The sequence below is a fragment of the Salinibacterium sp. AL4.1 genome, from assembly GCF_059767305.1.
The window spans coordinates 795,497-1,021,910 of record NZ_JBSOQK010000001.1 but is presented as its reverse complement, the minus strand read 5'-3'; the positions used below and the strand labels follow the sequence as shown (position 1 = coordinate 1,021,910).

Here is a 226,414-nt window from a genome sequence, read left to right as displayed (position 1 = left end):
TGGCGGTCGTTCCGGAGTCATCCGCGCGGTGCACAGCGGTGATGTTGCGGCTGGGCAGATCGACGGAGGGGTTCTGGTCAACGATGGCAGTGTCATCCCACTGGTCAATCTCACCCGTAAAGATGCCGGCGATCGTGTCGGCATCGAGGTTGAGCGAGGTGATGCCGTCGAGGTTGAAGATGATCGCGATCGGTGAAATGTAAGCAGGGATCTCGAGGATGCCGGTGTCGGGCACGCACGAGACAAAGTCGGCTTCGGCGATTTCCTCGACCTTATACGCGCGGTCGGAGGCGGCAAATGCGGCACCGCCACCGATGAAGGTGTCGCGCCCTCCGCCAGACCCGATGGGGTCGAATTCGACTGTCGCGGCCACGTTCGCGAGCTGGAAGCCGCGAACCCACGCCTCTTGAGCGGCCTGCTGGGAGGATGCTCCGGCACCGATAATCGTGCCGGAGGGGCCCGAGACGTCACCGACGGGAGCGGGAACGCATCCTGTGAGAGCGAGTGCGCTTGCCATCGCGAGTGCGGTGGCGGTGCCGAGGCGGGTGAACTTCACAGGGATCCCTTCGAGAAACTGACGTGCACGTCATTCTCTCGCGAATTCGGCAAGATTTCACCGACCGGCAACCTTCGCCGGTCTCAGCGCTCCTGATCCGGCATCAGGATTGGTGTGTTTCCACCGCCACTAGGCGCACTTTCTTGGTGTCGCGCGCAAAGTGCAGTACCGAAAAATCTCCCGTACTGAGCATCGCTGCAGCTCGCAAACTGGCATCCGGTGTGGTGTGCGAAGCTTCGGCGAGAGCGCCCACGATCTGCGGGAGTACGGGGCCGTGGCTGCACATCACGATTGACTGCTGCTTCTTGAGGCGCTTCGTGACGAGAGCGGTCACGGCGGTACCGTTGCTGCGGTACGCGTCTTGGCTGAGGTCATCGGTTGCTTTGATCTCAAGCTCGGTGCGTTGCGACAGCGGCGTGATCGTGGCGAGGCAGCGGGCAGCGGTGCTGCTCAGGATGCGGTCGGGGGCAAACGCAGCGATGCTGCCGGCGATCGTGGCTGCCTGGTCTGTTCCGCGGTGCATGAGCGGTCGAGTGGCATCCGGCCCGTCCCAGGTTTCTCCGGGAACGGCTTTACCGTGACGCACGGCGATCATCGCGAAGGTGCGGGCGTTGCCGGCCTCGTAGATGGCTGCAAAGCGATCGAGAATGTCGATGTCGTGCTCGTAGCTGACCTTTTTGCGGGCCTTGGAGAGTGACAACCATTCGAGCGATGAGATCTCGTTGTTGGGCGTGAACTTGGCGCGCTCCAGAATGTGGTCGTTCACTTCGGCAGCCCAGTAGTGCACGTACTTGTCGCGGCCGTTGCCGAGCGTGTAGTGAACCTTGCCGAGTGGAACTCCGAGTTCGACGCTCAGGCCGGTCTCTTCAAGAATCTCGCGTACGGCAGTCTCGGGCAGCATTTCACCGGGATCGAGTTTACCTTTGGGCAGCGAGACGTCTTTGTGCACGGTGCGGTGCACCAGCAGCACACGAGGCTTGCCATCGACTACACGCCAGCAGACGATGCCTGCGGCAAGGACCGGTGTGGTCGCCGCGGTCACCGGCGAGCTCCGCCTCGTTTGCGCTGCGTAATTCTCTTCATAAGAACATTCTGTAGGTCATTGAGTGGTTCGCCGTCTTCCGAACGGCCGTGGCGTACCCAATCGCCTTCAGAATCAAGCCACCACGAGGCAGTGGTGTCGGCAACAGCGAGGTCGAACATGTAGTCGAGTTCCTCGATGTGTTCGGGTTCCACGATGCGCACAAGGGCCTCTACTCGACGGTCGAGATTGCGGTGCATCATGTCGGAGCTGCCGATGAAAACCTGCGGGTCGCCATTGTTGTGGAACGAGAACACGCGCGAGTGCTCGAGGTAGCGACCGAGCACTGAACGCACCCGAATGTTCTCGCTGAGCCCCGGAACTCCGGCGCGCAACGAGCAAATTCCGCGCACCACGATGTCGATCGGAACGCCCGCATTGTTGGCGCGGTAGAGAGCGTCGATGATCGCCTCATCCACCATGGAGTTCAGTTTGATCCGGATGCCCGAGGGCAGGCCGGCGCGAGCGTTCTTGGCTTCGTTCGCAATCTGCTTGACGAGGCCCTTGCGCAAATGACGCGGAGCCACGAGAAGTCGCTTGAACTTTTTCTCGATGGCATAGCCAGAAAGTTCATTAAAGAGTCGGGTGAGGTCTTTTCCGACCTGGTCGTCGGCGGTCAGCAGGCCGAGGTCTTCGTATAGGCGACTGGTTTTGGGATTGTAGTTTCCCGTGCCGATGTGCGCGTAGTGGCGCAGCTTGCCCTCTTCTTGGCGCACCACGAGCGCGAGCTTGCAGTGTGTCTTGAGCCCGACGAGGCCATAGACCACGTGCACGCCGGCCTTTTCGAGCTTGCGCGCCCACGAGATGTTTGCAGTCTCATCGAAGCGTGCCTTGATTTCCACGAGCGCGAGCACGGCTTTACCAGCCTCGGCAGCGTCAATCAGAGCCTCAACGATGGGGCTGTCGCCGCTCGTGCGGTACAGCGTCTGCTTGATGGCCAATACATCCGGGTCGGCGGCAGCCTGCTCCAAGAACGCCTGCACGCTCGTCGAGAACGACTCGTAGGGGTGGTGAAGCAGGATGTCTTTGCGAGCGATAGCCCGGAAGATGTCGGCCCGCTCGTTGCCTTCGGTGGGCATGAGGCTCGGGCTTGTGATGGGAACGTGGCGCGGGTACTTGAGCGCCGGGCGATCGATGCGGGTGAGCTGGAACAGTCCGCTGAGGTTCAGCGGGGCAGGCAAGCGGTACACCTCTTGCTCGGTGATCTTGAGTTCGCGCACGAGAAGGCCGAGCGTCACCTCATCCATGTCGTCAGTGATTTCGAGACGGATGGGCGGCCCGAAGCGGCGGTTCAGAATCTGCTTTTCAAGCGACTTAATCAGGTTTTCGGACTCGTCTTCGTCGACGTTGACGTCTTCGTTGCGAGTTACGCGGAATTCGTGGTGCGCCAGAATCTCCATGCCGGGAAACAGGGCGTCCAGATGGTTGGAGATCAGGTCTTCGAGGGGGATGTAGCGCAATTGATCGCTGCCGTCATCCGGCAATTGAACGAACCGCGGCAAGACGCTCGGCACCTTCAGGCGCGCGAACTCTTCCTTCTGCGTCTTGGGGTTACGCACCCGAATCGACAGGTTGAGCGAGAGCCCCGAGATGTATGGGAACGGATGCGCGGGGTCGACCGCCAGCGGCATGAGCACGGGAAAAATCTGGCTCGAGAAGATTTCGTCAACGCGCTCGCGGTCTTCGGGGCCGAGGTCAGACCACGACTCAATGTGGATGCCCTCAGCATCGAGCGCAGGCTTGACGCTGGTGCGGAACTCGGCCGCGTGACGCTCTTGCAGTGCGTGCGCGGCAGCGCTCAACTCTTCCAGAACGTCGGCGGGAGCGCGCCCCGTGTTGGTCGGTACGGCAAGGCCAGTGTCGATGCGGCGCTTGAGGCCGGCAACGCGCACCATGAAGAATTCGTCGAGGTTGCTGGCAAAGATGGCCAGGAAGTTGGCGCGTTCCAGAAGTGGCAGCGATTCATCCTCGGCGAGTTCGAGCACGCGTTGGTTGAATGCGAGCCAGCTCAGCTCGCGGTCGAGGTAGCGGTCGTAAATCAACGTGCCATCGTCAACGCTCGACGACTCATCGATGTCGTATTCATCGAGAGAATCTGTAGCGGAGCTGGGATCGGCTATCGCGCTGTCGTTGTCCATCTGATCATCCTGCCACTCAGTGATGAACAACTGATTAACTCGGCCCACGATGGGGAGAAAATCGGTGAGAGTGTGCCTTAGACGGCGATGCTCTCGGGCATGGCGTCGGCAGCGGCACCCGATGCACTCGCAACGGGGTCAACCGCTCCAGCATTGTGGGCCTTCTCCGCCTCTTCGGCGATGTTGAAGCAGTAGCCCACGTTACGTACGGTGCCGATGAGCGATTCGAGGTCGCCGAGTTTGGCGCGCAGCCGTCGAACGTGAACGTCGACGGTGCGGGTGCCTCCGAAGTAGTCGTAGCCCCACACTTCGCTCAGTAGCTGTTCGCGAGTGAACACGTGCCCGGGGTGCGACGCCAAGAAGCGCAGCAACTCGAACTCCTTGAAGGTGAGGTCGAGCGAGCGGTCACGAGCCTTCGCTGAATAGCTTGCTTCGTCGATCACGATTCCGGATGCGCGAATCTTCGATGCCGAACTCTCACCTTCGCGGCGCGCCAGGGCCAAGCGGATGCGGGCATCCACTTCGGCGGGTCCCGCTCCAGCAACGAGGAGGTCGTCGATGTGCCACTGGTGGTTGACGGCAGCGAGACCGCCGTCGGTGACGATCACGAAGAGCGGAACCGAGATTCCACCGGAATGTAGAACGCCGCACAGCCCTTTGGCTGCGGCAAGATTGGTGGTCGCGTCGACGACGATGAGGTCGGTAGTTGGCGCGGCAACGAGGGTTGCGGGCGCGGCGACGACTACCTCCACCGTATGACTGAGCAAACCCAGGGCGGGTAATGGATCAGCGTCGGGCGCAGAGCTAAGCATCAAGATGTGTGCCATATGGCCTCCCCACTGCGTAAAAGAGATTCTACCGTGCGCCGCCGCGCGCTCATGACGGCCCCCTAATCGTTCTCTTCTCGATACGATGGAGCAATGACTTGGCAAAAGTGGAGCGTCGTGCCCGTGTGGGCCTTGAGCCTCGTAGGCGCGGTCATTATCGGCGCGGTAGCTGCGCCCGAGTCACGGGTCACGTGGTTGGCGATTGTGCTCGCGGCCTGCGTCATCTTCACGTTTGTTGTTCAACTGCTCATTCATCGCAAAGAGGGCTTCGTGGCGCGCGCAACCGCCAGCATGGTTGGCGCCCTTGTGGTTGTGTCTGCGGCCACAGCGATTTTCGCTTTCATTTAGTGCTGCTGAGCTGCACAGGGATAGGATTAGTACATGCTTCTCGCACTTGAGCTCTTCTTTGTTGGCCTTCTGGGTCTCGCGACGCTGTCGATCGGCTACGTCTCTGTCGTCGTTGTCTACAACCTCTTTCGCGGCCAGCGCTAACCGCGCGCCATGGTTATTGAGCTCGACGCCTCCGGCCCTGCTGAACTAGCGCCACTCTCGTGGCTCGTTGGACTCTGGGAGGGCACGGGCATTGTCGATTACAAGATCGGCGACGAAACGCGCAGTGTCGAGTTTGGCCAGCGCATTAGCTTCACCCACGATGGGCTTCCGCACCTCAATTACAACTCGTACACGTGGTTGCTCGATGACGAGCAAACTCCTCATGTGACCGAGACCGGATACTGGCGCCTTCGCCGTGCCGCTACTGACGGCGACCCGGGTCCTGGGCTGTTGCCGGCACTGGGGGAGCGCCCCTTCGGTTCCGCCGAAGAAGTTGAGAAACTGCGCACCCCGAACGGTGGCTTCGAGATCGAAGCGTCCATCGTGCATCCGGGGGGCATCAACGAGTTTTACATCGGCGAAGTGACGGGTCCTCGAATCGACCTGGCGACCGACGCCGTCATGCGCACGCAAGGCGCCAAGGAGTACACCGCGGCAACGCGCATGTACGGCCTCGTCGAAAACCACTTGCTCTGGGCGTGGGATATCGCCGCTCTCGGCCAAGATTTGCGCACGCACGCATCGGGACGGCTCGCTCGTGTCGAATAGTGTGTTCGCTGCACGCCCCGGTGCCATTGGTGATCCGCCCGAGCACTATGGCAACCCTTTTGGGGAACAGCGCGCGCTCGCCGAGGGGCGTTCGGTGGTGGAACTCGCCGACCGGGCCGTTCTCACCATCACGGGACCCGACCGGCTGACATGGCTCGACTCTCTCACTACACAGTCGCTCAAGGGGCTTACTCCCGGCGAGAGCGCTGAGACGCTGCTGCTCAACCCCAATGGCCGCGTTGAACATGCCATGCGGCTGGTCGACGACGGCGAGACCCTCTGGCTGCTCATCGATGGCACGCAGCGCGAAGCGCTCGCGGCCTGGCTCAACCGCATGAAGTTCATGCTGCGCGTAGAGATCGCCGACCGCAGCGATGACTTTGTGACGATCGGCAGCTTGGGCGACGCGCTCGAGGTTCCCGCCGCCACGTCTCAGGATGTACCGCTCGTCTGGGGCGACCCGTGGTCGTCTGTCGTTCGCGGCGGCCATCAGTACGCCACCTCAGCCACGCATCCCGCCGCTACCTGGAACTACCGTGAAACCCTCGTCGCCGTCGATGCCGACCTTTCGGCCTTCGACGCTGCCGGCTCGCTCGCGTTCGATGCCCTGCGCATCGCTGCGTGGCGTCCCCGCTTCAGCTCTGAAGTCGATGACCGCACTATTCCCCACGAACTCGACTGGATGCGCTCCGCCGTGCACCTCAACAAGGGCTGCTACCGCGGGCAAGAGACCGTGGCAAAAGTACACAATCTCGGGCATCCGCCACGTCGCCTCGTGATGCTGCACCTTGATGGCTCCGAGGGCGCACTGCCCGAGGTCGGTGCCGAAGTTCGTCTCGGCGAAAAAACCGTCGGCACCGTCACCGCCTCCGCGCGCCACTTCGAACTTGGCCCGATTGCGCTCGCCGTAATCAAACGGGGAGTGGATGCCGCAGAAACGTTGGCGGTCACCTCCGACATCGGTGAGATTGCCGCCGCGCAAGAAGTCATCGTTCCCCCCGACGCCGGAGCCGAAGCAAACGTGCCCCGACTGCCCCGCCTCGGAGCCGTTACTCGCGGCTAGCAGCGGCATCCATTCATTCTCGGTACTCTTGAGTTATGACTCACACCCTGATTTTGTTGCGCCACGGCAACTCCGAATGGAACCAAAAGAATCTCTTCACCGGATGGGTGGATGTCGGGCTCACCGAGCAAGGTCGCGGCGAGGCCGCCCGTGCCGGCGAGATGATCGCTGCCTTCGACAAGCAGCCTGACGTTCTGTACACGTCGCTGCTCAAGCGCGCGATCCACACCGCCAACATCGCCCTCGCGGGTGCCGACCTCGACTGGCTGCCGGTCAAGCGTTCGTGGCGTCTCAACGAGCGCCACTACGGGGCGCTGCAGGGCAAAGACAAGGCCCAGACGCTCGAAGAGTTCGGCGAAGAGAAGTTCATGACCTGGCGTCGTAGCTTCGACGTGCCGCCGCCCGAGCTCGCTGATGACGCTGAATACAGCCAGGTGCACGAGCGTCGCTACGTCGGCATTGACGGTGAAGTTCCTCGCACCGAGAGCCTCAAGATCGTTATCGATCGCATGCTGCCCTACTGGGAATCCGACATCACGAAGGATCTCGCTGCAGGCAAGACCGTACTCGTTACCGCCCACGGCAACTCGCTGCGCGCGCTCGTGAAGCACCTCGATGGCATCTCGGATGACGACATCGCGAGCCTCAACATCCCCACCGGTATCCCGCTGGTGTACGAGCTCGACGACAACTTCATGCCGATCAAGCCCGCGTACTACCTCGACCCTGAAGCTGCCGCTGCCGGCGCCGCTGCGGTCGCATCGCAGGGCAAGAAGTAGCCTTCAGCCTCACGCACGCTTAACGCACAAAGCCCCGACGAGATCGAATCTCGTCGGGGCTTTGTTACGCGGTGACGGCTATTAGTCGTCGGCGGGAACCCAGTCGCCGGTAGCAAGATACTGAACCTTCTTGGCGATGGAGACCGCATGGTCTGCGAAACGCTCGTGGTAGCGCGACGCGAGAGTGGCATCCACAGTGTCGACCGCAGCGCCCTTCCAGGTCTCACCGAGCACCTTGTCGAACACGCTGAGGTGCAGCGCGTCGATCTTGTCGTCGTCGTTGCGAATCTCTTCGGCAACGCGCACATCTTCATGCTTGAGCAACTCAACAAGCTTGTTGGCGACCGCGACATCGAGTGCTCCGAGCTCTGCGAAGGTGGATCGCAGTGACTTAGGCACAACCTTGTCGGGGAAGCGGTAGCGAGCGAGCTGAGCGATGTGCTCAGCCATGTCACCCATGCGCTCGAGCGATGCACTGATGCGCAGGGCGCTCACTACAATTCTCAAGTCGCGGGCGACTGGTTGCTGACGAGCGAGGATGTTAATCGCGAGCTCGTCGAGTTCGGCTGCAGCCGCATCAATCTGGTCATCGTCCGCGATCACTGTTTCGGCCAGTGACACATCTGATTCATTGAATGCTTTTGTGGCGTTGTCTATTGAGACAGCCACCAGGCTGGCAATTTCCACGAGGCGATCTTGCACCTCGCGCAGTTCTTGTTGAAATACTTCGCGCACGCTATCTACGTCCCTTCGATACGGGCATGACGAAGCCCGCACGGCTTAGGCCACCCTGCCCGCGTTAGGTTAACAACAGGTGTTGGCGGCCTGAACTTTATCTGAAGTGAGCACTCGTCGCGAACTTGCGGCAAGCGGATGCTCCAGATGTAACTAATCTAGTCGTTATGGACTCTGCGTGGCTCGTGCCTGCCGCCCTCGCTTTTGGCGTATTTCTCGGCGGTGGCATGTCCTTCATCATTTACGCAGCCGCCAAGCGGGGTCAAAGAGCCGCCCACGTGGTCTCCTCCGCCGTGCCGGACGGCGTTGATCAGGTCATCGATGCGCTGGAATCCGCGGGTATCGTGCTCGATCCCTCGAATAACATCATGAAGGCATCGACGGGGGCGCTGACCTACGGTCTGGTGTGGAACCACGCTCTCGTGCATCCGGAACTTGTTGAATTTGTTGACCAAGTTCGTCGCACCGGCGAGCCAATTGCCCAAGAAGTGCACTTATCTCGTGGCCCTTTCGGTGATGCCAACATTTATCTTTTTGTTCGTGTTGCTCGCCTCGGCACGCGATACGTTTTGCTGTTGGCCGAAGATCGCACCGAGTCGTATCGCCTGGATGAGGTGCGTCGTGACTTCGTCGCCAACATCAGCCACGAGCTCAAAACCCCGATCGGCGCCGTTGGCTTGCTTGCTGAAGCGCTCGTCAGTGCTTCGGATGAACCGGATCAGGTGAAGCGGTTCGCTAAACGCTTGACTAAAGAGTCACACCGCCTCGCTCGCATTACCCAGGAGATCATCGAGCTTTCGCGATTGCAGTCCGCTGACGGCCTTGCGGAGGCTGCTCTGGTCGACATCGACAATGTCGTGTCTATCGCGATTGACCAAAACCGTGCCGTCGCGGAGTTCAGCAAGGTCACCCTGGCCAGCGGCGGTCTTACGGGCTTTGAGGTGTTCGGCGACGAAACCCTCCTCGTACTTGCTCTCGACAATCTCATCTCGAACGCCGTGCAGTACTCACCCGAAAACACGCGCGTGGGCATCGGAGTGCGTCACCGTGACGGCGCCATCGAGGTCTCGGTCACCGACCAGGGCGTCGGAATCCCCGACGACGAACTAGACCGCGTGTTCGAACGCTTCTACCGCAGCGACCCCGCGCGCAGCCGTCACACCGGCGGCAGTGGGCTCGGCCTCAGTATCGCCAAGCATGTGGTGCAGAACCACGGCGGCGACATTCGCGTGTGGTCGCAGCTCGGCCACGGCTCCACCTTCACGATTCGACTGCCCGAGATCGATCCCGACGTAACCAACGCAACAGGAGACAAGCAATGACCCGCATTTTGATCGTCGAAGACGAGGCGTCGTTGAGCGAGCCTCTCGCGTTCCTGCTGGAGCGCGAAGGCTACGAGACGACCATCGCCGAAGACGGCCTCGCGGGGCTTGCTGAGTTCGACCGCAATGGTGCCGACCTCATCCTGCTCGACCTCATGCTCCCCGGTCTTGCCGGCACGGAAGTATGCCGCGAAGTTCGCACCCGCTCGAACGTGCCCATCATCATGCTCACGGCCAAAGACAGCGAAGTGGATATCGTGGTCGGCCTTGAGCTGGGGGCGGATGACTACGTAACGAAGCCCTATTCCACTCGTGAGCTCTTGGCCCGCATCCGTGCAGTTATGCGTCGCCGCGCGGAAGACGTCGACGAGACCGACTCGGTGCTCGAGGCTGGGGGAGTGCGGATGGATGTTGAGCGCCACACGGTCACGGTCGATGGTGTCGATGTTGGCATGCCGCTGAAGGAATTTGAACTGCTTGAGCTTCTCTTGCGTAACGGTGGACGCGTGTTGACGCGCGGCCAGCTGATCGATCGAGTGTGGGGTGCCGACTACTTCGGAGACACCAAGACTCTCGACGTGCACATCAAGCGCATCCGCACCAAGATCGAAAAGACTCCATCGCAACCGAAGCTTCTCGTGACCGTGCGCGGGCTCGGGTATCGCTTCGAAGACTAAAACGCCGAGGGTGCACGCGGGCTAGCTCGAGTGCGCCCGGCTTCGGCGCACCAGTGGGAAGTGGGGCTATTCGCTGAGTGCGCTAGCCGGAGCAAGGTCGGCGTAAATGACGTCGTCGCTCGCCATCACGGGAACCAGCAGCTCTTGGCCGCTGTCGTTGCCGAACTGGAAGTAAATGGGGAACAACTGCCCGGCACGGATGTCTGCATCCGCGATCACGATCATGTCGCCATCGACCTCGGTCCCGTAGCTCTTGACTTCACCCGAGGTGACCGGCTTGGAGATGTCGATGCGTTCGCCCTCGGCAGATTCGTACTGCATGCGCAGGCTGCCGCTCGAGGAGCTGGTGTTGATGATGGTGACCATCAGGCTGACGGCGGACTCGTCATCGTTGCTGATGGCGAGAACGTTGCGTACCTTGACGTCGCCGACTTCGGCGCCGATACCGTCGCTGGGGTCGTAGTGGTTCAACGTCGCGGTAGGCGTAATGAACGAACAACCGGCGGTGCCCACGAGGAGGGCTCCGGCGATAAGGGCGGAGGCTGCGGCGCGTGTTGCGCGAGTGCGTACTGTCACAAAGCCATCCTAATAGATAGCCGCGCCGAGTGCTTTACTTAGGCAACCCTTACCATGCGTTTACTGTGATAAACTGGGTTTTCTTCGAGAGGACCACTATTCATGTTGTTTGAGGTCGGCGAGACTGTCGTTTATCCCCATCACGGTGCTGCAACCATCACCGAGGTTAAGAAGCGCACCATCAAGGGTGAAGAGAAAATCTATCTCAAGCTCAATGTAACTCAGGGTGATCTCACCATCGAAGTGCCCGCAGAGAACGTTGATCTCGTGGGCGTTCGCGACGTTATCGGTCGCGAGGGGCTTGACGCAGTGTTCGAGGTGCTTCGCGCGCCCTTCACTGAGGAGCCCACTAACTGGTCGCGTCGGTACAAGGCCAACCTGGAGAAGCTTGCTTCGGGTGACGTCATCAAGGTCTCTGAGGTCGTTCGTGACCTGTGGCGCCGTGACCAGGATCGCGGCCTTTCGGCTGGCGAAAAGCGCATGCTTGCGAAGGCACGTCAAATTCTTATCTCTGAGCTTGCGCTCGCTGAGAAGACTGACGAAGACAAGGCATCGCTGGTTCTCGACGAGGTTCTTGCTTCATAACCCCTCAGCGCTGACTGTGTATTCACAGGAGAGCATGGGTAGGCTAATTCGCTACGTCTTTTTGGCGGAGGAGTATTTCCTCGCCCATCGATATGGAGATACCCGCCTCATATGAGTCCACAGATTAATCCCCGCGTCGCCGTAATCCTTCTCGGCGCCGGAAATGGCACCCGCCTCGGTCGCAACGAGCCAAAAGCTTTCGTTCACCTCGCAGGTCGTCCTACCCTCAGTCGCGCGCTCGAATCCGTTTTCGGAATGGCAGAGCCGACTCAGGTAATCATCACTGTTCCGAAGTCGTATGGCCCCATCGCCAAGCAGCTTGCACGCTCGGTCCCCGGCGGCCGTGATCGGGAGCCCGTAATCATCGTGGGCGGTTCCACGCGCCAGGATTCTGTTGCTGAGGCTCTCAAATTTCTTGAACCCAGCATCGACGTAGTTCTCGTGCACGACGCGGCACGTCCGCTCACGCCGAGCCTGATCTTTGACTCGGTTGCCGCAGAAGTACGCAGCTCGAACGCTGGTGTCGTGCCCGGGCTTCCGGTTGCCGACACGATTAAGCGCACGGATGACAACAGCCAGATCGTCGAGACCGTTGACCGTTCCGTGCTCATGGCGGTGCAAACACCGCAGGGTTTTCCTCGTGACCAGCTCATAGCTGCCCATGAGGCCGCTCAAGAAGAGCACACCGACGATTCAGCCTTGGTCGCCGCTGCCGGCTACCCGGTGTCCATCATCGCGGGCGACCCCATGGCCTTCAAGATCACTACCGCGTGGGAACTGCGTCGCGCCGAGCAGCTCTTCACCGAGTCTGCCGCCACCAGCATCCGAGTTGGTACTGGCACGGATGTGCACGCGTACGACGACACTAAGGCTCTGTGGCTTGCTGGGCTGCACTGGCCCGACGAGGTCGGCCTCCGCGGTCACAGCGATGGCGATGTTGTCGCCCACGCGATTTGCGATGCCATGCTCTCGGCCGCCAAGCTGGGCGATCTGGGCAGCGTATTCGGCACGAGCGATCCCAAGTTCGAAGATGCCCATGGTGATGTCTTCTTGCGCGAAACCCTCTTTCTCGTACGGGAAGCCGGCTTCGAGGTGGGCAACGTCTCCGTTCAGCTCATTGGTAACCACCCGATGGTCTCGCGCCGTCGCGTTGAGGCTGAAGAGTTCTTGAGCGGAATTCTCGGAGCTTCGGTGAGCATCGCGGGAACGACATCTGATGCACTCGGCTTCACCGGTCGCGGCGAGGGTATGGCGGCGATCGCTACGGCGCTCGTGCATGCGCGCACGGTCGCCGAGGCCACTCACAACCGCGAGTAGTCGCGTCGGGCGGTGCCGTGCGGTCGCACGGTTGCCTCGCCCTCTCTTCTTCTCTGCACGCCGCTGCGTCTGCACGCGGGTGCGCCTGTCGCCGTGCGGTTATGTGGCGTTCCTATCGCCGCGCGCGGTACCAGAGCGAACCTGAGCAGTAATTTCTTTCGCTCCTGCCTTGGTTGATTGCTTGCGAGCCTGATATACCTGTTACTACACGACTGTGAGTCCAATACTCACAATTGTGCAAATGTAGTACCAGGGTCGATGGGGACACACACCTCTCGTCACGCCACCGGCCCTGACAGGCGCCGACAACGAAGTTGCGGCTGGAGAAAGGTGTGAGATGCAATCTGTTCTGGACACGATAATTTGGGCGGCTGATTCGCCGCCAGTACCGGCCAGCGACAACCCGATCATTCAGGCCCTCACCTGGGGTGCTACGCACTTCATCGGTCTGTTCAACGCATCGGGTGAAGCTCTTGTTGGTCTCGCAACCGGCATCCTGCCGACGCTGATCGTGCTGCTCACGTTCATGTACGCGATCACCACCTGGGTGGGCGAAGCACGCATGACCCGCGCAGTGCAGTGGTCAGCTCGTTGGGCCATCACTCGCTACACCCTCATGCCCATCATCGCGGTCATCGTCTTGACCAACCCGATGGCGTACTCCTTCGGCATCTATCTACCCGAACGACAGAAGCCGGCGTTCTACGACTCTGCAGTGTCATTCGTGCACCCTGTCACCGCTTTCTTCCCGCACGCTAACGCTGGCGAGATCTTCGTCTGGGCTGGTGTCTCGGCTGGAGTGCTCTCCATCGCTCCCGAAAAGTACCCGCTGCTCGCGCTGCTTTACTTCGGTACCGGCATCGTCGTTATCTTCATTCGCGGAATCGTCACCGAGTGGATCACCAAGCTGCTCATCCGTCGCCAAGGTCTCACGGCCGTATTCGACGAATACGACCGCGAGTTCGCCCGTGCAAGCGAGCGTTTCATCGAGGCAAAGTCGACCAAGAAAACCGGATCCTCGGTTTCCACTGAAGGGGCGGTGTGATCATGAGCGAGAACACCTACAGGAACGTATTCGTCAAGCCCGGTAACGGCGGCTGGGGCAAGGGCCTCCTCCTCGAGCCGAGCGCAGAAAAGAACGTCGTTCTCTCGGTGACTGGTGGCGGAATCCACCCGGTCGCTGCGCGGATCGCCGAGCTCACTGGTGCAGAAGCTGTTGACGGCTTCACCAACAGCATTCCCGAAGAGCGCGTTGTCGCTGTCGTGATCAACTGTGGTGGAACTGCCCGCATCGGCGTCTACCCCAAGAAGCGCATGATGACCGTCGACGTCTTCCCCGGAGAACCCTCGGGTCCCCTCGCGAAGTACATCACCGACGACGTCTTCGTTTCGGCTGTCGGCACTGACAACGTTGAGCTCGTTGACGGCGAGCACGCCTTCGCGACTCACGCCGCCGAGGCATCCGCTGCATCCGAAGCTGCTATCGGCAGCCCGGCACCCTCGGGAGCCTTCGGTACGAGCAACGTTCAGCACTTCACGGCTCAGACGACAACCGGTGGCGGCTTCATCGGCTTCTTCTCGAACATCGCGACGCGCTTCGGTTCGGTCATCGGAAACATCATCAACACGCTGCTCTCGTCTGGTCGCCAGACGGTTCAACTCGTGCTGCAGACGATCCTGCCGTTCATGGCCTACGTAAGCCTCTTGATCGGTTTCGTCACCTACTCGGGACTCTCGGATCTCATTGCGCAGGCAGTGACTCCGTTGGCCTCGAACCCGATCGGACTGATTCTGCTTGGGGTGATCACGGGTCTACCGTTCCTGTCGCCCATTCTGGGACCGGGCGCGGCTATCGCTCAGGTCGTCGGTGTACTCATGGGTACACAGATCGCCGCTGGCGCACTGCCGGTGCAGTATGCACTGCCGACGCTCTTCGCCATCAACGGTCAGGTTGGTTGTGACTTCGTTCCTGTGGGCCTCGCCCTGGGAGAAGCCAAGCCAGAGACGGTTGCAGTGGGTGTACCCGCTGTGCTCTTCTCTCGCCTGATCACGTCGCCGCTGGCAGTCTTGATCGCGTGGGGCGCAAGCTTCGCGCTGATCTAAGCACCACCGCCAGTACAACCACCACACGCAACAGCAGAGAAAAGCGAGACAGCAATGACTACCTATTACCGCAGCCAGGTCACGTCCATCGGAACGGACGCCACCGAAATGTTCGACGGAGGAGTGGTGATCTTCTTCGGAGAACCCTGCCCCGCCGAACTGGCTGAGGTAAGTGTCGTTCACACTGTCACGCACCACCACCCGCAGCGCGATCCCCAGCCGGGAGACGTGCTGCGGGTGGGGGACTCTGAAGTCACCATTACGGAGGTCGGCGAGATTGCGGCCAACAACCTCCGCACGCTCGGCCACTTCGTGGTCTATAGCGACCCAGAAGACAGCCAGAAGATTCTCCCCGGCGCCATTCACGCGAAGGGCACGCTCTCGCTGCCCGACGCCGGCGTCACCATTGAGCTCATCGAAGGTAGTTGACATGGATACCGGCTTCGCACTGCTGCTGATCGCAGCGCTCGTTCTGAGCGTTGTGTTTAGCCTGCTCCAACAGCGCACGTACTCTCGTGCCACCAAGCGTCTCGGAACAAGCTTCATCGGCGCCAAAGACCATTTCTTGGTCTCTGGCCGCGGCAAGCACTTCCTCCGCGGCGCCATCGTTCTCCTGGTCGTCGATGCCTCAACGAGCCGCATCGTGGCCGCTGAGGCCATGGTCGGCAGCACCGTTCTCGCGCGCTTCAAGCCGCGCCCCGAGCTAATCGGTGATCTCGACACCGCAACGCTACGCACCAAAGAGAAGATGATGACCGCAGCCGTGGACTACGCCACCAAGCAGTACTGGGTGACGTACAAGCGCAACGTCGCAGCGGCAGCCCGCAAGTAGCGACGTCACTCGTTCGGGTGTTTCGGCATCCGACATTGCATCGTCGTTCCCGGCGGGGCATACTAAATACACATACTTGATTAACAAGCGCACATAAGTGCATCAACGTGGTTTCAAAGGGGTAGTCATGGGTTACACAAACAAATTGCTTGCGCGTCAGCGTGAGGTCGGTCGTCCCGTTCGTATCGGTCTCGTCGGCGCAGGCCAGATGGGCTCCGGCTTCATTGCCCAGATCGCTCGCCAAGAGGGCGTCGACATCACCGCCGTCGCTGACATTGCAGTTGACCGTGCCGTGGGTGCTCTCGCCAACGCCGGCATCACCGACGTCGACCAGTCAGCAGACCTCGAGACGCTCGCCGCCACGATTGAAGCCGGCGGTCACGTTGTCGTCAACGACGCTCTCGCCCTTCCGAAGCTCCCCATCGACATGGTTATTGAGTGCTCGGGTGTTCCCGAGATCGCCGCCAAGGTCGCCCTCGCGTCGCTGCTCGGCGGCAAGGATGTCGCCCTCATGACCGTGGAAGCTGACGTTACCGTCGGTCTCCTCCTGGCTCGCATCGCCGCTCAGACCGGCAACATCTACACGGTATGCCGTGGCGATGAGCCCGTTGAGTGCCTCAAGCTCGTCGAGTACGTCGAAGACATCGGTCTCGACGTTGTTCTCGCCGGTAAGGGCAAGAACAACCCCCTCAACGAGACGGCTACCCCCAGCAGCCTCGAAGAAGAAGCAAAGACCAAGGGCATGAATCCGCGGATGCTGTGCAGCTTCGTCGACGGAACCAAGACCATGATCGAGATGGCTGCCCTCGCTAACGCGGCAGACCTCGAACTCACGAAGCGGTCGATGCACGGACCGGCCGCAACGGTGCCGACCCTGCAGGACATCTTCAAGCCCATCGAAGACGGCGGAATCCTCGACCGCAGCGGTGTTGTCGACTACGCCACTGGCCCGGTTGCTCCCGGTGTGTTCGTTGTTGCTAAGGCAACCGACCCCGTTGTGCACGAGGAGCTCAGCTACCTCAAGCTCGGTGAAGGCCCCTACTTCGCGTTCTACCGTCCGTACCACCTCGCGAGCGTCGAGGCAGTGCTCTCGATCGGTGAGGTCATGATCGACCGCCAGCCGTCGCTTGCGCCGATCGCCTGGAACGCAGACGTTTCTGCCATGGCGAAGCGCGACCTCAAGGTCGGCGAAAAGATTGACGGTATCGGTGGCGAGCACGTCTACGGTGACGCCGTTCCGGCAGCCGAGGCCAAGGCCGGTCGCGAACTGCCCATCGGTCTGGCATCGGCCGGCACGCTCATCCGCGATGTCGCCAAGGGAACTGCCGTCACGTACGACGACGTGCAGCTCGACGAAACCAAGACCATCGTGATTTTGCGCAAGCTGCAGGATGCCCTTCTGGCCGATGGCCAGTTGCAGGTTCCCGCTCTCGCTTCGCTGCTCTCCGCCTAAGAAAGGTGACAACCATGAATACGCAGATCGTTGCGAACCGCGAACTCGCGGCATCCAGCCTCGCCACCATGTGGAAGATCCGCCGCTTTGAAGAAGCAGTGGAAGACCTCTACGGCCGCGGATTGATGCACGGCACGATGCACCTCTCCATCGGTCAAGAGGCCGTACCGACCGGTGCATGCCTCGCCCTCAACAAGGACGACTACATCACCTCGACGCACCGTGGCCACGGCCACTGCATCGCTAAGGGCGCCGACATGGAGCGCATGATGGCTGAGCTTCTCGCGAAAGAGACCGGCTACTGCCGCGGTCGCGGTGGTTCAATGCACATTGCGGATACCGCAACCGGAAACCTCGGTGCTAACGGCATCGTGGCTGGTGGCGTTCCGATCGCTACCGGCGCAGCGCTGTCGGCCAAGATGCGCGGTACCAAGCAGGTTGCCGTCAGCTTCCACGGCGACGGTGCGATGGGTGAAGGTGCCTGGCACGAGGGCGTCGTGCTCGCGGCCATGTGGCAGCTTCCCGTGGTGTTCCTGTGCGAAAACAACCTCTACGGCATGTCGATGTCGTCAGAGAAGGCCTTCAACTTGGAACAGTTGTCTGACCGCGCAAAGGGCTACGGCATCCCCGGAGTGACCGTTGACGGTAACGATGTTCAGGCTGTCTACGACGCCACGAAGGAAGCGGTTGACCGCGCTCGTGCCGGTGGCGGACCGACCTTCATCGAAGCGAAGACGTACCGCTGGCGCGGACACTCGAAGTCAGACAAGAACCTGTACCGCACTCGCGACGAGATCGATGAGTGGCGCGGCAAGGACCCGATTCCGCTGTTCGAAGCTCAGGCTCTCGCCGCCGGTGGCCTCACGCAGGCGGACATCGATGCCGTTCGCGACAACGTGCGCACCGAACTGCGCAGTGCCGTTCAGCGCGCCAACGCTGCGCCGGACGCCACCGCTGACGACCTTCTTTCCGCCGTCTACGCAAGGTAACGACTATGACTATTGAGACGACCGCGGCACAGACCGCAGCGCCCGCGACGGGCGAAACCGTAACCATGACCTACTCCGAGGCTGTTCGCGACGCTATGCGTATCGCGATGGCCAAGGACCCTGCCGTCTTCATCATGGGTGAAGATGTCGGAACGTACGGAGGCGCCTTCGGCGTCACCGGCGAGCTCATCAACGAGATCGGCCCCGACCGCGTTCGCGACACCACCATCAGCGAACTCGGCATCATGGGCGCCGGCGTCGGCGCCGCCATGACGGGCATGCGCCCGATCGTCGAGATTCAGTTCTCTGACTTCACGGCTCAGGCCATGGACCAGATCGCCAACCAGGCAGCGAAGATTCACTTCATGCTCGGTGGCGCAGTGAACGTCCCGATGGTTATCCGCGCGCCGGGTGGTTCGGGAACGGGTGCTGCCGCGCAGCACTCCCAGAGCCTCGAAGCCTGGTTTGTTCACATCCCCGGTCTCAAGGTTGTTATGCCGGCAACGGCGGATGACGCCAAGGGCCTGCTGCTCTCGGCCATCGACGACCCCAACCCCGTCATGGTCATCGAGCACAAGCTGCTCTACAAGACCTCGGGCGAGGTTCGCACGGGCGACGTCCGCACGCCGCTCGGTGTCGCTGCGGTTCCCCGCGAGGGCAAGGACCTCACGATCATCGCCACCGGTGTTGAAGTGAGCCGCGCGCTCGAAGCCGCTGAGATTCTTGCCGCTGACGGTATCGAAGCCACCGTGGTTGACCCGCGCACGCTCAAGCCGCTCGACAGCGACACCATCCTGCGCACCGTCAAGGCCACCGGCCGCGTTCTGCTCGTGCAAGAAGCGGTGCGTACACTCGGCTTCATGTCTGAAGTGTCTGCCATCATCTCCGAATCGGATGCCTTCGGCTACCTCCGCGCGCCGATCAAGCGTCTTGCTGGCCTCGACATCCCGATCCCGTACGCTCCCAAGCTCGAGCGCGCTTCGGTGCCTCAGGTCGAAGACATCGTTGCGGCGGCCACTGATCTCGTTCGGAAGTGGTGACATGTCTGAGCTGCCTCTGACAATGCCCAAGATGTCCATGACCATGGAAGAGGGCACCATGGTCGCGTGGCTCAAGCAGGAGGGTGACTCGGTTCGTTCCGGGGAGCCAATCTGTGAGGTCGCGACCGACAAGGTTGACATGGAAGTGGAGTCGCCCTTCGACGGCGTACTCGCTCGCATCATCGCCCAGCCCGATGAGGTGTACGCGGTGGGAGACACCATCGCCTTCATCACGACAGAGGCCGATGACCTGCTCGGTGGACTCTTTGACGAGCCCGCCGCTGACGCTCCCGCTGCTGCTCCGGCCGCTGCGGAAGTAGCTCCGGCTGCTGTTCCCGCTCCCATCGAGACCGGGTGGATCCCCGCTGTTCCTGCCGCTCGCGGTGCCGCCGCCGAACACGGCGTCGACCTCTCGTCAGTCACGCCGACCGGGCCGGACAACACGGTTCGTTTGTCGGATGTTGAAGCAGCTGCTGCAGGAACGTCGGCAGCGCCTGCTGCTGCTCCGGCCGCGGCTCCTGCTGCACCGGCCGCGCCTGTTGCTCCAGCTGCGGTAGCGCCTGCCGCTCAGGCAGCTGCCGCTCCTGCTGCTGCCGCTGCACCGGCCAAGGCTGTTGACCCGGTCGAAGCTCGCCGCCTGCGCACCCGCAAGCAAGTTGCCAAGGTGATGACGGCATCCGCTCTCGTTCCGCAGTTCACTGCCTATGTTGACCTTGACCTGTCAGCGTTGGCCGCCGTGCGCAAAACCACGCTCGGCGGCGCAAGCTGGACCGCACTCTTTGTGCGGGCTCAAGCGATCGCTCTGGCCGAGAACGCTGCGCTCAATGGCACCTGGACTGATGAGGGAGTCGTCGCCAACGAGCACATCGGAATCGCCCTCGCGATCGATTCGCCATCGGGGCTCCTCGCCCCAGTGTTGAAGAACTCGCACGAGGGGACGCTTGCGGCCCTAGTCGCTGAGATCGCTGGTGTCGTAGACGAGACGCGCAAGGGCACTCTGCCTCCCGCACGTCTCGGCGGCGGAACAAGCGTATTCTCGAACCTGGGCGGATTCGGCGTGGAATCGTTCAACGCACTATTGACCCCACCGCAGTCGACGGCTCTGTCGTCGGGCGCCGTCAAGCCACGCATGCGCGTGTTTGATGACGAAACCTTCGGTGTGCGGTTGAGCTGCACGATCGGTCTCACCGTCGATCACCGTGTAGCGGATGGTGCTGATGCCGCACGCATGCTCGCGACCATCACGAACCTCGTCGCGAACCCGGAGCGTTTGCTCTAGAGCCGCAACCCGCCCGCGGGTTCTCCCAGCCGCGTCCCTCAAGGGGCGCAGTCCACCACGTTTCGAAACAGGTACACAATGTCAGAACGCACAGCCACAATCGTTTCCCCCTCGGGCCTCCACGCTCGCCCCGCTGCGCTCTTCACGCAGGCGGTCAGCAAGAGCGGCTTGAAGATCACCGTTGCTAAGGATGGCAAGGCTGTCAACGCCGCCAGCATCCTCGCCGTGATTTCGCTCGGAGTCGCTCAGGGCGAAACCGTCACGCTGGCTTCCGACGATGAGGGCGCTGACACTGTGCTCGACGAGCTCGCAGAACTGCTCGCTACCGTCGAATAGCAACCACTACAGAAGGCCCGCACCGATTGGTGCGGGCCTTCTGTGCGTTAAGGGGCTCGCTAAAGCGCCCTGTGCGCTGTTCTGGGCGCCGAATGTAGCCGCCAGCGGCCCGCTGGCAGTGCAGGTCATAGTTCGCGCGCCCTCGACGCGCACAAAAGCCCCGCTCCTTCCTGGGGGAGCGGGGCTTTCGGCGGCGAAGCTAGGCCTGGTTAGGCCTTAGCTGCTTCTTCGTCGGATGCTGCTGCGGCATCCGCTTCGACCTGAGCACGCACGATGTCGCGCTTCTTTTCGAGGCGGCTCACCCAGAAGGCGAATCCGAGGGAGAGCACGGCGAGGACCGCAATGGTCCAACCGCCGAGGTTTGCTACTCCGAAGAACAGACCGGTGAGGGGGTTTGCTCCGTCAACGAGCGACGAGATGAGCTGCGAACCCTGAGTGTCGCTGAAGCCCGAGGCTTCGGCGATGGCCGTGAACTGCGGCGCCGTTGCGGTCGCGATGAAGAGGCCGATCGCAATAACGATGGCACCGCCGATGACGGAGCGCACGATGTTGCCGCGGAAGATCGGAACCATCATGGCCACGATGAACGGCAGGGTGGCGAGGTCAACGAGTGGCAGCACCTGGTTGCCGAGCGGAGCGAGTGCGATAGCGATCAGCACGGTAACCGGAACCAGTACAAGCGACGTGGCGAGCACGGCGGGCTGTCCTACTGCGATCGCGGTGTCGAGACCGATGTAGAACTTGCGACCGGGGAAACGCTTCTGAACGAACTCGCGAGCGGAGTCAGAGACCGGGATGAGGCCTTCCATGAGGATCGAGACCATGCGCGGCAGAAGCAGCAGCACGGCAGCGAGGCTGATGGCGAGTACGAGGATCGCAATGGAGTCTTCGCGCGGGTTGTCGAAACCGAAACCGGCGAGACCGATGATGATTCCGAGTACGAGACCCAAGATCATCGATTCACCGAAGACGCCGAAGCGCTTCTCGATGGTCTGCGGGTCTGCCTTCAGGTTGCGGAAGCCGGGGATGCGGTCGAAGACCCAGTTGAAGGGGATCGCGAACAGAATGTACGGCGCGCTGGTTCCGTGCGGGAACGAGATGTCGGGGAAGTTGAAGTACTTCTGAATCATCGGTGCCGAGAGATCGGCGAGAGCCAGAACGATCACCATGTGCACGGCAGCCGCGGCGATACCGATCCAGAAGTTGTCCGTAACGGCTCCGACAAGAGCGCCAACGAGCGCGAAGTGCCAGAAGTTCCACAGGTCAATGTTGAACGTGCGGGTGAGGCCCGACCACAGCAGCAACATGTTGACGAGGATGCCGACAGGAATAATCACCGCCCCAATGGTGGATCCGAAGGCGATGGCCGCGCTCGCGGGCCAGCCCACATCGAGAACCGTGAGGTTCACGCCGAGATTCACGGCGAGGGCCTGAGCGGCGGGACCAACCGTGCCGGCCATGAGCCCGATCACGAGGTTGATACCGATGAAGCCAATTCCGATCAGCACACCGGCACGCAGTGCCTGGCTGAATTTTTGGCCAAGGATCATGCCGAAGATCGTGATGAGGATCGGCAGGGTAACGGAGGCTCCGAGAGCCGTGAGGTAGCTGGTGATATTTGTCAAAATATCTTCAATGATGTTCAACGCTGAACGTCCAATTCTCTGAGGTTTGTCGAGGCTGGGGAGTGAGCGCGCGGCAGTAGTGCGCGCGTGCTCGTCAAGCTGATGATGCGGCGGACCACACGCAGGGCGCGGGCCGTTCTGTGTCGCGGGTTAGGCGAACTGCTGCTCGATTTCGGCGAACACCTTGTCGAGGCCCATTCCGGTCAGGAAGGGGAGCCCGGCGATGACCGGGATGCCGACGGAATCGGGCACTTGGGTGGTGGCCACGATGAAGTCTGCGTCGAGGTTACCGCGCAGAGTGTCGGCTACTTTGCCCTGAGTGATCTTGGCATCGAGTCCTTTCGATTCGCAGAATGCACGAATCTTAGTGACGACCACAGTGGATGTCGCGACTCCAGTGCCGCAGATCACGAGGATGCGTTTTGTGGCCATTTTCAATACTCCAATGTATTCGCGGGGCGATAGCTTCGTGACAATTATGCACCTTTGATATACAAATGTGTACACGGCAACAATTTTTTGACTAACACCTGCGCCCAGAAGGACGAGAAACCATGAGTGAGACCCCCACTGCAGCACCCGTCGTGCCCCGCGCCGACCTCAGCATTGTGGGGCTCGTGGCAGGGAACAGCACCGAAGTGCTCTCCGCTTTCGCCCAGCAGGCTCTCGCCGTCGGTGCCGTGCACCCCAGTTACGAGGCAGCACTTCTCGAGCGCGAACTCGCCTTCCCCACTGGTCTACCCACGGTCATCCCGGTGGCAATTCCACACGCTGATGTCGAGCACGCCATCGAATCAGGGCTCGGAATCGCTACCCTCGCGCAGCCCGTCGAATTCGGCGAAATGGGCGGAGCCGACTCCACCGTGGCCGCTCGCGTTGCCGTGCTCATTCTGGTGACAGAGCCGCATGCGCAAGCAGAAATGCTGTCGCAACTCATCGGGGTCTTCCAGCTCGACGGCTGGCATGACACTCTGAGCGCCGCAACCACGCCAGAAGCACTCGCGGCAACCTTCGCCGACCTTCTCGCGTCCGCCGCCGAGTAGTTGGCCCGGCCTCAGCGCAGGCCGGAGTAACTCACGACGCGACACCTGCGTGCGACGCCCGGTGGGTTAGCGCTGGTTGAGCAGGGCTAGTGCAAGATCAGAGTCAACGACGAGCACGTCAAAGAGCCCGCCGATGAGCGCCGCGTGTGTGCCTTCAAGCTTGTGCGCTCCCGCAGCAACGCCCACCACGGTGGGAATGCTGCCGAGTTCGTCGAGGTCGATCGCGATCACGCGGTCGTTGACGACAGACTCCACAAGTTTTCCCTCGTGGTCGAAGAAGCGTGTGCAGCAGTCACCCACTGCTCCGGATGCGGCGAACTCGCTGCGTTCGGTGCGGCTGAGGTTCATCGACTCGATGATCGCGCTTGACGCGCCCTTGCCCACGTTTCCGACTCCGACGATCGCGATCTTCGCGCGGCGAGACGCATTGAGCACGCCCGTGATCGAGGGCTCCCGCAGAAACGCCTCGCGGGATTCAAGCGATTCCACGACGGCGGGGGCGTAGAGACGGCGGTGTTGGGCTCCGAGTTTGGTCGCCAGAAGGCGCACCAAAACGTTGCCGTCGCGAGCGGAATCGACGATCGAAAGCCCGCCCACGAGGGGGAGTACTTCGATGTTCTCGTGAGAGGTATCATCCGGAATCTCATCGACAACGGCCTGCACGCTGGAGCCCCAGGAGAGAGCGACGCCGCCATCACGAGGAAGGTTGTCAATGAGCCACTGCGCGCCGAGCGCGCCGACGCGGGAGAGTTGGTTGTCAGAGCCAGTGCTGGGAGCAACGCGACATTCGCGCAAGCCGTAGCGGGAGACGAGCTGAGCTTCGAGATCTTGGGCCCGGCCGAAGGGGTCATTGATGCGGATTTCGACGATGCCGTTCTTGCGAGCGTCGGCGAGAACGCGCGACACGTTCGATCGCGAGACGCCGATCTCTTGAGCGACTTCGGCCTGTGATTTGCCCTCGAGGTAATAGAGAGTGGCTGCCTTCACAAGCATGGCTTGATTGCGTGGACTGGGTATGGGTCCATCCCTCTCTCATGCTTCGTTGCTGATTTGCACTCATTCTACTGCCGTGTACACACTCGTGCGCGTAACTTGCAGCGTTTACAAGGATTCAGGGTTCCGTGTCGAGCGAAAAACCCAGTGGAGACACAGTTCGGAAGCGTATGTTCGGAGTAGCGGTTAACCATCGCAATCAAGAGAAAGAAGGCGCAATGACAAACATTCAGCGTGTAACTGTTCTGGGCACAGGAGTGCTCGGGTCACAGATTGCTTTCCAAACGGCGTATAGCGGCTTCGACGTCGTCGCCTACGATATTAATGACGACGCGCTCGAGAAGGCGCGTGAGCGTTTTGAAGGACTTGTCGACACCTACGTTGCTGACGGAGTAGACGGAGCCGCCGATGGCAAAGCGAAGGAAGCGCTCACTCGCGTGCGCTTCTCCGCTGACCTTGGCGATGCCGTCTCCGAGGCGGACCTCGTGATCGAAGCCATCCCCGAGATTCTCGACCTCAAGAAGTCGACCTACGCCGAGCTGGGCAAGCTCGCCCCCGAACACACGATCTTCGCCACGAACTCCTCCACTCTGTTGCCGAGCGACATGAAGGAATCGACCGGTCGCGTCGACAAGTTCTTGGCCCTTCACTTCGCCAACCAGATCTGGAAGTTCAACACTGCCGAGATCATGGGCACGAGTGACACCGATCCCGCCGTCTTTGATTCCGTCGTCGAGTTCTCGAAGGCCATCGGCATGGTGCCGATCCCGATTCACAAGGAGAAGGCCGGCTACGTTCTCAACTCGCTGCTCGTGCCGTTCCTCAACGCGGCAGCCGAGCTCGGTGCCGAGGGCTACGCAGAACCGGCTGACGTGGATAACACCTGGCGCATCGCGACTGGCGCTCCCATGGGGCCGTTCCAGATTTTCGACGTGATCGGTCTCACGACCCCGTACAACATCATGTCTCACGGCGACGAGAAGACGCAGAAGTTTGCTGAGTGGCTCAAGACCGAGTACATCGACAAGGGCTACCTCGGCATCGCATCCGGACGTGGTTTTTACACCTACGAGAAGTAATTGCCTGCAGCGCGGGGCTCACAAGCCCCGCGCCTGCCGTCAACCGTGTAATACCCAGCGGCGGTCGCTAAACTTGCTTAGTGACTATTCGCCTGTATGACACCCGTAGCGCCAGCCTCGTCGACCTTGAACCCCGCGAACCGGGCAAGGTGGGAATGTACGTGTGCGGCCCCACGGTGCAGTCGGCCCCACACATCGGTCACTTGCGCTCAGCGCTCGTCTACGACATTTGGCGCCGCTGGCTCACCTACCGCGGCCTTGATGTCACGCTCGTTCGCAACGTCACCGACATCGACGACAAAATTCTGAGCAAAGCAGCGGATGCCGCAGCCGAGGGCTCGACGGAACAGTGGTGGGCTCTGGCCTACCGCATCGAACTCGAATTCACGGCCGGCTACAACGAGTTGGGCATCCTTCCCCCGAGCTACGAGCCGCGGGCCACAGCCAACATCTCCGAAATGCGTGACCTGATCGCGCTGCTCATCGAGCGCGGTCACGCCTACGCCGCCACCGATGGCTCGGGCGATGTCTACTTCGACACCCAGTCGTGGCCCTCCTATGGTGAGCTCACCCGTCAGAAGCTCGACGATATGGTTGCTGCCGCGGATGCCGATCCGCGCGCCAAGCGCGATGCTCGCGATTTTGCGCTCTGGAAGGGCAGCAAGCCCACCGAGCCCGCTTCAGCATCCTGGTCATCGCCGTGGGGCGATGGTCGCCCCGGCTGGCACATCGAATGCTCGGCCATGTCTCGCCGCTATTTGGGCGGTGCGTTCGACATTCACGGTGGTGGGCTCGACCTGCGGTTCCCCCACCATGAGAACGAGTTGGCCCAGTCAACAGCGCTCGGCGATGAGTTTGCACGCCACTGGGTGCACAACGGAATGGTCAACGTTAACGGCCAGAAGATGTCGAAATCGCTCGGTAATTCGGTGTTCGCCCGCGACCTTCTGGATGCCGCCCGCCCCATAGTGGTGCGCTATTTGCTCGGTGCTGCACATTACCGCTCCACAATCGACTACACTGACACGTCGCTTGCAGAAGCTGAGGCCGCCTTTGAGCGTCTTGAGGTGTTCATCGAGCGGGCGTCGCGCCGACTGCGTGACACTCGCTTCGATACTGCGAACACCAACGAGGTGCCCGAGGCATTTGGCGAAGCGATGGATGACGACCTTGCGGTGCCGCAAGCGCTCGCGGTGGTGCACGAAACAATTCGTTCGGGCAATGCCGCCCTCGACGATGGGGATCTTGCAACGGTCGCTACGGCGCGTTCGCAAGTGATCGCTATGGCACAGGTTTTGGGTATCAACCCACTTGATCCACGATGGGGTTCTGATCGTTCAGAACCGGCTGTTGCTGCATTATCAGCACTGGTTGACACGCTCATTGAGGATCGTAATACGGCCCGCGCGGCGAAAGACTTCGCTGTAGCAGACCGAATCCGTGATGAACTATCAGCGGCGGGCATCACTCTAGAAGATGACTCGACCGGATCGCATTGGAGCTTGCCGTGACTGATCGGCGCTTCCGACAGGAGCAACACTCGTGAAAAACCCAGGTAACACACCCCGCGCAGGAGCGGTACGCAAGGGCCGCAAGGGCCCCCAGGTCGGCTCGGGAGGCCAGGGACGTCAGGCGCTCGAAGGCCGCAAGCCCACCCCTAAGGCAGAAGATCGTCCGTACCACCCCGCGGGTAAGCGCAAGGCTGCTGCCGAGCGCTACGAAGCAGCCGGTGGAAACCGTCGCAGTGGCGGCAAGGGATCTGAGGGTGGCCCGCAGCGTCCGAGTCAGCCCAGTCGGTCGCGCGTAGCAAAGTCTGCGGACGAGTCCGAGATGGTCACCGGTCGCAACTCGGTGCTTGAGGCGCTTCGCGCCAAGATCCCCGCTCACACTCTCTACATGGCAGCGCGCATCGAATACGATGACCGCGTTAAAGAGATTTTGAAGCTCGCTACCGCCCGCGGCATCGCGGTGCTCGAAGTGATGCGTCCAGAACTCGACCGCCTTGCCGGTTTCGACGCCGTGCATCAGGGTTTCGCCCTCAAAGTGCCGCCGTACGAATACGCGCACCCGATGGAGCTGCTCGACAAGGTCGAGTCACGTGGGCAAGTACCGCTGCTGGTTGCTCTCGACGGCATCACTGACCCCCGCAACCTCGGCGCGATCGTGCGTTCGGTTGCTGCGTTCGGTGGCCAGGGAGTCATCGTTCCGCAGCGTCGCTCGGTCGGCATGACGGCATCCGCCTGGAAGACCTCCGCTGGTGCTGCTGCTCGCACGCCTGTAGCGATGGCGAACAACCTCACGCAGATGATCAAGGAATACAAGAAGCGCGGTGTCTTCGTGCTCGGTCTCGACGGTGACGGCGACGTATCGCTTCCGTCGTTGCCGCTGGCCAAAGAGCCCGTGCTGATCGTCGTCGGTAGCGAAGGTAAGGGTCTTTCGCGGCTCGTTACCGAGAACTGCGACGCCATTGTTTCGATCCCCATCAGCGCCTCCACCGAGTCGCTGAACGCCGGTATCGCTGCTAGCGTCACGCTCTACGAAATCTCGAAGCTGCGTGCTGCTGCTCGCAAAAAGAAGTAGCACTGTCTCAAGAAGTAGCACTGTCTCGGGCCTAACCTGAGCTGCACAGACGAAGAGCCGCTGCCCCTCGGGGACAGCGGCTCTTCGCGTAAGTGCGAATGACGCTAGCTGCTGGTGACAGCGTCGAGCGCTGCCGTGATGTCGTTCATCAGGTCATCAACGTGCTCCAGGCCGACCGAGAGTCGAACAATGCCAGCGCCGGGCTTCGCCTCGGAGGCAACGGGGCGGTGCGTGAGCGATGCCGGATGCTGCACGAGAGTGTCGATGCCGCCCAGTGAGACTGCGTGGGTGATGAGCTTCACTGCCTCGGTGAACTTCGCCGCAGCGTCGTAGCCGCCGGCAAGGTCGAGCGCAATGAGTGAGCCAGCGCCAGCGGACTGAGTGCCGATGAGACCAGCGGGGTCTTGGCCAGGCAGACCGGGGTAGAGAACGCGAGCGAGTGCGGGGTGGCCGTCGAGGCGGCGAGCGAGTTCGCCGGCCGTATCCTGCTGGGCGCGCACGCGCAGGGGCAGAGTGCGCAGGCCGCGGTGCAGCAGGTACGCCGCAAAGGGGTGAAGAACACCACCGGTGAGCGCGCGAACATTGCGCAGGGCCTTGGCATGTTCTTCGCTCGTGGCGATGACGCCGCCCATGACATCCCCGTGGCCACCGAGGTACTTGGTGGCGCTGTGCAGCACCATCGCGGCGCCGAGTTCAATCGGGCGCTGCAGTACGGGGGTCGCGAAAGTGTTGTCGACAAGAACGGGCACCGCGCCAGCGGCGGCAACGACCTTCTTAATGTCGACGAGTTCGAGGGTGGGGTTAGCGGGGGACTCAATGATGATGAGGCCGGTGTTGGGCTGAATGGCGTTGACGATCGAGTCGGCATCCGCCCACGTCACGGTCGTGCCGAGCAGTCCGTTGTCGAGTACGTGGTCGGTTCCGCCGTACAGCGGGCGAACGCCCACAACGTGCGGGCGACCGGCCGATGCAATGGCAATCAGCACGGCAGAGAGCGCTGCCATTCCGCTGGCGTATGCCACGGCTGCTTCTGCGCCCTCAAGAGCGGCGAGGCCGTCTTCGAAGCGAGCAACGCCGGGCTGCCAGAGTCGCTGGTACACAGCGGAGTGACCGTCGATGATGGGGTTTCCCGTGGCGAGGTTCTCGTACGAGTCACCGCCAACTTCAACGCTGGGCAGCGGGTTTGTCGTCGAGAGGTCGATAGAGGGAACGTGGGCACCAGATTCCTGCACGCCCTCCATTCCTGCGTGAACAGCAAGGGTTTCGAGATGGATGTCGTGAGGCAGCATGACTAGATAACAACAGAAAGTGCGCTCCTAATCAACTCCGGTTGCAGCTTCTTCACGAAATGTGACTTTTTTCGCATAAGCTGCGACACAGGAGGCTCCCGTGACAGAACCCAACAGCTTGCCCATCGACTCGGTTGACCGGGCTATCCTGGCCAGTTTGGCCACCAATGCGCGCCGCTCGGGCTCCGCGCTCGCCGCCGAGGCTGGAGTGTCAGAGTCCACCGTTTCGCAGCGACTGCGTCGACTCCACGACGAAGGCTATTTGCGCGGATTCCACGCCGACATTGACGTCGCCAAGCTCGGCATGAGCGTGCAAGCGCTCATCTCCATCAAGCTCGTCAAGCACGTGCGAGAAGACGTGGATGCCTTCCGCAGTGCCGCGCCACGCTGGCCTGGTGTACTTGCCTTCTTCCACACCGGCGGCGGAGACGACTATCTCCTGCACGTCGCGGCGCGCAGCGCGGCAGAGCTCAGAGACTTCATGCTGACCTACTTGGCCAGCCATCCGGCTGTCGCCCACACCGAGACCAATCTCGTGTTCGAGCACGTGACCGGTCGCGGGTTGGAACAACTGCTGTCGGACTAACAGTCGCCGTGGCAATCGCCCGCTGGAGGCAAGCTAGACCTTGAGCCGCCAGTCTCCACCATCGTCGTCACCGTCGAGATCGCCTTCGCCAGCGCCGGGCAAGGTGATCGGCATCGTGAACGCACCCGTGGGCGGGTTGATCATGGTGGCTTCGTCGCGACGGAACTGCAGCACGTTTTCTACGTAACTGCTCACCGCCTCGGCGAGCGGGATGTCGTGGCCGGAATCCTGTGCCAGCTGACGGCGGTGGTCGAGCAACTGGTGGAAGGCCTCGGCCGGCTCGAGTTTTCCGCGCAGTTCTTTGGGGATAGCCCGGATGACCGGCTCGAACACGCGCGCTGCCCACTCGTGAGCGAGCATCTCTTCGTCCATGTCTTGCTTGTCGAACGCGGCGCGGTACGAGTCCATGTCGTTAAGCAAACGACGGGCCTGGTTCTCCTGGGCGTCGAGCCCGGTAAGGCGCAGCAGGCGGCGAGAGTGGTGTCCGGCATCCACAACCTTGGGTTGGATGCGCACGCGTGTGCCCGAGTCTTCGGTCTTGATCGCGAGTTCTTCGATGTCGAAGCCAAGCGCGTTGAGGCGTTCAACGCGCTGGTTGATGCGCCAGCGTTCGGAGTGGTCGAAGCGCTCGGAGCCCGTGAGTTCTTTCCAGAGCGTGCGGTATTGGGCGACGATTCCGTTGCTGATTTCTACGGGATCGATGTCTTCTTCGAGACGCCCGCCTGCCTGCAGGTCGAGGAGCTCGCCGGCGATATTGACGCGACCGATCTCAAGGTCGTTCTCGCGCTGGCCGTTGGAGAGCCGGTCGTAGAGCTGACCGGTTTCGGCATCCACCAGATAGGCGGCGAAGGCACCAGCATCGCGGCGGAAGAGAGTGTTGGAGAGCGACACATCGCCCCAAAAGAAGCCAACGATGTGCAGGCGCACGAGCAACACCGCGAGGGCGTCGACAAGGCGACGCGCGGTCTCGGGGCGCAAGCTCTGTGAGTACACAGCCCGGTAGGGGAGGGAGAACTTGAGGTGGCGAGTAACGAGCACAGACTTGAGCTCTTCACCGTCGGCCGCGGTGCGGTTAGTGACGATAGCGAGCGGATCGACGCACGGCACATCGAGTTTCTGCAGCGTGCGCAGCATCTCGTACTCGCGCTTAGCGAGCTCGCTGGAGGTCTCCTTGATCGCCACGACGAAGCCGCTGAGATTGGCGAAGCGCACGAGGTGGCGCGAAATGCCCTTGGGGAGAGTGGCGATTGCATCGTCGGGCCACATCTCAAGCGGCAACGACCAGGGTAGGTCGAGGAGGGCCGGATCAGCGGTCGCAGCGGTGATGTTGACGGAACCAGTCATTCACGTGTCCTTGAAAAAAGAAGGAGCCCGCCGAACATCCGAACTGGGTTCGACGTCGACGGGCTCGATCGTAAAGCGGAAGTTAGCTTGCGACTACAGGCTTCTTGGTGAGGCGGAGGCCCGACTCGGTGTCAAACACGTGAACGTGGTTGGGCTCCGGCGTCAGGAAAACCTTCTCGCCAGCGCTCGGGTGTGAGCGACCATCAACGCGAGCAACGATGTCGACGCGCTCTCCGTTGATCTCTGCGTGACCGTAGAGGTAACCGTCAGCACCGAGCTCTTCGACGAGGTCGACGTCGACCGGGAGGCCGCTGCCTGAAGTCGAAACAATAACGTCTTCGGGACGGATGCCGATGGTGACCGTCTTAGCGTCGGTTCCACCGAGCGTTTCGGAGTCAACCGCAACAACGGCGTCACCGAACTGGAGGCCGCCATCAACGATGTCAACGCTAAAGAGGTTCATGGCAGGGCTGCCGATGAAGCCAGCAACGAACACGTTCTGAGGCGATTCGTACAGGTCGCGAGGAGTACCAACCTGCTGGAGGAGGCCGTCCTTGAGAACCGCAATGCGGTCACCCATGGTGAGTGCCTCGGTCTGGTCGTGAGTCACATAAACCGTGGTGACTCCGAGTCGACGCTGCAGGCTAGCGATCTGCGTACGAGTCTGAACGCGCAGCTTGGCGTCCAAGTTCGAGAGCGGCTCATCCATGAGGAAGACCTGAGGCTGGCGAACGATAGCGCGACCCATGGCCACACGCTGGCGTTGACCACCCGAGAGAGCCTTGGGCTTGCGGTTGAGGTAGGGCTCAAGGTCGAGCAGCTTTGCTGCCTCGAGTACGCGCTCAGCACGCTCTTCTTTGTTAACGCCGGCGATCTTGAGCGCGAAGCCCATGTTCTCGGCAACCGTCATGTGTGGGTACAGCGCGTAGTTCTGGAAGACCATCGCGATGTCGCGGTCCTTCGGCGGAACGTCAGTGACGTCGCGGTCGCCGATAAGGATGCTGCCATCGTTGACCTCTTCGAGGCCGGCGAGCATGCGGAGGCTGGTGGACTTACCGCAACCCGAGGGGCCGACAAGTACGAGGAATTCGCCGTCTTCTACGTGAAGATTCAGCTTGTCTACAGCCGGGACCGTTGATCCCGGGTAGAGGCGGGTTGCATTGTCAAAAGTTACAGACGCCATTGTTCTATTTTTCTCCTTCACCGGCAGGTACGTGCCGGACGATCCGTTGTGATGGACAGCGATCGAAACCGCGTTGCGTCATTATTGCACCTTTTTGGGGGTCAGCCGACCGAGTGGTCCACCCCAAAACGGTGCCGGACTTGGGCTTCGGTTGGGCAATTCCCAGAGATTCCTCCTAAAATCGACGGGTGCGCCGTAATTTCTGGGCGCCCAACACAGCGACACATATGGCGAATGAGGTTCGATTGAGCAACGGCAACTCCGGCGATAGCCGACTCTCGAAGAATGAGCGTCGCGAAGCGGCACGAGAAAAAGCTCGCATTCAGCGTGACGAACAAAAGAAAAAAGACCGCCGCACTAAGTGGATTCTTCAGGGCAGCGTCGGTCTAGCGCTTGTTGCCATCGTCGCCGTCATCGCCCTCGTGCTGGTGAACTCCAACCAGCCAGCAGGCCCCGGCCCACAGAACTTCGCTAGTGACGGCATCCAGCTCAATCAGGGTTTCATTGCGACTCCCGCCGAGGCGCAAGCCTCCGACGCAGAGCCGACACCGAACGTTCGTGACGAAGAGTCCGGCGTTCTCGACATCCAGCTGTACGTCGATTACCTCTGCCCCATCTGTGGTGCCTTCGAGCAGACCAACGCTGAATACATCGAGAGCCTCGTCGAGAATGGCGCTGCAACTCTTGAGATTCACCCCATCACGATTCTCGACCGTCTCGCTCAGGGGCAGCGCTACTCTTCGCGTGCCGCTAACGCTGTCGCCTGCGTCGCTGACACCTCGCCCAACGACTTCTACAGCTACCACAACCTGCTGTTGTCTGAAGGTATCCAGCCGGAAGAAAACACCGCTGGCCTCAGCGACGTTGATCTGATCGAACTTCTCGATATCGCCGGGGTTGAAAACACGGACGCCATCGCTGAGTGCATCGACGACGAGACCTTCAAAACCTGGGTCAGTAACTCCACCGCACGCGCACTGACCGAAGACATCCCCAACACTGTTGACGTTGGACCCGTAACCGGAACCCCCACGGTTCTCGTGAACGGTGTGAAGTACGAGGGTGCAGTAAACGACCTCGCTAGCTTCCAGGCCTTCGTCATTCAGGTCGCCGGTGAGAACTTCAACGAGAACTCAACGCCGACCCCGACTCCCACCCCGGAGCCGTAAAGCGCGTTACTTCTTCGCGAGAAACGCCTCGTAACGAGGTTCCCCTCGTAGCGAAAGGGCCCCGATCCAATTGGATCGGGGCCCTTTGTGTTGTGCAGAGGAGTGCTGGTTAGCCGAAGGTGTACGAGTACGCTTCAACGCCCTCGCTCACGGTCACCTCCAGCGTGCCGGTCTCGATCGTGTCGCCCTTGGGGATGATCGAGTAAGAGTTCGGCGTACCCGAGACCTTGATGGTCTCCGTCTTGCCATCGCGCTTCACGGTGATCGTGCCTTCTCCACCGAGAACCATGCGAACTTCACTGGCGGTGTAGTTCAGCTTGATTGAACCCTCGCCGTTGCGGGGAGTCGCGTTCTGGAAGGTGAGCTCCCAGTCGCCCTTGAGGGCGAAGCTGTTGTCGGCAAGCTTCGACGGGAAGCTGTACGTGTTGGTGCCCGACGAGTACTTCTCGTCGCCGCCGTAGTTCACTACCTTGCCGAGGCTTAGGTACGTCTCGGGGGTCGTGGTTCCAGCCTCGGGAGTGTCATCGCTGACCTCGGTTGCCGGCGGCAACTGAACGTCAGGGTTGGCATCCACGAGCAGTTCACGAATGAGCTTCTCGGTGGTCTGGTAGCTACCTTCACCGAACTTGATGTGACGAACAACACCTTCAGCGTCGATGAGGTAATGCGCCGGCCAGAAGCGGTTGCGGTAGTTGGTCCAGGTGCTGAGGTTGTTGTCGAGAGCAACCGGGTATTCGATCGCGTAGTTCTCGGCACCAGCCTTGACGTTCGCGGGAACCTTTTCAAACGCGTACTCGGGGGAGTGGACGCCAATGACGTTCAGACCGAGATCCTTGTAAGCGTCGTACCAGCTGTTGATGTGCGGAACCGCGCGCTGGCAGTTGATGCAGGAGTACGCCCAGAAGTCGATCAAAACGACTTCGCCGCGCAGTTCATCCAGAGTGATTTCTTCGTTGTTCTCGGTGTTGAACCACTCTTGGATGCCCTGAATGTCAGGAGCGATACCGCAGCTCTCGAGCTCGGTGCCACCGTTGCTGCACTGGTCGAGATCCTTGTTCTGCTCGTTGACGAGGCCACCAAGGTTAAGCTGTTCTGCGATCTGTTCTGAGTTGCTGAACTGGTCTTGCAACGCGCTTGTGTAATCAGGAACCAGACGCTGAAGTGCCTGCGGGAGGTTGAACACGAGGCCGATAGCGAGAGCGATCATGAGAACGCCACCCGTGACGCGAATCTTCTGCTGGTGCTTGCGGAAGGTCTTGACGCGCTCGGCGACGCGGCGGCCGGCGAGAGCGAAGATCAGCAGCGGAAGAGCGGCACCGATAGCGAAGGTGATCGTGAGCACGATGGTCTCGGGCCCGATGCGTCCGGTTGAGCCGGCGACCGTGATGGCCGCGAGAACTGGTCCAGCACAGGGCACGTAGACGGCACCGAGAGCCAGGCCGAGCACGAAGCCGCCTTTGTCTGTTCCGACGTTCTTCTGCGGAATCCACGAGAAGGGCTTTTCCAGAATGTGTTGGAAAGCGGGGATGATGAGGCCAAGGCCGATCAGAACGAGAACGACGATGCCGGCCCAGCGCAGGAAGTCCTGCGGGAGGTTGAGCAGCGCCAGGATGAGCGAACCGATGAGCGTGAAGACGCTGAACGCGACAACGAGGCCGGCGATAACGAAGTAGGGGCGCCACGGTGAAACCTTGGGGGCGGCATCCTTCTCAGCGGTTGCGGTTGCGGTTGCGGTTGCGGTAGCACTGTCGCTGATGGCGGCGGCATTGGATGCGGTGGGCATCGTGCGGCGAGCAAAGCGACGTTTCTTGGTTTCCCCTTCGCCGCGGGCGCTCATGGCACCACCCGACAAGAAGATGACCGGCAAGACCGGCAAGATGCACGGGGATATACCCGTGATGATGCCTCCTAGGAAGCCGATAAGGGCGAGACTGAGCATGAGGTTCCTCCACAGAACTGTGTGACGCCCGGAAGCCCGGACGGTTGCACTCAGTTCGGAACCGTGGCCCGTAAGGGTTGGTCTGAGGTTGCGCCGTCTTTACTGCTGCGCGTCTGCTGCGGGCTTCGGATGCCGTCTGAAGCGCCGCCCGAAGCGCCACGCTGCAACGCTTCCGCCGAGGGCGACAGCCAGCGCAAGAAGCGCAACGCCCAGGTATCGCCACTCTGATGCGGGGGAGTAGGGGAACGTATCTGACCAGTCGAGCCCGAGCCGCACGACGACGGCGCCCAGTATCCAACTCAGGAACACGCCGCCGAGGGTGGCGAAGACGGAGGCGGGCGTTGGTCGAGGTCGTGTCGACCCTCGCGGCGAGCGTCGCTTCGAGCCTCGACTCGCAGGTCGGGTCATGAGGGTGCTGCTTTCGGGTCGGTGTGGCAGTCGGCGGGGTGAGAACGCTCGCTGCGAGCCTACGCGTCAGAGATTTTTACCTCCCTATAGGCAAAAGCCATTTCAAAAAACTTTGAAAAAGTTCCAATCCCTTTTCGGGGGTGCCCCGAATAGTCCTGTGTAAGCCGGCAGCGAGTCGGTAAACAGGGTCCATCGGGGGCCACAAACTTTCACCAAGGAGATTCACATGCGATCCATTAAGCGCAACACCATCGCCGCCCTCACGTTCGCTGCAGTAGCAATGGTCGGCCTCGCCGGTTGTTCCACTGGAGCAGCAGACGACACCGCAGCACCTGCTCCCGAGGAGAGCACTTCATCGATGGAGATGGACTACACGACAGACCTCGTCGGCGCTGGCTGTGCTGCCTACGCCGAGACCGTTCCGGATGGAAGCGGCTCGATCGTCGGAATGGCTCAAGACCCGGTAGCAGTAGCCGCGTCGAACAACCCGCTGCTCACCACCCTCACCGCAGCAGTTTCGGGTGGCCTGAACGCAGACGTCAACCTTGTTGACACGCTCAACGGTTCAGAATTCACCGTCTTCGCTCCGGTTGACGACGCTTTCGCAGCGCTTCCGGCCGAGACCGTAGAGGCTCTCATGCAGCCCGAGAACGCTGAACTGCTCACGAGCATCCTCACGTACCACGTTGTTCCCGGCCAGATCCTTCCGGATGACATTGCTGGTGAGCTCACCACCGTCAACGGCGAAATGGTCACCGTTGCTGGTAGCGGCGACAACATCACCGTCAACGGCGCCAACGTCATCTGTGGTGGCGTTCACACGGCCAACGCGACCGTTTACCTCATCGATGGTGTACTCACCCCCGGTGCATAATTTGTAGCAAAACTCACGGGGATCCGCGCCTAGCGCGGGTCCCCGTTTTTGCGCGCCCGGACCCGGAATTCCGGGGCTGATGGAGCAAAATTGCGGGGTAGACGGGGGGCTCTAGAGCGTCGCTTGCGATGCGCTTTCGTTGCTCCATCGCTTGACTTTCTTCCCTCGACAGAGTTATTTTCTCTAAGTGAGCAATGAAGCCCTAAGCCGATTCGACGAAGCCACCTCCGTGCGTGCACAGGTGCTGACGATGCTGCGCGACCACGGGCCGCTGCCTCGCATCGAACTCGCTCGGCGTGCTCACCTCAGCCCCACGACCATCACCCGCGCCGTAGCCCAACTGGCTGACGAAGGCGTGATCGTAGAGGGCAACTCCATCTCGCCGACCAAGCTCGGCCGGCCCGCAACCGAGATCTCGATTGTGCGCGACGCGTTCGTTGTCGTCGGCGTTCAGGTGGGCGTCGGTTTCGTGCAGCTCGGCCTCATCGACCTGCTCGGCGGCACGGTGGCCTCGAGCTCGCTCAGCTACGACATCGCTACTCCCGCCGCCGACGTCATGGTCGACGCCGCTGCGGCAATCAACGAACTTATTGCGGCATCGGAATATGACCAGTCAATGGTTATTGGAGTGGGCGTCGCTGTCCCCGGCCCCGTCGACGTCGCCGGCCGCAGCATCCTTCTCCCCATCAACCTCGACTGGCGAGACGTTCCCGTCGCCGACATCCTTGAACCCCTGATCGGGCTGCCCGTCACCGTGGAGCACAACGTGCGCTCGATGGCTCTCGCCGAATCTCGCTTCGGCGCCGCGAAAGACCTCGGCAGTGTCGCCTTCATCTACCTGCGCACTGGACTCGGTGCCGGCCTCGTCGTCGAGGGCCAGCCCTTCGCCGGCGGTGTTCGCGGAGCAATTGAACTTGGCCACCTGCACGTCATCGACAATGGCATCGCCTGCGTCTGCGGCGGCAACGGATGCCTCGAAACCCTCGTGAGCGAAGGCGCCCTGCAGCGCCAGCTCGCCGAAGCCGGCCTCTCGTCTAACGGCGGGGGAGCGCTCACCGCGCTCTACGCCGCCGCCGACACAAACGACGTAGCCCGAGCATCCATCGACGCGATCATCACGCAGCTCGCCACCGCGATGTCGGCGATCGTGAACCTGCTGAACCCCGACGTGATTCTGCTCGGCGGCGCGCTCGCCGAGGTGCCCGAGGCTTTCTTCGAGCGCCTGACCGAGCAGACCCGCCAACAAGTCTTTCCGCTCATCCGCCCCCTCGTTCGTATCGAGCCCTCGTCACTCGGAATGTACGCGGGAGTGCTGGGGGGCGGAACCGCAGCCCTCGAACGCTACTTCTACATCTAAGCCATCACTTACCTACCCAAAGAAGAGGACCAGACAATGACGTCGAACAGGAACGCGACATGAGTGAACGACAGGTCGAACCAGAGGCCCTAACCATGGCAACACCGACAGCCGTCGCAGAGGACAACGAAAAGGGCGAGCGTTCTCTCAAGGGGCTGTATGTGATCACGTTCTTCCTCGGGATCGGGATCTGGACGCTGAGTGCGTTACTCTCGCGCAATGCGTTGATCCCGACCCCGATCGACGTCATCGCGAGCTTCGGAGAACTCATCGCCAACGGCACCCTCTGGGGCCACACGGTAACGAGTCTCACCCGAGTCACGACCGGCTTCCTGCTCGGAGTTGCCTTGGCCATTCCGGCCGGCTTCCTCATGGGCTGGTACTGGCTCGCTCGCGGATTGCTCGAGCCGTGGATTCAGTTCTTCCGCACGATCCCGCCGCTGGCGCTCATCCCGCTGGTCATCGTGATTCTCGGAATCGGTGAGACCGCGAAGATCTTCGTGATCTTCCTCGCCGCTTTCCTCTCATGCGTACTCGCGACCTTCCAGGGTGTGAGAAACGTGGATGTCACGCTCATCAATGCTGCGCGAGTGCTGGGTGCTAAAGACCTCACGATCTTCACTCGCGTCGTGATTCCCGCATCCACCCCGTTCATCTTCGTGGGTATGCGCGTCGCTCTGGGGGCATCGTGGGCCACCCTCGTGGCCTCGGAACTGATCGCAGCTCCCACCGGTCTTGGCCGGATGATGCAACAGGCTGCGCAGTTCCTCCAAACCGACCGCATCGTCGTCGGCATCATCATGATCGGTGCCCTCGGATTCATCATGGACCGTTTGCTTCTTCTCGCCGAACGGCGACTTACTCGCTGGCAGGAGACTCGCTAATGGCTCTCATCTCGATCAAAGACGTCACCAAGATCTACAACACGGAGCGAGGCCGCACGGTCAGCCTCGACAACGTCAGCCTTGACGTTGAACAGGGCGAGTTCATCACTCTTGTCGGCCCCAGTGGTTGCGGCAAGTCCACGATGCTGAACCTGGTGGGTGGCTTGCTTATGCCGACCTCGGGTCAAGTGCTCGTGAACGATGAGCCCGTCAAGGGCCCCGGTCCCGACCGCGGCGTTATCTTTCAGCAGTACGCCCTGTTCCCGTGGTTGACCGCTCAAGAAAACGTTGAGTTTGGGCTTCGGTTGCAGAACGTTCCTAAGAAGGAGCGCGCCGAACGGGCCATGCACTACTTGAGCCTCGTTGGTCTGCAGGACTTCGCCAACGCGCTGCCCAAGGAGCTCTCGGGCGGAATGAAGCAGCGTGCGGCAATTGCGCGGGCGTACGCCGTGCATCCATCGGTATTGCTGATGGACGAACCGTTCGGTGCCCTCGACGCCCTCACCCGAGTGCAGATGCAGGATGACCTGCTCGAGACCTGGGAAAAGGAAAAGCGCACCGTCGTCTTCATCACCCACGACGTGGACGAGGCCGTGTACCTCGCCAGCCGCGTTGTTGTGATGAGCCCTCGCCCCGGTCGCATCAGCGAAATTATCGACGTTCCCCTCGCGTACCCCCGCGGGGAGGAGATTCGGCTCTCTCCCGAGTTTGCCGAGATCCGTGCCAGAGTCTGGCGCGGAGTGCACCACCACGAATGAACCAACCACTCATCATCAATCACAGGCAAGGACGCCCCATGAAGAAGAAAATGCTCGGCGCGGCAGCAGTCGCCGCAACATTTGCTCTCGCGTTGACCGGTTGCACGACAGAATCCGGCAGCACTGACAGCAGCGGCGATGACCTCATCGCCATCAATGTTGGTTACATCGACACCAGCATCAACGGTGTTGGCATTATCGCCGTCGCCAACGACCAGGACCTCTGGACCGAGGCTGGCCTCGACGTCAACCTCGTTCCCTTCACCAATGGCCCCACGCAGATTCAGGCCATGGCCAGTGGATCGCTTGACGTCGGTTACATCGGTGGCGGCGCCATGTGGATGCCCGCTTCCGGCCAGGGCACCGTTATTACACCCAACGAGAGCACCTTCGGTGACTACCTCATCGCTTCTCCCGAGTCGGGCGCTACCGACATGGCAGACCTCAAGGGACTCAAGATTGGTGTTCCGGATGGCGGATCGGGCGAAATGATTCTCGCCCTCGCCCTGGAAGAAACCGGTCTCACCGAGGCCGACATCGAGCGCATCCCGCTGGACCCGCCAAGCGTTGTATCGGCGTTCGTTGCTGGCCAGATCGACGTTGCTGCAATCTTCTCGCCGCTGAGCGACCAGATTTTCGAGTCGGTTCCCGACGCAGAGATCATCGCCAACAACCGCGACTTCCCCGAAACCGAGTTCCTCGGAGCCTGGGTTGCCTCGAACGATGCCGCTGCTGACAAGAGCGAAGCCCTCACACGCTTCCTTGAGGTCTGGATTCAGGCCAATGACTACCGCATCTCTGACACCGAGGACACGGTTGCTCTCTCCGCCGCGCTCTCGGGTGCTCCCGCAGACCAGCTGCAGAGCCAGGCCGATGGCCTCGAGTGGTGGACGTCTGACCAGATTCTGGCCGACAACGCCGACGGCTCCACGTTTGAGCGCTTCGGTGCTTTCACGCAGCTCTTCGTTGAGGTTGGTCGACTGACCACCGACGAAGCTTCCGCACCGGAAGACTTCATCAACGTCGATCTCTTTGCCGCCGCCAAAGACAACCTCAAGTGACCGGTCGGCTAGGGACCGGTGCTCCGGTCCGCTTAGGGATCGTGGGCGCCGGGTTCGTAGCCGACTTCTACCTTCGAGCACTCGGCAGCATCCGCGGGCATGACGTAACGGTTGTTGCGGCACGCTCGGCGGAGTCGGGGGCAGCCTTTGCGGAACGCTTCGACATTCCGGTTGTCGTCTCCACTGTCGCTGAACTCGTGGAGCGCGACGATGTCGACATCGTCATCGTCGCGCTCCCTCAAGACCAACACGTTGCGGTCGTTGCCGCAGCAGCGGCCGCCGGCAAAGGCATCATTTGCACCAAGCCGCTCGGCCGCAACTCAGCGGAAGCTGCCGAATGCCTGCGCCTCGTTCGCGAAGCCAGCGTCTGGCACGCCTACGCCGAAACCGAAGTATTTGCTCCGGGCCTCGTGAAAGCGAAAGAGCTGGTGGATGCAGGGGCCGTTGGTCGAGTGACCTCGGTTCGAGCGCGCGAATCTCACGGGCATCCGCACAAGCACGCTCGCGATGTTTCGCGATCGGGTGGCGGACCGCTGCGCGCTCTCGGCTGCCACTGTGTAGCCATCGGCCGCTGGTTCATCGGTTACGACACCGCCCCCAAAGAAGTTTTCGCATGGGGTGCACGACTCTCGCGCGACGACGTCGAGACCGAAGACACCGCTGTTGCGCTCATCCGCTTTGAGGACGACCGCATGGCTCAGGTCGAAGTGAGCTGGGGCCACGTCGCCGGGTTGGATGTGCGCAACGAGATTCACGGTACCGCGGGCTGGATCGGTACCGACGAGACCGGCGAGACGGGCATCCGTGCCTTCGCTGGGAAGCCCGCCGGCTACGTCGTCGAAAAAGCCGGAGCCGCGACAGGCTGGATCACCCCGGTGCCTGACGAGCCCTGGGTGTACGGCTACCACGGAGAACTCACCCACTTCGTGGAGTGCTACCGCGCGGGCGTCGAGCCCCGCCAAACCTTTGTTGATGGCTACATCGACAACGCAATCATTGATGCCGCCTACCGCTCCATGGAGTCCGGAACCTGGGTTCCGATCGACATGTCCGCGGTCTAGAGCAACACCCTGAACGACGAAAGAACAACTATGACTGAGAACGCAAAGCGCCGCCCCAACATTGTGATGATCCTCACCGATGATCACGCCTCGCACGCCATCGGTGCATATGGGTCGGTAGTGAACCAGACTCCGCGCATCGACGAGATCGCGCAGTTGGGCTGGAAACTCGACAACTGCTTCGCGACCAACTCGCTCTGTTCGCCGAGTCGGGCATCCATTCTTACCGGGACATATAGCCACATCAATGGTGTCAGTACGCTCGTGACTCCGATCGATGCCAGCCAACCAACCTTCGTGTCGCAGCTGAAAGAAGCGGGCTACCGCACCGCTATAGTCGGCAAGTGGCATATGGGCGATGGAGGCGAAGCTGACCCGCAAAACTTTGACTACTGGGACGTACTCATCGAGCAGGGCGAGTACCACGATCCGAAATTCTTGAACCCGGATGGTCTGCGCACGGTCCCTGGTTATGCGACTGACATCATCACCGACCTGTCGCTCAAGTGGGTTGACGAGCTCGAGGGTGACGACCCGTGGTGCGTTCTGATCTATCACAAGGCTCCCCACCGGCCGTGGGAGCCCGATGAGAAGCACGCCGGAATGTACTCCGACCCCATCCCGGTGCCGGCGACGTTCACCGATGACTACGAAACGCGCACGTCGTCCGCTCGCCGGGCCGCGATGCGCATCGCTGAGAACCTCAACGAAGATGACCTCAAGCAGACACCGCCCGAGGGGCTCAGCTACGACGAACTCGCGCTGTGGAAGTACCAGCGCTTCATGGAGGACTATCTTGCCTGCGTCGCCTCGGTCGACGACAACGTTGGCCGTGTCACCGACTGGCTCACAGAGCGCGGCGACTTCGACGACACCCTGCTCATGTACAGCTCAGATCAGGGCTTCTTCTTGGGCGACCACGGCTGGTTCGACAAGCGCTTCATGTACGAAGAATCGCTGCGGATGCCGTTCGTGCTCAGCTATCCAGCTCAGTTAGCTGCAGGCAAGTCGTACGAGGGCATCGTCACCAACGTTGACCTCGCGCAGACCATCCTCGATGCGGCCGGCGTGGAGCACCATCCGCGCATGCAGGGTCGTAGCCTCTGGCCCGACCTTGTCGAAACTCCGGATGTCGAGCCCGCCGAGGGCATGTACTACCGCTACTGGGAGAATGACGATGTCTTCCATCGCGCACCCGCCCACTACGGCTACCGTACCGACCGCTACAAGTTGATCTTCTTCTATAACGACGGATTGGGCGTGCCCGGAACTGGGCCATTCTCGTATCCCTCGGAGTGGGAACTCTACGACCTCGAAACCGACCCCGACGAACTCAACAACGTCTACGGGACACCGGAATACGCCGAAGTCGAAGCCGACATGAAGGTCAAGATGTGGAAAGCGCAGGCCGCTTTCAAAGACGAACCTCACCCCAGTCAGCCGAAGCCGGTCGGTGTCTAGAAATTTTCTGAAGTTTTATGCAGCGCACGTGTCGATTCGGCACGTGCGCTGCGTCATGTCAGTGAGGGCAGGGAAATCCCCGGCCCCGAAAGGACATGATGACGCTGAACTTTCTGGCAATCGCGGTAGCGACGGTGGCAGGAATGCTCGTGGGATGGGCCTGGTTCTCGCCAGCCCTTCTGGGTAAGCCGTGGGCGGCGCGAGCCGGGATTGAGTTGAGTGCGAAGACTCCCGGGTGGGCGTATCCGCTGGCGCTGGTGGCTACGGCTATCACCGCCACAGTGTTGGCGCTGGCGGCGGCGATCGCCCACGACCAGTTGGGTGGCGCGTTTCTGGCGGTCACGCTGGCTGTGGCATCCATTGGTTGGCTCGGTTTCACCGCGTCGCGTAATGCGGTCGAGTATCTTTTTGAGAAGAAGTCCCCGTCGCTGTTCGCAATCGATATGGGTCATCAACTCGCAGTTCTCATCGTCATGTCCGTTGTCATCGGCCTCTTCGGCCACACTTCACAGATCGGCTAGGGAAACAACATGCAGTACATGATCCTGATTCATTCTGAACCCATGGACGGCCCGAACCCGGGTAAGCCCGGCTTCGACGAGATGATGGCGCCGTGGATGGCCTACAACCAGAAGCTGATTGATGGCGGCCACTATGTTGCGGCCGATCAACTTCAGGGCGTCGAGACCGCGACCACGATTCGTCGGGCGTATGGTGCCGGCGACACGATTGTTGATGGTCCCTTCGCTGAGACTAAGGAGCACTTCGGCGGCTTCTACATTGTGGAAGCCAAAGACCTGGATGAGGCGCTGGCGCTCGCCGCCGAGGTTCCGATTCCGGCTGGCTCGCTTGAGGTTCGCCCGGTGGTGCCCTCGTAGCGTGCCTGATAACTCAGAGGCGGTCACTCGCCTGGCGCGTGAGGAGAGTGGGCATGTGCTCGCTCTTCTCGCGCACCGCTTCGGGCTCGACGTTGCCGACGATGCGGTGCAGGATGCGCTTGTCGAGGCTCTGAACTGGGCCGTAGTGCCTGGCAGCCCCGCAGCCTGGCTCTACACGGTCGCGCGTAATCGCGCGGTCGACCGTGTGCGGCGCGACGCTGCTGCCAAGCGACGTCTCGCGCGGGCAGCGCCTGATCTTCTGTCCGCCGCCGAGCACAACAATGGAGGCGACGGCCCCGGCGGTAACGATGAGGAGGTGCCCGACATGATTGACGATGCTCACTATTCGGGCGACGAACACCTGCGGTTGCTGCTGCTCTGTTGTCACCCGGCGCTGAGTCGAGACACCCAAGTGGCGCTGACCCTCCGACTTGTCGGCGGTCTTACGACGGCGGAGATTGCCGCGGCATTCTTGCTGCCCGAGCAGACCCTTGCGCAACGGATCGTGCGGGCGAAGCGCAAGATCCGCGACGCGGGCATCCCGCTCGGCATCCCCGAAGACCTCACGTCGAGAGTCGATGCCCTGCTCACCGTGGTGTACCTCATCTTCAACGAGGGCTATCTCTCGCGGGGGAGCACGACCGGCGCCCGCATCGACCTCGTAGAGGAAGCGATTCGCCTCACGATCACCGCGCGCGAGCTGCTCCCCGGCAATCCCGAAGTGGAAGGCCTATTGGCACTGGAGCTCTACGCTCGCGCCCGCCACGACACTCGCTTTCGCGGTGACGAACTTGTTCTTCTCGAGCACCAGGATCGCACCCGCTGGGATGGCGAGCTTATCGAGCAAGCGAACGGGCTCCTGGGTAGTGCGCTCGCAGGCCTGCAGCCGGGGCCGTTTCAAACCCAAGCAGTCATTGCGCGCCACCATGCCACCGCGCGCACTGCCGCTGACACTGACTGGCCGGCCATCGCATCCGCTTACGCCGTGCTGCTGGCGATGACGGGTGGATCGCCCGTAGTGGCACTCAATCGTGCCGTCGCGGTGTCGATGGCCGACGGCCCTGACGCGGGTCTGCGCTTGCTCGCCGAGATCACCGGCCTCGAGAACTATCACCTGTATTGGGCTACTCACGCCGAGTTGTTGTTGCGTGTGGGTGATGCGGATGCCGCAGCGAAAGCCTTCGCCAAAGCGCGCGAACTGGCCACGAATGCCGCCGAGCAGCAGCATCTCGATCGGCGTATTGCGCAACTGCCCGGCTAGCTCCAGCGGAGTTCCGCTTGCTCGGTAGCGAGGGTAGTTAGGGCCGTTTCGCCGGAGGCTTGGGTTGCGCGTAGTGGTGCTCGCCGATCGCCCCCTTCTCCACGACATCCCGGATGCGGGCGGCGCGCACGGCTGGCGTTTTGATGCCGGTGAGCCGCGCATAGATCTGAAAGCGCTCACTCTTGGTGAGGCTGGCGTGAAATTCGGCGGAGGCCGGGTTCGCGTCGAGGGCGGCCTGTAGGTCTGGGGGAGTTGTCATGTTCTTCTGGCTATAGGCAGCATCCCAGCGACCGTCGGCCTTGGCGCGCTCGACTTCGGCGAGGCCGCCTGGCCGCATCTGGCCCTCCTCGAGGAGCCGCGCAACGTGGTCGCGATTCACTTGAGACCATGGGCTGTTCTTGCGGCGCGGAGTGAACGCTTGCAGCGTGTAGTCGTCGTCGAGGCGTGCCATCTGGCCATCGATCCATCCGAAGCACAGCGCAACGTCGAGCGCTTCGCTCCAGGTGATGCCGGGGGCCTTCGACAGCTTCTTGCGGAGCTTGAGGCGCACGCCGTCGGGCGACGGCTCGTTCTCGAGGTGGGTGGTCCACTCAGCGATGCTGACGTCGAGGATGGGTTTGTCGGCGAAACTGGCCACGGTGAAGTCCTCCTGGAGTGCGTCGCCCTCAAGCATCGCACCATCCACTGACGGCTACTCCTGCTCGCTGAACAAAGACTGATTCGTTGCGGGGCGCGAATCGGGCGTTGAATAGACCCATGCGAGCTACTTACATTTACGGCGCCGGCGATGTCCGCGTCATCACTGCCCCTGACCCGAAGCTCATCGAGAGCACTGACGCGGTCGTTCGCATTACCCGGGCCTGTGTTTGTGGCAGCGATCTGCACCCCTTCCATTCCATGCCGGCGGATGCGGATGCTCGCCCCATCGGTCACGAGTTCATCGGCGTGGTCGAAGAGCTCGGCAAAGACGTCGCCACGCTCACGGTCGGCGACTTCGTCATCGCGCCCTTCGCCTACTCTGACGGCACCTGCGAGTTCTGCCTCGAAGGGCTCCAGACCTCGTGCATCCACGGCGGCTATTGGGGCAACGGCGGCATCACGGGCGGTCAGGCCGAAGCTGTGCGCGTGCCCTTCGCCGACGGCACGCTCGTCAAGGTTCCCGGCACCGTCGACGAGTCGCAGTACGCCGGCCTCCTCACTCTTTCTGATGTCTACGCCACCGGTTGGCACGCGGCTTACAAGGCTCGCGTCGCTCCCGGCCAGACCGTTACCGTCATCGGTGACGGCGCTGTCGGCCTCCTCGCTGTGCTCTCCGCCAAGCAGATGGGTGCCGAGCGCATCATCCTCATGGGCCGCCACAAGGCGCGTACTGACCTCGGCATCCACTTCGGAGCCACGGATGTCGTAGCCGAGCGAGGCGAGGAAGGCATTGAAAAAGTCCGCGAACTTACTGGCGGTACGGGAAGCCACGCAGTCCTCGAAGCCGTTGGTTTCATGCCCGCTTACGAGCAGGCGCTCGGCGTTGTCCGTGCCGGCGGTGTAATCAGCCGTGTGGGCGTTCCGCAGTACGAGGATGCCCCAGTTGGCCGCGGCAGTCTCTTCGGAAAGAACGTCGGCCTCGTCGGCGGTGTGGCTCCCGCTCGCGCGTACATCGAGCAACTGCTTCCCGCCGTGCTCGACGGAACCGTGAATCCGGGTCTCGTCTTCGACCAGACCGTGAAACTCGAGCAGACCCCCGACGGCTATACCGCAATGGATGAGCGCACCGCTCTCAAGGTGATGGTCGACCCGACGTAGCAGTCGCACGGCATCCCGCCGGCTCGGGGACGCCTAAATTCCGCCTACCGACGACGCGGATGCCCTGCCAGAGATCGAGTATTGCCCCGTGTACTGTTGTGTCGTCAGCTGGTCGCGCGTTCACGAATCCCAGTGGAGAGCGGCCTCAGCCACAGGCTTATATTGCGAGGTAACCCTATGAAGGCAACATTTCTCTACGGCGCGGGCGACGTGCGAGTGGAAACGGTAGCGGACCCGGTTATCCAGCAGAAAACGGATGCCATTGTTCGGGTAGTTCGCGCCTGTGTGTGCGGCTCAGACCTGCACCCTTTTCACACGCGTAAGCCAGGGCCGGTCGGTGCTCCGATGGGCCACGAGATGGTCGGCGTAGTCGAAGAGATCGGCTCCGAGGTCTCCACCGTGAAGCGCGGGGACCTCGTCGTCGCCACGTTCACGTATCAAGACAACACCTGCGTCTTTTGCCAAGAGGGATTTCACACCTCCTGCCGTCACGGCGGCTTTTACAACAAGCCCGAAGTCGGCGGCTTCCAAGCGGAATACGCTCGGGTGCCGCAGGCCGACGGCAGTCTGGTGGCAGTGCCGGGTGTCGACGAGAACAGTGAACTGCTCCCGTCGCTCCTTGCCCTCTCTGATGTCTACCTCACTGGCTATCACGCCGCGCACATGGGACGAGTTGGTGCGGGCAAGACCGTGACGGTCATTGGTGACGGCGCGGTAGGGCTGTCGGCCGTACTGGCGTCAAAGCGGCTCGGTGCCGAGCGGGTCATCCTCATGGGGCGGCATCAGTCGCGCACTGATCTCGGTCGTGATTTCGGGGCAGACGAGGTCGTCGCCGAGCGCGGAGAAGAGGGAGTCGCGCGGGTGCGCGAACTCACCCGCGGCGAGGGTAGTCACGTTGTTGTCGAAGCGGTTGGCCACTTCCCGGCGTACCAGCAAGCACTGGGCTCGGTTCGAGTGGGCGGCACCATTTCGCGCGTTGGTGTTCCGCAGTATTCCGAGGCTCCCATCGGCTGGGGCTCACTCTTCAGCCGCAACATCACGCTTACGGGCGGGCCCGCTCCCGTGCGCGCGTATATCGAATCTGCGCTCGAGGACGTGCTCGATGGCGCGATCGAGCCGGGGCGCGTCTTTGACAGCGTCGTGAGTCTCGACGAGGTGCCCATGGCATATACCGCTATGGACACCCGTGAGCGCCTCAAGGTGATGATCGCCTTCTAAGGCGAGAGCTGCTGTTTCGTCAGCGAGCCCACGACTGTAGGGCGGTTATCGCTCGGTCGAGGTACTCATCGCGGACTGTCACCGCGAATCTGACGAATTGTGTGCCGCTCGGACCGTAAAACTCGCCGGGGGAGACGAGCACACCGATGTCGGCTAGCTTCATTGCGGTGTCCACTCCGCTTTCTCCCAGCGTGGCCCACAAATACAGGCCGCTCTTCGAATTTTCGATGCGGAATCCGGCAGCTTCGACAGCCGGTCGGAGACGCTCGAGTCGGGCGGTGTAGAGGGCGCGCTGTTCGACTACGTGTTCGTCATCGGAGAGGACGGCGCTGAGCACTAGCTGCACGGGAGCAGGCACAATGAGTCCCAGGTCGCGGCGCCGCGAGGTGATTTGAGCGATCAGTTGCTCGTCGCCGGCGACCATGCCGGCGCGGTATCCGGCCATGTTTGACTGCTTGCTGACCGAGTACGAGGCGAGGATGTGGGTCTTGTCGTCGCCAACCACTCTCGCGTCCAAGATGGACGGTATGCGCTCCCCGTCGACCTCATTCAACACGGCGTAGCACTCGTCGCCGACTATTACTGCACCGAGCTCACGAGCTCGAGCCACAGCACGACGCAACTCCTCAACGGTCAGGGTCTGGCCGTCAGGGTTGCGAGGAGAGTTCAGCCAAATGAGCTTGGTCGCTTCAGGCCACTTGGCGGGATCGTCCTCAGCTACGACGTCGGCGCCCACAGCAAGCGCCCCGGCTTCGTAGGCAGGATAGGCCAGTGCGGGTCGCACCACGACATCGCCGGCACCCAATCCGAGCAGGAATGGCAGCAATCCTAAGAGCTCTTTAGACCCGATCGTCGGAAGCACCTCGCCGCGAGTGAGGGTGACGCCGCGCACGCGGTCAAACCAGTTCACCATCGCCTCGCGAAGCTCGACGACTCCAATGGTGAGGGGGTACCCCGGAGCGCCACCCGCGGCGGCTAGCGCATCAATGAAGACTTGCGGCGTGGGATCAACGGGAGAGGCAGTAGCGAGGTCGGCGAACCCGCCCGGATGGGCTAGCGCGCGGCGACGAAGCTCGGCCGACACCTCCATCGGTGTCGGGCTTGTGGGAGTCGAGGACTCTGCGGCGGCGGTCACGCTACTGCTCCGAAGCGCTGAATCGAGAGAATCGATACCGCCCGGGAACGCGACGCGCGGGCTTCGGTGAGGTGAAAGAAGGAGTTCATGCCGTTTAGTAAATCAGCAATTCCTAAGAAACACATGGGGTTTGACGGTATGTGCGACGAATGCTTCACCGGTCGAAATCGTGTGGACGGCATCCCGTCGAAAGCTGCCGGTTAAATAACAATGTCGAAGGCCGTTAGGGTTAAAGCAACCCCGACGGCCCTCGACATTCTGCTGGGCCTCCTGTCGGATTCGAACCGACGACCCCCGCTTTACAAGAGCGGTGCTCTAGCCAGCTGAGCTAAGGAGGCTTGGGCCAACGCCCTATTTTAGACATGACTAGCCCTATGCTCCCAACCAGTCCTCGAAGTCGCCGTCGCGCGCTCGCCGGAATCTTCGCCGCAATCGTCGCTGGCAGTCTCGTGGCAGCCCAAAGTCGCATCAACGGCGAGCTCGCTGTTGAGCTTCACGACTCCACCCTCGCGGCGTTTATTTCCTTCGGCTCGGGCCTCGTCATCCTCACGCTTGTCGTGCCGTTCGTGCCCACCGCTCGCGCTGGATTTCGCACCCTCCGCACCGAAGTGGCCAGTAAACGACTGCCCTGGTGGTACCTCAGCGGGGGAGCCTTCGGTGCATTCTTCGTCCTGACCCAGGGTCTGGCAGCTACCGCTCTCGGCGTCGCTCTCTTCACAGTGGCGGTCGTCGCGAGCCAAACCATCAGCTCTGCCGTAATCGACCGGGTGGGCATCGGCAGCCTCCAGAAGCGACCGGTCACGGTATTGCGGGTGGCGGCATCCGCCCTCGCAGTGGGGGCAGTAATTTTTTCTGGCTTAGCCGATTTGCGCCTTGACGGACCGTTCTTGCTCGTGTTCTTGCCTCTCACCGCCGGATTCGGGATCGGGTGGCAGCAAGCCATCAACGGTCACGTCCGTCACGTGACGCGTTCGCCCCTCACCGCCACGTACGTCAATTTCGGCGTCGGCACGACGGTGTTGGCGATCGCAGCGATCTCTTACGGCTTCGCCGGCGGCTGGCAACACGACTTCCCCACCGACCCGGCGCTGTACGTCGGGGGAGCGATCGGCGTCATCTTCATCGTGGTCGCCGCAGTGCTCGTACCGATCACGGGAGTGTTGTTTTTTGCTCTCGGATCGATCGCCGGTCAACTGATCGGTGCGCTCGCGCTCGAGATTTTCTTGCCCACAGACAGCGATGGGGTGGCACCGACCACCGTAATCGGTGTGGTGCTCACCCTCATCGCCGTGGCGATCGCGTCCCTATCGAGTCAGCGACCGCCTAAGACCCTGCAGCCGAAATAGCGCTGCCGTCGAACTAGTCCTGCTCGTCGAACTCCAACGACGAAGAGTTCAAGCAGAAGCGGTCACCGGTCGGCGTCTGGTGGGCGTCATCGAAGAGATGCCCGAGGTGCGAACCACAGGTGGCGCACACCACTTCGGTGCGAACCATGCCGAGTGAGCGGTCTTCGCGCAGCTCAACGGCATCCGGGTTGATGGCTTCATAGAAGCTGGGCCATCCCGAACCGGAATCGAACTTGGTGTCGCTCTTGAACAGCTCAGCACTGCAGGCGCCACAGCGGTAGGTGCCCGCGCGCTTCTCGTCGAGAAGAGCGCCAGACCACGGGCGGTCGGTTCCGGCTTCGCGCAGCACCGAGTACTTGATTCCGAGCTCGTCGCGCCACTGCTCTTCGGTCTTGGTCACCTTGTACGTCATAGTGGTCTCCTTAAGTTGCCAGCTCTCGCTGCTCAGTACATTAAACTCGGGGATGTGCCTAATGATTCCGTGATCGCCAAGTCTTGGGGCGAATTAACAACATCCGAGCTCTACTCGATCATGAAACTGCGCACCGACGTATTTTTTGTTGAGCAAAAAGTCGATGAGACTGAACTCGACGACCGCGATCAAGAAGACACCACGCGGCATTACTGGATTACCGACGACCTCGGAGTCGCCGCCTACATCCGCGTTCTGCACAACGAAACCGCCGAATACCGTGATGGCCACTGCGTGATTGGCCGCGTAGTAGTCCGCGAAGATCGCCGCGGAGAAGGTCTTGCGCAGATCATCATGAAGCGCATCGTCAACGATTACAGCGATCAGGCGATGTTGCTCCATGCGCAGGAATACATTGTGCCGCTGTACGCCAAGTTCGGTTTCGAAGCCTTCGGTGAGCTCTACGAAGAGGCCACCATCATGCACCAGTCGATGTACCGCTCCGCACAGTAATGCGACGCCTCAATGTGTGCTTGCTGGGCCCCGCCGCGCTCGTCATCACCGCGGTTGCCATAGCGCTCACTCCGATGACAAGCAATGCCGCAGTTCCGGATGCCGCGGGCGCGAGCCTGGCGCAGGCGAATGCTGCACCCACTGACGTCGTGCTCGCCGCCGACTCAGTCGTCTGTGATGTGTCGAATGCCGCCATCACCTGGGGTGTCAAAGAGTCGCTTCGGTCGTACATCAGCGGCACAATCGCCAACGGTGAATGGGCGGTGAGCGACGGTGCCACCTACGACACCCCCAACTTCGGTTGGACGGCAGGCGCCGGCCAGCTCGACGCGGGTGAAGGCACCATCGCGTTCGACGGAACGCTTCGCTTCATGGGGCACGACGGCATTCTCGACACCACCCTCAGCGGCCTCGAGATCGTCTTCGACGCCAGCATGACAGCAACCCTTGTCTTTGACGTGTCGGGAACCACTCAAGAAGGTGTTCCCGTGGATGCCCAGAACGTCGATTTTGCCACCATTGATGTCTCAGGCATCACGGTAGAAGACGGCACCGCGCTGCTCGCAGACGCCCCCGTCACCCTCACCGAGGCCGGGTCGGAAGCATTCGGAACGTACCCGCCCGATTCCCAGTTTGACCCCATCATGGTGAGCTTCAGTGCTACGCCCGAATGCATGCCGGAACCTCGCCTGCGCGACCCCGTACTGGCCCGCAACCTCGTTGTGATGGCCTCGGTCATCGCGCTGGTCTGGGGTATCGGAGTCGTCTTCTACGTCAGCCGACGTCGCGGAACCGCACGGGCACAGGGCGCTAAGGCTAACGACGACACAGACTCGCTCGACGACTCAGCACACGACGCTGACTCGACCGACAACGCAGAGCCCGACAACGCAGGCCCCGACAACGCAGCGAAGCCCGAAAGCAGCGACAGCTAGGCGGCGCCTACGAACCCGATGTGGGTGCGTAGATTGCGCGCGCGAGCGCATCCAGCACCGTGACGGTGCGGGGGCCGAAGCTCAAAATTTCGCCGTCATCCATCTCGACAAAGCGTTGGTTGATGCCGGCTTCGGTAAGAGCCACGGCGGGGCGAGCTTCGAGCAAGCCGCTCACGCCGCCCACGCTATCGAGACCGCCGGTCATCACGAGAATGAGATCGGGGTTCGCCGCGACCATCGCTTCATCGGTCATCGGCCGCATTCCTTCGAGGCCAATCTCGGCCGCGACATCCACGCCACCCAGCGCGTTGATCAGCACATCAGAGCCTGACTCTTGGCCAAAGAGGTAGTACACGCCCGAGGTGCCTCGCAAGTAGAGGAACATCATGCGCAAGCGATCGCCGGCAGGAACAATCTCGGCGATTTCGGCGATCTTCGCCTCGATCTCCGCACTCAACTGCGCGCCCAACTCTTCGCCGGCGGCGGGCGCGCCGAGCGCGGCCGCTGTCTGGCGAGCCAGCTCAGCGACACCTTCGACTGATGACTCGGTCTCAACGAAAACCACGGGGATCCCCGCATCACGCAACTGCACGACCACATCAATCGGGCCGATCGAGCCATCGGTCAGCACCAGATCGGGCCGCAGAGCCAGAATCGCTTCACTGTTCAGCGTGTGCGCATTCGATGTAATCACCGGCAACTCGGATGCCTCATCAAACGTCGTCGAAATATCCCGCGCCACGAGTGAGTCAACCAGGCCGAGCCCCGCGATCGTTGCTGCAATCGACCCCGAGATGTCCATCGCGATGACGCGATCCGTCGATGACACAGTCACGGGAACATCGCCACTCAGATCGTGCGAGGTCACCGTAACCGGCAACGACTGTGGGGGAGCGGTCTCCGGAGCAGAAATGCCGGATGTCGGCAGCGCCGCCTGAACCAACCCGCTGTAGTCCTTCGCATCACCCAATACCGACAAGGAAGCAAGGGGAGAGGTCAAATCGGCGGTAACCGTGACCGCTGGAGCCTCCGTGATCGAAGATGCCGAGCATCCACTGGCTCCAAAAGCAACGCCAGACAACACCACAACAGCAGTGAGGAGTCGGATGCGCATAGAAACCAATCGGAGAAAACGGGTACTAAGGCAATCCTAACCTCGACCAGCCCAAAATGGGCCCGCAAGCCGAGTCGCTCGGCAAAGCCGCCCGGCCCACGCCCTAGGCTTACCTGCACAGGGGAGGTTCAGCCGTGTCAGAAAACGAAAGCGCATCGCACCCCGCTACCGGTCTGTCCGAACGCGACAAGACCATCCTCGACTTCGAACGCGAATGGACCCGCCACGTCGGCGCGAAAGAAGAGGCCATTAGCTCCCAGTTTCGAGTCTCCAGTGCGCGCTATTATCAAATGCTCAACGCGGTAATCGACACCCCTGCAGCCGTACGCTACGACCCCATGCTGGTCTCGCGACTGCGCCGCACTCGTGACAACCGCACCCGAACCGTGCGAACCACCACCAGCCTCCACGACGAAGAATTGACAGACTAAGCAATGGCGAGTTACCCGAAGGACCGATTCGACGAACTTCCCGACGACGTCGAGCGCATCGGAGCCCACCGCGGCCCCAAGCGCCGCGGACGTGGCTGGATCGGCTTCGCCTGGGCACTGCTCGCTACCGGCGTTCTCGTCTTCGGTGGTCTCTTCGCCCTGAGCCAATACCTCGATGACGACCTCGGCCTGCCGTTCTTCGCCACTCCAGAAGAACCCGTCGTCACGCCCGAGCCGACGGCAACCGTCGAACCTCTCACTGATCCGTCAACCCTCGATACCGCCCGCGGCATCACCATTGACGTGCTCAATGGAACCCCCGAAAGCGGACTCCAAACCACCATCTTCGACGACCTCACCGCCGCAGGCTGGCCCACCGGCAGCGCCGCCCCCGCTTCTGCCCGGGACATCGAAGAGACCTACATCTACTACAGCAACGAAGCAGACGAAGACGTAGCGGCGGGACTCGCCATCGCCCTCGGTCACGGAGAAATCCGCCTCGTCGAAGCGGATGTCTTCCCCGGCGCCGAAATCACCATCGTCATCGGCACCGACTACCTCGCGCCCGCAGCAGAAGCCACCGAAGAGCCCACGGAATAACGCTCGCTCGCACCAGGCCACTCCGGTCCTGCTGTGAAAACCGGGGCTGATTTGGCAACTCTGCACCGCGCTGAAAGCTCCTACCCGCTCCCCGTAATCCAACGCGGGCATTCCGCCGGTTCCCGCGCAGATCGCGGCCGAGGAGGCCCCGAGCGCTCGCCCCGAAACGCCGCACCGCACCGCCGCGAGCGTGGCCCCCGTGAGTGCGCTGGGCTGTCGTGCACTCGCCCCTATCGAGTGCGCTGGGCTGTCTTGCACTCGCCCCTATCGAGTGCTAATTTTGACCTTGGCACTCGCACAGTTCGAGTGCCAACTTATTCGCTTGTACGACGTCCGGGAGGGACGAGAAACACACATGGCAAAGATCATTGCTTTCAACGAAGAGGCCCGTCGCGGCCTCGAGCGCGGCCTGAACACTCTCGCCGACGCCGTAAAGGTCACCCTCGGCCCACGTGGCCGCAACGTAGTTCTTGAAAAGAAGTGGGGCGCCCCCACCATCACGAACGACGGTGTGTCCATCGCCAAGGAGATCGAACTCGACGACCCGTTCGAGAAGATCGGTGCAGAACTCGTCAAAGAGGTAGCAAAGAAGACGGATGACGTAGCCGGAGACGGTACGACCACTTCTGTTGTTCTCGCTCAGGCTCTCGTTCGCGAAGGTCTTCGCAACGTTGCAGCCGGTGCAGACCCCATCAGCCTCAAGCGCGGTATCGAAAAGGCAACCAACTCGGTCATCGAGGCACTGGTTGCTAGCGCCAAGGAAATCGAAACCAAGGAAGAGATCGCAGCTACCGCATCCATCTCTGCTGGTGACCCCGAGATCGGCGCACTGATCGCCGAAGCTATCGACAAGGTCGGCAAGGAAGGTGTTGTCACCGTTGAGGAGTCGAACACGTTCGGCACCGAGCTGGAGCTCACCGAAGGTATGCGCTTCGACAAGGGCTTCCTGTCGGCATACTTCGTTACCGACCAGGAGCGTCAAGAAGCGGTCTTCGAAGACCCTTACGTTCTGATCGTCAACGGCAAGATCTCGAACATCAAGGATCTTCTCCCCATCGTCGACAAGGTAATCCAGAGCGGCAAGCAGCTTCTCATCATTGCCGAAGACGTTGACGGCGAAGCACTCGCAACTCTCGTTGTGAACAAGATCCGTGGCATCTTCAAGTCGGTAGCCGTCAAGGCTCCTGGCTTCGGAGACCGTCGCAAGGCTCAGCTCGCTGACATCGCCATCCTCACCGGTGGACAGGTTATCTCTGAAGAGGTCGGCCTCAAGCTCGAAAACGCTACTCTCGAACTCCTCGGTCGCGCCCGCAAGGTCGTCATCACCAAGGACGAAACCACGATCATCGAAGGTGCTGGTGAAGAAGAGGCGATCGCAGGTCGCGTCAAGCAGATCCGTGCCGAGATCGACAACACCGACAGCGACTACGACCGCGAGAAGCTCCAGGAGCGCCTCGCGAAGCTCGCCGGTGGAGTTGCAGTCATCAAGGCTGGAGCGGCAACCGAGGTTGAGCTCAAGGAGCGCAAGCACCGCATTGAGGACGCAGTCCGCAACGCAAAGGCTGCTGTTGAAGAAGGAATCGTCGCCGGTGGTGGCGTTGCCCTGATTCAGGCTGGCAAGATCGCTTTCGACAGCCAGGCAATGGCTGACCTCGTTGGTGACGAAGCAACCGGAGCGAACATCGTTCGTGTCGCAATCGACGCACCGCTTAAGCAGATCGCGCTCAACGCCGGTCTCGAGCCTGGTGTTGTTGCTGACAAGGTTCGCAACCTCACGGTTGGTCACGGCCTCAACGCAGCTACCGGCGAATACGTCGACATGCTCGCTGCAGGAATCAACGACCCGGTTAAGGTAACCCGCTCGGCGCTGCTCAACGCATCGTCGATCGCAGGTCTCTTCCTCACGACCGAAGCCGTTGTTGCTGACAAGCCCGAGAAGAACCCTGCACCGATGGGTGACCCGTCGGGTGGAATGGACTTCTAAGTCTCACCGCTTCACACAGCTGCATAGCTGAACACAGAATGGGCGTCTCCTTCGGGAGGCGCCCATTCTTGCGTTACGTCAAGCTTCGGTGCCGGTTTCGTTGCCGAGAGCTGCCCCAGCGTGCGGTAGCAACGACGTTCTGGTCTTAGCGGGAGAAGAGGCGGGCGTTGGCCGCTTCAATTTCCGCGTACTGCTGCCCGGCCTGGCTCAGCGCCGTGTTGATGGCAGCGAGGTTTTCTTCAACCCGCTGCTGGGTGGCCTTCCAGTCGGTCACGACCGTCGAAAACGCGGTGGCCGCTTGGCCCGTCCACGACCCCTGCAGGTTCGTGAGCTGCCCATGAAGGCCAGCTACTTCGGCTTGGATGCGGCTGATGGAGTTCTGAACCGCTCCGGTGGCGCTGAGGACGGCTTCACTATCTACTTGGTATCGAGTCATAACTCGACGGTAGATTCCGGCGAGAGCCTCGCCCGGTTGCTACTTGGCTTCCGTGGCTTCTGCCGCAGCAGGCTCGCTGGGGAGGAGGGGAAGTTCAACCCGGAAGGTTGCGCCGCCACCTGGCGTCTCAAGGGCCTGCACGGTGCCCTTGTGGGCGCTGACGATGGCCGACACGATAGCGAGTCCCAGTCCACTGCCGCCAGTATCGCGGTTGCGTGAGCTGTCGGCACGCCAGAAGCGCTCGAAGACTTTGCTACGAATCTGCTCCGGGATGCCCTCGCCGTGGTCGATGACCGAGAGCACAGCCATCTGGCGCTCATGGTCGACGCCCACGCCGATCTCGACAGGCGTGTCGGTGGTGAAACGAAGTGCGTTCGTGACGAGGTTGGTGAGCACCTGACGAATCTTGTTTTCTTCGGCCATGACGACGGCGTTGAGATCTGTCGGCACGGGGGCGATCGCTTCTGTGATGCGAGCGGCGGCCTTAGCAACGGCCGCAGACTTCTTGCGCGAGGCCAGTCGTGAGAGGCGAGCTCCGGCAGCGGCGATGGGGCCAGTGGCGAGAGCGGCGACGCCACGCGACGGTGTGCTGGGGGCAGGGTCTGAGCTCTCGGGGAGCGTGATGACCTTAGTGTCGGTGTCCTCATGCTCGTTCAGGTGCGGCTTGACCACGGCATCCGAATCGATGCGGGGGTTCGTGTTGATGACCGTGACTACGCGACCGGTGGAGGCCCGAGCATCCATCGCAGCATCGTTAGCGAGGGGCAGAAGATCAACTTCGGTCAGCTGCAGAGGCTTAGTTTCGTCGATGCGGGCCAGCTCGAGGAGGTCTTCAACCAAACCACCCATGCGGATGGCTTCCTTCTCGATGCGTTCCATGGCCTGAGCGACGTCATCAGACTTAGTGATCGCGCCCATGCGGTAGAGCTCGGCGTACCCGCGCACGGTCACAAGGGGAGTGCGCAGTTCATGGCTCGCGTCACCGACGAAGCGGCGCATCTGGTCAATGGTGCGGGCGCGATCGGAAAAAGCTCGATCGATTCGGCCCAGCATGGAGTTGAGGGAGCGATTCAGGCGCCCCACCTCGGTATTGGGCGTTGCCACAGAAAGTCGTTGGTCGAAGTCACCCTCGGCGAAGCGTGCCGCGGTGGCTTCCACTTCGCGCAGCGGTGCAAAGGTTGAAGTGACCAAAAGCCGGGTCAGTGCACCGCCGACAATGACCACGGTCAAACCGAAGAAGAGAAAGATGGCGGCATAACGGGCCACGATCGCGTTGGAATCGCCGAGGTCGCGCGCGATCACGATCGTGACGAAGTCAGGGCCGATCGTGCTGATTGCGGGGTAAGCAATGACGCGCCATTGGCCTCCGATGGAGGTGCTGGGCAGCGTGAACTCGCTTGTTTGCGAGCTGGCGACCGCAATCGTGATGCCGTCGAGAACCGGGCGTGCGGCATCCTCTTCACGACTGTTGCAGCGCATGGTGCCGTCGTGGTTGAGAACGGCAAAGTAAAGGTCGTTAGGCAGGCGAGAAACGCTGCACTGAGGATCTTCTGTTGTGCCGGTGTACTGGATGGTGCCGTCGAGGTCGTCGGCCGCAGCGCTGATCTTTTCGTCAGTTTGCTGCAGCAGGTAGTCCCGCAGCACAGCAGCGGTGCCCACGCCTGCGACGAGGAGCCCCATGGTCAGCAAGAGCACCGTGACTCCGGTGACCTTCGTGCGAAGCGAGATGCGGCTCCACGCGTCGGGGATGTTCTCCTGCATGATCTGAACGGTACCTTGCGTGGCTGGGAATCGGGAACAAATATGGCCAGCTCGACACCCTAGTTGGCGTCGAGCTGGCCATCAGAGATGGTTACGGCTTAGCGGCCTTAAGCATGTAGCCGAAGCCGCGCTTGGTCTGAATGATCGGCTCTTCGGTGTGCTGATCCAGCTTGCGGCGCAGGTAGGAGATGTAGCTCTCTACGATGCCGGCGTCGCCGTTGAAATCGTACTCCCAGACGTGGTCGAGGATCTGAGCCTTCGAGAGCACGCGGTTGGGGTTGAGCATGAGGTAGCGCAGCAGTTTGAACTCGGTGGGACTGAGCTCGATCTGTTCGCTGCCGATCGACACTTCGTGAGTGTCCTGGTCCATGGTGAGGTCACCTGCGCGAATGATCGTCTCTTCGTCATCCTGCATCGTGCGGCGCAGAATCGCCTTGATGCGAGCCACGATCTCGTCGAGGCTGAACGGCTTGGTGACGTAGTCATCGCCGCCGACGGTGAGACCCATGATCTTGTCTTCGGTGTCGTCCTTAGCCGTCAAGAACAGAATGGGGGAGGTGTAGCCCGAAGCGCGAAGGCGCTTGGTCACTCCGAAACCGTTCATGTCGGGCAACATCACGTCGAGGATGATCAGGTCGGGTTCTTCTTCAAGAACTGCCGAGATGGTCTGTGCCCCGCTTCCTACCGCACGCACTGCGAAACCTGCGAAGCGCAGGCTCGTGGTGAGAAGGTCGCGAATGTTGGGTTCGTCGTCAACAATCAGAATCTTGGGTCCGTCAGCCATGAACCAAGTATCTGCATGTTTCCTGAACGCTGGCTGATAAGCGTAGGCGTGTCGGCGAGTTGTTTGCCGATTCGTTCATTGAGTATTTATTAACTTTAACCGTAGGGTGGATGAACCGAGATCAGGAACAGGGGACTACTGATGAAACGAATTTTCTTCGGAGCGCTGAGTGCATTCGGCCTGGGAGCGCTCGGCTTCGGCGCCATGGCTTTGCTGGGCACGCTCTCCCGCAGCTATGACATTCAGTGGCTCAACGGCGATGGAATGACGCCCATGTGGCCCATGACGGTTGGCTTCAGCTCAATCTGGTTGATGGCGCTCAGCCTTGCGGTGCTCATTCTGGTTTCGGCGGTTGGCCTCATTCGCGATGTGATCATCAAGCGACGTAGTCGGCTCGAGGCATAGGGCTACCAGCGCACTGAGCTCAATGCGTGAGCTCGAAAAGATAGGCAAATGCGGGCCTGGGGTGAGTAATGCCGCGGCCACTCGCGCGAACGCCTCCCGCTTCTCGCCTGCGCGCTCTCGCCGCAGCTCTTTCGCTCGCCGCTAGGCGGTCAGGTCTGCGGCATCCAGGATCGTGTAGCTGTAGCCCTGCTCGGCCAAGAACCGCTGACGGTTTTGTGCGAAGTCTTGATCGACGGTGTCGCGAGCGACGAGCGTGTAGAAGTTGGCGGGCAAACCGCTCTCCTTGGGACGCAGCAGGCGACCGAGGCGTTGCGCTTCTTCTTGACGCGAGCCGAACGAGCCGCTGACTTGGATGGCAACGGTCGCCTCGGGCAGGTCGACCGAGAAGTTGGCGACCTTGGAGACGACCAACACTTTCGTGATTCCTTCGCGAAACTCTTGGTAGAGGCGTTCACGCTCAGCAACCGGCGTGGAACCGGTGAGCTGGGGCGCGTTCAGCTGAGTGGCGAGGGTGTCGATCTGATCGAGGTACTGCCCGATGACGAGAATGCGTTCGCCCTCGTGTTTCTTCACGAGCGCGCGCACCACATCGATCTTGGCGGGCGCGGCAGCCGCGAGCCGGAACCGTTCGTCGTCAGCCGATGCGGCGTATTCGAGACGATCACTTTCAGGCAGGTCGACGCGAACTTCGTAGCAGCTCGCGGGGGAGATGAAGCCTTGAGCCTCAATCTCTTTCCACGGCGCATCGAATCGCTTGGGACCGATGAGGGAGAACACGTCGCCCTCGCGGCCGTCTTCGCGCACGAGAGTGGCGGTCAGTCCGAGGCGACGGCGTGCTTGTAAGTCGGCGGTGAGCTTGAACACGGGAGCGGGCAGCAAGTGAACCTCGTCGTACACGACAAGACCCCAGTCGAGAGCATCCAACAAAGCGAGGTGAGCGTATTCGCCCTTTCTCTTGGCCGTAAGGATTTGGTAGGTCGCAATCGTGACCGGCAGGATCTCCTTGGTCTGCCCCGAATACTCACCGACCTCCTCTTCAGTGAGGGTGGTGCGCTTCAGGATTTCGGCGCGCCACTGGCGAGCCGACACCGTATTCGTGACCAAGATCAGCGTCGTGGTCTTGCTTTGAGCCATGGCGCCCAGACCCACAAGGGTCTTTCCGGCACCACAGGGCAGAACGACAACGCCAGAACCGTGCTCGAAAAAGTTGTCGATGGCGTGCTGCTGGTACTCGCGCAGGCCCCAGCCCGCGGCATCCAGAGCAATCTCATGGGGCGTGCCGGGGGTGTAACCGGCGTTGTCTTCAGCGGGCCAGCCGAGTTTGAGCAACTCTTGCTTCAATTGGCCACGGGCCCACGCCTGCACAACGAAAGTGTGATCGCCGCGGCGTTCGAACAACAGGCTGGCGACCTTCTTGGCGCGCGTAATCTCACGCAGCACGGCGGGATCGGTAGCGGTGAGAGTGAGGGCGCCGTCCTCATCGCGGTCGATGACGAGGCGACCATAGCGGCCAACAGTCTCGGCGATATCGACGCTAACGCTCTGCGGAATCGGAAACTTTGAGTACTTTTCGAGCGTCTCCAGCATCGCCGGAGCATCGTGGCCAGCCGCGCGCGCGTTCCACAGCCCCAGGCGCGTGATGCGGTAGGTGTGAATGTGCTCGGGGGCACGCTCGAGCTCAGCGAACACCGCCAAGTCATGGCGAGCGTCTTCCGCCAAAGGGTGGGCGACCTCCAGCAGAACCGTACGGTCAGACTGCACGATCAGGGGTCCGTCGGGTGCTGCGTTCATCCGACCAACCTTACGCGCGGTTGCTTAGCGTTCGGTGGTCGCTTCCACCGAAACAATGCTCTTGAGCGGCAGCGTGCGTTCGATGTCGGCCGCACGGTCGAGCCCGCGCATCCGGCCAGCAGCAACACTCGACGGTTCGAGCGTGTATTCGACCTCGCGGTCATCCGGCATTCTGACGGTCACTCGCAGCAATAGCTTGTTGCGGATGGCGACCTCAATTTGCCGCGACAGCCAGGCTTGGTCTTCGTCGCCGATTGCCCCGCCTTGGCCGTTGCGTAGCTTGGCGAGCAACTTTTCGGGGGCGGAGTCCTGCGCCTCGTCGGGCGTGGCGGTGCTCACTTGATCGCGGCGCAGCGACAGAATCTGCCCGTCCGCGTCTTCGGCCGCCACGGGATAGCGGGCATCGCTGAGCGCCCAAAACAGCTGCTCCACGCCGAAGCGCGAGACGAGCTGGCCGTTTTCTTTGCGCAATCCGAAGGGGCCGAAATTGGGGTCAACAGCGATCGATTGCAGCGTGACAGGGTCCGGCGACGACACATAGCTACCACTGGCGCCATGCAGGCCAACGCGCACCAGGCCGTGGCGAGCTGCGGCTTCGCTGAGCAGGTACTCCACCGGCTGCGGAACACCCGTTAGTGAAATTTCGGCCAAGAAGCTGCGCATGCCCTCGAGCGTTTCGCCGAGCGTCATTGCGTGATGCAGGCTCGAGCGGGAGATGCGATAGGTGGATGCCAGAGCGCGCGTCTCCACATCGGCGATCACTCGCAGCCGGGCATCCAGTTGCGGGGCCAGCGGGCCGGGCGAGATCACGGTGAGGTCGGGCTGAACGTACACCTGGTGCACTTCGCGAGGAAAGAGCTCCGCCATCACGGCTGCAGCCTCAGTGGGTGTTCGGGTGAGCAACGCGATGCCCGCGCTGCTCGGCAACTGCTCGGCAGTGACTCCCAAGAGGTGGGCGTCACGGGCGTAGCGACGAAGTCGCTCGAGCATCGCATCGACTCCGGCGGGGAACAGCCAGCGCACGTAGTCTTCGACTCCGCTGCCCCAGAAGCTCTGCACACGGTCAGCGAGGATTGTGCGGATGTTGTCGGGCACGCCCTGGTGCCAAGCCTCGGCGAGGTGCACCCAGCGTTCAGCCGCGCCGAGGGACATCCACTCGGTGGCGGAGGCGGTGGGCATCCATTGCGCATTGTTGGTGGCGATGAGGCCAGCACGTTCGGCAATGTCGACAAGGCCAGCGATCTTCTCGAGAGGAACGGACATCGCTACGGCCAGGCGCTTGGAATCCGGAAGCGAGACGCCGCCGCGAGCCAGATCGCGCACCGGACTCGACCGCAGCTGGTTGATGAGCTCGGTGACTTCGTTGGTTGTGGCGAAGGCGTTCTCTGCCGCGATGCTGTCGGTGCTGTCGCGCTGTGACGGTTCAACCGAGGTCAGCGTTGATGGCGGTGGGGTCTCTAGCAGCTCGCCCGTAGTGGGAAGGTCATCGAAAGGCCAGCCCGCCAGATGATCGGTGACGCCGTCAGGGGCGCTGTACCGGCCGCCGCGGTGAATAAGCAGCGCGAGGCTCACGAGGCGGTCTAAGCGTCGCTGAACGGCAACCTCATCCGCGCCAAAATGTCCAAGGGCAGTGGCGACGTCAGTGGCGGAGAGAGACGTAGTGTCAGCAACAACGGCGAGCGTGGCCAAGGTGGGGCGGTCGAGCTTGCTCAGGATGCGTTCGACCGACGTGGGCTGCTGCAGGGCATCCGCGAGGTCAAAGAAATCGCTGACAGAGTTGGCACGCACGACGCGCGAGCGCAACAACTCAAGAAGGTGGTTGTCGTCTAGTGCGCGCAATTGTGCGGCGAGCAGCAGAGCGGCATCGCTAATTGTGGCCATTCCTGTACTCACGTTGGCGGCGGCGCCCGTTCAGCACCACGAGGGTGATGATGAACACCACGCCCAAAGGCAAGGCAAATTGAGGCATAGTTATCACAGCGGGCCAGACACCGTTATCGAATTCGGTTTGGCCCAGTGCGGTAGCTACGACTACGGCAACGAAGCTAAGCACGGCGAGTGCGATCGAGAAGGCGACGAGGTAGGCGAGCACACGCTCGATACGAAGGTCGCGTTCAGTTGAGTGATTTGTCACGTAGACAAGGATACGCGCCCGTTTACGTTCTAAGCTTGAGTCACGATTACAAAGGAGCATGCCCATGCCTACCGGCAAGGTTAAGTTTTACGACGACGAGAAGGGTTTTGGCTTCATCATGAGTGATGAAGGCCAAGAGGTCTTTTTGCACGCCTCAGCCTTGCCTGCGGGCACGACTGGGGTCAAGGCGGGTACTCGCCTTGAGTTCGGAATCGCTGACGGAAAGAAGGGTGCTCAGGCGCTCTCTGTTCGAGTCATGGATGCTCCTGCGAGCATGACAAAGATCAACCGCAAGCCCGCCGATGACATGGCCGTGATCATTGAAGATCTCGTCAAGCTCATGGACGGCATTGGTTCCGGCCTTAAGCGGGGTCGCTACCCCGATAAGGCGCACGGCGCCAAAATTGCCTCAATGCTGCGAAAGGTAGCGGACGAACTCGATGCCTAAGAGCCAGTACGAAAAGCTCGCTCGGGGAGCACTTCTCGAGATCACCACCGACGCAGCGATTGGCGCGCTCGTGGGTGAGCAGGTCGAGAGCGACGGCATCATTTCGGTGCTGTTCGCATCGGCCCTGCCGGGCTACCCGGGCTGGAATTGGACTGTGAGCGTCGCCCACGTCGAAGGCGAAGAGCCGACTGTTCTCGAAGCGGAACTCATGCCTGCCGAAGGCGCACTGCTTTCGCCCGATTGGGTGCCGTGGTCAGAACGTCTCGCCGAGTACAAGGCTGCCCAGGCAGCCACTGAAGCAGCGGATGCCGAAAAGGCCGCCGCCGATGAAGCTTCAGACGGCGACGAGGGAGACGACCTCGAAGACGAAGACGACGACGATGAGGATGACGATGCGTTCGGCTCTGCCGTTCTGCACGGCGGAGATCTCGACGGCGTGGACATCGACGCATCCGACGATGAATCCGACGACGACGACGATGACGAAGATGACGACGACGACGATGACGAAGATGACGACGACGAAGATGACGAAGATGACGACGACATCGATGAAGACGAAGATGACGACGACGATGATGACGACCTCGACGGCGACTCCGACGACGACGAATCGGACGACGACTACGACACCGGCGCCTTCCGCGGTGGCGACCACGAAGGTGTGAGCGTCGACGACCTCGACGAGTCAGGCGAAGACGACTAGCGAGACTGCTTTCCGCGCCTCACGTGCGTGTAGAGCAGGCCGATAAGGCCGAGTACCAACCCGGCAACAGCGGTCCACAACCACCAGAGGTTGCCGGCCTCGTTGAGCGGCTCAATAAAGATCAGCAACAGCGCGACCCCGAGCACCCACAACGCCATTCCGACGAGCATCGCCTTGCGGTCGTCGGTGTGCACCGGCTCTGGGTCGGGCCGGCGCTCTGAGTCTTTCAACCAGATACGCACGGTTTCAGATTAGTGGCTGTTCGCGATCACGTAGTCGATCGATGAGACCAACTTGCGTACGTCATCCGGTTCAATCGCAACGAAGGTTGCCACACGCAGCTGGTTGCGACCGAGCTTGCGGTACGGGTCGGTGTCGACAACTCCGTTGGCCCGCAACGTCTTAGCGATCGCGGAGGCGTCGATGGCGTCGTCGAAGTCGACCGTGACAACAACCTGCGAGCGGTGCTCCGGGTTGGAGACGAACGGTGTCGCGACGTCGCTGGCGGCAGCCCAGTCGTAGAGCACCGACGACGATTCGCGCGTGCGAGCATCCGCCCAAGCGAGCCCGCCATTGCCGTTGATCCAGTCGATCTGGTTCTCAAGTAGCAGCAGCGTGCTGAGCGCGGGAGTATTGAGGGTCTGGTTGAGGCGCGAGTTGTCGATCGCATTTTTGAGCGACAGGAACTCGGGAATGTAGCGGCCCGACGCGGCGATGCGCTCGACGCGCTCGATGGCTGCGGGGGAGAAGAGGGCGAACCAGAGGCCACCGTCTGACGCGAAGTTCTTTTGCGGGGCGAAGTAGTAGACGTCGGCCTGGTTGGCATCGAACTGGATGCCGCCGGCTGCGCTCGTCGCGTCAACAACCGTCAGAACGTTCGAGTCGGCGAAGCGGCGAACCGGAGCCATCACGCCGGTGGAAGTCTCGTTGTGTGGGTACGCAAACACGTCGGCGCCGTTGATGTCATCGAGTTCAGCGAACGACCCGCCCGGGGCGGAAACTACGTGAGGCGATTCGAGGTGAGGTGCTGCGGCCGCTTTCGCGAACTTGGAGCCGAACTCTCCAAAGGAAAGGTGCGCGCTGCGGCGCTCGATCAGGGCGAAGGCTGCGGCATCCCAGAACGCCGTTGAGCCACCATTGCCCATGACAACTTCGTAGCCTTCGGGAATCTGGAAAAGCTCGCCGAGGCCTGTACGTACGCGGCCCACGAGGTCGCGAACGGGTGCCTGACGGTGAGACGTGCCGAGGATGGTGCGCGAGGCGGACACCAAGTGTTCGACCTGTTCGGGGCGCACTTTGGAAGGTCCGCATCCGAATCGTCCGTCGGTGGGAAGGAGGTCGCTGGGAATCGTCAGGCTAGCCATACGTCCGATTCTATTGGCCAGTACGGGCTAGTCTTGTTTCATGACCGATCTCGTTGACACCACCGAGATGTACCTGCGCACGATTCTTGACCTCGAAGAAGAGAACATCGTGCCCCTGCGGGCTCGCATCTCCGAACGTCTCGGCCACTCTGGGCCGACCGTTTCGCAAACTATCGGCCGCATGGAACGTGACGGCCTTGTCGTCGTTGAAGGCGACCGCCACCTCGAATTTACTGAGGAGGGTCGCCGTCGTGCCACGCAAGTGATGCGCAAGCACCGCCTCGCCGAGCGACTGCTCGCTGACGTTATTGGCCTCGACTGGGCGCTCGTTCACGACGAAGCGTGCCGGTGGGAGCACGTCATGAGCGAGCAAGTTGAGCGCAAGCTCATCGAAATGCTCGACCACCCCACGGAGTCGCCCTACGGCAATCCGATTCCCGGACTCGAAGAGTTGGGCGGTACCGCTGCTCCCTCGTTCAGCGCGGGCATGGTGAACATTGTTGATCTCGTGGCGAACACGTCGGCTCCCGTCGTTGGCCTCATCCGTCGACTGGGCGAGCCCGTACAGTTCGAACCCGAACTGTTGCAGCAGCTCTTTAGCGCTGGTGTTATGCCCGGCAAGACGGCAACCTTTGCTGCCGCTGACTCGTACGTGGCCGTCACCGTTGAAGGTTTCGGCGAAGGTCTCGAACTGCCCAACGAGGTCGCCGTGCACATTTTCGTTGAGAAGCCCACGGCGTAGTCCTCTGAATTCTCTGTTTACCGAGGCGTAACCGTCTCGTCATCCGATTCGGCGCGCCCGCGCGCGGTCTGCTCAAAAAATTGGGTTAGCCTGTAGCCCTTGGAGTTCACGAATGAACCGGAGAATCGCATGTTAGGTAGGTGCAGCATCCAAACCGTGGATGCGCGTGCCCACTTCGACATACGACACAGCAGTACTGTGCGCGGCAGTTTTCGCGCGCTGAATCACTAGGCATCGTCTTACGACGGTGCCTTTTTGTTTTATGCCTCCCATTCGTTGAGCCTCAGGGAAGTCGATTGCCTGCAAGCCGTGCAGGCGCTTTCGAGAGGATGACAATGCGCACTTTGGTCCTGAACGCCGGCTACGAGCCGCTCGCGGTCGTGTCTTTCAAGCGAGCGATTGTGCTCGTAATGAATCAGAAAGCGACGATTGTCGCGGCCGATTCGGAACATCCCGTCTGGGGTTCCACCGGATCGTGGGAGAGACCATCGGTCATCATCCTGCGAAACTACGTGCGCATTCCGTCAACGAGACGGTTGCCGGTTTCCCGCCGCGGAGTTCTCCGTCGCGACGGTCACCGCTGCGGGTATTGCGGTGATTCCGCAAACACGATCGACCACGTTATGCCGCGATCGCGCGGGGGCGAGGACTCGTGGGAGAACCTAGTGGCGTGCTGCCTTCGCTGCAACAACATCAAGAGCAATCGAACCCCCGCCGAGATGAAATGGCGACTGCTGATCAAGCCGCGACCGCCGCACACGAGCGCGTGGCTTGTGAGGGGCATTGAAAGGGCGCTCCCAGATTGGGAAGAGTATTTGGCTCCGGCCGCGTAACTGTTATGCTGTTGTGATTATTCCCGTCGTTCGAAGGTTGCCCTAGTTTCTCTTCGAATGAGCCTCTCCTAAGGTTCCCGATTGTCTCGTATTTCTTCTGATAGCACGGATGTTTCCGGTGCGCCTTCGGTCGAACCCGCGAGCGAAGCTCCGGTTTATCTTTCGCGTCGCGAAGCGCGTGCAGCCCGCGAGGCTGCCGCTGCCGCCACGACCAGTGTTTCGGCCGAGATTGTTGTGACAGCAGAGATCGCTGTTCCGCAGATTCCGACTGCGCCGGCGGCTGTCGCTCACGAGCCTGCTCCTGTCTTGTACGTGCCCACGGCATCCGCGAGCAGTGCGGCGCCGCGCTCTCGCACAGCTCCGAAGGCTAAGGCCAAGCGTGTTCGCAAGAGCCCACTGCGTGCTGTTGCTTCAATGGCTGTCATCGGTGGCCTTTTCGCCGTCGCTGGCCTGCCGGCCTATAGCGCGACCGGGCTGGTTTCCGACGAAGGAGTCATGGTTTCCGCGGCGTCGATGGCGGATGTCGCGCCCGCGAGCGTGCAGTCGGTAACGGTGAGTTCAGAGCTCGACCTTCCCGCGCTTGAGCGCGACCAATTCGAGGCCACATCGCCTGAAGCCTTGGAGATTATTCGCCAGCAGGATGCGATCGCTTCCGCGAACTCGCTGTACCTCGCATCGGGTGCGCAAGCGCTGGGTGACGACTACCCGTGGCCGACCGCCGGTTCCACTCTGTCTCCGCTGAACTACTACTACCGCCAGTGCACCGACTTCGTGGCGTGGCGCCTCAACCGCGACGTCGGCTCATTCTCCGCACCATTCCGCTGGGCGTGGGCAGATCTCACCCCGAACGGCGGCGACGCGTACCAGTGGAAGTCGGCGTGGGAGGCACACGGCTGGACGGTGAGCGACGTACCGGTAGCGGGGTCAGTTGCCTGGTTCGGCTGGGACAACCACGTGTCCTATGTGAAGCAAGTGAATGCTGACGGTTCAGTGTTGCTTGAGGAATACAACTACGTATCTCTCTCGTACGGCCAGCGAACGCTGCAGCCGAGCGAGGTCGATTCCTTCCTCTACCCACCCGGGCAGTAGCAGCAGCCGACCTTCGCCGACTTGGCCCCAGCGTGTGACGAGGAGCGATTCGGTATAGTCGCAGGGGTGAATGAAAAAGAGTTGCTCGCGTCGTGGTCCAGTGCCCGGTTGCACATCATCGTGGCCCAGTTCGCCCCCACCTTCCTTCTAACGGTGGTAATCGTGGCGCTCTCGCTCGGCGGGGATGAATTCGGTTCGCTGCCCACCAAGATCGCGGCGGCGGGAATTTTGTTGGCATCCGGAATTTTGGGCTCAGTTGCCCAGTTCACTTCGGCAAGTGAGGCTCAGGCAATTGCGCTCGATATGCGTCGCATCAGCGATCCCTCGCTTGTCGTCACGCAGATTATTCGTACTGCGTGGTGGACTTTTATCGTCAAGTACGTCACGCCCGCAATTTTCACGCTCATTTACGCTGCCATTCTCTGGCAACTTTTCATCAGCGGCTAAAAGGCAGTGCTGGGAAGGTCCTTTTCGTCGGCGACGATAGCATCCACGATTCGTTGAGCCACGTGGTTGGGGTCCATTCCTGCCGGCATGCGCGGGGGAGTTCCGTCGATTGCTCGCGTAACCAGTCCGGTTTCGGTGTGGCCGGGCCGGGCATCCAGCAATCTCACGCCCTCACGCCGCAATTCCCGACTGGCTGCGCGCCCAAAAGCCGCGAGCGCAGCTTTTGATGCTGAATATGCTGCCATATTTGCTGTGGGGCTTTCGCTGACGATCCCGCTAATGGTGACGAAGAAGGGATTTCGCTTTGCGGTGGCGGACTCCAGCAGGGAGGGATGCGCAGCGCGGAGTAATTGCATCGGGGCGGCGGCATTAACGGCGAAAAGGGTCTCGATCGTGTCTGCGGTTACCTCGGACGCGGGGCCGAATGCAACGACCCCGGCAGCGTTAACGATGCCGTCCAGATGACCGTGGGCGCCAACGGCGGCGGCGACAAGGGCGGCAGGTGAGCCAGCATCGCGCAGGTCGGCGTAGACCACCGCCTCCGAACTGGGAGTGGGGCTACCGGATGTCGCTGATCGTGCATGAAGGGTGAGCAGGGCACCCTCTCCTGCTAAACGTTGTGCAATCGCTGAGCCTAAGACTCCGGATGATCCGACAACGAGAATAGAAGATCCGCTCAGTGAACTCATGAGCCGACGATACTGGCTGACCTTGAGAACTGGCTGTCTCTGTTATCTCCACGACGACGGCAAAGACAGGCAGGGATGCGCCCCGCCGGAGCAGCCGCCGCCGCGGACCGGTCTCGACTACACTCGAACCGCTGGCCTCTGTAGCTCAACGGAAGAGCAACTCCGTCCTAAGGAGCAGGTTGGGGGTTCGAATCCCTCCAGGGGCACTCTGATAAACACTCAGCGTTTGTCGTTAACCTGAGCGTTACCGTCGCGCTAACCGCGATGGTTAACGTGAACATCGACATGAGCGAGTTGAGATGGCGTGGCACAGCGACGGGGGAGTTTCCCCTCATCGCCTCTGTGCAAGAACACGGCATGCTCAGCGATGCTCTCGAGAGCGACGTTGCGCGTATCAACTTGCTGGTGGGAGACATCAACTCTCTCGCCGGCATGGTGGAGCGCATCCACGATGCGGGTAAGACGGCGCATGTGCACCTCGAACTTGTCGGAGGCATCAGCCGCGACGGCGCCGCGGTGCAGTTTCTCGCAGAACACGTCGGCGTCGACGGAGTCATCACCACCAAGAGCGCAGCGGTTGCTGCCGCTCGAAAACTCGGCATTGCATCGGTGCAACGCTTCTTCGCTGTCGACACCCACGCTGTCGAGAATGCGATGCGTCAAGTGCACGCCAGCCGCCCCACCGAGGTCGAAGTGATGCCCGGGCTGATGCCGCGAGTGATCCGTGATCTTCGAGCCAGCATCCAACAGCCCCTCATCGTCGGCGGGCTCATCCGCAATCCTGACGAAATCGATGCCGTTCTCGACTGCGGCGCCGACTACGTATCTACCGGAAATCCCGCACTGTGGCGGCGTCGACGGTCACGAATTCATACCCGCGTCGCCTAACCTCGACGCTTCGCGAGGCAGCACACCGCCTCACCAGAACGACCCGCATCATCCATAACTGAACACATCCCCCAGGGCAGAGTCACTAGAGAGCACCCGGAGGGTCAGCACTATCAACGCGCACGGCACCGCCGTGTGGTGCGTTGACGGTGCTGACTCCCCGGGTTTTTTTATGCCCCGAACCACACGAAAGAAGCACCCATGACCGCGTCACCTCTCATCCTCGGCCACCGAGGAGCCATGGCTTACGCCCCAGAGAACACCCTCGAAGCCTTCGAGCTGGGTGCCGATCAGGGCGCGGGCGGCATGGAGATCGACATTCATGCCACGAAGGACGGCGTGATCGTTGCCATTCACGATGACACTATCGACCGCACGTCGAACGGCACCGGCCGCGTCTCGGAACTCACCTTCGCTGAGCTGCGCCGCTTGGATTTCGGAACCGGTAACGCGGGTCACTACGCGGGGGCTCTCATCCCGACCCTTGATGAGATCTTCGATCTCGTCGAACGCCGAAGCCTCGTGCTGAACATTGAGGTCAAAGACATCTACCGCCACGATGCCACGTACGGCGAGCTCGCTCGTCGGGCCGCTGACGAGGTGCTGCGTCGCGGCCTCAACGAGCAGGTCTTCTTCTCGTCGTTCAACCACACGTCGATGGCTCAGCTCAAGATCAGCCACCCCGACGTGCGCACCGGGCTACTTCACATGATGTCGTTGCACGAAATTGGTCACTATGCCGCGACGACCCAGGCGGATGCCATTCACCCGGCCCAGCTCGCGGTCACTCCAGAAACGATGGAGCAAGCGCGCGCGGCGAATCTTCGCGTGAATGCGTGGACGATGCCAGCCCCGTTCTCGAGCCTGAGCGAAACAGAACAGATCGAGCAACTAATCTCTGCGGGCGTCGACTCGATCATCACCAACATCCCCGATGTTGCGGTGGCCCAGCGTGCGGCAGCGGCCACTGTGGGCACGGGGGTGCTCGCATGACGCTCGTGTTTGCTCGACGCGGGGCGGCCGACGTCGCTCCGGAGAATTCACTGGTCGCGATTGAGCATGCGCTGCGCGCCGGAGTAGATGGAATCGAGGTCGAAGCGCGGCTATCGCGCGATGCTGAGCTTGTAGTGATTCGTGAAGCGAGCGTTTCCGTCTCGGCTGTAGCCCGTGATGGCGCTGTGAAAGCTAACGATGGGGCCTTCGAACAGCGTGTGCTCGTTGAGCAGCTCACTCTCGCGGAGCTCAAAACCGTCGACATCGGCGGTGGCCACGGTGGGTGCAGCGGGACGCGCATTCCCACTCTGGCGGAGGTGCTCGATCTGCTCGCGGGCTCCGACGCGCACCTTGTTGTCGACGTCAAGGAAGACCCGCAGCATCGGGAGGGTGCGAGTCCTGCAGCAATCGCGGTTGCCGAGCTGGTGCGAAAACGGGACCTGCACGATCGTGTGACTCTGACCTCCACCAATCACATTTCGATGGCCGCGATTTCAGTGGCGCATCCGAAATTGCAGGTGGGGCTTCGTCACTTAGTGGTGATGGAGGAGTCCGCACAGTATGCGGCGGAGCTGGGCACCGGCTCGCTGCACCCGGTGTCGGTCGGCGCTGCCGTCGGTGATGTGAACGATGAGGAGCGCTCTGTCATGGTGTGCGCCTCCACTTTGGTCGCCGCATTCTGGCCTGTCTCCGAAGACGAGCAGCTCGAGCAACTTTTTGAGCTGGGCGTTGACGCGGTAGTCACCGACTCTTACCAGAGTGCCCTCGCTCGCCGGGGAGCATCCGCATGAGCTCCGCAGCATCCGCGAGCGGCGAGAAGGCGACGGTTGACAGTCGCATCATTGCCCACCGCGGTGCGAGCCACTACGCACCAGAGAACACCCGTGCTGCCTTCGAACTCGCGGTCGACATGGGGGCAACAAAAATTGAACTGGATGTCGACGTCACTCGTGATGGTCAGCTGATAGTGATGCACGACTCTCGTGTGGATCGCACCACCAACGGCATGGGTCGAGTGCGCGACTACACTCTGGCCGAGCTTCGCGAACTCACCGCCGACCGTGGGTGGGAGGGGCAGTTCGCCCGTTCAGAGATTCGAGTACCTACTCTCGCTGAAGTACTTGAATTCGCCGGCGCGCGAGACCTGTGGGTGAATATCGAAACCAAGGACTTCACCAACTCGTGGGGCACTGTCAACGATCTCGTTGCCGCGGAAGTCGTGGCATGTGATCGTGTCGATTCGACTCTTATCTCGTCGATCAATCACCGCGCCGTGGCAGGGTTCGCCCGCTCCTACCCACAGTTCAGTACGGCGATCGCGTTCATCGAAACATTCGCTGACTTGCCCGGCTATGCCCGCCGGTGCGGAGCGAACGTGCTGCATCCGCACTTCTCGCTGATCAACGAGCAATTCGTCGCAGAAGCACGCGAGCACGGGTTGGGCATCAACGCCTGGACCGTTGACGACGACGCTGCAGCCGACCACGTTCTCGAGTTCGACATTGATGGGCTGATGTCGAACCGCCCCGACGTCGGCACCGCCCTGAACCGCACCAACCAGCATCCATCCCACCGCTCATCTCACGTCACGGAGGTACACGCATGAGTCAGATCGAACTGCGAAACATTGGTAAGTCGTATGGCGACAAAGAGATCATCCCGAGCCTTGATCTCACGATCGAAGCCGGCAGCTTCTCTGTTCTCGTCGGGCCCTCGGGCTGCGGGAAGTCGACGACACTTCGCATGATCGCCGGGCTAGAGAAGCCCACGACCGGCACTATCTCGATCGGCGGAAAAACCGTCGACGATGTGACCCCCGGTCGGCGGGGCGTTGCCATGGTGTTCCAGAACTACGCGATCTACCCGACGATGACGGTTGAAGAGAACATCGAGTTTGGCCTTCGCAACAACAAGGTTCCGAAAGCTGAGCGACACGAGCTTGTGCACGAAATCGCCGAGACTGTGGGGCTCACTGCCCATCTGCGCAAGAACCCCGACGCACTTTCTGGCGGGGAGCGTCAACGCGTCGCCCTCGCCCGCGCCATGGTGAAGAAGCCTGCGGTCTTTCTGATGGATGAACCGCTCTCGAACCTCGACGCCAAGCTTCGTCAACACATGCGCATTGAGCTCATCGAACTCCACGAACGTCTCGGTGCCACTTTTGTCTACGTCACTCACGACCAGGTCGAAGCGATGAGCATGGGCACATCGATTGTTCTGATGGACGGGGGCCGCATCCAGCAGCAAGCCGCGCCCACCGAGCTCTACGCGAAGCCGCACAACGTGTTCACGAGCCGTTTCATCGGTACGCCGCCGATGAACGTGTTGCGTGTCGGCTCTTTCGGGGCGGATGTCGCATCGGATGCCCCCACCGGTGCCGAGTGGCTCGGCGTGCGTCCCGAACGAATTACCTTCGCTGACACGAGCCGCCCCGCAGTTCCGGGCGAAACTGAGCTCGCTGTCACGATCCTTGCGCTCGAGAATCTGGGGGCGGAGCTCGTGTATCGCGTCGAGCTTCCCGACGGATCGCGGCTCGCCATCAAGCGCTTCGATGAGATTGCGCGCCCGCTCGGTCACGCCATCGTTCGTGTCGAGAGCACCGACATCCACTGGTTCGATGCGAACGAGGAACGCATCGCTGAGCCCGCTATCCCCGGTGCCGTACGCGAGGTCGTCTCCGCATGAAGAATGCCCTGTTGAGAGATCGGCGATTGCTGCCGTACGCCTTGATTGCGCCGGCGCTTGTAATTCTCGCCGTCTTCTATCTGTATCCGATCGGCTACAACGCCGTGCTCAGCCTCTTCTCCTGGGACCTCCGCGGCCCCATGAAGTTCGTGGGCTTCGGAAACTTCGCCGAACTCTTCACCGACCCAGACTTCGGCAAGGTCATCCAGAACACTCTCGTCTACATGGGCATGGAAGTGTCTCTCGTGATGATCTTCGGCCTCATCTTGGCACTATTTCTCAACCGCCAAGGCTGGCTGAGTGAGTTCTTACAGGGCGTCAGTTTTGCGCCCAACGTGATTGCCCTCGTTTCTGTCTCGCTCATTTTTGTGTGGTTGATGGATGACGACATCGGGCTGTTCAATCAGATTTTGAACGCGGTCGGGCTGGAGCCCGTCGGCTGGCTTTCCGACCCTCAAGTGGCCCTGTTCTCTTTGGTGCTGGTTTCGGTGTGGAAGTCGGTCGGGCTCAACGCGCTGATCATCCTGTCGGCACTGCAGTCGATTCCGCGCTATCTGTTTGAAGCCGCGGACCTCGACAACGCTTCCGCCTGGACCCGCTTTCGCCGGATCACGATCCCGATGATTTCGCCCACCCTGTTCTTTCTCGTTCTCGTGAACGTCATCGGCTCCTTCCAAGCCTTCGACACGATCAACGTCATGACGCAGGGCGGGCCCCAGAGCTCGACCAACACGCTGATCTTCAGCGTCTATCGCGAAGGCTTCGAGTACTACCGGGTCGGCTATGCCGCGGCAATCGCCGTCGTGCTGATGGTTCTCGTGGGGCTCATCACTGTTCTGTACTTCCGCGCCTTCCAGAAAAGAGTGCACTACCGATGACAACGACGATCGCCCCTCCCGCGCCGCCAACGGCATCCGGTTCTCCCCACGGAGCCGCTGCGAGCCCTGTGCCGCCAACGACACCGTCCACAGCCGCGCCGAAGGTCGTTGCGTTGCTCGGGAAAGTCGTTCGAATTCTCGCGCGCATTATCGTCTCGATCCTGCTCGTGCTGGTGTTCGCTGGGCCGTTCTACTGGATGGTGCTCACGGCATTCCAGACGGCATCCGAAGCTCTGTCGATCCCTCCGCAGTTCTGGGTTGACGCCGTTCGTTGGGACAACTTCATCGCGGCGTTCGACCGGGTGAACTTTGGCCACTTCGCGTTGAACTCGGTGATCGTAACCGGCGGAACTCTCCTGGGGCAGTTTCTGATCATCGTGCCTGCGGCCTATGCCTTCGCGCGCTTTCAGTTCAAGGGTCGTGATGTTCTCTTCGGCGTTGTGCTTGCGACCATGATGATCCCCGGCCAGTTGATCTTCCTTCCCGTATTCGCGATGTACGCCAAGGTGGGGCTGCTCAACACGCACCTCTCGCTGATCCTTCCGTTTATTGCGAGTGGGTTCGGCATCTTCCTGCTGCGTCAGACCTTCATGCGGGTTCCCGACAGCCTTATCGAAGCAGCGCGCCTCGATCACGCGAGCGAGTTCACGATCATTCGACGGATCATGCTCCCCTTGGCGAAACCGACGATCGTCACGATTGGACTCATCACCTTCATTGGCACGTGGAATAACTACTTCTTCCCGCTGGTCTGGACGACGACGGATGCCGCCCGCACGCTGCCCGTCGCTGTGCCACGCCTCGAAGCGCTTGACGAGATTGCGCCCACGATCGTGATGGCGGGAAACATGCTCCTCGTCGTGCCGATCCTCATTGTTTTCCTCCTCGCACGACGACACATCATCTCGGCGTTCACCTACACCGGCGTCAAGTGATGCCCCTCAGTTTCCCTGTCCGCACTAACTCACAACGCACCACCTCATCACGCACCACCACAACCCCCTCAAAGAAAGGCACCACCATGTCCTCCACCCGTTCTTCGCGAGGTCGGGCACGCGCCGGCGTAATCGCTTCTATTGCCCTCGGCTCGGTCCTGCTCTCCGGCTGCACGGCAGCCAATGCGGATGCCGCGACCTACACGTACGAGCCCGGCGAAGAGACTGTCGAACTCGAGTTCTGGACCGCCGCAGTAGAAGACGTGAACCAGGAACTCGTTGACATGTTCAACGAGACCCGTGGTGACGAGCTCAACATCCACGTCACCGCTAACTACCAGGGCGACTACGTTGAGACCGAACAGAAGGTCAATGCGGCAGCGCTCGCCGACACTCTCCCCAACATGTTTGTGGATGAGGTCGGGATGACCGACCGTTTCGCTCGCGCTACGACGACGCTCAACCTTGAGCCCTACATGGCTGCGGCCGGCATGGATGACGCGGACTTCCAGATGGGGGAGACCGACAACCTCTACGTTGACGACGAGATGTACGCGTTCCCGCACATGCGCAGCGTGCCTGTCATGTACGTCAACCAGGACATGATGCGGGAGCTCGGGCTCAAAGAGACTGGCCCCGAAACCTTCGACGAGTTCGAGGAATATCTTGAGGCAGCCCACGACTACGTCGGCGGCCCGGCCATGATCTTCTGCGACTACGACTTCTGGGTCATGGAAGCACTCTTCTACTCGTACGGCGGAACCGCTGTGCTGAACGAAGGCGAAACGGCATCGATGTACGACACCGAGGGCGCAATCAAAACGATCGAGTGGATCGCCGACCTCGAAGACCGTGACCTCATCAAGGTCACCGGCGCAGCAGACGTGAGCGCTTTCTTCGCTGCGGCGGGTAGTGCAGACACGGCCTTCACGTTCCTCAGCTCGGGTGGCATCCAGTCGATCCTTGGTCTCGCTGCCGGTAACGGAGTGGATGTCGGAGTCTCGCTGATTCCCGCCGGCGAGAACGGCCAGCGCGGCGTCTCGGTTGGAGGATCGAACATCTACCTCGCAAACACGGGAACCGACCAAGAGAAGGCTGCTGCTTTCGAGTTCATGAAGTGGACGAGCGATACTGAGCAGGCTGCGTACTCGTCGTCGCGTACCGGTTACCTTCCCGTTCGCCTCTCGGCACTAGAAACTGACCTGATCAAGGACCTCATGGAGACGACGCCCGGCTACGCGGTAGCTGCCGAGCAGATCACCTACGGCAAGCCCCGCCCGATGACGAAGGCCTACAGCGAGCTCGAAGACCTCATGACGGAGCGCATCCACGCGATCTACTTCGATGACCTCGACGCCTCTGAAGCGATGCCGGCGCTCGCCGAAGAAATTAACGCAGTGCTGAACCGCTAACCACGGCTCACACACGCACAGGCCGCAAGCAGGAACCTGCTTGCGGCCTGTGTCGTTTACCGAGCTGCGTGCCTATTCGTACCGCAGCGACTCCACTGGGTCAGCCTTGGCTGCACGGGCCGCGGGTAGCGTGCCCGCGAGGAACGCGATTGCCATGACGACGAGGATGATGACGCTGATCGAGAGCGGATCGAACGCGATCAGGGTGAGCCCTGGCAGGTCGGCGAGGAGTGCCCCGGCGAGTAGCGAACTGATGCCGGTTCCTACGAGCATCCCGATGCCGACACCGATCGCGCTACCGAGGAAGCCGATGAAGACGGCTTCTAGGCTGAAGAGTCCGAAGATCTTGCCGCCGCCCATGCCCATGGCTTTCATGAGGCCGATTTCGCGAGTACGTTCCTGCACCGACATGAACAGGGTGTTCACGATGCCGAAGCTGGCGGCGAGCAAGGCGATGATGGCGAAGGCGTTCAGAACGAGCACGATCGCGTCGATGATCGTCTTGAACGTTCCCAATTGGTCGGCCACGGTGGTGCCCGTGTACCCGGCATCGGTGAGGCGTTCCTTGAGGGCCGTGACATCGGCATCCGTGGCTGCAGCATCGAAACGGATGCTCGCCTGGGCGTAACGCTCCTGCTCCTCAAGCGCGATTCCGGTGTTTTGCGTCGAGTACAGTTCGTCGGTCAGCGCGTCGTTCACCACGAGTCCGCCAGTGCCCGTTGCCGCAATGCTCTCCTCGGCAACGCCCACGATGGTGGCGTCTACGAGGTGCTGAGTGCGCTGTGCATCAGTGATGGCGATCGTGAGCGTCTGGCCTACAGCGGCATTAGCGTCAGCAAAGCCGAGCGACTCCACGTAGGAGATCGGCACGTTCAGTTCGAAAGCATCCGCATCAGACGAAGGTGCCTCGCCGGCAGCGAGTTGCACGGTTTGTCCATCGACGAGTCCGCCAACGGAGGTCAAGTACTGTGCGCCATCACCCACCTGGATCCAGTCCAGCGTGATGGATTTCGTGGCTTCCACATCGAGCACACCCTCGATGTTCGCCAGAGTGTCGAGATCTTCGGGAGTAAGCGCGACGACGGTCGAACCTGGGCGGTTGAAGCCGTCACTGGCAATGGCATCGGGGTCGTACTCGGCAGGGCCAGTGCTATCGGCGAAACCGGCATTGGCGTCTTGGCTCACCGACACCGTTATGACGTCTTCGGCGCCGATCGAGGTCACGGTGTCATCGATGTAGCGGTTGATGCCGGTGCCAAGTCCATTGGTGATGGTGAGCGTAAAGGCACCCACGAAGATCGCGAGAATCGTCAGCACGGTGCGGGTCTTGGAGCGGAACGTATTGGATGCGGCAGAGCCGATCAGGTCGAGAGTGTTCATGCGGCCACCTCCGTGGTGTCGTTCACGAGAAGTCCGTCACGAATGTAGATGCGGCGATCACAGCGAGCAGCCAACTCCTCATCGTGGGTGACGACGATCAGGGTGATGCCTTTGTCGCGATTGAGCGCAAAGAGAATGTCTTCGACAACGCCGCCCGTGGTGGTGTCGAGGTTTCCGGTGGGTTCATCGGCAAAGATTATGCGCGGGTTGTTCACGAGCGCGCGGGCAATCACCGAACGCTGCTTCTGACCACCGGAGAGGTTCACGGCCTTGTTGGATGCTTTGTCATCCATTTCCAACTGCCCGAGGGCCGCGTGGGCGCGTGCTTTTCGCTCGCTGCGGCGCACGCCGGCAATCTTCATGGGCAGCATCACGTTCTCCAACACGGAGAGGTTGGCGGTGAGAAAGAACTGCTGAAATACGAACCCGAACGTCTTGTTGCGCGCGCGATTGAGTTTCTTGCCCCTTAACGTGCTGGTGTCGACCCCTTCGAGTTCCACCGTTCCTGAGGTGGGCGCATCGAGTAGTGCGAGCACGTGCATGAGGGTCGACTTTCCGGAGCCGCTCTTGCCGATAATCGCTACGCTTTCGCCCTCGTTGATGTCGAAGGTGACACCTTTGAGAGCGTCAAAGCGGTTCTGACCCTTACCGTAAGACTTGTGGACATCCTTGACGCGGATGATGGGGGTATTCATAACACTCAGTCTTGCCGATCGCGGCGCTGAGGTAGTCAGCCGAGGGGAGTCAGCGGCCTACTGCCAGAGAAGTATCTTCTGCCGTCTACTTCTTGAGCGCGGCTTGACGCTTTTGCTCAGCCGCGCGTTCGAGGCGTTCGATGCGCAAGAGGTCGAGCAGCAGCAACGCAATGGGCACAACGGAGACGATGCCCCACCATTCCTGAGTTCCGCCGGTCGTGACGTACACGATGTTGAACACGACGGCCCACGCGAGACCGCCACTGAGCCACAGAAGTCGCCACCACGGTGTCGTGAGTTGGCGGATGCGCGTCCGCAGCAGGGACGTCTTCGCTGGGGGAGTAGCGCCGTCGGGGGTGCCTGCCGAAGCTGTGTCGTCCATGCGCCAACTCTACGTTCTCTCTGTGCTCGCTGGGAAAACCTGCACGGTTTCATGAGTTTTCCACTTCTTATCGAAACGGCTTTCTAGGGTGAAAGCGGCGTTATCCCGCCTCAGAACGAACGAAAGGAAACCATGGCACACGACCAGTACACCTTCCTTGATCCTGTTACGCGCTTCGACAAGGTGGAACCGCCGAAGCAACACCAGCCCGAGCCGGGCCTCGATTCCGAACTTGACCCTCGTGCCGATCTCGGCGAAGACAGTTACCGCGGCAGCGGGCGGCTTGCTGGGCGCAAAGCGCTCATCACCGGAGCCGATTCGGGAATTGGGGCTGCGGTAGCGATTGCGTTCGCTCGAGAAGGGGCGGATATTGCCCTGTCCTACCTGCCTAGCGAACAGAGCGATGCCGAGCGCATTGCCTCTCTCGTGCGCGATGCAGGGCGAGAAGCGCACCTGTTGCCGGGTGATATCTCTACCGCAGAGGCGAGCCGCACGCTGGTCGCCTCTGCCGTCGAAAAGCTGGGCGGCCTCGACACTCTTGTGAATAACGCCGGTAAGCAGGTGTTCTGCGAAAAGCTTGAAGACCTGACGGATGAGGCCTTCGACCAGACCATGAAAACAAACGTTTATGCGATGTTCTGGATTACCAAGGCAGCGCTCCCACATCTCCCTGCTGGGTCGAGCATCATCAACACGACGTCGGTCCAGGCATACAAGCCTTCGCCCGTTTTGGTGGATTACGCCACGACGAAGGCGGCAATCAACACCTTCACTAAGGCGACGGCGGCTCAGCTGGCGGAGCGAGGCATCCGTGTCAACGCGGTCGCTCCGGGCCCAGTGTGGACGGTACTTCAGGTCACGGATGGTCAACCGCAAGAGAAGATCACGAGCTTTGGGCACGATACCGCCCTCGGTCGCGCCGGTCAGCCCGCAGAGATGGCACCGGCCTACGTATTTTTGGCCTCGGCAGAATCCAGCTATGTAGTGGGGGAGACACTAAACGCGAATGGTGGGCTGCCGACCCCTTAGGCAAACCTGACGGTAGATTCACCGAAGACCTCGGGGTTCTCGAAACGTTTCTGTAACAGTGGCGTCGCACGTTTAACGTGCGCGAAACATAACTGAGGGGTTACCGAAACGCTAAGCCGCGATGCTTTGTCGTGCGGGTCGGTGGGAGTGGAATAACCCGACACTCACCGAAATCCGCCACAGCGACACGTGTGCACCAGGCACACAAAGCGAAAGAGGTTGAGATGGATACAGTGGTTTGGGTACTCATTAGCACTGCATTAGTGCTGCTTATGACCCCCGGTTTGGCATTCTTTTACGGTGGACTCGTCAAAGAGAAGTCAGTAGTCAGCATGATGATGATGAGCTTCGGATCTCTCGGCCTCGTTGCCGTTCTCTGGATCCTCATCGGCGCAAACATGAGCTCGATTGACGGTTCCGTCTGGTCGTTCTCTGGTAACCCGTTCAGCAACTTCGGTCAAGAAGGCGTAGCCGGTTCCGACCTCCTCTTCGTTGCTTTCGGTGGAACTTTCGCCATCATCACGACCGCACTGATCTCGGGTGCCATCGCTGACCGTGCTCGCTTCGGTCCGTGGATGATCTTCACCGGTGTCTGGGCAACTCTCGTTTACTTCCCCGTCGCTGCTTGGGTCTGGGGCGGTGGCTGGATCGGTAACCTCGGTGACATCCTCGGTGGCCTTCCTGCTGTAATCGACTACGCCGGTGGTACTGCGGTTCACATCAACGCTGGTGCAGCTGCACTTGGTCTTGCTCTGGTTCTCGGAAAGCGCGTTGGCTTCAGCAAGGACATCACGCAGCCTCACAATGTGCCCCTGGTTCTTATCGGTGCTGCTCTGCTCTGGTTCGGTTGGTTCGGATTCAACGCTGGTGCCGCTAGTGACCCCGACGAAGCCGGCCTGATCGTGTTCAACACGCTCGCCGCTCCTGCAGCAGCAATCCTCGGTTGGATCGTTGTGGAGAAGCTCCGCACCGGTAAGGCCACCGCCGTCGGCGCCGTTTCGGGTGTTGTCGCTGGTCTCGTTGCCATCACTCCCGCTTGTGCAAACCTGACGCCCGGTTGGGCACTCATCCTCGGTCTGATCGCCGGTGCCGTGTGTGCTCTCGCCATCGAGCTCAAGTTCAACCTCGGCTTCGATGACTCGCTCGACGTAGTGGGCCTCCACCTCGTCGCCGGCATCATCGGAACGATCTACCTCGGCTTCTTCGCCACCGACACTGGTCTCTTCACCGGTGGAGACGCAGGCCAGCTGGTTGTTCAGACCATCAGCGTTCTCGCCGTAGCTATCTTCTCCTTCGGAGCTTCCTGGTTGATCGGAACTGCGATTCAGAAGACCATCGGATTCCGCGTTACTTCGGAAGAAGAAATCGCCGGTATCGACCTCGCCGTCCACGGCGAGTCGGGCTACGCCCTGTCGTCACAGGAGACTGTGTCGGCTAAGTAGAGCCCACAACCTCGGGAGGGGCACAACTGTTATCGCGGTTGTGTCCCTCTTTTGGTGTTAAACGAAGAACCCCGCACCGGGCAGTTTCGCCGGGGAGCGGGGTTTCGTTGCGTCTAAGGAACAGTTAGTCGCGCTTTACGGCTGCAGCCGCGGCCGGTCCCATCCGCCCGAGTCCGTGCGCGCGAATCGCACACGGTCGTGAAGGCGTGAGCTGCGACCCTGCCAGAATTCGATCGTGTGTGGCTCGACAACAAAGCCGCCCCAGTCGGCCGGGCGCGACACATCGCGCCCCTCGAACTCGGCTTCGAGCTCTGTCACCCGCTGCTCCAAGAGCGCTCGGGATGCGATGGGTTGCGATTGTTCGCTGGCGTGCGCCGCGATTTGACTACCTCGCGGTCGCGTGGCGAAGTAGGCGTCAGAAAGGGCTGCGGCAACGGGCCGAGCGGTTCCCTGCACGAGTACCTGCCGGTGGATTGAATACCACGGGAACGTCAGCGAGGCCGCTGGATTACCGAGCAGCGCGCGCCCTTTGATCGAACTGTAGCTCGTGAAGAACTCGAAGCCGGCGCTGTCAATGGCGCGCAAGAGTACGGTGCGAGCGCTGGGGGAGCCCTCGGCGTCCACTGTCGAAAGAACCATTGCGTTGGGTTCGTAAACAGCCGCCTCGCTGGCGTTGGCTAACCACAAACGGAACTGCTCGATCGGGTCAGCGAGCACATCCGAATCATTGAGCGGTAGTTGGCCGTAGTCGGTGTGTTGGCTCAGAGGGTCGGACACGGTGCATCCTTTCGGCAGTGCCTAGGTGCCGCGGCTTAGTCCTCGTCTTCGATGAGGGCCTTGTCGCGGTCGGGGATTCCATCCTCGTTCATGTCGCGCTTGCGGGCGAGACGTGAGTCCCAGCGCAGGCTGATTGCGGCGAGAACGGCAGCTAGGGCGGTGCCGATGAGAATCGCGAGTTTGGCTCCGGTGGTGTGCTCGCTGTCGGGGAACGAGAGTTCCGAAATGAGCAGTGACACGGTGAAGCCGATACCCGTGAGGAAACCGATGGGCAGCAGGTCTCGGAGCCCGATTGAGTCGGCGAGACGGAACTTGGTGACCTTCGTAATCAGGGCGGTTGTACCGAGCACACCGATGATCTTTCCCAGAACCAGTCCGACGATGATGGCGGCAACAACCGGCTGAACCAGCACGTCGCTGACGCTCTCATCGCCACCGAGCGAGACGCCCGCGGCGAAGAACGCGAAGACCGGCAGCGCGATGCCGGATGACGTGGGGCGAACAGCGTCATCGAACGCGTGGGTGCGGGTCTCTTTCTCACCGTGCACGAGCTTGGCGGGAACGGTGAAGCCGAGAACGACGCCGGCGATAGTCGCGTGAACACCGGAGTCGTGCATGAACGCCCAGGCCACAAGAGCGAGAGGGATCAGCAGCCACCAGCGAGGCTTGCGCGAGCGAACGACGAGACCGAAGAGCACGATCGCAACGAGCGAGAACAGCAGCGACAGCAGGTCGATGCTCTCGGTGTAGAACAGAGCGATGATGATGATCGCGAGCAGGTCATCCACCACGGCCATCGTGAGAAGGAAGGTGCGCAGCGCACGCGGAAGACCGCGACCGAAGATGGCGAGCACTGCGAGAGCGAACGCAATATCGGTGGCGGTGGGGATCGCCCAGCCACCGAGTGCGGTCGAGTCGCCCGAGACGAGAATGATCAGCGTGAACAGCAGGGCGGGAAAGAGCATTCCGCCGATGGCGGCGAAAACGGGAACGGCAGCTTCGCGCGGCTTGCGCAGGCTGCCGGCAACGAGCTCTTGCTTGAGCTCGACACCAACTACAAAGAAGAAGATCGCGAGCAGGCCGTCGGCCGCCCACGTGGCGAGAGAGAGGTTCAAGTGCAGTGACTCGGGGCCGATGGTGATTTCGGCAAGCGCGGCATAGCCTTCACGCCACGGGGAGTTGGCCCAAATCAACGCAATCGCTGCCGCCACCATCAGCAGAATGCCGCTGGTGGTCTCCATGGTTACCCACCGGCGTACTCGCTTACGGGGGCTCAGCTTTTTAGTGGGTGAGGTCACAAAATTCCAGACGTTGAGGTTCGTCAGCGGGGTCGCCGACACAATCGCCGACCAGACTTCCCGGCACTCCAGCCCCAATTCTACCGCCTGAGCACCTGAGCGACTGCACCACGCGCGCACAAGAACTTCGCGCTTCCTGACTGTCGCCTCACCTCTCTATGAGAGTTGCCTCACAATCGGTGCTCAGGCTTGCTGACAGCTGCTGACTACGGAATCGTGGGGGGTTCATTTCGCTGAACCTGGAAGGACGAACATATGCTCACCCTCACCGAAACAGCCACCACGGTCGTCAAAACGATCGTCGAGCAAGATCCCAACGCGGATGCCTCGGGGCTCCGCATTAACGGAGAGCCTGGAGCTCCCAACTTGACCGTCGCCGTTGTTGCGGCTCCGGAGGCTGGCGACTCTGTCGTTGAAGCCGATGGTGCGCGCGTCTTCCTCGAAGAAAACGCGTCGGTCGCTCTGAGCGACAAGACGCTCGATGCCAACGTGGGCGAGAACGGCGCAGTGAACTTCGCGGTGATCGACCAGGCCTAACGAGCCACAAGCTTCAGGGACGGTGGCGATGTATTCGTCACTGTTCCGCCACTAGTAGCGGGCGAGAGCGTCAGCATCTCGAGCATGAGTAACCGATCGGCGGATGGCGTCTAGCGCTTCGACCGGATCAGTCTCGGCTTCAGCGATCATTAACTGACGCTCCGCCTCTGCTAGTCGGGTGCGGGCACGAGCACTGGCTCCGCCCCGCCCCACAAGCTCTCGAACGACTGAGATCTGACTTCGTGCCGCCACCAGGGTTCCTTGGTAGGCGGCGCGGGCGTGTTCGAACCGCTGTTGCTGGTTTCGCGCCGTCGCGAGAGCGCTATCGAGTTCTGCCCCCGCATCATTTAGCAACTCCAGCTGCTCGAGCGGGCTGTGGCGAGTGTCCGATTCCGTTGCCGTGAGCTCCAGCGCCCGCTCGTTGGCCGCGATCGCCGCGAGAATACGCGCACCGCTCTGCGGGTCGGGGGCCGACTCCGCCGCGAGTCGAGCGTCGTTCACATCGGTGCGGGTTGCGTCGCGCAGCTGCCGCACGGCAGCATCCGCGTCGGCGAGCTCCGCAAGAGCGTGGTCAGCGGCGGCCGTCGCGCGCTGTGCTCGATGAAGCGAGTTTGCTGCGGTGCGCAGGGTGTCGGTGACCGCGTTGACGCCGGTGGGGCTGATGCTCGGCGCCGCAGCATCCAGAGCCGTCGCGGCCGCCGCAAGCTCCGTCTGGCCAGCCGCTAACTCTCGACGGGCAACCGTCAGCGCCTCGTCCACATAGATGCCTTCAGCTGTTGCTAGCTGACGAGATGCCGTAGCCACTCGCTCGCGAAGCGACTCGGCCTGCGACCGCAATTGTTGCTCGGTGGTTGCTGCCGCAGCCTCACTGTGGCGACGTGCGGCGAATGAGGCGTCGAAGTTGTCGAGACTGGCGAGCGCCTTCTCGCAGAGGGCAGTCATCTGCAGCGTCAAGCTGCGACGGCGTTGATCGGCGGCGCTCGGTGCCTCGTCCCGTTGCTGGCCGAGCCGGAACGCCTCCGTCAGCTGGCCGCGCGCTTCGGCAAGGGCGTTCGCGAAATCGCGGGTAGTCGCCGCCCCGAATTGGGCGACGGCAAACCCGAGCTCGAGATCCGCTTCGCGAACCCGGTCATCGAGAGCAACGAGCAGACCGGCGGCGCGCGACTCCAGAGCCGATTGCGATGCCGTTCCGCGGATGCCGCGGTCGCCACCGCGACGAAACAGCGCCACAAAGGCAACGACCGCCACTGCCACCACAAGCACAACAACGGTGACTATCGCGATCGTGGTGCCTCGCACCACATCCGCGGCATCGGTCGCGACGAGAAGGGGCAGCCCGACGGAGAACATGCACCGTATTCTACGGTCGTGTGCCGCATGAACTGGGGGTGCGGCCTGCCAGTGAGTCTTGCGAAACCCGTGGCGGTTACAGGCTTTATTGCGCTGGGCAGCTTAAGGTGGCGGTGTGTGGCGTGCAGATAAAGTTTCGGATGATTTCACGGGGGACCCAGAAACGGGCGGCCCCGACGTTGACGATGCCGAAAACGAGCACGCTCACGCCCACATTCAAGTGACAGCGCCTCACACGCTGAGTTTTGGTGAGCCAAACATTATGGCCGGAAACGTTGCAGAGCCCACGTGGACGCAGTGGCGTACACAGTTGTCTGAACTGGGTGGGCGTTCGCCGCTCATCCACTTTGTCGATTCGCCTCGTACGAGAGTGGATCTCTCAACCACGCATCCCGGGGGCCTTGCGCAGTTCATCACGGGTAAGCGCACGCTGCTCTCGAGCCTCATTCGTGACGATGTGGCACTGCGCTCGGCGAAGACCGCTGCGGGCGCAGTTGCGGCCAAGGGCCTTGAACTGGCAACGGCACGCGGTATCGATTCGGTGCACTTGGGAATAGGTATTGCGCGCTGGACCCATGACGATGTCGAGTTCTGTGCTCCCGTCTTGTTGCGCCCGCTCGCCATCCGTCGTCACGGTCGAGACTTCGAACTCAAGCTTCGCGGCAGCGCCTTCTTGAATCCCGCTCTTGCTCGCGCTCTCGACGAGCAGTTCAATCTGCGCCTCGATGCCGAGTCGTTTGTGGCCCTGACTGACGCCGACGGCACATTCAAGCCGAACCCCGTTATTGACCGACTTCGCGGCCTCACTTCGCACCTCGACGCATTCGGTGTCAGCCCGCGCCTCGTCGTGTCATCGTTCGCGGATGTCGCCCACGGCTTGGTCGATGACGCCGCCGATCTCAAGCACCCGATCCTTGACGCGCTCGCCGGCAACACCGCCGCAGCGTGGACTATCAAGGAGGGTTACGCTCCCGTTCCCGCTCTTTCAGCCGACGAGCGCTCGCCGCAGACTGACAACCTTCTTCTCGACGCGGATGCTGAACAAGAGAACGTCATCGCGCAGATCGAAGCGGGCAACTCGCTCGTTGTTCGCACTCTGCCCGGTACCGGTGGCACCCAAACGATCGTGAACGCGGTCGGAGCCCTCGTTGCTCAGAACAAGCGCGTTCTCGTCGTGAGCCCGCGTCGGGCCTCCCTGCAGTCGATCGCCGATCGCTTCGCCGATATTGGGCTTCCGGGTCTCTCGGTCTCCCCGCGCACGCTTCGTCGCGACATCATCCGTTCCATTTCTCGTAGCGAGAAAGCCAGCAAACCCCAGATTGAAGACGTGGATGACGCGCTGCTTCGCCTGCGCAAGATCATGCTCGACTACCGCGAGTCCATGTCGGTCACCGACGGTGTGCTTGGCGTCTCGGTTCTCGATTGCGTCTCGGAGCTCAGCCGTCTCGCACTGCTGCCCACTCCGCCTTCCACGACGGCACGTTTGTCGCGCGAAGCGGTAGAGAAGCTTGCCAAGGACCGCAGTGCTGCTACTGGCGTGATCATCGCTGCCGCCAAGCTCGGCGAGTTCAAGTACGGCCCCGGCGATTCCCCGTGGTACGGCGCACAGTTCGCTAACGGTGGCGAGGCGCTCAAGGCTCACCAGGTCGCTCAGCGGGTCAATGGCCAGCTATCTGAGCTGTTGGATGTCGCTAACCGTCTCGTCTCGAACACGCGCATGCGACCGTTCCAGAGCATCGATGAGCTCGGGGTGTACCTGCGACTGCTCGTGGATCTCCGCGAAACCCTCGACCGCTTCGTGCCTACCGTGTTCGACCGCGCGATCACCGAACTCATTGCGGCTACGGCTCCGCGCCGCGACTTCCCGGAGATGACGAGTGCTAACCGCCGTCGCCTCAAGAAGCTCGCGCTCGAATACGTGCGCCCCGGCGTTCGCGTTCCCGACATGCACGGCGCTCTCAAGCGCATCCAGAAACAGCGTGTGCTCTGGCACCGTTTTGTCGCCGAGGGGGCGAGCCCGGCAGTGCCTGTGGGTATTGGCGAAGTGCAGCGCTCGTACCAACAAGTATCGGAAGATCTCGCTCTTCTCGATATCCCCTTGGGCATCGCGGACTCGCACGTGAACCTCTCGGCGCTGCCGATCCCGTTCCTCATCGAGAAGGTCGCGTCGCTCGCAGCCGAGTCTGATGTGCTCAACAACCTGCAGGAGCGCACGGCGCTTATGGGCAGCTTGCGCGACTTGAAGCTCAACCCCCTCATCGAAGATCTGGCCGAGCGCCACGTTCCCGAAGATCAGGTTGCCGCTGAACTTGAACTGTCGTGGTGGAAGTCGGCGCTCGACTCCATGCTCGAAGTGGATCGCGCTCTGTTGAACGCCAACACGTCGGTGGTTGACCGTCTTGAAGCAGACTTCCGTCTCGTGGACGAAGCGCACGCCTCGGCCAACGCCAAGCAGTTGTCGTGGCAGATTGCCGAAAACTGGAAGATCGGTCTGGTCGACTGGCCCGACGAGGCCAGCGCCCTCAAGCGCGCGCTTGCCAAAGACCGTCTCACGTCCTTTGACGTACAAACCTCGGCACCGCACCTGTCGCGAACGATCGCGCCCGTGTGGCTTGCTTCGCCCTACGAGATCGACTCTGTGGTCGACACCATGCCGTTCGACACCGTCGTGCTCGTGGATGCCGGTGCCGTCACGGTTGCCGAAGCGGCCGGAGCTATTCGCCGCTCGAAGCAGGTTGTCGTTATTGGTGACCCCGTCATCCAGTCTCCGACACCGTTCGAGACCGCCGTGCGCGACGCTACCGGTGATCTGCCGCAGCCCATCGATGACCACACTCGCGAAGCTCTCGTTGCGGACTCGGCGTTTGCCAAGCTCAGCGGCCTGCTTCCGACCTTGACTCTCACGCGAAGCTACCGCCCCGGCGGAGAAGAGCTTGCCGAACTCGTGAACCGTCGTTTTTACGACGGCCAGATCGAGTCGTTGCCGTGGGCCGGAAGCTTCCTCGGGCACGGCAGCCTCGCGGTCAGCTATGTTGCTGACGGTGTGGGGATGCCCGACCCCGACTCGGGAGCGGTCGAAAGCCCCGACGCGGAGGTTGCACGCGTTGTCGAGCTCGTTCTCGATCACGCCACTAAGCGCCCGCAAGAGTCGCTCATGGTCATCACGGCAAGCCCCGTGCACTCCGTTCGCGTCATGCAGGCGGTATTGGATGCTGTCAGCCGCCGTCGCCCGGAACTACTCGACGTCATCATCGGCGATCGTGCTGAACCGTTCACCGTCACGACGATCGATCAGGCTGTGGCTCAAAGCCGCGACCGGGTTATCTTCTCCATCGGATACGGCCGCACGCCGCACGGTCGCGTGCTCTCCGACTTCGGTTCGCTCGGCGAGCCCGGGGGAGAGCGACTGCTGGCGGTGGCTATGACGCGCGCGCGTCGTTCGCTCGAAATCGTTACGTCGTTCCGCTCAGAAGACCTCGACGATGGTCGCATGAAGCACGGTGCTGTGGCGCTGGCTGAAGTGCTCGACGAAGTGGATGCCCGCTACGCCGAAGTTCCTGTGCCCGACGACAGCGATCCCATGCTCGTCGATCTCGCTCGTCGCCTCGAAGCTCGCGGATTGCGCGTTGCTCTCGGTCACCGCGGCAAGCTCGGACTCGTGGCTTCGCGCGGTGGACGCTGTGGCACGATCGAGACGGATGCCATGGTTCACGAGTCGAGCCTGCGCGAGTCACTGCGTTTGCGCCCGGAGCTGCTGCGCCGTCTCGGCTGGCACTACCTGCGCGTGCACGCTTTCGAACTTTTCGGCGATCCTGACCAGGTAGCCGACAAGGTGGCCCGGATGCTCGGCGCAGAGCCTGCTCCCACCACCGAGCCCATTACGATCATTCCCGCCAAGCGTCCCGAGCAGTAATGGCAGAGCGCACCAACGACGCGGATTCCGGTACGAACGTGAAGTCTTCCGCTGACACGGTGTTGGGCGCCGCGGCTGCTGCGAGCGTCGAACCGGAACCAGTCGCGGAGGCAATGCCGCGGGCGAAGCGATCCAAGAGCCGTCGGGTGATGACGGCGCCGCCAGCAGGGTCAGATCCGCATCCCACGGGCGAGCCAGAACGGCACCAGAACAACGAAAACGACGAGCGACTCAAGGGTGACAAACCTCCGCATTGGGGGTAAGTGCCTTGGCCGCTCGCCGTGAGTGCTCGAGCTTCGGGGTAGCTCGAGTGAGAGCTCAGTTTCGCTAGCTGTTTTGCTTAGCGAGCAAGTCGCGAATCTGGAGAAGCAGTTCTGCTTCGGTCGGGCCAGCTTCGGGCTCCACGACGGCAGGCTTGCGCGCGTTCGCCAGCTTGGTGGCGTAGTTCATCGGAGCAACGATGGCGAAGTACACCACGGCGGCAACGAGCACGAACTGGATAATCGCCGCGAGAACCGCGCCGAAGTAAATGGTGGCGCCGCTGGAGCCGAGTACCACAGGAAGCGCTGTCGCGAGGGACTCGGCGCTGAAGATGGCGCCGATGAGCGGGTTGAAGACCGCTTCAACAATGGTGGTGACTACGGCCGAAAAGGCCGCACCGATAACGACCGCGACGGCCAAATCGATGACGTTGCCGCGCAGGATAAATTCTTTGAAACCGGAAAGCATGAGTGCTCCTAATTGTGGGGGATACGTCAACTATGACGTGTTTTAGCCCGCAGCAGAAGTTGAAGCCGCCGACTTCGTCGCAGAAGAGCCTGACGAAGTCGACGATCCAGACGTGGATGAGGAGCCAGTCGATGACGAACTCGACGACCCCGAATCGCTCGAACCCGATCCGGATGCCTTGCTCGACGACGACTTCGAACTCGACGAGCCAGAGCTCGAATCCGTGGAGCTCGTGGTCGAGCGCGAGTCATTGCGGTAGAAGCCCGAGCCATTGAACGTGACGCCGACGGCGGAGAAAATCTTGCGCAGCTTGCCCTGGCAGGCGGGGCAGACCGTGAGCGAGTCATCGGTAAACGACTGCTGAATATCGAAAGCGTTGTCGCACTCGGTGCAGCGGTAAGAGTAGGTAGGCACGAGATCCTTAGTTGTGCTCGGTGATGGTGACAATCCCTGAGGGGGTAACAATGCCATCCACTGGTTGGTCATGAATTTCGGTGGGCACTTCTGCCACATATTCGTTGTCGAAGATCACGGCGTAGACGGGAGGCTTGGTCTCCATCGAGCCAAGCGTCTTGTCGAAGTAGCCGCGGCCCCAACCCATGCGCATTCCGGAATGATCGACGGATGCCGCCGGCACAATAATGAGGTCAACGTCGTTGATAGCGATCGGGCCAAGTACTTCGCTCGTCGGAGCGGGCATACCGATGAGGTCTTTGTCTTCTTCTTCACCGTCGTACGGAGCCCAGTCGAGCAGACCGTCAGCGCGCGAGATGGGCAGCAGCACCGTGATGTCGTGGTCGCACGCCCAGCGCAAAAAACCACGCGTTTCGGGTTCGTCGGTGGTCGACAGATAGGCGGCTATCGAGGTGGAACCGAGCCGCTGAGCAAGTTCGATGAGGTTCGCTGTTACGCCTGTGTTAAATTCTTCCCGCTCTTTAGCGGTACAGATGCGTCGGCGTTCGCGTAATTCGGCCCTAAGTGCACGTTTGTCGTGACTGACATCGTCGGTCATACAAGTATTCTACGAGACTGGCGCACTAGCATGTACCCCATGGCTACGAAGATTACTAAAGCGGTTATCCCTGCTGCAGGTCTGGGCACTCGATTCTTGCCGGCAACAAAGGCAATGCCGAAAGAAATGTTGCCGGTGGTCGACAAACCGGCCATCCAATACGTTGTTGAAGAGGCGGTGAACGCTGGCCTTACCGACGTGCTGATGATCACGGGGCGAAACAAGAACGCTCTCGAAAATCACTTCGACCGCATGACGGAGCTTGAAGCAACTCTCGAGCAAAAAGGCGACACCGATCGCCTGCACAAAGTGGAATACTCCAACGACCTCGCCGACATGCACTACGTGCGCCAGGGAGACCCGCGCGGTCTCGGCCACGCTGTGCTCCGTGCCAAGATGCACGTCGGGCAAGAACCCTTCGCTGTATTGCTCGGCGACGACCTCATTGACGAGCGCGATGTTTTGCTGTCACGCATGCTCGATGAACAGATTTCGCGCAATGCCACCGTTATCGCCCTCATGGAGGTCGACCCCGCCCAGAGCCACATGTACGGCATCGCCACGGTTGAAGCGACCGACGATGATGACGTCGTGCGCATCACGGGCCTCATAGAAAAGCCCGCTCAGGGCACTGCTCCTTCTAATCTCGCCATCATCGGCCGTTACGTGTTGCGCCCCGAAATCTTCGAGATTCTTGAGCGCACCGATCCCGGCAAGGGTGGCGAAATCCAGCTGACGGATGCTCTGCTCGAGATGGCCGAAAGCGACATCGCTGGTGGTGTCTACGGTGTCGTCTTCCGCGGCCGCCGTTACGACACGGGTGACCGTCTCGACTACATCAAGGCCATCGTTCAGCTTGCCGTAGAGCGTGACGACTTGGGCCCCGAGCTGCGCCCGTGGCTGCAGCAGTTCAGCGCAACCCTGGACTAGTCAGTGGCGTACGGCATTCCGACGCTCGGCGAGGGAAGCATCACGATTCGCGCGATCCGGGTTCGTGATGCTCGGGCATTGGAACAAGAACTCCGCGATAACCGGGGGTGGCTCCGCAAGTGGGAAGCCACAAGCCCGGTCGGCCCAGCGTCCTTTGACGTGAAGTCGAGCATCCGGGGCTTGCTGCAACAGTCCCGTGCTGGCACCGGGCTGCCCTTCGTTATTGAGTATGACGGCGAGGTTGCGGGGCAACTCAACGTGTCGTCGATCACCTATGGGTCGCTGGCGTCAGCATCCATTGGTTACTGGGTGTCGGAGCGTTTCGCGGGCAAAGGGCTCACGCCCACGGCCGTAGCGCTGGCCACCGACTACTGCTTCTTTCAGCTCGGGCTCCACCGCATGGAGATCTGCATACGCCCGGAGAACGAGCCGAGCCTGCGCGTGGTCGAGAAGCTCGGCTTTCGGTACGAGCAACTCCGCCGCCGCTACATCCACATCGACGGCGACTGGCGCGACCACTTTTGCTTCGCGCTCACCGTGGAAGAAATTCCGCAGGGCGTTTTCCGTCGCTGGCAATCCGGGCAGGCCCCCGAACAGGATGCCCACATTCCGCCCGCGGACCGCCTCAAGGCATCCCAACCCATGAACCTTCCCCGCCGGTAGAAGGCACACTCTCAGCAAGTTTTGAGATCACTGCCGCGTGCCGACGGCCTGTCGCGTGCGGATGCTCGTACCGTATAGCCATGGAACTCACCAGCATCGGCGGCGGCGTCATGATCGCGCTCGCCGCGGCGCTGTGGTTGGTGTATCTGGTTCCCAACTGGTTTAAGAATCGCGAGTACTTAGCCACCGAGCGCAATGCCGTTCGGCTGCAGCAGACGATCCGCGTGCTGGCGCAGACATCGGAAGTGCCGGATGAGGTTCGCGCTGAAGCAGTGGCGCGTCAGGCCGCCGAACTCGCCAAAGCGCAAGTAAATCAAGGGCCCGTTGCCGTTGGTCGCGCCGTGACCCCGCCGACGCGAGAAGAAGCGCTCGCGCTCTCTGCCCGTCGCCTTCGCCGTACCCGCGCTTTCACCGCCCTTGTCTTGCTCGCCAGCATCGCAGTCGTCACGGTCAACGTCGTCATGATCTTCACCGCTGGAGCAGCTCTTGCCTCCGGAACCTGGTTGATTCTCGCCGCAGCGACCATGGCCGGAATCAGCGCCACCGCAATGCTGTCGCGCCTCGCTGAGCGTTCGCGCGCCCGCCGCGACGAGAGCGCTCCCGCAACGCGCGCCGCAGCGCCCCGTCGTCGCGTCGTACTGTCGTCAGACGCTCCCGTCGAAGACGTCACCTCGAAAGTCAGCTGGACGCCCGTGCCAGTACCCAAGCCGATGTACCTCACTCGGAGCAACGCTCCCGAAGCAGCAGTCGCTGCTGCCCGTCACGCTGGGCAGATCGACAGCGAGCTGCGGGCTGCGGCGGAATCCGCCGAACAAGCCTTGCGCGCGAACACCGCCGCCATGGCCTCGGCAACGCGAGAAGCAGAGCTTGCGCGCGAAGCTAAGAACAAACCTGCCGCGCCCGCCGAAGCACCTGCCGCGGCATCCCCGCCCAGTCGCTTTGCCGGTATGGGCATTGTTGAGGTTGACGGCCGCGCGCCCGACCTCGACGCCGCGCTCGCTCGTCGCCGCGCTAGCTAGCAGCTAGCCGCCAGCACCGATCCCGGACACAACACTGGGGCGTAGCGCACGGCGGTTAGTCCGTGAGCTACGCCCCAGCGTGTTGTGGTTCTCCCTAGTGTTCGGTGGCCGCTTCCGCCCCGTGACCCGTGAGAGAACGTACGTCCATCTCGGCGGCAAGATCGGGGTCTTCCGTGCGCGATGAAGTCACGGTGCCCAACCAGCCGAGAGCAAACCCGAGCGGAATCGAAACGATTCCAGGGTTCTGAAGCGGGAAGAGTGCGAAGTCCACACCCTCGCCCAGCATCGAGGTGGGGGTGCCACTCATCACGGGCGAGAACACGATCAACAAGATCGCTGCGGAGAGCCCGCCGACCATGCTCCACACTGCGCCGCGGGTGTTGAACCGCTTCCAGTAGAGGGAATACAGAATGGTGGGCAGGTTCGCACTCGCCGCGACGGCGAAAGCGAGAGCCACGAGGAACGCGATGTTCTGGCCTTGAACGCCAATGCCTCCCGCGACGGCAAGAACTCCGATCACGACAACGGTGCGTCGCGCAATCTTGACCTCGGCATCCGGGTCGCCCTTGCCCTTCTTGATCACGTTGGAGTAAATGTCGTGAGCGAAGGATGCCGCGGCCGTGATCGTGAGCCCCGCCACCACCGCGAGAATGGTCGCAAAGGCGATCGCAGAAACGAACCCGAGCAACAGGGGGCCTCCGAGCTCGAGCGCCAAGAGCGGCGCCGCCGAGTTCACTCCGCCCGGTGCATCCAGAATCGTTGCCGAACCCACCAGGGCTGCCGCTCCGTACCCCAAGACGAGGGTAAGGATGTAGAAGCCGCCGATGAGCCAAATCGCCCAGACGACCGAGCGCCGAGCTTCTTTAGCCGTGGGCACCGTGTAGAAACGCATCAGCACGTGAGGCAGGCCCGCCGTGCCCAGCACCAGAGCGAGCGACAACGAGATGAAGTCGAGCGGGTTCGTGCCGTACTTGAGCCCCGGCGCCAAGATCGCCTCGGCGGGGGTCGCCACCGAGTTGTCTACGGCACTCTGCAGCACGCGCGACAGATCGAAGCCGTTCAGGATGAGTACCCAAATTGCCATCGCGATGGCGGCGCCCACCAAGAGGAACGCTTTCACGATCTGCACCCACGTGGTGCCCTTCATGCCACCAATGAGTACGTAGAGGATCATCAAACCACCCACGATGGCGACAACGATCGATTGCCCGACCTTGTCGTCGATGCCGAGGAGGAGTGAAACGAGTCCACCCGCTCCGGCCATCTGCGCCAGGAGATAGAAGAAGCAGACCGCGAGCGTCGTGAGTGCTGCCGCCATTCTTACTGGACGCTGCTTCAGGCGGAAGGACAAAACATCCGCCATCGTGAACTTGCCGGTGTTGCGCATGAGTTCGGCGACCAAGAGCAGAGCGACGAGCCAGGCCACCAAGAAGCCGATGGAGTACAAGAACCCGTCATAGCCGTTGATCGCGATTGCTCCCACGATACCCAAGAAAGATGCCGCCGAGAGGTAGTCGCCGGTAATGGCGAAACCATTCTGGGGGCCCGTGAACGACCGGCCGCCGGCGTAGTAATCGGCGGCCGAAGCGTTGTTGCGACTGGCCCGGATGACAATGAAGAGCGTGATGCCGACAAACGCGATGAAGATCGAGATGTTGAGAATCGGATTGCTCTGAGACTCGGCATCAACCGCCGTCGCGAGCATGCTCACCGTGAAGAGATTCATGCTGCGGACTCCTTGGCTTCGAGGTCGGCTCGCAGTTCGGCGGCGAGAGGATCAAGCCGGCGGTTCGCGAAGGAGACGTAGGTCATGGTGATGATGAACGTCGTAATGAATTGGCCAAAGCCGAGCAACAGTCCGACATTAATTACGCCGAAGACCGGCGTCGCCATGAAGTCGTGCGCATATGCCGCGAGGATCACATACGCGAAGTACCAGACCAGAAAGAAGACCGTGAGGGGAAACACGAACGAGCGGTGGCGCCGTTTGAGCTCAATAAAGGTCGGATTCTTCTCCTCGGCTCGATAGTCGAGCCCAGTGCGCGTCGGCGGCGCAGTAGCGGTCTCGCCGGGCGGGGAACTGGCTTTTGGGGTGGGGGAACTTTCATCAGACATTGGGGGCCTCCTTGCCACAAATGGTTGATACGGGGGATGGATGAAGCGGGTACGTCTTCGGGAACTAGAGCGCGCGAGTGCGGCCGGCAGCGGTGTAAATTGCGTCCAAAACTGTGACGTCCTCGATGGTCGGCGGAATGCGCACGTCTTCGCCGTCGAAGATCTGGCGAATTGTCTTGCGCAAGATTTTGCCCGAGCGGGTCTTGGGCAGTCGCTCGACCACCATGACGTCCCGGAAGGCGGCGACGGGCCCAATCACCTCGCGCACGAGCGCTACAAGCTCGATAGCGAGGGCGCCTTCGTCACGGTCCCTGCCGTGCTTCATCGTGATGAAGGCCGCGGCTCGCTGTCCCTTCAGTTCGTCGTGAAGTCCGAGAACGGCGCATTCCGCGACATCCGGATGTTGCGAAATCACTTCTTCGAACGACCCCGTCGACAGGCGGTGCCCCGCCACGTTGATGACGTCATCGGTGCGCCCCATCACGAAGAGATACCCGTCATCGTCGAAGTAACCGGCATCACCGGTGGCGTAGTAGCCGGGGAACTCGGTGAGGTAGGAGTTCTCGAACCGTTCCGTGCTTCCCCAGAGCCCGATCAGAGCGCCGGGAGGGAGGGGCAACTGGATCGCAATGTTTCCCTCGGTGCCTGGCTTTGTGACGTCATTGCCTTCGCGGTCGAGGATGCGGGGAACGAACCCGGGCATCGGCACCCCCGTTGAGCCTGCCTTCGACTCGAGCTGCTGAAGTCCGCGGGGGTTGGCACAAATGGGCCACCCCGTCTCGGTCTGCCACCAGTGGTCGACGATGGGAACACGGATGCCGTCGTTTGCCCAGTGCCACGTTTCGGTATCGAGGCGCTCGCCGGCGAGGTAGATCGCTTGCAGGCTCGAAGTGTCATATTTCTCCAGCTCATCGAGCGTGGGATCTTCGCGGCGGATCGCGCGCAGCGCGGTGGGCGCTGTGTAGAGCACGTCGACGCTGTGCTCCTGGATGATGCGCCAGAACGCTCCCGCGTCAGGGGTGCCAATCGGCTTTCCCTCGTAAAGTACCGTCGCCGCGCCGGCGAGGAGGGGGCCGTAAACGATGAAGGAATGGCCAACGACCCAGCCGACATCCGACGCTGTGAAAATCGTGCTGTCGTGGCCCACAGCGTAGATATTGGTCATGGCCCACTGCAGTGCGACGGCGTAACCGCCTGTGTCGCGCACGACGCCCTTGGGGCTACCGGTAGTTCCGGAGGTGTAGAGAATGTAGAGCGGGTCTTGAGAGCGCATCTCCACAGCGTCGGCGGGAAGAGCGCCCGTCTCGAGTGCATCCCAGTCCAACCACGCGACGTCGAGAGACCCGCCGTTAGCAGCTCCCGTGGCGTACTCGGTGATATCGCCGGCGATCTGAGGGCGGTCCTTGACGATGACATGGCGCACGCTGCCACTGCTGAGCCCAATCGCCTGATGAACGATGGGCAGGTATTCCACGTGGCGAGCGGGCTCGAGGCCTCCGGTGGCGGTCACGATGACCGAGGGAGTGGCGTCGTTGATGCGAACGGCGAGTTCGTTGGCGGCGAAGCCTCCGAATACCACCGAATGAACGGCGCCGATGCGCGCGCACGCCAGCATGGCGACCACTGCTTCGGAGATCATGGGCAGGTAGATCAAGACACGATCGCCTGCGCCGACACCCAGTTCCTGAAGGGCGCCGGCGAACTTTCTCACGCGCTCGAGGAGCTCGGCGTAGGTGAGCACGTTCTGCTCGCCGGTCATAGCGGAGTCGGTGATGAGTGCGGGGTTGCCGCCTCGGCCCGCGGCGACGTGGCGGTCGAGAACGTTGACGCTCATGTTCATGGTTCCGTCGGCAAACCAGCACCCGTGATCGGTGCCGGGCTGGTCAGCTTGTCTGGGGGAGGACAGCGTTGGTGGCGTAATCCAGTCGACGCGGCCGGCCTGCTGCAGCCAGAAGTCGTCGGGAGCACGCGTTGAATGCTCGTAGGTTTCGGCGTAAGAACCGCTCTGCTGACGTAAGCGAGCGGACGCTGTGTGAGCCGAAACTCGTTCTAGCGAAGGGGCATCTGGCATCAATTTCTCCTTTGAAATGTGAGCTGTGGATTCCCTGCGGGGGCTAAAGAATCCCGTGCTAGCCTCAGATTACGGAGGGGCGTACAGGTCGTAATACCCCCGAAAGTTGGGAATCCGCAATGGCGCAGATGTCTGAACCAAGTGACTTCGAATTGATCCAGCAAGCCACTCGAGAGATTGCCTCGAGCACCGGCTTTAGCCTGTCTTTTGGCGGGCTCACGTCGGGTATTGAGCTGACCGTCAGCGCCTTCAGCGGTGCGCGAACGGGCAATCTCGACGGCCTGAAGGTGCGAAAAGAGCGCGGGCTCGGTGGCTTAGCGATGGCTCAGCGCAGTCCCCGTTTTACGCGCAACTATGAGCGCGAGAGCGACATCACCCACGACTACGACAGCGCAGTCTTGGGTGAAGGTGTCGTGTCTCTGCTGGCAATCCCCATCATTGCCGGAGGCACATTGCGCGGGCTGATCTACGCCGGATCACATTCCCTCGTCGAGCCTGATACTGCGGCGGCTAGGCCCGCGGTCGCCATCGCTGCAGCGCTGGGTAACGAGCTCGCGATTCGGGATGAAGTGACGCGTCGCCTGGTGGCATTGCGGTCGAATCCAGGCGGGGGATTGTCGCCCGTGGCGGAGGAGCACGTGCGGGAGCAATTTGCGCAGCTGCGCCAGTTGGCGGCGACAGTCGCGGATCGCGACGTCAAGAAGAAGTTGCACGACATCGGCCGAGGGCTCACGGACGCGCTTAGCGTGGGCGACCCCGACCTGTTGCCGCGCGATCGAAGCGTGCAACTTTCGCCCCGCGAGACAGACGTGCTCTCGTGCGTCGCTCTCGGTTACAGCAATTCGCGCACGGCGGCGCTGCTGTCTCTCACCGAGCAAACGGTCAAGGGGTACCTCGGCAGTGCCATGAAGAAACTCGATGCGTCGTCGCGCTTCACGGCAGTCTCGTCCGCCCGAAAGCTGGGGCTCTTGCCCTAAGGCAGCATCCGTCTCCCAGAGTGCGGCCGGATTCGTCGTTGCCAACATTTGGCGAGTGATATTGTTGCTTCAGCAGTACGGGCCCTTGGCGCAGTTGGTAGCGCGCCTCGTTCGCATCGAGGAGGTCAGGAGTTCAAATCTCCTAGGGTCCACCAACTGCAAAGGCCGCACAGCCCGTCGCGAAACGGAATGTGCGGCCTTTCTTACGCTGTCAGCGCGTGGAGCTGCGCGCCCTAGTCAGCGATGTTCATGAGCAGGTGGCCAGACGAGACCGTTAGGCCGACTGATGCGTTGATCGATGCAACGACGCCGTCCTTGTGCGCGACGAGCGGCTGTTCCATCTTCATCGCTTCGAGAACAAGGATGAGGTCGCCCTTGACGACCTTGTCGCCCTCGGCAACCGCAACCTTCACGATCGTCGCCTGCATCGGTGCCTTGACCGAGTCACCGGTAATTGTGTTGACGCTGGATGCTGCCCGACGCTTGGGAGCGGCCGAGAGCGTTGCACCGGTCGACGTGCTCGGTACGAGCTTGGAGGGCAGGTTCACTTCGACGCGCTTGCCGTTGACCTCGACGACCACATTGTGGCGAGCGACAACGGGAGTCTCATCGGCGAGAGATCCGGTCCAGGGCTCGATGTCGTTCTCAAACTCGGTTTCGATCCAGCGCGTGTACACGCTGAAGGGGTCGCTAGTGAAAGCAGGATCGCGCACGATCTTGCGGTGGAACGGAAGCACCGTGGGAAGGCCAGCAACCTCGAACTCGTCGAGGGCGCGGCGCGAACGCTCAAGAGCATCCTCGCGGCTGGAACCGGTAACGATGAGCTTGGCGAGCAGAGAGTCAAAGGCGCCGCTGATCTCGTCGCCGGTCGTGACACCACTGTCGACACGGATGCCGGGGCCGCCGGGCACGCGCAGAACGTGAACGGGACCGGGGGAGGGCATGAAGTTCAGGCCAGCGTCTTCACCGTTGATGCGGAACTCAAAGGAGTGGCCGCGCGGGGTGGGGTCGTCGTAGTCGAGCACTCCACCTTCCGCGATGCGGAATTGTTCGCGAACGAGGTCAATGCCCGTCACTTCTTCAGAGACGGGGTGCTCGACCTGGAGGCGAGTGTTCACTTCGAGGAACGAAATCGTGCCGTCCTTGGCTACGAGGAACTCACAGGTGCCAGCACCGAGGTAACCCACTTCGCGCAGGATGGCCTTGGAGGACTCGTACAAGGCTTTGTTCTGCTCATCGCTGAGGAACGGGGCCGGTGCCTCTTCAACAAGCTTCTGGTGGCGACGCTGCAGTGAGCAGTCGCGGGTGGAAATCACGACGACATTGCCGTGAGCATCCGCGAGGCACTGGGTCTCGACGTGACGAGGCTGGTCGAGGTACTTCTCCACGAAGCACTCGCCGCGACCGAAGGCTGCAACAGCCTCGCGGGTAGCGGAGTCGAACAGCTCAGGAATTTCTTCACGAGTGCGCGCAACCTTGAGGCCGCGACCGCCGCCGCCGAATGCTGCCTTGATGGCAACCGGGAGACCGTGAAGATCAACGAAGTCGAGAACTTCCTCCGCGCCCGAGACGGGGTTGAGGGTTCCGGGGGCGAGTGGTGCGCCCACCTTCTCGGCGATGTGGCGAGCCGAAACCTTGTCGCCCAGCTTCTCAATCGCTTCGGGCGACGGGCCGATCCAGATGATGCCAGCCTCGATGACGGCACGAGCGAAGTCGGCGTTCTCTGCGAGGAAGCCGTAGCCCGGGTGGATGGCGTCGGCACCGGAACGGCGCGCGATCGACAGAATCTTGTCGATCACGAGATACGTCTCAGCGCTCGTGGAGCCCTCGAGGGCATATGCCTCATCGGCGAGCTTCACGTGCCGAGCATCCCGATCCTGGTCGGCATAAACCGCCACTGAACCGATGCCACTGTCTTTAGCCGCGCGGATAACGCGAACGGCGATCTCTCCGCGGTTGGCGATGAGTACCTTCGTAATACGAGCCATAGTGACCTAGCTTATGGGGATGATGGCCGAAGCCTTGGGCTGAAGCGCACAAAAATCTGGGACAAGCACTGTGAATGCCTACAGAGACGGGCGATCGATGTTCCAGAGATCGGTCCACTCAGCTTCGAACTCCCGCATGAGTTGGCGCACCAACGAAACCGAGAGCCCCACTACAGCGTGCGGGTCGCCTTCGATGCTCTCGATGAACGCAGCGCCGAGGCTATCAATCGTGAATGAGCCGGCTACTTTCAAGGGCTCGCCGGTTGCGACATAGGCGTCGATTTCTGCATCCGAAATATTGGCTGCAAAACTTACGCTGGCGCTCGAGACGGCACCGGTCGCGCCACGAACCCGGCCTCCGCGGTGATCGATGAGCCAGTGGCCGGAGTGCAACACGCCCGTGCGACCGCGCTGCGCGTGCCACCGCTGCCGCGCAATCTCTGGTTCATGCGGCTTTCCAAATAATTCGCCATCCAATTCAAAAGCGGAATCTCCACCCAAAATGAAGCCATCGATCGGCGCGCCAGCGACCAGCGCGCCAACCACCGCTTCGGCCTTGGCGCGCGCCAACAACTCAACAAGGGCGGGGCCATCGAGGGGGCCGGGGGCTGCGGCGGCAACAGCGTCTTCGTCAACGCCGGAGGCCAAAAGTACGGGGTCGACGCCAGCGGCACGCAGTGTTGCGAGGCGCGCGGGAGAGGTCGAAGCAAGATAAAGGCGCACAAAGGCTCCTATGCTCAAGGGATGGGTGAATTGCTTGGCCAGATGATCGAAGTAGACGTTACCAACATTGCGCACGGGGGTGTCAGTGTGGCGCGGCACGACGGCCGTGTCGTGTTTGTCTCCGACGCGATCCCGGGAGAACGGGTGCTCGCGCGCATTACCGACGACAAAAAGAAGTCGTTCTGGCGTGCGGAGACAGTAAAAGTTGTGACGCCGAGTGAACACCGCCAAGAGCACGTCTGGGCGGCCGCAGGTGTTGATCGCGATCCCGACAATCGTGCCGGCGGCGCGGAATTCGGCCACATAGAACTCAGCCACCAACGCGAGCTCAAGGCTCAAATCCTCAGCGAGTCTCTTGAGCGCATGGCCAAGGTCACGCTCGCGCCGGTTGTCGAAGCCGTTCCCGGCGACGACGAACGCCAGGGACTCGGATGGCGCACCCGCGTCAGCCTGCACGTTGACGAACATGGAAACGTGGGTCCGTTCGCGGCCCGGTCGCACCGAGTCATCTCAGTCGCTGACCTGCCGCTCGCGACTCCTGAGCTTTCGGCTGGCGCACCGCTCGATCAAAACTTCACCGGTTTCGACCGCGTTGACGTTCTCAACCCCAGCACGGGGGGAGTGCGCCTGATCATCGGTAAGCAAAAGCCTCAGGTCATCACCGAAACGGTAGGGGAGCGTGAATTCACGCTGCTCGATTCCGGTTTCTGGCAGGTTCACCATGGCGCCGCCCAAGTGCTGACCTCGGCCGTGCAAGACGCTATTAATCCCGAACTTTTTGACCCCGCGGCATCCAACTTGGATCTCTATGGTGGCGTTGGCCTCTTCGCTGCGGCAGTGGGCGACAAGTTTGGCCCCGCGACCAAGATCACCTCGGTCGAGGCCGAGTCGGCCGCTACCGACCACGCCGCGCAGAACCTGTCGGAGTGGCTTGGTGCTCACGCAGAGACCGGTCGCGTCGATCACTGGCTCCGTCAGCACTTGAAAGAAGCGACCGCCACCGAGCGCGCGCGTCTTGATAAGGCCACCATCATTCTCGACCCGCCGCGTTCGGGCGCTGGCCGTGAGGTAGTCGATCTCGTTTCTCGGGCGCATCCGGCCCAGGTCGTTTATGTTGCGTGCGATCCCGTGGCGTTTGCCCGCGATGTTGCTTTCTTTGCTGAGCGCGGGTACGAGCTCTCGAGCGTGCGCGCATTCGATCTCTTCCCGCACACTCATCACGTCGAAGCTGTGGGAACGTTCACGCGAAAGTGAGCACGTGTGTTGGACTAGCCAACATGCATGATCGCGCTCTATCGCGGCTACGATAGGGCACAGAAACTCAGGAGGACGCCACATGGCCCAGACAGAATCATCCGGGACCGAGACGCCCAATGAGAGCGCTCAGCGGAACATCACCGTTGCCGTCGTAGACGATCACGAATCGGTGCGGCTGGGCCTCAAGGCCGCCTTCATCGATGAGGGTTACGACTTTGTGCTCGCCGCGGCCACAGTGAAAGAACTCGTCGAAGGCCTCAATGGCCGTGAGGTTGACGTTGTTGTTCTCGACCTTTCGCTCGGCGACGGCTCTACCGTCACCGACAACGTAAAGAACGTGCAAGCCACGGGATCTGCCGTGCTCGTTCACAGCATCGCTGACCGCGTGGCTAGCGTGCGTGAAGCGCTCGCCGCCGGAGCCGCTGGTGTTATTCCTAAGTCATCCGCCACGAAGACCGTGCTCGCCGCTGCCGCAACGGTTGCGCGCGGTGAGGTTCTCAACAACCTCGAGTGGGCAACGGCAATCGACGCTGACCGCGACTTCTCCAAGGCTCAACTCGGCCGCCGGGAACGCGAAATCTTGCATCTCTACGCTTCGGGGCTGCCGCTCAAGCTTGCCGCCCAGCAGCTGGGTATCGGCTACTCGACCGCGCGTGAATATCTCGACCGCATCCGCGTGAAGTACGTCGAGGTGGGTCGCCCCGCTCCGACCAAGGTCGACCTTTTGCGTCGCGCCGTTGAAGACGGAATCCTTCCTGGATTGGATTCTGAAGGCGGCGATGGCCACTAGCCTCACGACGGCGCGACCGGCGCCCACGGCAAAGCAGCCGCGAAATCCGATCAGCCGCAAACAGGTTGAGCGCGTTATTTCGCGCTCTGTCGCGGTAATTGGTCTCGTTTTCGGTGCGCAAACCCTGCCGTGGCTGCTCGGCCAAACAGGCGAGGCGCAGCCGTGGTGGCTGCTGACGTTCGTGCCGGCCCTCTTCGGGCTGCTGATCGTGGTGGTTGTGGCGTCGTTCGCGAACCGCGCTGTCCGTGCAATGCACGGAACCTTCGCGGTGGTGTACTTCTTGGCTCTCGTAAGCTGGCCGTTCACCGTTCTTCCCGACGTCGAAGTGTTCAGCGGCATCCACTGGCTGAACTACCTCATTACGGTCGCGACGGCGATGGCCGCGATCGCCTTCAGCCGTGTCACGGCGACGATTTATCTCTTCGCTGCACCGCTGGTCTATCTCGTGGTGCGGAGCCTGCCGGTTGGTGGCGATGCGCCGTGGCAGCTCGCTGTGCTCGAAGCTTTCTACGCCCTAATTTTGGGTAGCGCCATCATGATCATCGTGACGATGCTGCGCCAAGCAGCAACGAACGTGGATGACGCTCAAGCGACAGCACTTCGGCGCTACGGCAATGCGGTGCGGCAGCACGCCACCGAGGTCGAGCGCGTGCAAGTCGACTCAATTGTTCACGACAGTGTGCTCACGACCTTCATCTCGGCTGCGCGCGCGTATTCACCGGATGCGCAACGCCTCGCGGCGGTTATGGCCGGGAACGCGATCGGTCACTTGCGCGAAGCCGCCGCAACGTCACCGGATGACATTTCCACCATCCAAGCCACCGATCTCGCGCAGCGGGTTGTCACGTCGGCTGACCTGCTTGCTTCTAACTTCACGTGTGCTGTGCGCAGCGTTGGCGCGCGTTCGTTGCCGGCGGCCGCCGCCGAAGCCGTCCACTCCGCTGCCGTGCAGGCGATGATGAACAGCCTTCAGCACGCGGGAGGCGCCGATGTACTGCGCAGCGTTGAAGTGCGCGGTCTCGAGGGAAACGGTATTGAGGTGTTGATCACCGACACCGGAGGCGGTTTCGATCTCGATCACGTTCCACAGGAGCGACTCGGAGTGCGCGTATCGATCGTGGAACGCGTGGCAAACGCGGGTGGGCGAACGGCTATCGCCTCGGTGCCCGGCGCGGGAACGCAGATTTGCATTCAGTGGCCCCACAACAACAGGAGCGACGAAATTTCTACGTTGGTTGATCCTGTGGCGGCGGTTCCTGAGCTCACCGAGCCCGACGAGCATGAAGCTGTCGCTCTCTCGGATGAAGCGGAGGGCGAACAGTGAACATCGGAGTTCCCCGCTACCTGATTGTGGGCTTGGCCGCGCTCTTCTCGGCGTACCACATCGTCTTAGCCAACTACACGATTGATATCCCCGATCGGCCGCTACCGATCTACATTGCGATGGCGCTCTATGGCATCGCAACTATCGTGAGCTTGCTGCCGTGGGGGCCTGTGCGCATGCCCATCTGGATGGCGACGTTCAACTTCGCTACCGTCGTGGCCATCTCGCTGTTGGTCGCTAACGAGCTCGACTTCACCCGCGAGGGGGGAACGGGCTACGCGACGTGGTACGTCGCGGCCAGCGGCACTCTGCTCACGATCACGTCAACGCGGGGGCGTCATACCTTCGCATGGCTCGGCATCGGATTCCTTGTCGCGCATACGTTCAGTCTGGGCCCGGTAGGGCCGGCAGGGTTGTTCAGCCTCGGAATCGTCGGCAGCGCATCCTGGGTCGCCGTTTCGCACGTGCTGAGCAGTGGCTTGGCGAAGGCATCCAAAGACGCACAGCGCTTTATCTTGGCGGAGCAAGAAGCGACTGACTGGCAAGCTGCTCAAGACGCGCACGTTCACGAACGTCAGTTCCGACTCGACCAGACCAGCTCGATGGCGCTCGAAATGCTCGAACGTATTCGTGAAACAGATGGTGACCTCTCGGACGCCGAACGCCGCGAGTGTCTCAACCTCGAAGGCGCCATTCGTGACGAGATTCGTGGACGCAAGCTCCTCAACGACGCTGTCCGTGATCAGGTTATGATCGCGCGACGCCGTGGCGCAACCGTCACTCTTCTCGATGAAGGCGGTATCGATGACCTCTCTGACGAGGATCTCGACCGGGTGCTCAACCGCCTTGCCCAGGCGATCCAGTCGACCAGCGCTGACAAGGTGATTGCTCGGACGGTGCCAGAGGGCTCGGATGTCGCGATTACGGTCGTGGGCTTGCACAGCGCAGGCGACGGCGAATCGAGCGCGCTCGGCCAAGACTCTCTTGAAGAGGATGTCGTTGATATCTGGCTTGAGATCCCTCGAGTGGATGCCGTCAGCGTCTAAGGCGGCTCACCGGCTCTGCGCGCGCCTGTAAACGAGCGCGGGTTCGTTGGGGCAGGAGTGGCGCGTTCTGCAGCGTAGGGCGCGTTAACGGCGGAAGGGCCGGAGTGGCTATAAGAAGCACTTCTCCGACCCTTCGCTAGAACCCGGATCAGGACGATAACCCGAATATCGTCCTGATCCGCCCCCAAAGAATTGGCCCGCTTACCCTAGTCGGCCAACCTTTGGCGGTGTAACTCCTATGGAGATCCACCTAGCACTTAATATTCTGCACTACGCAAACAACTAACAAAGTCGGTTCTTTGGGGGACTCTCGGGGGACAATTTTTCCCTTGAGCCGCGGAGTTCCTTGGGTTTTCGCGGTTTTCAACGAATTCCGTTGCTCGTAATTGGGGTACGACTACGAAACCACAGGTTTTACGCAATGCACGGGGCAAAAGTTCCGTTTTAGCGTCGAGCGCTCGCGTTCCACGCCCCGGGCCCCGGGGTGAGCGGTTCACGAATCGGGCGCTGACTGCGAGCCCATGCCGAGGCTGGAGCCACATCATCCGCACCCGCAAGCTCTGCCGATTCCAGCAGAGCGGCGCGCACGACAGCCGTAACGGCCGCCGCTTCTTCAGGCGTGACGTTCCGGGAGACGATCCGAATGTCGGCCGGCTCCTCGGCAGCATGTTCGCCGATCACAGCGGAATGTTTCCGTGCTTCTTGGGCGGCATGCTCGCGCGCTTCGTGCGCAGTGCACGCAGGGCCTTGACGACCTGCACGCGAGTGGCAGCGGGCTCGATAACGCCGTCGAGCTCGCCACGCTCCGCGGCGAGGAACGGGCTGGCAACGTTGTAGGTGTACTCGTTGGCGAGTCGCGTGCGCACGGCAGCGACATCCTCACCAGCGGCTTCGGCGGCCTTGATCTCACCGCGGTACAGGATGTTGACGGCGCCCTGGCCACCCATGACGGCAATCTCGGCGGTCGGCCACGCGTAGTTGAGGTCAGCACCCAGTTGCTTGGATCCCATGACGATGTAAGCCCCGCCGTAGGCCTTGCGCGTGATGACGGTCACCAGCGGCACGGTCGCTTCAGCGTAGGCGTAGAGCAACTTGGCGCCACGGCGAATAACGCCGGTCCACTCTTGGTCGGTTCCGGGCAGGTAGCCGGGCACGTCGACGAGAGTGAGGATGGGGATGCTGAACGAATCGCAGAAACGAACGAAACGGGCAGCCTTTTCGCCGGCCTCGATGTTGAGGGTTCCGGCCATGGCCTGAGGCTGGTTGGCGATGATGCCAACCGAGCGACCTTCAACGCGGCCAAAACCGACCACGATGTTGGGGGCGAAGAGAGGCTGGGTTTCAAGGAAGTCGCCGTTGTCGACGATGTGCTCAATGATCGTCTTCACGTCATAGGGCTGGTTGGGGCTGTCGGGAATGATCGCGTTGAGCTTGCGATCCTCGTCCGTGATTTCCAACTCAACTTCGCTCTCGTAGATGGGAGCATCCGAGAGGTTGTTGTCGGGCAAGAAGCCGACGAGGGTGCGCGCGTAGTCGAGAGCATCCTCTTCATCGCTCGCCAAGTAGTGAGCAACGCCCGACACCTTGTTGTGGGTGAGAGCGCCACCGAGCTCTTCCATGCCGACATCTTCACCGGTAACGGTCTTGATGACGTCGGGGCCAGTCACGAACATCTGGCTGGTCTTGTCGACCATGATCACGAAGTCGGTGAGTGCTGGGGAGTAGACGGCGCCACCAGCGGCCGGGCCCATGATGATCGAGATCTGCGGGATGACACCCGACGCTTGAGTGTTGCGGCGGAAAATCTCGCCGTACTTGCCGAGAGCAACAACGCCCTCTTGAATGCGAGCTCCACCGGAGTCGAGCATGCCGATGATCGGAACACCCGTCTTCATGGCATGATCCATGACCTTGATGATCTTTTCGCCAGCGACCTCGCCGAGCGAACCACCGAAAATGGTGAAGTCCTGCGCGTAGACAGCGACCTGGCGACCGTGGATGGTGCCGACACCGGTAACGACAGCGTCACCGTAAGGGCGCTTCTTCTCCATGCCGAAGGCGTGGGTGCGGTGTCGAACGAACTCGTCGAGCTCTACGAACGAGCCGTGGTCGAGCAACTGCTCAATTCGCTCGCGGGCGGTCATCTTGCCCTTGGCGTGCTGCTTTTCAATGGCCGCGTCACCGCTGGCGGTCACGGCTTCGTGATAGCGGTTCTTGAGATCGGCGATCCGGCCGGCGGTCGTGAACATGTCTGGAGTCGAGTTGTCTTCGGTCACTGTGTCACTTTACCCACCCATCCCGTGCTTGTGTGGTTGGCGGAACCCACAAGTTTCACGGCCAATTCATTGAGGAAAGACCAAAAGCACAGTGCCGCCCTGCGTGCGGCCCTACGCTAAAGCGATGGACTTGCCACTGAGTACCGCCGCTGCACCGTTACTTGAGCACCTCGAGGAGGTCGGCTCGACTAATCAGGAGCTGCTTGCCCGTGCAGCGCGAGGAGAAGCCCAGCACTTGTCCACTCTCGTCACCGCCAACCAGACGGCCGGCCGCGGGCGGCTCGGGCGGGAATGGGTAGCGCCTGCGGGCAAAACTTTCGCGGTGTCGGTGCTGGTTGCGCCGGCCAACGCCTCCATCGAAGCTCTGTCATGGATGCCGTTGATCGGTGGCTTAGCAATGGCCCGCGCCGTGCGAACCCTCGTGAACGATCGCGCGGTCACCCTCAAGTGGCCCAATGACGTTCAGATCGAGGGCTTGAAAGTGTCGGGGCTGCTTTCGGAACTCGTAGCGGGCGGCACCGGAGTGATTGTGGGGGCAGGGCTGAACCTCACGATTGAGCGTGACGAATTGCCGACATCCGTATCGACCTCGTTGTTGCTAGAGGGGGCTCAGCCCGACTTCGATGAAGCCTTGAGCCGCTACCTGAAAGAACTGGTCGCTCTTGTAGAACAATTCGTGGCCGGCGGTCTCGACCCGGTGCGCAGCGGTATCGCTGCCGCGGTGCGCGCGGAGTGCGGGACCATTGGTCGCCGCGTGAGGGTTGAGTTGCCCGGCGGCGATCGAATTTTTGGCACGGCCGAGACTGTCGACGATCAGGGGCAACTCGTCGTCAAGGACGATGCGAACGGTCAGTTGCAGCACGTCGCGGCAGGCGACGTCACTCACCTGCGGTATGAATGAACTATGCCCCATGAGATGAGCGTTCAGCGCGAAGCCATTGTTGCTCGCGTGCGCTCCCACGCCCGGGCACTGGTCTTTCCCGGCATCGTATTTATCGCGACGGCTGGTGCCCTTGGCTACTTCTTCGGCAGTTTTGCCGAGAACTGGCAGAACCTCGCCCTGCTCACCGCAGGACTGTTGCTTATCGTCGTCGTCTGGTTCTTGCCCTTCTTTTCCTGGTTAGCGCGAAACTACACAATCACCACGCGCCGTGTAGTGCTCTCGCGCGGAGTCTTCGTGCGCGTGCGTCAAGAGCTCCTGCACAGCCGCGGCTACGACGTCACGGTTCGTCAGTCGTGGGTTCAGCGGATGTTCGGCAGCGGTGATCTTCTGATCAATGCGGGCCACGATCACCCGGTTGTGCTGCGCGACATCCCTTCGGTGGCACTCACTCAAGCGGCCCTGCACGACCTCATGGAGAACAACCAGAACGTGGTGTCGATGCGTCGCCAACGCGATGAATCGCATCCGTCTGACGAGACCACCGTGTGGGGTACCCGCTAGACATCTAAGCCACTGCGTGGTCGCATCGGGCATTCGCATCGGCACGCTACTTTTTGTCAACCCTCATCAGATAGGGTGCGCAGCGTGAAGATTTCAGTTATCGGTTGCGGCTACCTCGGTGCCGTCCACGCCTCGTCTCTCGCAAAACTCGGTCACGACGTTGTCGGCGTAGACATTGATCAGGCGAAGGTCGACTTGTTGGCCTCAGCTCATGCACCGTTTTATGAACCCGGATTGCCAGAACTGCTCGCCGAGACTCTGTCGGCCGGAACTCTCGCGTTCACCACGGACATCAGCCGCGCTCAGGGCGCCACGGTGCATTTCATCGCGGTCGGTACGCCGCAGCAGGAGGGGTCGAACGCGGCGGATCTGCGTTTCGTGGAGGCCGCCTTCGACGCAATCATGCCGTTTCTGACACCCGGCGACGTCGTTGTCGGCAAGTCGACTGTTCCCGTGGGCACCGCCGAGCGTTTGGCAGCCCAAATTGAGGCTGCCGGTGCTCACTTGGCGTGGAATCCCGAATTTTTGCGCGAAGGCTATGCCGTCAAAGACACCATCAGCCCCGACCGCCTCGTCTATGGAGTGCGTCCGGGTGACGAGCATTCCGTTGCCGTTCTTGACGAGGTTTACGGCTCGGTGCTAGCCCAGGAGATCCCGCGGGTCGTGACCGACTTCGCGACTGCCGAGCTCGTCAAGGTCGCGGCCAATGCGTTCTTGGCGACCAAGATTTCGTTCATAAACGCGATGGCCGAGGTCGCTGAAGTGACCGGTGCCGACGTCACTCAACTGGCGGATGCCATTGGTTACGATCAGCGAATCGGCCGCCGGTTCCTCAATGCCGGCCTTGGTTTCGGTGGCGGATGCCTCCCGAAAGACATCCGCGGATTTATGGCTCGGGCCTCCGAGCTGGGTGCCGGTGACGCGCTCAACTTCTTGGGCGAGGTTGACGCGATCAACCTCCGGCGTCGTGAGCGCATGGTCGACCTGTGTCGCGAAGTACTTGGCGGCACGATTGAGGGCGCGAGAGTCGCGGTTCTTGGTTTGGCATTCAAACCTGAATCCGATGACGTTCGTGACTCTCCCGCGTTGGACGTTGCTGCTCGGCTGGCAGAGTTGGGGGCGCTAGTGCGCGCGACCGACCCTCAAGCGATCGAGACGTCGCGCCGCATCCGCCCCGGCCTTGACTACGTCGCTACGCCGCTCGAAGCTGCCCATGATGCGGATGTGGTGCTGGTTCTCACTGAATGGAGTGAGTACCGCGACATCGATCCGCAGGCGTTAGCCTCAGTCGTCGCGCAGCGTGCGATCCTCGACGGTAGAAATTGCTTGGACCCGGTGCAGTGGCGTGAGTCCGGCTGGCGTTATCGGGCGTTGGGGCGCCGCTAGGCCTTGTGCATCGAGGCTCGCGGGAGCGTTAGCCTGCTCGGCGAACACCCACGTTCGATAGCCCCAGAATCTGAAGATGGTGCCGAGAGCCAAACCGATGACGTTGCTGGAGATGTTGTCAGCGAGCAACGAGGTATAGCCCAAAACGTAGTGAGACACCACGAGACAACTGAGGCCAATAACGATGCCTCCGACACTCACGAGTGCGAATTTAAAGCCCTCGTGTAGCGGATGCTGAAGCGTAGTTCGGCGAAAAGTCCAGTAGCGGTTGCCGAGCCAGTTTGCCAGTATTGCGACTGTAGTTGAGGCGACTTTTGCGATGATCGGCCCCTCATGCAGTACCTCGGGGGCGAGCACAGTGGTTCTCAAAATATTGAAAATTGTGACGTCGATAACCACTCCCACGGCACCGACGAGGCCGAAGCGGCTGAGCTGAGTGATGAGTGAACGCACGGATCCGCCCGGTAGATAAGCAAAGATAGAGGAAGCGGTGAAATTCTAGCTGCGAAGTCTTGCACGATCCTGATAATCCATCAGGGCTACCTCTGGAGAGTTCATGTCAGTAAAAGTCGGAGTTATCGGTGGTGGCCAACTCGCACGCATGATGATCCCGCCCGCTATCAACTTGGGGATTGACATCCGAGTGCTGGCAGAGGCCGAGGGATCTCCGGCTGCTTTGGCTGCAACAGCCGTAGGTGACTACCACTCGGTTGATGAGGTTCTGGAGTTCGCGCGCCAAGTAGACGTGGTGACTTTCGATCACGAGCACGTTCCGCAGGAGGTTTTGGCGGCGATGGTGGCTGAGGGTATCTCCGTGCAGCCTGGCCCGCATGCGCTTCTCTTTGCTCAAGACAAGCTGCAGATGCGAGAGCGGCTTGAGCAGTTCGGTCTTCCGATGCCGGCGTGGGCGAAGGTCGCGACTGTTGCAGACGTGGAGGCGTTCCTGGCTGCGCACAACGGTGTCGGCGTTCTCAAGACTCCGCGTGGCGGCTACGACGGCAAGGGTGTCAAAATCGTGCGCGTTGCGGCTGACGCGGCAGACTGGCTTGACGCTGGCGAACTCCTGATTGAAGAGCTCGTTGATTTCAGCCGGGAACTGGCGCAGTCGATTGCACGCAATCCCTCTGGAGCCGTGGCGTTGTGGCCCGTAGTCGAGAGCATCCAGCGAGACAGCGTCTGTGCTGAAGTCGTTGCTCCGGCGCCTGATGTGAGCGCGGAGCTCTCTGCTGAGGCCGCCGCGATCGCACGCACTGTTGCCGAGGGGCTCGACGTGACGGGAGTCTTGGCCGTTGAACTCTTCGAAACTACCGATGGCCGAATTGTCATCAATGAACTAGCGATGCGGCCGCACAACACCGGCCATTGGAGCATCGATGGATGCCAGACGAGCCAGTTCGAGCAGCACCTTCGTGCTGTGCTCGACTTGCCTCTTGGCGCCACGGCTACGCGCGAACCATGGTCAGTCATGGTAAATATTCTGGGCGGGCCCGTCGGCCAGGAGCTTCACGAGCGTATTGGCGCGGCCACGGAAGCGTCGCCCTCGGCGAAGATTCACGACTATTCGAAGCAATCGCGGCCGGGCCGCAAGGTGGGCCACGTAACGGCATCTGGTTCCACACTCGATGAAGTTCGCGGCGCCGCCCGCGCGGCTGCAGCGCAGTTCGATTAGCCACAAGGCGGGGGAGTTCCCGCCGTGTGTTGAGAACCACGCATCTAAAGCCGACAGATAGGATCCTTTTATGTCTTCACCGCTCGTCTCGATTGTCATGGGATCTGACTCTGACTGGTCCGTAATGAAGGGCGCAGCAGAGATCCTCGCTGAGTTCGAAGTTGTTTACGAGGTAGAGGTCGTTTCGGCGCACCGCACACCTGAGCGAATGATCGCATTCGGCCGTCAGGCGGCGTCGCGCGGGGTTCACGTGATCATTGCCGGTGCGGGCGGCGCTGCCCACCTTCCAGGCATGGTGGCATCGGTCACCACGCTTCCTGTCGTGGGGGTCCCAGTCCCCCTCGCGAAACTCGACGGTCTCGATTCTCTATTGTCTATCGTGCAGATGCCCGCGGGAATACCGGTTGCAACGGTCTCGATAGGTGGAGCAGTAAACGCCGGCCTTTTGGCGCTTCGAATTATCGGATCGACGGATGCAGCTGTGGCGACGAAGCTGCAGGAATATGCCAGTGGGCTCGAAGCGATGGTGGCTGAGAAAAACACCGCACTACAACAACTGCTGTGAGTATCTCCAGTTCTTTGCGGGCGCCGGACCTCGCATCGTCGTCGGTCATGACCCGCCGGGCTTGGTGGCTCGTTGTGCTCAACGTTGCTGTACCTGGATCTGCCCAGATACTGGCCGGCAGCCGTCGACTCGGCCGTTTCGCCGTGGTCGTCACGACCGTATTTTGGGCAATAATTGCTCTGGCCATTGTCTTGTTTTTGGGTGCACGCGACCTCTTCCTCTCGACATTCACCAACGCACTGGTGCTCGCGGTCGTTGAAATTGTGCTCGTGGCGTACGTGATTCTGTGGATCGTGCTTGCATTGGATTCACTGCGACTAGCTCGCGTCAAGCGAGCGAGTGCGGGTGCTCGACCATTTGTCGTCGGCTTTGCGCTCGTCGCCCTGGTGGCGTACTCGGGGGTAGCAGTTGCGGCAGTCAACATAGTCGACTCTGCTCGCTCGACTATTTCAGAAGTGTTTAGTAGCCAAGATTACGAAGAACCGACCGACGGGCGCTACAACATTCTGCTGCTGGGTGGGGATGCAGGCCCTGACCGGGTCGGCCTGCGCCCGGACAGCATATCGGTCGCTAGCGTAGACGCTGAGACCGGCGAGACTACTTTGATCGGAGTTCCGCGCAACCTCGAGTTGGTTCCGTTCGTTGAAGGATCGCCGCTTTATCAAGACTTTCCCTCTGGTTATGACTGTGGTGATGAATGCCTGATCAGCTACCTTTACACCTATGGCGAGGAAAATCCCGAGCTTTATCCTGATGCAGAGAATCATGCGAGTTCCCCGGGCGTTGAAGCAATGCGCGATGCCGTCGCTGGGGTAACCGGGCTCGAGCTGCACTATTACGTTCTCATCGATATGGAAGGTTTCGACGACCTCATCGACGCGCTTGGTGGCGTAGTGATCAACGTCACCGAACGGCAACCAATTGGTGGTGACGAAGACGAGTTTGGTCAGCCAATCAACGTCGATGGGTGGGTTGAGGTCGGTGAGCGCACGCTCAGTGGTTGGGAAGCTCTTTGGTATGCACGCGCGCGTCACGGTTCTAATGACTACGACCGTATGTTGCGCCAGCGAGAGGTGCAGGAAGCGATTTTGCGGCAGTTCGAACCTGCCAACATTCTCACGAAATTCCGCAGCGTTGCAGATGCCGGTACACAAGTGGTGACAACAGATATTCCGGCTGTAATGCTCGGCCTCTTCACGGGGCTGGCAAGCAGCGCCCGGGAGTTTCCAATCACAACCTTGGAGCTCTCTCCTCCCGTAGTGGAGGTCGGCAACCCCGACTACGGGTACATTCGTGAGCTCGTGGCCGAGTCACTTGTGAGCTCAGCACCGACGGACGGTGATCCTGCCCCATAGGCTCTCTGCCACAACTGAACTCGAAGCTGTAGCTCAGAGGTCGGCGTGCAACTGCCAGACTTTCTCGGCAGCGGCTTGCCACGTGAACAGATGCGAGCGATCAAGTCCACGGACGCTGAGGTGGCGTTCAAGTTCGGTGTCGCTAGCAACCTCCGCGAGGGAGTGTGCGAGACGCTCGGGGTAACCCTCAGGAGAGTTTCGCTCTACGGCATAGCCGGCATCCGCGCTGAGCTCTACGACGGCGGGCGTGTCGGAGTGAACGACAGGCGTACCGAGCGAGAAGGCTTCAAGCACAGGCAGGCTGAAGCCTTCAGCGATACTGGGGTACGCAAACATAGTGGCGTTGTTGAGAGCAACCGCGAGGTCTCCGTCGTCGAGCACACCGAGATGCCGCACTCGATCAGGACTAAGCCCGGCGGCCGCGATAACGCCGGCAACGTCTCGCTCGCCCCAGGCCGGTGGACCAGAGATGAGCAGGGGGATCTCAGGAGCGTCCGGGTGAGCCATTGCCTGGATCAGTGCTTCGAGGCCGGTGTGCGGCGCGAGCGTGCCCGTTGTAAGAATGTAGCGTTCCGGTAATTCGAGCGCATGGGCTCGGGCTGCAGCGTTGAATGGCTGGGTGAGATGCCCCGTGGCAGCGCCGGAAATAACACGGATTCGCTCGCCGAAATCCATGATCTCGCTCAGCTCGGCGGCGACGGAGTGGCTAGTGACCACCACGGCATCGGCATATTTATATGCGCGTTTGGCCATCGCTTTGTTCCACGCCACTTGGCGGCTGCTGAGCGATTCTGGGCTGGTCCAAGCGAGCAAATCGTGGATAGTGACGATCGTCTGAGTGCCGACATCGTAGATGCGATCGTGGCGCGCAAGCGGGGCGAACAAGCTGGGGGAATGCACCAGCCCCTTTCCCGACATGCGAGTTGCCGGGATGCTCGTGACCCCGTGCTGCCACGCGCGAACGAGGGAGTCATGGCCTAGGCGCAGCGTGCTGAGCTCAGCTAGGCCGGGAAACGTTTTTTCGATGTGCTCGCTGCTACTGCTGTTGTTTGAAACGATGCCGGCGACTTTGCAGTTTGGCGGGGCCGCAACAATGAGTTGGTTGACAAGTTCCTCTGAATAGCGGCGCAGGTTGCGGGATGCAGGCGCAGCGATGTCGTCGAGGACGACTCGCAATGTGGTCGTCGCCATATATTTCCTTTATCTGTTAATCGCACGCGGTGATCTTGTACAGCCCTACATCGCCGCTCGTATACAGGGGTTCCACTGCTTGCGAGGTCGCAAGTTGGGTTAGTCCTTCGAAATTGTGCACTTCGCCGTGAACTTCGCGAGTGCCGAAATCTAAGGCATACCCCACTTCGAGGGTCGCAAGTGCGTCACAAAGGTTATTGTAGCTAGCTGCGTCGCGCAGGTGTTCGCCAACAAGCGCAGACTCCGCGCTATCGAAGCCGCTGACGTGCGGAAGCATTGCCTCGCGGTCAGCGATGGCGTAGACGAGCCCTGCTCCGGTCCACGGGTTTCCGGCGACGACGGCGCCTTCTGGAACGTACTGAGCGACGTGCTCGAGAACGTCGAGTTCGTCGACGGAGAGCAGGGGTGCTTCCTTGGCGGCATCGAGGGGGATTACATAGTTGCTCCGGGCCTCGAGCGTGGCGACATGGAGCGAATATCCCTGAGTGGCGAGGAGCACGAGCGCTACTGCGGTTATTGCGAGTGAGCGCTGCGAAGAAGAAACGTAGGCCGCAGCGTCAACGTGCGTGGAGGCACGCGTGCGGATGGCGTCGTAAACTCGCACGAGCCCAAGGGTGGCCAAGGGAAGCGCCACGAGCGGCAGCAGTGATCCTAGCCGGTGACTGTCGCCGTACCACGTGCCAACGAGTAGCGACTGCAGTAGCGAGTGTGGCATTGCCGCCGCAGCGATGTAGAGGGTTCCGATAATGCTGAAGTTGATAAGCAACCATCGCAGCAGCGGTTGCCGGCGAACCTGGAGTGCGCCGATAACAACGAGAGCCGTGGTCACTATCGCTATGGGCAAGCCGTTGGTTGAGTTGGTGAGAACTTCCCCGAGGGCTTGAGCCGCTGTGCTCGTGGGTTCCCAGACAACGCTGACACGGACGACCAGCCAAGCGGCGACGAAGGCGGTGAGCACGAGCGCTGCAGCGAAAATGAGGAGCCTAATCCTGCGGGGGGAGGCGCTCGCGGCGACAAGACGGTTGTAAGCACGATAGGCGCCAAGGACAACAAGAATGCTCGAGAGTGCAACGAATGCCATCGTTGCGCTGGGATGAGCGAGAGTGATCCCAGGGATGACGCCTACGAGGGCGAACCACGCCCTCGAGGGGCGCATTTCAGGTTGGTCGCTCAAACCGGTTGCGGTGACCGCAAAAGCCAATGCAGCCGGTAGCAGGCTTACTCCAAGTAGGTATGGGTACAGCACTCCAAAGTCGATAAGGCCGTAGGGGAACGCCCCGAACGCCGCCGAAAGCACCCCCGCTCCCACTGCGGTGATCGCGCGCGGTCCGAGAATTGCACGTGCGAGGAAAACGCAGCCGAGGGGCCAGTACACAGCGCCGATGAGGATCGAAACAAGGTTGATGGCGACTGGGATAGATATTCCGGTGATGGCGGCAATCGCAGCAGTAAGGGCATGCCAGCCAGCCGGGTAAAAAGAGCCATCTGCGGGGCTGTCAATGTTGAGTCCGCCGACCGTAAGAGATGACGCGTTGCCACTATCGAGAACGTACCGCACCGCGTTGAGGTGGAAAATGTTGTCGTAAGTCTGCGAGATGTTCTCGGGCTCACCAAACGCCACGACGAATCTGATCGTGATCGCTATGGCGGCGATTCCGACGCCCAGTGCAGCCCAAGTGAGAAGCCGAGCCGGAGGGTGAGCGAACGCCGGCCGTGGCCGCAGCCGGTGCCACAGCATCCGAAAGACCACAATGACTATGAGTAGGGCTATGGTGGTTACCCCGATGGGAGCGAGGCCCCAAGACGCGCCAAACAAGGGTGAAGCGATCGATGCCAGCGTCAACGTGGTTACTGAGAAGGCTGGCGCAGAGCCAAGCAGTGCGAGCCCGCGTAGTCCCAGCACCGCCGACAGCAGCAGTCCCGGGGCGATTCCAATCGTGAGTACGACGAGGAACGCGGGGATAGTCTCCCACCAGGTCACTGAAGCCCCCTGGGCGGTGATTTGACGCTCTGCACGGGGTAATCCTATCTATAGGAGTTAGCTGCGCCCTGTAAAGTGTTCACAGTGCTCTCCTCGTCTAGGGTGAGTATTGCCCTTCCCTCCGCGACAGTGAGATCGAGATACCGAAAATGCCGCAAATTTCCCGCGTAGTCGCGGTGGTGGTGGCCTACAACCGGCGCGAACTGCTCATGGAAGCCTTGGCTGCGCTGAAGGCGCAGTCACGTTCGCTAGACGCCATCGTGGTCGTCGACAATGCCTCTGATGATGGATCCGGCGACGCCGTGCGCGCGAATTTTCCCGCAATCGACCTCATCACTCTCGAGCGCAACACGGGCGGTGCAGGTGGTTTCGCTGCGGGCATGGCGCAAGCACTCGAAGCACACGATCCCACGTGGCTCTGGTTAATGGATGACGACACCATTCCCACTCCATCTGCTGCGGCTGAACTGGTGGCTGCAGTCGAGGCGCAGCCCGAGGTTACGATCGCCGGGTCGCGAGTGATTTGGACTGATGGCCGCGACCACCCCATGAATACTCCGCGGGAAAAGCCCTTCGTCAGCAAGAACGAGCGCTCGGCGGCGGATTCGGCTAAAACTCTCGCCGTTCGGAGCTCTTCGTTCGTGTCGATGTTTGTGTCGGCTGAAGCGGTACGACAGCGGGGCCTTCCTATTGCCGACTATTTCATCTGGAACGATGATTTTGAATTCTCTACGCGAATCCTGCGCAGTAGCCGGGGCATTTTCGTGCCAGCGAGCGTCGTCGTACACAAGACCAAACTTCTCGGCTCTACAGACCTTGACCCCGGAGAAAGATTCTTTTTCGAAGTGCGCAACAAGGTGTGGCTGATGCGATATTCCCGCGGCCTCAAGACTTGGGAAAAGGCGATGTACGGGGCATCGAGCATCCGGCGCTGGGTCCGCACGATTCGACGCTCTCAGCAGCGTCCGGTTCTGTGGTCGGGCCTGCGTCGTGGTCTGGTCGAAGGCACGCGTACGCGCCCCGTGTCGAATAGTGCGTATTTCGCTGATCTTCCGGTGGTGGCAAGTGCCGTCGCGCACGTTGAGGGAGCACGGGGTGGGCGTGCTTGAAAATGAAAACGACTTCTCGTTGCTTTTGCCGGTCTACTCGGGTGACAGGCCAGCATTCCTAGAACGCGCATTTCGTAGTTGTGTCGACGAGCAGACTCTGCCGCCTGCAGAGGTAGTAATTGTTCAGGATGGCCCCATCTCGCGCGAGCTGAGCACAATGGTGACGACGCTGATTGCTTCGTCACCGCTGCCCACAAAACTGGTGGTGTTAGAGAGCAACCGAGGGCTCGCACGCGCGCTCGAAGAGGGGCTTGCCGAATGTGCCTTCGACGTTGTGGCGCGAATGGATGCCGACGATGTTTCGTTGCCGACCCGCTTTGAGAAGCAGCGCATCGCGATCGCGGACGGTCTGGATTTGGTCGGAACGGCCATGTTCGAGTTCGCCGACGACGACGGCTCGGTCATTGGCAAGCGCGTTCCTCCTCAGGGGCACGAAGAAATCGCTCGGTACTCGCGATTTCACGATCCCTTTAACCATCCGACAGTGATGTACCGCCGGTCTGCAGTGAAGGCCGCCGGCGGCTATATCGACGTGGGTCTGATGGAGGACTATTGGCTTTTTGCTCGCATGATCGAGGCTGGTGCGCGGGTTCAAAACTTGCAGGAGGCGCTGCTGATGTATCGAGTGAGCGCGGGTGCCTACACGCGGCGGGGCGGGCTCGGTCAGTTGAAGGCAGAGTTGCGTTTGCAAAGAGAGTTTAGAAAGCTGGGGTTCACCACTCCATTGCAGAATGTTCGTAACGTGATTGTGCGCGGAGGCTACCGTCTGGTGCCTGTCGCGATTCGTCGCATCGCTTACCGTCGGTTTATCGCCCGCGGTTTCCACTCATAAAGGTTGTATTGTGACTCCTGATTTGCTCGTTGTTGGTTCCGGTTTCTTCGGCCTTACCATCGCTGAGCGTGCCGCTAATGAGTTAGGCCTCAAGGTGCTCGTCATCGATCGCCGCTCACACATAGGTGGTAACGCGTACAGCGAGGTCGAGCCGGAGACGGGCATTGAGGTGCACCGCTACGGGGCGCATCTCTTTCACACCTCTAATAAGCACGTGTGGGATTACGTGACGAAGTTCACCGAGTTCACCGATTACCAGCACCGTGTGTACACCAACCACGGCGGTGAGGTTTTTCCTCTTCCCATCAACTTGGGCACGATCAATCAGTTCTTCCGCGCCGCTTTCGGGCCGGATGCTGCTCGCGCGCTCGTGGCAGAGCAAGCGTCTGAGCTGGGCGATGCTGAGCCGCAAAACTTGGAAGAGAAAGCGATCTCGCTCATTGGTCGCCCGCTTTACGAGGCATTCATTCGCGACTACACCGCGAAGCAGTGGCAGACGGCTCCGACCGATTTGCCCGCCGAGGTAATTAGCCGACTTCCTGTCCGTTACAGCTACGACAATCACTACTTCAACGACACCTACGAAGGTTTGCCCGTCGACGGCTACACCGCGTGGATTGAACGGATGGCTGATCACCCCAACATCGAGGTTCGTCTCGATACCGATTTCTTTGACGAGACTCAGCCCGTCAACAAGAAGTCGATGGTCGGCCAGGTGCCGGTTGTGTACACGGGCCCGATCGATCGTTACTTCGACTTTGCCGAGGGCGAGCTGTCGTGGCGCACGCTCGACTTCGAGCAGGAGGTGCTCGAGGTCGGAGACTTCCAGGGCACGCCTGTCATGAACTATGCGGATGCCGATGTGCCGTTCACGCGCATCCACGAGTTCCGTCATTTTCACCCCGAGCGCAACTACCAGTCAGAGAAGACTGTCATCATGCGGGAGTTCTCGCGGTTTGCCGAACGCGAAGATGAGCCGTACTACCCGGTGAACACGGCAGAGGATCGCGATCGCCTCTTGGAGTACCGCAAGCACGCGGATGCCGAGGCCGGAGTGTTCTTCGGCGGCCGCTTGGGCACGTACCAATACCTCGATATGCACATGGCGATTGCGTCGGCGCTGAGCATGTTCGAGAACAAGCTGCGCGCGGTTCTCTCCTAACGGGAGATATCGATGCCAGGCGTCTTCGACGCGCGGTGCTAGCGCTGTCGGGAGAGTAATCGACGACCGCGGGCGAGTATCCTGCCTGCCGAATCCGCGAGTCGCATCGACCTTCGCGAGCGCAAAGTGCTGATTTCATCGACTAGCCGAACGTTGCGCTTAGCTAGTAGGCGGTTCTCTTTCTTTAGTGCTCGGTTTGACTGCGTCAACTGTCGTGTTCTCGGTTCGCGTCGCCAGTATTTATCGATCGCCGCGTCCAGCGCTTCGGCGAAGGACTCGTCGCCAACGTCCCGGGCAAAATCTCGATTTTCGATCGAGAACGAGAGAGCATTCGCATTGTGAATAACGAGATTTCGAAGGACCTCAGCATCCACGGTGGGGTCCTCGAAAGTCTGAAACTGGTCGAGCGTGCCGGCCAGCGATAAACATATTTTCGTTCGATAGCACTTCTCGCACACACCGCAGTTGTACGCTCCGGTGTTTTTCCAACACACGCGCAGGTGTTGTTGCGCGAGCTCGTTGTGCCCGAGCGTCACAGTCTTCTGCACTCGAGAGGCTTCAGCACCGTCGTGCACAACCGCCACAAATTCGGTGGACCACAGGGGGTCCACGAGCGGATGGGAACCCCAAGGGAACAGATCGGAGTAGGTGTGCGTCGCGGGAATTATGAATCTGCCATGATCACCTGAAAGGAGCATCGCGATGCTCGCGAGGGCTGGTCCATGGGCGTTAGGTCCCCATCGCACCTTGCTGACGAATGACTTGAGGTTGGTCGACATCTCAATGAGCTGTTTGCCAGTGTCTTTCGCGACAGTCCTCAAATGGACCACGGTTTGTTCGTAGGCATCACTCCGATGCAGAGGGATATCAAACCCGTGGACGTACACGAGACTCGTGATCTCGTCCTGGTGTTTGAGCAAAGTGAAGAGAGAATCCACGCCCCCCCCCCCCCGTGAAACAGGCAGCGGTTCCAGGCGCGTGGGAATCTGATGCACTCATGCGGCTGGGTACTTCGAGGCGAGCGGGGCTGAGCTTAGTAGCGTGCCACGTCAGCAGGATGTCCTGAATCGTGTTCGATTGACCCGATAGGCGCTCGGAGACGGGAGACGCCATGGTGAGTGTACCGTCGGTCACCATGGCGATCATTAGGCCGATAGGGAATAGGGCGTCGGCAATTGCCTCCGGCGAGGGCGACTTTTCCAGCTGAAACCATAAAATCTCGGCAGGTTCCCCCTCGACCTTGACCTCGACCTCGATCCGAATCTGAGAGCCAAACGGACGCCGAGTTGCTTCGCTAAGGTGAACCACTCTCGAACCCTAGCAGTCAGATGAAAGAATCTCAGTAGTGGTCTACCCAACGTGCTCTGAGTGCACGACCCTCTCCGGGGATCACTGCACTTATCTGCGCACATAAAGGGATTCGAGGCTCAGCGCCCTGTCGGTTCGCTGCAGGCGTGTCTCCCCGCTGGCCCGAGTCGCTACCCTCAGCGACGCGGGCCAGTAGGGTAGCGACGGACTGTGTCTAAGCCTTCTCTTTTTCGGCAACGGCCATTTTGTCGAAGTGGAAAGTGGAATGTTTCTGGTACTGCTCGTAGGTACGGCGGAGCTTTCGTTGGACTTTACCTCGGTAGTCAGCCATGGTGGTGCCTTCGTAGCGAGGAAGTTTCTGCTTTAACTCCGCGTAAGAGTAGGAGACGCGACTTGTGCTGGGGGCAAAGGTCTCTTTCAGCCCGGTGAAGAGAGTCTCATAGACGCTCACTAGGAACTGTTCATCCTTAGTGACACCTTCGTCCATCGCTTTCTCAAGCGCAGAAAGCACTTCGTCAGCGTTCCAGTGTTCGTGGCTGAGCGCTCGCTCTTCATAGTTGACTGACTTGTAGAAGTCAGGAACTTTGAAGTTCCAAGAAAGCCCGATCGAGGGTACCGAGTAGGCAAAAGCGGTGATGCTTGCGTGCAGTCGGAATGCGATTACGCCATCGCTTGCGCTGAGCTCGTTGATGAGCTCTTCAGGCGAGTTGACGTTAAAAGCGACTTTGCTGATCGGGATATTCTCGTCGCGGACCATCGAGTCGAGGAATACCTCATCAGAAAAGTGTCCGGTCGTGAATAGCTTGTAGTCATAGCCGCGTGCGGTGACTAACGCGATAACGTCGAGCCAGAACTTGCGCTGATCCGCTTCGTTGAATTCGATGCGGTTGTCCTTGAACAGCCGTGAACGCGTCACGACAAGTCCAATCCGCTTTTTGGCTGCCCCCTCTGTGGCAGTGATCGCCGAGCGGGTCTGATCGAAGACAGCATCGGAGAACACTGCTGGGTCAGAAACGTGTGCGATCCGCACGTTTGTGCCTTCCACGTACCGTTGGAGCGACTCGAAGTCGTCCCGGGTCGTGATCTGCCGAACACAGGGCTGAGCGAGTGCACCCTTCAAATGCAAAGATTTCGGGTTAGTTTCGTCGAAGGGTTCAATGCCGATGCTTGAAAAAAGCACGGGAACGTCAAACTCTTGGGCGATTTCGATGGTCTTGATCGTGCGCAGGTAGAAGTTTTGATAGGCATAGTTGAACAGCGGTGCGCCGCCGAAAATAACCACATCAGCTTGCGAAATCGCCTTGCGGGCGCCCTTGAGCAGTTCAGGGTCTCCTGTTTGCATGTACTTCTTGCTGATGATGCCGGCCGCTCGCGTCATGATTTTGTAGCCGGTTTCGGGGACTCCGAGGTTCTTCATCCCCGCCTTGATCAGACTTATCACCGTGGCCTCGATGATCTGGTCTCCGGTGTTGTCCGAATCACGATTCGTCAAGAGCAGGATTTTCATCGCGGGTGCCGGTTCGCTAGCGGGGTTCACCCGTCGAACTTTGCGGTATAGCTTTCCGAGGATGCGTCTCCCTTTTCTATACGCACGTCGCAGTATCGACGGGGGCGAATCAATCGGCTTCGCGCTCTGTTGACTCAATCTCCGGCCTCTTTCCACTTCTTGGTCGCCGGATTCGGCAACGCCTTGAGACTATCAAAACCAAGGAGTCCCAGCGTTCTCTCGCAAACCTTGGGCGCGGTATCCGCAGGGGGAGTTCTGTCTCTGGTGCAGAGGCACGTTCGGCCCAGGCTGCTCGGGGTCTCGTCGGCGACGGTGCTGTACCGGTGCCGATCTGTCACACAATCAGCGTGATGCCGATGCCACCCGTTGTGCCTTCACGATTGCTCGCCGTGCAAGCGTCGCTGCCCGGCGAACGAGCTTGTTTCTGGTATCCAACTCACTGTCAAGCTTGCTCCAGCGTGCGGTCATCACTACGACCGCGATGCGGTTCACAGGGAGATGCGGAATCTTGGCATTGTCCGCGAGTACAGCTTTTCGCGCTTCCAACCCGGAGCCTTCCGCATCGCTAGCGACGATCGAACCATCGTTTAGATACCAGAACCAGCGGTTGTCCACACGGAAGCGCATCGTCCATCCATCAAAGGCGTAGCGTGACGAGCGGAAACGGTTGCTCTCCACGGCGGTCGAGCCGTCGTTCACGTAACGGGTGCCTTTACGTGTGTATTCGAGTGCTCCGTTGGCGAGGCGGTCGGTAGCTAGTCCGCGCTTAGCGGCCTGGCGGGGGAGTTTAATCAAGTTATTTGCGTATCGCCCGCTGTGGAAGCGGACGGGGTACTTGAGCCGATGGCGAGCCTCGTCATAGGAGGAGTGATCGATGACAGGGGTCGATGCAGCTTTTTTATTTGCGTCATCAAGCGCATTCAGAATGAAATCGCTGGAGTGCTTGCGCTTCTCGTCCAGGATCTTGTTGACAGCAATGTAGTCGATTTCTTGAGAAAACTTATTGACGTCGTCATCGGGTGAAAAGCGGCGATCGCTCAAATTGAAAGTTGCCAAGAAGTTGGGCACTTTCTGACCATTGCGGTTGCCAACGAAGAAGGTCTTCTCGTACAACACTGCGAAGCAGCAGCCGTGGAATGAGTTCGTGAATACAGCTTCAGCGTGCTCGATATAGCCGAGCCACTCGTCGATTCCAACGCTGTAGCGCGCAATGTGCTTTACATCGGGGTCAATTACCCTGCCCTCGTTGCTCGGCCGGTCCGACAGCTCTACGATCGTGAGGTCGTGCAGTTTGGCATATTCAACGGCCTTGTCGACTGTGTCTGTTGCACGTTCCATCACGTAGTAGAGAACTAAGTAGCGCTCTTCTGGAGGCTTCACAGAGACTTCCTGCCAGAACTTCTTGTCGTGCAACATCACGGGGTCGAGCACGAGGGGGGCGGAGAGGTCAGACTCCTGCTCGATGTACTCGCTGAAGTCCTGTTCACGTACGCTGATCGAGTCGATGTCGCGAAGGTAGCTAAAGAACTTCTTCTTGTGAGCCTTGTCGAAATCGGGTGATGCGCCTCTGCTGGCGGCGTAAGAGATCTTCGGCTTCCCCTCGAAAGCCTTGCTGCCCAAAAGGAAACCGCGGTCGAACCCAATACGAGGAAATGCTTGCCAAATGACGTCGGTGACGCAGATGTAGGCGTCGAAGCCCGGGTCTTCGATCTCAAGCAAATCGGAGTCGTAAACTTTCTCAGTGAATACAAGGTTCTTGGCGATGAAGTCTTCAAATTTGTCATACCGTTGCTCGCGCTCGGCGTAAATGCTGCGGTAGCTCTCTTCTAGCTCAGACCACTTCGCGATTGCCTTGTGCCTGGCTGCGGCCTCCTGGCGTGTTTTAGGCTTTCGCAAAAGCGCCTCGCGGTGTTTTTGCTCGGCGTAATCGGCGGGATGCCGGAGGTTGAAGTTGTTGAAGTAAGCAGGTTGGTAGTCGAGGATCGTAGAGTCGTGGCCATTCTCGGAAAGAAACTTCTGAAACGCGAATACGTGCGCGTTACACGCGAAGTTCAGATACTTTGCGTACCGATTAATTCCGATTATTCCGATTTTCAACTCTGTGATTCCCTAGCTTTTGTGTCGTGTCGCCTTGTCGAGTAGGTGCCAGCCTACGGTATTCGGCTCGAAAGGAGATCGGCAGTGCGCGGGTGCTGTGCAGGTTGGCTACCGTCCGATTTGGTCGCGCTCGAGGAGGTCAAACAAGGTGCGGCAGAGGTAGTAATCCTCCGCAGTTGTGATCTTGATATTCGAGCGTGGCCCGTTGACGCGGTAGAGCGTGTGTCCGTAGCGGCGCAGAAGGCTGGCGGTGTCAATGGAGTCGTTCTCGCCTTCGGCGAGGGCGCGGTCGTAGATCTCCATTGCGGCGTCCAGACGCAGACTCTGCGGGGCCTGGGCGAGGTAGAGGAAGTCCCGAGGGAGCACTTCTTCGATCGTTTCCCCTTCGGAAGAGATCACAGTCTCGTTCACCTTGGTGCAGGTGATCGCGGCGCCACGTTCACGCACGGTGCGAATGTTGTCGCTGATGAGCTCGGCGTTGATGAGGGGGCGCACACCGTCGTGGAGAAGTACGACGGCGTCGTCGGTGGCGTCGTTCGCGATGGCGCGCAATGCCTTGTGGCGTGACTCTTGGCCGGTCGGGCCGCCTTCGACAATCCAGTTCACTTTGGTGAGTCCGTGGCGGGAGACCAACTGTGCGAAGCGATCACGCCATTCGGGCAGGATCGACACGGCAATGCGATCGATCTCGGGATGGTCCTGGAAGTGCATGATCGTGTGCACGATCAGGGGTTTGCCGTGAATTTCGAGAAACTGTTTCGGGAGAGATGCTGATGTCATGCGCGAGCCGATACCGCCCGCAAAGATCACTGCAATATTCAAAGTTCTTCGTCCTTCTGCTGCGACTGAGATGTAAGTGTGGCTGAACTCAATGCATGGAGTTCGCTTGCCGGATCTGAGTTTTTGAATGGTGTGGTGCGTGGATCGTTCAGAATTAGCCAGTCGATTACGCGATCAGCTGCCCCAGTGTCGATTCTGTCAAAGTTCTGCTCTCGAAAGCGTGTGACCTTCGACTGCTCATAGTCATCCGAAGTGATCGCATCGATGAGAGCACCGAATGTCGTGCATACCCGGCCAGGGGCTGTCTCGTAATAGTCACGGTGGAATCCATGAACAGCCGAATAGTTGACCTCGTCGGGAGCGAAGAACAACATAGGGCGGTCGAGTAAGGAGAACTCATAAATTATTGATGAGTAATCCGTGATCAGTAGATCTGTTACATGTAGCAGGCTGAGTCCGTCTTTGAAACGAGTGAAGTCGAAGAAGCGATCCTTGTACTGCGCAGGAATGGGAACTTCACCCTTCACAAAGTGATGCATGCGGAATAGCACGACTGTATCGGGGCCACACGCCTTGTACAGTGCATCAAAATCGATGAGGTCGTAGTCGTAGAACGCACTATTAATACTCCGGCCACGGTAGGTGGGGGCGAAAAGAACAATCCGTTTGTTCCTCAACTCAGGGCGCTCGGCGTAGAAACTTTCCACAAACTTGCCAGTGCGCTCTTCGTCGAGGAAGCCGTCTACCCTGGGCAGACCAGTCGGGATGACGGCACTTTCCTCGATTCCGAATACTTCGGCGTACACCGGCACGAGGTGTCGCGACCCCGTGATTGCGAAGGTGTATTGGCGATGTGCATCCCACAGATTGGGGGATCCTGACATTCCAAAGCGGCTGTATCCCACAGACTTGAACCCGCTACCCGCATGCCAGAGCTGAATGATTCGCTTGCGCGGGTCGATCTTGAGCCCTCGCAACATAGCGAAGTAATCGTCGAGGAGCACGATCTCGCTGGTAGCGATCAGGTACAGGATGTGAATCGTCGTGGGCCAACGTGTGGTTTGGGGGAGACGGAACGATCTGCGGAAATCGAACTTCTTGTCCAGACCTTTCTCGACCATTCGGTCATGAACCCGGAGAAGGTTGCCCTCCATACCGCCTCGCTGATCGGATGCAAAAAGTACTCGTCCAGGCTTTTGTCCTACGAAACGAGTGAGGAAACTATAGATCCAGCGAGCGTAGTGGAACTTTGCGGTCTTGCCGAGAACACGTTCGCGCAACCGTTTGGGGGATAACGGGTGCGAAGTTCGCAGGGGCGTTCGTGAAAATTTGAAAACTCGCATGAGGAAATCGAGCCCGCTACCGCTGTCGGCAATGCCGTAGGAAACGGTGAGTGAAGAGCGATTCGCGTCAAAGAGGAACACCCGCGATGCGGCATCAAGTTCGCTCAGCCGTGCACCGTCGAACGAAGCGATGGGGCCGCGTTCGCCATCGAGAAGAGCGTAGACGCGCCAAGTTCCGTCAGGAATCGTGTCGCGTCCACCGAAAGCCGTGATGTTGAGGTGCAAGGCGTAGGCTCCGTTGCCAACTGAGACGGCAGGTACGGGTAACGTACGCAGGCTGTCGACGAGTTGGAACGTGATTACTGGCTCGGTGTGCGGCACTGCGGAATCACCGAGGGGAGAGAGTAGAACCTGAATTGTCATTTCGGCTCGCGCCCACTCCACGTTAGTGACCGCTAACACGTGGGTCGGATCCGGAACGGGAGCTTCATCAACTGCGTTTGCTGAGCCGAGCATTAACGTGCCGCCCTTTCTTCGTGCCAGGCGATGGTGCGATCCAGTCCAGCCGAGAGTCCCACGTGCGGAGTCCACCCTAGGGCGCGGAGTCGAGAATCATCGAGGCCCTGCCCCTGAATAGGGTTGTACTTCGAAATGTCGACTTGCTCGCTATATCGAACCTGTAATTCATGATGCGGGCGTGCAGCGGTGAAGGCATGCGCGAGGTCGCGGATGCTGATGAAGCCATCGCGATCGGAGATGTTGTAAGCAGTGTTTTCTCCCAGTAGGAGAGCGCTGAACATCCCCGCTACAGCATCCGCTAAGTAAGTGTAGGTGCGGCGAGCGCTGCCATCGCTGTTCAGCGTGATGTCCCGGTGAGCGATCACATCAGCGGCGAAGTCAGCCTGGACTCGCCCGTCATCCAAAGCCATACCAGGTCCGAAGATGTGTCCGAAGCGGGCAATGGTAATAGGAACCTTGTGCTGCGCGTGATAGCTCACTGCGATGGTTTCGGCTGCACGCTTGCCTTCTGTGTAGCAAGCCCGAGGGTTCAAAATATCGACGGCGCCGTAAGAGTCTTCCGAAACGAGATTGGCGTCGTCAGGCCGCTGTCCGTAGACCTCTGCCGAGGACATCAGCACAAAATGAGCGCCGTCTGAAGCCACACAGGCGTCCAGCAAGTTGAAGGCCCCTTGGACGTTTGCGCGAATCGTGTCAACGGGGCTATTCGAATGCAGCGCTGGGCGGGCTGGCGATGCACCGTGAACGATGAGATCGACCGGTTCGTCGAGAACGAATGCCGTTGCTACATCCTGTTCGATTAGAGCAAAGTCGGGACGGTCCACGACATCGCCGAGAATTGCACGAGCTTTGGCGCCGTTGCGAACCAAACCTCGAACGTTGATGCCAGCGTTCTGGGTATCGTTCAAAGCGAGCAATACGTAAACAACATAGGAGGGAATCATCCCGCTCGCACCAGAGACAAGAACTGTCTTGCCGAAGAGCGAATTCCAGGGCAGGGCGGAGGCGAGAATTTCATGAATATCGTGTGCGACAACTGAGTTTCCCACTTCGTTGATGCCGTAAGTCTTCTCAGAGTTCATCTCGCAATGTTACGTCAGCGCGCGCCTGCGTGAAGAATCCTAGGGTCTTACGGAGGAGCATCACAGGTTTCGAGTTACGGGGGTATTCGCCGAAGCAATCGGTGGTGGTTTTCGGGAGTTCGTAGCAAGCGTTCAGCGAGTCGCTTCTCGGGCTTCGTCTGACGATGTGCAAACTGCCAAATGGGCGAGGGGTCTTCGCCTGCGACGCGAACGTCGAGATATTCGCAGTTTTCGCACCGCTATGAACTCTGCGTTTGCCGGGTGCTTAAGCCAAGCATCAACCATTCGCGCATCGAACTCAGCCAAAAGAAGGCAAACTAGGGGGCACAATGATTCTTCCTTCAACTCTCGCTACGGTCATCCAACGTGCTGTCTTTCCCCAACAGAATGTCGAGGAGCTGCTGCCCCTTTATGTGGATGCTCCAGAGTCAAACTCGGTCGAGTTGGTCGGGCGCCACTCCGTGCGAGTGCGTGCAGGGCACACCGTATCTTTGGCGACTTATTTCAATGGTTTCCCGGCAGGGTATTGGCAACACTGGACCACCGTTCAATCAGTGACCGCTCGATTGTCTGCTTCTGGCAATGGCACCGTGAAGATGATGCGGTCGGACGATAGCGGTGAGGCGCGCGTGGTCGAGACACGCTCGCTTCGCGATGAGAGCAGCTACAGCTTCGAGTTGTCGCTTGCACCGTTCGTTAACGGAGGCTGGTACTGGATCGACATCGTCGCCGATAGTGACGTTCTTCTGTCAGATCTCGTATGGTCTGTGACCGACGCCCCCGTCACAGAAGGTAAAGTCTCACTCGGTATTACCACGTTCAACAAGCCCGACTACTGCGTCGAGACGCTCAAGTCACTGGCATCGAGCAGCGGTGTACTCCCAGCAATCGACAAGATCTTCATCGTGGATCAGGGCACCCAAAGAGTTGTGGAGCAGGCCGGCTACGATGACGTCGCCGCAGCGCTTGGGGAGCAATTGAAGGTAGTGCACCAGCCCAATTTGGGCGGTTCGGGTGGCTTCGCCCGAGGAATGATCGAGACTCTCGACCGCGAAGATTCCGCCTTCGTCATGTTGCTCGACGATGATGTCGAGCTCGAACCCGAAAGCATATTACGTGCCGTATGGTTTGCCCGCTACTGCGTGAGCCCCACGATCGTTGGCGGGCACATGCTCGATCTGGGCAAGCGCTCCGTGTTGCATGCGTTCGCCGAAGTGGTCGACCGAGGAACATTCATGTGGGGGCCGGCTGATCGTAACCACGAACGACACGATTTCGCCCAGAGTAGTCTTCGAGACACTCCGTGGCTGCACCAAAGGCAAGACGGCGATTTCAACGGATGGTGGATGTGCCTCATCCCTAGCCAGATCATTCGGGAAATCGGGCTTTCGCTGCCTGTCTTTATCAAGTGGGACGATGCTGAATATGGTCTCCGCGCACAGTCGGCAGGCTTCCCAACCGTTTCCTTGCCCGGCGCCGCACTGTGGCACGTGTCATGGGTCGATAAAGACGACACTATTGACTGGCAGGCTTACTTCCATGCTCGCAACCGTCTCATTGTTGCTCTCCTGCACTCGTCAGATTCCTCCGGGGCAGGCCTGCTCCGAGAGTATCGAAAACTTGATATCAAGCACTTGATCTCGTTTCAGTACTACCCGGCCACGTTGCGCAATCAAGCGTTCAAGGATGTGCTGGCCGGGCCAGAGAAGCTGCACGATCTCATGCCGACGGCACTGCAGAACTTGCGCACGCAGGCCGCTGACTTCGCCGAAATGCAGCACTACTCGGCTGATAAACGCCCGCGAAGCCGCGACGGAAAGCAGTCGTACCCTGCTAGCGCAGCGGCTCCGGTCGGAAACATCGGGCTCGCTCTGTTTACGGCAAAGGCCCTCGTGCGCCATTGGTTCCAAAAGACGCCCGAAGACCTCCACACACGACCCCACGTCGAACTGGGAAAGCGCGATGCAACGTGGTGGCGCATTCCGCTGCTCGATAGTGTGCTGGTCGATACTGCAGACGGCAGCGCGGCATCCTGGTACGTGCGAGATCGCGCTACCTTCCGGGCGCTACTCGTGGAGAGTTTCAAGCTCAATCGGCAGCTCTCGCGGGAGTGGAAATCGCTACGAAAGCAATACCGAGAACACGCTGCAAGCCTGACTTCGGTCGAAGCATGGTCCCGAACCGTCGGACGCTAGTACGGAAGCGTTGACGTGCGTGTGCGAGTCTGCACGGCGTGAGATGCCTACGCCGAACCGATAACGCGATAGATGGTGTTAGGCCACTGCGCGGCAGAACTGACCCGACGTCCATCAATGAACGTGCGGATGCCGGGCAGCTGTTCCTCGGTCAGAGCGCGGTACTCGGCATGGTCGGCCTGCACTACGACGGCGTCGACAGACTCGCCCCAGTGGAACGGCGCAAAGCCGAGAGCACCAAGTTCATCGTCGGTGTAGAGCGGGTCATGCACACTGACTATGGCGCCTCGAGCTTCGAGAGCGGCCACAGTGGGGAATACGCCCGAGAAGGCAGTCTCTTTCACTCCTCCACGGTATGCGGCTCCGAGCACAGCTACGCGCTGACCGGTGAGGTCTCCGTGGGCGCCCTCGAGCATCCCGACCGCATAGTCGGGCATACCCGCGTTTGCTTCACGAGCTGCCCGCACGACGGTGGCGTCAGGGTCATTCCAGAGGTAGAGACGAGGGTAAACCGGGATGCAATGGCCGCCGACAGCGATGCCCGGCTGGTGAATGTGGCTGAACGGCTGCGAGTTCGTCGCCTCGATTACCTGGTAAATGTCGATGCCGGTTTTGTCGGCGAAGCGAGCGAATTGATTGGCGAGCCCGATGTTGACGTCGCGGTAGGTGGTTTCGGCCAGCTTGGCCAACTCGGATGCTTCGGCAGAGCCGAGATCCCAGACACCGTTGGGGCGCGTGAGGTCGGGGCGCTCGTCGAAATCAAGAACGGCGTTGTAGAAGTCTGTGGCGCGAGCGGCGCCCTCGGCAGAGAGCCCGCCGATGAGCTTCGGGTATTTGCGTAGGTCTTCGAAAACGCGACCCGTCAGAACGCGTTCGGGCGAGAACACGAGGTGGAAGTCAGTGCCCTCCGTGAGGCCAGACACTTCTTCTAGCAGCGGCTTCCAGCGGGTGCGGGTGGTGCCGACGGGCAGCGTGGTCTCGTAGGAGACGAGGGTGCCGGGGGTGAGGTGCTCGCCGAGTGAGCGGGTCGCGACATCCATCCAGCCAAAGTCAGGGTTGGCGTCGTTGTCGACGAAGAGCGGAACGACAAGTACAACGGCATCGGCGCTGGGGATCGCGTCGGCATAGTCGGTGGTTGCGCGCAGCTTGCCAGCGGGCACAAGCTCGCTGAGGTGCTCTTGCAAGTGGGCTTCGCCGGGGAAGGGCTCGACGCCCTTGTTGATGAGATCGACGAACGCAGCGTTGATATCTACGCCGACGACTTCGTGGCCCTTTGAGGCGAATTGAACGGCCAAAGGGAGACCAATTTTGCCGAGAGCAACTACCGCAATTTTCACGAAACCGAGTCCTTAGAGTTGTGTGACGCAACGCTTACGCGCAGTCAAGTCTAAAGCGCAACGGTTGTGGATGCTGGCGTTTGGTTAGCGGCGCACAACACTGCCTGTCGGGCGTTCGGCAGGCGCGAAGCGGTACTCTTGGGGCGAGCGTAATTCAGCAAACACACTTCGTGAAAGGTCGTAGATGACCCTCGAGTTCATTCCTGCCTTCAAACCAGTTGAAAGCAACGAGATCATGACCCCTTCGTTGACCTTCGTGGCGTCGTCGGCGCTGGTTTCGCCCACACACGCTGTGCTCGCCGAGGGCGTCGTCGCGCGCATCATGCGCGCTAATCCAGCTATCGCGACCGCGGGCGCCTAAGTACCTCATGGTGAATGCGATCCGCGCTCTTCGAACACGCGCCACCCAGGCCATCACGATGCTGAAGCTGGCGCAACGCGGCGTCGGTAAGCCCGGAACGGCCCCCACTGGCAGTTCGGTAGATCGAGTGCTCATCGGGCCGGCGAACAGTGCTGGGCAGGGGTATCAGTGGGCACGTTCGTTTGAGCGGGCCAACCCCGATGTACGAGCGACGAGCATGCAGCTCATTGCCGATGATGCGTTCAAGTTTCCCGTTGACCTACCCGCACACGCTGGCTATGCAGCATTCTCGCGCTCGTGGCAGCGCGCCCAGTTCGAAGCATTAACGCACTATCGGGCTGTGCTTATCGAATCGAACCGCGGGGTGGCCGGACGCCTCTATGAATCTGCAGCGGGTCAAGCTCACGCGCTCGTCTCTCGTGGAGTACAAGTGGGTCTTATCTTCCATGGCTCCGACATCCGTGATCCCGATCGGCATCTCGCCGTCGAACCCGACTCCTACTTCAGAGTCAACCCTGAATTCACGGAGACGATGCGAGGGGTGACCGGTCGTAGCCAAGAGCTGATCGCCGAAACTGGAGCGCCAGTCTTTGTTTCGACGGTCGATCTGCTGAGCGATGTTCCTCACGCGACCTGGTTGCCGACGGTCGTTGACCCTGCACTCTGGACAGGGGGCCAGATTCCGCTCAGTCACGGCGGGGTGCCTCGCATCGTGCATGTGCCCTCGAAATCATTCATCAAAGGAACTGAACTCATCGACGAGACCATGCGCGAGATGCACGAGGAGGGACTCATCCGCTACCACAGCGTGAGCGCAGTTCCCCACGCCGAAATGCCCGAACTGTATCGTTCGGCGGACATTGTTCTCGATCAGTTCCGTGGCGGCCCTTACGGGGTTGCAGCCTGCGAGGCGATGGCTGCCGGCCGTATTGTTGTCTCGCGCGTGCCGCACCGCGATCGCGTTGCTGAGCGTACCGGCGAAGAACTTCCTATAATCGAGGCCTCTGCAGCCGCGCTGCGAGAGACGATTCTCCGCATAGTCGCAGAGCCCGCCGCGGCACTCGAGTGCGCGGCGGCCGGACCGGGGTTCGTCACCCGAATCCATAACGGAGACAAGAGCGGACGTGTGCTTGCCGCATGGCTCGATGAAGTCGAGGGAGGAGCGCGATGAGAAATGTGTGGCGCACGCTCAATGAGCTGTTCACGGTACTGCCGGCGGGCACGAAGCCGTATTACGTCTGGTATTCGGTCGCAACCAGTTTGCTCTCGATTCTGGACATCGTGGCGCTCACGCTCATTATGCTCGTCGTTACCCCGCTAGTGTCTGGCGGCGCCGTCGTGCTTCCCCTGCTCGGAGAGGTTCCTGACTCTGCGACCGTGTGGATCATCGCAATCATCTGTTTGCTCTTCATCCTCAAGGGCGGTTTCGCGGTCGTGCTGCATTGGTACGCGACGCGCCGCTTCGCTCGGTATGAGCTACAGGTCGGCGACGAACTATTCCAGGGCTACACGCGCGCGAGCTGGCTAAAGCGTTCGCAGTTAAGTACCGCCGAGGTGACGCGCATCGTCGACAGCTCGATGGCCAATACCAACCTTGGGTTTATCTTGCCGCTCGCGCAGGTTCCCGGTAACGCGCTCACTTTCGTCGCAGTGCTCGGGGTTCTGGTCTTCGCCCAGCCGCTGACTGCGCTCATCGCCTTCGTCTACCTCTCATTGATCGCCGTATTCATGCTGCTGGTTGTGACTCGACGGTCTCAGGCCGCGGGGCGCGATAACCGAGGTTACGCCTACAGGGTCGCGACGGTAATGACAGAGATGGTCGAAGCGCTCAAAGAGGTCGTACTCCGCGACAAGCTCGAAGAGGTCGGGCGGGTCGTATCGAAAAACCGCAAGGTTGCGACGCGCGCGCGGGCGAACATTTCGTTCCTCGGTATCGTGCCGAAGTACGTGTTCGAGTCCGCGCTGATCGGCGGGTTCCTCCTCGTGGGCGGCAGCGCCTACCTCGTTGGTGGGGGAGGGGCAGCTGGCATGGGACAGGCGGTAGTTGCAATCTCATTATTCGCCGCGACCGGTTTCCGTATGATCCCAGCCATGAACCAAGTGCAGGCGAGCTTCACTGCCGCATCGGCGAATGAAGTGTACGCCCGTGACGTGATCCGTGAACTCACTGATTTGCGCGGCGACAGCACCGCACAGGAACAGCGCGCAGACACCGCCCAACTGGCGGCGGCGCCGCAGATTCTCGCACTGGAGAACGTGTCTTTCAGGTATCCGGGTGCTGGTTCCGATGTGCTGAAAAACGTCTCCTTTACAGTGCCGTTCGGTTCGAGTCTCGCTGTCGTCGGCCCTTCAGGATCCGGCAAATCGACCCTCATCGACATTCTCCTCGGGCTAAGTGTGCCGACAAGCGGCACGATGCGCATTGACGACGAGCAACTGAGCGCTGTCATGCGACAGTGGCGTCAACGGGTTGGGTATGTGCCGCAGCGCGTCGCGCTCTTTGATGCGTCGATTGCTCAGAACGTGGCCCTTACTTGGGAAGACGACTATGACCCTGACCGAGTTGTCGCCGCACTTGCGCGGGCGCATCTCGAGGAACTGGCACGTCGTGGTGCCGGCATCGAGGAGCGAATCGGCGAACGCGGGTCGTCAATTTCTGGTGGGCAGCAGCAGCGGCTCGGCATCGCGCGGGCCCTGTACTCCGATCCGTTGGTCATCGTAATGGATGAGGCAACTAGTGCTCTCGACACGGCCACTGAGAACCGCGTGACTGAGTCAATGCGCGAGCTGCAGGGCGAGGTGACCTTCATTACTGTCGCGCATAGGCTCGCGACAATTCGTGAGTACGACCGTATTTGTTATCTCGATCAGGGTGAGATCTTGGGCAGCGGTACGTTCGAGGAAGTTGTCGAGCAGGTTCCCGAGTTCCGACTGCAGGCAGAGCTAGCTGGACTGCTGTGAGTTCAAGGCCGACGCTGCTCATCCTTTCGTTCACCGAGTTCGTGAACGACGCTCGCGTGAAGAAACAGGCGCTGATGTTCGCCGAGCACTACAACGTAGTCACCTGTGGGTATGGTGAAGCCGTCCGCGAGGATATTGAGCACATCAGGCTAGATCCTGCGGTGTCCGCCTTCTCGAAGTATCGTGAAGCCGTATTCGTACGGTTGAGGATGTTTGCGGCCGCGTTCGCGGGCGACGAGCGGTGCAAGAACGCGGTCGCGAAACTGCGGGGGCGTCGCTTTGATGCCGTGCTCGCCAACGAACTCGAGACTTTGCCTGTCGCGTACTCGCTGGTGGGGCCTTCGAAGGTTCTGCTCGATTTGCACGAGTACTATCCGGGGCTGCACGACGACATTCCAGTGTGGGTGAAAGTGCGTCAGCCCTACCAGGAGTGGATTCTTTCGCACCGGGCCGTTCACGCAGCATCGGCCACCACCGTCTCTGAGACGATCGCGAAACACTATCGGGACCGCTTCGGTATGGACTGCGGCGTCGTGCACAATGCTGCGCCGTACCGCGCCGATCTGGCACCAGCCCCGGTCGGTGACCCGATTCGTCTCGTGCACGCGGGAGTGACCGCGCGGAATCGACGGCCCGAGATAATGATGGAGGCCGTCGCTCGATCCTCCACAAACGTCACGCTTGATCTGTACCTCACTCAGCAGGAGACGCCGTTCGGCCGCGAGCTGAAGGCCCTCGCTCACCAGCTCGGCGAGCGTGTGACGCTGCACCCGCCAGTGCCACACGATGAACTCATCGATGTATTGCACCGCTATGACGCGGGCCTGCACGTGCTGCCCCCCACCAACACGAATATCAGGCTCGCATTGCCGAATAAGTTTTTCGATTCTGTGCAGGCGCGCCTCGGCATGGTGATCGGGCCGACTGTCGATATGGAGCGTCTGCTTAAGGAGTACGACCTCGGGGTCGCCGCCGCAGGCTTCGACGTTTCAGACATCGTGGCAGTGCTCGACGGGCTCGAGCCGGGCGAGGTCGCTCGCTGGAAATCCCATGCTCATGACGGAGCCAAGGAGCTGAGTTCGGAGGCACAGCAAACTGCGTGGCTCGATGCAGTGCGGGGCCTCGTGAAGTAGAGCCTGCACCGGCAGGTTCAGATCATCTTGGCTCAGCGCTCAGAGGTACCAACAGCGATAGCGGAACGACCCTTTGATGTGACCCCAGTTGTAACCGAAGGTTGAAGCAGCGGTAAGGCGCTTCTCGCTACCTGGCCGCGATGTGAGTGCTCGCAGCGCCGCTACGCCGAGCATGATTGGCGCGAGATAAGCGCTGCGGCGCGGCATGCCAGCTCCGCGGTGCTTAGCGTAAAGCTGTGCCTTGCCCATGCCGTATCCGGTTTGCTGTCGCCGAATGTCGGCGGGAGTCGCTCGTGCAAAGTACTTGAAGCGAGCGGCTTCGGTAAAGTCGACAGCGTATCCTGCTAGCTGCATGCGCCAGAAAAGGTCAGTATCCTCAGACGCCCCAGAGAACGCCTCGTCAAATCCATCCACGGTGTCGTAAGCTTCGCGAGCGAAACAAGCTTGGCCGCCCCCGAGTGAGATCATTCCTGGCCAGGTGGAGTCGGTAAGCGTGGAAATTTCGCGAATGACCGCCCCGGATTCCCGGCAGTGCACGATCACGCAGCCCGTGATTTTCGACCCCTTCTCGCCTGAGCGATAGAAGCCCTCGGCCCACCCCGGCTGCACCTCGTCGTCTGCACCGCACAACATGATGAAGTCGCCCCTGCTCGCCCGCACGCCGTCATTCTGCGCGAAGACCGCGCCCTGAGCGCGGTCTGCCAAAACTTCCCGCACCCGGTCGTCCACGGCCGCGAATTCCGCGATGATCTGTGAAGTTCGGTCGGTCGACATGTTGTTCGAAACAATGATCTCGTGCAGAAACTCTCGTGGCTGCGACGTGAGTGCGCGCAGCTGACGCGGGAGCGTGTCCTCCCCGTTGAAGCACGGAACCACCGCGGATAGTGTCAGCTGTGCGCTCATGCGGCTGCTCCATTCGCCACATCGATGATTGCGTCCGCGGCGCGCGCCGCAGCGGCCCGCATCGATACATGTTCGTCGGCCCAGATAGCGAGTCGCTCGCGCGACGCGGGAGGAACTGGTGCATCCGCGATCTCACGCATTGCCGAGGCGATGGCTGCTGGATCGTATGCAACCGGAACTCCGGCGTGCAGTTCTTTCTTGACTCGGGCCAAGAACTCGGCGGTCGGGCCTGGGCCCGCAAAGATCACCGGACACCCGCTCGCCAACGATGAGTATGTTTTGGTCGCGAACGCGAACTCGTATCCGCCGCCGGGCAGCAGCGTCGCAAGCGATGCGGTCGCAGTGCTGAGTTGCGCGTTGAGCTCGGAGGGCGGAACGGGATCGACGAACTCGACGGAGCTCCCGATGCCCAACTGATCGGCCCGCTCGCGGATTGCGTCGAGCTCGCTGCCGTGACCTACGAAGCGGAGTGTGAACCCGGGATGTGTGGTGAGGAACTCGGCGAATGCGTCGGCGAGCACGATGGCGCCGTGCCAGGCGGAGTAGCTGCCCGCATAGAGGAACAGGGGTTGCGATGATGCGGGCGTGTAGTGAAACTGCGCGGTATCTGCGCCGCGGCCCGTTGTCGTTATGGGGGTCGTGATTCCCCAGTCTAAAATGCGGGTTTTCACCTCATCGGAGACGGTGACGATTCGACTGGCGCCGCTGAGTGCCCCGCGTTCGAGCTTTTCGAGCGTGCGCAGCACGAGAGACGAACTTGTTGCGTGTGCAGCAGCGAACGACCAAAGATCGGCAGCGTCGTACACGTAGGGGATGCGGCGCAGCCAGCACGCCAGTCGCACCATCACTCCGGTCGTTGGAGGGGGCTCGACGAGTACTGCAGCTGGACGCTTAGCGAATAGCAGCCGAAAGAAGACCGGGATGTCGAAGCTCATGTACTGCAGATAGCCGCGCACGTAACCGGAGCGATCACGGAGAACGGGGAACGTACGAATGCGCTCTGCGCGCTCTGGCATCGCATATCCGCGTGGAGGCGCGGCGGTGAGCACGGTGACTTCGTGATCGCGTGAACTCAGCTCATCGGCGACAGTGCTGAGAAAGAATGACGCCGCCGAAGGCTCGGGGAGGTAAATCCGCGACACCACGACTAGATGCACCCGTACTCCTCATGCACAATCAGGTCGGCCGGCCTACCGATTCAGATGATTCTAGCCGGTGGGCCTGCCTTGTTCGCGCTAAACTCGCACCGTGACGAGCTCCGCGAAACAGATCCTTTGCATCTCGTTCAGCCCTATCGAGCGGGATGCTCGAGTGCTGCGCCAGATCAGTCTGCTCTCGGAACTCGGGGAAGTGACTACCGTAGGGTTCGGGAACACCCCGGTTGGCGCGACGCGGCACGCACGAGTGCCTGACGGTCTTACGACGCTGCCTCAGACCCCGTGGGGAGTGGCGAAGCTCGCCGCCCGCGCGCATAGGGCCGCCGAATGCTCGTCGCCTGCCGCGCAATGGGCGCTCGCGAATGAGGCTCTACTTGAAGCTCCCGCGGGCGGCTGGGACCTCGTCGTCGCGAACGACGCTCGGGTGCTCGATCTCGGGTTCCGGCTCGCGGGCACCGCACCAGTGTGGGCGGATTTGCACGAGTGGGCCCCCGAAGAGCGCACCCACATCACCTCGTGGCGGCTACTCGTTGCGCCGTTCATGGTGCACCTTTGCCAGAGGTACTTGCACCGGGCCACTCTTGTCACCACTGTTTCTCAAGGAATCGTCGAACTGTACCGCGAACGTTTCGGAGTGGAGGCGAAGCTCATGACGAACGCCGCCCCATATATGGAATTGCCAGTGCAGGAAAGCAGCGGAGACCGTATTCGGTGCGTGCACAGTGGTGCCGCGATCGGCGGTCGCGGGCTCGAATCAATGATCCTCGCATTTCGTAAACTCCCTGAGCGCTTCAGCCTCGATCTGTACCTCGTGTCGGCCGCCGATGGCGGGGCGCACCTCGCCCACCTTCGAGTTCTTGCTGAGGGCGTGGACCGCATTCGCTTCCACGATCCGGTACGCCCCGACGAACTTCCCGGCACGCTTTCGGCCTACGATCTCGGAATTTTTTGGATTCCGCCGACCCACACAAATGCCAGGCTCACGCTGCCGAACAAATTCTTCGACTACGTGCAGGCGCGCATCGGTATGGCAATCGGCCCCAGCGCGGAGATGGTGCGGGAACTCGAGGCTTATAACCTCGGCATCGTGAGCGAGTCGTTCGACGTGCACGACCTCGTAGCGTCGATGGAGTCACTCACTCTGGAACAAGTTAACAGCTATAAGCGCGCGGCGGCGGCGGCGGCCCTGCCGTTGAGCTTCGACGTGCAGGCAGCGTCGGTACGCGGTGCGTTGGATGACGTGCTCGCGGGGTCACCCCGCGAACACGGTGTTTAGTGTGGCCGGTCGTCGACTGCGCGCGACACAGATTGTGCGAAACTAGCTGCATGGCGCAAACGTGGGTTGTTGTTCCGATGTATAACGAAGCAAGCGTCATTGCGTCTGTGATCGAGGAACTGCGAAAGTCCCTTCCTCATGTGGTGTGTGTCGACGATTGCTCTACTGACGATTCAGTAGCTCAGGCTCGGTCGGCCGGTGCCATCGTGGTGCAGCATCCGATCAATCTTGGCCAGGGTGCGAGTTTGCAGACGGGTTTTGAGTTCGTTCGCTCAGTTCCGGAGATGACCGAGGTCGTTACCTTCGACGCCGACGGCCAGCATCAAGTTCAGGATGCGTTGGACATGGTTCAACGCTTGCGCGATGAGAAGCTCGACATCGTCATCGGGTCGCGTTTTCTCGACAAACGCACCGACATGAGCGGCCTCAAAAGGTTTGTCCTTCGGCTGGCTACGGGCTACACCCGGATGACCACAGGAATGGCGCTCACCGACGCGCACAATGGCCTGAGAGTCATTTCGCGCGACATGCTGTTCAAGGTCCGCTTGCGCCAGAACCGTATGGCTCATGCGTCAGAACTCATCGACCAGATCAGCCTGCACAAGGCGACATGGGCCGAGCATCCCACGCACATCGTTTACACCGAGTACTCCAAAAGCAAGGGTCAGTCGGTGCTCAACGCCATCAACATCCTCGTCGAAATAATCTTCAAGTAAGGCATCGTGACCATCATCTTCCAGATCCTTGCGATCATTGCCGTAATCGTCGTCGCGGTCGTCATGCTGCGGGGAGGAGGAGCGCGCAATCAAGCGATTCAACGCATCTTCATGCTGTTGTTTATTGTGGCGGCAGGATCATCCATCTTCGTTCCACAAGTATGGACATTCGCGGCTAGCTTGCTTGGCGTCGGTCGAGGAACAGACCTGCTGCTTTACATCACTGTGCTGGCATTTTTGGGCGTAGCTGCAACGACGTATCGCCGTTTCCGTCGTCTCGAAAATGACCTGACAGCAATGGCTCGGCAAGTCGCGTTGGCGCGCGCTGAAAACGAACAGAATCCTCCCGAGGTGCAGGGGAACTCAACGAGCGACAGCGACAAATAGCGGGCTACCGCTGTAACGAACTGCAGGGCAATCAGCCGCGGAGTAGCAGTTACAGGGCTGTTAGCCGGTGATCGAGGCCATCCGCGACAAACTTCTCGGCGGTTGCAACCACCGCAGCACCCTGCGCCAAGGTCACGATCTCACTGGTGTCGCCTGACAGGACTGCATCACGGAAGGCTTCGTGCTCGGCGCGCAGGGGTTCTTTCTTATCGAGCGCGAAACGGGTGACGTCTCCTTCGCTCACTCCGCGGAACTGAGAGATCTCGTCCCACTGGTGATGGCTCACGCCGTTCTCGAAGTAGGTGAGATCTGCCGTCAGCGTATCGGCGACAAGCGCGCCATGTTCGCCGGTGATGATCGTGGTTCGCTCTTTGAAAGGGGTGAGCCAGTTGACCGTGTGGCTGACGATGGTGCCTTTGCTGAGAGTACCCACCGCGAGGACCATGTCTTCGTGCTCTCGACCGCTGCGGAACGTGGTGCGTGCGTTGATCGACACGTACTCCTGCTGGGTAACCCACGCGGTCAGATCGATGTCATGAGTCGCGAGGTCCTTGATGACCCCGACGTCGGCAATTCGGCCGGGGAACGGTCCCTGGCGACGTGTTGTCACTTGATAGATATCGCCAAGCAATCCATCTTGAATACGTTGGCGTGCTGATTGAAGCGCAGGGTTGTAGCGTTCGATGTGTCCGACTCCGCCGACCAGCCCAGCCGAGGCGAAAAGATCACGCAGCTCAAATGCGGCTTCAGAAGTCGAGGCGACGGGCTTCTCGATCAACGCATGGATGCCGCGACTGGCGAGCGTTGTACCTATTTCGAGGTGGTAAAACGTGGGAGCGGCGACGACGCAGTAGTCGAATCCCATGTCAAGAAAAGTCTCGAGATCGCGAACCACAGGCTTGCCTTCGATGTGCGACGGCACGGCATCCGAGGGGTCGTAAACGCCCTTGAATTCGACGCCCTCAAGCTCGTTGAGAACACGGCTGTGATGGCGCCCCATGACGCCTAATCCGAGTACACCTGCACGAAGCGTCATTAACTGCCTGCCTTTGCTGCGTCGTTGACGGCATTCACGATGGTTTCGCGTTCCGCTTCAGTAAGGGACGGGTAGACGGGGAGAGAGAGCGCCTGAGTGGCTACCTCGGCAGTCACGGGCAGATCGAGGTCGAGCTCAAATGAGGGTAGGCGATGGATCGGTGTGGGGTAGTAGACCCCGGTGCCTACTCCGCGCTCGGCGAGAGCTGCCGCGAAAGCATCGCGATCTTGGTCAACAATTCGGATCGTGTACTGGTGATAGACGTGCACAGCGCCAGAAGCGACCGGGGGAGTCACGACTCCGTTGAGGTGTTCATCGAAGAAGGTGGCGTTTGCTTGGCGTTGTGCCGTCCAGCCGGCGAGCTTCGAGAGCTGCACCCGACCGATGGCGGCATGGATGTCAGTCATGCGGGTGTTGAAACCCACGACCTCGTTCTCGTAGCGGCGCTCCATCCCCTGATTGCGGAGTAAACGCGCGACGCGTGCGAGTTCGTCGGACGACGTCGTGATCATCCCGCCTTCGCCCGAAGTCATGTTCTTAGTCGGGTAGAAAGAAAACGAACCGGCGATTCCCCAGTTGCCGACAGGAACACCCGCAATGGACGCTGCGTGAGCTTGGGCGGCATCTTCGAAAATAAGCAAGTCGTGTTTGGCAGCAATGGCACTCAGCTCGACCATCAGTGCAGGGTGGCCGTAGAGGTGCACCGGCATGATCGCTTTACTGCGCGGAGTGATCGCGGCCTCAACCGCAGCGGGGTCGAGCGAGAAGTAATCTCGTTCGATGTCTACGAACACAGGGGTGGCGCCGGCGAGAGCAACCGCGTTAGCTGTAGCTGCGAAGCTGAACGAGGGCACGATGACCTCATCGCCAGCGCCGATTCCGGCGGCGACAAAAGCCATGTGTAGGGCAGACGTGCCTGAGTTGACCGCGATGCTGTGCGCGCCGCCAACGATCTGAGAAAACTCATGCTCGAATGCTGCGACTTCTGGACCCTGCGCGAGCATGCCAGAGCGCATCACTCGATCTACGGCGTCACGTTCGTCTTGGCCGATTTGGGGCCTAGCTGCGGGAATCACGAATCTTGCACCTCAATCAAAAGGTCGGTAGCGGTTTCTTGATAGCGCGCGCCGGTGACTGGGCATTCCCAGTGGCCTGGCGATGTTTGCGTGAGCGGATGCCCGGCAGTACCTACCCAGCCGATGCGGCGGGCGGGGCTCCCGACCACGAGAGCGAATTCTGGAACATCTTTCACGACGACCGAGCCAGCGCCGACAAGCGCCCAACGCCCGATCACGAGTGGCGCGATGCACGTACTGTTCGCCCCAATCGAGGCACCCTCGCGAATGTCGACGCCCACGGGCATCCAGTCGTCAGCGGACTTCACCGAACCATCGGCGTTGATGGCGCGAGGAAAGTGGTCGTTGGTGAGAACAACAGCCGGCCCGATGAAGACTCCGCGGCCGAGTTTGGCGGGTTCGTAGACCAGTGCGTAGTTCTGAATCTTACAATTGTCGGCGACTTCAACCCCGGCGCCGACGTAGGCTCCGCGACCGATGACGCAGTTCTCGCCGATGATCGCATTCTCTCGAACCTGGGCATAGTGCCAGACCCGTGCCGTCGCGGCGATCGAAGCGTTTACTGCAACGTCAGCGGTACCGTGTTGCAGGGGGTTTACTTCGTGCATTCACACTCCAAAGAATGAGGCGCTGGGGGACGCCCCAATCCTATTCGCTTGCTCCCTCCGCGCAGCACGTATGGTGCGTTTCGCACCGAGGTATCTCGTTGAGGAAGTAGCGTGTTCTCTAGTAGGTGGGCGCACCGCCGCCTGCTCGAATCATTCCTCCCCTAGTCCAAATATCTCCTGAAGACCATGCGACTCGCGCTTTGGCACTCAAACAGGGTCTTCACATTTCTCCCATTAGACATATCCTGTAACAACGCGTGTTTGCTTGGGGGATTGCAGAATGCACACTTTTTCATCGGTTCGAAGCGGAGTTTTTAGGGCCACCGCAATGATCGGGGCCATAGGCGTGCTCGCTACGGGCATCGTCGTTCAGGGGCCTGCGGTTTCGGCGTCTGCCTACAGCGGCAGTGAATTCGATCCCGGAAACATCATCAGCGACGACGAGTTCTACAATGGCTCGGCGATGTCCGAGAGCGAGATTCAGTCTTTCCTCAACGGAAAGTCGGGTGTGCTCAAGACCCTGCGCCAAGACGTCGAGACGCGAGCGAAAGAAGTCTCGCAGACCACCGGAAACTTGATCTGTAACGAGATTAAGGGCGGCAGCAATCTGCTGGCCTCGACGATCATCTACCGCGCACAAGTTGCCTGTGGCATCAGCGCCAAAGTGATCCTAGCGACTCTCCAAAAGGAACAAGGCCTGATCACGAACCCCAACCCGACGTCGTGGAATATCAATAATGCGCTTGGTTATGGTTGCCCTGACGACGGCGGATGCTCCGAAGCCTATGAGGGCTTCGGATACCAGGTCTACACGGGTACTCGTCAATTCAAAGCGTACAAGGCTGCGAACTTTGGCAAGCAACCAGGAACGTATAAGATCGCGTACCACCCGTATAACAGCAGCTGCGGCACGAAGACGGTGAAAATCTCTAACTACGCAACAGCAGCGCTCTACAACTACACGCCGTATGTGCCCAACGCTGCAGCGCTCGCCAATCTCGGTAGCGTTGGAGACAGTTGCTCTTCCTACGGGAACCGGAATTTTTGGGACTACTACTACTCGTGGTTCGGTAATCCCACAGACATCACGCCGGCCGTTGACGTCACGCGCGTGAGCGGGAGCGATCGTTACGTGGTGTCGGCTGCTCTCTCCAAGAAGTCGTACCCCGACGCGGGAATTGAGCGTGTATATGTAGCGACCGGAACGGACTTTCCGGATGCTCTGAGCGCAGCCGCGGCTGCGGCGGCGTTTAACGGCCCTCTCTTGATCGTGAACTCTTCGTATATTCCATCGAGCATCAGTACGGAACTAAAACGGCTGAAGCCGGAAGAAATCGTCGTGGTCGGCGGAACAGGTGCGATCTCGAAATCCGTCTACAACTCTCTGGCGGGCTTCACTTCCACCATTTCACGGATCTCAGGTAGTGATCGTTACGAGTCATCCCGGCTGATCGCAGAGTCCGCGTTCCCTGCTGGAACTACAACCTCCGCATACATTGCGACAGGCACAACGTTCGCAGATGCGCTGTCGGCGAGTTCTGCTGCTGCGGCTGCGGGCAGCCCAGTTATTCTCGTGAAAGGCAACGCGTCGACGTTAGACGCAGCAACGAAATCGCTCCTCGGCACACTAGGCATCACCAGCGTGACAATTGCGGGCGGAAACGCTGCCGTCAGTAGCGGAATCGAGTCCCAGTTGAAGTCGTTGCTTGGCTCTAAGAACGTGGTTCGCGTGGGAGGGAGCGACAGGTACGAGGTTTCCGCGGGTATAAATTCTGCGGCGTTCGAAAGTGCCGACACCGTCTACCTGGCCTCTGGCTATGACTTCCCTGATGCATTGTCTGGTGCGGCCGTTGCAGGCGCTCAGTCGGTGCCCCTGTACATCGTGCCACCAACCTGTATTCCGAAGGACATTCTTCAAGACATCAAGGATCTAGGTGTTCAAGACGTCGTACTTTTGGGGGGCACCGGCGCGCTCTCGAGCAAGGTGGCGAAGCTAACTAACTGCTCCTTCTAGACTGGCTTCATGCGAGTTCTTGTTACCGGCGGAGCCGGCTACATCGGTGCCCACACTGTTCGATTGCTAACGACGCGGGGTGACGACGTTGTCGTGCTCGACAATTTGGGCACGGGCAGAATTGATCGCATCGGAACAGTTCCGTTCGTAAATATTGACCTCTCATCGGCCACGGTTGAGGAACTCGAGACGGTGTTACGTGAGCACGCGATTGATGCCGTGATCCATTTTGCTGCGCACAAACAAGTCGGCGAGTCTGTCGTTAAGCCGGCAATGTACTACGCCAACAACGTGGGCTCGGTGGCCAAACTTGTTATGGCAATGGAGAACGTTGGGGTTAATAAACTTGTCTTTTCGTCCTCAGCCGCAGTGTACGGAAACGCTTCGGGCCCGATCGCGGAGAGCGCCTCGACCGCCCCTCTTAGCCCTTACGGTGCCACCAAGCTCATTGGTGAGCAGATCATCACCGCAGCATCGCAAGCCTGGGATCTCAGTGCGGCAAGCCTTCGATACTTCAACGTTGGTGGAGCCGGATACCCCGACCTCGCCGACACGGCAGCGCTGAACTTGATCCCGATTTGTCTCGATCACATCGCTGTCAATGAGCCGCCCGTGATCTTCGGTGACGACTACGAGACCGAGGACGGCACGTGCGTGCGCGACTACGTGCATGTTGTTGATGTCGCTGAAGCGCATTTAGCCGTTCTCGATTCCCTTCCCGAGCAGCCGGGAAATGTCATCCTCAATGTCGGAAGCGGAATCGGCACAAGCGTTCGGACGATGATTGACGCGGTGATAGCGGTTTCAGGTTCGCCACTTTCGGCTGACGTAAAGCCGCGTCGTGCGGGTGATCCCGCAGCCATCGTGGGCGATGTCAGCGCAATTAGGGCATTTGCCGGTTGGTCGGCGCGTTTCGACGTCGATGAGATCGTGAGTTCAGCGTGGGATGCCAGACAGGCTCCAGAAGTGAAGAAATAGCTACTAAATCGCGGGCGAGGTGCTGGAATCCAGCGCACGCCTCCAACTGAGTTCCCGCGATGCTTTCACGCAACACACCACGAACGTAAGCCATCCGAAATCGGTGAGAATCGAGCTCTCTGCGAGCGCACCCAAGGCAAGGCTGAGTAGTACGAGCGCTGGCCAGGCGAATACGATGCTTCGGCGTCGTGACGCGAGTAGCCACGATCGAGTGAAGGCAAGGCCGAGGAGGCCGATAAAGATGAGGAAGCCGACAACTCCGAGTTGGAACCACACATCCAGATAAGCGTTATGGGCTGAGTCGGGAAGGCGCTCACCGAAGGCGCCGAATCCCAGATAGGGCACGACCTCGGGGTTCCATGGTCCGATCCAACCCCACCCTTCGAGTCGGTGGGTTTGGCCGAGGGTCCAGAGCTGGCGCCAAACTTCGAGCCGATAAGCCAATTCAGCGCTCGCATCGAACCACCCAACGATCGTCGAGCGTGATGCCCAACTGACGATCAGGATGGCGGTGGTCAGAGTCATCAAAAAGACTTGCCAGTAGCGTCGTCGCCCAGAAGGCACCCGGCGCAGGGCGACGAGCGCGGCGGTGGCGGCAGCGAGCACTGAGCCGGCTCCTAGGGCAAGCGGTGATTGCGACAGCAGCAATACCAGCGCGGCAGAGATCATCGACCCTAGAGCCAGATTGCGCTCGACAGATCTGGTGGCAAACTCGATTGCGAACGTGATGAGGGCGATGAGCGCAATCATTCCCAGATGGTTGCGGGTGCCAAAGATTCCCTGAATTGGTTCGCCCGTTCCTAAGTTTCCTTGAATTGACAGCGCATCGAGTGAAGTGTCGAAGATGAGCCCGGTAAGGATTTCGAAGACGATTGATACGACGAGTGAAGCCCGAAACACGTCGCCGAACGCGCGCACAATCTGGATGGTGTCGCGCACCAAGGCAATGTACATTCCGAGAAGTGTGAGCAGCAACAAGTAGAGTGCGCTCGCGACAGTCTCGGCGCGGTATTGCGACCACGCCGCGGAAAGCCAGACCCACACGGTGAAGACTATGAGCGAGAGCGGAACGAGTGCACGCCAGCTAATGTCTTTCCACTGTGCCCACGCTGACAATGACACCAGCAGGAGGAGAGTTATTAATACTGCGAGAAGTCCGGGCGTGCCCAGCACCGTGCGCAGGAAGAATGCAGAGACGGCGGTGCCGATAGTTGCCGTAGTGAGGGCCGCAGACGAGCGTGGCGACGAGAGTAGAGCCGCACTAGTTTCGACGACTTTGCTGAGCGAAGTGCGCGAAATCACAGGGGGTTTCCTGACCAATCGGGGCGTTTCGCTTTGACGGCGATGATGACGAGAAGGTACAAGCCGTACTCGCCTAATAGTCGACTTTCAGGCAGAGATTGCACCAATAAGGCGATCATGACGAGAACCGGAGCGAGCGACCCCGCCGTGAAGGCGAGTTGTTGCCCAGGTAATTGCTGTGGTCGGTCCACAGCAAACGACCACGTGCGCACCACGGTGGTGAGCACGAGTGCCGCGAAAACAAGAACGCCAACGATTCCGAGCTGCAGCCAAATGTCGAGCCAAGCATCATGCGCCTGAACCTGTACAACACCGTTTCGCTGAGCGAGCCCGGAGAACGGCTCGGCCCAAGGCATCCAGACGCTCACCCAACCCCATCCGAAAGCAGGTCGTTGTTGGGCCAGCGCAACGACACTGTTCCAGATTTCGGTGCGACCAGTGAGGTCTTCGCTTTTGTTGAGCACGGTAAAGAAGACATCGCGGAACAAGATCATTAAAAGAGTGACGGCAGTGATGAGTGCGAAAAAGGTGATCTGGCCGAGCGCTCGCAGTCGCGGCGTGGGCAGTGCGCGGATGAATAGAATCGCCGCCGCCGTGATGGTGACGGCCGCGAGTGCCACGGTAACGGTGGCGGAGCGCGCCAAGAACAGAGTGAGCCCCGCGAGGGTCAGCCACACGAGCGACGATCCCCGAGTGACAGTGCCCCGAGCCCACTGGATAGCGAACGCAATCAGCGCGAGGAGCGCAAGAAAGCCCAGGTGATTGGCGTTGCCGACGATTCCCTGAATGCGTCCGCCGTCGAGCGTGTCGAACAATACGTTGCGCGACCACTGAAGCATGAGCGGAACGGGCCCGCCCGGATCAACCGTGAGCTCGGGCTGCGGTGCGAGAGGAACGACAGGGCCTCGGATCGCTGTGGCGACGAACAACTCGAACGCCACGGATGCCACCAGCAGAACTCGAAGCGCTCGAGCGGTGGCGTCGAGCACTTCCTGCCACGAGAAGCTCGTGGCAACGGCGAGCGCTCCCAATACGGTGAGCCAGGTGTTAAGCAGTCCGAGGGCGGTGGCTGCAGGATAAAACGACCACGTTAACGACAGTGTTGCTAACCCCATGAAAACGACGAGGGGGTAGGGCAGCCCGCCGATACTCCAGCGATCGCGGTTAGCGATGAGGATATAAACGGACACTCCGGCAAGCGCAATCGCGAGCACGGCGAACCCTATCCAACCGATCGAGTAGCGCCAAGCGTCTCCGCCTAAAATGACTAGTAGCGAAACGCTAAGAAACCACGCTCGCGCCCGGGGGCTCGCTAAAAGTCGCATGTCGCAAGATTAGACGAATGCAGCCTTGCCTGTGATGGCACGACCCACGATAAGCGTGTTCATCTCGCGAGTTCCCTCGTACGAGTAGATGGCTTCCGCGTCGGCGAAGTGGCGCATAACGCCGTAGTCGAGAACAATTCCGTTGCCGCCCATAAGCTCGCGGCACCAAGCCACGGTCTCGCGCATGCGGCTCGTCGTGTATTCCTTGGCGAGTGCTGCGTGCTCATCTTTTTGCACGCCCTCGTCGAGCATTTCGGAAACACGGGTCACCATGCCGATGGAGGCGGTGATGTTTCCGAGGCTCTTCGCGAGGTGCTCTTGAACGAGCTGGTGGCTGCCGATGGGCTTGCCGAACTGGATGCGGTCGTTGGCGTACTCAACGGCGGCTTCGTATGCGCCGATGGAGTTTCCGACGGCGGCCCAGGCAACCTCTGCGCGCGTGAGGCGCAGCACAGCAGCGGTCTCGCGGAACGACTGGGACTTCTGCAGTCGGTTGGCTTCGGGAACAACAACGTTCTCAAGAACGATGTCGGCGTTCTGCACGATGCGCAGCGCCATCTTGTTCTCGATACGAGTGGCGGAGTAACCGGGAGTGCTCGTCGGCACGATGAAGCCCTTGACCTGGTTGTCTTCTTCGTCGCGCGCCCAAATAATCGTGACGTCGCTGATGGAACCGTTACCGATCCAACGCTTCGCGCCGTTAATGATCCAGTTGTCACCATCGCGCTTGGCGACAGTCTGGAGGCCTTGAGCGGTGTCGGAGCCCGAGAGAGGTTCGGTGAGACCGAAAGCACCCAGCAGCTCGCCGGAGGCAAACTTGGGCAGCCACTCGTCGCGCTGCTCTTGAGAGCCGGCGACACCGATCGAACCCATGACGAGTCCGTTTTGCATGCCGACGAGCGTGGCGGCACTGGCATCCACGCGGGCGAGTTCGAGAGCGACCCAACCGCGGAACACGGCCGAGTTCTTAAAGTGCTGCGTCTCGGCCCAGGGGAGTCCGAAGAGCCCGAGGTCTGCCAGTCCCTTTACGACGACATCGCGGTTGAAGAATTCTGCCTTGGCCCACAGGTCGTTGGCTATCGGGCGAACCTCTTTGTCGAGGAACGCACGCAACTTCACGATCGTCTCTTTTTCCTGATCGGTGAGGGCGTTCTCGTAGCCGTAGAAGTCGCTGCTGAGGGTCTCAAATGACATAGTCGTCGCTCCATTGCTTGTCGAAATCATTGTGAGCCTAAAGCGTGAGTACACGTCGCTTCTAGACGATTGGTACTTTGGTCTAACGCTGAGAGAAGAGTTGACTGAATGTTTGTAGGCATCACTAATACCCCGCGCGATTACGCGTGGGGCTCCGCTGGCGAAATCTCGACTTTGTTGGGCACACCCCCCACCGGCAAGCCCGAGGCTGAGCTGTGGCTGGGCGCGCACCCGGGCAGTCCGAGCGTCATCCTCGACCCCTCCGGTACGGCGGGAGCGAGTGACCTGCACGAGTGGATTCAGCGCGACGGCGAGAAGATTCTTGGGGCGGGAGTCGACCGGCTTCCCTTCCTGCTCAAGGTGCTGGCCGCCGGAGCGCCGCTGTCGCTTCAAGCCCACCCCACTCCCGAGCAGGCCGCCGCGGGGTTTGCGCGCGAGAACGCTGCGGGAGTCCCGCTCACGGCCAGTAACCGCAACTACAAAGACGCCTCCGCCAAACCAGAACTCATTCTCGCGGTTAGCGACACCTTTGAGGCGCTGTGCGGTTTTCGGGCCATGGCCCAGACCCGGGCATCCATCGAGCGACTAGCTGAGCTGGATGCCGCGAGCAGCACCCCCACACCGGCCCTGTTCGCCGAGTGGTTGGCTTTCGCTCGCGCTGACTCCGATCTGCGCGCGATGTTCGAGTGGCTCATCTCAGCCGCGCAGCCGGTGCCGGAGCTCGTGGAGCGGGTCACGGCGCTCGCCGAGGCCGACAGCGCGAGCGAGGAGTTCGGGCTTGTTCGGACGCTTGCCGGCTACTACGCCGGTGACCCGGGGGTGTTGATTTCGCTCATGCTCAACCACGTCACGCTGACAAAGGGCGAGGCGCTGTTCTTGCCGGCGGGAAACATCCACGCTTACTTGCGGGGGCTCGGTATCGAACTCATGGCGTCGTCTGACAACGTGATGCGAGGTGGGCTCACGCCCAAGCACGTGGATGTGCCTGAGCTGCTGAGTGTGCTCGACTTCTCAGCGAGCCCGGTTCCGTACCTCTCGGCGCAGCCTCTCAACGAGGGCACGCGGGCCTTCCGGCCGCCGGTGCGCGACTTTCAGTTGGTGGAGGTGCACGAGGCCGCGAACGTCGAGCTCCATAGCGCGGCCATCGTGTTGTGCACGGTGGGGGAGTTCACCGTGCAGAACGGCGAGCACTCGGCAACGCTGTCGCGCGGCGAGTCGATCTTTGTCACCAGTGATGAGGGTGCGTTGAGCATCCGGGGCGCCGGTCAGTTGTTTGTGGCGGCAACGCAATAGCGGCTGGTGGCTTCGGAGAGCGCCGCGCGGCCGCACAAGTTCCAGTAGCGTTACTTCGGCCGACGTGTTGGTTCGGAACCCAGGCAGAGCTGACCGCAAGCAAGAGAGACAACTTATGAAGCGCGCATTCATTACAGGAATCACCGGTCAAGATGGGCTCTACCTTGCCGAGCTTTTGCTCTCGAAGGGCTATACCGTCTTCGGCCTCATGCGAGGCCAGAACAATCCCAAGCGCGAGCTTCTGGAACGCGTCATCCCGGATGTCCACATCCTGACCGGCGATCTCACTGACCTCTCGAGCCTTATGCGGGCCTTGAGCGTGGCGAAGCCCGACGAGTTCTACAACCTCGGTGCCATTTCGTTCGTCGCGTACTCGTGGGAGAACGCTCATCTCACGAGCGAGGTTACGGGTATGGGAGTGCTCAACGCACTCGAAGCGGTGCGCTTGCACACGGCGGCAACGGGCCAGCAAGTGCGGTTCTACCAAGCATCCAGTTCGGAGATGTTCGGCAAGGTGCAGACCGTTCCGCAAAACGAAGACACTCTGCTGTGGCCGCGCTCGCCATATGGCGTTGCCAAGGTATACGGCCACTACATGACGATCAACTATCGCGAGTCGTATGGCATGCACGCATCGTCTGGTGTGCTCTTCAACCATGAGTCGCCTCGTCGCGGCCCAGAGTTCGTGACGCGTAAGGTCACGCGTGCCGTCGCCCGCATCTCCCTCGGGCTGCAAGACAAGCTCACGCTCGGCAACATTGACGCTCAACGGGACTGGGGCTTCGCCGGCGACTACGTTGAGGCCATGTGGCTCATGCTGCAGCAGGATGAGCCTGACGACTATGTCATCTCCACGGGCGAGACCCAGAGCATCCGCGTTCTGCTTGATCTTGCCTTCGCTGCCGTCGGGATCGACGATTGGACCCCGTACGTCGACTTCGACGAACAATTCATGCGCCCCGCCGAGGTCGACTTGCTCGTGGGCGACGCCTCAAAAGCTAAAGAGAAGTTGGGATGGGAGCCTCGCGTGAAGTTCCCCGAACTTGTGACGATGATGGTTGACGCCGACCTTCGCGAACAGAAAGAGCTTGCCGGCCTGTAATGACTCGCGCACTGATCACCGGAGTCACCGGTCAAGACGGTTCTTACCTCGCTGAGCTCCTGCTCGCGCAGGGCTACGAAGTGCACGGGGTCACACGCGACGCCGACGAAGTTGTCACGCCGGGGGTTATCGCTCACGAACTCGATTTGAGTACCGACAGCGCGATCGGCGCACTGATCGCCGAACTGCAGCCGCGAGAGGTTTACAACCTGGCGGCGCTGAGTTCGGTGTACCAGTCGTGGCAAAATCCGACGCTGACCGCGCGACTCAATGGCGCCGTGGTGGCGGAGATGTTGGCGGCGGTCAAGACCATCCACGATCAGGGTGACGTCGACATCCGCTTTGTTCAAGCGTCGAGCGCCGAAATCTTTGGCACGCCCACCGACTCTCCGCAGCATGAGAGCACTCCAGTGCGCCCTACGAGCCCGTACGGGGCGGCGAAGGCCTATGCGCACGGTCTCGTGGGCGCGTACCGCACAGCGGGCGTGGCAGCCTCCTCGTTGATTTTGTACAACCACGAATCTCCGCGTCGCCCGGAGACTTTCGTCACGCGAAAGATCACAGCGGCAGCCGCGCGGATCTCTCGCGGTCTTCAAGACACGCTCGAGCTCGGAAACATGGATGCTCGCCGCGATTGGGGCTGGGCCCCGGACTACGCCGACGCGCTCGTTCGAGCAGCGCAGCATCCGGAGGCCGACGATTTTGTGATCGCAACAGGAATCTCACATTCTGTTCGTGACTTTGTGGCTGCGGCTTTCGAGCGCGCGGGCGTCGAGGACTGGGTAGACCGTGTCACGGTGGCGGATTCTCTGCTGCGAACAGGGGATGCTGCCCTACAACGGGGGGATGCAAGCAAGGCTCAGCAGATCCTAGGTTGGACACCGACGGTGGAATTTGATGAAATCGTGGCGGCAATGGTCGATCACGATCTTGCTTTGTTGACTTAATTTAAGTCACGGCGCGCCATAACCCTTAAGTCTTAGTCGAGGCAATTATGATCTGCGACTTGACTCTCGGGAACTACACCGGTGTAATTATGTAACGCGATTTGATGCAACGCATTGAAAGCGGAGGGGAGATAGACCAGATGGGCAACAGCGGTTACCGCGCGGGAGTTCCCGACGACTGGTTTGTTGACCCCGTCCGACTCGGGGTTCCCGGAGTTCGTCAACCTCTCGCTGATGAGGACGACAACGCACTCTCCTGGCAAACAGACTCGCTCTGTGCTCAGACCGACCCTGAAGCCTTCTTTCCTGAAAAGGGCGGCTCCACTCGCGATGCCAAAAAGATTTGCTCCTCGTGTGAAGTACGCAGCCAGTGCCTCGAATACGCTCTCGAAAACGATGAGCGTTTCGGAATCTGGGGCGGTCTCTCTGAGCGCGAACGTCGCAAACTTCGCAAGCGCGCAGGTTAATTCTTCTTCCCGTTTCACCGTGCGCTCAGGGAGTGCCTGCATGAGGACGCTGACCCCGTATTGGGGCGGCTCTCAGACTCGCCGCTCTGCAGCGCGTCGGATGCAGAAGAACACTCGCGACGCATAGTCTCAAACAAATGCAGCCGAGAGTCACCGCAGTACTAGTCGCCCGCAACGGTGCGAAGTATTTGCCACGCACCCTTGCCGCTATTGCGGCGCAAACTCGGCGACCCGATTCGGTGATCGCGGTCGACGCTGATTCGAGTGACAATTCGCTCGCGATCATGGCGGAGTCCGCTCCTGCTCAGATCGCGGATGCTCACGGGCAGCGAACTTTCGGTGGCGCGATTTCGTCTGCGCTGCAGACGGCCGCACCACAGGCATCCGAGAACGAATGGTTGTGGCTGCTTGCTCACGACAGTGCGCCAGACCCTCACGCGTTGAGCGCTCTGCTTGGCGCGGTTGAGATCGCGCCGTCGGTGGCGGTGGCTGGCCCCAAGCTGGTGCGCTGGGACAACCCCTCTGTTATCTCGAATTTTGGTGAGACGCTCACCCCGCTCGGCCGCTCCGTTGGACTCGTCAATGATGAGCTCGACCAAGCCCAGCACGATGTGCAGACCGACACTCTCGGTGTTGCCGGCGCAGGCATGCTTGTTCGTCGACAGGTGTGGGCGGCGCTGGGCGGTTTCGACCCCAAGCTGACCTCGGTAGATGCCGCTCTCGATTTCTGTGTTCGTGCTCGTTTAGCTGGCCACCGCGTCATCGCTGTCGCGGATGCTCGGGTCGCTAGTTCTGGTGGCCCCGAACTCTTCGGTAAGCGCTCGGTCTCGGCCGCAGCGCACAATCGGGTGCAGCGCTTCGCCCAGTTGCACCGTCGTCTCGTTTACGCTCCCGGGTTTACCGTTCCGCTGCACTGGCTCACGCTGCTGCCGCTCGCGATTCTGCGGTCGCTGGGCCACCTCGTTGCCAAGCGACCGACCGCTGTTGCCGGCGAGTTTGCTGCCGCCTTCGCCGCCATCTTTGATGGGGGAGTGGTCGCCGCCCGGCGAAACCTCCGGCGCAATAAGCGACTGGGCTTTGCCGCTGTCGATCCATTGCGGATGTCGTGGGCTGAGCTGCGCGAAATGCGGGCGCACGAGCGTCACGGTGACTCGCCCGATGCGGCGTTCGAGGTGGCGAGGCCCAAGTTCTTCAGTAACGGTGGAGCATGGACGGTGTTGCTGGCCGGCATTCTCGGAATGCTCGCGTTCTCTCGCTTTGTGGATGCCGCCGCGTTGAGCGGTGGCGCGCTGCTCCCGCTCTCCACCACGGTTTCTGAGCTGTGGCAGCACGTCGGCTATGGCTGGAATGACCTTGCTCAGCAGGTTGTCGCTGCCGATCCCTTCTCAGTCGTGCTTGCCGTGCTCGGCTCGCTGACGTTCTGGAACCCGTCGTTCAGCATTGTGTTGCTCTATCTCGTCGCGTTGCCGTTAGCGGCGCTGGCGGCCTGGTTGTGTGCGGCATCTATTTCTGAACGTACCTGGGCGCCCACGATCGCGGCTGCCGCGTGGACCGTTGCGCCCAGTTTCTTGGTCTCCCTCGGCGAAGGTCAACTGGGAGCCGTGCTCGCCCATATTCTTCTGCCGTGGCTTGTGCTCACGGTGCTCCGGGCCGCCCAGAACTGGGCGATGGCGGCACTGGCCGCTCTTCTCTTCGCGGCGATCGCAGCGTCGGCTCCCAGCCTGATTCCTGCTCTCGTGATTGCGATGGTCGCGTGGATTGTCTTGCGCCCCAAGGCAACTCACCGCCTGCTGTGGATCGTCATTCCGGCGGCCGCGCTCTTTACCCCGCTGGTCATTCAGCAATGGGCCCGTGGCAACTTCTGGGCGATCTTTGCGGATCCCGGGGTTCCGGTTGTGCGCGAGGCCTCAGCCGGCTGGCAGCTTGCCATCGGCAGCGTGGTGCCCGGTTCTAACGGCTGGAGCTCGCTGCTGGCAGCTCTCGGGCTCAACGATCGCTACGGCCCGCTTCTCGTGGCGCTCATGCTCGCTCCGTTCGCGGCGCTCGCACTCATGAGCCTTTTCGTTCCCGGTACCCGTCGCGCGGTTCCTTCGCTCGCGCTCGCGCTGTTGGGATTTGTGACGGCAGTGGCGGCAACGCACGTCGCGGTCAGCGCCTCGGGTGAATCAGAAGTCGGTATTTGGGCGGCCCCCGGCCTCAGCCTGTACTGGCTCGGCCTGAGCGGCGCGGTGACAGTCGCGATTGACAGCCTCGACCGCCACGCCACCTTGCCTGCAGTCGTGGCTCTACTCGGCATTGTGGGGCTTTCCGCAGCGCCTCTGTGGTCGCTTGCCTCGGGCATGACCGCCGTGGAGGCAAGCAACGGTCGGATCTTGCCCGCGTTCGTTGCCGCAGAATCAACACAGCGTGATGGCCTCGGCACGCTACAACTCACCGTTACGTCTGACTCCACAATCTCCGTCGATCTGCACCGCGGCCGAGGCTCTGGACTCGACGAGCAGTCGACGCTCGCTGCCACCAGCATCGAACTCTCCGAGGCGGAGGTTCGCAACGCCACGCTCGCGGGAAACATTGCCTCGCGCAGCGGCTACGACATCGCTCGCGAGTTGAACGACCTCCAGGTCGCCTTCGTCGTGCTCACTCCGGCGTCGAACGCAGACGCTTCCGAGACACGTCAACGCATCATCGAAGCTCTCGATGGCAACAGTCTCCTCAACCCCATCGGTGACACCGCTCAGGGCTACCTGTGGCACTATCCCGACCTGCAAGAAAAAGAAATTCCCGTCGGCGCGAGCAATACCGAAACGCGTTGGGGCCAGATCGTGCTTGCCGGGCAGGGACTCATTTTCGGTCTCACCTTCTTGCTGGCCATACCGACTACTCGCCGTCGCCGGCTGAAGGCGGCCAAAGCCGAGAGCGCCGTCACCGTGATAGAGGCGAACGAATGAGCGACAACGAACTGACTCCCGACGAGGCCTCGGCGTTGCCCGTAGAGCCCACCGGTGCTGAATTCGACGACGACCACGAACTCACCGGGGCCCCGGAACCCGAGTCGAGCACGCGTCGCCCAGTGTCAGCCAAAGCTGCCGCCGCGATCGGTGCCCGCGTTGTTGGCGGAGTACTCGGCATCGGTATTGCTGCCGCAGCTATTCTTGGTTCGACCTTCGTCGAGCTGCCGTCGTCGACCGCGACGCCGCCGAGCGAGCTCGTGGTCCCCGTGCCCACCGCCCAGCAATTGACCTGCCCAGGGCCGCTTTTGCGGCTCTCTGATGAATCGGGCGCTGAGGCATCCACCGTCTTCACGCTCGGCCAGGCCATCACTCGGTTCTCGTCGAGTACCGGAGCGGTCGAACAGTCTCGCATTAGCGCCTCTGATGCTCAGCCGGGGGAGTCGGTGGCCGAGCCTCTCGTGCTGAGCGCTGCTCCGGATGCGCAATCTCCTGACCTTGACGTACTTCTCAGCGGTGCCCAATCCCAATCTGTCGCGGTTGGCGACTACGTCGGTTTCGCCTCGGCAGCCTGCCGGGCTGTCGGCGGCGATAGCTGGCTCGTGGGCGGAGCAACCACAACGGGCCGCACGACGCTCATCTCTTTGACGAACCCCACCGAAGTTGCCTCGACGGTGGATCTCGAAATTTTCGACGAACGCGGTGTTGTCTCTGCGGCAGGTACCGGCGGAATCGTCGTGCCGCCGAACGGGCAGCGCGTGTTGTCATTGGCTGGATTCGCACCCGGGGTTAGTTCACCCGTGGTTCACGTGACGAGCAGCGGTGGCCAGATCACCGCCGAGTTGCAGCAGTCGATCGTGCGTGGGCTCGACGCGGGTGGTGTCGAGATTATCGGTGCCACTCAGCCACCAGCGCTCTCGGTAGTCCTCCCCGGCATGGTCGTGACGAACCTTGAGGCAATCCAGGCTTTGCGCGGAACGGCGACTCAGACCGATGACGTGATTACAGCCATCCGGGTCTTCGTTCCTGGCGAAGAGTCGACCACCCTTTCTTTCACCCTCACACCCGCCGACACTGAGCGAGACCCGATCACATTCACTCGCGATGTGAGCGCGGGAGTTGTCACCGACATCCCGATCGAAGAACTCGAAACGGGCGCGTACTCCGTGCAAATCGAATCGGACGAACCCGTCGTGGCGGCAGCTCGCACAACGTCGGCTGTGATCGCTTCCGGTGGAGGAATCTCCGCCACTGATTTCGCTTGGTTCACGGCGAGCCCCGCGCTTACGGAAGACACCCAATTCACGGTCGCGTCAGGGTTGGATGCCGTTCTCAACGTTGTGAACCCGGGTGACACCGACGTAGTCGTGAGCCTTGTTGCCGCCAGTGACACCGCTGCCGATACCGCCGCCGATGACGAGTCCGCTGACGATCAGACGGCCAACGAGTACACGATCGAGGCGGGCGCGACGTTGCGGGTACCGGTGCCAAACGGCGAGACGCTCACGCTGGTGCACAGCAGCCGCGTGTTTGTCAGCGTGACGCAGGCAGGGGACGGTTTCCTCTCGGCCTATTCGATCGACCCGCAAACGCCGGGCTCGTCGCCACTGACGGTCTTTCCGTAGCGAGCGCCTCAACCAGGCTCTAGAAGTGTCGGAACCGATCGGGCGCTAGCTCCCACGGGTCTTTGCCGATGTATTCGGCAACGGCACGAAAGACACAACTCTCAATGAGCATCCGCTTGTGCAGCTCGTCGTCGCGGTGTAACCGCGCCATCCGCTCGATCGGCAACCGGTAGAGAATGATGCGCTTCTCGGCGGGCACTACATGCCAACGCTCGACCTTGGAGCCTTCGGAGCTGCTGGCCGGCATCAGGCCGATCTCAAAGCGTGCCTCTGCGAGTTCATCCGGCCACATTTCTTTGAGAAACTGGGCGGCTGAGGCCACAGTCATCTCGAAGTTTCCGTTGCGGCTGCTGAGCAACGGCAAGTGCGGTCCAGTGACGGCAGCGCGGATGCCGCGCCCGTGTCGGTCGCGCCAGTTTCCCCGCACAGAGCGCGTCGACTCCCGCTTCGATGATCTAGCCACGGGCTCATTCTACGGCCGCTGGTTGCCCAACTGTGGGCGCACAGTCGTAGGCTAGGGCTCACAATGAATCAGCGCCCGTGCAGCAAGGTCGCCTGCAACTCCGAAGCAGTCGCCACCTTGACCTATGTTTACGCCGACTCAATGGCTGTTTTAGGGCCGCTGAGCTACAGCGCTGAACCGCACACCTATGACCTCTGTGCCCGCCATGCAGAACGACTCTCCGTGCCTCAGGGGTGGCAGGTCGTTCGCCATGTAGTTTTGGGGCATGAGCAAAGCTAACCCCATCGATCTCGCCCCTTTCATCAAGGCATATGACGTTCGTGGCCTCGTGGGAACCCAGCTCACTGACGAGGTAGTCGAAGCGCTCGGTGCTGCGTTTGTTGACGAAGTGGATGCCGCGGGCCACGAGGTCATCGTCGGCCACGACATGCGCGATTCTTCGCCCCGTTTCGCCGCCGCGTTTTCGGCCGGTGCGCGCGCTCGCGGGGGCAACGTCGTTCTCATTGGACTCTGCTCGACCGATGAAACCTATTTCGCTTCCGGGTCCCTCACCGCACCCGCCGCTATGTTCACGGCGAGCCACAACCCGGCCACCTATAACGGCATCAAGTTCAGCCGGGCGGGAGCGCAGGGCATCAGCTTCGCGACCGGGCTCAAGGCGATCCGTGACCGCGCCCAGAATTACCTGGCCGAGGGAATCCCCGCGGTCGACGCTGTCGGTACGCAGCGCGAACTCGACGTGCTCGGTGACTACGCCGGGTACTTGCGTGAACTCGTTGACCTCAGCACCATTCACCCCATTCGCGTAGTCGTAGATGCCGGTAACGGCATGGGCGGCATGACGGTACCCGCCGTGCTCTCCACGGCGGCCGGGCTCCCGAAACTGCCCATCGAGATTATCCCCATGTACTTCGAGCTCGACGGTACGTTCCCCAACCACGAAGCGAACCCGCTCGACCCCGCCAACATTGTCGATCTTCAGAAGGCCGTGCTCGAACACGGAGCCGACCTCGGGCTCGCCTTTGATGGCGATGCTGACCGCTGCTTCGTTGTTGACGAGCAGGGTAATCCGATGAGCCCGAGTGCGGTGGCTGCGGTCGTGGCACTGCGAGAAATTCAGCGGGTGCGGGCTTCGCAGCCGGAGGGCGACATCCACGTCATCCACAACCTCATCACGTCGCGCATCGTTGCCGAGACGATCGAGGCCGCGGGCGCGATCCCGGTGCGCACCAACGTCGGGCATTCACTCATCAAAGACCAGATGGCGGCTACGGGCGCGATCTTTGGCGGCGAACACTCGGCGCACTACTACTTCCGTGATTTCTGGGGTGCCGACAACGGGATGCTCGCCGCCATGCATTTGCTCGCTGAATTCGGTTCGCAGCCAGAGCCCCTCTCGGTGCTCTCGGCTCGCTTCTCGCCCTACGCGGCCAGCGGCGAGATCAATTCGGTGGTGGACGACGTTCCCGCCGCTACCGCTCGCATTCGCGCGGCTTTCGAAGCGGAAGCCGACTTTGATGAGCTGGATGGCCTCACGGTGACCGGTCGTACTGCCGAAGGCGAATCGTTCTGGTGGTTCAACGTGCGCCCCTCGAATACGGAGCCGCTTTTGCGTCTCAACGCCGAAGCCGGGTCACAAGACGTGCTCGACACGGTGCGCGACCGGGCTCTCGCGATTATTCGCGCGTAGGGACCGCGCGATGCACGCGCGATGCGTCGTGCGTCGGGCGTCATGCTCGACGGGTGACACCCGACGGCTGAAGCCACCAATAGCCGCTCACCGCCCACTGTTGCGGCCTAGGCGCGGTTGCGGGGAAAACCGCGGGGCACGCTCGTGAGAGCGGGCTCGAGTACGTCGAGTCGCGCCTTCTCGCTGGCCAGCGCTGCACTCTCACGCTCACGACGCACGGCGCTCACGGCCGACAACAGCACCTCGGGTTCCACGTGCGGCAGCGGCGAAACGTAGGTTGCTGCTTCGTTGGCCAACGACAGCGCGTGTTGTTGGCGCGTCAGCGGGGTGTAGCCGGGGGCGGCAACCAGAAAGTGTGAAATGCGGCGCGCGAGAGCATCCGGCATCTTGGCAACGTCGGCGGTGCGCGCCCATTCGGTCAGTTGACCGGGAAGCTGCACTACAGGGTTCGCGAACTTGGTCACGCGCTCGTACTGGCTGTAGGTGCCAGCGACGAGGTCGCCCAGGCGTTGGGCACGAGTGTTGAGCAACGCGACGACAGCGGCTAAGCCTCCCGCGGTCATGAAGATTTCCATTACCCCGAGCAGGGCGCGGATGAAGGCATGCCGAAAGCCAATCGCGCCGCCATCGTTGCGAACAATGCGGGCCCCGATCGCAAGCTTGCCGAGCGACTTGCCGTGGCTCAAGGTTTCGACGGCGGTGGGAATCACCACAAGGCAGATCACGGTAGCGGCCACGGTCAGGGCGGTGCCGATTGCCTGATCGAGCCCGGCCGCGGTGGCGAAGGAAAACGCGCCAAGGAGAAGGCCGATGAGGGCCGCGCCGTAGACGAGAAAGTCGATGATCGACCCAGCGGCACGAAGCACGAAACTAGCCGAACGCAGCTCTAAAGCAACGGCTTCTCCGGTGATGAGTTCATCGGTTTCGTCCCCATACGCGAAGGTGTTGGTCGTTTGTGGGCTCGGCATGACATCATTTAAGCAGATGGATCTCGACTCTTACTCAGCCGCGCATCGCGAAGACTGGGATCGCCTTGCCCAATTGGGGTCTCAGCGCCGACTTTCCGGGGCAGAAGCCGATGAATTGATTGATCTCTATCAGTCGGGGGCCACTCAGCTCTCAGCGATGAAGACGAGCATGGGGCAGTCGGTTCAAGCCGACCGTCTGTCGTTGACGCTCAGCCGCGCTCGGCTCCGCTTCACGGGTGCCGCCGCCAACCTCTTCAGTCAGTTGCCACAATTCTTCATTGCGCAGTTGCCGGCCGCGCTTTACCGTGTGCGGTGGATGTCGCTAGTACTCACCGGGGCAACCTTCTTTATCGGGTTCCTCTTTGCCTGGTGGGCGATTTCGAACCCGCAACTGCTGGCCAATTTCGGCACTCCGGCAGAGCGCGAAGCTTTGGCTCAAGACGATTTTGTGGGCTACTACTCGGAGTACTCGGGCGGCTCCTTCACTGGCTTCGTCTGGACCAACAATGCGTGGATCGCGGCTCAAGAGATCGCCTTCGGCATCGTCGGCGTCTACGTGCCCTATCTACTCTTCAACACGGCTCAGCAATTGGGCTTCACCGCCGCGATCATGCACGAGTTCGACCGCCTCGACGTCTTCTTTCTCTACATCGCCCCGCACGGCCAGCTTGAGCTCTACGCGATCTTCGTTGCTGGCGCGGCCGGAATGATGATCTTCTGGTCTTGGGTCGCTCCGGGGGCGCGTACGCGCGCTCAAGCCCTCGCCGAGAACGGCCGGGCGCTCTTTACTATCGTCATCGGCATCATTCTTGCGCTCTTAGTCTCAGGCATTATTGAGGGCTACGTCACGCGCCAAGACTGGCCCTGGGTAATCAAGATCGGTATCGGCACGGTCGCACTCGGTGGCTTCTTGGCTTACCAGTGGATTCTCGGTGGGCGGAGCGTTCGTGCCGGCAACTCTGGCGACCTGAGCGAGTTCGACGCGGGCGCCACTCATATCGTCGCCCACTAACGCCGCCGTTTTAGCGACGCTCCTCGAGCGCTTCTAGAGCTTGCCGGCTGCCTTCAACGCAATGTAATGATCCGCGAGCGCGAGGGGCAAATCTGCGGGGCGTCGAGAGACCACGGAGGCTCCGAGTTGGTTGATCGCGTTAGCCACTCGTGACTGATCAAGCAGGGCGCGCTCGGCAGCTCCAGCGAGGTAAACGGCGTCGCGCGAGGAACGATCGAGCGTGGCATCCACAATCGAGGGGTCGGTGACAGAGGCCACAACAACAGTGTGCTTCGCCGTGAGTTGCGGCAGCATTGCGAGCAGACCGTGGGTGGCGCCGGGGGACTCGGCGGTCGTGGCAATCACGACGAGCGCGCGCTGGGTCGTAGCCTGCCGTACAAGGTTCGGAACGGCGTTCCAGTCCATTTCGATAAGTTCGGGCTGAACGGGCGCCATGCTGTTGACCATCTTCGACAGCAGATCGGGGCCAGCGGCTCCCTGAACGCGGGCGCGAACGCGGCGGTCGTAGATCATGAAATCTACGTGGTCGCCGGCACTCGAGGCCAGAGCCGCCAGCAGCAGCGCAGACTCGAAGGCGGTGTCGATGCGGGGTTCGTCTTCGATCCGTGCCGCAGAAGTGCGGCCACTATCAACGACGATGACGACGCGGCGGTCACGCTCGGGCCGCCACGTGCGAACAACAAGTTCAGAACGGCGAGCGGTGGCGCGCCAGTCGATCGAGCGAACGTCGTCGCCGCGTACGTAGTCCCGCAGGCTGTCGAATTCAGTGCCTTGACCGCGGATCATGACGCTCGTCGCGCCATCGAGTTCACGCAGTCGGGCGAGTCGGGAAGGAAGGTGTTTGCGCGAATTGAACGGCGGCAGCACCGTAAAGCTGCTCGGAACGCTCACCGTGGTTTGTCGGGCGATCAGTCGCAGGGGGCCATAAGAACGCATTGTGACGTGCGCGGCTTCTCTGGTTCCACGACGCAGGGGAGTGAGCACTGTAGTCAGTTCACGGCGTTCACCAGCGGGGACCGAAAGTAGAACGCGGTTAGCGTGAGCGCCCGCGGATGGTTGCCAGCCGTCTCGCACGATCGCGCGCAGCCGGCGGCGGGTGGGGTTCGTTACTCGTAACGCCGAGCTGGTGGTCTCACCAAGGCGCACGCGATCGGGCGACGTGCGCTCGAAGCGTAGAGCTCGCACCGACACAGCCAGGATCAAGTCCAGCGTGCCCAGCAGCACCACAAAAAGTACCCAATAGACGAACACGATGGGCGCACCCGTGATGACGATCGGCACAATACCGAGCGCCACGAGAGCAACGAACCATCCAGAAATTGCCATTGTTAGATCGGGACCTGCACTTGCTGCACGATCGATCGCAGAATGACGTCGGCCGACACTCCTTCGAGTTCAGCTTCGGGGCGCAACTGAATGCGGTGGCGAAGTACCGGCAGCACCATGCTCTGGATGTGGTCGGGCGTGATGGAGTCCGCACCGGTCAGCCAGGCCCACGCCTTTGCTGCACCAATAAGGGCGATTGCACCACGGGGGCTCACGCCGAGCTTGACGGACGGGCTCTGGCGGGTAGCGCGCGCAAGGTCAACGGCGTAAGCAACCACATCGGGGCTTGCTCCCACCTTCGCGACAGCAGCCTGGGCGGCCGCCAACATTGACGCATCGAGAACGGGCGTAACCCCGGCTGCGGCGAGATCACGAGGGTTGAAGCCAGCGGCGTGACGCGTGAGTACTTCGATCTCGGTGTCGCGTTCGGGCAGGTCGAGCACGAGCTTGAGGAGGAAGCGGTCGAGCTGAGCCTCGGGAAGCGTGTACGTTCCTTCGTATTCGATGGGGTTCATCGTCGCGGCAACCATGAACGGCACCGGCAGTTTCAACGACTGGCCGTCAACGGAAACCTGACGCTCTTCCATCGCTTCGAGCAGCGATGACTGAGTCTTTGGTGGGGTGCGGTTGATCTCGTCCGCCAGCAAGATATTGGTGAAGACGGGGCCTTCGCGAAACTCGAACTCGCCCGACTTGGAGTCGTACACGAGCGAACCGGTCACGTCGCCAGGCATGAGGTCTGGCGTGAACTGCACGCGCTTGGTGTCGAGCTGAAGCGCGCGGCTCAACGTGCGAACCAACAGTGTCTTTGCAACACCCGGAACGCCCTCGAGCAGCACATGGCCGCCCGTGAGCAGCGCAATGGTGAGGCCGGTGACAGCCGCATCTTGGCCCACCACGGCCTTGCCTACTTCTGTGCGCAGTTGAGTGAATGCGTGCCGCAGTTGCTCGTCAGTCATATCTCGATTCTTCTCTATCTCTGGCTTGGTGGGGCTAAGCGGTTAGGCGGGGCGGATGATCGTGCGCACGCGATCTTCGAGTGCGAGCAGTTCATCCGACAGGGTGATGAGTTCGTTGTCTGAGGCAGGCTCGGCGTCGACTAGCAAGTGTCGGAGCGGGGCGAGGGGCTGCGCGACGAGCGGGGAGATGCGGTTGATCACATCGTCGACGGATGCCGTGCTCGGCAATCCGCACAGCCCTGCGATTCTGCCGATGGTTCCGATGCGCAACGAGTCGAGCGTATGGAGTCGCGCTGTGGACTGTGCGTAGAGTCGCGCGCGCCCCTGCATCGTTTCGCTGGATCGCACCGTCACCGGGAGCTTCTCGATCACGAGGGGGCCGAAGCGACGGCCACGCCAGAGCGCACTGACGAGAAGAGTGAGAACGAACAACCACGTAGCGGGCAGTACCCAACCGGGGGCTAGTTCGTCGAGGGTGGCGGTACCGCCATCGCCTTGGATGTCGAGAAAGCTCGGCGTGTACCAGACAAGAGTGTCGTTCTCCCCGAGCAGGCGCAAAGCGAAGGCAGCGTTGTCGGCGGCCGTGATCCCGCCATTGGAAAGCGCATCGGTTGCTCCGAGGATGCGTAGTTCGGTGTCGCCGCGGTCAAGGACGATGAGGCCGTAACCATCATCGTCATTTCCATAACACGCCGTGATGGCGGAGCTTGGCTCGATCACGCGATAGCTAGTGGGGCCAGCCGTGATCTGAGGGGCAGTCGACGACGAGGGTGCAGAGCATCCGGCGCTCACCGAATCTGAAGAAGCGCCTGCTTGGGCAACTTCGGGAGCGATCTCAAGAAGTTCGTTGAGTACGGGTTCGGCGACGATGACGGTGCTGGCTAGCCCTGCAGCATCCGCCACTTGGCTCTCGGTCAAATAGCCCTCGAAGTTAGTGAAGATGAGGGTGCTGTCGTCGGGGGACCCGAGCGCGGCGCGAGTCTCGTCGAGTGTGGTCGTGACGATCACGTCGACACCCTGATCGCGCAGTACCTCTGCAACGGCTTGAGAACCTGCTTCGTAAGGGCTTGTGGGGTCGAGCGGCGGACCTTCGACGGCGTTGCCAGTGAGGTTGAGAGTGACGACAGCCACAACCACCAGTACGATCGCGGCGGCAACCCAAAAGAGAGCTCGTCGCGTGGTGGTGCCTAGGCGGGGAGTGAGCACCGTTGTTTCTGCACTGGCCTCTAGCGCGGTTCGGGTCTCGCTCACAGCGTTGCCTCGGCGAGATCGGGCTTAGCCGCACGCACGCGTGATTCCAGCGCGCGCAGTTGCTCGTATTCTTCGCGAGTGGCGGGCTTACGCATGTAGCGCACGCGGTCGAAAGTGTCGGCGCTCGCAACGAGCTCGGTCGCAAGCTCAGGCAGAACTCGTGAAGCTCGTGTTGCAAAGCCGTGTCCTGTTGTGCCGGGAGTCATATTCACCAGGGTGCGTTCTGAGAGGCCGCGGGCGATCGAACGGAACATATCCGCAATGGCGGCGGCGTACTCTTCGCGGGTGGCCGCCTGCTCCGCAGCTTCTCGCAATTGAGCGGCGGTTCGGTAGTCGGCTTCGCCAAACAGGATGTCGTGATGCTGGCTCTTACGGTTGAGGCGCGGCACTCCGTAAACAATGATCGCCGCGATAATTGCGACGGCAACGAGGGCGAGAAGCACGATAGAGACGATGGTGGGAATTCCGTTACCGTCGCCGATGGTGAGACTGGCGAGCCAATCACTGAACGCTTTCGATGCTCGGTCGAAGAGGGTGGGCTTGGCTGCTTGGTAGGGAGCTTTGGAGAGCTCCTCGATAAGCAACCGAGTCGCTTCTTCCGAATCGGGATCTACTGGCACTTCGTTGAATACCGCGGGGGCAGCACGGGGCGTGAGTGCTGCAGCCACGGAGGCTGCGACAAGCGTTAGCGTCATGAAGCGGCGTTCGGCACAGCGGGCCGTGCACGGCTCGGCGTGCTGTTGAGGGTGAGGTAGGGGTCGGGTACCGAGTGATCGCCGGCGTTACGTGCCTCGACGAAGCGAGCAAGTTCGAGGTCGAAGCCTTCTTTACGCATCCGCATGTCGATGTACAGCAGCGCGGGGGCGGCCGACTGAATAACGATCGTGACGGCGCCGATGACGACTGACAACACAATGGTCACGATGTAGATCACGAGGAACGCGACAAAGCCCGCTTCTTCGTTGCCCGTGGGGTTGAGTAGCCCCGCTCCGAGCCCACCGAGGACGCTCAAGGGGGTCGTGACAACGCTCGACACGACGTTCACAATCACGAGGATGAGAAGCAGTATTCCGAAGGTGCGCCAGAAATTGCCGCGAACGAGCGACCACGAACGGCTAATAGCGAGCCTGAGGGGCAAGCGCTCGATCATGAGCGCGCTCGGAACGAAGGCGAAGAAGGTCCCGAGCCATGCGGCGAGGAAGAGCGCAACGAGAAAGCCGGCGATCATTGTGAGCACGCCAAAGACGATTCCGGCGGTGTCTCCCAGGGTGAACAGCAGCACGGAGACTCCGGCAACGACCGCAATTCCCACCATCACGGCAATCATGACGAGCGCTGACCACCCAATGAGTGCTCCAAGTCGGCCCTTCGCGGCATTCCAGAGACCGCGAACACGAAGGCGTTCTCCCACAGTGCCGCGCGCGACTTCGAGCGAGATGATGCCTTGGAGAATCGCTCCGCCAACGAGAGAGAGGGCCACGGCAAAGAGAGCCGAGAGGATAAGACCGGCCGTCGTGCCGGCCTCGATGGTGGCGGCATCCGCTTCGGTGGCGCTCAAGGCGCGTTCGGCAGACGCAAAGCTAACGATTCCGACGAGCACCAAGGAGCCAACGGTGACCAAGCTCATGATGAGAAGAGAAAGACCGAAGGTGGGACGCGGATTGCGGCGCAATACCATCAGCGATGCCCCGAGGATCGTGCCCAGACCGAGCGGGTGCAGCGGAATGAGGCCCGGCTTGGGCGGCGGGGTCCAGCCAGGGGTGGGCGCAGCGTACTGCGAGGGGGCACCCGGAGTTCCCGGCGCTACAGGGGCCATAGCGGGTGCGGCGCCGGTGCCATACGCTGACGAGGCGCTGGGCGGAGCGAGCGGCTGGGCACCATCGGCACTGCTGCTGTCGGGTGACTGCCAGGGGCTGTTATCGCTCACTTTTCATCCTTGATTAGGCAACTGCGAAAATTCAATCGCCCTCATGTTTTCACACTCGACTACTCTTGTGCGAAAGCTTCTCACTCTGTTAGCCCGAGAGCTAGAAAGTATCGAGGACCAGTGAACCCGCGAATTCTTGTAGTCGATGACGATACTGCCCTGGCAGAAATGATCGGAATCGTTCTCCGCACCGAAGGTTACGAACCATTTTTCTGCCAAGACGGCGCCCTAGCGTACGACGCCTTCAAGTCGGCCGCGCCCGATTTGGTGCTGCTTGACCTCATGCTGCCCGGCATGGACGGCATCGAGATTTGCTCCCGCATTCGCGAGGAGTCCGGTGTGCCGATCATCATGCTCACTGCTAAGAGCGACACGGCGGATGTCGTGAAGGGTCTCGAGAGCGGGGCTGACGATTACGTGGTCAAGCCCTTCAATCCCAAGGAGCTCGTGGCGCGTGTGCGCACCCGACTCCGCCCCGCGAGCGATGCCGCCACCGGCACGCTCACTGTCGGCGACCTTGAATTGGACGTCACGGGCCATGAGGTGCGCCGTGGCGATACCAAGATCAATCTGACTCCGCTCGAGTTCGAGCTCTTGCTGGCGCTCGCGATGAAGCCCGAACAGGTATTCACGCGCGAAATGCTGCTGGAGCAGGTCTGGGGCTACCACTACAAGGCAGACACTCGTCTGGTGAACGTTCACGTTCAGCGTTTGCGCGCCAAGGTTGAAGAAGATCCCGACAACCCGAAGATCGTTATGACGGTTCGCGGTGTTGGTTACCGCGCTGGCGCCACCGCGTAGGTTTTATGGGCGATTTTGACTGGCGCGGCTGGGTGCGGCGAGGCGCCGCAGTGTGGCGCTCGTCTCTTCAATTGCGCACTGTGGCGATCACGGTGCTGTTGTCATCCGTTGCGGTGATGGTTATTGCGGGCTACATGTCGCTGAGTGTGGGCGCGAACCTGTTTGATGCGAGCCGCGATCAGCTCACTCGTACGTCGGTGAACGCAACCCTTGCTGGTCAGCAAGTGTTCGATGCTGCTGACGAAGATCTTGGCCTCGAAGACCTCGACGTCATGATGGGCGAGGCCGCAAAGGTCATCGAGAATGTTGCCTCCAGTACCGGTGGCACGAGTTACGCGATTTTGCGAACGCCCGGTCAGGAGGGGTCAGGGGTTCCTTCCGATGTCCAAACTCAGGGTCTCGGTTACGAATCCCTGATCTCGCAAGAGCTTCGGGATGTGGTCGCCGCGTCGACCGAGCAACGTACCTACTGGCAGTCGGTGGCCCTGAGGCAAGATGCCGACACCGCCGATCACCCCGGTCTTGTTGTCGGCTCGACACTCGACATTCGTGGCGCGCAATATGAGCTGTATCTGGTCTACGACATCCAAGACACTCAAGACACCCTTATTCTCGTGCAGCAGACGCTCGGTCTCGGTGGCTTTGCTCTGCTCGCGCTGATCGGCGTTGTCACGTTCGTCGTGGTGCGTCTCGTCGTGGGGCCCGTTCGTCTTGCGGCTGAGACGAGTCAGCGTTTGGCGGCTGGCGAACTCGAGGTGCGCATTCCGGTTCAGGGCGACGACGTCATTGCCACTCTCGCCCGTTCGTTCAACGGTATGGCCACCAGCATGCAGCAGCAGATCACCCGCCTCGCCGCGCTCTCGCAGGTTCAACAACGTTTCGTTTCGGATGTCTCTCACGAGCTTCGTACGCCGCTCACGACAATCAGGCTCGCTGGCGATGTTCTGTACGACCAGCGCGACACTTTTCCGCCCGCCACGGCACGCACTGCCGAGTTGCTGCACACCCAGGTTGAACGGTTTGAGTTGTTGCTCGCCGATTTGCTTGAGATGAGCCGGTACGACGCTGGAGCTGTTGATATGGAGACGGAGCCCACAAACCTCGTGCGGCTCGTCGAAGACGCCATCGAGAGCCTTTCGTCGCTTGCGGAGAGCAAGGGCTCCGAACTGCGGCTCGTTGCTCCCGGTGGCCATTTTGAAGCGGACGTCGACCCCCGCCGCATCCGCCGCATTCTGCAAAACCTGGTGAGCAACGCCATCGACCACGGCGACGGCCTGCCGATCGTCGTGTGGATCGACAGCGATCAGGATGCCGTTGCTATTGCCGTGCGCGATTACGGCGTCGGTATGAGCCAGGCGGCCCTTGAGCGCGTCTTCGACCGATTCTGGCGGGCTGATCCGTCGCGCCAACGCACCACGGGCGGCACCGGCCTCGGGCTGGCAATTGCGCTCGAGGATGCTGCGCTTCACGGTGGCTGGCTCGAAGTGTGGTCGGATGGAGACCACGGTTCGTGCTTCCGGCTCACGATTCCCCGCGAGCGCGGCGCAGAATTGCGCTCATCGCCGCTTGAATTGCCGCCGAACGATGACATCCCGAGCTTGGAGGCGCCCCATGCCTAAGTTCTCGAAGATTGCGTTCTTCTCCTTGGTCACCGCAGTTTCCGTCGCGCTCACCGGCTGCGTCGGAGTGCCGACGTCGAGCGAGGTGCAAACCGGGCCGCTCATCGACGAACAAGACGGCGTTCAATACGAGATCGTCGCCTCAGGGCCCGTCGTCGGTTCGACGCAGGAACAGATCCTTAGTGACTTCATGAATGCCGTGCGCTCTCCCGCGCGAGACTATTCCGTGGCCCGCGAGTTCCTCACCGGCGCGATGAGCGAGGCATGGAATCCCGCTGCGAGCGCCACCGTTCTCGAATACGACAAGCTGCCGACTATTGCGCCAGCGCTCGATGAAAACGCGCTCACCTACTCGTTCTCGGCACAAGCGGTAATCGACGAACGAGGGGTGTATTCCGAGCTGCCCTCGCCAGTGTCACAGACTCTCGCGTTCGCGTTTGAAAAGGTCAATGGGGAGTGGCGCATTTCGACAGCGCCCCCGGGGGTAGTGCTTACTCTTCGTGGTTTCGAAGTGAGTTTCGAAGAGCAAGTGTTGTACTACTTTGATCCCAGCTTCGCCTACCTCATCCCCGATACCCGCTGGTTTGCTGTGCGGGAGTCGTCGCAGACGCAGGCGATTCAAGAATTATTGGCCGCCGATTCGGCGTGGGTGCAACAGGGGGTCGTACTCACCGCATTCCCGCCATCCACGACGCTCGGGACAACAAGTAGCCTTACTTCTGGTCGTGCGGTCGTTGACCTGAGCTCTGAGGCGCTCGCCGCCAATAACGTGGCGCGCGACCGTATGCGTCAGCAACTATCGGCGACACTGCACACTCCGATTGTGGTGCTAACAGTCGAGGGGCGCGAGCTTCAAGACTCCACCTCTGGTCAAAACGCGGCCGTCATTGAATCGGGCTACGCCGGCCCGCTCGTTGTGGGCACGGGAGACGAATTTGGCTTCAGCACGAGCGACGGGCTGAGCGCCATCACTGAGCTCAGCGACATCGTGACCTCGGCTGGTGCCACCACGGCCGCGCTGTCTGCCGACAGGCTCTCGGCTGTGTATCGCGCCGCAGACGGAGCGGCGTATTTTGCGTCGGTGGGTGTCGCTCCGCGCCTGGTTGACTCACGGCCCGGGCTCGTGGCGCCGTCGCTCGACCCTTTTCGGTTCGTCTGGTCTGCGCAGGGCTCCAGCGCCACGTCGCTGACGACTTTCGCGGTCGATGGCACCGAGTATCCGCTTCAGACCTCGTTGCCCGCTGACTCTCAGATCGTTTCTCTGGATGTCTCCCGCGACGGTGCGCGATTGCTTGTGTATCTCTCCACTCCGTCTGGTCCTGAACTGCTCGTTTACGGAATCGTGCGCCAGCAGGGCAACGTTCCCGTCCAGCTCGTAGAACCGGTGTCTCTGCCTGTGCGCTCCGGAACCGCAATCGACGCGGCGTGGGTTGGTTCAAGCAGCGTCGCAACGTTGAGCGGTAGCGAGGGTTCTGTTGCGGTCACCGCGTACAACCTCGGTGGTCCCTCTCAAGACTTGGGCGACGTCGATGGCGCAACGCAACTTGTGACAACGGGCTCGAACACCGACGGCCTCCGTGTGCTGGCTGGTGGCGAAGTGTGGCGGCCGCAGGGCAGTCAGGCGTGGGTTCAGACCGGGCTCGACGCCTCCTTCCTAGCGGTGCAGCAGTAATCGTTCTCCACTGATCGACTCCTCGACGCGGCCTCGCGTCGAGGAGTCGGCACGATCGGGGGATGACGCCCTCAGAGCAGCCTCCAGACCGTCACCAGCAGGCGTGGTCGCGCAGAACCCTCCGGGAGGCTCTCCGAGACGCCTGGGCGCTCCTAATGCCCGTGGAGTGCGCCGGATGCCTGAGGGTCGATCGAGCGCTGTGCGACGAGTGCGCGACCAGCATGGTCGCGCAGCCGAGCATCCAGTCCACGCCGCAGCATCTCGCTGTGCATTACGCACTGCGGTACGAGGGCAGGGTGCGTCGGGTTCTGCTCGCCTTCAAGAACCATCACCGCACCGATCTCTCGCGACCGCTGGCACGGGCGTTCGTGCCGGCGCTACTGCGCGCTCTCGAGGCTGCCGGGTCATCGGAGGTTGCCGCGCCGACAGGAATCTCAGCGCGTCCAATTCAGATCGTGGCGGTGCCGAGCAGCCGGCGCGCATTCCGCACCCGGGGGTATCACCCCATGGCGCTCGTGCTGCGCGCGGCGGGGGTGCGCCACGCCCGGGTGTTGCGCTTAGCCCAAGAAACTCGAAGTCAGAAGTTGTTGAGCGCCGAGCAGCGAGCCAGCAACGTTCTCGGCGCGTTCATTTCGACGCGTTCCTTGGCTGGCATCCGCGTAATCATTGTGGACGACGTGCTGACGACCGGCGCCACGATCGACGAAGCGGCGAGGGCAATTTTCGCTGCGGGCGGAACGGTAGTGGGGGCGGCAACCATCGGGTTCACTCCAAGAACGCTGACGGTTCGTGACATTGCCAGCGGTGAGGGCTACGGTATGGAAAAGGGCGCGAAATAGAAGCTGCCTCACGGGGCAGCCGCGCATTATGGCTAGGAGGTCGCCGTGGAAATCACCGTCAACGGACGAAATGTAGGAGTCACGGATCGTTTCCGTGAGTACGCGATCGAAAAGTCTGAAAAGGTCTCTCACTTGGCCGAGAAGGCAATCGCCTTCGAGATCAAGGTAAGCCGACACCACGAAACCAAAGGTTCCAGTGGAGACGACCGCGTTGAGTTGACGTTGATCGGACCAGGTCCGCTTGTTCGAGCGGAATCTGCTGGTTCAGATAAGTATGTTGCTTTCGATTTGGCAATGGCCAAGCTCATTGAGCGCATCCGCCAGTCGAAGGATCGCAAGAAGGTTCACCGCGGAAACCACCGTCCCACGTCACTGCGTGAGGCGAGCGCTGGCGGATTTGCTGTTGTCGATATCACCCCGGCTAGCCCCGACGTGATCGAAAAGGTCGCGACCGGAGCAGTTCCGATCCAGGATGAAGCGCCGGAGCCCGGCGACGAGGACTACTCGCCCGTCGTCATCCGCCGCAAGGTATTCCCCTCGAGTCACATGACTGTTGAGGAGGCTCTCGATCACATGGAACTAGTCGGCCACGACTTCTTCCTGTTCGTCGATAGCCAGACCGATCGTCCAAGCGTTGTGTACCGCCGCAAGGGGTGGGATTACGGCGTGATTGGTCTCGAAGAAGAGGCCGATGATGCTGCTCAGGGCGGCCGCTCGCGCAAGCGTAAGGTCGCCAACGGCTAAGCACACCAAGTTTTTGGCTTGGACTTGATACGATTACGAACCGGTAACGCGGCTGTGCGCTGATTGCATGCACCGCGTTACCGTGACGTAAGCGTCTAAAAGACTGCGCTTCGTCGAGCAGTGCCAGCGTCGGACCCGTCCGACAAGAATGGGAGTATTCGGTGGCGAATGTTTTAGAACGCGCTCTTCGCGTAGGTGAGGGTCGACTTCTTCGACGCTTGAAAGGCTACGCACAGGCGGTCAACCAGCTCGAGGACGACTTCAAAACCCTCACTGATGACGAGCTGAAGAACGAGACTGTAGAACTGCGTGAGCGTTACGCCGCGGGGGAGTCGCTCGACGACCTGCTGCCAGAAGCGTTCGCGGCTGTGCGCGAAGCGGCTAGCCGCACCCTCGGCATGCGTCACTTCGACGTTCAACTTATGGGTGGTGCTGCGCTCCACTTGGGCAACATCTCCGAAATGAAGACCGGTGAGGGCAAGACGCTCGTCGCCACGCTTGCCGCGTACCTCAACGCTCTCGCCGCTCAGGGTGTTCACGTCATTACGGTGAACGACTACCTGGCGAGCTACCAATCCGAACTTATGGGCCGCGTTTTCCGCGCCCTCGGCATGACTACTGGCTGCATCGTCTCCGGCCAGACTCCGCTCGAACGTCGCGAACAGTACGCGGCAGACATCACTTACGGCACCAACAATGAGTTTGGTTTCGACTACCTGCGCGACAACATGGCGTGGCAGGCAAGCGACATGGTCCAGCGCGGCCATTACTTCGCTGTAGTCGACGAGGTTGACTCGATCTTGATCGATGAGGCGCGTACGCCATTGATCATTTCTGGTCCATCGTCAGGCGAGGCCAACCGCTGGTTCACCGAGTTCGCGAATCTTGCGAAGAAGCTCGACCCGGAGACCGATTTTGAGGTTGACGAGAAGAAGCGCACCGTCGGTGTTCTCGAGCCCGGCATTGAAAAGGTCGAGGACTACCTCGGCATCGACAACCTCTACGAATCAGCCAACACTCCGCTGATCTCGTTCTTGAACAACTCGATCAAGGCTCGCGCGTTGTTCAAGAAAGACAAGGATTACGTCGTCATGAACGGCGAAGTGCTCATTGTCGACGAACACACCGGCCGAATCTTGCAGGGACGCCGGTACAACGAGGGTATTCACCAGGCGATCGAGGCCAAGGAAGGTGTGGCGGTCAAGGCCGAGAACCAGACGCTGGCTACCGTCACACTGCAGAACTACTTCCGCCTGTATAACAAGCTTTCGGGAATGACGGGTACCGCTGAAACTGAAGCGGCCGAGTTCATGTCCACCTACAAGCTCGGTGTTGTTGCCATCCCGACGAACCGTCCGATGCAGCGCATCGACCAGTCCGACCTCATCTACAAGAATGAGCAGTCGAAGTTCGAGCAGGTTGTTGCTGACATTGCCAAGCGCCACGAGCTGGGGCAGCCGGTTCTGGTCGGTACGACAAGCGTCGAGAAGAGCGAGTTGCTCTCTCGTATGTTGGCCAAGAAGGGCGTCAAGCACGAGGTTCTGAACGCTAAGAACCACGCTCGCGAAGCGGCCATCGTTGCTCAGGCTGGTCGTTTAGGCTCCGTCACTGTCGCCACCAACATGGCCGGTCGTGGAACCGACGTTATGCTCGGGGGAAACGCCGAGTTCTTGGCCGTTGCCGAGATGAACGCTCGCGGCCTCAACCCTTCGGAGACTCCTGACGAGTACGAAGCCGCGTGGGATGACGTTTTCGCCGAGGTCAAAGCCGGCGTTGAAAAAGAAGCCAACAAGGTCATCGAGGTCGGTGGGCTTTACGTGCTCGGAACCGAGCGCCACGAGTCGCGCCGTATCGACAACCAGCTGCGTGGTCGTTCTGGTCGACAGGGTGACCCCGGTGAGAGCCGTTTTTACCTGTCGCTTCAGGATGACCTCATGCGACTCTTCAATAGCGGTGCTGCTGAAGCGCTGATGGGGCGTTCGTCGGTTCCCGATGATCTCGCTATCGAGTCGAAGGTTGTCAGCCGCGCCATCCGCAGTGCTCAGGCACAGGTGGAATCGCGTAACGCTGAGATCCGCAAGAACGTTCTCAAGTACGACGATGTTCTCAACCGCCAGCGTGAAGCTATTTACAGTGACCGCCGTCACATCCTCGAAGGAGATGACCTTAAGGATCGCGTACAGCGCTTCCTCAAGGACGTCGTTACCGAGGTTGTTGACGTTCACACCGCAGAGGGCCACTCAGAAGAGTGGGACTTCGAGGGGCTGTGGGCCGAGCTCAAGACGATGTACCCCGTGGGCATCACGGTCGACGAGGTGCTCACCGAGGCTGGATCGCGCGGCAAGATGACGAGCGCGTTCATTGCCAAGGAAATCCACTCGGATGCCGTGATCGCTTACGAACGTCGCGAACAGCAACTGGGGGAGCCCGCCATGCGCGAGCTCGAGCGTCGTGTCGTGCTGAGTGTGATCGACCGCCGCTGGCGCGACCACCTTTACGAGATGGATTACCTCAAAGACGGAATTGGTCTGCGAGCAATGGCTCAGCGCGATCCGCTCATCGAATATCAGCGCGAAGGTTACGCGCTGTTCCAGACGATGATGGGTCAAATTCGCGAAGAGACTGTTGGCTTCCTCTTCAACCTTGATGTTGAGGTAAATGGCGGCGGCGAAGCAACGACCGTGCAGGCCCGTGGACTCGATGGCTCCAGTGCGCCGTCAGCTCAGCTCAGCTACTCGGCGCCCAGCACTGACGCTTCGGGTGAGGTTGAAGTTCGCAACGATCGTGGTCAGGTCGAGCGTGCCGCTACAGCGCAAGCGCAGCAGCGCCAGGCTCCTCAGCAGGCACAGCCTGCCGCTCAGCCGCAGTCGAACGACCGTGGTGCTTTCGGGCAGCGCGCCGAGGGTGCTGCTCCTGAAGCTCCCCTCAACCGTTCGCAGCGCCGCGCGCAGGAGAAGCGCAAGAAGTAGCAAGAACGTGAGCTAGCGCAGTGCGCTGGTGTTAACCAACGGATGCCCCACTCGACAAACGAGTGGGGCATCTGTTGTTGTGCGGTCTGCAGGGGTGTGAGGCTACAGAACGTTGATGGCCGTGGCGCGCCAGCGCTTGTCGAGGCCCTCGAGGCGCACGGCAACAGCGCGCGTACGGGCACGGCCACGAACAATGACCACTGCTTCGACTGCGCCGTCGCGCGGTTCGCAGAGGCGAATGGAACCCATCGTGAAGCTGGGGCGGGTGACTGGCTGTCCTTTAGCGCGTCGCGCCCGCGCCGAGAGCACCACTCGCTTGAGCAGGTGGCGGTAGACGTCGTCGGTGACCCACCGCGACATCTGCTCAAGGTCACGAGCACCGGCGAGCACCTCAATTACGCAGCGGGTGAGGTTCTCGACGAGGGGCGCGGGGTCGGGTAGCTCCGCGCTCGGGGTTGGCTGGTGGCCAAAGAACTCGTCAGGAACGAATCGAGGCCGAATGACCTTGGAGGGCAGCGTTCCAGCGCGCGGGCGCAACTGTCGGGGTAATTCCACACTCGGTAAGGAGGTGCGAAGTGGCTCGGTACTCATGATCTCCCGGGTAAAAGGTCAAGACGGCGATGTTCACCCCCATAAGGGGGTAGACCACACTTAATCAGTAACGAGACCAATTGTCTATGACTTATTTTCAATTGTGGATAACATTCCGGACTCAGGGACCCGCCTCAGTACCGTCAATCCATGCGCTGGGACAAACTCTTTGACGACCTCGAAAGCCAGCTCGAGCGTGAAATGACCGCGGATGACCTCGAGGTCGATGCGGAAGAGGAGCGGCTGCGACTGGGGCGATTGAGCATCCGGGACCGCATAGTCGCGCTTCACGGGCGCAGCAGCGCAGAGGTGCCTCTCACGCTTGCCGTTCTGTTGATCACCGGCACGCGCGTCACTGTGCGCCCCGTGATCATCGGCCGCGATTGGATGTCCGCTGACATCGTCGATGACAGCGGTCGACCCGCTCAGTGCATCATCCCGTTCGCCGCGCTGGCGGGTATTTCGCTCGGAGCGGCCCACATCACGCCGAGCCTGGCTACCGCGCCGTCGAACGGACACCCGAGCCTCTCGCAGCGGTTGAGCCTGAGCTACGTTTTGCGTGACCTCTGCCGGCGCCGGCGCGCAGTCTCACTGCTCCTGGTGGCGGGGGAGGTGCATGGCACCATCGATCGCGTCGGGCGTGACCATGTGGATGTCGCCGTTCACGAGCGCGGAGCCGTGCGTCGCGAGACAGCTGTCTCTGAATATCGCTTAGTGCCGTTTACGAGTCTCGTGCTGGTGAAGCCCTAGGGCCGCTTTCGCCGCTAGCGCGTGCGCTGTTCGCCGAAGTTAACTTCAGTCACCGTGGCGATGTCGGACTGGTTCCAGAGGCTCATGCGACGAGTCTCTTCGTAAAGCGCTTCGATGTACGACTCGAGAACAGAGTTCTCGATGCGCCACTGGCCTTTGCCGCCTACTTTGATGGCGGGCAGTTCGCCCGAACGCACAAGCTCAAGAACCTCGTGCGGAGAGACGCTGAGCACTTCGGCAGTATCGGCGAGGGTGAGAAATCTCCCGAGGCCTTCTGCTGGGTTGATCGCGTTCATGCATCGATTATGCGCGTATGAAGCTGGGAATGGGGCTGATGTGGATAACTATCGAGCCACTTCCCAGCCGTGACGAACGATGGTGCCATGATCAACACCCGACTTGCGGGGCGCGCGCTATGAGCCGCCGTTCCGGCCGCACCCAGTCCCAAGCTCGCGCTCGAGCGTTCGCCCTCGACCCTCGACTGGCCATCGGCGTGGTGCTCGTAGTGGCGTCTGTTGTTGGCGTGGTTTCCATCGTCGCGGCAACGGATGAATCGACCGAGGTTTACGCTGCGGCATCTACTCTCACGCCCGGCGATCGTGTGCTGAGCTCTGACCTCGTGATTCGAAGCGTGAAGCTGAATGAGGCCACTGATCACTACATCGCGCGCGGCGAATTGCCCGACGAGGGCTTTATCGCGACGCGACCAATTGAGGCCGGGGAACTCGTGCCGTCGTCGTCGCTGGGAAGCCACGACGGGCTCTCACTGACCTCGGTCGTAGTTTCGCCTCAAGGTGGGCTCTCGGGCACTGTCGCCACCGGTGCTTCGGTGGATGTGTGGGCCAGCGCTGAAGCTGAAGACGGGAGCTACGCGGCTCCTGGCGTGATTATCTCCGGGGCGGTCGTCGTGCGGCTGCTGGAAGATGATTCGTTGGTCTCTGCCGCTCAAGGCAACGCTATCGAGTTGCTTGTTCCGCGCTCTCGCGTCGCTCGCCTTCTCGAAGCGATGGCGAACGGTGACGTACTCTCCGTGATCCCCGCTAACCTGCCGGCGAAGGGCTAACATGACCTCGTTTGCTCTGGCGATGCCCGTCACTCTGGAAGACCAATTCGCCTTCGATGCGGCTCAGCACGGCCACGAGATCGTATTGCGCACCGTCAGCGCACCGGAGTTGGCCTCCCGAATCGCGGGGGCCCATGCCGACGTCGCGCTGGTGGCGGCAGAAGCGCGCTATTTGACTGACCGCCTCATCGCGTCGTGTGATCAAGCCGGAGTGCGACTCATCGCCGTGGCTGGTAGTGAGCGTGAGCAACGCTATGCCAGCGACCTCGGGCTCTTCGACATCGTGGATGCCGCGACCGGATGGGGCGGGCTGGACGCGCTGCTCGCTCAATCTCCGTGGGACGCTCAGACTCCGGTACGCGAACGTGCGGCGCTCGGCCAAGTGATCGCGGTGTGGGGTCCAGGCGGGGCGCCGGGGCGAACATCCATCGCCATCTCGATTGCTGCTGAGCTCGCCGCGTTGGGGTACCGCGTGGCGCTTGCCGACGTGGATACTCACGGGGCCTCGGTGGCGCCCGCTCTGGGAATGCTCGACGAGGCACCCGGCTTTGCTGCCGCCTGCCGCCTCGCAGGCACCGAGACGCTCACGACCGAGGAACTCGATCGCATCGGGCAACGTTACGAGTCGCCCGTTGGCTCGTTTTGGGTGCTCACGGGCATCGGTCGCCCGAGTCGATGGCCCGAACTCTCGTCTGAACGAGTCGGAACGACAATCGCGCAGTGTCGACAGTGGGTCGATTACACCGTGCTCGACACGAGCTCGAGCTTGGAGAACGACGAAGAAATCACGAGTGATCTCTTCGCGCCACGACGGAATGCGGCGGCGGTTACCGCCGTGCGCGCGGCCGACCACGTGATCGCCGTCGGCTCGGCGGATCCGGTCGGGCTGTCGCGCTTCTTGAGAGCCCACGTCGACCTGCTTGAGACCATCACGACCCGCAGCGTGAGCGTTGTCATGAACAAGATTCGGGTGAGTGCCAGCGGTATGAACCCGCACGGCCAAGTCACTCAGACGCTCTCGAGGTTTGGTGGCATCGAGCATCCGATTCTCGTGCCCCACGACCTCTCCGGATTCGATGGAGCGGTCCTCAGCGGCAAGACTCTGGTGGATGCCGCACCACGCTCCAGCGCGCGGGCCGCCATCCGCGATCTCGTGATGTCACGCCTGGTGCCCGAGGAGCACGAACCAGCGCCTCAGAAGTCATTGTTCGGCAGGATGTTGGCGCGCGGGTAACCTGTAAGGGTGTCGACACTCAGTGATCTAGTCCAAGAACAAGGCCGCTCAAGTGAGGCGGACATCGAATGGCTGCACATGCTCGTCGGCGACTGGCAGCTTCTCGCCGACCTCGCCTTTGCGGATATCGTGCTGTGGGTTCCCAGCGATGATAACCAGTTTGTCGCCGTAGCGCACGCTCGCCCCAGTAGCTCGGCCACGCTGTTCTACCGTGACTTTGTTGGCCAGCAGATCAAGCCCGAGTGGCTTGCTCAGGTCACCGAGGCCTACGAAACGTCGCGCATCGTCGACACCGCGGCACCTGCGTGGTACGAAGAGACGCCCACTCGCGTGCGGGCGGTCCCCGTGCTGCGCCGGCTCAATGCCACGGGAAACGCCACGACCGAAACTCCGATCGCGGTCATTACGCGCCACACCAACCTGGGCGATGCTCGCACCCCGTCGCGTCAAGAACTCACCTTCAACGGGTGTGCAAACGACCTCTTCGCGATGATCGCTGCGGGAGACTTTCCCGACATGGGAGCCCCCGCCGCACCGCGCCGGGGTGCGCCCCGCGCCTCCGATGGTCTGATCCGTCTGGATGTCGATGGTCTCGTCACCTTCGCAAGCCCGAACGCTCTGTCAGCGTTCAACCGCATCGGCTTCTCAGGCGAGCTCGAAGCAGAGTCCCTCGCTGACGTGACTACGACTCTCATCGCGGGCCAGCCCGAAGTGGATGAGTCTCTTCCCTTGGTCGTCACCGGTCGCGCACCGTGGCGAACCGACATCGAAGCGCGTGGCGTGACGGTATCGCTGCGCGCCATCCCCATCCGGGATCGTGGCGAGCGAGTCGGAGCCATCGTGCTTTGCCGCGACGTCACCGAGGTGCGGCATCAGGAACGTGAGCTGATCACGAAGGATGCCACGATTCGTGAGATTCATCACCGCGTCAAGAACAACCTGCAGACCGTAGCGTCGCTGCTGCGCATTCAAGCTCGCCGTACGCACAGCGAAGTCGCTCGTGAGGCGCTCGGCCAAGCTATGCGCCGTGTCGCTGCGATCGCGGTTGTGCACGACACTCTCTCTGAAGGCCTCAACCAGAACGTGGACTTCGATGTGGTGTTCCACCGCGTCTTGAAGCTGATCGCAGAGGTTGCTTCGAGTCACAACACAACCGTGCATCCGACATCCGTGGGCAGCTTTGGTGCATTGCCCAGTGAGTATGCCACCCCGTTAGCGTTGGCCCTCACCGAGCTGGTGACAAATGCAGTCGAGCACGGCCTCGCGGGTAAGACTGATGGCACTGTTGAGATTGATGCGCGACGCACCGCCGATAAGTTGACGGTTCAGGTGCGCGACAACGGCGTGGGTCTTGGCGAAGGCAAGGTGGGCGAGGGGCTCGGTACGCAGATTGTGCGCACCCTGATTCAAGGCGAGCTGAGCGGAACGATCGACTGGCACACCCTGATGGGCAGCGGCACTGAAGTGACGATCGATATTCCCCTCACTTGGCTCACTCGCGCCAAGTAGGCCCAGAAATTCGGTCCGGAGACAAAGCAAGGCCGACCGGAGCGAATCCCGCTACCCAGAAGTTGTCTGGATGGTGCGAGTTATCGCGGCCGATCGGCCTGCTCTGAAGAGCTCTGGAATGCAGCTCTGAAGAACGTGTGGCTGTTTAGGAAGCGCGGCGTGCGCGAGCAGCGCGACGCTTGAGAGCGCGACGCTCGTCTTCACTGAGCCCGCCCCAGACGCCGGAGTCTTGGTTGGTCTCGAGAGCGTACTGAAGGCACATCTCGGTTACCGAGCAGCGACCGCAGACGGCCTTTGCCTTTTCAATCTGGTCAACTGCCGGACCGGTGTTTCCGACCGGGAAGAAAAGCTCCGGGTCAGCGGTGAGGCATGCAGCGTTATCGCGCCAGTCCATTTGTTGCTCCTTACGGTGTGTTGCGATGCTCGAGCGCGCAAAAAAATTACGCCCTGATCGGCGTCGAGCTTGAGAAATTGTGTGGGTCTCGCTCGCAACACTGGGAGCCAGAAATCAACCTCAACTAGAATCGCATATCGTCAAAGCCAAAGCAATGGTTTTTCAGCGATTTAACGGGGAGCGAATGGTAGACGAACTTGTCCCAGAAGAGAAAACGGGACGTCATCATCCGTATTTGATTGCTCTTGCGGTGGTCATCTTTTTGGAGAGTGCCCTGCTTTTTGCTGCTCTCGCTTACTTGATCTTCGAGTTGGGCGCGGAGACCCCGCAGTCGTATCCCAGCGCGATCGCGCTCTCGGTGTTGACCGCTATCGCTGCCGTGTGGGTCGCGGTAATTGGTATCAACACGCTGCGAAAACAGGCGTGGATTCGCGGTGCCGCGGTGGTGTGGCAGGTTCTCCAAAGCTCAGTTGCCATTGGTAGTTTTCAGGGCGTCTTTGCGCGACCCGATGTTGGGTGGTTGCTGCTGACGCCAGCCATCGTGGTGTTGGTATTGCTGTTCACGAAACCGGTGCTTGAGGCAACCACCCGTCGCGAGGGTTAGTCGAGCCCGAGCTTTTTGCGCAACGAAGCGACGTGACCGGTCGCCTTCACGGCGTAGAGGGGGAGTGAAATCGTGCCCTGCTCGTCTATGACGAAAGTGGAGCGGATGACGCCCACAACTTGCTTGCCGTAGAGGTTCTTCTCGCCCCAGGCTGCATACGCTTCATGAACTTCGTGCTCGGGGTCGCTGAGCAGCGGAAACGTGAGCGCTTCCTGCTCGCGGAACTTGGTGAGCTTCTCGGGGGTATCGCGAGAAACGCCGAGCACGACGTATCCCTCCGACTGCAGCGAGCCGAGCTGATCCCGGAAGTCACATGCCTGCTTCGTGCATCCCGGAGTCATGGCTGCAGGATAAAAATAGAGAATCACTTTCTTGCCCGAAAAGTCGCTCAGAGACACCAAATTGCCGTCCTGATCAGGCAGTGTGAAGCCCGGTGCTGGGGTGCCGATGGCAAGTCGAGAAGATTCAGTGGTCATTGTGCTCCTTAGTCGCTTTAACTCATGGTAACGTTGTTCCTCGGTTGCCCCGAGAGGGAAAACTAAGCCAAGCACCTCTAGCTCAATTGGCAGAGCAACTGACTCTTAATCAGTGGGTTCCCGGTTCAAGTCCGGGGGGGTGCACTTCAAGAAAACTCCCGCGATCGCTGTGATCGCGGGGGTTTTTCGTTTAAGCGGTCGCTGAATGCTGCGGATCGGCGATGCTCACCACGCCCACTCGATATCGCTTGCTACGCCGGTGCTCAGGGCCCACAGGTGTTCGCGAGTGTCGCCATCGCGGGCGGAGCGCGGAATCGGCACGGCGGTGTCGTTCTCCTCGCTGTAAACGGCATCCAGTGGCGTTGCGCGGGTCGCAGCGCGCGCGTAGGTGACGCCAAGAGTGTCAGGGAGCGCCGCTGCCGCATTTTTGGGCGCGCGCAGCGCTCGAAGCGCCGCGGGTTGTGACGAGAGCAGCGTGGAGAGGTCATGCTCGCTCCAGTCGGTTTCTTTGGCCTAACGAGAGCTTGTCGTGCTTGAGCTAAGTGAATGGTCAAAAAAATTCTATTGTCCTCCTTATGGGGGACATGGTACTTTGTGGGCATCGCCAGACCGGCCCGCTCCGGTCAACCCGATGGCGAAGAAGAAGGTGATGCCCGAATCACTCCCCAGCGGCGCAGTTCGCCCCCGTGAATGCGCTCGCACTCCCTGTCGTGAGCCAATGGCGGCCACGATCCTGCAGTTGCGTGCGGATGCGTCGAAATGCATTCCCCCTGCAGAAAGCTGCCCCTCATGTCCCTGAAAAAACTGCTGGCCGCTGTTGCCAGTGTCACCCTCACGGCAGGTGCTCTCTTTGGCGTCTCAGCGCCCGCTTTTGCTGACGACACACTCCCTGCCCACGACCCCGGAGTAACTCAAGCCGCTACTGCGCCTTCGAGTTCCGGAACCCCGAGCGCTGCTCCCGGGCCTGCCGCACCCCAGCCGGTTGTCGCTGCGCCCGTCGAACCCGTTCCCGCGCCGGCGCCCGCGCCCGCGCCACCCGCGACCCCAGCACCGGTCGTGCCCACCCCGGCGGTCTCGCCCGCGCCAGATGCTGCCAAGCAACCGGCAGCGCAAACCATCGCGGTTGAGCCATCCGTTGCCCGTTCAGCTCAGCCCGAACAACAAGCTCGCCCCGATAACGACAAAAAAGTGTGGGTGTGCAAGTTCGTCTCGAGCGATAACTCTCCTTCGGGTTACCAGCTCAAATCGGGCAAACAACCCATTCATGTGAGCGTCAACGCGCTCGGAGACGACGTTAACGACACCGGTAGCTTCAACGACCGACAGCCGTCGTTCGTGGTCGCGAGCGACGACGCGAGCCTCTGCTCGTACACCGAGGTAATCGTTGACGAAGAAGTCACGTGCCCGACGTATCAGTACGGCGGAATCATAACCATCACGACAACGACGAAGTTGTTCTACGGCAACACACAAGTGAGTTTCGAGCAGACGCAGAGCACACGTCAGCTGACCGCTGACGAGCTTCGTGCTTGCAGCCCGCCTCCCGTCACCGTTTATGTCTGCCAGTTCGTGCCCAGTGACAGTCATCCGAGTGGGTGGGTAGTGAAAGCAGGTGTGCAACCGGTGCTGATGCTGGAGAGCGAGCTCGGTGACGATGTCAACGACACGGGTGACTTTGATGCGACGTCGCCATCGTTCATCGTTGCTAGCGACGACGGTGCTCTCTGCGCCTCGAACGCCGAGGAGAGCTCGATTGAAGTGACGTGCCCGTCGGCTAGTAACCGAGGCTTCGCCACGATCACGATCGTGCACTCGTACTTCTACGGTTCGATCAAGGTCGACGAAAGTGCAGCTGTGACCGTTCGAGACCTCACCGCCGAGGAGATTGAGAACTGCCCCGAGGTGGGCGGTGACAGAGTCGCAACAGCCGCAGTGAGCTTCGAGCAGGCAACCTGTAACGCACCGCAGCGGCTCATTCTTGGCCCGGTCGTGAATGCCGTCTGGGGCGAGATCGCCGACCCCGAAGGTCCCGCTGACTACAGCGTCACGGCAACGGCAACAAATGGAGCCCAGTTTCCTGCAGTGGCTCCTGGGCTGAGAATCGCCTTGGGCTCACAGACGCTGACCTTCAGCGGCGTGCTCGACCCACAACTCGATCCGACTGACCCCGAGTGTGATCTCGTGACCCTGGGGCTCGTCATGCCTGCGGTTTCGTTCGCGCAGGCTAGCTGCAGCGTTGGGGGCACCTACACTTTGGGTGTTGCCGCAGGCTACGACCCTGCGCTCGTCACGTTCACGGTGAACGGGGTGTCTGGCATCAGTGCCGGAACCTACTCGGTAGCGGCATCCGGTTCAGTGCTTGTTACCACTCAGGTGGTCGAGCCGAACGGGCTTGAACTCGAGTGGAACGACCCTCCCGCGTTCGCCTTCGTTGTTCCCAGCGACGACGACTGCATTTCGCCTGAGGTCATTACCGCCGAGCTGCCCACCCTGGCGTACACCGGCTCCGGCGGGATCTCGGTCGTCTGGTGGCTGTTGCCCGCGAGCATGATCGTGCTCGGTGGCGCTGCAGTCTTCGTGCGACGCCGGATGGATGCTGACGCACGCTAGCCGGCAGCAAACGAAGTGTGGCCCCGACGCTCATTCGCGTCGGGGCCACACTGGCGGATTCCCGCCGCTGAATACCAGCGTGCAGGCTCGCTCATCGTGAGGGATGAAGTTGCGTGGTTACGGCAACCACGGCATCGGGTCGACGCGGGTGTCGAACACGTACACCTCGAAGTGGAGGTGCGGGAAGGTGGAATAGCCGGTGTTTCCGACGGAACCGAGGAACGTTCCTGCGGCAACCCACTGGCCGGCAACGACCGCTTGGGACCCTTCAATCATGTGGGCATACAGAGTTTTGATGCCGTTGCCGTGGTCGATAATGACGTGGCGACCCCAGCCGCCGCCGTCGGAGACGCTTTCGACGGTGCCGGGGGAGGCAGCGATGATGGCCGAGCCTTCCGGAGCCATAATGTCGATGCCGCCGTGGAATTCATTTCCGTTTCGGTAGCCGAAGCCGTCGTTGACGTCGCCATTGGCGGGGAAGAGTTCGAGGGTGCCGGTGAGGCCGGATGCCGTCACAACGACCTGCTGCTGCACTTGTTCGACGTCGAAGCTGTCGCGCACGACCGGCACAGCTTCTGAAGTGGCGGGGGAGGCGAAGGTCTGCACTTCGTCTTCCGCTGAAGTGCCGGCGCCAGCACCAGGTGTGGGTGCCTGAGCGAGGGTCGAGGCATCCGCGATGAATACTTCGTCGTCGTGCGTGGGGAGGATGGCTGCGGGTACCGTGCCGCCAATGAGGATCGCCCCGATGGCGAGCATGGTGATAGTTCGTTTCAACAGCGTTCCTTGGTTTGGGTCAGAGAGATGCGGCTGAGTCAGGGAAAGGCACCATCTAGTTGTGGCTTTGCGCTTACGGGGGTTAGGCGGCGCACAAGCCGGATGAGCGCGAACTGCAGCACACTGGCCGAAACCGCTTCGATGCGGTTAGGCAGACCAGTAAGTCAGCAAAAATAACGGAGAAACCTGAGAACAGTACTCAGGAACCAACAATTCGCTGGCCTCGCCCTATATCCTTTGGATACAAACGTTCTAATTCTTCGATGGGGAGGGGTCCGCATGGGCACCAGTTCGCGTCCGATAATCGGCCTCACGTCCTACCTGGAGCAGGCCCAAACTGGCGTGTGGGATCTTCCGGCGTCGTTTCTGCCCAAGATCTACTTTGAAGCAGTGACGGATGCCGGCGGAATCGCCGTGTTGCTGCCGCCTCAGCCCGTAGATGCTGAGATCGCGAGCTCGCTCATCCATGGTCTCGACGGCTTGATTCTTACCGGAGGCAAAGATGTCGACCCGGCTCGCTATGGTCAAGAGCCCCACCCGACAACCGATGTTCCGCGCAAGGACCGTGACGCGTTCGAAGATGCCCTACTGCGCGCGGCCATCGACGAGAATTTGCCTTTTCTGGGGATTTGCCGTGGAGCCCAGATGTTGAACGTTGCGCTGGGCGGCACGATCATCCAGCACCTGCCCGAGGTGATCGGTTCAAGCCGCTACGGCGCAGGCGGCGGCACCTTCCTTGTAAACGATGTTGCTGTCGAGCCCGGCAGCGAACTCTCGTCATTGCTGGGGGGCGACAGTAGCGTTGCCGTGAAGTCGTACCACCATCAGGCAATTGGCGATCTAGCCGAGGGACTTGTGGTTTCCGGCCGCGGTGACGACGGCGTTATTCAGGCGGTCGAACTGCCCAGCGTCGACTTTGGGGTCGCCGTTCAGTGGCATCCCGAAGAGGATGCCAAAGAAGACGCCCGACTGTTCCGTGGCGTTGTTGAGGCAGCGGCTCGCTATCGCGCTCAGCGTTCAGGCGCTAGCGAGTAATACCGGCGACGTGGCTAGCGCTCGAGCTCGTAGGAGTCTTGGGCCTCTTTGGCGATCGTGCCGACAGCAATGGCGACCGTCAGGCCCCAGCTGATCCACATGAGAATGAGGCGCCAGTCACGCGGGCCCTGCTTGGTGGTCTGAAATATGCTCCAGCCGCCAGCGACCGCGCTGAGGAGACTGCCGTTGAACAAGTATTTGCGCATTTTTCCTCCGGGGGTTGGGTGGGTTAACGCTAGCGTGAGATGCTGGGCGCGACCAGCGGGTGGCCCGCAGAAGTGGCTCGATCCCTGCAACTGCGCTGAGAAAGTGGTCGTGATGCGGTAACTGACCGATCGGTCAGTTAGTCTCGAGTGGTGTCTAGTCAACAAGAGCTACAGCGCATCGCGCTCGCCGAGTTCGCCATCGCCGGCTACACCGGCACCTCTATCCAGCGAATTGCCGAGCTTGCGGGTCTCTCGAAATCGAGTGTTTTGTATCACTTCACGTCGAAAGAGGCGCTTCTCGAAGCCGCGGCAGGCCCCGCAGTCGGCCGCCTCGACGAACTCGTGAGTCGCCTCGAGACGAGCGGGATCAGGGCCGAGTTCGGAACTGCCTTCATCGAGAGCTTCGTCGATTTCATCTTCGATTGCAGGCAAGAGGTGCACCTCTTCATCAATCAGGGGCCATCACTCGTGGGGCTGGCCGTCATTGACCGCGCCAACGACACCGTTCGTCGCCTCGTGGAGTGCTTCGCTGCCCTGACATCAAACCCGCGCGACAAAATGCGTTTTGGAATTGCCCTCGGCGGCTCCGCCTACATGCTCTGCACGGCCGACAACCTCGAAATGCCCATCGAGTCTGACGAAGAAACTCGTCGGGCGCTCGTCGAGATCATGAGCGAGCTTCTCGCTCCCGTTCGCGCCGACTAAGCGCTCTCGACAGCGCCAGCACTACCGCACTTCACCAACGCACAGCACCCAGAACCGGAGCACCCGTGGCAACTCTTCTCTACCGACTCGGTCGATTCTCGTACCGTCATCCGTGGCGCGTTCTTGTGGTCTGGCTGCTGCTCGTGGGCGGCACTCTCGGCGGAGGCATCGCTCTGGGCGGGCAAACTCAAGAGTCGTTCGAGATTCCCGGCACCGAATCGCAAGCAGCCCTCGACCGGCTCGAGGCAGTGTTCCCCTCGGTGGCGGGAGCATCGGCAACAGCCGTTATTGTCGACGAAGACGGTTCACGCATCGAGAACTCTGAGGCAGTGATTGAACGGATCACGGCCGCTATCGACAGCATTGACGGCATCGATTCGGCCGTGAGCCCCTTCGATGAGTACGCGGGCAAGGCCGTTTCTGACGACCACAGCATGGCGATCATCCGAGTGCAGTTCGACGGTGTCGCGACCGATGTCACGGTGGCGACGTTGGAAGAGCTCGTCGATACCGCCTCCATCGGTGAGGATGCCGGACTGCGCGTTGAATTCGGTGGTCAGGTCTTTCAAGACACGTCATTCGGCCTCACCGTCACCGAAGTGATTGGTGTTGTATTCGCTGGCCTCGTGTTGGTCATCACGTTCGGATCCCTGCTTGCCGCCGGGATGCCGCTGCTGAGCGCCCTCATCGGCGTCGGAATTGTGATGGGCCTGATCACTACCCTCTCCGCCTTCACGACCGTGTCGAGTTCGGCGCCGTTGCTCGCGCTCATGATCGGGTTAGCAGTCGGAATCGACTACGCCCTGTTCATCGTGTCGAGGCATCGGGCACAGCTCGCGCACGGTGAAGAACCCGAAGAATCGGCCGCGATGGCGGTCGGAACGGCCGGGAGCGCCGTGATCTTTGCGGGCGTCACCGTCATCATCGCGCTGCTCGGGTTGCTCGTAGTCGGCATCCCATTCTTGAGTGTGATGGGCATCGGCGCCGCCGTTGCAGTCTTCATCGCGATGGGGGTTGCCACGACATTGCTGCCCGCCCTGTTGGGGCTGGCGGGAGCGCGGCTGATCCCTAAGACCGGCTCGCGGGCGCAGCGACGCTTCACGGCATCCGCCGACGAAAGCCGCAGCATGGGTGCACGCTGGGTTCGCGGCGTGACGAAGCACCCGTGGCTGGCGACGATCGCCGTGGTAGCGATACTCGGCACGGTGGCGATTCCAGCAGCGAGCCTCACGCTGAGCCTGCCCGATGGCGGTTCGGAGCCCGAAGGTTCGACCCAACGCGAAGCGTTTGACCTGGTGACCGAAGGCTTCGGCCCTGGCTACAACGGCCCGCTCGTTGTGGCTCTCGACATCACCCAGACGATCGACATTCAGGATGACCTGGAAGCGATCGCGGCCGATCTTGAGAAGCTCGATGACGTCGACTTCGTCTCGCAGGGCTTCCCCGATGACGGACTCGACACGGCGATCATCCAGGTCACTCCGTCCAGCTCGCCGGACTCTGAAGAAACCAAAGCGCTCGTGCAAACGATTCGCGATCTCGCTCCTGAAATGGAGCGCAAGTACGACATCCCGATCTTCGTGACGGGTACTACCGCTATCGGTATCGACATTTCGAACCGACTCAGCAGCGCGCTGGTGCCCTTCGGGTTGATCGTCGTGGGGCTCTCGATTCTGCTGCTCATGATGGTGTTCCGCTCGGTGTTGGTGCCGATCAAGGCGGCAGTGGGCTTCTTGCTTTCCGTCGTCGCGTCGTTCGGTGTTGTGGTGGCGGTCTTCCAATGGGGATGGCTCGGAGACCTGATCGGCGTCGACAACCCCGGCCCCATCCTGAGCTTCATGCCCATTCTGTTGATGGCGGTGCTCTTTGGCTTGGCGATGGACTACGAAGTGTTCTTGGTCTCGGGAATGCGGGAAGAATTCGTAAAGACCGGCAAAGCGCTCTCCTCGGTGCGCCACGGCTTCGCGAGTAGCGCCCGGGTCGTTACCGCCGCCGCACTCATTATGTTCTTCGTCTTCTTTGCCTTCGTGCCCGAAGGCAGCGGAACGATCAAACCCATCGCCCTCGGCCTTGCCGTCGGTATCGCCTTCGATGCCTTCCTCGTGCGCATGACGCTCGTTCCCGCCCTCATGGCGCTCTTCGGCAATGCCGCCTGGTGGCTGCCGGCATGGCTCGACAAACTACTTCCCAACGTGGACATCGAGGGCGAGCAATTGCGTGAGCACCGTCACGAATTGGAATGGGCATCCACCCAGTCCGCGCTCTCGATGAGCGCTGAATACCTTGTCGCGGGCACAGCCCAGCGTGGCCTTGGTCCAATCTCACTTGCGGTGCCCTGCGGCGCTGTCGTGATTGCATCGGGGGATCGTCACGACCGCCGCATCATGGGAGCGACGCTTTCGGGCATCCTTCCTCCCGTCTCGGGAATGGTGCAAGTGCTCGGGTACCCGTTGCCTTCGCACTCCGATCAGGTGAACAAACGAGTTGCCCTCTCCGAAATCGGGGGAACGCCGTACAGCGAAGATGCCGCGTCGATGGATGCCATGCTGCGTGAACGTATCGAAATGACCCAGCACTGGAAGCGCACTCCGCGCACCTCGGCTACCGTTTCGAGCTGGATTTCGCGTATCAACGACGTGCTCGCCGACGTTACCGCTCGCCGCACAATTCCGATCGCGGCCGACACCAACGTCAACGCCCTGCCTCAGTTGGAGCGGTCGATTGCGCTCGCGGCGATTGGTCTTGCCGAAGGTACCGATGTCGTTTTCTTCGATCGCTTCGACCAGTTTGCCGAAGCGGAGGATGAGGCGGTGTTCCTCACCGCCGTCACACGACTGGCTGACCCCAGCGTGACCATCCTGTTTGGCACCGGAAGACCGGTGACCGCTGCCAGTGAAATTGATCGCGGAGACCGTGCCGTGATTGTCGTCGATCTCTACCTGCTTGCACCGGAAGGACTCCTTCGATGAGCACCTCATACCCCACCGCGATACCGCGTCGACGCTGGCTAACCATCAGTGGGTTTGTTGCGGTCGCGGTTCTCCCGCTTGCCTTCACCGGACTCTTCGTTGCCGCCGCAGGCGACGGCGAGAGCGCGATCGACAACATCCCTGTTGCTCTCGTGAACAACGACGAATTGCAGACCACGACCACGCCAGAGGGCGAAGAGCAGATCGTTTTCGCTGGTCGCCAGCTCGTCACAGAACTCACCGGAGCCGAGGGCTTCGAATGGACGATCACCAACTCGAGCGATGCCGAAGAGGCACTCGCCCGCGGTGACGTCTACGCGATCCTCACGGTGCCCACCGAGTTCTCTGAGTCGATCCTGTCGCTCTCGACCGACGCGCCGTCACAGGCCCAGATTTCAATTCGCACCGACGACTCGCACAGCTACCTCACCGGGTCAGTGGCTCAGGTCGTCGGTCAATCCATGACCGATACCTTTGGGCGCGCGATCACCTCTCAGTACATCGACGGAATCTACGCGAGCGTGGGAGAACTCGGGGGAGCGCTCTCCGATGCCGCCGACGGCGCCACCCAGCTAGCGGATGGCGCGACAGACCTCTCGACCGGACTCACCAGCTACACCGAGGGCGTCGACTCTCTGTCATCCGGTCTCGCTGATCTGAACTACGGCGCTTCGAACCTGTCGGGGCTCACGACCGGAGTCAGCGAGTACACCGCCGGTGTTTCGCAGCTCGCCTCGACTCTCGCGGCGATCAACCCCGCCATCCAAGCGCAAATTACTGATCCGCAACTAAAGGGCACGCTTCAGGCTGTTGTTGACGGCCTCAATCAGGCCTCCGCGGGCGGCGGAACGCTAAAGACTCAAACGGCGGATGCCGTCGGCGGCATTCAATACGGAATCTCCCAGAGCGCGTCGGGGGCTTCGCAACTCGCTGAGGGATCTGCGCCGCTCACCACGGGAGCGAAGGAGCTAACCTCGGGCGCGAAGGAGCTCTCCACTGGCTTGAGCGAGGGCTCAGCTCTCGTGCCGACTGCCGACGATGCGACTGATACTACGTCGAACGCCGATATCGCGGCTGAGCCCATTACGCTCTCGGTCACGACCGACAACGAGGTCACTGAACCCGCGCAGGCGATCGCGACCTTCTTCATTCCGCTCGGCTTGTGGCTGGGAGCGCTGGCCGTGTTCCTGGTGCTGACGCTTCCCTCGTACCGCTCGCTGTCATCCACGGCTCGCAACGGGCGCATCGTCGCGGCGACGTTGATCCGGGCATCCGTGGTCACTGTCGTGCAAGCGGTGTTGCTCGTGCTCTTGCTGCACGTGGTGGTGGGAGTGGATTGGGCGCTTGCTCCCGCGACGGCCGGTTTCGCGTTGCTGATGGCGCTGTCGTTCGCGGCGTTCCACTACTTCTTGATCGCAGCGCTGGGCCGCGGAGGGCTCGTGATTTCACTCTTCTTGCTCTCTATTCAGCTGACCTCTACGGGCGGCGTGTATCCGATCGAGGCCTTGGCGGCACCATTCCAAGTGGTGAGCCCGTTCTTGCCGCTGACTTATGCCGTTGAGGGGATGTACACGATTATCTCCGGCGGAAGCCCGCAGTCGGCGATCACCGCGGCAATCGCTCTGCTGGCGCTCGGAGTCGTGAGCGTCGCCCTGTCGGTGTTCGCGGTGAAGCGCATACGAAAATCGGCCGCGACGGGAGCGATCCTGTCGGCGGCCGATTCTCGAGCGCTTTAGCCCAACCGCTACACGATGTTTTGCAAACGTCTCGGTTCCGTCACAGGAAAGAAATGGTCTAGTAACGCTATCCCCAGCCCCAACGCAGGCCCCACTGGTAACGTTGCTACATGACGGAATCACAGAAGAATTCTTCTCTCGCTGAATACGACTTCGTGGTGGTTTCGAACCGGCTTCCCGTGGATTGCACGGTTGAAGACGACGGATCCCTCACGTGGAGGCGCTCGCCAGGTGGTCTCGTTACTGCCCTCGAGCCGATCATGAAGAAGGCCGACGGCGCCTGGGTCGGCTGGGCTGGCAAGCCTGATCTCGAGGTTGAGCCGTTCCAAAACGAGGGCATCCAGATCATCCCGGTTCCGCTCAGCACTCAAGATATTGAGGAGTACTACGAGGGGTTCAGCAATGACACCCTCTGGCCGCTCTATCACGACGTTATTGCGCCACCCGCCTACCACCGTGAGTGGTGGGATGACTACGTGGCCGTCAACCAGCGCTTCGCGGATGCCACTGCCGCCATTAGCGCCGACGGCGCAGTCGTGTGGGTTCAGGATTACCAACTCCAGCTCGTGCCGCGCATGTTGCGTGAACAGCGCCCCGACCTCACTATTGGTTTCTTCAACCACATTCCCTTCCCGCCCTACGGAATTTTCGCGCAGCTGCCGTGGCGCACGCAGATCATCGAAGGCATGCTCGGGGCCGACGTCGTTGGTTTCCAGCGCTCATCGGATGCCTCGAACTTCTCGTCTGCTGTTCGTCGACTGACGAACCATCCGACTAAAAACCCCGCCATTGAGGTCACGATTGAGGGCCAGCCGACTCGGCGTGTTGTCGCGAAGGCTTTCCCGATCTCGATCGACGCACGCAGCTTCGAAGAACTTGCGCGCGATCCTGCAATTCAGCAGCGCGCACGTGACATTCGTAAGGGCCTCGGTAACCCCAAGACGGTCATGTTCGGCGTTGACCGCCTCGACTACACCAAGGGCATCCGCCACCGCTTGAAGGCCTACGGCGAACTCTTGCGCGATGGTTCGATTGAAGTGGGCGACGTTGCGCTCATTCAGGTCGCGAGCCCCAGCCGTGAACGTGTCGAGGCGTACATGCACTTGCGCGATGAGATCGAGCTCACTGTTGGTCGCATTAATGGTGAGTTCAGCACGCTGAGCCACGCGCCGATCAACTACCTGCACCAGGGCTTTCCTCGCGAAGAGATGGTGGCGCTGTATCTTGCTGCCGACGTCTTGCTCGTAACCGCACTGCGTGATGGCATGAACCTGGTGGCGAAAGAGTATGTGGCCGCCCGCTTCGACAACGACGGTGTTCTCATCCTGAGCGAGTTCGCGGGAGCCTCTGAAGAGCTGCGCAAGGCACTACTTATTAACCCGCACGACATCGACGGTTTGAAAGATGCGATGCTTCGCGCCGTCAACATGCCTAAGGCTGATCGTGCGACTCGGATGCGTTCGATGCGCAAGCGCGTGCTTGAGCACGACGTCGAGCGCTGGTCGAACGCGTTCCTCAAGAACTTGGCGGCGACACGTTCCGACCGTCACCGCCGCATCGCTCCGCTCGAAATGGCCGAAGAGGTCGAGTGGACTATCGAACGAAAGCGAGTGAGAAAGCCGTGACCTATTCAACTGCCTCCGAGATCGAGGCGGCTATTGAGCAGCTCGTCACTGCCCGCACTCTGCTGATCGCTCTTGACTTTGACGGCACGTTGGCGCCTGAGGTCGATGACCCGCTGGAGGCTCGGGCCATTCCGGCAGCGCAAGAACAATTGCTGCGGATGCTCGACTTCGCCGACACTCGTGTTGCCCTAGTTTCGGGGCGCGCGATCGACAGCCTCGAGCACGTCGCCCATCTCGGTGACCGCGTGCTCTTCGGCGGATCGCACGGGCTCGAATATCGCCTCGACGAAGGCGACTCCCCGTTGCCGATGAGCGCCGAGAACACGACGGCCCTCGAACGCCTCGATGCCCTCATGCACGAGCTCGCCGATAGTGCCGAGGGCGCGTGGGTCGAGCTGAAGCCTGCCGGTCGTGCGCTGCACGTGCGCATGACGAGCGCTGAGGATGCCGAGCGGCTGACACACGAGGCGGTCACGCGAGTCGAAACTGAGATTCCCGGTCTCACGACGCGTTTTGGCAAGAACATTGTGGAGTTCGCCATCCACGACGCCGACAAGGGCGATGCCATCAAACGTCTACGGGATTACACCGGTGCGGATGCCGTTTTCTTCGCCGGCGACGACACCACTGATGAAGATGCGATTCTCGTTCTCGGCCCCAACGACCTCGGAGTGCGAGTGGGCGATGCCCCCTCGGCAGCGCAATTGAGGGTCGCCGGCACAGCCGAAATTGCACACGTTTTAGCGATTCTGGCCGATCGTCGAGAAGCCGTGGTATCCGCGCGGACAAACTGAGGTTTCGCGAAGCCCTAAACTCGAAGCATGTCTGAGAGCAATTCGATCGATATCAAGCCACGTTCACGCACTGTCACTGACGGAATTGAAGCGACAACGTCGCGCGGAATGCTCCGCGCGGTGGGCATGGGAGACGCGGACTGGGAGAAGCCGCAGATTGGTATTGCGAGCTCGTGGAACGAGATCACGCCGTGCAACCTTTCGCTTGACCGCCTTGCGCAGGCAGCGAAAGAGGGCGTGCACGCCGGCGGGGGATACCCGCTGCAGTTCGGCACGATCAGCGTCTCCGACGGCATCTCGATGGGCCACGAGGGAATGCACTTCTCGCTCGTCAGCCGTGAGGTTATTGCTGACTCGGTTGAGGTCGTCATGGAGGCCGAGCGTCTCGATGGTTCTGTCACGCTCGCCGGTTGCGACAAGTCGCTTCCTGGAATGTTGATGGCGGCAGCCCGACTCAACCTCTCTTCGGTGTTCCTCTACGCCGGTTCGATCGCCCCGGGCTGGGTCAAGCTCAGCGACGGCACCGAAAAAGACATCACAATCATTGACTCCTTCGAGGCTGTCGGCGCGGTCAAGGCTGGCCGGATGACTGAAGCTGATGCCAAGCGCATCGAGTGTGCTTTCGCTCCGGGCGAGGGAGCCTGTGGCGGTATGTACACCGCCAACACCATGGCAAGCGTCGCGGAAGCGCTGGGAATGAGCCTTCCCGGCTCGGCGAGCCCCGCATCCGCCGACCGTCGTCGCGACTACTTCGCGCACCGTTCGGGCGAAGCCGTCGTAAACCTGTTGCGCCTGGGTATCACCTCGCGCGACATCATGACCAAGAAGGCTTTCGAGAACGCCATCACCGTCGCAATGGCGCTCGGTGGTTCGACCAACGTTGTGCTGCACATTCTTGCTATCGCGAGCGAAGCTGAAGTTGAGCTCACTCTCGACGACTTCAACCGCATCGGCGACAAGGTTCCCCACCTCGCTGACCTCAAGCCTTTCGGCAAGTACGTCATGAACGACGTCGACCGTCACGGCGGACTTCCCGTGCTGATGAAGGCACTCATGGAGGAGGGCCTCATTCACGGCGACGCCCTCACCGTCACGGGCAAGACCGTCGCCGAGAACCTTGCCGAGATGGATATCGACCCTCTCGACGGTGAAGTTCTGCGCACCTTCGACAACCCCATCCACCCCACCGGTGGCCTCACGATCCTCAAGGGTTCGCTGGCTCCCGAGGGCGCTGTCGTGAAGACGGCCGGCTTCGACCTCTCCGAGTTCGAGGGCCCAGCGCGCGTCTTCGAACGCGAGCGTGAAGCTCTGGATGCTCTCACCGCAGGCACCATCAAGGCGGGCTCGGTTCTCGTCATCCGCTATGAGGGCCCCAAGGGTGGCCCCGGTATGCGCGAGATGCTGGCGATCACGGCGGCCATTAAGGGCGCTGGACTCGGAAAAGATGTACTACTCTTGACGGACGGACGATTCTCAGGCGGCACAACCGGGCTGTGCATCGGCCACATAGCTCCCGAAGCAGTAGACGCAGGTCCTATTGCCTTCGTGCGCGATGGTGATCTGATACGGGTCAATATCGCAGCTCGCTCGCTCGACTTACTTGTCGACTCCGCTGAGCTCGAAGCCCGCCGAAAAGGCTGGGCCCCCCTCCCTCCGCGTTACACGCGAGGCGTTCTTGCCAAGTATTCGAAGCTTGTGCAGTCCGCCGCTCGCGGCGCGGTCACCAGTTAGCGCCAGCTCACCATTCGACTTAAAGGATTTACACATGTCCTCTGAAACCGCACCGCGGCCGAAGAGCACTACGCCGGATATTCTGACCGGCTCAGGTGCAATTCTGCGCAGTCTGGAAAAGTTGGGCGTGAAAGACGTCTTCGGCTTGCCCGGCGGCGCCATCATGCCCTTCTACGACGAACTGATGGCATCCACTGCTATTCGTCACATTCTGGTTCGCCACGAGCAGGGTGCTGGTCACGCTGCGGAGGGCTACGCCTCGTCATCCGGAAAGCTCGGTGTCTGCATCGCGACGTCGGGTCCGGGAGCAACGAACCTCGTAACCGCCATCGCGGATGCCCACATGGACTCCGTACCGCTGCTCGCGATCACCGGTCAGGTGTTCTCGACCTCGATGGGAACCGACGCTTTTCAAGAGGTCGACATCTCGGGCATCACGATGCCGATCACGAAGCACTCGTTCCTCGTCACGAAGCCGGAAGATATCCCGGCCACTCTGGCTGCGGCGTACCACATCGCGACAACGGGCCGTCCTGGTCCGGTGCTCGTTGACGTTACCAAGGACTGCCAGCAGGCATCCGCCCCGTTCATCTGGCCGCCCAAGGTCGACTTGCCCGGCTACCGCCCGGTCATGAAGGCGCACGGCAAGCAAGTTCAGGCCGCAGCGCAGATGCTGGCCGAGGCCGAGCGCCCCGTGTTCTACGTCGGTGGCGGCGTTGTTCGCTCCGGTGCGTCCGCCGAGCTGCTCGAACTGGCTACCCTCGTCGGCGCGCCCATCGTCACTACACTGATGGCTCGCGGTGCGTTCCCCGACTCCAACGAATTGAACCTCGGGATGCCGGGAATGCACGGCTCTGTGCCTGCTGTTCTCGCAATCCAAGAGTCCGATCTCCTCATCTCGCTCGGCGCACGTTTCGACGACCGCGTTACGGGCAAGCCGAGTGAGTTTGCGCCTTTGGCCAAGGTTGTCCACGTGGACATCGACCCGGCTGAGATCGGCAAGATTCGGGCGGCTGAAGTGCCGATCGTGGGTGACGCGAAAGACGTCATCATCGATCTCACCGCCGCGTTCACTGACACGATCACCACGACGAAGCCGGACTACACCGAGTGGTGGGAGCGCCTCAACTCGCTGCGCAACCAGTTCCCCCTCGGTTTCACGGAGCCGGATGACGGACTGCTGTCGCCGCAATACGTGATTCAGCGCATCGGCGAAATTACGGGCCCCGAGGGCATCTTCGCCGCCGGCGTCGGTCAGCACCAGATGTGGTCTGCTCAGTTCATCAAGCACGAACGCCCCAACTCCTGGCTCAACTCGGGTGGCGCTGGAACCATGGGATACGGCGTTCCCGCTGCCATGGGCGCCAAGGTTGCGAACCCCGATCGCCCCGTGTGGGCCATCGACGGTGACGGCTGTTTCCAGATGACCAACCAAGAGTTGGCCACCTGCACGATCAACAAGATTCCGATCAAGGTTGCGGTCATCAACAACTCCAGCCTTGGCATGGTTCGCCAGTGGCAGACGCTGTTCTACGACGGACGCCACTCGTTCACTGACCTCAACACCGGTCACGACACCGTCATGATTCCCGATTTCGTCAAGCTGGCTGACGCCTACGGATGCCTCGCGATCCGCGTCACGAAGAAAGAAGAAATCGACCCGGCTATCAAGCTGGCGCTCGAGACCAATGACCGCCCCGTTGTCATTGACTTCGTGGTGAGCCGCGACTCGATGGTGTGGCCGATGGTGCCGCAGGGCGTCGGAAACTCAAGCGTGCAGTATGCCCGCGACCATGCCCCCGAGTGGGAAGAGGAGTAAAGCGATGAGTCACGTACTTTCTCTACTCGTAGAAGACAAGCCGGGTCTACTGACCCGTGTTGCCGGGCTGTTCGCTCGTCGCGGGTTCAACATCCAGTCGCTGGCTGTGGGCTCGAGCGAAATTGAAGGCCTTTCGCGCATCACTGTTGTGGTGGATGTCGAGGAGCTTCCCCTGGAGCAGGTCACGAAGCAGCTCAACAAGCTCATCAACGTGATCAAGATCGTGGAACTCGACCCTGACCAGTCGGTAACCCGCGAACACCTGCTCATCAAGGTGCGCGTCGATAACACGACGCGCTCACAAATTCTCGAAGCGGTAAACCTGTTCCGTGCCCGGGTGGTTGATGTCGCATCCGATGCGCTCATCATCGAAACCACGGGTGACTCGGGCAAGATTCAAGCATTCTTGCGAGTGCTCGAGCCCTACGGGATCAAAGAAATTGCTCAGAGTGGGCTGCTGGCCATGGGCCGTGGTTCGAAGAGCATCACCGACCGAGTTTTTAAGAACTAACAGAACAACAACTAAGGAGAATCACAACTGTGACTGAGATCTTTTACGACAAAGACGCTGACCTCGCGCTCATCCAGGGCAAGAAGGTTGCCGTTATCGGCTATGGCTCACAGGGCCACGCTCACGCACTGAACCTGCGCGACTCCGGTGTTGAGGTCAAGATCGGCCTCAAGGAGGGCTCGAAGAGCATCGCAAAGGCAACCGACGCTGGCTTCGAGGTGCTCACGAGCGCCGAGGCAGCCAAGTGGGCTGACGTTGTCGTGATCCTTGCTCCCGACCAGCACCAGCGTGGCCTCTACGCCGCCGACATCAAGGACAACCTTGAAGCCGGAAACGTTCTGGTCTTCGGACACGGCTTCAACATCCGCTTCGGCTACATCGACGCTCCTTCGGACGTCGACGTCATCCTCGTTGCTCCTAAGGGACCGGGTCACACCGTTCGCCGCGAGTACGAAGCTGGCCGTGGCGTTCCCGTCATCGTTGCTGTTGAGAACGACGCCAGTGGCACCGCGTGGGACATGGCATGGTCGTACTCCAAGGCAATCGGTGGACTTCGCGCCGGTGGCATCAAGACCACGTTCACCGAAGAGACTGAGACCGACCTGTTCGGTGAGCAGGCTGTTCTCTGTGGCGGAACCTCGCAGCTCGTTCAGTACGGCTTCGAAACCCTCATCGAGGCTGGATACCAGCCGCAGATCGCTTACTTCGAGGTACTTCACGAGCTCAAGCTCATCGTTGACCTCATGTGGGAGGGCGGCATCGCCAAGCAGCGTTGGAGCGTTTCTGACACCGCTGAGTACGGCGACTACGTCTCGGGCCCCCGCGTCATCGACGAGTCGGTCAAGGAGAACATGAAAGCTGTTCTCGCGGACATCCAGTCGGGTGCCTTCGCAGACCGCTTCATCAACGACATGGACAATGGCGGAACCGAGTTCCTCGCCCTGCGCGAAAAGGGCCAGAACCACCCCATCGAAGCAACCGGCAAGGAGCTTCGCGCTCTCTTCGCTTGGAAGCAGCAAGACAACGACTACACCGACGGCTCAGCAGCACGCTAACTTTCGCTCGTCACACCACCGGCCGTTCCGCTTCTGCGGGGCGGCCGTTGGTCGTTAACGTGAGGCGGTAGTCGGGGGAGTGGGCGCGGGTGCAGTCGTGCTCATGAGCCGCGTGCGCCGTGAAGCGGCGCTACAGCGGCGGCAGCGTCGTGCCGTGGTCGGGCCAGCGCAGGGTCGGTTCGGCCTTCGGCGCAGGGCCGGGCGTTCCCGAAGCAACCCAGATGATGAATGCCAAGAGCTGTTCGAGTCGTGAGCCGATGAAGGCGGCGGCGACCAGGGGAGCGTAGAGCGCACCAAGATAGGTCGACGCGAGCATGAGGTCGGCGTTCTTGCCCCAGACGACGGCAAGTACGGTGGGTGCTGCGGCGAGCAGGAACCAGAGCGGATGCACGGCAACTCCCAGCGCGACCGCAGCGATCAGCGCCAGAATGCCAAGCGCTAGTTGCGCGATGATGAGCCAGCCGAGAACCCCACCGTGGTGGGCGTACCGTTCAATGCCGACGGCCGTCCACATCACGCGGGCGCGCAACTGGTGAACGCCGCTATCGGCGAGAGCGACCCGGAACGTTTCATCAGCGACGCGGCGTAGCGCCAGACGCTCGTCAGCGGGCGCCAGACGTGTCTGGTGAGTCAGGTGGTCATGCAGAATCGCGGCGAGAGTTTGCTTGCCGTAGCTGGCGATAAGTCCCCATAGAAACGGCGGAACCGAGGCGAAGTCTGTGCTGTTGCCCTCGGTAGGTGGCAACGAAGCATCGTGCGCTGGAACTTCGATCGCCGTGCCGCCAGGGCGCGGGTCGCGCCAGCAAAACGCCTCGGCAACTTGAAAATCGCGGTCCAGTCGGTAGACCAGTGGCAGGCTGCGCAGCTCGTTCCCGTCGTGATCCGTGAACGGCATGCTGAACTCCTCGGTTGATCGTGCGTCTGCAGACTAGTCTGTCGGAGTGACGACGAACGCGCAGCGCAAATCCCCCCGATCCCGAGACTTCGCCTTGGTGAACCGGCCCCCAAAATCACTCCGACTCGTTGGCGCACTGCGGCTCATTGCCTCAGCGCTCGTGCTCGCGAGCATCGCCACCCAGGTGATCGACGAGTCGATTCACAATGACTTCGTGGCGGTGGAGTACTACAGCTACTTCACCATTCAGTCGAGCCTGATCAACGTCGTGATTCTTGCGCTGAGCGGGCTGGCGGCCGTGCGCCTGCGCGCCGAGTCGAGCCTGTTGGGCGTGCTGCGAGCATCCATCGTCTCGTATGCAGTTGTGACCGCCGTCGTCTACAACGTGTTGCTGCGCGGGCTGCCCGACGAGGGTTACGTGGGCATTCAATGGCCCAACGAAGTCATCCACGTGTGGGTGCCGCTGTTCTTGCTGCTTGACTGGCTGTTCTCGCCGTCACGACCGGTGTTGCGGATGCGCGACGTGCGCATTGTGGTCATCTACCCGGTTGCGTGGTTGGCCTTCACGATCGCGCGCGGGTTACTCGACGGCTGGTTTCCGTACCCCTTCTTGCAACCCAATGGCCCCGACGGGTGGGGTGGCGTGTTCGTCTACGTGCTCGGCATCGCGGCGTTCATCATCGCGATTGCGGTCGGCCTTATTGCTATCAGTCGCGCAAAGTGGGCGCGCTGGTCGATTCGCGATCGCGTAACAGCCTCAGACCGGTAGCACTACCGAAGTCAGCTCGTGGGCCACTCGTCCATGGGCGAGTAGGCACAAAGGTGCCGGTAGTCGGCGAGCTCGGTGATGGGCTGGGCATCGACGGCGCGTTCGAACCGTTGCTCAGAAAACTCGCCCGAGAGAGCATCGTAGATCGTTGCCCGGTTGAGCAGAGTCGTTCCGATATCAGCGGCGATCTTGATGGCCTCGCTCGTCACGATCGAGGCGACCACACTCACGGCGCCGGGGAAAATGCCGCGCATCACATTGGTATCCACGCCTGCCGTCTCGGGCGGCAGGGGGTACAGGTCGCGGAATCCCGCACCGCGCGCGGGCCACGAGACTCCGGCCTGAGCCCAGAACTCGCAGGCGACGCCCCACACCAAGGGGATTCCTGTGATTTCCGCGGCATCCGCAGCAAGGTAGTGAGTGGCGTAGTTGTCGCTGCCATCGACCACGAGGTCGTAGTCCGCAAAGAGTTCGAGAGCATTGTGGGGAGTGAGCTTGGCATCGATCGCAATGATGGTGGTGGCGGGGCTGAGATCGGCGACGCGTTCAACGGCCGACACGACCTTCTTGTGGCCGACATCCAACAGACGGTGGATGTGTTGGCGGTGCAAATTGCTGAGCTCAACCCGGTCATCGTCGATGACACCAACGGTGCCGACACCGGCCGCGGCGAGCGACGGAATGACCGTGCTGCCGACGCCACCCGCGCCGATCACGAGCACGCGAGAGCGCGCCAAATTCTTTTGCGCCGCCTCGCCGAAGTTGGTTAAAGCCAGCTGGCGGCTAAACCGCTGATCCATGACCTGATTGTTCCACCGGGAGTGTGAGATTCGGGTGAGAACGTGGCGAAGGGGCCCTGTTTAGCCGCGAACTGGGGGTTCTGGGAGCGTGCACGCTGAGAACTAGCCGAGCGGCAGGGACGACGACGGCAAAAAGTTGAGGTTCACGCCGTTGCCCTGCAGCACCAGGCTGCCACCGGTGGGAATGGCTGTCGTCGTGGCGGCGACGGCGGCAAGGTATCGCGTCTCGAAGTCGGTGAGGGCAGCGTCAGCGCACGCTCGTTTAGTGGAAGTGACCGGGCCAACAGTGAGTTCGTCGGGGGCCCCGGTGAGCGTCGCGGAGTAGTTGTTGCAGGTCGACTCACCTGCAAGCCCGTCGCTAGTGATCGTGAGCGTGACGGTGACCGTGTCGTCGAGCGCCAAAGCCCCGGAGGGGTCGGTGCCGTCGGCGTACAGCCACGTGCCCTCGATGCCTTCGACGGGCATCGCATCGCCCGGGGTCTCTTCGACGCCCACATCGGGGCCGCTGTCGAGCGGTGGCTCGTCTGAACTATCTGCCGGGCCGGCACAGGCTGCCAGCGCCAGCAGACTGACAGCGAGCAGTGGGGTGAACTTTGCGAACATCGATTTTGTGATCATTTTTTCCTCCTACCTAGGTAGACGCAGGAATCGCCTGTTTCGTTGTGCGCCGCTGAAATTTCTGTGAACCGTAGATTTACAGGGCAGCGAGCAGAATCAGGAGGATCAGTGCAAGTTGCCCGAAATAGCGTGGCCAGAACGGCAGCGCTGCTTTACCAAAGCGATCCGGATGCTCGGCCGCATAGGCATTGGCCGGGAATACGGCGATTAGAAACACGATGAGTGCGATCGCGGTAATGAACCGCACCGGCTCCCACAGCAACCCCAGACCGCCAGCGATCTCACAGAGTCCCGTAATCGTGACGAGAGCAGCGGGGGAGGGGATCCACGGCTGTCGCAAAACGGGTGGGATCATGGCCCGCATTGTGCGGGCAGGAGCGGCCACAAAGTGGCTCACGCCCATCGCGATGAACGCGAGTGCGAGGGCGATACGCAAGGCCCACTGGGCGACTTCGATGGCATCCATGATGGGTCTATCGTCGCACTGAGTTGTCACATGGCAACGGCGGCTTCCCGTCGCCGCTAAAGTTGCAGTAGTTGTCTACTCCAGCAGCCTTCGTTGTGTCAGCGCGAAGTCCCCGCGAATTGAAGGATCAGATCTGTGGCTAAGCCGATCGTCGTGATCGCCGAAGAACTTTCCCCCGCAACAGTTGACGCCCTCGGGCCCGACTTTGAGATTCGAAACGTTGACGGCACTGACCGTGACGCGTTGAAGTCTGCGCTCTCTGATGCGCAGGCCGTTCTCATCCGCTCTGCGACCCAAATGGATGCCGATGCTCTCGCGGCCGCGCCTGGCCTGAAGGTCATTGCTCGCGCCGGCGTTGGCCTCGACAACGTGGACATCAAGGCGGCTACCGCTGCCGGTGTCATGGTGGTGAACGCTCCTACCTCCAACATCATCTCGGCTGCGGAGCTGACCGTCGGGCACATTCTGAGCCTCGCGCGTCACATTCCGGCAGCCTCCAGCGCTCTCGCGCAGGGGCAGTGGAAGCGCTCGCAGTACTCCGGTACCGAGCTCTTTGAGAAGACGATCGGCATCATCGGCCTCGGCCGTATCGGTGGTCTCATTACTGAGCGGATGCAGGCCTTCGGCACGAGCATCATCGCGTACGACCCCTACGTCACGGCCGCTCGCGCGCAGCAGATGGGCGTCACGCTCGTTTCGCTCGACGAACTGCTCGAGCGTTCGGACTTCATTACGATCCACATGCCTAAGACTCCCGAGACCACGGGCATGATTTCCACCGAGCAGTTTGCTCGCATGAAGTTGAGCGCCTACATCGTCAACGTGGCCCGTGGTGGCCTCGTCGACGAAGACGCCCTCTACACGGCCCTCAAGTCGCGTCGCATTGCTGGCGCTGGCCTCGACGTGTTTGTGAGCGAGCCGCCCACGGGCTCGCCGCTTCTCGAGCTCGAGAACACCATTGTCACGCCTCACCTCGGGGCTTCCACCGCTGAAGCGCAAGAGAAGGCTGGCGTTTCGGTAGCCAAGTCGGTTCGACTCGCCCTCGGTGGCGAGCTCGTGCCCGACGCCGTGAACGTTGCTGGTGGCATCATTCACCAAACCGTGCGCCCCGGCATCCCGCTCATGGAAAAGCTCGGCCAGGTCTTCTCGGGTCTCTCCGACAGCCCCGTCACCAATGTCGACATCGAGGTTCGCGGCGAGATCGTCGAACACGATGTCAACGTGCTCAAGCTTGCTGCGCTCAAGGGCATCTTCACGAACGTGGTGTCAGAGACGGTTAGCTACGTCAACGCTCCGCTGCTCGCTGACCAGCGTGGTCTCACGGTTCGTTTGATTACGGATGCCGTGAGCTCCGAATACCGTAACCTGCTGACCATCCGTGGTTCGCTTGCTGACGGCTCGCAGGTTTCCGTTTCGGGAACCCTGGTCGGCAACAAGCAGCTCGAGAAGATCGTCGAGATCAACGGCTACGACATTGAGGTTCCGCTTGCGGATCACCTCATCGTCATGATGTATGAAGACCGCACCGGAATCGTTGCCGTCTTCGGTAAGGAGTTCGGCGACGCCAACATCAACATTGCCGGCATGCAGATCGCGCGCGAGAGCGAAGGCGGCAACGCTCTCTCCGTGCTCACGGTCGACTCGCAGGCCTCCGCTGATGTTCTCGCGACCGTAGGGGAGCGCATTGACGCTCGCTACGTGCACGCGATCGACATCGTCGACGCTTAACCTTCGTTGCTGCTAATCGCGGCAGCACTTTAAGCGGGCACCCCTTGCTAATGCGAGGGGTGCCCGTTCTAGACTCACGACATGTCATCGTATGTGCGGCCACCGATAGTGGCGCCTGTGTTCCAGGATGCCGCGGGCAACGTGGTCCCGTATGGCGAGCGCTGGGGCAATGAGTCGCCGCCGGAAGACACCTACAGTGTCACCTCGAACCTTGAGCGGCTGCGCCCGCTGCATACGGTCGCGGAGGCGCTGATTGCTCACCTCATCGAAGAGTACGACGTCGAGGTGAGCGACGACCTGGCCAACGCCAGCGACCTACTCTTCGACGTGGATGCGGTCGACGAGGTCGCTCGTGCGGTGCGACTCACCCCGCGGAGTCCACACGCGGCGCCACTCACGTTTGTGCTCACCGAGCATCCGTCTGTGCTGGTTCACGCCGGCGCACTCTCGGACTTTATTTTCCCCACGTGCAGCTGCGATGCGTGTGATGAAAGTTGGGAAGCAGTCTCAGACGAACTGGAATGGCAGGTTCTCGCTGTCGCGGGCGGAGGGTTGAGAGAGGCTTTGTCCCGGGGCACGCGTCCGCGGTACACCTCGGTGATCACAGGCGTAAGAGGGAGCACTGGAGCAGAGGGAACACTCGGCGATGCTGCTTTGGTTCGCGGCCACCGGGAACGAGCGAGGCGCCTGCTGTCTGAAGCCGGAGGGGACTGGCAGCCTTGGGCCGGCCGTTATCGAAATGGCGCACGGCGATGAAATCACCGTGTGAGCAACGCGAAAGGCGCGCCCCGAGTAATCGGGACGCGCCTTTCGTGTGTTGAACGTGGTGGTTGTTAGAAAGTTTCGTCTGATCGCGTCGAGGTGCGACGCTCGCTCACGGAGCCATTCGCTCCGTCGGTGCCGTTGTGCACGGTGGCGACTGACGTGCGATTGCGCAGCGTCAGCACGAGACCAATGATGAACGTGACCACTCCGGCACCCATCAGGATGTAGCCGATGAGGTCAAGGTTGACTCCTTCGACTTGAAAATCGAGCGCGAAAGTAAGAATCGCGCCGATAACGACAAGGACAATTCCGGTTCCAATACTCATGAGCCCAATTTTAGCGCGTCGAATTCAGCGTGCAATCAGGCAACGTTCAGGAAAGTGCTAGCCGCTAGCCATCCCGGCTCTAAAGGCGCCGCCGCTATGGTGCTCTTCGACGCCGCGAGTAGCCCCACAGCGGTACTGTATTTATATGTCTTCTCAGATCAAGCTTGCAGTCATTCCCGGTGATGGAATTGGGCCCGAAGTTGTGGCCGAAGCCCTCAAGGTTCTGAAAGCGACCGGGGTGGATGTCGCGCCCACCGAGTTCCCCTTCGGCGCCGCTCACTACTTGGAGTCGGGCACCATTCTCGACGACTCCGACATCGCAGAGCTCGCGAAGCACGACGCGATCCTGCTGGGCGCGGTCGGGGGAGACCCGCGCGATCCTCGCCTCACGGGCGGCATCATCGAGCGGGGTCTGCTGCTTAAGCTGCGTTTTGCGCTCGATCACCACGTGAACCTGCGCCCCACCACAATCTTCCCCGGTGTCACCTCGCCACTGGCTAACCCCGGCGCCGTCGACTTTGTGGTCGTGCGCGAGGGTACCGAAGGCCCCTACGTGGGCAACGGCGGGCGCATCCGCACCGGTACACCTCACGAGATCGCCACCGAGGTGTCAATCAACACGGCGTTCGGTGTCGAGCGCGTTGTGCGCTTCGCTTTTGCTCACGCGATGGGGCGCGACCGCAAGAAGGTCACCCTCGTGCACAAGACCAACGTGCTTGTTCACGCGGGCGGTTTGTGGCAGACGACGGTCGACCGGGTGGCGGCAGAATTCCCCGAGGTTGAAGTCGATTACATGCATGTCGATGCGGCGACTATTTATCTCGTCACAAATCCGAGTAGATTTGACGTTATCGTCACCGACAACCTTTTCGGCGACATCCTCACAGACCTCGCAGCAGCCATCAGCGGCGGCATTGGTTTGGCCGCCTCCGGCAACTTGAACCCGAGCGGGGAATTCCCCTCCATGTTCGAGCCGGTTCATGGCTCAGCGCCCGACATTGCGGGCAAACAACTCGCTGATCCCACGGCGGCAATCCTGTCGATTGCATTGCTGCTCTCACAGTTCGGCGAATCGGATGCCGCGGCTCGCGTCACTGCGGCCGTTGAAGCCGATCTCGGCGCCCGTGGCGACACCGCACGGTCCACGTCTGAAATCGGCAGTGCAATTGCCAACGCTGTAGCGCAGAATTAACCCACAGCCGCCTCGGCTGTACGTCACTAAGGACATCGCATGAAGAATCTTTTGGCTGATCGCCCCCTGTCGTTCCTGGTGAAGAAGAACCAGGAACCCCGCTCCGTGGAGGAGCGCGACGCGATTCTGGAGAACCCCGGATTTGGCGTGAACTTCACCGACCACATGGTCGACATTTGTTGGTCAGAACAGGGCGGCTGGCACCGCCCCCGCGTACAGCCGTACGGGCCGATCGCGCTCGACCCGGCTGCGGCGGTGCTGCACTATGCGCAAGAAATCTTCGAGGGGCTCAAGGCGTTCCGTCACGAAGACGGTTCTATCTGGTGCTTCCGCCCCGAAGCCAACGGCGCTCGCTTGCAGCGCTCTGCAGCGCGCATGGCGCTGCCCGAACTGCCGGTGAACGAGTTCGTGAACTCGCTCAAGCAGATCATCGCCGTCGACGGCGACTGGGTGCCGAGCGCTCCCGAGACGAGCCTCTACTTGCGTCCCTTCATGTTCGCGAAAGAAGCGTTCCTTGGCGTACGCGCGGCCAAGAAAGTCAACTACTACGTGATCGCGAGCCCGGCTGGCGCTTACTTCCCCGGCGGAATAAACCCAGTGTCGATCTGGGTCTCCACGAACTACACGCGTGCCGGCAAGGGTGGAACAGGGGCGGCCAAGACGGGTGGCAACTACGCCTCGTCGCTCATCGCGCAGCAAGAGGCAGCCGAGCAGGGCTGTGCTCAGGTGCTGTTCTTGGATGCCGAAGAGGGCAAGTACATCGAAGAGCTCGGTGGCATGAACGTGGTTCTCGTCAAGAAAGACGGAACGCTCGTAACTCCGCACTCGGACTCGATTCTTGAGGGCATTACTCGCGATTCCGTTCTTCAGCTCGCCGAAGACCGCGGCCACACGGTCGAACGTCGCCGCGTCACTCTTGAGGAGTGGCGCGAGGGTATTGCTTCTGGCGACATCACCGAGGTGTTCGCCTGCGGTACGGCTGCGGTCATTACGCCGATCGCTCTGCTCAAGGGTGATGGCTTCGAAATCGGCTCGGCGGATGCTCCCGCCGGTGAGCTGACGATGTCGCTGCGCGAAGAGCTCACCGACATCCAATATGGCCGTCGCGAAGACACGCACGGCTGGATGACGAGGCTCGACGCATGAAGGTAGCTCGTTTCAGCGCTGGCCAAGGCGCGCGCTACGGACTCATCGATGGTGACGAAATTGTCGTTCTGACCGGTGACCCGATGTTCAACGGCTTTGAAACCACCGACGAGCGTTTGCCGCTCTCGGACATCAAGCTGCTGGCACCGGTCATCCCGCGTTCGAAGGTCGTCGCGTTCGGTCGCAACTATGCCGAGCACGCTAAGGAACTCGGCAACGAGGTTCCGGATGCTCCCATGATGTTCATCAAGCCGAACACGTCTGTCGTCGGCCCCGGCGATGCCATCATGCTGCCGACGCAGTCCGAAGAAATCGCGTTTGAGGGGGAGCTAGCCGTGATCATCGGCAGCATCGCTAAAAACGTGGCGGAGGCCGACTTCGAGAGCGTCATTTTTGGCTACACGATTGCCAACGACGTCACTGCTCGCGACCTTCAGAAGAAGGATGGCCAGTGGTCACGTGCCAAGGGCTTCGACACGTTCTGCCCGCTCGGGCCCGTGATCGAGACCGAGTTCGTGGTGGGTTCGCAGAGCATCCGCACCACGGTGAATGGCGACCTCAAGCAAGACGGCACCGTTGACCAGATGATCCACTCGGTGGCAGCGCAAGTGGCGTACGCTTCGGCGGCCTTCACCCTGTTGCCTGGCGACATCATCCTCACGGGTACGCCGGCTGGCGTTGGCCCGATCGTGAACGGCGACACCGTCGACATCACGATCGAGGGCATCGGCACTCTGAGCAACCCGGTTCGTTCTATCGCCAAGTAGGCGCAGCCGCAGAATCGCCCGCAACGGGCGGTTCTGCGGCTTAGAATGGTGGCAATGTCTGCTCCATTTTCTACTGCAACCGCTTCCGACGTTCGCGTTCGGTTTTGTCCGTCACCTACCGGTACGCCCCACGTTGGGCTGATCCGCACTGCCCTGTTCAACTGGGCGTATGCGCGTCACACCGGCGGCAAGATGGTGTTCCGTATTGAAGATACGGATGCCGCTCGCGACAGCGAAGAGAGCTACCTGCAGCTTCTCGACGCCATGCGCTGGTTGGGGCTGGACTGGGACGAGGGCGTCGAGACTGGCGGGCCCAACGGGCCCTACCGTCAGTCACAGCGCACCGACATCTATCTTGAGGTCATCGAGAAGCTGAAGGCTTCCGGCCACCTCTACGAGTCTTTTGCGACGGGCGAAGAGATCGAGGCCCGCAACGTGGCCAACGGTCGCGACCCCAAGCAGGGCTACGACAACTTCGAGCGCGACCTCACCGCTGAGCAGATCGCGGCATTCAAAGAAGAGGGTCGCCTGCCGGCGCTGCGTTTGCGCGTTCCGGACTCCGACTTGAGCTTTGACGACCTGGTTCGGGGCGACATCACGTTCCCCGCCGGTTCGTTCTCTGACTTCGTGGTGGTGCGCCCGAACGGTGCTCCGCTGTATACGTTCGTGAACCCGGTGGATGACGCGCTCATGGGCATCACGCACGTGCTGCGCGGTGAAGACCTGCTCTCGAGCACTCCGCGCCAGATCGCCCTCTACACGGCCCTCATCGAGATCGGGCTCACGGATGCCATCCCGCGCTTCGGCCACTTGCCGTATGTCATGGGCGACGGCAACAAGAAGCTCTCCAAGCGTGACCCGGAGTCGAACCTGTTCTTGCACCGCGACCGCGGGTTTATCCCCGAGGGCCTCATCAACTACCTCTCGCTGTTGGGCTGGTCGCTCGCGCCTGACCGCGACGTGTTCTCGATCGAAGAGCTCATTGGGGCCTTCGACGTGGAGAACGTGAACCCGAACCCGGCCCGCTTCGATGTGAAGAAGGCGGAGTCGTTGAATGGCGACCACATCCGTCTGCTCTCGGCGGAGGAGTTCGCTGGTCGTCTCGTGCCCTACCTCGTGGCTGCTGACGTCATTTCGGCTGAGCCGACCGACGCCGAGCTCGCCACGCTCGCCGCTGCCGCACCCCTCGTGCAGGAGCGCATGCAGCTGCTGGGCGATGCTCCCGCGCTGTTGCAGTTCTTGTTCACGGCGGATGCTGACCTCACGGTCGATGCGGATGCGATGCCGAAGGCCGAGGGCCCCGAGGTTCTCGATGCTGCGATTGCTGTGCTGACCGACCTCGATTCGTGGACGCACGATGCCATTGAGGCAGCGTTGCGCGCCGAGCTCATCGAAGCAAAAGAGATGAAGCCGCGTCTCGCGTTTGGCCCGTTGCGCAGCGCGATCGCTGGTCGCCGCATCAGCCCGCCGCTCTTCGAGTCGATGGAGTTGTTGGGCAAGGAATCGTCGCTGGTTCGTCTGAAGGCGTTGCGCGCCCAGCTATGAGTGAGCAGTTCGACTGGGATGTTGTCATTGTCGGCGGCGGACCGGCCGGACTCAGTGCTGCCCTGAACTTGGCGCGGGCGCGTCGACGCACTCTCGTGCTCGACAGCAATCGCCCCCGCAACTCGGCGACGTTCCACTCTCACGGCTTTCTGAGCCGCGATGGTATTTCTCCTCTCGAGCTTCGCAAGATGGGCCGTGAGGAGCTTGAGCAGTATCCGAACGTCTCGTTCGAGCGAACCATTGTTGAGGGCATCGAGCCGCTCGGTGCCGTTGGCGGGCCGGGTGCTGCTGATGGTGCCGATGATGGAGCTGTCGACGGAGCCTCAGCGACCGTTGGCGCCGGCTTCACCGTCACGCATCGCGGGGGAGCGGTAACGACCCGCACTGTGCTGATCGCGACGGGGTTGCGCGAAGTGCTGCCGAAGTTGCCGCTGCTTCGCGCGTTTTATGGCACGAGCATCCACTCGTGCATGGAGTGTGACGGCTACGAGTATGCGGATAAGCCCATTGCGCTGATTGGTCACACCGATGACCTAGCGGAGCGGGCGCTGCTTCTCTCGCAGTGGAGCCGCGATCTGATTGTCTTCACGCAGGGCGTCGGCCATGTGAGCGACGGCGACGAGGCGATGCTCGCGGAACGCGGCATCCGAGTGGATCGTCGTGAAGTAGCGGATGTCGCGGGCGACCGTGATGGCCTCACCGGCGTTGTGCTGGCCGACGGCGAAACTATTGCGCGCGAGGCCGCGTTTGTGCGCCCCGACTATGAGACCGCGCTCGACTATGCGGCAGGCTTGCAGCTCGCGCTCGACCCGGAGGGCCTGATCGTCGTGGACGCTGCCGGCCGCACCAGCGCGGCGGGAGCCTATGCGATTGGCGATGCAACCCCGCCCGGCCCGCAGCAGCTCATCGTTGCCGCGGGTGATGGCGCCGAGGTGGCCGCGGTCATCAACCGCGACCTGCTCTAGCAGCGACTTTTTCGCCGAGTTTCCGCGGATCTTCGCGATTTTTGGTGACTCGAGCGGGGGAGTGAACCCCAGCCCGCTCAGGATGCGCTAAAGTAGTAAATCGGTTCGGCTGCGGCTGAACGCTGTGGGGTATGGTGTAATTGGCAACACGGAAGATTCTGATTCTTTTGTTCTTGGTTCGAGTCCAGGTACCCCAGCAAAACAACTAGGGAGCAACTCCCGCTCAGCCCGGCTCTCGCCGGGCTTTTTCTTTTCCGGTGTCGTCATTCGGGCGAGAGCAGCGTGTGCACAGCGATAGCAGCAGCCACAAACGCTCGCACCCATTTCGTGAGAACTGGTCGAGTCGCGTCCGAGGGGGAGCCCGGGAACCGATAGCGTCTGACCATGCCACGCATGCACCCGACTCGCGCCCACGTTGATGCTAACCGGAGCGAGAAACAGATCTTCACCGCCTTCGAGTCGATTCAAGACCGTGACGACTGGGTGGTGCTCACCGGTCTCACCGTGGGCCAGCACGTCGCGGGGTTGAGCGGCGAAGTCGATGTCATTGTGATCGCGCCGGGTAAGGGCATCCTGCTGATCGAGGTGAAGACCGCCGGACATGTGGATTACCGTGACGGGCAGTGGTATTTGGCGAAGAATCCGAGCCCGGCGAAGAGCCCACTCGTGCAGTTGGATGGGGCCCGTCGCAGCATCCGCCGTTTCTTGAAGAATCGCGAACTGTTGAGCGGGGACGAGCCCATCGCTCGGCTGGTGTGGTTCGCCAACCTGGGGCGTTGGCAATTCGATAATGGCAGCCCCCATGATCTGACCTTCTTTGAATGGGAGTTGGCGTGGGGTGACGACTTGGCAAAGCCGGTCGAAACCGTGGAGCGAGTGCTTGCCGAGCACGCCGCGTGGTACGGCACCTCCGAGGGCGTGCTCGTTGAACCGGCGTCACTCACGGCCGAACATGCTCAGGAAATTGCGGATGCTCTGCTCTCGAATTTCACGGCGACGAGCTCGCCCGGCGCACGTCGTGCCGCGCGGCTCATCGACGAGCGGGCACTACTGGAATCCCAGGAGATCGCCCTTGAACTCTTGGAGACCAACCCCCACCTTTATTTCGACGGCCCTGCCGGGTGCGGCAAGAGTTGGTTGGTGGCTGTAGCCGCGCGCAGAGCAGCCCGAGCAGGGAATCGAACCCTGTTGACCTGCTGGAATGTGCTCATGGCCGAAGAATTGCGCGGGTTGGTTGGCTCGTCTTCGCTCGACATCGAGATCGCCGACTTCAACTCGGTCATGTTGCGGGTGAGTGGGCTGGAGCGCAACCCGGAGGGTGCCGACGATCACTGGTATCGGGAAGAGTTACCACTGCTTGCGCTGAAGGCACTCGCTGAACATCCGGAGCGTGGCGGATTTGCGGCGATCTGCGTTGACGAATTCCAAGACGTGGCCGGGGTGCCGCTGCTGATGAAGGTGCTGCAGGCTCTCGCCGCCGGCGGCGATATCGGTCAGGCCCAGGTGGTTTTCGCCGGTGACGCCGGCCAGCAGATCATGCGCCGGGCGGATGATCGTGCCGAGCCGTTGACCGCTGCACGCGACCTCACTCCAGACCTCGTTCACGTGCGCGTGCGGCGCAACTGTCGCGTCGCGCCGCGGCTTCTTCGTTCGATTAGTGGCCAGTTGGGGCGCCCCCTGGACCACGCGGGCGACAGAATGTCGGAAAGCACTGTGGGGCACTTGGACATTGTGAGGGTAGCGGAGGGGCGCGAGCTGCCCGCTCTCGCGACGGCGCTAAAAGCACTGCTCGAGCAGTACCAACCCGATGAAATCGCGGTACTCAGTCCCTTCGGCCCCCAGTCGTCGCTCGTAGGGCGGCTGATGGCGCGCGAGCCTGTCACCAATGAAGAGCGGTGGCTCCACGAGCATCTGGGGGCGGAATCCGGCGTCGTTTGGCATTCCATCTTCAAGTTCAAGGGGTTGGATGCCGCTGCCGTGGTGCTCACTGATCTATCACCGGAGTCCGTGTCGTGGGCCGATGACCACGGTCTCAGCTGGAACGATCTGCTCTACGTGGGAATGACACGAGGACAGTACCGGTGCATCGTGCTCCGAGCCGAGGACGCCCCGTGGAGTGGAAAGCTCGATCCCGAACTCGGTGCGGCGCGAGCACGTCAGGGTATTCGCGTTGTCGGTGGCTCAGCAACGGCCGGCGCGGCGGCAGCGATGGCGCGGATGGCGGGGCGCTAGCGCCTCCCGCTGCTGGGGTCACGAGGTAGTCGAGGGCTAGTTCAGGCCCATCGCGCTGCGGAAATCGCGGTCGAGTTCGACCCAAGGTGGCGCGAACTCGACGAACTGCGTTTCGCTGTTCCACGACACGTGATGAGCGACGTAGTCGCCCCATTTGTTGAGTAGACCTGCGAGCGAATCGGCGATGGCGATCTTCTCTAAGCCCCAGAAGTAATAGAGAAGAGCATTCCCATCGATGAGATCGACCATCATCATTTCACCGGCGCCTGAGCGACTGAGGATCGGGAAGTGAGGGTTGTGTTCCCCGCTCGACCCTCTGACGCCGGGCCATCGTCGATAGGAGAAGGTTGTGAGCGCTCCATCGAGTGAGATGAGGTCGTAGTCGAGGAAGAAGCCGGAACAAATCCTTCCGGCATCCTTCACTCCGTTGTGCCACGAAAACCAATCGACCAGCGCCTCCGGCGCGCTCCCCGTCGCCGCGAGTAGGCGTTCCTTGATCTGTGCCTCTGTGTAGATCGGGGGTTCAACTGCTTCTTCAAAGGGAATGCCCCGAATTTTGAGTATTTCGCGGTAGGCAGCCACGGGTGAATGGTCGTTGTGGGGCATGTGATGCACGTTACCGCTGCTCTGGGCGCAGGGAGCTGATCAGCGCAGCGTTTCGCTCCTCGAGCAACGTCTGCATGTAGCGTCGCAAGAACAGCTTCTCGGCGAGGCGCCCGAGTGGCCCGAAGGGAGCCGCGAAGGTGAGGCGATCCTGCATGTGGGTGCGGCCGTCGATCTCGGTGAAGAGATGCTCGTGGTGGTAGGCGGCGAAAGGGCCACGGGCCTGTTCATCCGCAAACCGGTGCGGAGCATCCACGTCAAAGATGCGCACCGTCAGGCGCAGCGGTAGGCCGAAGTGACGTGCCTGCCACGTGACGACGTCGCCCTCGACGAACTGACCCGTGGTGCGGCCAGCGACGACCTTCTCACGGTGGTGCGTCATCGAATCGAGGTGCAGATTCACGCTCAGCGATAGCGCGCACACCTCGGCGATGGGGGCGTCGAACACCGTATCGAGCACGATCAGCTGCGTCATAATCTGAGCCTACGTCGAGTTTCTGAAACCCGCGCTCGCGTCGCCGCCCGGGACCACGAAAAGCCGCCTCCCGCCAGTAACCAGCTGGCAGGGAGGCGGCTTCTTTCGCTCGCAAAAGTGTCGGCGACTGTTCGGGTCTAGCGTCGCCGACTACTCGGGTCTATAGCTGGCGTCGGCGTAAGAGCTTGCCGACCACCTTTTGCAACAGTGGGTACAGCAGCACGATGATCGTCAGAATCATCAGCGCTGCGCTCATCGGCCGGGTGAGGAACTGCGTGAGATCCCACTCGGTTTTGATGACGCTCTGCATGAAGTTCTTCTCCACGATCGGGCCAAGCACGAGCCCCAACACCACGGGGGCCAGCGGGAACTTCGCCTGCTCCAACAGATAGCCAAGAATTCCGAAGATCAACATGATCGTGACCTCGAGCAGACCGTTGTTGATGGAGAATGAACCCACAACACAGAACGCCACGATGATGGGCATCAGCACCGATCCGGGCACGCGCAGCAGCATGCCGCTACTGCGAATGGCCAAATACCCCAGTGGGAGCATCAGGATGTTCGCCGCAATGAACACGATGAAGATCGAGTACAACAACGGCGCCTGCGAGTCGAAGAGCGACGGTCCAGGCTGAATGCCCTTGACGAGAAGTACTCCCAGCAGGATCGCCGTGATGGTGTCACCAGGGATGCCGAATACCAACGTCGGAATATACGCCGAGCCAACCCCGGCATTGTTGGCCGAACTTGCACCAACGATGGGCTGGATGTGGCCCTTACCGCTACCGAACTGCTTACCTTCTTTGGCGCCATTTTTGGTGACCGCATAGGCGACCCACGCCGCGATGTCGCCGCCGGCGCCCGGGAGGGTGCCGATCGCGCTACCAATCACGTTGCCGCCGACCGCGGTCTTCTTGTACTGGAATAGTGTGCTGAAGGCGTTGCGCAGTAAGCCTTTCGACTCGATGCGAATCGGCAACGCTTTCTCGGGCGGGTGGATCACATTGCGCAGCACTTGCGACAGCCCGAACAGGCCGATCATCGCGGGGATGAAGTTGATGCCACCCAGCAGATCGGTGCTGCCGAAGGTGAAGCGAGGGAAGCCGACCGAGATGTCGAGACCGATCGTCGACACGAACAGACCGATCAGCAGCGCGACCGTTCCCTTGACTTGAGAGCCACGAGAGATGATGACCGCGGCCGTCAAGCCAAGGATCGCCACCCAGAAGTACTCGTACGAGGTGAACAGCAGCGCCACTTTTGCTAACTGCGGAGCGGCAACGATGAGCACTACGCCACCGAAGATGCCACCACTGGCCGACGCCACCAGTCCGACACCGAGAGCGAGGGCTCCGCGGCCGTTCTGGGTGAGGCGGTAGGAATCTTCCACGTAGGCAGCGCTGGCAGGCGTGCCCGGCATCCGCACTAACGCAGACGGAATGTCGCCCGCGAAGATCGCCATGACCGACATCGTAATGATGGAGGCGATTGCGGGTAGGGGGTCGAGGAAGAAGGCGAAGGGCACGAGCAGAGCGGCAGCTAGGGTGGCGGTGAGGCCAGGAATGGAGCCGATGAAGATGCCGTAGACGCCGGCGGCCAGCACTACGAGCAGCAGTTCCCAGCTCGCGACCATGCTGAGCGCTTGAGTCAGATTATCGATCATCGTCTATCCCCAGAATCCGAGGGGGAGCGGCACGAGGAGCACCTTGTCGAAGATCAGCCAGACGCCGACCGTCGAGAGAACTCCGGCGAGCACAGCGACCCACCACTTAGCGCCGAGGCGCAGGATGAGCCCCACGGTCATGATGATCACCGTCGTGAGAAAGCCGAGAAAGTCGACGGCCAGCAGGTAAAAGATGACCGAGCCAACGACGAGACCGGCGTTGATCCAACCACGCCAGTAGACAGGGGTCGGCGCGGTGTCGTTCGCAGGGGCGGATGCTGCCGCAGCAGTGCCTGAGGCCTCGGCGGAGTTCGTGCGAGCAGCCTTGCGGCCCGTGAGCCACCGCCCCAGAAGCAACAAGCCCATGAGGACCATGAGCCCGCCGATAATGCCGGGGAAGAGGGATGGGCCCAGCTCTCCGCTGGGCAACGTGGGGTAGTCGCGAACCGTAAAGAGAATGGCGGAGCCGAAAAGAACTACGACCACGCCACTGGCGAGATCGTAGCTCTTCTCGGAATTCTCCACCGTTTCCTCTACCTCCGGAGCGGTGTCGAAGGTCATCCGGTCAGTCCTGCTGCTTCCATGATCGTTCCCTTAGCTTCATCCTCGTTGACGATGAACTCAGTAAACGCGGCGGTGTCCTTGCCGTCAACGCCGAAGCCGGCGGTGGTCATGAATTCGACGTACTCGTCGCTCGCCACGATGTCAGCAACCTGGCATTCGAGCTCGGCAACGATGTCTTCATCCATTCCGGCGGGGCCGGAGACGCCGCGCCAAGAACCCATGGAGAAGTCGATGCCGATCTCCTTGAGGGTGGGAACGTCGGGGTAGTTCGGGTCGCGCTCTTCGCCCATGATGGCGAGCGGACGAGCTTCGCCCGCTTCGATCATCGTGGCGTTCTCGGCGAGGCTGGCGAAGGTCACATCGATTCCGCCAGCGGCGAGTTCCTGAAGCGCGGGAGCAGAACCGGCGCTCGGTACCCAGCGGATGTCGTCGACGCCCATGCCTGCTTCGAGGAGCATTCCGGCGCGAGCCAGATCCCAAATGCCACCAATGGCGGTACCGGAGCCGACGATCTCACCGGGGTTAGCGCGAGCGTCATCGAGGAGATCCTCGATTGTCTCCCAGGGAGCATCCGCGGCAACGGTGATTCCCGAAGGGTCAGAGTTGACCTGAGCGATGGGGGTGATGTCTTCGTAGTCAAGGTCGGCAAGACCCTGCCAGTGCATCATCGTGATTTCCACGGTGGTCATACCGATAACTGAGCCATCAGCCTTGCCGTTCGCAATGGCGGTGTGACCGATAACGCCGCCACCACCATCACGGTTGACGACGTTGACCTGGGTTCCGAGGCGGTCGGCGAGCTGGAGGCCTACGAAGCGAGAAACGCTGTCGGTGCCTCCACCGGCAGCCCACGGCACGATGAATTCGATCGCACCGCTCGGATACGTCGAGGAGAAGTCACAGGAGTCACCCGAACTGCCACCGGCAGAGTCGGTAGATGACGTGGAACCGGACTGTGCACAACCGCTCACCAAGAGTCCAGCGGAAACGGCGAGAGCCAGCCCCGAGATTCTGACGCGACGCGAAGGCTTGAGGGAAAGCCCGCTAGCGGCGATTTTTGACATCGACATTGATATCCAACCAATCATTGTTGTTAATTCACGTTCATGCTTGTGAACGCCGAAGATATCACAACATCTGGGGCGCTGTCTTGAGAGACCGAAAAACTTCTCGACTCGGATGTCGCACAAAGGTGCCGCAGCGAGTTCACATCTGTAAACTCCGAGTCATGCAACACCAGACAGCGGCGTCACCAGCCCCTTCCGTCAAGTCGGCCGACCGCGCATTGGCGATCGTCGATTTGGTCGCTGCGAGGGGGTATGTGAGCTTTACCGAGATCGTCACCGCGCTCTCGTTGCCGCGATCGAGCGCCCATGGCTTGCTCAACACCCTGCACTCTGCGGGTTGGCTCGAACATGATCCGGCGACGCGCCAGTACTCGCTCGGGCTGCGGGCCTGGCACGTCGGCCAGCTGTACACCGGGCACAATCACATCGCTAATGCCGCCAGCCCTGTTCTTGAGGCGCTGGCGGCGCGTCTGGGCGAGAGCGTTCAGCTTGCTCGTCTCGACGGTTTAGAGAATGCGTACTTCACGATTAGCCAGCATTCCACTGAGGGAATGCGGTTTGGAACCTCGGTGGGGATGCGTTTGCCCGCTCACGCCACGGCCACTGGCGCTGCGCTGCTGAGCAACCTTGAACCTGCCGAGGCGAAGCGTCGTCTTGCCGCCGCCTCGGCCCCGCTGCTGGTGAACAAAACTGCCGTTGAGATTGCAGTCGTTCTTGAGCGAGTCGCGGAGGCCAAGCAGCGGGGTTACGCCCTGGATGATCAGACCTACCTCGCCGGATCTCGAAGTGTGGCGGTTCCGCTCACGAGCGCGACCGGCGGCATCAACACCGCCATCTCGGTCACGATGTCCGCTTCTCGCACGGGGGAGTTGTGGCCCGCGGACGTGCTGCGTGCTGTGGCCGCAGCAGCTCACGAGATTCGGGTGCAGCTTGGGGCGCGCGAGCCGCAGATCGTGGTGCCGGCGCTGGGGTAAGCGCTTCCCGCTCACCTTCGTGGTGGCTTGATATCTTGGTATACCAGTATGGTTAACCCGGATGTCGGCCTAATGGAGGGTTTTGAGAATGCACACCAATTCAGCGAATCGCAGTGAAATCGATGAGCAACCGGCGGCGCACCTCGCCCCGCTCAGCCCCGAAGCCACCCTCGCGCTCAGCCGCGTCAGCACCGCAACGATCACGACCCAGCTCATGTCTCGGGGGCTACGCAACACCTACCTCGAGGGCCTCGAGTTCTCGAACCCTGCGCGCCAGCGTCTGCTCGGCGAAGCCTTCACCATGCGCTGCATCCCGGCTCGCGAAGACATCGACGTGCCCTCCATTTTTCAGGACTACGACCACCCGCAGCGCACAGGTATCGAGTCGGTCGAACCCGGGCAAGTGCTCGTCATCGACGCGCGCGGCAAGAAGCGGGCGGCATCCATTGGGCACATTCTCGCCACTCGCCTCAAGATGCGAGGCGCCAGCGGCATTGTGAGCGACGGCTCCTTCCGCGACATGGTCGGTTTCGAACAGCTCGACCTGCCCACATTCTCTGCGGGAGCCTCGCCCACCACTAACTTGGCCCAGCACCACGTCGTCGACGTTCAGATTCCCATTGCGTGCGCCGAAGTGGCTATTTACCCCGGCGACATCATGGTCGGCGATCGCGACGGAGTGGTCTGCATCCCGCGCCACCTCGCCGAATCCGTGGCGCGCGACGCTCTCGAGCAAGAAGAGCTCGAGGAGTTCATTCTTTCGAAGGTCGAAGAGGGCAGCCCCCTGCGCGGAACGTATCCGCCCAACGAAGAACTATTGAAGACCTACAGCGAACTTCTGTCCAACTAATTGTGAGCCGACTACAGCCCGAGTTCGCGCTTCGTCACTCGCTCGATGGATGCCCCAATGTGCTCCTCCATCAGGCGCGCGGCAGTCGTGGCATCGCCCGTGCTTGCCGCGGTATAGATCGCCGCGTGCTCGCTCGCTTCAATCTCACGTCGGGGCCAGTTCTCCCACAGCACTCCGGCCACAGCCAGCGCGGTGAGATCTTGCAAGCGGTCGAGCGAATTCACGATGAACTCGTTCTCGCTATTGGCATACATTCCGCGGTGGAACCGGCGGTTCGCCAGAGCAGTAGCGGCGTTGTCATTCGCGGCGGCGAAGATGCGAGCGTCGGCCAGCGCCTGGCCAGCGACGGTGAACTCACGACCGCTTCGCGCTGCATCCATGATGGCCCACGGCTCGAGCAGAACACGCTCTTCGTAAATGTGGCGGATGTCGGTGAACCCCAGTCGGCGAACCGAAATGCGGCGGGCTTGAACATCCAACAGCCCCGATCGCTCGAGAACAATCAGCGCTTCACGCACGGGAGTTTTCGATACGCCCAACTGCTCAGCGATCTTGCGCTCGACGAGAACCTGACCCGGCTCCAACGCACCAGAAACGATGGCCGAACGCAGTGCATCGATGATCTGATCCGTGCGCGTGGGAGTGTCCGCCTGCGGCGGCAGCGGGGACGGAAAAGTAGCGTCGAGCGACTGGGTCATGGAGGTCAGCCTAAACGACCACAGGCGCCGCAGAGCAAACGCGAGACCAGACCGGCCGCGTCATCCGCGCCCCACCGCCCCTCAATATTCGGAGAATCATGCTGACAACAACTAACCCCGCGACCGGGGTCACGTACGAAACTGACATCGCTCTCACGACGCCAGCAGAGACCGCCGAGCGGGCAGCATTCGCCCTGTCGGCGTTCGAACAGTTGCGGGGGAGTAGCCGCGAATGGCGGGCAGGGCTGCTCGAGGCGCTGGCCGACGGTCTCGAGCGGCAGCGTGCCGGGCTTGTGGCCACGGCCAACGACGAAACGGGTCTCGGCGAGGGCCGGCTCAACGGCGAACTCAGCCGCTCACAGTTTCAATTTCGACTCTTTGCTGAAGCGCTTCGCGAAGGCAGCTATCTCGAAGCCATGATCGATCACGCAGGCGAGACTCCGCTCGGGGTGGCGCCGGAGCTGCGCCGGATGCTGCTGCCGATCGGGCCAGTTGCAGTGTTCGGATCAAGCAATTTTCCGTTCGCGTTCTCGGTTGTGGGCGGCGACACAGCTTCTGCTCTCGCGGCGGGAAACAGCGTCGTGATCAAGGCGCATAGTTCGCATCCACTCACCTCGCGGTTGTCGTTCAGCACTCTGGCTGACGCGGCAGCGGCCTATGGCGCACCCGCCGGAATGCTCGGCATCGTCTACGGCACCGAGTCAGGGCGAGTGCTGGTGGCCGACCCGCACATTGCGGCCGTCGGTTTCACCGGATCGCTTGGTGCCGGCGAAGCACTGCTCGGGATTATCAGCACGCGCCCGAACCCGATCCCGTTCTACGGCGAACTCAGCAGCCTGAACCCGTTGATAGTGACGGCGGCCGCGGCAGGCGAACGCACCGCGCCGATCGGCGAGGGGCTCTTCGGATCGTTCACGCTCGGAGCTGGCCAGTTCTGTACCAAGCCCGGCGTGGCCTTCGTGCCGCGTGGCGCGAGCGGCGACGCCATCCTCGACGACCTTCGAGCACGCA

General features: G+C 61.1%; 216 protein-coding genes, 5 tRNA genes and 1 pseudogene (2 of these 222 cut by a window edge). 136 read left to right on the top strand and 86 right to left on the bottom strand.

Features of this window, described 5'->3' with window-relative positions; genetic code table 11:
* The 4 genes from ACWTV3_RS05020 to ACWTV3_RS05005 form a co-directional block, all read right to left on the bottom strand.
* A protein-coding gene (locus ACWTV3_RS05020; protein WP_498477116.1) for a phosphate ABC transporter substrate-binding protein PstS crosses the window boundary here: on the bottom strand, positions 1-556 show its 5' portion. Its footprint begins 524 nt before the window's first position; the window shows 556 of its 1,080 coding nt (coding positions 1-556); its start codon is at positions 554-556; the stop codon falls past the left edge of the window.
* Positions 557-659: 103 nt separating this feature from the next.
* Positions 660-1,598, bottom strand: coding sequence for an NUDIX hydrolase (locus tag ACWTV3_RS05015; protein WP_498477115.1), 939 nt, complete (start codon positions 1,596-1,598; stop codon positions 660-662).
* Positions 1,595-3,775 (bottom strand): RNA degradosome polyphosphate kinase, encoded by a 2,181-nt coding sequence (locus tag ACWTV3_RS05010; RefSeq protein WP_498477114.1) that lies wholly within the window; start codon positions 3,773-3,775, stop codon positions 1,595-1,597. Before ACWTV3_RS05010 ends, ACWTV3_RS05015 begins: the two co-directional genes overlap by 4 nt.
* Before the next feature lie 77 nt (positions 3,776-3,852).
* Positions 3,853-4,602 carry a winged helix-turn-helix transcriptional regulator gene (locus tag ACWTV3_RS05005; protein ID WP_498477113.1) on the bottom strand — a complete coding sequence of 250 codons (750 nt, stop codon included), beginning with the start codon at positions 4,600-4,602 and terminating at the stop codon, positions 3,853-3,855.
* A gap of 93 nt (positions 4,603-4,695) precedes the next feature.
* Here ACWTV3_RS05005 and ACWTV3_RS05000 point away from each other — a divergent pair, with 93 nt between their 5' ends.
* The 4 genes from ACWTV3_RS05000 (at position 4,696) to ACWTV3_RS04985 (ending at position 7,545) form a co-directional block, all read left to right on the top strand.
* The gene (locus ACWTV3_RS05000) at positions 4,696-4,950 is read left to right on the top strand and encodes a hypothetical protein (protein ID WP_498477112.1); all 255 of its coding nucleotides are present in this window, start codon (positions 4,696-4,698) and stop codon (positions 4,948-4,950) included.
* A gap of 153 nt (positions 4,951-5,103) precedes the next feature.
* Positions 5,104-5,703, top strand: a complete 600-nt coding sequence (locus tag ACWTV3_RS04995) for a nitrobindin family protein (RefSeq protein ID WP_100388332.1) — start codon at positions 5,104-5,106, stop codon at positions 5,701-5,703.
* Positions 5,693-6,766 (top strand): CAF17-like 4Fe-4S cluster assembly/insertion protein YgfZ, encoded by a 1,074-nt coding sequence (gene ygfZ / locus ACWTV3_RS04990; protein ID WP_498477111.1) that lies wholly within the window; start codon positions 5,693-5,695, stop codon positions 6,764-6,766. The genes ACWTV3_RS04995 and ygfZ overlap by 11 nt, the downstream gene beginning before the upstream one ends.
* A gap of 35 nt (positions 6,767-6,801) precedes the next feature.
* Positions 6,802-7,545: a phosphoglyceromutase gene (locus ACWTV3_RS04985; RefSeq protein ID WP_498477110.1), complete on the top strand. Its 744-nt coding sequence runs from the start codon at positions 6,802-6,804 to the stop codon at positions 7,543-7,545.
* An 81-nt stretch (positions 7,546-7,626) separates the two neighbouring features.
* Here the strand turns inward: ACWTV3_RS04985 and phoU are convergent, their stop codons facing one another.
* Positions 7,627-8,280, bottom strand: a complete 654-nt coding sequence (phoU, locus tag ACWTV3_RS04980) for a phosphate signaling complex protein PhoU (protein WP_498477109.1) — start codon at positions 8,278-8,280, stop codon at positions 7,627-7,629.
* 167 nt (positions 8,281-8,447) lie between these two features.
* Between phoU and ACWTV3_RS04975 the strand changes: the two genes are divergently transcribed.
* Both ACWTV3_RS04975 and ACWTV3_RS04970 read left to right on the top strand, forming a co-directional pair.
* The gene (locus tag ACWTV3_RS04975; protein WP_498477108.1) at positions 8,448-9,602 is read left to right on the top strand and encodes a sensor histidine kinase; all 1,155 of its coding nucleotides are present in this window, start codon (positions 8,448-8,450) and stop codon (positions 9,600-9,602) included.
* Positions 9,599-10,279 (top strand): response regulator, encoded by a 681-nt coding sequence (locus ACWTV3_RS04970; RefSeq protein ID WP_100388337.1) that lies wholly within the window; start codon positions 9,599-9,601, stop codon positions 10,277-10,279. The genes ACWTV3_RS04975 and ACWTV3_RS04970 overlap by 4 nt, the downstream gene beginning before the upstream one ends.
* Positions 10,280-10,345: 66 nt before the next feature.
* Here ACWTV3_RS04970 and ACWTV3_RS04965 read toward each other — a convergent pair whose 3' ends face one another.
* Positions 10,346-10,855: a hypothetical protein gene (locus ACWTV3_RS04965; protein ID WP_498477107.1), complete on the bottom strand. Its 510-nt coding sequence runs from the start codon at positions 10,853-10,855 to the stop codon at positions 10,346-10,348.
* Between the two features lie 102 nt (positions 10,856-10,957).
* Here ACWTV3_RS04965 and ACWTV3_RS04960 point away from each other — a divergent pair, with 102 nt between their 5' ends.
* The 11 genes from ACWTV3_RS04960 to ACWTV3_RS04910 all read left to right on the top strand — a co-directional run bounded on the left by ACWTV3_RS04960 (position 10,958) and on the right by ACWTV3_RS04910 (position 20,789).
* Complete coding sequence (locus ACWTV3_RS04960) at positions 10,958-11,440, top strand: CarD family transcriptional regulator (protein WP_100388339.1); 483 nt, start codon at positions 10,958-10,960, stop codon at positions 11,438-11,440.
* Positions 11,441-11,551: 111 nt separating this feature from the next.
* Positions 11,552-12,757: a 2-C-methyl-D-erythritol 4-phosphate cytidylyltransferase gene (gene ispD, locus ACWTV3_RS04955; protein WP_498477106.1), complete on the top strand. Its 1,206-nt coding sequence runs from the start codon at positions 11,552-11,554 to the stop codon at positions 12,755-12,757.
* 337 nt (positions 12,758-13,094) lie between these two features.
* Positions 13,095-13,802 (top strand): PTS glucitol/sorbitol transporter subunit IIC, encoded by a 708-nt coding sequence (gene srlA, locus ACWTV3_RS04950; RefSeq protein WP_100388341.1) that lies wholly within the window; start codon positions 13,095-13,097, stop codon positions 13,800-13,802.
* Positions 13,803-13,804: 2 nt separating this feature from the next.
* A complete protein-coding gene (gene srlE / locus ACWTV3_RS04945) occupies positions 13,805-14,860 on the top strand; it encodes a PTS glucitol/sorbitol transporter subunit IIB (protein WP_498477105.1) in 1,056 nt (351 codons plus the stop codon).
* A gap of 54 nt (positions 14,861-14,914) precedes the next feature.
* A complete protein-coding gene (locus ACWTV3_RS04940) occupies positions 14,915-15,289 on the top strand; it encodes a PTS glucitol/sorbitol transporter subunit IIA (protein ID WP_341619326.1) in 375 nt (124 codons plus the stop codon).
* Position 15,290: 1 nt separating this feature from the next.
* A complete protein-coding gene (locus ACWTV3_RS04935) occupies positions 15,291-15,692 on the top strand; it encodes a transcriptional regulator GutM (protein WP_100388343.1) in 402 nt (133 codons plus the stop codon).
* Positions 15,693-15,819: 127 nt separating this feature from the next.
* On the top strand, positions 15,820-17,145 hold the full coding sequence (locus ACWTV3_RS04930) for an NAD(P)H-dependent oxidoreductase (protein ID WP_498477104.1): 1,326 nt from the start codon (positions 15,820-15,822) through the stop codon (positions 17,143-17,145).
* A gap of 14 nt (positions 17,146-17,159) precedes the next feature.
* Positions 17,160-18,134, top strand: a complete 975-nt coding sequence (locus tag ACWTV3_RS04925) for a thiamine pyrophosphate-dependent dehydrogenase E1 component subunit alpha (RefSeq protein WP_498477103.1) — start codon at positions 17,160-17,162, stop codon at positions 18,132-18,134.
* Positions 18,135-18,139: 5 nt separating this feature from the next.
* The gene (locus ACWTV3_RS04920; protein WP_498477102.1) at positions 18,140-19,174 is read left to right on the top strand and encodes an alpha-ketoacid dehydrogenase subunit beta; all 1,035 of its coding nucleotides are present in this window, start codon (positions 18,140-18,142) and stop codon (positions 19,172-19,174) included.
* Position 19,175: 1 nt separating this feature from the next.
* Entirely contained in the window at positions 19,176-20,453 is a 1,278-nt protein-coding gene (locus ACWTV3_RS04915) for a dihydrolipoamide acetyltransferase family protein (protein WP_498477101.1), read from the top strand.
* Between the two features lie 78 nt (positions 20,454-20,531).
* Entirely contained in the window at positions 20,532-20,789 is a 258-nt protein-coding gene (locus tag ACWTV3_RS04910) for an HPr family phosphocarrier protein (protein WP_498477100.1), read from the top strand.
* Between the two features lie 209 nt (positions 20,790-20,998).
* Here ACWTV3_RS04910 and ACWTV3_RS04905 read toward each other — a convergent pair whose 3' ends face one another.
* On the bottom strand, positions 20,999-22,414 hold the full coding sequence (locus tag ACWTV3_RS04905; RefSeq protein ID WP_498477099.1) for a PTS galactitol transporter subunit IIC: 1,416 nt from the start codon (positions 22,412-22,414) through the stop codon (positions 20,999-21,001).
* A gap of 150 nt (positions 22,415-22,564) precedes the next feature.
* Positions 22,565-22,846: a PTS sugar transporter subunit IIB gene (locus ACWTV3_RS04900; protein WP_498477098.1), complete on the bottom strand. Its 282-nt coding sequence runs from the start codon at positions 22,844-22,846 to the stop codon at positions 22,565-22,567.
* A gap of 122 nt (positions 22,847-22,968) precedes the next feature.
* Here ACWTV3_RS04900 and ACWTV3_RS04895 point away from each other — a divergent pair, with 122 nt between their 5' ends.
* Positions 22,969-23,457, top strand: coding sequence for a PTS sugar transporter subunit IIA (locus ACWTV3_RS04895; protein ID WP_498477097.1), 489 nt, complete (start codon positions 22,969-22,971; stop codon positions 23,455-23,457).
* Between the two features lie 66 nt (positions 23,458-23,523).
* Here the strand turns inward: ACWTV3_RS04895 and ACWTV3_RS04890 are convergent, their stop codons facing one another.
* Positions 23,524-24,450: a sugar-binding transcriptional regulator gene (locus ACWTV3_RS04890; RefSeq protein ID WP_498477096.1), complete on the bottom strand. Its 927-nt coding sequence runs from the start codon at positions 24,448-24,450 to the stop codon at positions 23,524-23,526.
* Between the two features lie 218 nt (positions 24,451-24,668).
* On the opposite strand from ACWTV3_RS04890, the gene ACWTV3_RS04885 reads away from it, so the two are divergent.
* The 3 genes from ACWTV3_RS04885 (at position 24,669) to rlmB (ending at position 28,109) form a co-directional block, all read left to right on the top strand.
* On the top strand, positions 24,669-25,529 hold the full coding sequence (locus ACWTV3_RS04885) for a 3-hydroxyacyl-CoA dehydrogenase (RefSeq protein WP_498477095.1): 861 nt from the start codon (positions 24,669-24,671) through the stop codon (positions 25,527-25,529).
* Between the two features lie 80 nt (positions 25,530-25,609).
* Positions 25,610-27,040: a cysteine--tRNA ligase gene (cysS, locus tag ACWTV3_RS04880; protein ID WP_341619341.1), complete on the top strand. Its 1,431-nt coding sequence runs from the start codon at positions 25,610-25,612 to the stop codon at positions 27,038-27,040.
* 31 nt (positions 27,041-27,071) lie between these two features.
* Positions 27,072-28,109 (top strand): 23S rRNA (guanosine(2251)-2'-O)-methyltransferase RlmB, encoded by a 1,038-nt coding sequence (gene rlmB, locus ACWTV3_RS04875; protein ID WP_498477094.1) that lies wholly within the window; start codon positions 27,072-27,074, stop codon positions 28,107-28,109.
* Positions 28,110-28,213: 104 nt separating this feature from the next.
* Here the strand turns inward: rlmB and ACWTV3_RS04870 are convergent, their stop codons facing one another.
* Positions 28,214-29,398, bottom strand: coding sequence for a trans-sulfuration enzyme family protein (locus ACWTV3_RS04870; RefSeq protein WP_498477093.1), 1,185 nt, complete (start codon positions 29,396-29,398; stop codon positions 28,214-28,216).
* Positions 29,399-29,498: 100 nt separating this feature from the next.
* On the opposite strand from ACWTV3_RS04870, the gene ACWTV3_RS04865 reads away from it, so the two are divergent.
* Complete coding sequence (locus ACWTV3_RS04865; RefSeq protein ID WP_498477092.1) at positions 29,499-29,984, top strand: Lrp/AsnC family transcriptional regulator; 486 nt, start codon at positions 29,499-29,501, stop codon at positions 29,982-29,984.
* A 33-nt stretch (positions 29,985-30,017) separates the two neighbouring features.
* On the opposite strand, the gene ACWTV3_RS04860 is transcribed toward ACWTV3_RS04865, so the two are convergent.
* Together ACWTV3_RS04860 and ACWTV3_RS04855 are read right to left on the bottom strand one after the other, a co-directional pair.
* Entirely contained in the window at positions 30,018-31,328 is a 1,311-nt protein-coding gene (locus ACWTV3_RS04860) for a DUF4032 domain-containing protein (RefSeq protein ID WP_498477091.1), read from the bottom strand.
* An 82-nt stretch (positions 31,329-31,410) separates the two neighbouring features.
* Positions 31,411-32,511 (bottom strand): ABC transporter ATP-binding protein, encoded by a 1,101-nt coding sequence (locus ACWTV3_RS04855; protein WP_498477090.1) that lies wholly within the window; start codon positions 32,509-32,511, stop codon positions 31,411-31,413.
* 245 nt (positions 32,512-32,756) lie between these two features.
* Between ACWTV3_RS04855 and ACWTV3_RS04850 the strand changes: the two genes are divergently transcribed.
* A complete protein-coding gene (locus ACWTV3_RS04850) occupies positions 32,757-33,680 on the top strand; it encodes a DsbA family protein (RefSeq protein WP_498477089.1) in 924 nt (307 codons plus the stop codon).
* 109 nt (positions 33,681-33,789) lie between these two features.
* On the opposite strand, the gene ACWTV3_RS04845 is transcribed toward ACWTV3_RS04850, so the two are convergent.
* Together ACWTV3_RS04845 and ACWTV3_RS04840 are read right to left on the bottom strand one after the other, a co-directional pair.
* On the bottom strand, positions 33,790-35,619 hold the full coding sequence (locus ACWTV3_RS04845; RefSeq protein ID WP_498477088.1) for a cytochrome c biogenesis protein DipZ: 1,830 nt from the start codon (positions 35,617-35,619) through the stop codon (positions 33,790-33,792).
* 99 nt (positions 35,620-35,718) lie between these two features.
* Entirely contained in the window at positions 35,719-36,027 is a 309-nt protein-coding gene (locus ACWTV3_RS04840; protein WP_498477087.1) for a hypothetical protein, read from the bottom strand.
* A 226-nt stretch (positions 36,028-36,253) separates the two neighbouring features.
* Here ACWTV3_RS04840 and ACWTV3_RS04835 point away from each other — a divergent pair, with 226 nt between their 5' ends.
* The 10 genes from ACWTV3_RS04835 to ACWTV3_RS04790 all read left to right on the top strand — a co-directional run bounded on the left by ACWTV3_RS04835 (position 36,254) and on the right by ACWTV3_RS04790 (position 45,622).
* Entirely contained in the window at positions 36,254-36,901 is a 648-nt protein-coding gene (locus tag ACWTV3_RS04835; protein WP_498477086.1) for a fasciclin domain-containing protein, read from the top strand.
* A 187-nt stretch (positions 36,902-37,088) separates the two neighbouring features.
* A complete protein-coding gene (locus ACWTV3_RS04830; RefSeq protein ID WP_498477085.1) occupies positions 37,089-38,258 on the top strand; it encodes an ROK family transcriptional regulator in 1,170 nt (389 codons plus the stop codon).
* A 59-nt stretch (positions 38,259-38,317) separates the two neighbouring features.
* Positions 38,318-39,142: an ABC transporter permease gene (locus tag ACWTV3_RS04825; RefSeq protein ID WP_498477084.1), complete on the top strand. Its 825-nt coding sequence runs from the start codon at positions 38,318-38,320 to the stop codon at positions 39,140-39,142.
* Positions 39,142-39,900: an ABC transporter ATP-binding protein gene (locus ACWTV3_RS04820; protein WP_100388366.1), complete on the top strand. Its 759-nt coding sequence runs from the start codon at positions 39,142-39,144 to the stop codon at positions 39,898-39,900. Before ACWTV3_RS04825 ends, ACWTV3_RS04820 begins: the two co-directional genes overlap by 1 nt.
* 38 nt (positions 39,901-39,938) lie before the next feature.
* Positions 39,939-40,961, top strand: coding sequence for an ABC transporter substrate-binding protein (locus ACWTV3_RS04815; RefSeq protein WP_498477083.1), 1,023 nt, complete (start codon positions 39,939-39,941; stop codon positions 40,959-40,961).
* A complete protein-coding gene (locus ACWTV3_RS04810; protein WP_498477082.1) occupies positions 40,958-42,022 on the top strand; it encodes a Gfo/Idh/MocA family protein in 1,065 nt (354 codons plus the stop codon). Before ACWTV3_RS04815 ends, ACWTV3_RS04810 begins: the two co-directional genes overlap by 4 nt.
* A gap of 30 nt (positions 42,023-42,052) precedes the next feature.
* Entirely contained in the window at positions 42,053-43,483 is a 1,431-nt protein-coding gene (locus ACWTV3_RS04805; protein WP_498477081.1) for a sulfatase family protein, read from the top strand.
* A 98-nt stretch (positions 43,484-43,581) separates the two neighbouring features.
* Positions 43,582-44,004, top strand: coding sequence for a DUF1761 domain-containing protein (locus tag ACWTV3_RS04800; RefSeq protein ID WP_498477080.1), 423 nt, complete (start codon positions 43,582-43,584; stop codon positions 44,002-44,004).
* Between the two features lie 9 nt (positions 44,005-44,013).
* A complete protein-coding gene (locus ACWTV3_RS04795; RefSeq protein WP_498477079.1) occupies positions 44,014-44,361 on the top strand; it encodes a YciI family protein in 348 nt (115 codons plus the stop codon).
* A gap of 1 nt (position 44,362) precedes the next feature.
* The gene (locus tag ACWTV3_RS04790) at positions 44,363-45,622 is read left to right on the top strand and encodes an RNA polymerase sigma factor (RefSeq protein ID WP_498477078.1); all 1,260 of its coding nucleotides are present in this window, start codon (positions 44,363-44,365) and stop codon (positions 45,620-45,622) included.
* Positions 45,623-45,659: 37 nt separating this feature from the next.
* Here the strand turns inward: ACWTV3_RS04790 and ACWTV3_RS04785 are convergent, their stop codons facing one another.
* Positions 45,660-46,295 (bottom strand): YdeI/OmpD-associated family protein, encoded by a 636-nt coding sequence (locus ACWTV3_RS04785; RefSeq protein WP_498477077.1) that lies wholly within the window; start codon positions 46,293-46,295, stop codon positions 45,660-45,662.
* Positions 46,296-46,378: 83 nt separating this feature from the next.
* Here ACWTV3_RS04785 and ACWTV3_RS04780 point away from each other — a divergent pair, with 83 nt between their 5' ends.
* Positions 46,379-47,419, top strand: a complete 1,041-nt coding sequence (locus ACWTV3_RS04780) for an alcohol dehydrogenase catalytic domain-containing protein (RefSeq protein ID WP_498477076.1) — start codon at positions 46,379-46,381, stop codon at positions 47,417-47,419.
* A 177-nt stretch (positions 47,420-47,596) separates the two neighbouring features.
* The gene (locus ACWTV3_RS04775; protein ID WP_498477075.1) at positions 47,597-48,637 is read left to right on the top strand and encodes a zinc-binding dehydrogenase; all 1,041 of its coding nucleotides are present in this window, start codon (positions 47,597-47,599) and stop codon (positions 48,635-48,637) included.
* 19 nt (positions 48,638-48,656) lie between these two features.
* On the opposite strand, the gene dapC is transcribed toward ACWTV3_RS04775, so the two are convergent.
* Together dapC and ACWTV3_RS04765 are read right to left on the bottom strand one after the other, a co-directional pair.
* Positions 48,657-49,727, bottom strand: coding sequence for a succinyldiaminopimelate transaminase (dapC, locus tag ACWTV3_RS04770; RefSeq protein WP_498477938.1), 1,071 nt, complete (start codon positions 49,725-49,727; stop codon positions 48,657-48,659).
* Between the two features lie 309 nt (positions 49,728-50,036).
* Positions 50,037-50,110, bottom strand: a tRNA-Thr gene (locus tag ACWTV3_RS04765).
* Between the two features lie 36 nt (positions 50,111-50,146).
* Between ACWTV3_RS04765 and ACWTV3_RS04760 the strand changes: the two genes are divergently transcribed.
* Complete coding sequence (locus tag ACWTV3_RS04760) at positions 50,147-51,118, top strand: DMT family transporter (protein WP_498477074.1); 972 nt, start codon at positions 50,147-50,149, stop codon at positions 51,116-51,118.
* Between the two features lie 13 nt (positions 51,119-51,131).
* Here the strand turns inward: ACWTV3_RS04760 and msrB are convergent, their stop codons facing one another.
* A complete protein-coding gene (msrB, locus tag ACWTV3_RS04755) occupies positions 51,132-51,530 on the bottom strand; it encodes a peptide-methionine (R)-S-oxide reductase MsrB (protein WP_129072043.1) in 399 nt (132 codons plus the stop codon).
* Between the two features lie 54 nt (positions 51,531-51,584).
* On the opposite strand from msrB, the gene ACWTV3_RS04750 reads away from it, so the two are divergent.
* Both ACWTV3_RS04750 and ACWTV3_RS04745 read left to right on the top strand, forming a co-directional pair.
* Positions 51,585-52,043: a GNAT family N-acetyltransferase gene (locus ACWTV3_RS04750; RefSeq protein ID WP_498477073.1), complete on the top strand. Its 459-nt coding sequence runs from the start codon at positions 51,585-51,587 to the stop codon at positions 52,041-52,043.
* Positions 52,043-52,978 (top strand): HtaA domain-containing protein, encoded by a 936-nt coding sequence (locus ACWTV3_RS04745; RefSeq protein WP_498477072.1) that lies wholly within the window; start codon positions 52,043-52,045, stop codon positions 52,976-52,978. The genes ACWTV3_RS04750 and ACWTV3_RS04745 overlap by 1 nt, the downstream gene beginning before the upstream one ends.
* Positions 52,979-52,985: 7 nt before the next feature.
* Here the strand turns inward: ACWTV3_RS04745 and ACWTV3_RS04740 are convergent, their stop codons facing one another.
* Entirely contained in the window at positions 52,986-54,092 is a 1,107-nt protein-coding gene (locus tag ACWTV3_RS04740) for a heme/hemin ABC transporter substrate-binding protein (RefSeq protein WP_498477071.1), read from the bottom strand.
* A gap of 134 nt (positions 54,093-54,226) precedes the next feature.
* Between ACWTV3_RS04740 and ACWTV3_RS04735 the strand changes: the two genes are divergently transcribed.
* The 3 genes from ACWTV3_RS04735 to groL all read left to right on the top strand — a co-directional run bounded on the left by ACWTV3_RS04735 (position 54,227) and on the right by groL (position 57,107).
* A complete protein-coding gene (locus ACWTV3_RS04735) occupies positions 54,227-54,523 on the top strand; it encodes a DUF3263 domain-containing protein (RefSeq protein ID WP_100388379.1) in 297 nt (98 codons plus the stop codon).
* 3 nt (positions 54,524-54,526) lie between these two features.
* The gene (locus tag ACWTV3_RS04730; RefSeq protein WP_498477070.1) at positions 54,527-55,123 is read left to right on the top strand and encodes a LytR C-terminal domain-containing protein; all 597 of its coding nucleotides are present in this window, start codon (positions 54,527-54,529) and stop codon (positions 55,121-55,123) included.
* Between the two features lie 355 nt (positions 55,124-55,478).
* Positions 55,479-57,107, top strand: coding sequence for a chaperonin GroEL (gene groL, locus ACWTV3_RS04725; protein WP_100388381.1), 1,629 nt, complete (start codon positions 55,479-55,481; stop codon positions 57,105-57,107).
* A gap of 145 nt (positions 57,108-57,252) precedes the next feature.
* Here the strand turns inward: groL and ACWTV3_RS04720 are convergent, their stop codons facing one another.
* From ACWTV3_RS04720 to ACWTV3_RS04710, 3 genes are all read right to left on the bottom strand, one after another.
* A complete protein-coding gene (locus tag ACWTV3_RS04720) occupies positions 57,253-57,543 on the bottom strand; it encodes a WXG100 family type VII secretion target (RefSeq protein ID WP_100388382.1) in 291 nt (96 codons plus the stop codon).
* A gap of 39 nt (positions 57,544-57,582) precedes the next feature.
* A complete protein-coding gene (locus tag ACWTV3_RS04715; RefSeq protein ID WP_498477069.1) occupies positions 57,583-59,304 on the bottom strand; it encodes a sensor histidine kinase in 1,722 nt (573 codons plus the stop codon).
* A 91-nt stretch (positions 59,305-59,395) separates the two neighbouring features.
* On the bottom strand, positions 59,396-60,088 hold the full coding sequence (locus tag ACWTV3_RS04710; RefSeq protein ID WP_100388384.1) for a response regulator transcription factor: 693 nt from the start codon (positions 60,086-60,088) through the stop codon (positions 59,396-59,398).
* A 141-nt stretch (positions 60,089-60,229) separates the two neighbouring features.
* On the opposite strand from ACWTV3_RS04710, the gene ACWTV3_RS04705 reads away from it, so the two are divergent.
* Positions 60,230-60,493, top strand: a complete 264-nt coding sequence (locus ACWTV3_RS04705) for a hypothetical protein (RefSeq protein WP_498477068.1) — start codon at positions 60,230-60,232, stop codon at positions 60,491-60,493.
* Positions 60,494-60,634: 141 nt separating this feature from the next.
* On the opposite strand, the gene ACWTV3_RS04700 is transcribed toward ACWTV3_RS04705, so the two are convergent.
* From ACWTV3_RS04700 to ACWTV3_RS04690, 3 genes are read right to left on the bottom strand one after another with little or no spacing between them, the layout of a single operon-like run.
* On the bottom strand, positions 60,635-62,284 hold the full coding sequence (locus ACWTV3_RS04700) for a DNA repair helicase XPB (RefSeq protein ID WP_498477067.1): 1,650 nt from the start codon (positions 62,282-62,284) through the stop codon (positions 60,635-60,637).
* Positions 62,285-62,308: 24 nt separating this feature from the next.
* On the bottom strand, positions 62,309-64,165 hold the full coding sequence (locus ACWTV3_RS04695; protein ID WP_498477066.1) for a helicase-associated domain-containing protein: 1,857 nt from the start codon (positions 64,163-64,165) through the stop codon (positions 62,309-62,311).
* On the bottom strand, positions 64,152-64,418 hold the full coding sequence (locus ACWTV3_RS04690) for a hypothetical protein (RefSeq protein WP_229820318.1): 267 nt from the start codon (positions 64,416-64,418) through the stop codon (positions 64,152-64,154). The genes ACWTV3_RS04695 and ACWTV3_RS04690 overlap by 14 nt, the downstream gene beginning before the upstream one ends.
* A gap of 64 nt (positions 64,419-64,482) precedes the next feature.
* Here ACWTV3_RS04690 and ACWTV3_RS04685 point away from each other — a divergent pair, with 64 nt between their 5' ends.
* Positions 64,483-64,866: a cold-shock protein gene (locus tag ACWTV3_RS04685; protein ID WP_100388389.1), complete on the top strand. Its 384-nt coding sequence runs from the start codon at positions 64,483-64,485 to the stop codon at positions 64,864-64,866.
* Positions 64,859-65,572 carry a DUF3027 domain-containing protein gene (locus ACWTV3_RS04680; RefSeq protein ID WP_498477065.1) on the top strand — a complete coding sequence of 238 codons (714 nt, stop codon included), beginning with the start codon at positions 64,859-64,861 and terminating at the stop codon, positions 65,570-65,572. The genes ACWTV3_RS04685 and ACWTV3_RS04680 overlap by 8 nt, the downstream gene beginning before the upstream one ends.
* On the opposite strand, the gene ACWTV3_RS04675 is transcribed toward ACWTV3_RS04680, so the two are convergent.
* Together ACWTV3_RS04675 and serC are read right to left on the bottom strand one after the other, a co-directional pair.
* A complete protein-coding gene (locus ACWTV3_RS04675) occupies positions 65,569-65,814 on the bottom strand; it encodes a DUF2530 domain-containing protein (RefSeq protein ID WP_498477064.1) in 246 nt (81 codons plus the stop codon). The genes ACWTV3_RS04680 and ACWTV3_RS04675 overlap by 4 nt on opposite strands.
* 9 nt (positions 65,815-65,823) lie before the next feature.
* Positions 65,824-66,936 (bottom strand): phosphoserine transaminase, encoded by a 1,113-nt coding sequence (serC, locus tag ACWTV3_RS04670; protein WP_498477063.1) that lies wholly within the window; start codon positions 66,934-66,936, stop codon positions 65,824-65,826.
* A gap of 40 nt (positions 66,937-66,976) precedes the next feature.
* Between serC and ACWTV3_RS04665 the strand changes: the two genes are divergently transcribed.
* The 4 genes from ACWTV3_RS04665 to ACWTV3_RS04650 all read left to right on the top strand — a co-directional run bounded on the left by ACWTV3_RS04665 (position 66,977) and on the right by ACWTV3_RS04650 (position 70,047).
* On the top strand, positions 66,977-67,678 hold the full coding sequence (locus ACWTV3_RS04665) for an iron-dependent transcriptional repressor DtxR (protein ID WP_100388393.1): 702 nt from the start codon (positions 66,977-66,979) through the stop codon (positions 67,676-67,678).
* A gap of 335 nt (positions 67,679-68,013) precedes the next feature.
* Entirely contained in the window at positions 68,014-68,511 is a 498-nt protein-coding gene (locus ACWTV3_RS04660; RefSeq protein ID WP_498477062.1) for an HNH endonuclease, read from the top strand.
* An 81-nt stretch (positions 68,512-68,592) separates the two neighbouring features.
* Entirely contained in the window at positions 68,593-69,600 is a 1,008-nt protein-coding gene (locus ACWTV3_RS04655) for a CHAP domain-containing protein (RefSeq protein WP_498477061.1), read from the top strand.
* A gap of 66 nt (positions 69,601-69,666) precedes the next feature.
* Positions 69,667-70,047 (top strand): hypothetical protein, encoded by a 381-nt coding sequence (locus ACWTV3_RS04650; RefSeq protein ID WP_498477060.1) that lies wholly within the window; start codon positions 69,667-69,669, stop codon positions 70,045-70,047.
* On the opposite strand, the gene ACWTV3_RS04645 is transcribed toward ACWTV3_RS04650, so the two are convergent.
* The gene (locus ACWTV3_RS04645) at positions 70,044-70,736 is read right to left on the bottom strand and encodes an SDR family NAD(P)-dependent oxidoreductase (RefSeq protein ID WP_498477059.1); all 693 of its coding nucleotides are present in this window, start codon (positions 70,734-70,736) and stop codon (positions 70,044-70,046) included. The genes ACWTV3_RS04650 and ACWTV3_RS04645 overlap by 4 nt on opposite strands.
* A gap of 134 nt (positions 70,737-70,870) precedes the next feature.
* On the opposite strand from ACWTV3_RS04645, the gene ACWTV3_RS04640 reads away from it, so the two are divergent.
* The 9 genes from ACWTV3_RS04640 (at position 70,871) to ACWTV3_RS04600 (ending at position 78,527) form a co-directional block, all read left to right on the top strand.
* Positions 70,871-70,942: transfer RNA gene (locus ACWTV3_RS04640), tRNA-Arg, on the top strand.
* 79 nt (positions 70,943-71,021) lie between these two features.
* A complete protein-coding gene (locus tag ACWTV3_RS04635) occupies positions 71,022-71,624 on the top strand; it encodes a glycerol-3-phosphate responsive antiterminator (protein WP_498477058.1) in 603 nt (200 codons plus the stop codon).
* Positions 71,625-71,825: 201 nt separating this feature from the next.
* Positions 71,826-72,617, top strand: a complete 792-nt coding sequence (locus ACWTV3_RS04630) for a glycerophosphodiester phosphodiesterase (protein WP_498477057.1) — start codon at positions 71,826-71,828, stop codon at positions 72,615-72,617.
* Entirely contained in the window at positions 72,614-73,408 is a 795-nt protein-coding gene (locus ACWTV3_RS04625) for a glycerophosphodiester phosphodiesterase (RefSeq protein ID WP_498477056.1), read from the top strand. Before ACWTV3_RS04630 ends, ACWTV3_RS04625 begins: the two co-directional genes overlap by 4 nt.
* Positions 73,405-74,223, top strand: coding sequence for a glycerophosphodiester phosphodiesterase (locus ACWTV3_RS04620; protein ID WP_498477055.1), 819 nt, complete (start codon positions 73,405-73,407; stop codon positions 74,221-74,223). Before ACWTV3_RS04625 ends, ACWTV3_RS04620 begins: the two co-directional genes overlap by 4 nt.
* Positions 74,220-75,302: an ABC transporter ATP-binding protein gene (locus ACWTV3_RS04615; protein WP_498477054.1), complete on the top strand. Its 1,083-nt coding sequence runs from the start codon at positions 74,220-74,222 to the stop codon at positions 75,300-75,302. The genes ACWTV3_RS04620 and ACWTV3_RS04615 overlap by 4 nt, the downstream gene beginning before the upstream one ends.
* On the top strand, positions 75,299-76,180 hold the full coding sequence (locus ACWTV3_RS04610; RefSeq protein WP_498477053.1) for a carbohydrate ABC transporter permease: 882 nt from the start codon (positions 75,299-75,301) through the stop codon (positions 76,178-76,180). The genes ACWTV3_RS04615 and ACWTV3_RS04610 overlap by 4 nt, the downstream gene beginning before the upstream one ends.
* Positions 76,177-77,115, top strand: coding sequence for a carbohydrate ABC transporter permease (locus ACWTV3_RS04605; protein WP_498477052.1), 939 nt, complete (start codon positions 76,177-76,179; stop codon positions 77,113-77,115). Before ACWTV3_RS04610 ends, ACWTV3_RS04605 begins: the two co-directional genes overlap by 4 nt.
* An 86-nt stretch (positions 77,116-77,201) precedes the next feature.
* Positions 77,202-78,527, top strand: a complete 1,326-nt coding sequence (locus ACWTV3_RS04600; RefSeq protein ID WP_498477051.1) for an extracellular solute-binding protein — start codon at positions 77,202-77,204, stop codon at positions 78,525-78,527.
* Between the two features lie 72 nt (positions 78,528-78,599).
* Here the strand turns inward: ACWTV3_RS04600 and ACWTV3_RS04595 are convergent, their stop codons facing one another.
* The 3 genes from ACWTV3_RS04595 to ACWTV3_RS04585 form a co-directional block, all read right to left on the bottom strand.
* Positions 78,600-79,907: an ABC transporter permease gene (locus ACWTV3_RS04595; RefSeq protein ID WP_498477050.1), complete on the bottom strand. Its 1,308-nt coding sequence runs from the start codon at positions 79,905-79,907 to the stop codon at positions 78,600-78,602.
* The gene (locus ACWTV3_RS04590) at positions 79,904-80,602 is read right to left on the bottom strand and encodes an ABC transporter ATP-binding protein (protein ID WP_498477049.1); all 699 of its coding nucleotides are present in this window, start codon (positions 80,600-80,602) and stop codon (positions 79,904-79,906) included. The genes ACWTV3_RS04595 and ACWTV3_RS04590 overlap by 4 nt, the downstream gene beginning before the upstream one ends.
* Before the next feature lie 85 nt (positions 80,603-80,687).
* Entirely contained in the window at positions 80,688-80,984 is a 297-nt protein-coding gene (locus ACWTV3_RS04585) for a hypothetical protein (protein ID WP_498477048.1), read from the bottom strand.
* 132 nt (positions 80,985-81,116) lie between these two features.
* Here ACWTV3_RS04585 and ACWTV3_RS04580 point away from each other — a divergent pair, with 132 nt between their 5' ends.
* Together ACWTV3_RS04580 and ACWTV3_RS04575 are read left to right on the top strand one after the other, a co-directional pair.
* A complete protein-coding gene (locus tag ACWTV3_RS04580) occupies positions 81,117-82,013 on the top strand; it encodes an SDR family oxidoreductase (RefSeq protein WP_498477047.1) in 897 nt (298 codons plus the stop codon).
* Between the two features lie 224 nt (positions 82,014-82,237).
* On the top strand, positions 82,238-83,455 hold the full coding sequence (locus tag ACWTV3_RS04575; protein ID WP_498477046.1) for an ammonium transporter: 1,218 nt from the start codon (positions 82,238-82,240) through the stop codon (positions 83,453-83,455).
* A 135-nt stretch (positions 83,456-83,590) separates the two neighbouring features.
* Here ACWTV3_RS04575 and pdxH read toward each other — a convergent pair whose 3' ends face one another.
* Entirely contained in the window at positions 83,591-84,232 is a 642-nt protein-coding gene (gene pdxH / locus ACWTV3_RS04570; protein ID WP_498477045.1) for a pyridoxamine 5'-phosphate oxidase, read from the bottom strand.
* 35 nt (positions 84,233-84,267) lie between these two features.
* Positions 84,268-85,473, bottom strand: coding sequence for a Na+/H+ antiporter NhaA (gene nhaA, locus ACWTV3_RS04565; protein WP_498477044.1), 1,206 nt, complete (start codon positions 85,471-85,473; stop codon positions 84,268-84,270).
* A gap of 312 nt (positions 85,474-85,785) precedes the next feature.
* Here nhaA and ACWTV3_RS04560 point away from each other — a divergent pair, with 312 nt between their 5' ends.
* On the top strand, positions 85,786-86,067 hold the full coding sequence (locus tag ACWTV3_RS04560; protein WP_100388412.1) for an iron-sulfur cluster assembly accessory protein: 282 nt from the start codon (positions 85,786-85,788) through the stop codon (positions 86,065-86,067).
* Between the two features lie 51 nt (positions 86,068-86,118).
* Here the strand turns inward: ACWTV3_RS04560 and ACWTV3_RS04555 are convergent, their stop codons facing one another.
* Positions 86,119-87,417 (bottom strand): hypothetical protein, encoded by a 1,299-nt coding sequence (locus ACWTV3_RS04555; protein WP_498477043.1) that lies wholly within the window; start codon positions 87,415-87,417, stop codon positions 86,119-86,121.
* A gap of 115 nt (positions 87,418-87,532) precedes the next feature.
* Here ACWTV3_RS04555 and ACWTV3_RS04550 point away from each other — a divergent pair, with 115 nt between their 5' ends.
* Together ACWTV3_RS04550 and ACWTV3_RS04545 are read left to right on the top strand one after the other, a co-directional pair.
* Positions 87,533-91,330: a DEAD/DEAH box helicase gene (locus ACWTV3_RS04550; RefSeq protein ID WP_498477042.1), complete on the top strand. Its 3,798-nt coding sequence runs from the start codon at positions 87,533-87,535 to the stop codon at positions 91,328-91,330.
* Entirely contained in the window at positions 91,330-91,593 is a 264-nt protein-coding gene (locus tag ACWTV3_RS04545) for a hypothetical protein (protein ID WP_498477041.1), read from the top strand. Before ACWTV3_RS04550 ends, ACWTV3_RS04545 begins: the two co-directional genes overlap by 1 nt.
* A gap of 64 nt (positions 91,594-91,657) precedes the next feature.
* Here ACWTV3_RS04545 and mscL read toward each other — a convergent pair whose 3' ends face one another.
* Positions 91,658-92,059, bottom strand: coding sequence for a large conductance mechanosensitive channel protein MscL (gene mscL, locus ACWTV3_RS04540; RefSeq protein WP_498477040.1), 402 nt, complete (start codon positions 92,057-92,059; stop codon positions 91,658-91,660).
* A 112-nt stretch (positions 92,060-92,171) separates the two neighbouring features.
* On the opposite strand from mscL, the gene ACWTV3_RS04535 reads away from it, so the two are divergent.
* Positions 92,172-92,318 (top strand): hypothetical protein, encoded by a 147-nt coding sequence (locus tag ACWTV3_RS04535; RefSeq protein ID WP_498477959.1) that lies wholly within the window; start codon positions 92,172-92,174, stop codon positions 92,316-92,318.
* Positions 92,319-92,332: 14 nt separating this feature from the next.
* On the opposite strand, the pseudogene ACWTV3_RS04530 reads toward ACWTV3_RS04535, so the two are convergent.
* Together ACWTV3_RS04530 and ACWTV3_RS04525 are read right to left on the bottom strand one after the other, a co-directional pair.
* Positions 92,333-92,530, bottom strand: a pseudogene (locus ACWTV3_RS04530) (FmdB family zinc ribbon protein); the annotation flags it as partial.
* Positions 92,481-93,071, bottom strand: a complete 591-nt coding sequence (locus ACWTV3_RS04525) for a 5-formyltetrahydrofolate cyclo-ligase (protein WP_100388418.1) — start codon at positions 93,069-93,071, stop codon at positions 92,481-92,483. The gene ACWTV3_RS04525 and the pseudogene ACWTV3_RS04530, both read right to left, overlap by 50 nt.
* 39 nt (positions 93,072-93,110) lie before the next feature.
* On the opposite strand from ACWTV3_RS04525, the gene galU reads away from it, so the two are divergent.
* From galU to ACWTV3_RS04510, 3 genes are all read left to right on the top strand, one after another.
* Positions 93,111-94,001, top strand: coding sequence for a UTP--glucose-1-phosphate uridylyltransferase GalU (gene galU, locus ACWTV3_RS04520; RefSeq protein ID WP_498477039.1), 891 nt, complete (start codon positions 93,111-93,113; stop codon positions 93,999-94,001).
* 3 nt (positions 94,002-94,004) lie between these two features.
* Positions 94,005-94,664: a GNAT family N-acetyltransferase gene (locus ACWTV3_RS04515; RefSeq protein WP_498477038.1), complete on the top strand. Its 660-nt coding sequence runs from the start codon at positions 94,005-94,007 to the stop codon at positions 94,662-94,664.
* Between the two features lie 80 nt (positions 94,665-94,744).
* The gene (locus tag ACWTV3_RS04510; RefSeq protein ID WP_498477037.1) at positions 94,745-95,683 is read left to right on the top strand and encodes a hypothetical protein; all 939 of its coding nucleotides are present in this window, start codon (positions 94,745-94,747) and stop codon (positions 95,681-95,683) included.
* Between the two features lie 94 nt (positions 95,684-95,777).
* Here ACWTV3_RS04510 and ACWTV3_RS04505 read toward each other — a convergent pair whose 3' ends face one another.
* The 3 genes from ACWTV3_RS04505 to ACWTV3_RS04495 all read right to left on the bottom strand — a co-directional run bounded on the left by ACWTV3_RS04505 (position 95,778) and on the right by ACWTV3_RS04495 (position 99,869).
* Positions 95,778-97,409 (bottom strand): monocarboxylic acid transporter, encoded by a 1,632-nt coding sequence (locus ACWTV3_RS04505; protein WP_341619400.1) that lies wholly within the window; start codon positions 97,407-97,409, stop codon positions 95,778-95,780.
* The gene (locus tag ACWTV3_RS04500) at positions 97,406-97,798 is read right to left on the bottom strand and encodes a DUF485 domain-containing protein (protein WP_498477036.1); all 393 of its coding nucleotides are present in this window, start codon (positions 97,796-97,798) and stop codon (positions 97,406-97,408) included. The genes ACWTV3_RS04505 and ACWTV3_RS04500 overlap by 4 nt, the downstream gene beginning before the upstream one ends.
* Before the next feature lie 64 nt (positions 97,799-97,862).
* A complete protein-coding gene (locus ACWTV3_RS04495) occupies positions 97,863-99,869 on the bottom strand; it encodes an AMP-binding protein (protein ID WP_498477035.1) in 2,007 nt (668 codons plus the stop codon).
* Between the two features lie 128 nt (positions 99,870-99,997).
* On the opposite strand from ACWTV3_RS04495, the gene ACWTV3_RS04490 reads away from it, so the two are divergent.
* Together ACWTV3_RS04490 and ACWTV3_RS04485 are read left to right on the top strand one after the other, a co-directional pair.
* Complete coding sequence (locus ACWTV3_RS04490) at positions 99,998-100,846, top strand: LuxR C-terminal-related transcriptional regulator (protein ID WP_498477034.1); 849 nt, start codon at positions 99,998-100,000, stop codon at positions 100,844-100,846.
* A gap of 79 nt (positions 100,847-100,925) precedes the next feature.
* Positions 100,926-101,001: transfer RNA gene (locus ACWTV3_RS04485), tRNA-Ala, on the top strand.
* Between the two features lie 78 nt (positions 101,002-101,079).
* Here ACWTV3_RS04485 and ACWTV3_RS04480 read toward each other — a convergent pair.
* Together ACWTV3_RS04480 and ACWTV3_RS04475 are read right to left on the bottom strand one after the other, a co-directional pair.
* Entirely contained in the window at positions 101,080-102,834 is a 1,755-nt protein-coding gene (locus ACWTV3_RS04480; protein WP_498477033.1) for an acetyl/propionyl/methylcrotonyl-CoA carboxylase subunit alpha, read from the bottom strand.
* Positions 102,835-102,912: 78 nt separating this feature from the next.
* Positions 102,913-103,557 (bottom strand): Maf family protein, encoded by a 645-nt coding sequence (locus ACWTV3_RS04475; protein WP_498477032.1) that lies wholly within the window; start codon positions 103,555-103,557, stop codon positions 102,913-102,915.
* Positions 103,558-103,578: 21 nt separating this feature from the next.
* On the opposite strand from ACWTV3_RS04475, the gene ACWTV3_RS04470 reads away from it, so the two are divergent.
* The 4 genes from ACWTV3_RS04470 (at position 103,579) to ACWTV3_RS04455 (ending at position 107,974) form a co-directional block, all read left to right on the top strand.
* Positions 103,579-104,811 carry a class I SAM-dependent RNA methyltransferase gene (locus tag ACWTV3_RS04470; protein WP_498477031.1) on the top strand — a complete coding sequence of 411 codons (1,233 nt, stop codon included), beginning with the start codon at positions 103,579-103,581 and terminating at the stop codon, positions 104,809-104,811.
* An 82-nt stretch (positions 104,812-104,893) separates the two neighbouring features.
* Positions 104,894-105,604, top strand: coding sequence for a response regulator transcription factor (locus tag ACWTV3_RS04465; RefSeq protein WP_100388429.1), 711 nt, complete (start codon positions 104,894-104,896; stop codon positions 105,602-105,604).
* Positions 105,594-106,928 carry a sensor histidine kinase gene (locus ACWTV3_RS04460; protein ID WP_498477030.1) on the top strand — a complete coding sequence of 445 codons (1,335 nt, stop codon included), beginning with the start codon at positions 105,594-105,596 and terminating at the stop codon, positions 106,926-106,928. The genes ACWTV3_RS04465 and ACWTV3_RS04460 overlap by 11 nt, the downstream gene beginning before the upstream one ends.
* A complete protein-coding gene (locus ACWTV3_RS04455) occupies positions 106,925-107,974 on the top strand; it encodes a DUF8320 family protein (RefSeq protein ID WP_498477029.1) in 1,050 nt (349 codons plus the stop codon). Before ACWTV3_RS04460 ends, ACWTV3_RS04455 begins: the two co-directional genes overlap by 4 nt.
* A gap of 444 nt (positions 107,975-108,418) precedes the next feature.
* On the opposite strand, the gene ACWTV3_RS04450 is transcribed toward ACWTV3_RS04455, so the two are convergent.
* Together ACWTV3_RS04450 and ACWTV3_RS04445 are read right to left on the bottom strand one after the other, a co-directional pair.
* Positions 108,419-108,655, bottom strand: a complete 237-nt coding sequence (locus tag ACWTV3_RS04450; RefSeq protein WP_498477028.1) for an acyl-CoA carboxylase epsilon subunit — start codon at positions 108,653-108,655, stop codon at positions 108,419-108,421.
* Positions 108,652-110,223, bottom strand: a complete 1,572-nt coding sequence (locus ACWTV3_RS04445) for an acyl-CoA carboxylase subunit beta (protein WP_498477937.1) — start codon at positions 110,221-110,223, stop codon at positions 108,652-108,654. The genes ACWTV3_RS04450 and ACWTV3_RS04445 overlap by 4 nt, the downstream gene beginning before the upstream one ends.
* Before the next feature lie 151 nt (positions 110,224-110,374).
* Here ACWTV3_RS04445 and ACWTV3_RS04440 point away from each other — a divergent pair, with 151 nt between their 5' ends.
* The 3 genes from ACWTV3_RS04440 to ACWTV3_RS04430 all read left to right on the top strand — a co-directional run bounded on the left by ACWTV3_RS04440 (position 110,375) and on the right by ACWTV3_RS04430 (position 113,080).
* Entirely contained in the window at positions 110,375-111,151 is a 777-nt protein-coding gene (locus ACWTV3_RS04440; RefSeq protein WP_498477027.1) for a biotin--[acetyl-CoA-carboxylase] ligase, read from the top strand.
* A gap of 3 nt (positions 111,152-111,154) precedes the next feature.
* Complete coding sequence (locus tag ACWTV3_RS04435; protein ID WP_498477026.1) at positions 111,155-111,694, top strand: PH domain-containing protein; 540 nt, start codon at positions 111,155-111,157, stop codon at positions 111,692-111,694.
* A gap of 84 nt (positions 111,695-111,778) precedes the next feature.
* Complete coding sequence (locus tag ACWTV3_RS04430; RefSeq protein ID WP_498477025.1) at positions 111,779-113,080, top strand: UDP-glucose dehydrogenase family protein; 1,302 nt, start codon at positions 111,779-111,781, stop codon at positions 113,078-113,080.
* Here ACWTV3_RS04430 and ACWTV3_RS04425 read toward each other — a convergent pair.
* Positions 112,979-113,533, bottom strand: coding sequence for a GtrA family protein (locus ACWTV3_RS04425; RefSeq protein WP_498477024.1), 555 nt, complete (start codon positions 113,531-113,533; stop codon positions 112,979-112,981). The genes ACWTV3_RS04430 and ACWTV3_RS04425 overlap by 102 nt on opposite strands.
* Before the next feature lie 103 nt (positions 113,534-113,636).
* Between ACWTV3_RS04425 and ACWTV3_RS04420 the strand changes: the two genes are divergently transcribed.
* From ACWTV3_RS04420 to ACWTV3_RS04410, 3 genes are all read left to right on the top strand, one after another.
* Complete coding sequence (locus ACWTV3_RS04420) at positions 113,637-114,749, top strand: 5-(carboxyamino)imidazole ribonucleotide synthase (RefSeq protein ID WP_498477023.1); 1,113 nt, start codon at positions 113,637-113,639, stop codon at positions 114,747-114,749.
* A gap of 70 nt (positions 114,750-114,819) precedes the next feature.
* Positions 114,820-115,314 (top strand): 5-(carboxyamino)imidazole ribonucleotide mutase, encoded by a 495-nt coding sequence (gene purE / locus ACWTV3_RS04415; protein ID WP_498477022.1) that lies wholly within the window; start codon positions 114,820-114,822, stop codon positions 115,312-115,314.
* Positions 115,311-116,669 (top strand): LCP family protein, encoded by a 1,359-nt coding sequence (locus tag ACWTV3_RS04410; RefSeq protein ID WP_498477021.1) that lies wholly within the window; start codon positions 115,311-115,313, stop codon positions 116,667-116,669. The genes purE and ACWTV3_RS04410 overlap by 4 nt, the downstream gene beginning before the upstream one ends.
* Positions 116,670-116,702: 33 nt before the next feature.
* On the opposite strand, the gene ACWTV3_RS04405 is transcribed toward ACWTV3_RS04410, so the two are convergent.
* Together ACWTV3_RS04405 and ACWTV3_RS04400 are read right to left on the bottom strand one after the other, a co-directional pair.
* Positions 116,703-117,860 (bottom strand): glycosyltransferase family 4 protein, encoded by a 1,158-nt coding sequence (locus ACWTV3_RS04405; protein ID WP_498477020.1) that lies wholly within the window; start codon positions 117,858-117,860, stop codon positions 116,703-116,705.
* Positions 117,861-117,876: 16 nt separating this feature from the next.
* Positions 117,877-119,841: a DUF6541 family protein gene (locus tag ACWTV3_RS04400; RefSeq protein ID WP_498477019.1), complete on the bottom strand. Its 1,965-nt coding sequence runs from the start codon at positions 119,839-119,841 to the stop codon at positions 117,877-117,879.
* A gap of 149 nt (positions 119,842-119,990) precedes the next feature.
* On the opposite strand from ACWTV3_RS04400, the gene ACWTV3_RS04395 reads away from it, so the two are divergent.
* The 3 genes from ACWTV3_RS04395 to glf are packed head-to-tail and all read left to right on the top strand — an operon-like array spanning position 119,991 to position 122,944.
* On the top strand, positions 119,991-120,950 hold the full coding sequence (locus ACWTV3_RS04395; RefSeq protein WP_498477018.1) for a glycosyltransferase: 960 nt from the start codon (positions 119,991-119,993) through the stop codon (positions 120,948-120,950).
* Positions 120,943-121,782 carry a glycosyltransferase gene (locus tag ACWTV3_RS04390; protein ID WP_498477017.1) on the top strand — a complete coding sequence of 280 codons (840 nt, stop codon included), beginning with the start codon at positions 120,943-120,945 and terminating at the stop codon, positions 121,780-121,782. Before ACWTV3_RS04395 ends, ACWTV3_RS04390 begins: the two co-directional genes overlap by 8 nt.
* Positions 121,783-121,792: 10 nt before the next feature.
* The gene (glf, locus tag ACWTV3_RS04385; RefSeq protein ID WP_498477016.1) at positions 121,793-122,944 is read left to right on the top strand and encodes a UDP-galactopyranose mutase; all 1,152 of its coding nucleotides are present in this window, start codon (positions 121,793-121,795) and stop codon (positions 122,942-122,944) included.
* 38 nt (positions 122,945-122,982) lie between these two features.
* On the opposite strand, the gene ACWTV3_RS04380 is transcribed toward glf, so the two are convergent.
* The 6 genes from ACWTV3_RS04380 to ACWTV3_RS04355 all read right to left on the bottom strand — a co-directional run bounded on the left by ACWTV3_RS04380 (position 122,983) and on the right by ACWTV3_RS04355 (position 131,520).
* On the bottom strand, positions 122,983-123,882 hold the full coding sequence (locus ACWTV3_RS04380; protein WP_498477015.1) for a hypothetical protein: 900 nt from the start codon (positions 123,880-123,882) through the stop codon (positions 122,983-122,985).
* A gap of 584 nt (positions 123,883-124,466) precedes the next feature.
* Positions 124,467-125,744, bottom strand: a complete 1,278-nt coding sequence (locus tag ACWTV3_RS04375; protein WP_498477014.1) for a polysaccharide pyruvyl transferase family protein — start codon at positions 125,742-125,744, stop codon at positions 124,467-124,469.
* 357 nt (positions 125,745-126,101) lie between these two features.
* Positions 126,102-127,856 carry a polysaccharide pyruvyl transferase family protein gene (locus tag ACWTV3_RS04370; protein WP_498477013.1) on the bottom strand — a complete coding sequence of 585 codons (1,755 nt, stop codon included), beginning with the start codon at positions 127,854-127,856 and terminating at the stop codon, positions 126,102-126,104.
* Between the two features lie 108 nt (positions 127,857-127,964).
* Complete coding sequence (locus ACWTV3_RS04365; RefSeq protein WP_498477012.1) at positions 127,965-128,678, bottom strand: IspD/TarI family cytidylyltransferase; 714 nt, start codon at positions 128,676-128,678, stop codon at positions 127,965-127,967.
* A complete protein-coding gene (locus ACWTV3_RS04360) occupies positions 128,675-130,435 on the bottom strand; it encodes a CDP-glycerol glycerophosphotransferase family protein (RefSeq protein WP_498477011.1) in 1,761 nt (586 codons plus the stop codon). Before ACWTV3_RS04360 ends, ACWTV3_RS04365 begins: the two co-directional genes overlap by 4 nt.
* The gene (locus ACWTV3_RS04355; RefSeq protein WP_498477010.1) at positions 130,435-131,520 is read right to left on the bottom strand and encodes an NAD-dependent epimerase/dehydratase family protein; all 1,086 of its coding nucleotides are present in this window, start codon (positions 131,518-131,520) and stop codon (positions 130,435-130,437) included. The genes ACWTV3_RS04360 and ACWTV3_RS04355 overlap by 1 nt, the downstream gene beginning before the upstream one ends.
* A gap of 329 nt (positions 131,521-131,849) precedes the next feature.
* On the opposite strand from ACWTV3_RS04355, the gene ACWTV3_RS04350 reads away from it, so the two are divergent.
* Positions 131,850-133,715, top strand: a complete 1,866-nt coding sequence (locus tag ACWTV3_RS04350; RefSeq protein ID WP_498477008.1) for a glycosyltransferase — start codon at positions 131,850-131,852, stop codon at positions 133,713-133,715.
* Between the two features lie 47 nt (positions 133,716-133,762).
* Here the strand turns inward: ACWTV3_RS04350 and ACWTV3_RS04345 are convergent, their stop codons facing one another.
* Positions 133,763-135,052, bottom strand: coding sequence for a nucleotide sugar dehydrogenase (locus ACWTV3_RS04345; protein ID WP_498477007.1), 1,290 nt, complete (start codon positions 135,050-135,052; stop codon positions 133,763-133,765).
* A gap of 184 nt (positions 135,053-135,236) precedes the next feature.
* Here ACWTV3_RS04345 and ACWTV3_RS04340 point away from each other — a divergent pair, with 184 nt between their 5' ends.
* Genes ACWTV3_RS04340 through ACWTV3_RS04325 form a run of 4 tightly spaced genes read left to right on the top strand, consistent with a single transcriptional unit; the run spans position 135,237 to position 139,507 of the window.
* Positions 135,237-135,413, top strand: coding sequence for a hypothetical protein (locus ACWTV3_RS04340; protein WP_498477006.1), 177 nt, complete (start codon positions 135,237-135,239; stop codon positions 135,411-135,413).
* A 7-nt stretch (positions 135,414-135,420) separates the two neighbouring features.
* On the top strand, positions 135,421-136,584 hold the full coding sequence (locus ACWTV3_RS04335; RefSeq protein WP_498477005.1) for a glycosyltransferase family protein: 1,164 nt from the start codon (positions 135,421-135,423) through the stop codon (positions 136,582-136,584).
* Positions 136,581-138,374 (top strand): ABC transporter ATP-binding protein, encoded by a 1,794-nt coding sequence (locus tag ACWTV3_RS04330; RefSeq protein ID WP_498477004.1) that lies wholly within the window; start codon positions 136,581-136,583, stop codon positions 138,372-138,374. The genes ACWTV3_RS04335 and ACWTV3_RS04330 overlap by 4 nt, the downstream gene beginning before the upstream one ends.
* The gene (locus ACWTV3_RS04325; RefSeq protein ID WP_498477003.1) at positions 138,371-139,507 is read left to right on the top strand and encodes a glycosyltransferase family protein; all 1,137 of its coding nucleotides are present in this window, start codon (positions 138,371-138,373) and stop codon (positions 139,505-139,507) included. The genes ACWTV3_RS04330 and ACWTV3_RS04325 overlap by 4 nt, the downstream gene beginning before the upstream one ends.
* A 39-nt stretch (positions 139,508-139,546) precedes the next feature.
* Here ACWTV3_RS04325 and ACWTV3_RS04320 read toward each other — a convergent pair whose 3' ends face one another.
* Entirely contained in the window at positions 139,547-140,410 is an 864-nt protein-coding gene (locus ACWTV3_RS04320) for a glycosyltransferase family 2 protein (protein ID WP_498477002.1), read from the bottom strand.
* A complete protein-coding gene (locus ACWTV3_RS04315) occupies positions 140,407-141,567 on the bottom strand; it encodes a glycosyltransferase (protein WP_498477001.1) in 1,161 nt (386 codons plus the stop codon). Before ACWTV3_RS04315 ends, ACWTV3_RS04320 begins: the two co-directional genes overlap by 4 nt.
* 91 nt (positions 141,568-141,658) lie before the next feature.
* On the opposite strand from ACWTV3_RS04315, the gene ACWTV3_RS04310 reads away from it, so the two are divergent.
* Genes ACWTV3_RS04310 through ACWTV3_RS04300 form a run of 3 tightly spaced genes read left to right on the top strand, consistent with a single transcriptional unit; the run spans position 141,659 to position 143,946 of the window.
* A complete protein-coding gene (locus ACWTV3_RS04310) occupies positions 141,659-142,843 on the top strand; it encodes a glycosyltransferase family protein (protein ID WP_498477000.1) in 1,185 nt (394 codons plus the stop codon).
* Positions 142,844-142,893: 50 nt separating this feature from the next.
* Entirely contained in the window at positions 142,894-143,559 is a 666-nt protein-coding gene (locus ACWTV3_RS04305) for a glycosyltransferase family 2 protein (protein ID WP_498476999.1), read from the top strand.
* Between the two features lie 6 nt (positions 143,560-143,565).
* Positions 143,566-143,946 (top strand): DUF2304 domain-containing protein, encoded by a 381-nt coding sequence (locus tag ACWTV3_RS04300; protein ID WP_498476998.1) that lies wholly within the window; start codon positions 143,566-143,568, stop codon positions 143,944-143,946.
* Between the two features lie 49 nt (positions 143,947-143,995).
* Here ACWTV3_RS04300 and ACWTV3_RS04295 read toward each other — a convergent pair whose 3' ends face one another.
* From ACWTV3_RS04295 to ACWTV3_RS04285, 3 genes are read right to left on the bottom strand one after another with little or no spacing between them, the layout of a single operon-like run.
* Entirely contained in the window at positions 143,996-144,982 is a 987-nt protein-coding gene (locus ACWTV3_RS04295; RefSeq protein WP_498476997.1) for a Gfo/Idh/MocA family protein, read from the bottom strand.
* The gene (locus ACWTV3_RS04290) at positions 144,982-146,058 is read right to left on the bottom strand and encodes a DegT/DnrJ/EryC1/StrS family aminotransferase (protein WP_498476996.1); all 1,077 of its coding nucleotides are present in this window, start codon (positions 146,056-146,058) and stop codon (positions 144,982-144,984) included. The genes ACWTV3_RS04295 and ACWTV3_RS04290 overlap by 1 nt, the downstream gene beginning before the upstream one ends.
* Complete coding sequence (locus ACWTV3_RS04285) at positions 146,055-146,666, bottom strand: acyltransferase (RefSeq protein WP_498476995.1); 612 nt, start codon at positions 146,664-146,666, stop codon at positions 146,055-146,057. Before ACWTV3_RS04285 ends, ACWTV3_RS04290 begins: the two co-directional genes overlap by 4 nt.
* A 328-nt stretch (positions 146,667-146,994) precedes the next feature.
* On the opposite strand from ACWTV3_RS04285, the gene ACWTV3_RS04280 reads away from it, so the two are divergent.
* Positions 146,995-148,680 (top strand): cell wall-binding repeat-containing protein, encoded by a 1,686-nt coding sequence (locus tag ACWTV3_RS04280; protein ID WP_498476994.1) that lies wholly within the window; start codon positions 146,995-146,997, stop codon positions 148,678-148,680.
* Between the two features lie 9 nt (positions 148,681-148,689).
* Positions 148,690-149,658 carry a UDP-glucose 4-epimerase GalE gene (galE, locus tag ACWTV3_RS04275; RefSeq protein WP_498476993.1) on the top strand — a complete coding sequence of 323 codons (969 nt, stop codon included), beginning with the start codon at positions 148,690-148,692 and terminating at the stop codon, positions 149,656-149,658.
* 3 nt (positions 149,659-149,661) lie between these two features.
* Here galE and ACWTV3_RS04270 read toward each other — a convergent pair whose 3' ends face one another.
* From ACWTV3_RS04270 to ACWTV3_RS04260, 3 genes are all read right to left on the bottom strand, one after another.
* Positions 149,662-150,960, bottom strand: coding sequence for an O-antigen ligase family protein (locus ACWTV3_RS04270; RefSeq protein ID WP_498476992.1), 1,299 nt, complete (start codon positions 150,958-150,960; stop codon positions 149,662-149,664).
* Positions 150,957-152,174, bottom strand: coding sequence for an O-antigen ligase family protein (locus ACWTV3_RS04265; RefSeq protein ID WP_498476991.1), 1,218 nt, complete (start codon positions 152,172-152,174; stop codon positions 150,957-150,959). The genes ACWTV3_RS04270 and ACWTV3_RS04265 overlap by 4 nt, the downstream gene beginning before the upstream one ends.
* Before the next feature lie 120 nt (positions 152,175-152,294).
* A complete protein-coding gene (locus tag ACWTV3_RS04260) occupies positions 152,295-153,479 on the bottom strand; it encodes an acyl-CoA dehydrogenase family protein (RefSeq protein ID WP_498476990.1) in 1,185 nt (394 codons plus the stop codon).
* Positions 153,480-153,587: 108 nt separating this feature from the next.
* Between ACWTV3_RS04260 and manA the strand changes: the two genes are divergently transcribed.
* The 6 genes from manA to ACWTV3_RS04230 all read left to right on the top strand — a co-directional run bounded on the left by manA (position 153,588) and on the right by ACWTV3_RS04230 (position 161,861).
* Positions 153,588-154,772 carry a mannose-6-phosphate isomerase, class I gene (gene manA / locus ACWTV3_RS04255; RefSeq protein WP_498476989.1) on the top strand — a complete coding sequence of 395 codons (1,185 nt, stop codon included), beginning with the start codon at positions 153,588-153,590 and terminating at the stop codon, positions 154,770-154,772.
* A 115-nt stretch (positions 154,773-154,887) separates the two neighbouring features.
* Entirely contained in the window at positions 154,888-155,874 is a 987-nt protein-coding gene (gene gmd, locus ACWTV3_RS04250) for a GDP-mannose 4,6-dehydratase (protein WP_498476987.1), read from the top strand.
* The gene (locus tag ACWTV3_RS04245) at positions 155,874-156,821 is read left to right on the top strand and encodes a GDP-mannose 4,6-dehydratase (RefSeq protein ID WP_498476986.1); all 948 of its coding nucleotides are present in this window, start codon (positions 155,874-155,876) and stop codon (positions 156,819-156,821) included. Before gmd ends, ACWTV3_RS04245 begins: the two co-directional genes overlap by 1 nt.
* A 140-nt stretch (positions 156,822-156,961) precedes the next feature.
* Entirely contained in the window at positions 156,962-157,288 is a 327-nt protein-coding gene (locus ACWTV3_RS04240) for a WhiB family transcriptional regulator (RefSeq protein WP_100388469.1), read from the top strand.
* Between the two features lie 137 nt (positions 157,289-157,425).
* The gene (locus ACWTV3_RS04235) at positions 157,426-160,236 is read left to right on the top strand and encodes a glycosyltransferase family 2 protein (protein ID WP_498476985.1); all 2,811 of its coding nucleotides are present in this window, start codon (positions 157,426-157,428) and stop codon (positions 160,234-160,236) included.
* A complete protein-coding gene (locus ACWTV3_RS04230; protein ID WP_498476984.1) occupies positions 160,233-161,861 on the top strand; it encodes a DUF5719 family protein in 1,629 nt (542 codons plus the stop codon). Before ACWTV3_RS04235 ends, ACWTV3_RS04230 begins: the two co-directional genes overlap by 4 nt.
* A gap of 19 nt (positions 161,862-161,880) precedes the next feature.
* Here the strand turns inward: ACWTV3_RS04230 and ACWTV3_RS04225 are convergent, their stop codons facing one another.
* Positions 161,881-162,324, bottom strand: a complete 444-nt coding sequence (locus tag ACWTV3_RS04225) for a metallopeptidase family protein (RefSeq protein ID WP_498476983.1) — start codon at positions 162,322-162,324, stop codon at positions 161,881-161,883.
* A gap of 63 nt (positions 162,325-162,387) precedes the next feature.
* Here ACWTV3_RS04225 and ACWTV3_RS04220 point away from each other — a divergent pair, with 63 nt between their 5' ends.
* Together ACWTV3_RS04220 and ACWTV3_RS04215 are read left to right on the top strand one after the other, a co-directional pair.
* Entirely contained in the window at positions 162,388-162,603 is a 216-nt protein-coding gene (locus tag ACWTV3_RS04220; RefSeq protein WP_100388473.1) for a DUF3499 family protein, read from the top strand.
* Entirely contained in the window at positions 162,590-164,014 is a 1,425-nt protein-coding gene (locus ACWTV3_RS04215) for a phosphomannomutase/phosphoglucomutase (protein WP_498476982.1), read from the top strand. Before ACWTV3_RS04220 ends, ACWTV3_RS04215 begins: the two co-directional genes overlap by 14 nt.
* A 107-nt stretch (positions 164,015-164,121) precedes the next feature.
* Here ACWTV3_RS04215 and ACWTV3_RS04210 read toward each other — a convergent pair whose 3' ends face one another.
* The gene (locus ACWTV3_RS04210) at positions 164,122-164,982 is read right to left on the bottom strand and encodes an RDD family protein (RefSeq protein WP_498476981.1); all 861 of its coding nucleotides are present in this window, start codon (positions 164,980-164,982) and stop codon (positions 164,122-164,124) included.
* Between the two features lie 16 nt (positions 164,983-164,998).
* On the opposite strand from ACWTV3_RS04210, the gene ACWTV3_RS04205 reads away from it, so the two are divergent.
* Positions 164,999-165,994 (top strand): stage II sporulation protein M, encoded by a 996-nt coding sequence (locus tag ACWTV3_RS04205; protein ID WP_498477936.1) that lies wholly within the window; start codon positions 164,999-165,001, stop codon positions 165,992-165,994.
* A gap of 33 nt (positions 165,995-166,027) precedes the next feature.
* On the opposite strand, the gene ACWTV3_RS04200 is transcribed toward ACWTV3_RS04205, so the two are convergent.
* From ACWTV3_RS04200 to ACWTV3_RS04180, 5 genes are read right to left on the bottom strand one after another with little or no spacing between them, the layout of a single operon-like run.
* On the bottom strand, positions 166,028-167,320 hold the full coding sequence (locus ACWTV3_RS04200) for a DUF58 domain-containing protein (RefSeq protein ID WP_498476980.1): 1,293 nt from the start codon (positions 167,318-167,320) through the stop codon (positions 166,028-166,030).
* A 2-nt stretch (positions 167,321-167,322) separates the two neighbouring features.
* Positions 167,323-168,279, bottom strand: a complete 957-nt coding sequence (locus tag ACWTV3_RS04195) for an AAA family ATPase (protein WP_498476979.1) — start codon at positions 168,277-168,279, stop codon at positions 167,323-167,325.
* 42 nt (positions 168,280-168,321) lie between these two features.
* The gene (locus ACWTV3_RS04190) at positions 168,322-169,530 is read right to left on the bottom strand and encodes a DUF4350 domain-containing protein (RefSeq protein WP_498476978.1); all 1,209 of its coding nucleotides are present in this window, start codon (positions 169,528-169,530) and stop codon (positions 168,322-168,324) included.
* On the bottom strand, positions 169,527-170,225 hold the full coding sequence (locus ACWTV3_RS04185; RefSeq protein ID WP_498476977.1) for a DUF4129 domain-containing protein: 699 nt from the start codon (positions 170,223-170,225) through the stop codon (positions 169,527-169,529). The genes ACWTV3_RS04190 and ACWTV3_RS04185 overlap by 4 nt, the downstream gene beginning before the upstream one ends.
* On the bottom strand, positions 170,222-171,457 hold the full coding sequence (locus ACWTV3_RS04180; RefSeq protein WP_498476976.1) for a DUF7847 domain-containing protein: 1,236 nt from the start codon (positions 171,455-171,457) through the stop codon (positions 170,222-170,224). Before ACWTV3_RS04180 ends, ACWTV3_RS04185 begins: the two co-directional genes overlap by 4 nt.
* Before the next feature lie 120 nt (positions 171,458-171,577).
* On the opposite strand from ACWTV3_RS04180, the gene mtrA reads away from it, so the two are divergent.
* The 6 genes from mtrA to secA all read left to right on the top strand — a co-directional run bounded on the left by mtrA (position 171,578) and on the right by secA (position 180,101).
* The gene (mtrA, locus tag ACWTV3_RS04175) at positions 171,578-172,258 is read left to right on the top strand and encodes an MtrAB system response regulator MtrA (protein ID WP_100388481.1); all 681 of its coding nucleotides are present in this window, start codon (positions 171,578-171,580) and stop codon (positions 172,256-172,258) included.
* Positions 172,259-172,263: 5 nt separating this feature from the next.
* Positions 172,264-173,877: an MtrAB system histidine kinase MtrB gene (gene mtrB, locus ACWTV3_RS04170; protein ID WP_498476975.1), complete on the top strand. Its 1,614-nt coding sequence runs from the start codon at positions 172,264-172,266 to the stop codon at positions 173,875-173,877.
* Positions 173,870-175,549 carry an LpqB family beta-propeller domain-containing protein gene (locus tag ACWTV3_RS04165; RefSeq protein WP_498476974.1) on the top strand — a complete coding sequence of 560 codons (1,680 nt, stop codon included), beginning with the start codon at positions 173,870-173,872 and terminating at the stop codon, positions 175,547-175,549. Before mtrB ends, ACWTV3_RS04165 begins: the two co-directional genes overlap by 8 nt.
* Before the next feature lie 155 nt (positions 175,550-175,704).
* On the top strand, positions 175,705-176,388 hold the full coding sequence (locus tag ACWTV3_RS04160; RefSeq protein ID WP_498476973.1) for a ComF family protein: 684 nt from the start codon (positions 175,705-175,707) through the stop codon (positions 176,386-176,388).
* Positions 176,389-176,433: 45 nt separating this feature from the next.
* The gene (gene hpf / locus ACWTV3_RS04155; RefSeq protein ID WP_498476972.1) at positions 176,434-177,132 is read left to right on the top strand and encodes a ribosome hibernation-promoting factor, HPF/YfiA family; all 699 of its coding nucleotides are present in this window, start codon (positions 176,434-176,436) and stop codon (positions 177,130-177,132) included.
* 161 nt (positions 177,133-177,293) lie between these two features.
* Entirely contained in the window at positions 177,294-180,101 is a 2,808-nt protein-coding gene (secA, locus tag ACWTV3_RS04150) for a preprotein translocase subunit SecA (RefSeq protein WP_498476971.1), read from the top strand.
* A gap of 102 nt (positions 180,102-180,203) precedes the next feature.
* Here the strand turns inward: secA and ACWTV3_RS04145 are convergent, their stop codons facing one another.
* Positions 180,204-180,692, bottom strand: coding sequence for an Rv3235 family protein (locus ACWTV3_RS04145; protein WP_100388487.1), 489 nt, complete (start codon positions 180,690-180,692; stop codon positions 180,204-180,206).
* 150 nt (positions 180,693-180,842) lie between these two features.
* On the opposite strand from ACWTV3_RS04145, the gene ACWTV3_RS04140 reads away from it, so the two are divergent.
* Positions 180,843-181,442 carry a hypothetical protein gene (locus ACWTV3_RS04140; protein WP_498476970.1) on the top strand — a complete coding sequence of 200 codons (600 nt, stop codon included), beginning with the start codon at positions 180,843-180,845 and terminating at the stop codon, positions 181,440-181,442.
* Positions 181,443-181,456: 14 nt separating this feature from the next.
* Here ACWTV3_RS04140 and ACWTV3_RS04135 read toward each other — a convergent pair whose 3' ends face one another.
* A complete protein-coding gene (locus ACWTV3_RS04135) occupies positions 181,457-181,738 on the bottom strand; it encodes a helix-turn-helix domain-containing protein (RefSeq protein ID WP_498476969.1) in 282 nt (93 codons plus the stop codon).
* Positions 181,739-181,857: 119 nt separating this feature from the next.
* Here ACWTV3_RS04135 and ACWTV3_RS04130 point away from each other — a divergent pair, with 119 nt between their 5' ends.
* From ACWTV3_RS04130 to ACWTV3_RS04120, 3 genes are read left to right on the top strand one after another with little or no spacing between them, the layout of a single operon-like run.
* A complete protein-coding gene (locus ACWTV3_RS04130; protein WP_498476968.1) occupies positions 181,858-182,505 on the top strand; it encodes a CpaB family protein in 648 nt (215 codons plus the stop codon).
* Position 182,506: 1 nt separating this feature from the next.
* Positions 182,507-183,739: a CpaE/TadZ family protein gene (locus tag ACWTV3_RS04125; protein ID WP_498476967.1), complete on the top strand. Its 1,233-nt coding sequence runs from the start codon at positions 182,507-182,509 to the stop codon at positions 183,737-183,739.
* A gap of 9 nt (positions 183,740-183,748) precedes the next feature.
* A complete protein-coding gene (locus ACWTV3_RS04120) occupies positions 183,749-185,248 on the top strand; it encodes a sensor histidine kinase (RefSeq protein ID WP_100388492.1) in 1,500 nt (499 codons plus the stop codon).
* Between the two features lie 145 nt (positions 185,249-185,393).
* Here the strand turns inward: ACWTV3_RS04120 and ACWTV3_RS04115 are convergent, their stop codons facing one another.
* Positions 185,394-185,642: a WhiB family transcriptional regulator gene (locus ACWTV3_RS04115; protein ID WP_009772809.1), complete on the bottom strand. Its 249-nt coding sequence runs from the start codon at positions 185,640-185,642 to the stop codon at positions 185,394-185,396.
* A 184-nt stretch (positions 185,643-185,826) separates the two neighbouring features.
* Between ACWTV3_RS04115 and ACWTV3_RS04110 the strand changes: the two genes are divergently transcribed.
* On the top strand, positions 185,827-186,246 hold the full coding sequence (locus ACWTV3_RS04110) for a hypothetical protein (protein WP_498476966.1): 420 nt from the start codon (positions 185,827-185,829) through the stop codon (positions 186,244-186,246).
* Here the strand turns inward: ACWTV3_RS04110 and bcp are convergent.
* Entirely contained in the window at positions 186,243-186,722 is a 480-nt protein-coding gene (gene bcp / locus ACWTV3_RS04105) for a thioredoxin-dependent thiol peroxidase (RefSeq protein WP_498476965.1), read from the bottom strand. The genes ACWTV3_RS04110 and bcp overlap by 4 nt on opposite strands.
* A 71-nt stretch (positions 186,723-186,793) precedes the next feature.
* Here bcp and ACWTV3_RS04100 point away from each other — a divergent pair.
* A tRNA-Lys gene (locus tag ACWTV3_RS04100) sits at positions 186,794-186,866 on the top strand.
* A 645-nt stretch (positions 186,867-187,511) separates the two neighbouring features.
* Positions 187,512-189,332: a hypothetical protein gene (locus ACWTV3_RS04095; protein ID WP_498476964.1), complete on the top strand. Its 1,821-nt coding sequence runs from the start codon at positions 187,512-187,514 to the stop codon at positions 189,330-189,332.
* Positions 189,333-189,449: 117 nt separating this feature from the next.
* Here ACWTV3_RS04095 and ACWTV3_RS04090 read toward each other — a convergent pair whose 3' ends face one another.
* The gene (locus ACWTV3_RS04090; RefSeq protein ID WP_498476963.1) at positions 189,450-190,106 is read right to left on the bottom strand and encodes a M23 family metallopeptidase; all 657 of its coding nucleotides are present in this window, start codon (positions 190,104-190,106) and stop codon (positions 189,450-189,452) included.
* A 279-nt stretch (positions 190,107-190,385) separates the two neighbouring features.
* On the opposite strand from ACWTV3_RS04090, the gene ACWTV3_RS04085 reads away from it, so the two are divergent.
* Positions 190,386-191,141, top strand: coding sequence for a gamma-glutamyl-gamma-aminobutyrate hydrolase family protein (locus ACWTV3_RS04085; protein WP_498476962.1), 756 nt, complete (start codon positions 190,386-190,388; stop codon positions 191,139-191,141).
* 14 nt (positions 191,142-191,155) lie between these two features.
* Here ACWTV3_RS04085 and ACWTV3_RS04080 read toward each other — a convergent pair whose 3' ends face one another.
* Positions 191,156-191,347: a hypothetical protein gene (locus ACWTV3_RS04080; RefSeq protein WP_341619471.1), complete on the bottom strand. Its 192-nt coding sequence runs from the start codon at positions 191,345-191,347 to the stop codon at positions 191,156-191,158.
* 150 nt (positions 191,348-191,497) lie between these two features.
* On the opposite strand from ACWTV3_RS04080, the gene ACWTV3_RS04075 reads away from it, so the two are divergent.
* The 9 genes from ACWTV3_RS04075 to ilvC all read left to right on the top strand — a co-directional run bounded on the left by ACWTV3_RS04075 (position 191,498) and on the right by ilvC (position 204,292).
* Positions 191,498-192,052: a TetR/AcrR family transcriptional regulator gene (locus ACWTV3_RS04075; RefSeq protein ID WP_498476961.1), complete on the top strand. Its 555-nt coding sequence runs from the start codon at positions 191,498-191,500 to the stop codon at positions 192,050-192,052.
* A 65-nt stretch (positions 192,053-192,117) separates the two neighbouring features.
* Positions 192,118-195,021: an MMPL family transporter gene (locus ACWTV3_RS04070; RefSeq protein ID WP_498476960.1), complete on the top strand. Its 2,904-nt coding sequence runs from the start codon at positions 192,118-192,120 to the stop codon at positions 195,019-195,021.
* A complete protein-coding gene (locus tag ACWTV3_RS04065; RefSeq protein ID WP_498476959.1) occupies positions 195,018-196,757 on the top strand; it encodes a YhgE/Pip family protein in 1,740 nt (579 codons plus the stop codon). The genes ACWTV3_RS04070 and ACWTV3_RS04065 overlap by 4 nt, the downstream gene beginning before the upstream one ends.
* 110 nt (positions 196,758-196,867) lie before the next feature.
* On the top strand, positions 196,868-198,382 hold the full coding sequence (otsA, locus tag ACWTV3_RS04060; RefSeq protein ID WP_498476958.1) for an alpha,alpha-trehalose-phosphate synthase (UDP-forming): 1,515 nt from the start codon (positions 196,868-196,870) through the stop codon (positions 198,380-198,382).
* Positions 198,379-199,176 (top strand): trehalose-phosphatase, encoded by a 798-nt coding sequence (gene otsB, locus ACWTV3_RS04055; protein WP_498476957.1) that lies wholly within the window; start codon positions 198,379-198,381, stop codon positions 199,174-199,176. Before otsA ends, otsB begins: the two co-directional genes overlap by 4 nt.
* A gap of 27 nt (positions 199,177-199,203) precedes the next feature.
* The gene (ilvD, locus tag ACWTV3_RS04050; protein ID WP_498476956.1) at positions 199,204-200,907 is read left to right on the top strand and encodes a dihydroxy-acid dehydratase; all 1,704 of its coding nucleotides are present in this window, start codon (positions 199,204-199,206) and stop codon (positions 200,905-200,907) included.
* 34 nt (positions 200,908-200,941) lie between these two features.
* Complete coding sequence (locus ACWTV3_RS04045; RefSeq protein ID WP_498476955.1) at positions 200,942-202,726, top strand: acetolactate synthase large subunit; 1,785 nt, start codon at positions 200,942-200,944, stop codon at positions 202,724-202,726.
* 4 nt (positions 202,727-202,730) lie between these two features.
* On the top strand, positions 202,731-203,237 hold the full coding sequence (ilvN, locus tag ACWTV3_RS04040; protein ID WP_009772779.1) for an acetolactate synthase small subunit: 507 nt from the start codon (positions 202,731-202,733) through the stop codon (positions 203,235-203,237).
* Between the two features lie 29 nt (positions 203,238-203,266).
* Positions 203,267-204,292: a ketol-acid reductoisomerase gene (gene ilvC, locus ACWTV3_RS04035; RefSeq protein ID WP_498476954.1), complete on the top strand. Its 1,026-nt coding sequence runs from the start codon at positions 203,267-203,269 to the stop codon at positions 204,290-204,292.
* A 130-nt stretch (positions 204,293-204,422) separates the two neighbouring features.
* Here the strand turns inward: ilvC and ACWTV3_RS04030 are convergent, their stop codons facing one another.
* Positions 204,423-205,187 carry a DUF1353 domain-containing protein gene (locus tag ACWTV3_RS04030; RefSeq protein ID WP_498476953.1) on the bottom strand — a complete coding sequence of 255 codons (765 nt, stop codon included), beginning with the start codon at positions 205,185-205,187 and terminating at the stop codon, positions 204,423-204,425.
* Between the two features lie 97 nt (positions 205,188-205,284).
* Here ACWTV3_RS04030 and ACWTV3_RS04025 point away from each other — a divergent pair, with 97 nt between their 5' ends.
* Entirely contained in the window at positions 205,285-205,956 is a 672-nt protein-coding gene (locus ACWTV3_RS04025; protein ID WP_498476952.1) for a Pr6Pr family membrane protein, read from the top strand.
* Between the two features lie 11 nt (positions 205,957-205,967).
* On the opposite strand, the gene ACWTV3_RS04020 is transcribed toward ACWTV3_RS04025, so the two are convergent.
* The 3 genes from ACWTV3_RS04020 to ACWTV3_RS04010 form a co-directional block, all read right to left on the bottom strand.
* Positions 205,968-206,756, bottom strand: coding sequence for a HesA/MoeB/ThiF family protein (locus ACWTV3_RS04020; RefSeq protein ID WP_498476951.1), 789 nt, complete (start codon positions 206,754-206,756; stop codon positions 205,968-205,970).
* 102 nt (positions 206,757-206,858) lie between these two features.
* On the bottom strand, positions 206,859-207,374 hold the full coding sequence (locus tag ACWTV3_RS04015) for an META domain-containing protein (RefSeq protein WP_498476950.1): 516 nt from the start codon (positions 207,372-207,374) through the stop codon (positions 206,859-206,861).
* A 76-nt stretch (positions 207,375-207,450) separates the two neighbouring features.
* Positions 207,451-207,840, bottom strand: coding sequence for a DoxX family protein (locus ACWTV3_RS04010; RefSeq protein ID WP_498476949.1), 390 nt, complete (start codon positions 207,838-207,840; stop codon positions 207,451-207,453).
* 135 nt (positions 207,841-207,975) lie between these two features.
* Here ACWTV3_RS04010 and serA point away from each other — a divergent pair, with 135 nt between their 5' ends.
* Both serA and ACWTV3_RS04000 read left to right on the top strand, forming a co-directional pair.
* Entirely contained in the window at positions 207,976-209,568 is a 1,593-nt protein-coding gene (serA, locus tag ACWTV3_RS04005; protein ID WP_498476948.1) for a phosphoglycerate dehydrogenase, read from the top strand.
* Between the two features lie 81 nt (positions 209,569-209,649).
* Positions 209,650-210,324 (top strand): DUF6226 family protein, encoded by a 675-nt coding sequence (locus ACWTV3_RS04000; RefSeq protein ID WP_498476947.1) that lies wholly within the window; start codon positions 209,650-209,652, stop codon positions 210,322-210,324.
* A 77-nt stretch (positions 210,325-210,401) separates the two neighbouring features.
* Here the strand turns inward: ACWTV3_RS04000 and ACWTV3_RS03995 are convergent, their stop codons facing one another.
* The gene (locus ACWTV3_RS03995; protein WP_498476946.1) at positions 210,402-210,659 is read right to left on the bottom strand and encodes a DUF6458 family protein; all 258 of its coding nucleotides are present in this window, start codon (positions 210,657-210,659) and stop codon (positions 210,402-210,404) included.
* Between the two features lie 145 nt (positions 210,660-210,804).
* Here ACWTV3_RS03995 and ACWTV3_RS03990 point away from each other — a divergent pair, with 145 nt between their 5' ends.
* From ACWTV3_RS03990 to ACWTV3_RS03960, 7 genes are all read left to right on the top strand, one after another.
* Complete coding sequence (locus tag ACWTV3_RS03990; protein WP_498476945.1) at positions 210,805-211,851, top strand: 3-isopropylmalate dehydrogenase; 1,047 nt, start codon at positions 210,805-210,807, stop codon at positions 211,849-211,851.
* 39 nt (positions 211,852-211,890) lie between these two features.
* A complete protein-coding gene (locus ACWTV3_RS03985; RefSeq protein WP_498476944.1) occupies positions 211,891-212,997 on the top strand; it encodes a branched-chain amino acid aminotransferase in 1,107 nt (368 codons plus the stop codon).
* Positions 212,994-213,764 carry a fumarylacetoacetate hydrolase family protein gene (locus ACWTV3_RS03980; RefSeq protein ID WP_498476943.1) on the top strand — a complete coding sequence of 257 codons (771 nt, stop codon included), beginning with the start codon at positions 212,994-212,996 and terminating at the stop codon, positions 213,762-213,764. Before ACWTV3_RS03985 ends, ACWTV3_RS03980 begins: the two co-directional genes overlap by 4 nt.
* A gap of 54 nt (positions 213,765-213,818) precedes the next feature.
* Positions 213,819-215,309 (top strand): glutamate--tRNA ligase, encoded by a 1,491-nt coding sequence (gltX, locus tag ACWTV3_RS03975; RefSeq protein WP_498476942.1) that lies wholly within the window; start codon positions 213,819-213,821, stop codon positions 215,307-215,309.
* Entirely contained in the window at positions 215,306-216,274 is a 969-nt protein-coding gene (locus ACWTV3_RS03970) for an NAD(P)/FAD-dependent oxidoreductase (RefSeq protein WP_498476941.1), read from the top strand. Before gltX ends, ACWTV3_RS03970 begins: the two co-directional genes overlap by 4 nt.
* A gap of 125 nt (positions 216,275-216,399) precedes the next feature.
* Positions 216,400-216,471, top strand: a tRNA-Gln gene (locus ACWTV3_RS03965).
* Between the two features lie 187 nt (positions 216,472-216,658).
* Positions 216,659-218,506 carry a nuclease-related domain-containing DEAD/DEAH box helicase gene (locus ACWTV3_RS03960; protein WP_498476940.1) on the top strand — a complete coding sequence of 616 codons (1,848 nt, stop codon included), beginning with the start codon at positions 216,659-216,661 and terminating at the stop codon, positions 218,504-218,506.
* A 36-nt stretch (positions 218,507-218,542) separates the two neighbouring features.
* Here ACWTV3_RS03960 and ACWTV3_RS03955 read toward each other — a convergent pair whose 3' ends face one another.
* From ACWTV3_RS03955 to ACWTV3_RS03935, 5 genes are all read right to left on the bottom strand, one after another.
* Positions 218,543-219,112 carry a hypothetical protein gene (locus ACWTV3_RS03955; RefSeq protein ID WP_498476939.1) on the bottom strand — a complete coding sequence of 190 codons (570 nt, stop codon included), beginning with the start codon at positions 219,110-219,112 and terminating at the stop codon, positions 218,543-218,545.
* A gap of 10 nt (positions 219,113-219,122) precedes the next feature.
* Positions 219,123-219,584: an SRPBCC family protein gene (locus ACWTV3_RS03950; RefSeq protein ID WP_498476938.1), complete on the bottom strand. Its 462-nt coding sequence runs from the start codon at positions 219,582-219,584 to the stop codon at positions 219,123-219,125.
* 160 nt (positions 219,585-219,744) lie between these two features.
* Complete coding sequence (locus ACWTV3_RS03945) at positions 219,745-221,250, bottom strand: tripartite tricarboxylate transporter permease (RefSeq protein WP_498476937.1); 1,506 nt, start codon at positions 221,248-221,250, stop codon at positions 219,745-219,747.
* 3 nt (positions 221,251-221,253) lie between these two features.
* Entirely contained in the window at positions 221,254-221,811 is a 558-nt protein-coding gene (locus ACWTV3_RS03940) for a tripartite tricarboxylate transporter TctB family protein (RefSeq protein WP_498476936.1), read from the bottom strand.
* On the bottom strand, positions 221,808-222,884 hold the full coding sequence (locus tag ACWTV3_RS03935; RefSeq protein ID WP_498476935.1) for a tripartite tricarboxylate transporter substrate binding protein: 1,077 nt from the start codon (positions 222,882-222,884) through the stop codon (positions 221,808-221,810). Before ACWTV3_RS03935 ends, ACWTV3_RS03940 begins: the two co-directional genes overlap by 4 nt.
* A 158-nt stretch (positions 222,885-223,042) precedes the next feature.
* Between ACWTV3_RS03935 and ACWTV3_RS03930 the strand changes: the two genes are divergently transcribed.
* Together ACWTV3_RS03930 and ACWTV3_RS03925 are read left to right on the top strand one after the other, a co-directional pair.
* Entirely contained in the window at positions 223,043-223,855 is an 813-nt protein-coding gene (locus tag ACWTV3_RS03930) for an IclR family transcriptional regulator (RefSeq protein ID WP_498476934.1), read from the top strand.
* 88 nt (positions 223,856-223,943) lie between these two features.
* A complete protein-coding gene (locus ACWTV3_RS03925; RefSeq protein ID WP_498476933.1) occupies positions 223,944-224,705 on the top strand; it encodes a ribonuclease activity regulator RraA in 762 nt (253 codons plus the stop codon).
* A gap of 11 nt (positions 224,706-224,716) precedes the next feature.
* Here ACWTV3_RS03925 and ACWTV3_RS03920 read toward each other — a convergent pair whose 3' ends face one another.
* Positions 224,717-225,403, bottom strand: coding sequence for a GntR family transcriptional regulator (locus ACWTV3_RS03920; protein ID WP_498476932.1), 687 nt, complete (start codon positions 225,401-225,403; stop codon positions 224,717-224,719).
* A gap of 98 nt (positions 225,404-225,501) precedes the next feature.
* Between ACWTV3_RS03920 and ACWTV3_RS03915 the strand changes: the two genes are divergently transcribed.
* On the top strand, positions 225,502-226,414 hold the 5' portion of the coding sequence (locus ACWTV3_RS03915) for an aldehyde dehydrogenase family protein (protein WP_498476931.1). Its footprint extends 623 nt past the window's final position; 913 of the gene's 1,536 nt are visible here — the first part of the coding sequence; the start codon lies at positions 225,502-225,504; its stop codon lies off the right edge, out of view.

Coding starts and splice junctions, on each gene's coding strand:
- ACWTV3_RS04200 (WP_498476980.1), bottom strand. CDS start 167,320: ATGGCAATTTCTGGATGGTTCGTTGCTCTCGTGGCGCTCGGTATTGTG.
- ACWTV3_RS05000 (WP_498477112.1), top strand. CDS start 4,696: ATGACTTGGCAAAAGTGGAGCGTCGTGCCCGTGTGGGCCTTGAGCCTC.
- ACWTV3_RS03970 (WP_498476941.1), top strand. CDS start 215,306: ATGAGTGAGCAGTTCGACTGGGATGTTGTCATTGTCGGCGGCGGACCG.
- ACWTV3_RS04500 (WP_498477036.1), bottom strand. CDS start 97,798: ATGTCTGATGAAAGTTCCCCCACCCCAAAAGCCAGTTCCCCGCCCGGC.
- ACWTV3_RS04680 (WP_498477065.1), top strand. CDS start 64,859: ATGCCTAAGAGCCAGTACGAAAAGCTCGCTCGGGGAGCACTTCTCGAG.
- ACWTV3_RS04235 (WP_498476985.1), top strand. CDS start 157,426: ATGCAGCCGAGAGTCACCGCAGTACTAGTCGCCCGCAACGGTGCGAAG.
- ACWTV3_RS04885 (WP_498477095.1), top strand. CDS start 24,669: ATGACAAACATTCAGCGTGTAACTGTTCTGGGCACAGGAGTGCTCGGG.
- groL (WP_100388381.1), top strand. CDS start 55,479: ATGGCAAAGATCATTGCTTTCAACGAAGAGGCCCGTCGCGGCCTCGAG.
- ACWTV3_RS04730 (WP_498477070.1), top strand. CDS start 54,527: ATGGCGAGTTACCCGAAGGACCGATTCGACGAACTTCCCGACGACGTC.
- ACWTV3_RS05005 (WP_498477113.1), bottom strand. CDS start 4,602: ATGGCACACATCTTGATGCTTAGCTCTGCGCCCGACGCTGATCCATTA.
- ACWTV3_RS04140 (WP_498476970.1), top strand. CDS start 180,843: ATGCGCTGGGACAAACTCTTTGACGACCTCGAAAGCCAGCTCGAGCGT.
- srlA (WP_100388341.1), top strand. CDS start 13,095: ATGCAATCTGTTCTGGACACGATAATTTGGGCGGCTGATTCGCCGCCA.
- ACWTV3_RS04545 (WP_498477041.1), top strand. CDS start 91,330: ATGGCAGAGCGCACCAACGACGCGGATTCCGGTACGAACGTGAAGTCT.
- ACWTV3_RS04825 (WP_498477084.1), top strand. CDS start 38,318: ATGAGTGAACGACAGGTCGAACCAGAGGCCCTAACCATGGCAACACCG.
- ACWTV3_RS04160 (WP_498476973.1), top strand. CDS start 175,705: ATGCCCGTGGAGTGCGCCGGATGCCTGAGGGTCGATCGAGCGCTGTGC.
- ACWTV3_RS04605 (WP_498477052.1), top strand. CDS start 76,177: ATGACAACGACGATCGCCCCTCCCGCGCCGCCAACGGCATCCGGTTCT.
- ACWTV3_RS04340 (WP_498477006.1), top strand. CDS start 135,237: ATGACCCTCGAGTTCATTCCTGCCTTCAAACCAGTTGAAAGCAACGAG.
- msrB (WP_129072043.1), bottom strand. CDS start 51,530: ATGACGTACAAGGTGACCAAGACCGAAGAGCAGTGGCGCGACGAGCTC.
- nhaA (WP_498477044.1), bottom strand. CDS start 85,473: ATGGAGACCACCAGCGGCATTCTGCTGATGGTGGCGGCAGCGATTGCG.
- ACWTV3_RS04360 (WP_498477011.1), bottom strand. CDS start 130,435: ATGCTCGGCTCAGCAAACGCAGTTGATGAAGCTCCCGTTCCGGATCCG.
- ACWTV3_RS03995 (WP_498476946.1), bottom strand. CDS start 210,659: ATGAGTATTGGAACCGGAATTGTCCTTGTCGTTATCGGCGCGATTCTT.
- ACWTV3_RS04975 (WP_498477108.1), top strand. CDS start 8,448: ATGGACTCTGCGTGGCTCGTGCCTGCCGCCCTCGCTTTTGGCGTATTT.
- ACWTV3_RS04610 (WP_498477053.1), top strand. CDS start 75,299: ATGAAGAATGCCCTGTTGAGAGATCGGCGATTGCTGCCGTACGCCTTG.
- ilvN (WP_009772779.1), top strand. CDS start 202,731: ATGAGTCACGTACTTTCTCTACTCGTAGAAGACAAGCCGGGTCTACTG.
- ACWTV3_RS03980 (WP_498476943.1), top strand. CDS start 212,994: ATGAAGGTAGCTCGTTTCAGCGCTGGCCAAGGCGCGCGCTACGGACTC.
- ACWTV3_RS04205 (WP_498477936.1), top strand. CDS start 164,999: ATGGATCTCGACTCTTACTCAGCCGCGCATCGCGAAGACTGGGATCGC.
- ACWTV3_RS04030 (WP_498476953.1), bottom strand. CDS start 205,187: ATGCCGTTCACGGATCACGACGGGAACGAGCTGCGCAGCCTGCCACTG.
- ACWTV3_RS04645 (WP_498477059.1), bottom strand. CDS start 70,736: ATGAGTTCACTGAGCGGATCTTCTATTCTCGTTGTCGGATCATCCGGA.
- ACWTV3_RS04595 (WP_498477050.1), bottom strand. CDS start 79,907: ATGAACACTCTCGACCTGATCGGCTCTGCCGCATCCAATACGTTCCGC.
- ACWTV3_RS04820 (WP_100388366.1), top strand. CDS start 39,142: ATGGCTCTCATCTCGATCAAAGACGTCACCAAGATCTACAACACGGAG.
- ACWTV3_RS04080 (WP_341619471.1), bottom strand. CDS start 191,347: ATGCGCAAATACTTGTTCAACGGCAGTCTCCTCAGCGCGGTCGCTGGC.
- mtrB (WP_498476975.1), top strand. CDS start 172,264: ATGGGCGATTTTGACTGGCGCGGCTGGGTGCGGCGAGGCGCCGCAGTG.
- ACWTV3_RS04620 (WP_498477055.1), top strand. CDS start 73,405: ATGAGCTCCGCAGCATCCGCGAGCGGCGAGAAGGCGACGGTTGACAGT.
- ACWTV3_RS04785 (WP_498477077.1), bottom strand. CDS start 46,295: ATGCTTGAGGGCGACGCACTCCAGGAGGACTTCACCGTGGCCAGTTTC.
- ACWTV3_RS04800 (WP_498477080.1), top strand. CDS start 43,582: ATGACGCTGAACTTTCTGGCAATCGCGGTAGCGACGGTGGCAGGAATG.
- ACWTV3_RS04145 (WP_100388487.1), bottom strand. CDS start 180,692: ATGAGTACCGAGCCACTTCGCACCTCCTTACCGAGTGTGGAATTACCC.
- ACWTV3_RS04985 (WP_498477110.1), top strand. CDS start 6,802: ATGACTCACACCCTGATTTTGTTGCGCCACGGCAACTCCGAATGGAAC.
- ACWTV3_RS04920 (WP_498477102.1), top strand. CDS start 18,140: ATGACTATTGAGACGACCGCGGCACAGACCGCAGCGCCCGCGACGGGC.
- ACWTV3_RS04700 (WP_498477067.1), bottom strand. CDS start 62,284: ATGAACGCAGCACCCGACGGACCCCTGATCGTGCAGTCTGACCGTACG.
- ACWTV3_RS04305 (WP_498476999.1), top strand. CDS start 142,894: ATGGCGCAAACGTGGGTTGTTGTTCCGATGTATAACGAAGCAAGCGTC.
- ACWTV3_RS04745 (WP_498477072.1), top strand. CDS start 52,043: ATGCGACGCCTCAATGTGTGCTTGCTGGGCCCCGCCGCGCTCGTCATC.
- ACWTV3_RS04085 (WP_498476962.1), top strand. CDS start 190,386: ATGGGCACCAGTTCGCGTCCGATAATCGGCCTCACGTCCTACCTGGAG.
- ACWTV3_RS04240 (WP_100388469.1), top strand. CDS start 156,962: ATGGGCAACAGCGGTTACCGCGCGGGAGTTCCCGACGACTGGTTTGTT.
- ACWTV3_RS04860 (WP_498477091.1), bottom strand. CDS start 31,328: ATGACTGGTTCCGTCAACATCACCGCTGCGACCGCTGATCCGGCCCTC.
- ACWTV3_RS03930 (WP_498476934.1), top strand. CDS start 223,043: ATGCAACACCAGACAGCGGCGTCACCAGCCCCTTCCGTCAAGTCGGCC.
- ACWTV3_RS04215 (WP_498476982.1), top strand. CDS start 162,590: ATGAGCAAAGCTAACCCCATCGATCTCGCCCCTTTCATCAAGGCATAT.
- ACWTV3_RS04260 (WP_498476990.1), bottom strand. CDS start 153,479: ATGTCATTTGAGACCCTCAGCAGCGACTTCTACGGCTACGAGAACGCC.
- ACWTV3_RS04230 (WP_498476984.1), top strand. CDS start 160,233: ATGAGCGACAACGAACTGACTCCCGACGAGGCCTCGGCGTTGCCCGTA.
- ACWTV3_RS04940 (WP_341619326.1), top strand. CDS start 14,915: ATGACTACCTATTACCGCAGCCAGGTCACGTCCATCGGAACGGACGCC.
- ACWTV3_RS04210 (WP_498476981.1), bottom strand. CDS start 164,982: ATGCCGAGCCCACAAACGACCAACACCTTCGCGTATGGGGACGAAACC.
- bcp (WP_498476965.1), bottom strand. CDS start 186,722: ATGACCACTGAATCTTCTCGACTTGCCATCGGCACCCCAGCACCGGGC.
- ACWTV3_RS04065 (WP_498476959.1), top strand. CDS start 195,018: ATGAGCACCTCATACCCCACCGCGATACCGCGTCGACGCTGGCTAACC.
- ACWTV3_RS04970 (WP_100388337.1), top strand. CDS start 9,599: ATGACCCGCATTTTGATCGTCGAAGACGAGGCGTCGTTGAGCGAGCCT.
- ACWTV3_RS04460 (WP_498477030.1), top strand. CDS start 105,594: ATGGCCACTAGCCTCACGACGGCGCGACCGGCGCCCACGGCAAAGCAG.
- ACWTV3_RS04895 (WP_498477097.1), top strand. CDS start 22,969: ATGAGTGAGACCCCCACTGCAGCACCCGTCGTGCCCCGCGCCGACCTC.
- ACWTV3_RS04045 (WP_498476955.1), top strand. CDS start 200,942: ATGTCCTCTGAAACCGCACCGCGGCCGAAGAGCACTACGCCGGATATT.
- ACWTV3_RS04295 (WP_498476997.1), bottom strand. CDS start 144,982: ATGACGCTTCGTGCAGGTGTACTCGGATTAGGCGTCATGGGGCGCCAT.
- ACWTV3_RS04095 (WP_498476964.1), top strand. CDS start 187,512: ATGTCCCTGAAAAAACTGCTGGCCGCTGTTGCCAGTGTCACCCTCACG.
- manA (WP_498476989.1), top strand. CDS start 153,588: ATGTTTGTAGGCATCACTAATACCCCGCGCGATTACGCGTGGGGCTCC.
- ACWTV3_RS04405 (WP_498477020.1), bottom strand. CDS start 117,860: ATGGCGACGACCACATTGCGAGTCGTCCTCGACGACATCGCTGCGCCT.
- ACWTV3_RS04020 (WP_498476951.1), bottom strand. CDS start 206,756: ATGGATCAGCGGTTTAGCCGCCAGCTGGCTTTAACCAACTTCGGCGAG.
- ACWTV3_RS04715 (WP_498477069.1), bottom strand. CDS start 59,304: ATGCAGGAGAACATCCCCGACGCGTGGAGCCGCATCTCGCTTCGCACG.
- ACWTV3_RS03950 (WP_498476938.1), bottom strand. CDS start 219,584: ATGACGCAGCTGATCGTGCTCGATACGGTGTTCGACGCCCCCATCGCC.
- ACWTV3_RS04480 (WP_498477033.1), bottom strand. CDS start 102,834: ATGGCTCGTATTACGAAGGTACTCATCGCCAACCGCGGAGAGATCGCC.
- ACWTV3_RS04585 (WP_498477048.1), bottom strand. CDS start 80,984: ATGGACGACACAGCTTCGGCAGGCACCCCCGACGGCGCTACTCCCCCA.
- ACWTV3_RS04185 (WP_498476977.1), bottom strand. CDS start 170,225: ATGACGCTAACGCTTGTCGCAGCCTCCGTGGCTGCAGCACTCACGCCC.
- ACWTV3_RS04600 (WP_498477051.1), top strand. CDS start 77,202: ATGTCCTCCACCCGTTCTTCGCGAGGTCGGGCACGCGCCGGCGTAATC.
- ACWTV3_RS04635 (WP_498477058.1), top strand. CDS start 71,022: ATGAGCGAGTTGAGATGGCGTGGCACAGCGACGGGGGAGTTTCCCCTC.
- ACWTV3_RS04590 (WP_498477049.1), bottom strand. CDS start 80,602: ATGAATACCCCCATCATCCGCGTCAAGGATGTCCACAAGTCTTACGGT.
- gltX (WP_498476942.1), top strand. CDS start 213,819: ATGTCTGCTCCATTTTCTACTGCAACCGCTTCCGACGTTCGCGTTCGG.
- ACWTV3_RS04220 (WP_100388473.1), top strand. CDS start 162,388: ATGAATCAGCGCCCGTGCAGCAAGGTCGCCTGCAACTCCGAAGCAGTC.
- ilvD (WP_498476956.1), top strand. CDS start 199,204: ATGTCTGAGAGCAATTCGATCGATATCAAGCCACGTTCACGCACTGTC.
- ACWTV3_RS04720 (WP_100388382.1), bottom strand. CDS start 57,543: ATGACTCGATACCAAGTAGATAGTGAAGCCGTCCTCAGCGCCACCGGA.
- ispD (WP_498477106.1), top strand. CDS start 11,552: ATGAGTCCACAGATTAATCCCCGCGTCGCCGTAATCCTTCTCGGCGCC.
- ACWTV3_RS04760 (WP_498477074.1), top strand. CDS start 50,147: ATGCTCCCAACCAGTCCTCGAAGTCGCCGTCGCGCGCTCGCCGGAATC.
- ACWTV3_RS04125 (WP_498476967.1), top strand. CDS start 182,507: ATGACCTCGTTTGCTCTGGCGATGCCCGTCACTCTGGAAGACCAATTC.
- ACWTV3_RS04440 (WP_498477027.1), top strand. CDS start 110,375: ATGGACTTGCCACTGAGTACCGCCGCTGCACCGTTACTTGAGCACCTC.
- ACWTV3_RS04630 (WP_498477057.1), top strand. CDS start 71,826: ATGACCGCGTCACCTCTCATCCTCGGCCACCGAGGAGCCATGGCTTAC.
- ACWTV3_RS04775 (WP_498477075.1), top strand. CDS start 47,597: ATGAAGGCAACATTTCTCTACGGCGCGGGCGACGTGCGAGTGGAAACG.
- ACWTV3_RS04835 (WP_498477086.1), top strand. CDS start 36,254: ATGCGATCCATTAAGCGCAACACCATCGCCGCCCTCACGTTCGCTGCA.
- ACWTV3_RS04335 (WP_498477005.1), top strand. CDS start 135,421: ATGGTGAATGCGATCCGCGCTCTTCGAACACGCGCCACCCAGGCCATC.
- ACWTV3_RS04935 (WP_100388343.1), top strand. CDS start 15,291: ATGGATACCGGCTTCGCACTGCTGCTGATCGCAGCGCTCGTTCTGAGC.
- ACWTV3_RS04910 (WP_498477100.1), top strand. CDS start 20,532: ATGTCAGAACGCACAGCCACAATCGTTTCCCCCTCGGGCCTCCACGCT.
- ACWTV3_RS04395 (WP_498477018.1), top strand. CDS start 119,991: ATGCCGCAAATTTCCCGCGTAGTCGCGGTGGTGGTGGCCTACAACCGG.
- purE (WP_498477022.1), top strand. CDS start 114,820: ATGTCTTCACCGCTCGTCTCGATTGTCATGGGATCTGACTCTGACTGG.
- ACWTV3_RS04960 (WP_100388339.1), top strand. CDS start 10,958: ATGTTGTTTGAGGTCGGCGAGACTGTCGTTTATCCCCATCACGGTGCT.
- ACWTV3_RS04740 (WP_498477071.1), bottom strand. CDS start 54,092: ATGCGCATCCGACTCCTCACTGCTGTTGTGGTGTTGTCTGGCGTTGCT.
- srlE (WP_498477105.1), top strand. CDS start 13,805: ATGAGCGAGAACACCTACAGGAACGTATTCGTCAAGCCCGGTAACGGC.
- gmd (WP_498476987.1), top strand. CDS start 154,888: ATGAAGCGCGCATTCATTACAGGAATCACCGGTCAAGATGGGCTCTAC.
- ACWTV3_RS04490 (WP_498477034.1), top strand. CDS start 99,998: ATGTCTGAACCAAGTGACTTCGAATTGATCCAGCAAGCCACTCGAGAG.
- galU (WP_498477039.1), top strand. CDS start 93,111: ATGGCTACGAAGATTACTAAAGCGGTTATCCCTGCTGCAGGTCTGGGC.
- ACWTV3_RS04015 (WP_498476950.1), bottom strand. CDS start 207,374: ATGATCACAAAATCGATGTTCGCAAAGTTCACCCCACTGCTCGCTGTC.
- ACWTV3_RS04995 (WP_100388332.1), top strand. CDS start 5,104: ATGGTTATTGAGCTCGACGCCTCCGGCCCTGCTGAACTAGCGCCACTC.
- ACWTV3_RS04505 (WP_341619400.1), bottom strand. CDS start 97,409: ATGAATCTCTTCACGGTGAGCATGCTCGCGACGGCGGTTGATGCCGAG.
- ACWTV3_RS03925 (WP_498476933.1), top strand. CDS start 223,944: ATGCACACCAATTCAGCGAATCGCAGTGAAATCGATGAGCAACCGGCG.
- ACWTV3_RS04350 (WP_498477008.1), top strand. CDS start 131,850: ATGATTCTTCCTTCAACTCTCGCTACGGTCATCCAACGTGCTGTCTTT.
- ACWTV3_RS03960 (WP_498476940.1), top strand. CDS start 216,659: ATGCCACGCATGCACCCGACTCGCGCCCACGTTGATGCTAACCGGAGC.
- ACWTV3_RS04465 (WP_100388429.1), top strand. CDS start 104,894: ATGGCCCAGACAGAATCATCCGGGACCGAGACGCCCAATGAGAGCGCT.
- ACWTV3_RS04495 (WP_498477035.1), bottom strand. CDS start 99,869: ATGCCAGATGCCCCTTCGCTAGAACGAGTTTCGGCTCACACAGCGTCC.
- ACWTV3_RS04855 (WP_498477090.1), bottom strand. CDS start 32,511: ATGGCGTCTGTAACTTTTGACAATGCAACCCGCCTCTACCCGGGATCA.
- ACWTV3_RS04840 (WP_498477087.1), bottom strand. CDS start 36,027: ATGACCCGACCTGCGAGTCGAGGCTCGAAGCGACGCTCGCCGCGAGGG.
- serC (WP_498477063.1), bottom strand. CDS start 66,936: ATGGCTAGCCTGACGATTCCCAGCGACCTCCTTCCCACCGACGGACGA.
- ACWTV3_RS04625 (WP_498477056.1), top strand. CDS start 72,614: ATGACGCTCGTGTTTGCTCGACGCGGGGCGGCCGACGTCGCTCCGGAG.
- ACWTV3_RS03920 (WP_498476932.1), bottom strand. CDS start 225,403: ATGACCCAGTCGCTCGACGCTACTTTTCCGTCCCCGCTGCCGCCGCAG.
- ACWTV3_RS04915 (WP_498477101.1), top strand. CDS start 19,176: ATGTCTGAGCTGCCTCTGACAATGCCCAAGATGTCCATGACCATGGAA.
- ACWTV3_RS04930 (WP_498477104.1), top strand. CDS start 15,820: ATGGGTTACACAAACAAATTGCTTGCGCGTCAGCGTGAGGTCGGTCGT.
- ACWTV3_RS04470 (WP_498477031.1), top strand. CDS start 103,579: ATGGGTGAATTGCTTGGCCAGATGATCGAAGTAGACGTTACCAACATT.
- ACWTV3_RS03940 (WP_498476936.1), bottom strand. CDS start 221,811: ATGACCTTCGACACCGCTCCGGAGGTAGAGGAAACGGTGGAGAATTCC.
- ACWTV3_RS03935 (WP_498476935.1), bottom strand. CDS start 222,884: ATGTCGATGTCAAAAATCGCCGCTAGCGGGCTTTCCCTCAAGCCTTCG.
- galE (WP_498476993.1), top strand. CDS start 148,690: ATGCGAGTTCTTGTTACCGGCGGAGCCGGCTACATCGGTGCCCACACT.
- ACWTV3_RS04900 (WP_498477098.1), bottom strand. CDS start 22,846: ATGGCCACAAAACGCATCCTCGTGATCTGCGGCACTGGAGTCGCGACA.
- ACWTV3_RS04815 (WP_498477083.1), top strand. CDS start 39,939: ATGAAGAAGAAAATGCTCGGCGCGGCAGCAGTCGCCGCAACATTTGCT.
- ACWTV3_RS05010 (WP_498477114.1), bottom strand. CDS start 3,775: ATGGACAACGACAGCGCGATAGCCGATCCCAGCTCCGCTACAGATTCT.
- ACWTV3_RS04525 (WP_100388418.1), bottom strand. CDS start 93,071: ATGACCGACGATGTCAGTCACGACAAACGTGCACTTAGGGCCGAATTA.
- ACWTV3_RS04245 (WP_498476986.1), top strand. CDS start 155,874: ATGACTCGCGCACTGATCACCGGAGTCACCGGTCAAGACGGTTCTTAC.
- ACWTV3_RS04695 (WP_498477066.1), bottom strand. CDS start 64,165: ATGGCCACAATTAGCGATGCCGCTCTGCTGCTCGCCGCACAATTGCGC.
- ACWTV3_RS04805 (WP_498477081.1), top strand. CDS start 42,053: ATGACTGAGAACGCAAAGCGCCGCCCCAACATTGTGATGATCCTCACC.
- ACWTV3_RS04510 (WP_498477037.1), top strand. CDS start 94,745: ATGGAACTCACCAGCATCGGCGGCGGCGTCATGATCGCGCTCGCCGCG.
- ACWTV3_RS04130 (WP_498476968.1), top strand. CDS start 181,858: ATGAGCCGCCGTTCCGGCCGCACCCAGTCCCAAGCTCGCGCTCGAGCG.
- ACWTV3_RS04320 (WP_498477002.1), bottom strand. CDS start 140,410: ATGAGCGCACAGCTGACACTATCCGCGGTGGTTCCGTGCTTCAACGGG.
- ACWTV3_RS04710 (WP_100388384.1), bottom strand. CDS start 60,088: ATGGCTGACGGACCCAAGATTCTGATTGTTGACGACGAACCCAACATT.
- ACWTV3_RS04420 (WP_498477023.1), top strand. CDS start 113,637: ATGTCAGTAAAAGTCGGAGTTATCGGTGGTGGCCAACTCGCACGCATG.
- ACWTV3_RS04925 (WP_498477103.1), top strand. CDS start 17,160: ATGAATACGCAGATCGTTGCGAACCGCGAACTCGCGGCATCCAGCCTC.
- ACWTV3_RS04110 (WP_498476966.1), top strand. CDS start 185,827: ATGGTAGACGAACTTGTCCCAGAAGAGAAAACGGGACGTCATCATCCG.
- ACWTV3_RS04555 (WP_498477043.1), bottom strand. CDS start 87,417: ATGTTCTCCGTCGGGCTGCCCCTTCTCGTCGCGACCGATGCCGCGGAT.
- ACWTV3_RS04165 (WP_498476974.1), top strand. CDS start 173,870: ATGCCTAAGTTCTCGAAGATTGCGTTCTTCTCCTTGGTCACCGCAGTT.
- ACWTV3_RS03990 (WP_498476945.1), top strand. CDS start 210,805: ATGTCTTCTCAGATCAAGCTTGCAGTCATTCCCGGTGATGGAATTGGG.
- ACWTV3_RS04435 (WP_498477026.1), top strand. CDS start 111,155: ATGCCCCATGAGATGAGCGTTCAGCGCGAAGCCATTGTTGCTCGCGTG.
- ACWTV3_RS04355 (WP_498477010.1), bottom strand. CDS start 131,520: ATGAACTCTGAGAAGACTTACGGCATCAACGAAGTGGGAAACTCAGTT.
- ACWTV3_RS04665 (WP_100388393.1), top strand. CDS start 66,977: ATGACCGATCTCGTTGACACCACCGAGATGTACCTGCGCACGATTCTT.
- ACWTV3_RS04135 (WP_498476969.1), bottom strand. CDS start 181,738: ATGAACGCGATCAACCCAGCAGAAGGCCTCGGGAGATTTCTCACCCTC.
- dapC (WP_498477938.1), bottom strand. CDS start 49,727: ATGGAGGTGTCGGCCGAGCTTCGTCGCCGCGCGCTAGCCCATCCGGGC.
- ACWTV3_RS04330 (WP_498477004.1), top strand. CDS start 136,581: ATGAGAAATGTGTGGCGCACGCTCAATGAGCTGTTCACGGTACTGCCG.
- ACWTV3_RS04705 (WP_498477068.1), top strand. CDS start 60,230: ATGAAACGAATTTTCTTCGGAGCGCTGAGTGCATTCGGCCTGGGAGCG.
- ACWTV3_RS04000 (WP_498476947.1), top strand. CDS start 209,650: ATGTCATCGTATGTGCGGCCACCGATAGTGGCGCCTGTGTTCCAGGAT.
- otsA (WP_498476958.1), top strand. CDS start 196,868: ATGACGGAATCACAGAAGAATTCTTCTCTCGCTGAATACGACTTCGTG.
- ACWTV3_RS04795 (WP_498477079.1), top strand. CDS start 44,014: ATGCAGTACATGATCCTGATTCATTCTGAACCCATGGACGGCCCGAAC.
- ACWTV3_RS04615 (WP_498477054.1), top strand. CDS start 74,220: ATGAGTCAGATCGAACTGCGAAACATTGGTAAGTCGTATGGCGACAAA.
- ACWTV3_RS04870 (WP_498477093.1), bottom strand. CDS start 29,398: ATGCTGCCTCACGACATCCATCTCGAAACCCTTGCTGTTCACGCAGGA.
- mscL (WP_498477040.1), bottom strand. CDS start 92,059: ATGCTTTCCGGTTTCAAAGAATTTATCCTGCGCGGCAACGTCATCGAT.
- ACWTV3_RS04780 (WP_498477076.1), top strand. CDS start 46,379: ATGCGAGCTACTTACATTTACGGCGCCGGCGATGTCCGCGTCATCACT.
- ACWTV3_RS03955 (WP_498476939.1), bottom strand. CDS start 219,112: ATGCCCCACAACGACCATTCACCCGTGGCTGCCTACCGCGAAATACTC.
- ACWTV3_RS04890 (WP_498477096.1), bottom strand. CDS start 24,450: ATGCTTGTGAAGGCAGCCACTCTCTATTACCTCGAGGGCAAATCACAG.
- ACWTV3_RS04660 (WP_498477062.1), top strand. CDS start 68,014: ATGCGCACTTTGGTCCTGAACGCCGGCTACGAGCCGCTCGCGGTCGTG.
- ACWTV3_RS04195 (WP_498476979.1), bottom strand. CDS start 168,279: ATGACTGACGAGCAACTGCGGCACGCATTCACTCAACTGCGCACAGAA.
- ACWTV3_RS04685 (WP_100388389.1), top strand. CDS start 64,483: ATGCCTACCGGCAAGGTTAAGTTTTACGACGACGAGAAGGGTTTTGGC.
- ACWTV3_RS04280 (WP_498476994.1), top strand. CDS start 146,995: ATGATCGGGGCCATAGGCGTGCTCGCTACGGGCATCGTCGTTCAGGGG.
- ACWTV3_RS04285 (WP_498476995.1), bottom strand. CDS start 146,666: ATGCACGAAGTAAACCCCCTGCAACACGGTACCGCTGACGTTGCAGTA.
- ACWTV3_RS04115 (WP_009772809.1), bottom strand. CDS start 185,642: ATGGACTGGCGCGATAACGCTGCATGCCTCACCGCTGACCCGGAGCTT.
- ACWTV3_RS04010 (WP_498476949.1), bottom strand. CDS start 207,840: ATGGATGCCATCGAAGTCGCCCAGTGGGCCTTGCGTATCGCCCTCGCA.
- ACWTV3_RS03985 (WP_498476944.1), top strand. CDS start 211,891: ATGAAGAATCTTTTGGCTGATCGCCCCCTGTCGTTCCTGGTGAAGAAG.
- ACWTV3_RS04845 (WP_498477088.1), bottom strand. CDS start 35,619: ATGCTCAGTCTCGCCCTTATCGGCTTCCTAGGAGGCATCATCACGGGT.
- ACWTV3_RS04560 (WP_100388412.1), top strand. CDS start 85,786: ATGCTCACCCTCACCGAAACAGCCACCACGGTCGTCAAAACGATCGTC.
- ACWTV3_RS04575 (WP_498477046.1), top strand. CDS start 82,238: ATGGATACAGTGGTTTGGGTACTCATTAGCACTGCATTAGTGCTGCTT.
- ACWTV3_RS03945 (WP_498476937.1), bottom strand. CDS start 221,250: ATGATCGATAATCTGACTCAAGCGCTCAGCATGGTCGCGAGCTGGGAA.
- ACWTV3_RS04445 (WP_498477937.1), bottom strand. CDS start 110,223: ATGTTCACGACCGCCGGCCGGATCGCCGATCTCAAGAACCGCTATCAC.
- ACWTV3_RS04580 (WP_498477047.1), top strand. CDS start 81,117: ATGGCACACGACCAGTACACCTTCCTTGATCCTGTTACGCGCTTCGAC.